This window comes from Treponema peruense, assembly GCF_016117655.1.
GTDB classification, from domain to species: Bacteria; Spirochaetota; Spirochaetia; order Treponematales; family Treponemataceae; genus Treponema_D; species Treponema_D peruense.
Window position 1 is genome coordinate 2,242,094 of the sequence record NZ_CP064936.1, and the last position, 230,686, is coordinate 2,472,779.

The 230,686-nt window shown below is 41.2% G+C and carries 201 protein-coding genes, 2 tRNA genes, 4 rRNA genes and 4 pseudogenes (1 of these 211 only partly in view); 91 read left to right on the top strand and 120 right to left on the bottom strand.

The window, feature by feature from the left end; all coding sequences use genetic code 11:
- A protein-coding gene (locus IWA51_RS10295) for an ECF transporter S component (RefSeq protein ID WP_198442344.1) crosses the window boundary here: on the top strand, nucleotides 1-401 show its 3' portion. The gene continues 166 nt to the left of window position 1, outside the view; only the last 401 of its 567 coding nucleotides appear in the window; its start codon lies beyond the left edge, outside the window; the stop codon is at nucleotides 399-401.
- A gap of 6 nt (nucleotides 402-407) precedes the next feature.
- Nucleotides 408-983 carry a uridine kinase family protein gene (locus tag IWA51_RS10300; protein WP_198442345.1) on the top strand — a complete coding sequence of 192 codons (576 nt, stop codon included), beginning with the start codon at nucleotides 408-410 and terminating at the stop codon, nucleotides 981-983.
- 368 nt (nucleotides 984-1,351) lie between these two features.
- Here IWA51_RS10300 and IWA51_RS10305 read toward each other — a convergent pair whose 3' ends face one another.
- Complete coding sequence (locus IWA51_RS10305) at nucleotides 1,352-3,259, bottom strand: heavy metal translocating P-type ATPase (RefSeq protein ID WP_198442346.1); 1,908 nt, start codon at nucleotides 3,257-3,259, stop codon at nucleotides 1,352-1,354.
- A gap of 124 nt (nucleotides 3,260-3,383) precedes the next feature.
- Between IWA51_RS10305 and IWA51_RS10310 the strand changes: the two genes are divergently transcribed.
- Nucleotides 3,384-3,749 (top strand): ArsR/SmtB family transcription factor, encoded by a 366-nt coding sequence (locus IWA51_RS10310; RefSeq protein ID WP_198442347.1) that lies wholly within the window; start codon nucleotides 3,384-3,386, stop codon nucleotides 3,747-3,749.
- Nucleotides 3,750-3,751: 2 nt separating this feature from the next.
- Here IWA51_RS10310 and IWA51_RS10315 read toward each other — a convergent pair whose 3' ends face one another.
- Both IWA51_RS10315 and IWA51_RS10320 read right to left on the bottom strand, forming a co-directional pair.
- Entirely contained in the window at nucleotides 3,752-3,916 is a 165-nt protein-coding gene (locus tag IWA51_RS10315; RefSeq protein ID WP_198442348.1) for a helix-turn-helix domain-containing protein, read from the bottom strand.
- Nucleotides 3,900-4,478, bottom strand: coding sequence for an AraC family transcriptional regulator (locus IWA51_RS10320; protein ID WP_198442349.1), 579 nt, complete (start codon nucleotides 4,476-4,478; stop codon nucleotides 3,900-3,902). Before IWA51_RS10320 ends, IWA51_RS10315 begins: the two co-directional genes overlap by 17 nt.
- Before the next feature lie 141 nt (nucleotides 4,479-4,619).
- Here IWA51_RS10320 and IWA51_RS10325 point away from each other — a divergent pair, with 141 nt between their 5' ends.
- Nucleotides 4,620-5,639, top strand: coding sequence for a glycoside hydrolase family 5 protein (locus IWA51_RS10325; protein ID WP_198442350.1), 1,020 nt, complete (start codon nucleotides 4,620-4,622; stop codon nucleotides 5,637-5,639).
- Nucleotides 5,611-5,913 (top strand): glycoside hydrolase family 16 protein, encoded by a 303-nt coding sequence (locus IWA51_RS10330; RefSeq protein ID WP_198442351.1) that lies wholly within the window; start codon nucleotides 5,611-5,613, stop codon nucleotides 5,911-5,913. Before IWA51_RS10325 ends, IWA51_RS10330 begins: the two co-directional genes overlap by 29 nt.
- A 149-nt stretch (nucleotides 5,914-6,062) precedes the next feature.
- On the opposite strand, the gene IWA51_RS10335 is transcribed toward IWA51_RS10330, so the two are convergent.
- From IWA51_RS10335 to IWA51_RS12725, 7 genes are all read right to left on the bottom strand, one after another.
- Nucleotides 6,063-7,739: an ABC transporter permease subunit gene (locus IWA51_RS10335; protein WP_198442352.1), complete on the bottom strand. Its 1,677-nt coding sequence runs from the start codon at nucleotides 7,737-7,739 to the stop codon at nucleotides 6,063-6,065.
- A 14-nt stretch (nucleotides 7,740-7,753) separates the two neighbouring features.
- Nucleotides 7,754-9,250, bottom strand: coding sequence for a sugar ABC transporter ATP-binding protein (locus IWA51_RS10340; protein WP_198442353.1), 1,497 nt, complete (start codon nucleotides 9,248-9,250; stop codon nucleotides 7,754-7,756).
- A 102-nt stretch (nucleotides 9,251-9,352) separates the two neighbouring features.
- Nucleotides 9,353-10,558, bottom strand: coding sequence for a substrate-binding domain-containing protein (locus IWA51_RS10345; protein ID WP_198442354.1), 1,206 nt, complete (start codon nucleotides 10,556-10,558; stop codon nucleotides 9,353-9,355).
- A 209-nt stretch (nucleotides 10,559-10,767) separates the two neighbouring features.
- On the bottom strand, nucleotides 10,768-11,082 hold the full coding sequence (locus IWA51_RS10350; RefSeq protein ID WP_198442355.1) for a hypothetical protein: 315 nt from the start codon (nucleotides 11,080-11,082) through the stop codon (nucleotides 10,768-10,770).
- Nucleotides 11,083-11,275: 193 nt separating this feature from the next.
- Nucleotides 11,276-12,139: an EamA family transporter gene (locus IWA51_RS12970; RefSeq protein ID WP_198442356.1), complete on the bottom strand. Its 864-nt coding sequence runs from the start codon at nucleotides 12,137-12,139 to the stop codon at nucleotides 11,276-11,278.
- 227 nt (nucleotides 12,140-12,366) lie between these two features.
- Nucleotides 12,367-12,621, bottom strand: a complete 255-nt coding sequence (locus IWA51_RS12720; RefSeq protein WP_230402651.1) for a hypothetical protein — start codon at nucleotides 12,619-12,621, stop codon at nucleotides 12,367-12,369.
- Nucleotides 12,622-12,733: 112 nt separating this feature from the next.
- Nucleotides 12,734-13,021 (bottom strand): hypothetical protein, encoded by a 288-nt coding sequence (locus IWA51_RS12725; RefSeq protein ID WP_230402652.1) that lies wholly within the window; start codon nucleotides 13,019-13,021, stop codon nucleotides 12,734-12,736.
- Between the two features lie 199 nt (nucleotides 13,022-13,220).
- Between IWA51_RS12725 and IWA51_RS10365 the strand changes: the two are divergent.
- Together IWA51_RS10365 and IWA51_RS10370 are read left to right on the top strand one after the other, a co-directional pair.
- Nucleotides 13,221-13,825, top strand: a pseudogene (locus IWA51_RS10365) (DUF6273 domain-containing protein).
- Complete coding sequence (locus tag IWA51_RS10370) at nucleotides 13,810-14,370, top strand: hypothetical protein (protein ID WP_198442358.1); 561 nt, start codon at nucleotides 13,810-13,812, stop codon at nucleotides 14,368-14,370. Before IWA51_RS10365 ends, IWA51_RS10370 begins: the two are co-directional and overlap by 16 nt.
- On the opposite strand, the pseudogene IWA51_RS12975 reads toward IWA51_RS10370, so the two are convergent.
- The 9 genes and pseudogenes from IWA51_RS12975 to IWA51_RS10420 all read right to left on the bottom strand — a co-directional run bounded on the left by IWA51_RS12975 (nucleotide 14,303) and on the right by IWA51_RS10420 (nucleotide 27,039).
- Nucleotides 14,303-15,003, bottom strand: a pseudogene (locus tag IWA51_RS12975) (transposase). The gene IWA51_RS10370 and the pseudogene IWA51_RS12975 sit on opposite strands and share 68 nt — an antisense overlap.
- A gap of 75 nt (nucleotides 15,004-15,078) precedes the next feature.
- A complete protein-coding gene (locus IWA51_RS10385) occupies nucleotides 15,079-15,723 on the bottom strand; it encodes a DUF1016 N-terminal domain-containing protein (protein WP_198442361.1) in 645 nt (214 codons plus the stop codon).
- Between the two features lie 12 nt (nucleotides 15,724-15,735).
- Nucleotides 15,736-17,307, bottom strand: a complete 1,572-nt coding sequence (locus tag IWA51_RS10390; protein WP_198442362.1) for a hypothetical protein — start codon at nucleotides 17,305-17,307, stop codon at nucleotides 15,736-15,738.
- Entirely contained in the window at nucleotides 17,292-19,292 is a 2,001-nt protein-coding gene (locus tag IWA51_RS10395) for a site-specific DNA-methyltransferase (RefSeq protein ID WP_198442363.1), read from the bottom strand. Before IWA51_RS10395 ends, IWA51_RS10390 begins: the two co-directional genes overlap by 16 nt.
- Nucleotides 19,282-21,045, bottom strand: coding sequence for a hypothetical protein (locus IWA51_RS10400; protein ID WP_198442364.1), 1,764 nt, complete (start codon nucleotides 21,043-21,045; stop codon nucleotides 19,282-19,284). The genes IWA51_RS10395 and IWA51_RS10400 overlap by 11 nt, the downstream gene beginning before the upstream one ends.
- Nucleotides 21,042-22,076, bottom strand: coding sequence for a virulence RhuM family protein (locus IWA51_RS10405; protein ID WP_198442365.1), 1,035 nt, complete (start codon nucleotides 22,074-22,076; stop codon nucleotides 21,042-21,044). The genes IWA51_RS10400 and IWA51_RS10405 overlap by 4 nt, the downstream gene beginning before the upstream one ends.
- Nucleotides 22,077-24,986, bottom strand: a complete 2,910-nt coding sequence (locus tag IWA51_RS10410; protein WP_198442366.1) for a DEAD/DEAH box helicase — start codon at nucleotides 24,984-24,986, stop codon at nucleotides 22,077-22,079.
- 19 nt (nucleotides 24,987-25,005) lie between these two features.
- On the bottom strand, nucleotides 25,006-26,814 hold the full coding sequence (locus IWA51_RS10415) for a GmrSD restriction endonuclease domain-containing protein (RefSeq protein WP_198442367.1): 1,809 nt from the start codon (nucleotides 26,812-26,814) through the stop codon (nucleotides 25,006-25,008).
- Between the two features lie 12 nt (nucleotides 26,815-26,826).
- Nucleotides 26,827-27,039, bottom strand: a complete 213-nt coding sequence (locus tag IWA51_RS10420; RefSeq protein ID WP_198442368.1) for a helix-turn-helix domain-containing protein — start codon at nucleotides 27,037-27,039, stop codon at nucleotides 26,827-26,829.
- A gap of 297 nt (nucleotides 27,040-27,336) precedes the next feature.
- Here IWA51_RS10420 and IWA51_RS10425 point away from each other — a divergent pair, with 297 nt between their 5' ends.
- The 3 genes from IWA51_RS10425 (at nucleotide 27,337) to IWA51_RS10435 (ending at nucleotide 28,572) form a co-directional block, all read left to right on the top strand.
- Complete coding sequence (locus tag IWA51_RS10425; protein WP_198442369.1) at nucleotides 27,337-27,843, top strand: helix-turn-helix domain-containing protein; 507 nt, start codon at nucleotides 27,337-27,339, stop codon at nucleotides 27,841-27,843.
- 75 nt (nucleotides 27,844-27,918) lie between these two features.
- On the top strand, nucleotides 27,919-28,080 hold the full coding sequence (locus tag IWA51_RS10430; protein WP_198442370.1) for a hypothetical protein: 162 nt from the start codon (nucleotides 27,919-27,921) through the stop codon (nucleotides 28,078-28,080).
- Between the two features lie 222 nt (nucleotides 28,081-28,302).
- The gene (locus tag IWA51_RS10435) at nucleotides 28,303-28,572 is read left to right on the top strand and encodes an HU family DNA-binding protein (protein ID WP_230402653.1); all 270 of its coding nucleotides are present in this window, start codon (nucleotides 28,303-28,305) and stop codon (nucleotides 28,570-28,572) included.
- 283 nt (nucleotides 28,573-28,855) lie between these two features.
- Here IWA51_RS10435 and rrf (IWA51_RS10440) read toward each other — a convergent pair.
- From rrf (IWA51_RS10440) to IWA51_RS10460, 5 genes are all read right to left on the bottom strand, one after another.
- Nucleotides 28,856-28,964 (bottom strand): 5S ribosomal RNA (rrf, locus tag IWA51_RS10440).
- A 140-nt stretch (nucleotides 28,965-29,104) separates the two neighbouring features.
- On the bottom strand, nucleotides 29,105-29,707 hold the full coding sequence (locus tag IWA51_RS10445; protein ID WP_013701387.1) for a flavin reductase: 603 nt from the start codon (nucleotides 29,705-29,707) through the stop codon (nucleotides 29,105-29,107).
- A gap of 63 nt (nucleotides 29,708-29,770) precedes the next feature.
- Entirely contained in the window at nucleotides 29,771-30,073 is a 303-nt protein-coding gene (locus IWA51_RS10450) for an HMA2 domain-containing protein (RefSeq protein ID WP_198442371.1), read from the bottom strand.
- Nucleotides 30,074-30,076: 3 nt separating this feature from the next.
- Nucleotides 30,077-32,149: a heavy metal translocating P-type ATPase gene (locus IWA51_RS10455; protein ID WP_198442372.1), complete on the bottom strand. Its 2,073-nt coding sequence runs from the start codon at nucleotides 32,147-32,149 to the stop codon at nucleotides 30,077-30,079.
- Between the two features lie 48 nt (nucleotides 32,150-32,197).
- On the bottom strand, nucleotides 32,198-32,419 hold the full coding sequence (locus tag IWA51_RS10460; protein ID WP_198442373.1) for a DUF6110 family protein: 222 nt from the start codon (nucleotides 32,417-32,419) through the stop codon (nucleotides 32,198-32,200).
- 333 nt (nucleotides 32,420-32,752) lie between these two features.
- Between IWA51_RS10460 and IWA51_RS12820 the strand changes: the two are divergent.
- Both IWA51_RS12820 and IWA51_RS12825 read left to right on the top strand, forming a co-directional pair.
- Nucleotides 32,753-33,136: pseudogene (locus IWA51_RS12820) on the top strand (NAD(P)-dependent oxidoreductase); the annotation flags it as partial.
- Between the two features lie 79 nt (nucleotides 33,137-33,215).
- Nucleotides 33,216-33,626, top strand: coding sequence for an NAD(P)-dependent oxidoreductase (locus tag IWA51_RS12825; protein WP_268969684.1), 411 nt, complete (start codon nucleotides 33,216-33,218; stop codon nucleotides 33,624-33,626).
- 245 nt (nucleotides 33,627-33,871) lie between these two features.
- On the opposite strand, the gene IWA51_RS10470 is transcribed toward IWA51_RS12825, so the two are convergent.
- Nucleotides 33,872-35,038, bottom strand: a complete 1,167-nt coding sequence (locus IWA51_RS10470) for an SUMF1/EgtB/PvdO family nonheme iron enzyme (RefSeq protein ID WP_198442374.1) — start codon at nucleotides 35,036-35,038, stop codon at nucleotides 33,872-33,874.
- A gap of 299 nt (nucleotides 35,039-35,337) precedes the next feature.
- Here IWA51_RS10470 and IWA51_RS10475 point away from each other — a divergent pair, with 299 nt between their 5' ends.
- Complete coding sequence (locus IWA51_RS10475; protein WP_198442375.1) at nucleotides 35,338-35,544, top strand: hypothetical protein; 207 nt, start codon at nucleotides 35,338-35,340, stop codon at nucleotides 35,542-35,544.
- Between the two features lie 20 nt (nucleotides 35,545-35,564).
- Here the strand turns inward: IWA51_RS10475 and IWA51_RS10480 are convergent, their stop codons facing one another.
- From IWA51_RS10480 to IWA51_RS10520, 9 genes are all read right to left on the bottom strand, one after another.
- On the bottom strand, nucleotides 35,565-36,143 hold the full coding sequence (locus IWA51_RS10480) for an indolepyruvate oxidoreductase subunit beta (RefSeq protein ID WP_177528564.1): 579 nt from the start codon (nucleotides 36,141-36,143) through the stop codon (nucleotides 35,565-35,567).
- Nucleotides 36,140-37,984, bottom strand: a complete 1,845-nt coding sequence (gene iorA / locus IWA51_RS10485) for an indolepyruvate ferredoxin oxidoreductase subunit alpha (protein ID WP_198442376.1) — start codon at nucleotides 37,982-37,984, stop codon at nucleotides 36,140-36,142. Before iorA ends, IWA51_RS10480 begins: the two co-directional genes overlap by 4 nt.
- Nucleotides 37,985-37,989: 5 nt before the next feature.
- Nucleotides 37,990-39,723: a biosynthetic-type acetolactate synthase large subunit gene (ilvB, locus tag IWA51_RS10490; RefSeq protein ID WP_198442377.1), complete on the bottom strand. Its 1,734-nt coding sequence runs from the start codon at nucleotides 39,721-39,723 to the stop codon at nucleotides 37,990-37,992.
- Nucleotides 39,724-39,753: 30 nt separating this feature from the next.
- Nucleotides 39,754-41,445, bottom strand: coding sequence for a dihydroxy-acid dehydratase (gene ilvD, locus IWA51_RS10495; protein ID WP_177528567.1), 1,692 nt, complete (start codon nucleotides 41,443-41,445; stop codon nucleotides 39,754-39,756).
- Between the two features lie 426 nt (nucleotides 41,446-41,871).
- A complete protein-coding gene (locus IWA51_RS10500; protein WP_198442378.1) occupies nucleotides 41,872-44,352 on the bottom strand; it encodes a glycoside hydrolase family 94 protein in 2,481 nt (826 codons plus the stop codon).
- A 131-nt stretch (nucleotides 44,353-44,483) separates the two neighbouring features.
- On the bottom strand, nucleotides 44,484-45,239 hold the full coding sequence (locus tag IWA51_RS10505; protein WP_230402654.1) for a carbohydrate ABC transporter permease: 756 nt from the start codon (nucleotides 45,237-45,239) through the stop codon (nucleotides 44,484-44,486).
- Nucleotides 45,240-45,356: 117 nt separating this feature from the next.
- On the bottom strand, nucleotides 45,357-46,280 hold the full coding sequence (locus tag IWA51_RS10510; protein WP_198442380.1) for a carbohydrate ABC transporter permease: 924 nt from the start codon (nucleotides 46,278-46,280) through the stop codon (nucleotides 45,357-45,359).
- A gap of 131 nt (nucleotides 46,281-46,411) precedes the next feature.
- Nucleotides 46,412-47,734, bottom strand: coding sequence for a type 2 periplasmic-binding domain-containing protein (locus IWA51_RS10515; protein ID WP_198442381.1), 1,323 nt, complete (start codon nucleotides 47,732-47,734; stop codon nucleotides 46,412-46,414).
- A 152-nt stretch (nucleotides 47,735-47,886) separates the two neighbouring features.
- The gene (locus IWA51_RS10520; RefSeq protein WP_198442382.1) at nucleotides 47,887-48,903 is read right to left on the bottom strand and encodes a LacI family DNA-binding transcriptional regulator; all 1,017 of its coding nucleotides are present in this window, start codon (nucleotides 48,901-48,903) and stop codon (nucleotides 47,887-47,889) included.
- Nucleotides 48,904-49,183: 280 nt separating this feature from the next.
- Here IWA51_RS10520 and IWA51_RS10525 point away from each other — a divergent pair, with 280 nt between their 5' ends.
- Nucleotides 49,184-50,338, top strand: a complete 1,155-nt coding sequence (locus IWA51_RS10525) for a hypothetical protein (RefSeq protein WP_198442383.1) — start codon at nucleotides 49,184-49,186, stop codon at nucleotides 50,336-50,338.
- 197 nt (nucleotides 50,339-50,535) lie between these two features.
- Here IWA51_RS10525 and IWA51_RS10530 read toward each other — a convergent pair whose 3' ends face one another.
- Nucleotides 50,536-51,399, bottom strand: coding sequence for an Rpn family recombination-promoting nuclease/putative transposase (locus tag IWA51_RS10530; protein ID WP_198442384.1), 864 nt, complete (start codon nucleotides 51,397-51,399; stop codon nucleotides 50,536-50,538).
- Nucleotides 51,400-51,564: 165 nt separating this feature from the next.
- Here IWA51_RS10530 and IWA51_RS10535 point away from each other — a divergent pair, with 165 nt between their 5' ends.
- Nucleotides 51,565-52,356, top strand: coding sequence for a hypothetical protein (locus IWA51_RS10535; protein ID WP_198442385.1), 792 nt, complete (start codon nucleotides 51,565-51,567; stop codon nucleotides 52,354-52,356).
- A gap of 91 nt (nucleotides 52,357-52,447) precedes the next feature.
- Entirely contained in the window at nucleotides 52,448-53,680 is a 1,233-nt protein-coding gene (locus IWA51_RS10540) for a YibE/F family protein (protein ID WP_198442386.1), read from the top strand.
- 125 nt (nucleotides 53,681-53,805) lie between these two features.
- Here the strand turns inward: IWA51_RS10540 and IWA51_RS10545 are convergent, their stop codons facing one another.
- The gene (locus tag IWA51_RS10545; protein WP_177528577.1) at nucleotides 53,806-54,579 is read right to left on the bottom strand and encodes a class I SAM-dependent methyltransferase; all 774 of its coding nucleotides are present in this window, start codon (nucleotides 54,577-54,579) and stop codon (nucleotides 53,806-53,808) included.
- A 63-nt stretch (nucleotides 54,580-54,642) separates the two neighbouring features.
- On the opposite strand from IWA51_RS10545, the gene IWA51_RS10550 reads away from it, so the two are divergent.
- Complete coding sequence (locus IWA51_RS10550) at nucleotides 54,643-56,454, top strand: proline--tRNA ligase (RefSeq protein WP_198442387.1); 1,812 nt, start codon at nucleotides 54,643-54,645, stop codon at nucleotides 56,452-56,454.
- Nucleotides 56,455-56,473: 19 nt separating this feature from the next.
- Nucleotides 56,474-57,529: a DUF7954 domain-containing protein gene (locus tag IWA51_RS10555; RefSeq protein WP_198442388.1), complete on the top strand. Its 1,056-nt coding sequence runs from the start codon at nucleotides 56,474-56,476 to the stop codon at nucleotides 57,527-57,529.
- A 28-nt stretch (nucleotides 57,530-57,557) separates the two neighbouring features.
- On the opposite strand, the gene IWA51_RS10560 is transcribed toward IWA51_RS10555, so the two are convergent.
- The 3 genes from IWA51_RS10560 to IWA51_RS10570 form a co-directional block, all read right to left on the bottom strand.
- The gene (locus IWA51_RS10560) at nucleotides 57,558-58,505 is read right to left on the bottom strand and encodes a GerMN domain-containing protein (RefSeq protein ID WP_198442389.1); all 948 of its coding nucleotides are present in this window, start codon (nucleotides 58,503-58,505) and stop codon (nucleotides 57,558-57,560) included.
- An 83-nt stretch (nucleotides 58,506-58,588) separates the two neighbouring features.
- Nucleotides 58,589-59,770, bottom strand: a complete 1,182-nt coding sequence (locus tag IWA51_RS10565; RefSeq protein WP_198442390.1) for a MalY/PatB family protein — start codon at nucleotides 59,768-59,770, stop codon at nucleotides 58,589-58,591.
- A gap of 20 nt (nucleotides 59,771-59,790) precedes the next feature.
- Complete coding sequence (locus tag IWA51_RS10570; RefSeq protein WP_198442391.1) at nucleotides 59,791-60,987, bottom strand: trans-sulfuration enzyme family protein; 1,197 nt, start codon at nucleotides 60,985-60,987, stop codon at nucleotides 59,791-59,793.
- A 180-nt stretch (nucleotides 60,988-61,167) separates the two neighbouring features.
- Between IWA51_RS10570 and IWA51_RS10575 the strand changes: the two genes are divergently transcribed.
- Complete coding sequence (locus IWA51_RS10575; RefSeq protein WP_198442392.1) at nucleotides 61,168-61,659, top strand: DNA-deoxyinosine glycosylase; 492 nt, start codon at nucleotides 61,168-61,170, stop codon at nucleotides 61,657-61,659.
- 178 nt (nucleotides 61,660-61,837) lie between these two features.
- Here IWA51_RS10575 and IWA51_RS10580 read toward each other — a convergent pair whose 3' ends face one another.
- The gene (locus IWA51_RS10580) at nucleotides 61,838-62,173 is read right to left on the bottom strand and encodes a hypothetical protein (protein WP_198442393.1); all 336 of its coding nucleotides are present in this window, start codon (nucleotides 62,171-62,173) and stop codon (nucleotides 61,838-61,840) included.
- A 144-nt stretch (nucleotides 62,174-62,317) separates the two neighbouring features.
- Here IWA51_RS10580 and IWA51_RS10585 point away from each other — a divergent pair, with 144 nt between their 5' ends.
- The 6 genes from IWA51_RS10585 (at nucleotide 62,318) to IWA51_RS10610 (ending at nucleotide 66,998) form a co-directional block, all read left to right on the top strand.
- Nucleotides 62,318-62,488 carry a hypothetical protein gene (locus IWA51_RS10585; RefSeq protein ID WP_198442394.1) on the top strand — a complete coding sequence of 57 codons (171 nt, stop codon included), beginning with the start codon at nucleotides 62,318-62,320 and terminating at the stop codon, nucleotides 62,486-62,488.
- Between the two features lie 318 nt (nucleotides 62,489-62,806).
- Entirely contained in the window at nucleotides 62,807-64,270 is a 1,464-nt protein-coding gene (locus IWA51_RS10590) for a radical SAM protein (protein ID WP_198442395.1), read from the top strand.
- Between the two features lie 10 nt (nucleotides 64,271-64,280).
- On the top strand, nucleotides 64,281-65,135 hold the full coding sequence (locus IWA51_RS10595; RefSeq protein WP_198442396.1) for an amidohydrolase family protein: 855 nt from the start codon (nucleotides 64,281-64,283) through the stop codon (nucleotides 65,133-65,135).
- Nucleotides 65,136-65,314: 179 nt separating this feature from the next.
- A complete protein-coding gene (locus IWA51_RS10600; protein ID WP_198442397.1) occupies nucleotides 65,315-66,565 on the top strand; it encodes an ATP-binding protein in 1,251 nt (416 codons plus the stop codon).
- A 33-nt stretch (nucleotides 66,566-66,598) separates the two neighbouring features.
- On the top strand, nucleotides 66,599-66,790 hold the full coding sequence (locus IWA51_RS10605) for a hypothetical protein (RefSeq protein WP_177528586.1): 192 nt from the start codon (nucleotides 66,599-66,601) through the stop codon (nucleotides 66,788-66,790).
- The gene (locus IWA51_RS10610; protein WP_177528587.1) at nucleotides 66,774-66,998 is read left to right on the top strand and encodes an ATP-binding protein; all 225 of its coding nucleotides are present in this window, start codon (nucleotides 66,774-66,776) and stop codon (nucleotides 66,996-66,998) included. Before IWA51_RS10605 ends, IWA51_RS10610 begins: the two co-directional genes overlap by 17 nt.
- A gap of 236 nt (nucleotides 66,999-67,234) precedes the next feature.
- Here IWA51_RS10610 and IWA51_RS10615 read toward each other — a convergent pair.
- Nucleotides 67,235-67,307 (bottom strand) — tRNA-Met (locus IWA51_RS10615).
- A gap of 128 nt (nucleotides 67,308-67,435) precedes the next feature.
- Here IWA51_RS10615 and IWA51_RS10620 point away from each other — a divergent pair.
- Both IWA51_RS10620 and IWA51_RS10625 read left to right on the top strand, forming a co-directional pair.
- The gene (locus IWA51_RS10620; protein WP_198442398.1) at nucleotides 67,436-68,032 is read left to right on the top strand and encodes a C40 family peptidase; all 597 of its coding nucleotides are present in this window, start codon (nucleotides 67,436-67,438) and stop codon (nucleotides 68,030-68,032) included.
- 24 nt (nucleotides 68,033-68,056) lie between these two features.
- Nucleotides 68,057-68,827 (top strand): hypothetical protein, encoded by a 771-nt coding sequence (locus tag IWA51_RS10625; protein ID WP_198442399.1) that lies wholly within the window; start codon nucleotides 68,057-68,059, stop codon nucleotides 68,825-68,827.
- Between the two features lie 25 nt (nucleotides 68,828-68,852).
- Here the strand turns inward: IWA51_RS10625 and IWA51_RS10630 are convergent, their stop codons facing one another.
- Together IWA51_RS10630 and IWA51_RS10635 are read right to left on the bottom strand one after the other, a co-directional pair.
- Nucleotides 68,853-69,065: a SlyX family protein gene (locus IWA51_RS10630; protein WP_177528590.1), complete on the bottom strand. Its 213-nt coding sequence runs from the start codon at nucleotides 69,063-69,065 to the stop codon at nucleotides 68,853-68,855.
- A gap of 12 nt (nucleotides 69,066-69,077) precedes the next feature.
- Nucleotides 69,078-70,631 carry an MBL fold metallo-hydrolase RNA specificity domain-containing protein gene (locus IWA51_RS10635; RefSeq protein ID WP_198442400.1) on the bottom strand — a complete coding sequence of 518 codons (1,554 nt, stop codon included), beginning with the start codon at nucleotides 70,629-70,631 and terminating at the stop codon, nucleotides 69,078-69,080.
- 532 nt (nucleotides 70,632-71,163) lie between these two features.
- On the opposite strand from IWA51_RS10635, the gene IWA51_RS10640 reads away from it, so the two are divergent.
- Nucleotides 71,164-72,231 carry a DUF2804 family protein gene (locus IWA51_RS10640; protein ID WP_177528592.1) on the top strand — a complete coding sequence of 356 codons (1,068 nt, stop codon included), beginning with the start codon at nucleotides 71,164-71,166 and terminating at the stop codon, nucleotides 72,229-72,231.
- Between the two features lie 18 nt (nucleotides 72,232-72,249).
- Nucleotides 72,250-74,298, top strand: a complete 2,049-nt coding sequence (locus tag IWA51_RS10645) for a hypothetical protein (RefSeq protein WP_198442401.1) — start codon at nucleotides 72,250-72,252, stop codon at nucleotides 74,296-74,298.
- A 92-nt stretch (nucleotides 74,299-74,390) separates the two neighbouring features.
- Here the strand turns inward: IWA51_RS10645 and thyX are convergent, their stop codons facing one another.
- Together thyX and IWA51_RS10655 are read right to left on the bottom strand one after the other, a co-directional pair.
- Entirely contained in the window at nucleotides 74,391-75,227 is an 837-nt protein-coding gene (gene thyX, locus IWA51_RS10650; RefSeq protein ID WP_177528594.1) for an FAD-dependent thymidylate synthase, read from the bottom strand.
- 38 nt (nucleotides 75,228-75,265) lie between these two features.
- Nucleotides 75,266-75,877 carry a DUF308 domain-containing protein gene (locus tag IWA51_RS10655; protein ID WP_177528595.1) on the bottom strand — a complete coding sequence of 204 codons (612 nt, stop codon included), beginning with the start codon at nucleotides 75,875-75,877 and terminating at the stop codon, nucleotides 75,266-75,268.
- A gap of 216 nt (nucleotides 75,878-76,093) precedes the next feature.
- On the opposite strand from IWA51_RS10655, the gene IWA51_RS10660 reads away from it, so the two are divergent.
- The 3 genes from IWA51_RS10660 to IWA51_RS10665 all read left to right on the top strand — a co-directional run bounded on the left by IWA51_RS10660 (nucleotide 76,094) and on the right by IWA51_RS10665 (nucleotide 78,297).
- The gene (locus tag IWA51_RS10660; protein ID WP_198442402.1) at nucleotides 76,094-77,605 is read left to right on the top strand and encodes an ATP-dependent nuclease; all 1,512 of its coding nucleotides are present in this window, start codon (nucleotides 76,094-76,096) and stop codon (nucleotides 77,603-77,605) included.
- 424 nt (nucleotides 77,606-78,029) lie between these two features.
- Nucleotides 78,030-78,152, top strand: a complete 123-nt coding sequence (locus tag IWA51_RS12830) for a hypothetical protein (RefSeq protein WP_268969373.1) — start codon at nucleotides 78,030-78,032, stop codon at nucleotides 78,150-78,152.
- The gene (locus IWA51_RS10665; protein WP_177528598.1) at nucleotides 78,145-78,297 is read left to right on the top strand and encodes a hypothetical protein; all 153 of its coding nucleotides are present in this window, start codon (nucleotides 78,145-78,147) and stop codon (nucleotides 78,295-78,297) included. The genes IWA51_RS12830 and IWA51_RS10665 overlap by 8 nt, the downstream gene beginning before the upstream one ends.
- A 154-nt stretch (nucleotides 78,298-78,451) precedes the next feature.
- Here IWA51_RS10665 and IWA51_RS10670 read toward each other — a convergent pair whose 3' ends face one another.
- The 5 genes from IWA51_RS10670 to IWA51_RS12730 form a co-directional block, all read right to left on the bottom strand.
- Nucleotides 78,452-78,991, bottom strand: coding sequence for an FKBP-type peptidyl-prolyl cis-trans isomerase (locus tag IWA51_RS10670; protein ID WP_198442403.1), 540 nt, complete (start codon nucleotides 78,989-78,991; stop codon nucleotides 78,452-78,454).
- Nucleotides 78,992-79,024: 33 nt separating this feature from the next.
- Nucleotides 79,025-79,264 (bottom strand): NifU family protein, encoded by a 240-nt coding sequence (locus IWA51_RS10675; protein WP_177528600.1) that lies wholly within the window; start codon nucleotides 79,262-79,264, stop codon nucleotides 79,025-79,027.
- 116 nt (nucleotides 79,265-79,380) lie between these two features.
- Entirely contained in the window at nucleotides 79,381-81,111 is a 1,731-nt protein-coding gene (locus IWA51_RS10680; RefSeq protein WP_198442404.1) for a cation:proton antiporter domain-containing protein, read from the bottom strand.
- A gap of 86 nt (nucleotides 81,112-81,197) precedes the next feature.
- Nucleotides 81,198-83,234 (bottom strand): flagellar assembly lytic transglycosylase, encoded by a 2,037-nt coding sequence (locus tag IWA51_RS10685; RefSeq protein ID WP_198442405.1) that lies wholly within the window; start codon nucleotides 83,232-83,234, stop codon nucleotides 81,198-81,200.
- An 11-nt stretch (nucleotides 83,235-83,245) separates the two neighbouring features.
- A complete protein-coding gene (locus IWA51_RS12730; RefSeq protein ID WP_230402655.1) occupies nucleotides 83,246-85,189 on the bottom strand; it encodes a LysM peptidoglycan-binding domain-containing protein in 1,944 nt (647 codons plus the stop codon).
- 175 nt (nucleotides 85,190-85,364) lie between these two features.
- Here IWA51_RS12730 and rbr point away from each other — a divergent pair, with 175 nt between their 5' ends.
- From rbr to IWA51_RS10710, 4 genes are all read left to right on the top strand, one after another.
- Nucleotides 85,365-85,901 (top strand): rubrerythrin, encoded by a 537-nt coding sequence (gene rbr, locus IWA51_RS10695; RefSeq protein ID WP_288188659.1) that lies wholly within the window; start codon nucleotides 85,365-85,367, stop codon nucleotides 85,899-85,901.
- 129 nt (nucleotides 85,902-86,030) lie between these two features.
- Nucleotides 86,031-87,089 carry a hypothetical protein gene (locus IWA51_RS10700; protein ID WP_198442406.1) on the top strand — a complete coding sequence of 353 codons (1,059 nt, stop codon included), beginning with the start codon at nucleotides 86,031-86,033 and terminating at the stop codon, nucleotides 87,087-87,089.
- 21 nt (nucleotides 87,090-87,110) lie between these two features.
- Nucleotides 87,111-87,668, top strand: a complete 558-nt coding sequence (gene lspA, locus IWA51_RS10705) for a signal peptidase II (RefSeq protein ID WP_177528604.1) — start codon at nucleotides 87,111-87,113, stop codon at nucleotides 87,666-87,668.
- The gene (locus IWA51_RS10710; RefSeq protein ID WP_198442407.1) at nucleotides 87,665-88,060 is read left to right on the top strand and encodes a hypothetical protein; all 396 of its coding nucleotides are present in this window, start codon (nucleotides 87,665-87,667) and stop codon (nucleotides 88,058-88,060) included. The genes lspA and IWA51_RS10710 overlap by 4 nt, the downstream gene beginning before the upstream one ends.
- Before the next feature lie 21 nt (nucleotides 88,061-88,081).
- Here IWA51_RS10710 and IWA51_RS10715 read toward each other — a convergent pair whose 3' ends face one another.
- From IWA51_RS10715 to IWA51_RS10750, 8 genes are all read right to left on the bottom strand, one after another.
- A complete protein-coding gene (locus tag IWA51_RS10715) occupies nucleotides 88,082-89,779 on the bottom strand; it encodes a hypothetical protein (RefSeq protein WP_198442408.1) in 1,698 nt (565 codons plus the stop codon).
- Between the two features lie 87 nt (nucleotides 89,780-89,866).
- On the bottom strand, nucleotides 89,867-90,742 hold the full coding sequence (locus IWA51_RS10720; protein ID WP_198442409.1) for a biotin--[acetyl-CoA-carboxylase] ligase: 876 nt from the start codon (nucleotides 90,740-90,742) through the stop codon (nucleotides 89,867-89,869).
- 4 nt (nucleotides 90,743-90,746) lie between these two features.
- A complete protein-coding gene (locus IWA51_RS10725; RefSeq protein ID WP_198442410.1) occupies nucleotides 90,747-91,391 on the bottom strand; it encodes a P-II family nitrogen regulator in 645 nt (214 codons plus the stop codon).
- A complete protein-coding gene (locus tag IWA51_RS10730; RefSeq protein WP_198442411.1) occupies nucleotides 91,388-92,917 on the bottom strand; it encodes a DUF1538 domain-containing protein in 1,530 nt (509 codons plus the stop codon). The genes IWA51_RS10725 and IWA51_RS10730 overlap by 4 nt, the downstream gene beginning before the upstream one ends.
- 55 nt (nucleotides 92,918-92,972) lie before the next feature.
- Nucleotides 92,973-93,473: an S-ribosylhomocysteine lyase gene (locus IWA51_RS10735; protein WP_177528610.1), complete on the bottom strand. Its 501-nt coding sequence runs from the start codon at nucleotides 93,471-93,473 to the stop codon at nucleotides 92,973-92,975.
- Between the two features lie 222 nt (nucleotides 93,474-93,695).
- Complete coding sequence (locus IWA51_RS10740) at nucleotides 93,696-94,406, bottom strand: 5'-methylthioadenosine/adenosylhomocysteine nucleosidase (RefSeq protein WP_177528611.1); 711 nt, start codon at nucleotides 94,404-94,406, stop codon at nucleotides 93,696-93,698.
- 188 nt (nucleotides 94,407-94,594) lie between these two features.
- Entirely contained in the window at nucleotides 94,595-94,891 is a 297-nt protein-coding gene (gene yhbY / locus IWA51_RS10745) for a ribosome assembly RNA-binding protein YhbY (protein WP_177528612.1), read from the bottom strand.
- A gap of 35 nt (nucleotides 94,892-94,926) precedes the next feature.
- Nucleotides 94,927-96,438, bottom strand: a complete 1,512-nt coding sequence (locus IWA51_RS10750) for an NAD(P)H-hydrate epimerase (protein WP_198442412.1) — start codon at nucleotides 96,436-96,438, stop codon at nucleotides 94,927-94,929.
- A gap of 140 nt (nucleotides 96,439-96,578) precedes the next feature.
- Here IWA51_RS10750 and IWA51_RS10755 point away from each other — a divergent pair, with 140 nt between their 5' ends.
- Entirely contained in the window at nucleotides 96,579-97,463 is an 885-nt protein-coding gene (locus IWA51_RS10755) for a M15 family metallopeptidase (RefSeq protein WP_198442413.1), read from the top strand.
- Nucleotides 97,464-97,465: 2 nt separating this feature from the next.
- Here IWA51_RS10755 and IWA51_RS10760 read toward each other — a convergent pair whose 3' ends face one another.
- The 3 genes from IWA51_RS10760 to IWA51_RS10770 all read right to left on the bottom strand — a co-directional run bounded on the left by IWA51_RS10760 (nucleotide 97,466) and on the right by IWA51_RS10770 (nucleotide 102,036).
- The gene (locus IWA51_RS10760) at nucleotides 97,466-97,771 is read right to left on the bottom strand and encodes a Dabb family protein (RefSeq protein ID WP_198442414.1); all 306 of its coding nucleotides are present in this window, start codon (nucleotides 97,769-97,771) and stop codon (nucleotides 97,466-97,468) included.
- Between the two features lie 97 nt (nucleotides 97,772-97,868).
- Nucleotides 97,869-100,181, bottom strand: coding sequence for an InlB B-repeat-containing protein (locus tag IWA51_RS10765; protein ID WP_198442415.1), 2,313 nt, complete (start codon nucleotides 100,179-100,181; stop codon nucleotides 97,869-97,871).
- Between the two features lie 16 nt (nucleotides 100,182-100,197).
- On the bottom strand, nucleotides 100,198-102,036 hold the full coding sequence (locus IWA51_RS10770) for an InlB B-repeat-containing protein (RefSeq protein ID WP_198442416.1): 1,839 nt from the start codon (nucleotides 102,034-102,036) through the stop codon (nucleotides 100,198-100,200).
- 220 nt (nucleotides 102,037-102,256) lie between these two features.
- On the opposite strand from IWA51_RS10770, the gene IWA51_RS10775 reads away from it, so the two are divergent.
- Genes IWA51_RS10775 through trpA form a run of 5 tightly spaced genes read left to right on the top strand, consistent with a single transcriptional unit; the run spans nucleotide 102,257 to nucleotide 108,808 of the window.
- Nucleotides 102,257-103,714: a chorismate-binding protein gene (locus IWA51_RS10775; RefSeq protein WP_198442417.1), complete on the top strand. Its 1,458-nt coding sequence runs from the start codon at nucleotides 102,257-102,259 to the stop codon at nucleotides 103,712-103,714.
- A gap of 24 nt (nucleotides 103,715-103,738) precedes the next feature.
- Nucleotides 103,739-105,337, top strand: a complete 1,599-nt coding sequence (locus IWA51_RS10780) for a bifunctional anthranilate synthase component II/anthranilate phosphoribosyltransferase (protein WP_198442418.1) — start codon at nucleotides 103,739-103,741, stop codon at nucleotides 105,335-105,337.
- Nucleotides 105,327-106,769, top strand: coding sequence for a bifunctional indole-3-glycerol phosphate synthase/phosphoribosylanthranilate isomerase (trpF, locus tag IWA51_RS10785; protein ID WP_198442419.1), 1,443 nt, complete (start codon nucleotides 105,327-105,329; stop codon nucleotides 106,767-106,769). The genes IWA51_RS10780 and trpF overlap by 11 nt, the downstream gene beginning before the upstream one ends.
- Before the next feature lie 5 nt (nucleotides 106,770-106,774).
- The gene (gene trpB / locus IWA51_RS10790; RefSeq protein WP_198442420.1) at nucleotides 106,775-108,046 is read left to right on the top strand and encodes a tryptophan synthase subunit beta; all 1,272 of its coding nucleotides are present in this window, start codon (nucleotides 106,775-106,777) and stop codon (nucleotides 108,044-108,046) included.
- A 9-nt stretch (nucleotides 108,047-108,055) separates the two neighbouring features.
- A complete protein-coding gene (trpA, locus tag IWA51_RS10795) occupies nucleotides 108,056-108,808 on the top strand; it encodes a tryptophan synthase subunit alpha (protein ID WP_198442421.1) in 753 nt (250 codons plus the stop codon).
- 104 nt (nucleotides 108,809-108,912) lie between these two features.
- On the opposite strand, the gene IWA51_RS10800 is transcribed toward trpA, so the two are convergent.
- The 3 genes from IWA51_RS10800 to IWA51_RS10810 form a co-directional block, all read right to left on the bottom strand.
- Nucleotides 108,913-110,688, bottom strand: a complete 1,776-nt coding sequence (locus tag IWA51_RS10800; RefSeq protein ID WP_198442422.1) for an oleate hydratase — start codon at nucleotides 110,686-110,688, stop codon at nucleotides 108,913-108,915.
- A 167-nt stretch (nucleotides 110,689-110,855) separates the two neighbouring features.
- Nucleotides 110,856-111,422 (bottom strand): TetR/AcrR family transcriptional regulator, encoded by a 567-nt coding sequence (locus IWA51_RS10805; RefSeq protein ID WP_198442423.1) that lies wholly within the window; start codon nucleotides 111,420-111,422, stop codon nucleotides 110,856-110,858.
- Between the two features lie 73 nt (nucleotides 111,423-111,495).
- The gene (locus IWA51_RS10810; protein ID WP_198442424.1) at nucleotides 111,496-111,843 is read right to left on the bottom strand and encodes a hypothetical protein; all 348 of its coding nucleotides are present in this window, start codon (nucleotides 111,841-111,843) and stop codon (nucleotides 111,496-111,498) included.
- Between the two features lie 256 nt (nucleotides 111,844-112,099).
- On the opposite strand from IWA51_RS10810, the gene IWA51_RS10815 reads away from it, so the two are divergent.
- Entirely contained in the window at nucleotides 112,100-112,537 is a 438-nt protein-coding gene (locus IWA51_RS10815) for an RrF2 family transcriptional regulator (protein ID WP_177528628.1), read from the top strand.
- Here the strand turns inward: IWA51_RS10815 and IWA51_RS10820 are convergent.
- The 6 genes from IWA51_RS10820 to IWA51_RS10845 are packed head-to-tail and all read right to left on the bottom strand — an operon-like array spanning nucleotide 112,534 to nucleotide 117,706.
- Complete coding sequence (locus IWA51_RS10820) at nucleotides 112,534-113,394, bottom strand: phosphatase PAP2 family protein (protein ID WP_198442425.1); 861 nt, start codon at nucleotides 113,392-113,394, stop codon at nucleotides 112,534-112,536. The two genes, IWA51_RS10815 and IWA51_RS10820, sit on opposite strands and share 4 nt — an antisense overlap.
- Nucleotides 113,384-114,187, bottom strand: a complete 804-nt coding sequence (locus IWA51_RS10825; RefSeq protein ID WP_177528630.1) for a TrmH family RNA methyltransferase — start codon at nucleotides 114,185-114,187, stop codon at nucleotides 113,384-113,386. Before IWA51_RS10825 ends, IWA51_RS10820 begins: the two co-directional genes overlap by 11 nt.
- Nucleotides 114,188-114,234: 47 nt before the next feature.
- Nucleotides 114,235-114,924, bottom strand: a complete 690-nt coding sequence (locus IWA51_RS10830) for a helix-turn-helix transcriptional regulator (protein ID WP_177528631.1) — start codon at nucleotides 114,922-114,924, stop codon at nucleotides 114,235-114,237.
- Nucleotides 114,915-115,988, bottom strand: coding sequence for an HD domain-containing protein (locus tag IWA51_RS10835; protein WP_230402656.1), 1,074 nt, complete (start codon nucleotides 115,986-115,988; stop codon nucleotides 114,915-114,917). Before IWA51_RS10835 ends, IWA51_RS10830 begins: the two co-directional genes overlap by 10 nt.
- 22 nt (nucleotides 115,989-116,010) lie before the next feature.
- Nucleotides 116,011-116,958: a ParB/RepB/Spo0J family partition protein gene (locus IWA51_RS10840; RefSeq protein WP_177528633.1), complete on the bottom strand. Its 948-nt coding sequence runs from the start codon at nucleotides 116,956-116,958 to the stop codon at nucleotides 116,011-116,013.
- Nucleotides 116,951-117,706 carry a ParA family protein gene (locus tag IWA51_RS10845; protein WP_177528634.1) on the bottom strand — a complete coding sequence of 252 codons (756 nt, stop codon included), beginning with the start codon at nucleotides 117,704-117,706 and terminating at the stop codon, nucleotides 116,951-116,953. The genes IWA51_RS10840 and IWA51_RS10845 overlap by 8 nt, the downstream gene beginning before the upstream one ends.
- Nucleotides 117,707-117,805: 99 nt before the next feature.
- Here IWA51_RS10845 and IWA51_RS10850 point away from each other — a divergent pair, with 99 nt between their 5' ends.
- Nucleotides 117,806-120,028, top strand: coding sequence for an ATP-binding protein (locus tag IWA51_RS10850; RefSeq protein WP_198442427.1), 2,223 nt, complete (start codon nucleotides 117,806-117,808; stop codon nucleotides 120,026-120,028).
- A 31-nt stretch (nucleotides 120,029-120,059) separates the two neighbouring features.
- Nucleotides 120,060-121,274 (top strand): class I SAM-dependent methyltransferase, encoded by a 1,215-nt coding sequence (locus IWA51_RS10855; protein ID WP_198442428.1) that lies wholly within the window; start codon nucleotides 120,060-120,062, stop codon nucleotides 121,272-121,274.
- Here the strand turns inward: IWA51_RS10855 and IWA51_RS10860 are convergent.
- A complete protein-coding gene (locus IWA51_RS10860) occupies nucleotides 121,252-122,091 on the bottom strand; it encodes a Cof-type HAD-IIB family hydrolase (RefSeq protein ID WP_198442429.1) in 840 nt (279 codons plus the stop codon). The two genes, IWA51_RS10855 and IWA51_RS10860, sit on opposite strands and share 23 nt — an antisense overlap.
- Nucleotides 122,092-122,098: 7 nt before the next feature.
- Nucleotides 122,099-123,835, bottom strand: a complete 1,737-nt coding sequence (gene ettA, locus IWA51_RS10865; RefSeq protein WP_198442430.1) for an energy-dependent translational throttle protein EttA — start codon at nucleotides 123,833-123,835, stop codon at nucleotides 122,099-122,101.
- Between the two features lie 166 nt (nucleotides 123,836-124,001).
- Between ettA and IWA51_RS10870 the strand changes: the two genes are divergently transcribed.
- Complete coding sequence (locus tag IWA51_RS10870; RefSeq protein ID WP_198442431.1) at nucleotides 124,002-125,393, top strand: MATE family efflux transporter; 1,392 nt, start codon at nucleotides 124,002-124,004, stop codon at nucleotides 125,391-125,393.
- Nucleotide 125,394: 1 nt separating this feature from the next.
- Here IWA51_RS10870 and IWA51_RS10875 read toward each other — a convergent pair whose 3' ends face one another.
- From IWA51_RS10875 to IWA51_RS10900, 6 genes are all read right to left on the bottom strand, one after another.
- Entirely contained in the window at nucleotides 125,395-126,171 is a 777-nt protein-coding gene (locus IWA51_RS10875; protein WP_198442432.1) for a transglycosylase SLT domain-containing protein, read from the bottom strand.
- A 177-nt stretch (nucleotides 126,172-126,348) separates the two neighbouring features.
- Entirely contained in the window at nucleotides 126,349-127,845 is a 1,497-nt protein-coding gene (gene malQ, locus IWA51_RS10880) for a 4-alpha-glucanotransferase (protein WP_198442433.1), read from the bottom strand.
- A gap of 1 nt (nucleotide 127,846) precedes the next feature.
- On the bottom strand, nucleotides 127,847-128,866 hold the full coding sequence (locus IWA51_RS10885; RefSeq protein WP_198442434.1) for a LacI family DNA-binding transcriptional regulator: 1,020 nt from the start codon (nucleotides 128,864-128,866) through the stop codon (nucleotides 127,847-127,849).
- A gap of 6 nt (nucleotides 128,867-128,872) precedes the next feature.
- Nucleotides 128,873-129,715 (bottom strand): carbohydrate ABC transporter permease, encoded by an 843-nt coding sequence (locus IWA51_RS10890; RefSeq protein ID WP_198442435.1) that lies wholly within the window; start codon nucleotides 129,713-129,715, stop codon nucleotides 128,873-128,875.
- Entirely contained in the window at nucleotides 129,712-130,557 is an 846-nt protein-coding gene (locus tag IWA51_RS10895; protein WP_198442436.1) for a carbohydrate ABC transporter permease, read from the bottom strand. Before IWA51_RS10895 ends, IWA51_RS10890 begins: the two co-directional genes overlap by 4 nt.
- A 149-nt stretch (nucleotides 130,558-130,706) precedes the next feature.
- Nucleotides 130,707-132,047, bottom strand: coding sequence for an ABC transporter substrate-binding protein (locus IWA51_RS10900; RefSeq protein ID WP_198443701.1), 1,341 nt, complete (start codon nucleotides 132,045-132,047; stop codon nucleotides 130,707-130,709).
- Nucleotides 132,048-132,393: 346 nt separating this feature from the next.
- Between IWA51_RS10900 and IWA51_RS10905 the strand changes: the two genes are divergently transcribed.
- Nucleotides 132,394-133,005, top strand: a complete 612-nt coding sequence (locus tag IWA51_RS10905; RefSeq protein WP_177528644.1) for a formate/nitrite transporter family protein — start codon at nucleotides 132,394-132,396, stop codon at nucleotides 133,003-133,005.
- A 145-nt stretch (nucleotides 133,006-133,150) separates the two neighbouring features.
- Here the strand turns inward: IWA51_RS10905 and pdxT are convergent, their stop codons facing one another.
- Together pdxT and pdxS are read right to left on the bottom strand one after the other, a co-directional pair.
- Nucleotides 133,151-133,705 carry a pyridoxal 5'-phosphate synthase glutaminase subunit PdxT gene (pdxT, locus tag IWA51_RS10910; protein ID WP_198442437.1) on the bottom strand — a complete coding sequence of 185 codons (555 nt, stop codon included), beginning with the start codon at nucleotides 133,703-133,705 and terminating at the stop codon, nucleotides 133,151-133,153.
- Complete coding sequence (gene pdxS, locus IWA51_RS10915; protein WP_198442438.1) at nucleotides 133,702-134,577, bottom strand: pyridoxal 5'-phosphate synthase lyase subunit PdxS; 876 nt, start codon at nucleotides 134,575-134,577, stop codon at nucleotides 133,702-133,704. Before pdxS ends, pdxT begins: the two co-directional genes overlap by 4 nt.
- Nucleotides 134,578-134,789: 212 nt before the next feature.
- Between pdxS and add the strand changes: the two genes are divergently transcribed.
- From add to IWA51_RS10985, 14 genes are all read left to right on the top strand, one after another.
- Complete coding sequence (gene add / locus IWA51_RS10920; RefSeq protein ID WP_198442439.1) at nucleotides 134,790-135,737, top strand: adenosine deaminase; 948 nt, start codon at nucleotides 134,790-134,792, stop codon at nucleotides 135,735-135,737.
- Between the two features lie 203 nt (nucleotides 135,738-135,940).
- Complete coding sequence (locus tag IWA51_RS10925; RefSeq protein WP_198442440.1) at nucleotides 135,941-137,407, top strand: type I restriction-modification system subunit M; 1,467 nt, start codon at nucleotides 135,941-135,943, stop codon at nucleotides 137,405-137,407.
- A 3-nt stretch (nucleotides 137,408-137,410) separates the two neighbouring features.
- The gene (locus IWA51_RS10930; RefSeq protein WP_198442441.1) at nucleotides 137,411-137,641 is read left to right on the top strand and encodes a virulence RhuM family protein; all 231 of its coding nucleotides are present in this window, start codon (nucleotides 137,411-137,413) and stop codon (nucleotides 137,639-137,641) included.
- A gap of 42 nt (nucleotides 137,642-137,683) precedes the next feature.
- Nucleotides 137,684-139,018, top strand: coding sequence for an RNA-binding domain-containing protein (locus IWA51_RS10935; RefSeq protein WP_198442442.1), 1,335 nt, complete (start codon nucleotides 137,684-137,686; stop codon nucleotides 139,016-139,018).
- A gap of 105 nt (nucleotides 139,019-139,123) precedes the next feature.
- Nucleotides 139,124-140,299 carry a restriction endonuclease subunit S gene (locus tag IWA51_RS10940; RefSeq protein WP_198442443.1) on the top strand — a complete coding sequence of 392 codons (1,176 nt, stop codon included), beginning with the start codon at nucleotides 139,124-139,126 and terminating at the stop codon, nucleotides 140,297-140,299.
- An 87-nt stretch (nucleotides 140,300-140,386) separates the two neighbouring features.
- Nucleotides 140,387-140,698: a DUF2442 domain-containing protein gene (locus tag IWA51_RS10945; protein ID WP_198442444.1), complete on the top strand. Its 312-nt coding sequence runs from the start codon at nucleotides 140,387-140,389 to the stop codon at nucleotides 140,696-140,698.
- Nucleotides 140,699-140,965: a DUF4160 domain-containing protein gene (locus IWA51_RS10950; protein WP_198442445.1), complete on the top strand. Its 267-nt coding sequence runs from the start codon at nucleotides 140,699-140,701 to the stop codon at nucleotides 140,963-140,965.
- 33 nt (nucleotides 140,966-140,998) lie between these two features.
- Complete coding sequence (xerA, locus tag IWA51_RS10955) at nucleotides 140,999-141,991, top strand: site-specific tyrosine recombinase/integron integrase (protein ID WP_198442446.1); 993 nt, start codon at nucleotides 140,999-141,001, stop codon at nucleotides 141,989-141,991.
- A 48-nt stretch (nucleotides 141,992-142,039) separates the two neighbouring features.
- Complete coding sequence (locus IWA51_RS10960) at nucleotides 142,040-142,627, top strand: restriction endonuclease subunit S (RefSeq protein ID WP_198442447.1); 588 nt, start codon at nucleotides 142,040-142,042, stop codon at nucleotides 142,625-142,627.
- Between the two features lie 12 nt (nucleotides 142,628-142,639).
- Entirely contained in the window at nucleotides 142,640-146,035 is a 3,396-nt protein-coding gene (locus tag IWA51_RS10965) for a type I restriction endonuclease subunit R (protein ID WP_198442448.1), read from the top strand.
- A 200-nt stretch (nucleotides 146,036-146,235) separates the two neighbouring features.
- Nucleotides 146,236-146,736, top strand: coding sequence for a DUF8052 family protein (locus IWA51_RS10970; RefSeq protein ID WP_198442449.1), 501 nt, complete (start codon nucleotides 146,236-146,238; stop codon nucleotides 146,734-146,736).
- 93 nt (nucleotides 146,737-146,829) lie between these two features.
- Nucleotides 146,830-148,491, top strand: coding sequence for a carbon starvation CstA family protein (locus IWA51_RS10975; RefSeq protein ID WP_198442450.1), 1,662 nt, complete (start codon nucleotides 146,830-146,832; stop codon nucleotides 148,489-148,491).
- Between the two features lie 137 nt (nucleotides 148,492-148,628).
- On the top strand, nucleotides 148,629-149,105 hold the full coding sequence (locus IWA51_RS10980) for a hypothetical protein (RefSeq protein WP_198442451.1): 477 nt from the start codon (nucleotides 148,629-148,631) through the stop codon (nucleotides 149,103-149,105).
- A gap of 9 nt (nucleotides 149,106-149,114) precedes the next feature.
- Entirely contained in the window at nucleotides 149,115-150,269 is a 1,155-nt protein-coding gene (locus IWA51_RS10985) for a DNA adenine methylase (protein WP_198442452.1), read from the top strand.
- Between the two features lie 7 nt (nucleotides 150,270-150,276).
- Here IWA51_RS10985 and IWA51_RS10990 read toward each other — a convergent pair whose 3' ends face one another.
- Nucleotides 150,277-151,284: an endonuclease/exonuclease/phosphatase family protein gene (locus tag IWA51_RS10990; protein WP_198442453.1), complete on the bottom strand. Its 1,008-nt coding sequence runs from the start codon at nucleotides 151,282-151,284 to the stop codon at nucleotides 150,277-150,279.
- 299 nt (nucleotides 151,285-151,583) lie between these two features.
- On the opposite strand from IWA51_RS10990, the gene IWA51_RS10995 reads away from it, so the two are divergent.
- The 3 genes from IWA51_RS10995 (at nucleotide 151,584) to IWA51_RS11005 (ending at nucleotide 154,568) form a co-directional block, all read left to right on the top strand.
- Nucleotides 151,584-152,195, top strand: a complete 612-nt coding sequence (locus IWA51_RS10995) for a redox-sensing transcriptional repressor Rex (protein WP_198442454.1) — start codon at nucleotides 151,584-151,586, stop codon at nucleotides 152,193-152,195.
- A 66-nt stretch (nucleotides 152,196-152,261) separates the two neighbouring features.
- Nucleotides 152,262-153,362: a 3-phosphoserine/phosphohydroxythreonine transaminase gene (gene serC / locus IWA51_RS11000; RefSeq protein WP_177528355.1), complete on the top strand. Its 1,101-nt coding sequence runs from the start codon at nucleotides 152,262-152,264 to the stop codon at nucleotides 153,360-153,362.
- Nucleotides 153,363-153,389: 27 nt separating this feature from the next.
- A complete protein-coding gene (locus IWA51_RS11005; protein WP_177528356.1) occupies nucleotides 153,390-154,568 on the top strand; it encodes a phosphoglycerate dehydrogenase in 1,179 nt (392 codons plus the stop codon).
- Nucleotides 154,569-154,642: 74 nt separating this feature from the next.
- Here IWA51_RS11005 and trhA read toward each other — a convergent pair whose 3' ends face one another.
- Entirely contained in the window at nucleotides 154,643-155,512 is an 870-nt protein-coding gene (gene trhA, locus IWA51_RS11010) for a PAQR family membrane homeostasis protein TrhA (RefSeq protein ID WP_230402658.1), read from the bottom strand.
- Nucleotides 155,513-155,659: 147 nt separating this feature from the next.
- Between trhA and IWA51_RS11015 the strand changes: the two genes are divergently transcribed.
- Genes IWA51_RS11015 through IWA51_RS11040 form a run of 6 tightly spaced genes read left to right on the top strand, consistent with a single transcriptional unit; the run spans nucleotide 155,660 to nucleotide 161,998 of the window.
- Nucleotides 155,660-156,163 carry a YchJ family protein gene (locus IWA51_RS11015; protein WP_198442455.1) on the top strand — a complete coding sequence of 168 codons (504 nt, stop codon included), beginning with the start codon at nucleotides 155,660-155,662 and terminating at the stop codon, nucleotides 156,161-156,163.
- 24 nt (nucleotides 156,164-156,187) lie between these two features.
- Nucleotides 156,188-156,982, top strand: coding sequence for a 23S rRNA (guanosine(2251)-2'-O)-methyltransferase RlmB (gene rlmB, locus IWA51_RS11020; RefSeq protein ID WP_198442456.1), 795 nt, complete (start codon nucleotides 156,188-156,190; stop codon nucleotides 156,980-156,982).
- A gap of 46 nt (nucleotides 156,983-157,028) precedes the next feature.
- A complete protein-coding gene (gene ptsP / locus IWA51_RS11025) occupies nucleotides 157,029-158,735 on the top strand; it encodes a phosphoenolpyruvate--protein phosphotransferase (RefSeq protein ID WP_198442457.1) in 1,707 nt (568 codons plus the stop codon).
- A 20-nt stretch (nucleotides 158,736-158,755) separates the two neighbouring features.
- Nucleotides 158,756-160,309 (top strand): ribosome biogenesis GTPase Der, encoded by a 1,554-nt coding sequence (gene der / locus IWA51_RS11030; protein ID WP_198442458.1) that lies wholly within the window; start codon nucleotides 158,756-158,758, stop codon nucleotides 160,307-160,309.
- Nucleotides 160,309-160,659 (top strand): MerR family transcriptional regulator, encoded by a 351-nt coding sequence (locus IWA51_RS11035; protein WP_198442459.1) that lies wholly within the window; start codon nucleotides 160,309-160,311, stop codon nucleotides 160,657-160,659. The genes der and IWA51_RS11035 overlap by 1 nt, the downstream gene beginning before the upstream one ends.
- Nucleotides 160,646-161,998, top strand: coding sequence for a small ribosomal subunit Rsm22 family protein (locus tag IWA51_RS11040; RefSeq protein WP_198442460.1), 1,353 nt, complete (start codon nucleotides 160,646-160,648; stop codon nucleotides 161,996-161,998). The genes IWA51_RS11035 and IWA51_RS11040 overlap by 14 nt, the downstream gene beginning before the upstream one ends.
- Nucleotides 161,999-162,024: 26 nt before the next feature.
- On the opposite strand, the gene IWA51_RS11045 is transcribed toward IWA51_RS11040, so the two are convergent.
- Nucleotides 162,025-163,956 carry an AMP-dependent synthetase/ligase gene (locus IWA51_RS11045; protein ID WP_198442461.1) on the bottom strand — a complete coding sequence of 644 codons (1,932 nt, stop codon included), beginning with the start codon at nucleotides 163,954-163,956 and terminating at the stop codon, nucleotides 162,025-162,027.
- A gap of 154 nt (nucleotides 163,957-164,110) precedes the next feature.
- Nucleotides 164,111-165,151: a LacI family DNA-binding transcriptional regulator gene (locus IWA51_RS11050; protein ID WP_198442462.1), complete on the bottom strand. Its 1,041-nt coding sequence runs from the start codon at nucleotides 165,149-165,151 to the stop codon at nucleotides 164,111-164,113.
- Between the two features lie 907 nt (nucleotides 165,152-166,058).
- Here IWA51_RS11050 and IWA51_RS12980 point away from each other — a divergent pair.
- Nucleotides 166,059-166,214: pseudogene (locus IWA51_RS12980) on the top strand (transposase); the annotation flags it as partial.
- A 510-nt stretch (nucleotides 166,215-166,724) separates the two neighbouring features.
- On the opposite strand, the gene IWA51_RS11060 reads toward IWA51_RS12980, so the two are convergent.
- A complete protein-coding gene (locus tag IWA51_RS11060) occupies nucleotides 166,725-167,246 on the bottom strand; it encodes a hypothetical protein (protein ID WP_198442463.1) in 522 nt (173 codons plus the stop codon).
- 15 nt (nucleotides 167,247-167,261) lie between these two features.
- Between IWA51_RS11060 and IWA51_RS11065 the strand changes: the two genes are divergently transcribed.
- Complete coding sequence (locus IWA51_RS11065) at nucleotides 167,262-168,500, top strand: IS256 family transposase (RefSeq protein ID WP_198441892.1); 1,239 nt, start codon at nucleotides 167,262-167,264, stop codon at nucleotides 168,498-168,500.
- Between the two features lie 180 nt (nucleotides 168,501-168,680).
- Here IWA51_RS11065 and IWA51_RS11070 read toward each other — a convergent pair whose 3' ends face one another.
- Nucleotides 168,681-168,914 (bottom strand): DNA methyltransferase, encoded by a 234-nt coding sequence (locus tag IWA51_RS11070; protein ID WP_177528367.1) that lies wholly within the window; start codon nucleotides 168,912-168,914, stop codon nucleotides 168,681-168,683.
- 201 nt (nucleotides 168,915-169,115) lie between these two features.
- Here IWA51_RS11070 and IWA51_RS11075 point away from each other — a divergent pair, with 201 nt between their 5' ends.
- Nucleotides 169,116-170,528, top strand: a complete 1,413-nt coding sequence (locus IWA51_RS11075) for an ATP-binding protein (RefSeq protein ID WP_177528368.1) — start codon at nucleotides 169,116-169,118, stop codon at nucleotides 170,526-170,528.
- Nucleotides 170,529-170,857: 329 nt separating this feature from the next.
- Here IWA51_RS11075 and IWA51_RS11080 read toward each other — a convergent pair whose 3' ends face one another.
- From IWA51_RS11080 to IWA51_RS11110, 7 genes are all read right to left on the bottom strand, one after another.
- On the bottom strand, nucleotides 170,858-171,136 hold the full coding sequence (locus tag IWA51_RS11080) for a hypothetical protein (RefSeq protein WP_198442464.1): 279 nt from the start codon (nucleotides 171,134-171,136) through the stop codon (nucleotides 170,858-170,860).
- Between the two features lie 206 nt (nucleotides 171,137-171,342).
- Nucleotides 171,343-172,530, bottom strand: a complete 1,188-nt coding sequence (locus IWA51_RS11085; RefSeq protein ID WP_198442465.1) for a glycosyl hydrolase 53 family protein — start codon at nucleotides 172,528-172,530, stop codon at nucleotides 171,343-171,345.
- Nucleotides 172,511-173,269, bottom strand: coding sequence for a glycosyl hydrolase 53 family protein (locus tag IWA51_RS11090; RefSeq protein ID WP_198442466.1), 759 nt, complete (start codon nucleotides 173,267-173,269; stop codon nucleotides 172,511-172,513). The genes IWA51_RS11085 and IWA51_RS11090 overlap by 20 nt, the downstream gene beginning before the upstream one ends.
- 618 nt (nucleotides 173,270-173,887) lie before the next feature.
- The gene (locus IWA51_RS11095; protein ID WP_198442467.1) at nucleotides 173,888-175,003 is read right to left on the bottom strand and encodes a sigma 54-interacting transcriptional regulator; all 1,116 of its coding nucleotides are present in this window, start codon (nucleotides 175,001-175,003) and stop codon (nucleotides 173,888-173,890) included.
- 6 nt (nucleotides 175,004-175,009) lie between these two features.
- On the bottom strand, nucleotides 175,010-175,753 hold the full coding sequence (locus IWA51_RS11100) for a WecB/TagA/CpsF family glycosyltransferase (RefSeq protein ID WP_177528372.1): 744 nt from the start codon (nucleotides 175,751-175,753) through the stop codon (nucleotides 175,010-175,012).
- Nucleotides 175,754-175,770: 17 nt separating this feature from the next.
- Nucleotides 175,771-176,565, bottom strand: a complete 795-nt coding sequence (locus IWA51_RS11105; RefSeq protein WP_198442468.1) for an RsmE family RNA methyltransferase — start codon at nucleotides 176,563-176,565, stop codon at nucleotides 175,771-175,773.
- Complete coding sequence (locus tag IWA51_RS11110; RefSeq protein ID WP_198442469.1) at nucleotides 176,562-177,989, bottom strand: S41 family peptidase; 1,428 nt, start codon at nucleotides 177,987-177,989, stop codon at nucleotides 176,562-176,564. Before IWA51_RS11110 ends, IWA51_RS11105 begins: the two co-directional genes overlap by 4 nt.
- A 64-nt stretch (nucleotides 177,990-178,053) precedes the next feature.
- On the opposite strand from IWA51_RS11110, the gene IWA51_RS11115 reads away from it, so the two are divergent.
- Genes IWA51_RS11115 through IWA51_RS11130 form a run of 4 tightly spaced genes read left to right on the top strand, consistent with a single transcriptional unit; the run spans nucleotide 178,054 to nucleotide 182,151 of the window.
- The gene (locus IWA51_RS11115) at nucleotides 178,054-179,199 is read left to right on the top strand and encodes a nucleotide-binding protein (RefSeq protein ID WP_198442470.1); all 1,146 of its coding nucleotides are present in this window, start codon (nucleotides 178,054-178,056) and stop codon (nucleotides 179,197-179,199) included.
- Nucleotides 179,200-179,246: 47 nt separating this feature from the next.
- Nucleotides 179,247-180,233, top strand: a complete 987-nt coding sequence (gene lgt, locus IWA51_RS11120) for a prolipoprotein diacylglyceryl transferase (protein WP_198442471.1) — start codon at nucleotides 179,247-179,249, stop codon at nucleotides 180,231-180,233.
- Nucleotides 180,230-180,895 carry an HAD hydrolase-like protein gene (locus IWA51_RS11125; protein WP_198442472.1) on the top strand — a complete coding sequence of 222 codons (666 nt, stop codon included), beginning with the start codon at nucleotides 180,230-180,232 and terminating at the stop codon, nucleotides 180,893-180,895. The genes lgt and IWA51_RS11125 overlap by 4 nt, the downstream gene beginning before the upstream one ends.
- Before the next feature lie 38 nt (nucleotides 180,896-180,933).
- Nucleotides 180,934-182,151, top strand: a complete 1,218-nt coding sequence (locus tag IWA51_RS11130) for a phosphoribosylaminoimidazolecarboxamide formyltransferase (RefSeq protein ID WP_268969686.1) — start codon at nucleotides 180,934-180,936, stop codon at nucleotides 182,149-182,151.
- Between the two features lie 218 nt (nucleotides 182,152-182,369).
- Here IWA51_RS11130 and IWA51_RS11135 read toward each other — a convergent pair whose 3' ends face one another.
- From IWA51_RS11135 to murB, 6 genes are all read right to left on the bottom strand, one after another.
- Nucleotides 182,370-183,524, bottom strand: coding sequence for a tetratricopeptide repeat protein (locus tag IWA51_RS11135; protein ID WP_177528379.1), 1,155 nt, complete (start codon nucleotides 183,522-183,524; stop codon nucleotides 182,370-182,372).
- Between the two features lie 28 nt (nucleotides 183,525-183,552).
- Entirely contained in the window at nucleotides 183,553-184,407 is an 855-nt protein-coding gene (locus tag IWA51_RS11140; RefSeq protein WP_198442474.1) for a PilZ domain-containing protein, read from the bottom strand.
- 90 nt (nucleotides 184,408-184,497) lie between these two features.
- Nucleotides 184,498-185,007: a DUF192 domain-containing protein gene (locus IWA51_RS11145; protein ID WP_198442475.1), complete on the bottom strand. Its 510-nt coding sequence runs from the start codon at nucleotides 185,005-185,007 to the stop codon at nucleotides 184,498-184,500.
- The gene (locus tag IWA51_RS11150) at nucleotides 185,007-185,561 is read right to left on the bottom strand and encodes a hypothetical protein (RefSeq protein WP_198442476.1); all 555 of its coding nucleotides are present in this window, start codon (nucleotides 185,559-185,561) and stop codon (nucleotides 185,007-185,009) included. The genes IWA51_RS11145 and IWA51_RS11150 overlap by 1 nt, the downstream gene beginning before the upstream one ends.
- Nucleotides 185,551-186,741, bottom strand: a complete 1,191-nt coding sequence (locus IWA51_RS11155) for a Crp/Fnr family transcriptional regulator (protein ID WP_230402659.1) — start codon at nucleotides 186,739-186,741, stop codon at nucleotides 185,551-185,553. Before IWA51_RS11155 ends, IWA51_RS11150 begins: the two co-directional genes overlap by 11 nt.
- Before the next feature lie 118 nt (nucleotides 186,742-186,859).
- On the bottom strand, nucleotides 186,860-187,816 hold the full coding sequence (gene murB, locus IWA51_RS11160) for a UDP-N-acetylmuramate dehydrogenase (protein WP_198442478.1): 957 nt from the start codon (nucleotides 187,814-187,816) through the stop codon (nucleotides 186,860-186,862).
- Nucleotides 187,817-187,856: 40 nt separating this feature from the next.
- Between murB and cysS the strand changes: the two genes are divergently transcribed.
- From cysS to IWA51_RS11195, 7 genes are all read left to right on the top strand, one after another.
- Nucleotides 187,857-189,389, top strand: coding sequence for a cysteine--tRNA ligase (gene cysS, locus IWA51_RS11165; protein WP_177528385.1), 1,533 nt, complete (start codon nucleotides 187,857-187,859; stop codon nucleotides 189,387-189,389).
- Nucleotides 189,390-189,436: 47 nt separating this feature from the next.
- Nucleotides 189,437-189,997: an RNA polymerase sigma factor gene (locus IWA51_RS11170; RefSeq protein WP_177528386.1), complete on the top strand. Its 561-nt coding sequence runs from the start codon at nucleotides 189,437-189,439 to the stop codon at nucleotides 189,995-189,997.
- A complete protein-coding gene (locus IWA51_RS11175) occupies nucleotides 189,981-190,691 on the top strand; it encodes an anti-sigma factor family protein (RefSeq protein ID WP_198442479.1) in 711 nt (236 codons plus the stop codon). The genes IWA51_RS11170 and IWA51_RS11175 overlap by 17 nt, the downstream gene beginning before the upstream one ends.
- Before the next feature lies 1 nt (nucleotide 190,692).
- Nucleotides 190,693-192,393 carry a transglutaminase domain-containing protein gene (locus tag IWA51_RS11180; protein ID WP_198442480.1) on the top strand — a complete coding sequence of 567 codons (1,701 nt, stop codon included), beginning with the start codon at nucleotides 190,693-190,695 and terminating at the stop codon, nucleotides 192,391-192,393.
- A gap of 46 nt (nucleotides 192,394-192,439) precedes the next feature.
- Complete coding sequence (gene pyrH, locus IWA51_RS11185) at nucleotides 192,440-193,171, top strand: UMP kinase (RefSeq protein WP_177528389.1); 732 nt, start codon at nucleotides 192,440-192,442, stop codon at nucleotides 193,169-193,171.
- A gap of 11 nt (nucleotides 193,172-193,182) precedes the next feature.
- A complete protein-coding gene (locus IWA51_RS11190) occupies nucleotides 193,183-193,776 on the top strand; it encodes a glucosaminidase domain-containing protein (RefSeq protein WP_177528390.1) in 594 nt (197 codons plus the stop codon).
- A gap of 295 nt (nucleotides 193,777-194,071) precedes the next feature.
- Nucleotides 194,072-195,817, top strand: coding sequence for an AMP-binding protein (locus IWA51_RS11195; RefSeq protein ID WP_198442481.1), 1,746 nt, complete (start codon nucleotides 194,072-194,074; stop codon nucleotides 195,815-195,817).
- A gap of 95 nt (nucleotides 195,818-195,912) precedes the next feature.
- On the opposite strand, the gene gdhA is transcribed toward IWA51_RS11195, so the two are convergent.
- Nucleotides 195,913-197,268, bottom strand: a complete 1,356-nt coding sequence (gene gdhA, locus IWA51_RS11200) for an NADP-specific glutamate dehydrogenase (RefSeq protein WP_177528392.1) — start codon at nucleotides 197,266-197,268, stop codon at nucleotides 195,913-195,915.
- 241 nt (nucleotides 197,269-197,509) lie between these two features.
- Between gdhA and IWA51_RS11205 the strand changes: the two genes are divergently transcribed.
- Together IWA51_RS11205 and IWA51_RS11210 are read left to right on the top strand one after the other, a co-directional pair.
- Nucleotides 197,510-198,409, top strand: coding sequence for a 1-acyl-sn-glycerol-3-phosphate acyltransferase (locus IWA51_RS11205; RefSeq protein WP_177528393.1), 900 nt, complete (start codon nucleotides 197,510-197,512; stop codon nucleotides 198,407-198,409).
- A 24-nt stretch (nucleotides 198,410-198,433) separates the two neighbouring features.
- Nucleotides 198,434-198,844 (top strand): bacteriohemerythrin, encoded by a 411-nt coding sequence (locus IWA51_RS11210; protein ID WP_177528394.1) that lies wholly within the window; start codon nucleotides 198,434-198,436, stop codon nucleotides 198,842-198,844.
- Between the two features lie 128 nt (nucleotides 198,845-198,972).
- Here IWA51_RS11210 and mnmE read toward each other — a convergent pair whose 3' ends face one another.
- Genes mnmE through IWA51_RS11225 form a run of 3 tightly spaced genes read right to left on the bottom strand, consistent with a single transcriptional unit; the run spans nucleotide 198,973 to nucleotide 205,664 of the window.
- Nucleotides 198,973-200,373, bottom strand: a complete 1,401-nt coding sequence (gene mnmE, locus IWA51_RS11215; protein ID WP_198442482.1) for a tRNA uridine-5-carboxymethylaminomethyl(34) synthesis GTPase MnmE — start codon at nucleotides 200,371-200,373, stop codon at nucleotides 198,973-198,975.
- Nucleotides 200,366-202,762, bottom strand: coding sequence for a putative glycoside hydrolase (locus IWA51_RS11220; RefSeq protein WP_198442483.1), 2,397 nt, complete (start codon nucleotides 202,760-202,762; stop codon nucleotides 200,366-200,368). The genes mnmE and IWA51_RS11220 overlap by 8 nt, the downstream gene beginning before the upstream one ends.
- Nucleotides 202,763-202,805: 43 nt before the next feature.
- On the bottom strand, nucleotides 202,806-205,664 hold the full coding sequence (locus IWA51_RS11225) for a M16 family metallopeptidase (protein WP_198442484.1): 2,859 nt from the start codon (nucleotides 205,662-205,664) through the stop codon (nucleotides 202,806-202,808).
- A gap of 437 nt (nucleotides 205,665-206,101) precedes the next feature.
- On the opposite strand from IWA51_RS11225, the gene IWA51_RS11230 reads away from it, so the two are divergent.
- From IWA51_RS11230 to IWA51_RS11240, 3 genes are all read left to right on the top strand, one after another.
- Entirely contained in the window at nucleotides 206,102-206,653 is a 552-nt protein-coding gene (locus tag IWA51_RS11230) for an STAS domain-containing protein (protein WP_198442485.1), read from the top strand.
- 384 nt (nucleotides 206,654-207,037) lie between these two features.
- On the top strand, nucleotides 207,038-208,018 hold the full coding sequence (locus IWA51_RS11235) for a hypothetical protein (RefSeq protein WP_198442486.1): 981 nt from the start codon (nucleotides 207,038-207,040) through the stop codon (nucleotides 208,016-208,018).
- Nucleotides 208,019-208,025: 7 nt separating this feature from the next.
- On the top strand, nucleotides 208,026-209,939 hold the full coding sequence (locus IWA51_RS11240) for a hypothetical protein (RefSeq protein ID WP_198442487.1): 1,914 nt from the start codon (nucleotides 208,026-208,028) through the stop codon (nucleotides 209,937-209,939).
- A gap of 46 nt (nucleotides 209,940-209,985) precedes the next feature.
- On the opposite strand, the gene murA is transcribed toward IWA51_RS11240, so the two are convergent.
- The 3 genes from murA to IWA51_RS11255 all read right to left on the bottom strand — a co-directional run bounded on the left by murA (nucleotide 209,986) and on the right by IWA51_RS11255 (nucleotide 213,381).
- Nucleotides 209,986-211,269, bottom strand: a complete 1,284-nt coding sequence (gene murA, locus IWA51_RS11245) for a UDP-N-acetylglucosamine 1-carboxyvinyltransferase (RefSeq protein ID WP_177528401.1) — start codon at nucleotides 211,267-211,269, stop codon at nucleotides 209,986-209,988.
- Between the two features lie 14 nt (nucleotides 211,270-211,283).
- Nucleotides 211,284-212,543, bottom strand: coding sequence for a peptidase T (gene pepT / locus IWA51_RS11250; protein WP_198442488.1), 1,260 nt, complete (start codon nucleotides 212,541-212,543; stop codon nucleotides 211,284-211,286).
- A gap of 70 nt (nucleotides 212,544-212,613) precedes the next feature.
- Nucleotides 212,614-213,381, bottom strand: coding sequence for an RNA methyltransferase (locus tag IWA51_RS11255; RefSeq protein WP_198442489.1), 768 nt, complete (start codon nucleotides 213,379-213,381; stop codon nucleotides 212,614-212,616).
- A gap of 46 nt (nucleotides 213,382-213,427) precedes the next feature.
- Here IWA51_RS11255 and IWA51_RS11260 point away from each other — a divergent pair, with 46 nt between their 5' ends.
- Nucleotides 213,428-214,099 carry an SDR family NAD(P)-dependent oxidoreductase gene (locus tag IWA51_RS11260; protein WP_198442490.1) on the top strand — a complete coding sequence of 224 codons (672 nt, stop codon included), beginning with the start codon at nucleotides 213,428-213,430 and terminating at the stop codon, nucleotides 214,097-214,099.
- A gap of 34 nt (nucleotides 214,100-214,133) precedes the next feature.
- Here IWA51_RS11260 and IWA51_RS11265 read toward each other — a convergent pair whose 3' ends face one another.
- The 12 genes from IWA51_RS11265 to IWA51_RS11320 all read right to left on the bottom strand — a co-directional run bounded on the left by IWA51_RS11265 (nucleotide 214,134) and on the right by IWA51_RS11320 (nucleotide 228,251).
- The gene (locus IWA51_RS11265; RefSeq protein WP_198442491.1) at nucleotides 214,134-215,330 is read right to left on the bottom strand and encodes a type III PLP-dependent enzyme; all 1,197 of its coding nucleotides are present in this window, start codon (nucleotides 215,328-215,330) and stop codon (nucleotides 214,134-214,136) included.
- 179 nt (nucleotides 215,331-215,509) lie between these two features.
- Nucleotides 215,510-217,990, bottom strand: a complete 2,481-nt coding sequence (locus IWA51_RS11270; RefSeq protein WP_198442492.1) for a heavy metal translocating P-type ATPase — start codon at nucleotides 217,988-217,990, stop codon at nucleotides 215,510-215,512.
- A 141-nt stretch (nucleotides 217,991-218,131) separates the two neighbouring features.
- Entirely contained in the window at nucleotides 218,132-218,737 is a 606-nt protein-coding gene (locus tag IWA51_RS11275) for a hypothetical protein (protein ID WP_198442493.1), read from the bottom strand.
- Nucleotides 218,682-218,951: a hypothetical protein gene (locus IWA51_RS11280; protein ID WP_198442494.1), complete on the bottom strand. Its 270-nt coding sequence runs from the start codon at nucleotides 218,949-218,951 to the stop codon at nucleotides 218,682-218,684. The genes IWA51_RS11275 and IWA51_RS11280 overlap by 56 nt, the downstream gene beginning before the upstream one ends.
- 76 nt (nucleotides 218,952-219,027) lie before the next feature.
- On the bottom strand, nucleotides 219,028-219,750 hold the full coding sequence (gene araD / locus IWA51_RS11285) for an L-ribulose-5-phosphate 4-epimerase AraD (protein ID WP_198442495.1): 723 nt from the start codon (nucleotides 219,748-219,750) through the stop codon (nucleotides 219,028-219,030).
- A gap of 13 nt (nucleotides 219,751-219,763) precedes the next feature.
- Nucleotides 219,764-221,365 carry a xylulokinase gene (locus IWA51_RS11290; RefSeq protein ID WP_198442496.1) on the bottom strand — a complete coding sequence of 534 codons (1,602 nt, stop codon included), beginning with the start codon at nucleotides 221,363-221,365 and terminating at the stop codon, nucleotides 219,764-219,766.
- Between the two features lie 132 nt (nucleotides 221,366-221,497).
- A 5S ribosomal RNA gene (rrf, locus tag IWA51_RS11295) occupies nucleotides 221,498-221,606 on the bottom strand.
- Between the two features lie 119 nt (nucleotides 221,607-221,725).
- A 23S ribosomal RNA gene (locus IWA51_RS11300) occupies nucleotides 221,726-224,668 on the bottom strand.
- An 88-nt stretch (nucleotides 224,669-224,756) separates the two neighbouring features.
- Nucleotides 224,757-224,830: transfer RNA gene (locus IWA51_RS11305), tRNA-Ile, on the bottom strand.
- 87 nt (nucleotides 224,831-224,917) lie between these two features.
- Nucleotides 224,918-226,461, bottom strand: a 16S ribosomal RNA gene (locus tag IWA51_RS11310).
- Together the 16S, 23S and 5S rRNA genes with 1 tRNA gene alongside form the textbook arrangement of a ribosomal RNA operon.
- A 326-nt stretch (nucleotides 226,462-226,787) precedes the next feature.
- Nucleotides 226,788-227,399, bottom strand: coding sequence for a CDP-diacylglycerol--glycerol-3-phosphate 3-phosphatidyltransferase (gene pgsA, locus IWA51_RS11315; protein WP_198442497.1), 612 nt, complete (start codon nucleotides 227,397-227,399; stop codon nucleotides 226,788-226,790).
- Nucleotides 227,400-227,423: 24 nt separating this feature from the next.
- Nucleotides 227,424-228,251: a cytidylate kinase-like family protein gene (locus IWA51_RS11320; protein ID WP_198442498.1), complete on the bottom strand. Its 828-nt coding sequence runs from the start codon at nucleotides 228,249-228,251 to the stop codon at nucleotides 227,424-227,426.
- A gap of 134 nt (nucleotides 228,252-228,385) precedes the next feature.
- Here IWA51_RS11320 and IWA51_RS11325 point away from each other — a divergent pair, with 134 nt between their 5' ends.
- On the top strand, nucleotides 228,386-228,934 hold the full coding sequence (locus IWA51_RS11325) for an NUDIX hydrolase (protein WP_177528701.1): 549 nt from the start codon (nucleotides 228,386-228,388) through the stop codon (nucleotides 228,932-228,934).
- 1 nt (nucleotide 228,935) lies between these two features.
- Here IWA51_RS11325 and IWA51_RS11330 read toward each other — a convergent pair whose 3' ends face one another.
- Both IWA51_RS11330 and IWA51_RS11335 read right to left on the bottom strand, forming a co-directional pair.
- Nucleotides 228,936-229,634, bottom strand: a complete 699-nt coding sequence (locus tag IWA51_RS11330) for a LysM peptidoglycan-binding domain-containing protein (RefSeq protein WP_177528702.1) — start codon at nucleotides 229,632-229,634, stop codon at nucleotides 228,936-228,938.
- On the bottom strand, nucleotides 229,634-230,644 hold the full coding sequence (locus tag IWA51_RS11335; protein WP_198442499.1) for a hypothetical protein: 1,011 nt from the start codon (nucleotides 230,642-230,644) through the stop codon (nucleotides 229,634-229,636). Before IWA51_RS11335 ends, IWA51_RS11330 begins: the two co-directional genes overlap by 1 nt.
- Between the last annotated feature and the right edge of the window lie 42 nt (nucleotides 230,645-230,686).

Sequence of the window (230,686 nt, forward strand, 5' to 3'; positions counted from 1 at the left end):
TGCACATTCCTGTTATTGTAACGGGTCTTCTTGCAGGTCCTTTTGCAGGAGCAGCGACAGGACTTTTTGCACCGCTTGTTTCTTATTTAATCTCGGGAATGCCTGTTGCGGCAATGCTTCCTTTTATGACAGCGGAACTTTTTGGTTACGGACTTGCGGCAGGTTTTTTGAGATGTGTAAAAATTCCGGCTGCAGTTAAAGTTTTAGTTTCCATGATTGCAGGACGCGTACTTTACATGGTTGCAGCAATTGTTGCAGTTTTTCTTTTTAAGAATGAAAGCGTTTCTGTTTTAGGAATATGGATGGCAGTACCGAAATGTCTTCCCGGAATTGTACTGCAGCTTGCTTTTATTCCGCCGTTTGTTTATTGGGTAGATTCTCTTTCAGAAAAACAGAACTAAACGAAAATGACTGTTGCGCAGGAAAACAAAATTTTAAATGACGCAGAAAAAATTTTATCTTTGATAAAAAAGCGTCCGTGCATTATCGCGCTGGACGGAAGATGTGCCGCAGGTAAAAGCACACTTGCTTCTGTTATGAAAAAAGAATTCGGCGCGACAGTTTTTCACATGGATGATTTTTTTCTTTTGCCGCAGATGAGAACGGCAGAACGCTTTGCTTCTCCGGGACAAAATGTTGACCACGAAAGATTTCTAAAAGAAGTTCTTCTTCCACTTTCACGCGGTGAAAGTTTTTCTTACAAACCGTATGAGTGTTTTGCATCATGTTTTGGAAAAGAAATTTTTTGTACACCTGCGCAGATTTCTGTTGTTGAAGGTGTATATTCCTGCCGTCCGGAACTGCGGAAATTTTATGACTTATGTGTTTTTGCTGACATTGATAAAGATGAACAGAAAAACAGGATTCTGCTCAGAAATGCAGATAAAGCACAAATGTTTTTTTCAAAATGGATTCCGCTTGAAGAAGAATATTTTGAAGCATTCCGCATAAAAGAAAATGCAGATTTAGTTTTGCAAAATTAATTTTACAGAAAACAGAGAATATTATAGCTGCAATTGCGTTATTGACTTGGAACTTTCGGATGCAGAGCTACCGACGCAATGCTTTAAGCCGGTGCAGAAATTATTATTTTGAACAGGGACCGCGAGGTTGTAGAAAAATACAAAGGCATGATTCACAATGCTTATATAAGGGATGCAATAAATGAAAAAAAACAACGGCAGTAGCACCGGACACCGTTTTTGAAGCAGAAATGACACTTCTTGTCGCGGGAGAAACGGCTGATATAATGAAATATTCTGAAAAAATACAAAATGATGCCGCCAAAAACAGAAAGCTGTTTGACAGACTGTTCAGGCGGCAATCGGAAAACCGTTAAACTTTTTTGAAATTATTTTGTTCTTAACGCACGCATTGCATTAAGAACAGAAATTACTGTTACACCGACATCTGCAAAAATTGCAAGCCACATATTTGCAAAGCCGGACGCTCCGAGCGCAAGGCATGAAAACTTTACTACAAGGGCAAACGCAATATTCTGGTAAACTATACCAAGACATTTGCGGCTTATTTTTATTCCGCGGGCAATCTTAACCGGATTGTCATCCATAAGGACAACATCGGCGGCTTCTATTGCAGCATCGCTTCCCAACGCTCCCATTGCTATACCAATATCGGCTCTTCCCAAAACAGGCGCGTCATTTATTCCGTCTCCTACAAAGGCAAGTTTTTCTTTTGCACTGTTCTGTTCAAGAAGTTTTTCTACCCAGCCTACTTTGTCTGAAGGAAGAAGTTCGGAATGAATCTCATCTATTTTTAACTGCGCTCCCACTTTCTGTGCAACCTTATCAGAGTCTCCGGTGAGCATGACTGTTTTTTTGACGCCGTATTTTTTAAGCAGAGAAACTGCACGTTCACTTTCGTTTTTAACAACATCGCTTATCACAATGTGTCCTGCATATTTGTTGTCAAGGGCAACGTGAACAATTGTTCCGGCACTGTGGCATTCGGCATAGGAAAGTCCCAGTTTATTCATGAGCTTTGAGTTTCCTACAGCAACTTTTATACCGTCCACATTTGCTGTAAGCCCGAGCCCGGCAAGTTCCTGAATGTCTGTTACACGGCTGCGGTCAATTTCTTTTCCGTGGGCAAGAAGAAGACTTTTGCTTATCGGATGACTTGAGGCACATTCGGCAAGGGCTGCGTATTCAATTATTTTTTCATTTTCAATTTCATTGTGGTGAATTCCTGTTACTTCAAAAACTCCTTTGGTAAGGGTTCCTGTTTTGTCAAAAACAACGGTTCTGACTTTGCTGAGTGTTTCGAGATAATTTGAACCTTTGATTAAAATTCCTTCACGGCTTGCACCACCGATTCCTGCAAAAAAAGAAAGCGGAATACTTATGACCAGAGCACAGGGACAGCTTATTACAAGGAAGGTAAGCGCGCGGTAAATCCAGACGGACCAGCTGGGACTGTTTCCCAAAATAATTTGAATCATCGGCGGAAGGACACCAAGTGCAAAGGCCGCGATACAAACTGCAGGAGTATAAACCGCAGCGAATTTTGTAATGAAGTTTTCTGATTTGGCTTTTCTTTCACCTGATTCTTCTACAAGCTTAAGGATTTTTGAAACAGTTGACTCACCGAATTCTTTTGTCGTTTTGATTTTAAGAACGCCTGTAAGATTTATGCAGCCGCTTGTTACTTCATCCCCTGCTTTTGCTTCGCGCGGAACACTTTCACCTGTAAGAGCACTAGTGTTGAGAGTTGAGTTTCCTTCTACAATAATTCCGTCGAGTGGAATTTTTTCGCCGCTCTGTACAATGATTGTAGTTCCGCATTTTACTGACTCCGGAGAAACACGCTCTAATTTACCGTCGCGCTCGATGTTTGCATAGTCGGGGCGTATGTCCATAAGTTCGGTTATGTTGCGGCGGCTTTTTCCTACTGCATAACTTTGGAAAAATTCACCAACCTGATAAAAAAGCATTACCGCAACGGCTTCGTTGAAATCTGTACTTTTGGAATAAACTGCAAGCGCGATAGCACCAATTGTTGCAACCGCCATCAAAAAGTTTTCGTCAAAAACCTCACCATGCATTATTCCTTCGACAGCTTCCTTTAAAATATCAAATCCGATAATCAGATAGCAGACAAGATAAAGTACTGCACTTGTTATTTTCCAGGCTGTACTTTCTGCGACCTGTCCTAAAAAAACAGGAATGATATTAAGTACAACAAGCATTGCAAATGAAACTATAATTTTTGTAAGAGTTGATTTGTGTTCGTCTGTCATGTTTACCCCGCTTTATTTTTTTTGATTAAACGTTTGTTTAATCGTTTATATCAACTATAACGCGTATCAATTAAACAGTCAAGCAACGGTTGAATTATTTAAAAAAAAGTGTTAATTTAAATTTATGAGCGATAATTCACTTCCGCATAATCACGGGGAAAAAAATATTGAAACACATCTCAGAAAAATGCTGGCAAAAAAACAGGATTTCAATTCACTTGCAGATACATTCAAACTGCTTGATGACTCGAGTCGCCTGCGCATTTTCTGGACATTATGCCACTGCGAAGAATGTGTTCTAAACATCGCTTCACTTCTGGAAATGACAAGCCCTGCAGTAAGTCATCACTTAAAGCTCTTGAAGTCGGCAGGACTTATTGTAAGCCGGCGCGGCGGAAAAGAAGTTTACTATAAAGTTCCGGATACAGAATTATGCAGACTGCTTCATAAAAGTGTAGAAAAATTAATGTCCATTTCGTGCCCGGAATAAATTTATAAATTGAATTTTCTATATTTTGCCGGCGTTGTTCCTTCGAGTTTTCTGAATACCTGCGTCCAGTAGCTCTGGCTGGGAAACCCGAGAGTAAGTGCTATATCTGAAAGTGAACATTTTGTATAACGAAGCATATTTTTTGAAGTTTCAATTTTTTTTTTCAAGAACATATTCCTGTACTGTTTTTCCCGTTTCTTTATGAAATAACCTGAGAATATAACTTTCGCTCAGCCCGGATACTTCTGCAAGTTTTTTTGCCGTAATTTTATCATGCAGATTTTCGTAAATAAAATTCAAACAGGCATTTACATATTTTGAATAAATTCTTTTCTGCGATATGCGCTTCATTTCTGAAGTATATTCAAGACACATTTTTTTATGAAGAGAAGAGATTTCTTTAACATCAGTCATTATGTCTGCTTCCATAATATAAACATCACTCATACTGTACGCTCTGGAAAATTCCATTCCGCCTTCAATGCAGGAACGGGCTATCATTGCAGCCGTAATTACAAAATGATATTTTAAATTTCTGAGGGGATTAGTAGACAGAACACCAAGTCCGTTTTTTTCATCAAGGGGTTCACGGCACAATTCTTTCACTTTTTTTACATTGCCGGTTTTTATTGCCGAAAAGAATTCCGTTTCGGGAACAAGAGGTGCACGCACAAAATCATTCTCACGGTTTACAAATTCCCTGTAAAAGAGTTTTTTCTTGTCATCCATACAATTATTATAGCACATAAAAGATATTTTTAGCATACAAAAGATATATTTTGCACTTTTTATGTGTGAAAATTAATTCAGAATCAAGGCTGCAGACTTGAGAAATATTTATTTAGTCAGTTAAAGTTTATGGGGAAGAAAATGAATCTTAAACACGGAATCAATTTGGGCGGCTTTCTGTCACAGTGCAATCACAAGCTGGAACATTATAATTCTTTTGTATTACAGGAAGATATAATGCGCATTAAATTGGACGGCTTTGACCATGTGAGGCTTCCTGTTGACTACGAAGTTTTTGAAACTGAAGACGGAATTTACAAAAAAGATGGTTTTGAACTTGTTGAAAAAATAATCACATGGTGTGCAACTTACGGTCTTGATATTATCATCGATTTACACAAAGTGTTTGGTTATGATTTTAACAATGCGGGAGATTCGTGTAAAAACAATCTTTTTGGAAACGAAAACCTTCAGCAGCGTTTCTTGAATTTGTGGAATGAAATTTCAAAAACATTTTCCAAATTTACAAACGTAGCTTTTGAAATACTTAATGAAGTTGTAGAAAAAGAAAATACAGATTCATGGAATTCTCTCATAAAAAAAACAGTTGCGGTTATAAGGAAAAATGCCCCTGATACAATTATTATCTACGGTGGAATTCAATGGAACAGCGCTAACACATTAAAATTCCTTGAACAGCCGGCAGACAAAAACATTATCTGGACATTCCATTTTTATGAACCGCTGCTGTTTACCCATCAGAAAGCATACTGGGTTCCGGCCATAAAAGATTGCGAAGACATAACTTATCCGGGAACAATGGAGTCTTACCGTGAAAAAAGTATTCCGATAGGATATCAGGGTGAAGCTGTCGTAAAATGTGCTTCTGCAAAAATGGGAATCTCCTTCATCGAAGAAATGATTACAGCCGCAATCGATGCTGCACGAAAAGCGGATGTAAAACTTTACTGCGGTGAGTTCGGTGTAATTGACCGTGCACCTGTAGAAGACACACTCAGATGGTTTAAGGATGTTGATTATGTTTTCAAAAAAAATATGATCGGATATTCAGTATGGACTTACAAAGAAAAAGATTTTGGAATTTACGGCAATCACTATGATTCAATAAGAAATGAACTTCTTGAATTGTGGCGTAAATGAACTTACAAATACAACAGAAGATGAAAGTTTTTACGGACAATGGCCATGCTGCGAAGAAATTTACATTATGGAAGTCGTAGGCAGCGACACAAGCAAAGCATTTGGAACAGTTCACTACGGAAGTCCGCACGCAGAAAGCCAGGGAAGTATTCTTCTTGGTGACAATGCATTTTCCGATGAGTTTCATCTGTTTTCCTGCGAATGGGAACCGGGAAAATTAACAAAAAATACAAATATGAATTTTCTATGGAATCAGGAAATCCGTCGGCTATGATGAGTATTTCGCTTGGTGCTGTTTGCGGAAAAAGGATTTCAAAACCACACAACGTAGATATAGACAATGTAAGTCTCGAAGTTGTTAAATAAAAAAAGCGGGCAGCCTAAAAAAATCAGGACTGCCCGTTAATTTTTTAAACCAAAAGACTACTTGCGCTTAAGGTACTTGATAGAATCCAATGCTACGGCTGCAATCAGAATAAGTCCTTTAAATACAAACTGAAGATTTGTATCAATACGAAGGAATGTAAGACAGTATGTAAGTGATGTAAAAATTATTACACCAATTACAGCTCCCGAAATTTTTCCTATACCTCCGTTAAAGGAAATTCCTCCTACAACACAAGCAGCAATTGCATCAAGCTCATACCCCTGTCCTGTTCCGGCAGAGGCATTTGCTTTGAATGCTTCCAAAAAGGCACCGCAGCCATAGAAAATTCCGGCCATAATAAAGATACCCATCGTTGTCCAGAATACCGAAATTCCGCTTACTGCAGCCGCTTCTGAATTTCCACCAACGGCATACATATTCTTTCCAAAGGTTGTTTTGTTCCAGATAAACCACGCTACAAAGATTGCAATTATCGCAGGAATAATTAGTTTCGGGAATGTAACCAATTCACCGTTTATTACACCCATTACCCAACGACCTCCAATCATGTCCTTGATTTTACCATCAATTGAACCTACAGGAGTTCCCGAAGTTCCAAAGAAAAGCAAACCGTAAATAATAAGCTGTGTGGCCAGTGTAGAAATAAACGGATGGATTTTTAACTTTGCAGTAAAGACACCGGCAAAGGCACTAAAGATTACGCATAGCAATATAGAAAGAAACAATGCAAATGCAAGACGTCCGCCGGTACTCATTGCAGTAAAATCCCATGGTCCCATTTTAAACATAGTGACAATATTTTTTCCGGGATGCAAAATCAATCCAGTGACTACAGACCCAAGCGCAACCATTCGTCCTACACTCAAGTCGGTTCCGGCAATCAATATTAATCCGGCAACTCCCAAAGCATAGAACATACGGGTTGAAGACTGTTCAAGAATTGTAAAGATATTGGGCAGACTAAACAGGGCGCCGTTTCCTGTAAGTGGTGCAATAATAATACAAACAATAAAGAAAATTATGATTGTAATATACAACCCGTTATCAAGGAAGAATTTTGATGCCTTAAAGGAATTCTTGTAGTTCTGCCAGGAAAGACCTATATCTTCTGCAATATAAGGGGTGCCGTTTCTGAATGCACGGTTTTTCTGAACGCGGTCTACATAAGCCTGATTAATTGCCATCTTTGCAAATTGAATTTTATTATTGCGGTGGCTCTTCTCGTCAAACAGAGCAGACTTCAATTCGTAAGCGCAGTTGTTAATATCCCTCTTTTTGTTGGCTTTTGAAACATCATCAATTTTGCCTTCATAGCTTTTTACAATTTCTGCTTTTTTTGTGGCAAAACTGCTTTTTATCTTTTGAATATTCTCTGAGTATTCATCTTTTGCCTTTACAATAACTTCTTTTTGCTCTGCTTTTACGTCTTCAATATATTTAACTGCGATAGAATTTGTATAGGCAACACTTTCTTTGGTAAGAGCCGCAATTTCTTCTTTGTTTTTTTCAGCAACAATCCGCGCATCTTCCAGAACCTTCATATCAGAAGCTATACGTTCTTCGCGCTGGGTCTTATCCAAAAGTTTATTGCGTTTAGCAGCCGCTATATCCTGGCGAAGTTCCGTAATTTTATTGACACCGTCTTTTCTGAGCGCATCAAGTTTTTCGCTATATTCTTTTAGTTTGGCATCATTTTCCAAAATATTTTCCATGTAAATCCTCCTCGTTACAGATATTTTGCAGAAAGGCGGAGAAGCTCTTCCTGATTAGTTTCTTTTGTATCTACAATACCTGCAAGTTTATGATTTGACATAACTGCAATGCGGTTTGTAATTCCCAAGATTTCCGGCATTTCGCTTGAAACTACAATTATAGTTTTTCCCTGCTTTGCCATATTGATTATAAGCTGATAAATTTCATACTTGGCACCCACGTCAATTCCACGGGTCGGTTCATCAAGTAAAAATATTTCAGGCTGGCGTTCAATCCATTTACCTATAATTACTTTCTGCTGGTTTCCGCCCGAAAGCGAACTTATAAGTTCGTTGGGAGAAACACATTTTGTGTGCATAAGTTTTACTTCGCGGATTGCAGCTTCATACATTTTCTGGTTGGAAAGAATTCCCTTGGACTTGTATGATTCAAGATTTGTAATTACTGTATTAAACTCAATGTCGGCCTTGGCAAACATTCCGTTTAATTTACGTTCTTCGGTAACAAGCGCAAAGGAATTGTCCATGGCTTCACGGCTGGAATTAAAATGAAGTTTTTTTCCGCTGTAAATCATTTCTCCAGAAGCAACTGTTCTTATTCCAAACATTGCTTCTAGCAACTCTGAACGTCCGGCTCCTACAAGACCGTAAAGTCCAAAAATTTCACCTTTCTTTACCTTGAACGAAATATCTTCAAGGACAGGTTCATATTTTGTACTCAAGTTTTTAACTTCAAAAATGTAATCACCGGGTTCATTGTCTACATCCGGAAAACGTTTTTCAAGTGAACGACCGACCATTGCCGCAATCAACTCATTCATGTTGGTTTCTTTAATAGGCTTTGTCATAATCATTTTGCCGTCACGCAAAACTGAAACTTCATCGCATATCTGAAACACTTCATCCATTTTGTGGGAAATGTAAACAAAAGAAACACCTGTTTTTCTTAACTCGTCTACAATTGAAAAAAGTTTTTTTACTTCATTTTCTGTCAATGAAGATGTCGGTTCGTCAAGAACAATAATCTTGGCATTGTAAGAAACGGCTTTTGCTATTTCTACCATCTGTCTCTGGCTTACAGACATCTTTCGCATAATCTGCTGCGGATTGACATTCATTTTCAGAGAGGCAAAAAGCTTAATGCTATCTTTAAGCATTTTGGCTTCGTCAATTACACCAAATCTTTTTGGATAACGTCCTAAATAAAGGTTGTCAAGAACAGAACGGTCAAGGCACTGGTTTAATTCCTGGTGAACCATTGCTACTCCGCTTTCGAGTGCCTCTTTAGGACTGTTAAAATCAATAAGTTTTCCGCAGAGAGAAATTTGACCTTCATCTTTTGCATAAATTCCAAAAAGGCACTTCATCATTGTAGACTTTCCGGCACCGTTTTCGCCCATAAGGCCAAGAACAGAACCTTTTTTTACAGAAAGGTTTATTCCGTCCAGAACCTTGTTTTTTGCAAATGACTTGGAGAGGTTTCTGATCTGCAGCATATAATCTTCTTCCATGTAGTAACCTCAAAAATAAATTAAAAAAAAGGCGCCCATTCCAAAAACAAACGGACGCCATTTTTAATAGACCGGTCTTATTAAAACCGGCTTTCAGTTATACTAGTATTTAAGTTTGTCCAAATAGTCAGCACCAGAGTTTGTCTTAACCATGTTAATGGCATAGGCATCGTAGTTGTTGAGATTTGTAAACTTATCAAGACAAGAAGATTCGTTCTGTCCGTCTCCCTGTACTACATTCAATGTAATTCCAAGTAATGGAGCATAGTAGTTAAGAGCCGGAAGATAAGAAGATGAAAGGAAGTTATCTGCTGAGTTGTATATTGTAAGAATTACCTTCTTTTTTTCTGCAGTTGTCTGTTTAATTCCCTTATCACGGCTACCCGCTGCATATTCCTTCCAGTTATCTTTGTTAACGCCAGTGTTGGAAGCAAGCAATGCTTTTGTATCAGCCTTGTATTCAACAAAGGCAGAAATTTTATTTCCGTACTGGTCGGGCTCAGAAATTCCCTTCTTGTAAACATCAGCACCTGTAAGTCCATCCATAAGATTTCTAAGAATCTGAAGTGTTGCAGTAGCCTGTGCATCTACGTTCTGGGAAACTGTACCTGTAAGCTGTCCTTTTCCAATTGCATCAACTGCATCAGCATTTGCATCATATCCAAAAATAGGAACTCCTGCCGGATAGTTAGAAGCCTGAAGACATCCCATAGCCATACCGTCGTTGTTTGAAACAACCATATCGATTTTGTCTGCAAACTTTGTTGCCCAGTTACCCATAGCTTCTGTAGCAGCATTTGCATTCCATGTTGAACCGTCGGTACCAGTCATGGCTTTTCCTTCAAGTTCAACAACTTTGAATTTCTTTCCGCCTACAGTTACAGAACCTTCCTTGTTTACAGTTGGATCAGTTGAACCGTTCCATGTTCCAAGAGCTTCACGAATTCCCTGTGTACGGGCTTTTGAGTCGTTATGTCCAACGTCACCAATGCAAAGTACATAACCTATAATTCCATCTCCATTGCGGTCAATTACAGAAGGATCTGCATTTGCAAGATAATCTGTAATAAGTTTTCCTTGAACGGCTCCACCACCGGCAGCATCAAAACCTACATAATAAGTTTTGTCATTCCAGTTCATTGAATCCATATCGATTTTACCGGTTGTTGGATCCGAAGGCTGCCTGTTAAAGAATACAAAAGGTTTATCCTTGTTTTGTACTATTTTACCGGTTGTGTTTTTTGAACAACCAATAAATGCGAGAGTTGCCAGTGCAAGTGCCGGTAATACTAAAAGTGTCTTTTTCATTTTTGCTCCTTCTGAAATTAATGTTGAAAAAATCTGCCACTAGAAATATTTCTTATATAGTATTATCAGACAGGTTGTTGCAAAAGTCAAACATATAAAACTTATTTTATTTAGTAACAGTATTTTATTTTCATTTACATTTACTGAAAAAACGGCGGAACAAACGATGTTTAAAGACGAAATTCCAGCAGTATCTTCTATTGTGTCTGTCAATAAGGATGGACAATATCTTCATCGTTCAAAAAGAGCCACCATTTGGAATTTTCAGGAACAATTTTTCCATCATTGTCCCAAACCCAACAGGTCAGAATTACATACAGCCAGATGCCTTCTGAATATTCACCTTTTTCTCTTTTACCTGTTTTCAAAATTTTAAACGCAAGTCCGCCTTCGTGGTTCAGCGTTGTATGCACAAGTGCATCTTCTGAAAAACTCATTTCATTTCTGAGCATGACTGGGCCTGTCAAACAATAATATTCATCTGCATGAACACGTTCCTGTGCAAAAGAAGAAGCAAAAGACACAAATATAAATAAGGATATCAAAAATAATTTTTTTATTCGCATGATTTGTTGGTTGTATTTTACACCAGTAAATAAAATTCGGCTAGTATTAGTATATTTTTTTTCACACGGATTTGCTCAGCCCTAACAGTCTTCGCTTTTTTATAGGCGAGAGATGAAAAGTAAGAGCTTTTTACTTGCCGTGAGTTCCGTTTTACAGCAGCATTGCAAGAGTTCCTGCTACAATCAGTACAAGACCTATTCCTGCTTTTGTTGTAAGTTTCTCTTTAAAAACCACATAGGAAAATACTATGGTAACTAAAATACTCAGTTTATCAATCGGAACGACAACACATGCAAGGCCATCCTGCAATGCCTTGTAATAACAAAGCCAGGAAGTTCCCGTTGCTATTCCTGAAAGACAGATTAAAAGCATTTCTTTACGAGGAATGCTCTTTACTGTTCCCATTTTTCCTGTAACTGCCACCATAATCCATGCCATTACAAGTACTACAAAAGTTCTTATTGCAGTTCCCAGATTTGACTCTATACCTGTAATTCCGATTTTTCCAAGTATTGCCGTAAGACTTGCAAATATTGCGGAACCGAATGCATACAATATCCAGCTTTTGTTTTTTGTATCTTTATTTTCTGAAGATTCTTTTTTCTGGATCATGAGATATGTACCAACAGCAATCAAAACGACAGCAACTATTCTCACACAGGAAATCCTTTCATGCAGAATAATTACAGCAAGAATAATGCTCAATACTGTACTCGACTTATCGATGGGAACAACCTTATTGATATCGCCAATCTGCAATGCATGGAAATAACAAAGCCAGGAAGCTCCCGTTGCCAAACCGGACAGAATTAAAAACACCCAGGTTTTAAGCGGAATATCATTTATTGTCCTGACTGAACCTGTTATAAAAACTATAAGCCAGGAGAAAATCAGTACAATTACCGTTCGGATAGCTGTTGCAACATTTGAGTCTGTTTTCTTAATTCCACACTTTGCCAAAATTGATGTAATTCCAGCAAAAAAGGCAGATCCTACAGCATAAACAATCCACATTTTTTACTCCGCCATAAAAGTTTTGTTTGTTGAATAAATAATAGCACAGGAGGAATTTTTGTGCATGTCTTTTTTGTTCCTTAAAATTGAACGATTGAGCAAGTTTCAACTTGCGATTGAGTTCAATTAGTGCGCGTGAGCGTACTGGTAAATTAAGACAGTTGTGTAACAACTGAAGTTTTCATGAACAACGCTATCTGAGTTGTTCATGAAATACGTTTTATTTGTCAGGACTTGTAGTAAAAAGTATTCTTACCATTTCCTTCTTTTTGTATGACGCCTTCTTCTGCCAGTTTTTTTAATGAAGCTATTACAGATGACCGACCAGCAGAAGGACATGAATTGATTACATCGCTGCTTGTAAACGTGCCGATTTTTTCATTGCAATATTTTTTCACAACATCGTAAGCTGTACTTTTTATACCTGCATAATTCATAAGGCCGACCCTTTCTTCAAATTCAATATAGCAGGCTAAAATCATCCGGAGCATATATTTTATAAAAGCCGAATAATCATTTTCACCTTTATTCCAGCCGGAATCTGAAAGTTGCAGCGTATCGTAATAAACGTCTTTTGTTTTTTCTATTTGTTTTTCAATACTGAATAGTTTTGTTTTTTACAAGTTGATTAAGACGGGTAGCAGTTGTGACAATACCTTCAATTCGGTTGGAAGCTTCTGTACTTTGAATTTTTGCAATTTCTACAAGGCGTTCCAGTTCAACAGGTTTTTGCCGAATAAATAAATTCTGGCGTCCTTTACATTCATGAATTTTTGCTAGCAGATTTACAGTTTCTGTATCCCATTTATAATTTAAAAGTCTAGAATAATCAAAATTCCGCATATAATCCCCATTCGTCCAATCAATTACCGATTCATCCAAATTATACACATTATTGGACGAATAATCAACAAATTGGACGAATCAAATTTTTGTCACACAGGAGATGAGAGAGACGTGAAGTGAAAGATTTTTTTTTGCTTGCGGTGATTCTTTTTGGCAACTTTTGTTTCTAGAATTTTATTCAAAAAGGATATAAAATAAAACTGTTTATAAACGCAAACTTTATCATAGGAGAAAAATGCAAATCGGAGATAAGTTATCTTTTGGAAATTACAGCTGGATAGTTTTGGATATTCAGGATGATAAAGCACTTCTGCTGACAGAATTTATAATAGAGCAAGGATCTTATCACAGTTCATATTCAGAAATAACTTGGACTGATTGTGCGCTAAGAAAATATTTGAACGGAGAATTTTATAATAGTTTTCCCAAATCAGAACAGGAGAAAATCTGTTCAACAAAAAATGTAAATGCAGATAACCAGTGGTACGGAACAAACGGCGGAGCAGATACAGAAGATAAAATCTTTTTACTGAGTATGGAAGAAATTGTATGCAAATATTTTGGTGAAGTTCTGAAAAACTCTACAAGCCCGGCAAAAATCAAAGATACTGGTTTGAAAGAAAAGATATCAATAACAGCAATCGAATTGCAAGACTTCAAAATAATAAAGAACAAGTCTGGTGGTGGTGGACAAGATCTCCGGGCCGTGTCGGAATAAAAGCAGTATATGTCCACGGAGATGGCAACATAGGAATTCAGGGCAACAATATATTAAAAGGAAATATTACAGATGGATGCTGTACCGGAGGAATGCGTCCTGCACTTTGGATAAAGATTTAATAAAAGGGATTGAAAATATGAAAACAAGAACGCAGTTTGCATCTGAACCAGAACAGCATGAACTTATTGAAAACTTAAAAACTGCAACAAAAAAATATGTTTCTCAATTAGATAAAGAAGGAATTCAGACTATTCTTTTGAACGGAAGTATAAAAAGAGGGGACTTTTGTACGCAACATTTAGGAGGTTATGTAGACCTTGTTGTAATGGTTAAAGACGAAAAAATATTTAATTGGAAAAAAACTTTTGGAGAGGCCGAAGAAGAGTTTTATATTTATCATTGCGTCCGTAAAGAAATTGACGGATTAAAAGTTGGTTTTCAAATTGAAAAGAGGCCTTTCGAAACTTTGGATTATTTTGAAACGCTAGATGAAAACCGACGGTGGGCTCATCTTGAGAGTGAGATTTTATATGATGAGGATGATTTGTTTGGAGTTATTGTCAATTGTTGTGGATTGAAAAAAAGTGTCTTTTTCATCAGGCAGCCTTCTTTTCTTCACCGTCCACAAAAATTATATTTTTGGCGACAAGTTCAAGTTGTTTAAATCCCCTGAGCCGTCGCCAGTTTTTCTCTGCCTGAAGACAAAGCTTGAAAGCCATTGCAACAGAAGCAGCGGAAGAGCCGTTTCCTTTTGTTGACTTGTGGAACCAACATCTCTGAATTTTTAGCTGGCCCCAGATTTCATCAACTGCATTTTGAAACCCAAGCGCTCCGTCGCATACTGCCAATTTTGGCGCTTTTGTCAGTCCGCGGAATTTCAAATCAAGCCTTCACCAAGAACATCATGGAGCATGGCTGAAAACTTGTTTGAAGAAATTCCTGCAAGGTAGGCAGCGGAAAGTATTGCTTCTACTGTCGGAGTTTTTCTTGCAAACGGAGGAAGAACTTTGCTTACAAAGCGATCCTTTTCTTCAAGTGCACGGTCATCAACTCTGGGAAGCCTGACTGTAACGTAACCGTTTGTAGTAAGAATTGTCCGTTCTTTGTGAAAGCCGTTTCTTACTACAAGTTTGTTTCCGGTTTTGTCTACGATAGAAGAAGTTTTATTAAGAAAACGCTGAACTTCATCCTCGTAAAGACTTTCAATTACTTCACGTGCTCTTGCACGGATTGCTTCTTCAAGCAAATCAATCGTCGGACTATTGGAATTTTCTTCAATTTCCAGTATTCTTTTCATAAGAGGTCTCCTTCGATGTTTATTTTTTTTCCAAAGAAAACTATACCTTAGACAGACCTCTTTTTCTATGCCTTCTCAGGCAATCCACAACTTTTGATTATAACTCTCTTCGTCATCAAGGCCATTTATTTCGGCAAGTTTTTTATTGATCCGCCCGGCAACGGCTTTGATTTCCTCACTTGTTACCGGAGTGTCTACCTGTAAGTTTTCTTCTACAACTCGATGAATATAATAGTAGCATTCTTGAAGATTTTTAACTTTGCTAAAAATTGTAATATGGTGAGAAAAAGGAACCTTAAAAAAGTCTTCTACAGGGAAATCTACAAGATTGATCCCCGAAAGCTTAAAATCCGAAATTGGAATTATTGCTGTTAATTCGTCAGACGTGTCTGACGAATTAAGTTTTTCGGGCAATTCGTCCGTCATAACGGACGAATCAGAATCTTCTAAGAAACTCCAGTTTTCATAAAACAAACGCATTTTCTTAAGACTTGTTGCCGAAAATCCGCGTAATCCAGGAAGTTCCTTTCTAAGTTGAGAACTTATGGTTTCAAGAACGCTTGTTCCCCAGTTTTTTTTTCCTTTTTTTGAAGAAAGATAACGACCAATGCCATAATAAAGAATTAGCTGAACGCGAGTAGTTTCCTTCGCTGCCTGATACTGAGACTGTAAAATTGTTTTTTTTACTGCTTCTACAGCGGTGATCAGTTCTTGTTCCATAGTTACCTCTTTTTAAAATGATGGAATAACTTTTAATGTTCCATTTCTTATATCAGGATTATTCTTTGATATTATTCTATACTTTATATTGTCGATCTTTGCTTCCATATCTAAAAATATTGGAGTTGGGAATGCAATAGAAGTATGTTGTTTTATGTAATCTACATGTAGTTTTACAATAGCTTCATCTTTTCTATCAAATATTTCATACGAAAATAATTTGTTTATTTCTGATTTATATTTTTTTTCAAACCACATTTCCTCGTTTTTGAAAACAGGTTCGATAGGCATGGGGGTAAATCTTTTATTCTTTACCGAAGAATCATAATCAAAATATTTATCTGTTTGTTGAATAGAAAATAAATCAGAAAAATTATATTTTTTATCGAATGAATCAAGGACAGTGAACTCTGGTACAGGCATTTTATAATGAGGTATTAGTAAAGAAACCGGTATTGAAATTTCTATATCTATATCTTCATCAAAACTGTTTCCTGAATTCTCAATAAGAAGTTTCGTCATATTTAGATTATCATAGTTTTTTTCAATACTTTCCCAAAGAATATAATCTTCAATTTCTTCTTTTACAGCGAAAATATACTCGTACTTCCGTTTCTCAGATGGGGTGCCTTTTAGGACTGTACCGCCGCCATGTAATGTAGATAACATGTTTGCTGTAAAATCTTCTCTTAGTTTACCTACATCAAAAAAATCATTACTTAGCGTAAAATTGTATTTCTCTACAAAAAGAGTAATAATCTTTTTAATATCTTCAGAGATTTTTATTAAACTGCCTTTTAGTAAATCCATAGAACTGACAGTTGCTATAGGTGACCACTTCAAAGAAGCTTCAGATAAGGAATCATTTGTTTCTTTATAAAAATGAATTGTATTTATATAGTCTATTTTATTTTTAATTCGCTTTAATCTTTCTTTATATGGCATTGGATTAGGAACTATGTATCTTTGCACAACAAGTTTATCAACAATATTATTATCACAAGAAATAGATTTTAATACTAATTTTGGTTTTATTTCAGAATTAATCGTGTCGATTTTTTTCACAGTCAAAAAGTATTGCGTTAAATGTGCATAGAATAATTCTTTAAAAGATTCGTTTGAGTCATACGGCCAATAAATACCTTTATTCTTATATTTTTCTTTCAATTCTTCTACAAGCTTATATTGCTCTGGATCATAACCAGGCTTTACTGGTTTTTCACAAAAATATAAAAACACTTGTTTGCCAGAATTCAGCATAATTTGAATTTCTTCTTCTGAACCAGATTTATATTCATCGGTTGGTGTACCGAACCTTGTCCAGAAAATTGCTACCGCGGCATCACAGTCTTTGACAAATTGTTCATTCAATAAATCTTGAGGCTTGCCACCAGATTGTGGGTATGAACTTTTACTCCAATGTCGAGACAATATTGATAACCCTAATGAATTTGTAAACTGTTGATTAAACTTTTCTACAACTTCTTCAATTATTTTAATTTCATTAGTGATATCACCGGGACAAGAGATAAGCAAATTATATTGGGTAATATTTTTTGGCATTCTTCCTACTCCACCTTCCACACACTATCATCCCCGCAGATATTCCTGATTTTCAGACGCATCGGTTTTGTTTCGCTTTTGATTGTGCCGTCCCAGAAATCTTTTGTCTTTATACCATTCTTAATAACAAAACCAAGCTTATCAATTTTGATTTCTGAATCTGAATGCCACTCACCTTCTGTTGCAGTACAATCCACGCTGAGCCATTCAATGAGTTCCAGTCCTTCTTCTGAAATGACGATTGGCTTGAACTTTTTACCTTTTGAGTTGAGTTCGCATTTTTGATTGTAGGCGTTTATGTGTCGCATTACCCGATCGCTCATAAAAGATTTTACGGTCAGCTTATATTCCGGTATTAGTTCTTCCTGAACTTCGCTTACTTCAAAGTCAGCGGTGTCTTCAATCACTATTTCATCAAGCAGTTGTTTTAAGTCGCGGAATTCGATTTTTGCAAGGGTTGATTTGTCTGATTTAACGAACTCTTCAATTTCTGAAATATCCGCCACATCAACATAATAGATGATTACGCGGGTCGGAGTGAAAGGAAGATTTCCCAGATGTTCATGCAGAATGCGGCTCATAAAAGGCTTGTCTAAAATCTTGCACTCACTGTTTTTCAAATCCGGAAGATAAACAGGAACCGAACCGTCCTTCACGCTTTCTATACAGCCCGCCCAAAAGTCTGAAAGCCCTTCCATTTTTCCAAGCCCGGGCACGAGAGACTTTAGTTTTTCCATCGTCTGTACTGGATTACGGAACAGGGAAACTCCATCTTTTATTTCAAGAACAGAAAATGATGCAGGACTATTCTTCTGTGCAATCAAGCGGTCGCGTACGGTCTGGATAGAATTGATGCCCACATCGCAGTGAATGAAACGGCGGTTAAGTTTATTTGCTACAGCTGCCGTTACACCAGAACCGCCGAAGAAATCTGCAACAAGCATATTTTCATCGGAAGATGCTTTAATGATGCGTTCAAGCAGGGATTCAGGTTTTTGTGTGGCGTAGTCAATGCGTTCATCTGCTTGGGAATTAACGGCATTTATATCTGTCCATAATGCTTGGCATGGCATTCCCTTTAATTCATCAAGATAAACTTTTGTTCTTATTCCACCATTTTTTGTTCTGTATAGTCGCCCTTCTTCATCCATTTTCTTTAGAGTTTCGTATGGATAACGCCATAGTGTTCTATAACCATCATATTCATAATCATATCCACCGCCTTGCAATCCTTTAGCAGTTGGATTACCACTATCCCATAATCGTCCATCTGGATCTTTGTATTTAAAACGAGCAATATATTTTTCATCATAATCTTGAAAAATTGTATTAAAAATTGCTGAATCAGATTTTGTGTAAAAATAAATCATATCATAATTGTTACCAAAAAAGCCTGAATCACTATGAGCCGTTGCTCTTTTCCAAATTATTTCGCTCCTAAAATTATCTTCACCATAAATCTCATCCATCAAAATCTTTACATAATGACCAATATGATAATCCAAATGAACATAAATGCTTGCTGTCTCACTCATCACACTTTTTATTGCGCACAGGTTTTCATACATCCAGTTCAGGTATTTTTCTTTATTCCAAACATCACCGTACATTTTTTCTTCAAAACTTTTCAAATCTTCAATTTCAAGTTCTTCTTCTGCCTGCTTCAAAGCCTTTGCCAGTTTGGGATTCTGACGGATGTAAACGGTCTTGGAATAATCAGCTCCGCTTGCAAAGGGCGGGTCAATGTAAACTAAATCAACAAGAATACCTTTTTCTTTAAGATAAGCACAGGCCGACACACATTCCCCGCGAATCACAAGGTTCTGCTTTGCTTTTTCTTTATCGCCGAAAGTTTCAACAGTCTGCATTTCATACAAAGGCATACCGCGTATAAGTTTACCTTTTATATCATAGTTTCCTTTATAACGGAGAGTGCGAGTAAAATTATCTAAAAGAGCCTGCCCTTCAATCGGCTCCGGGGTGTATGGAATGTATTTAATTGGCATTCATTTTCTCCTCATAACTTACTAAAAATGCAATATCTTCTCTTGTAATATTCTTTTTAGATTCTTTTGATAAATAAGTTTTTATAGTTGAGTTAAATAATTCAACATCAATAAACAATGATTCCACATTATTAATATCCTCTCGTATTGTTAAATTAAACAATATTTCAATTAATACTTGAGATGTATATTCCATTAAATGTTTTGTAAGATATTGTAAATGTTTTGGTGTTTCCCCAGAATGAATAATTGTATTTCTTGCTCGATACAATCTACGTAGATGCCATTTTAATCTTGTTTCAAATCTTTCGATATCTTTTTTTACTGAATTAAGTTTTTCATATCGTTTATTAATAGCAAAAATATTATATCGAATGAAAGGGTATTTTTCTAAAAAAGAATTTAACTCAATACGAGCATCCTTATATTCATCTAATAAAATTAAATTTATAAAATCTAGGTTATTTATTGATGATTTGTTAAAATAAGTATTAAAAAAGCCCTCTAGCTGATTTTTTGGTATATTATCCGTAACATCTCGTAATAAAGCTTCAAAGATCATAGCATAATAATCTTTTGAAAGAATTGGGAGGATATTATCCTCGATTTGCATAATCTTAGAAATATCTTTCTTTTCACACAAACTTTCCAATACCGCCCAAAAATTCAGAAATGAACTTTCTAAGTGCTTGTTCTCATAAGCATTGGTATAATTCATTATTGCTTTATCAATAACAGGAAATACATTATTCTCATAAGTCATTAAAGAGGTTATAACGCCTTCTGCCGTTTCGCCAATTTGTAATTTAGAAATCTCAGCTTCTTCAGAAAGATATACAAGTCCATTTCTTCGTATTTTGATAAAATTTCTTTCACCAGACTCATCATCAATAACTATACAAGATTTTCCAAAAAAAGGTTTTGTGCTTTGAGAAAAAAACTTATAATATCTTGTAAACAATGCTAAATTATTCATTACTCGTATAGAAGCTTGATTTGAATCTAATTCTTCCACCGAAGCAGAAATCAAAATATATCTATCAGTATCATAATGAAAACCTTCTATAAATTTTGAAGGTGTATTAAAAGAGACAGATAATCTTTTTTCAAGGATAGCTTGAAACTGTTTTATCTCCAAGTCAACAGGAAGAATAACGGTGAATCTTTGATTAACAAAATCAAACTTTGTTAAAAAAGTTTCAACTGTATTTATAGAAATCTCTTTTCCACTTTTGAATATTTTTTTATTATAATTATAAATAAAGTCTTCTGAATATCCGCCACCAATCAGATATGGAAGATAACTTTTTAATCCTAAATAAAGTTCAGTTTTATTTTTTTCTTTCTTTATGTTTTCTAATAAATAATTTTTTGCAATTTCATTAAACTTATAAAGTTGATTTACTAAGTATAAAATTACAGATTTTTTTTCTTCAAAGGGAACTGCACTAAACTTTTGCTTTATAGCTAAAATTTCTGTCTTTTTTAAAATACAATTAACAATTACATCTTGTCCTAAAGTCTCCCAAATTTCATCAGAAATAAAATCTAGATGTTTTTTATCAATCATTCCTTTTCTTACCAAATCAAATGCTTCGAGATATTCATATAATAAAGAATAAGCATTTAGAACAGAGACACAATGTACATGATCGGTATTTGGATTTAGAAGTTTTTCTATACTTTGAGAAAAAAATAGAACGGCATCATTCTTGAATCCATTCTTCCAATTTCCAGTAATTTCATATTTCATTCTCCCATCTCCTCCAAGAATAAATCGTAATCGCTCTTAAACAATCTATCCTGTACAATTCTGTATTTTTCAAATTCGCTTTCTGCATGTAGTTTTGCCTGTTCCGCGCTTATTTTTCCTGGTCCTGTTAAAATTTCATTTCCGTTGAATTCCAAAAAACCATCCAAACGTATTGCCCAATCTTCCATGCTCATAGGTATGTGACGTTCTGCCTGCATTTCTGCATAATCAAGATATAAGGAAACAAGTCTCTCCATAAAACTCATTTCTTTTTCTGATAAATAGTTTTTTGCAATAGTTACGTCTGCTTTTATGATTTTTCCAGAAGGTGCATTTTCCCAAGTTGTAAGCCCCATGTGTTCCTTTTTTGCATCAGCGCGCTCCACAATAAGTTCTGCTGCCGTATGCCTATGTACAGCATAATGCATTTTATTCTGCACCATCTTAAAGAATTCTTTTGTTGTAGTAGCATCCTTGTCATAATCAAAGGCCGTTGCATATAAGTCAGTAACCTTTTGATAAAACTTTCTTTCTGAAAGCCTTATTTCCCTGATTTGCTGAAGCTGGCGCTCAAAATATTCATCTGTAAACATGTGTCCTTTTTTCAGTCGCTCTTTGTCCATTGTCCAGCCTTGAATTGTATAATCCTTGACAATTTGACCAGCCCACTTTCTAAACCTAACGGCACGCTCATTATTTACTTTAAAACCAACAGCAATAATCATCTGAAGATTATAGTGCACAACCTCACGAGAAACAGTTCGGTTTCCCTCATTTTGAACTATTAAAAAATTTTTAATAGTTGCCTCTTTTGTTAATTCTCCATCGTCATAGATTTTTTTAAGATGATAATTTATATTTGCAACATCAACATCATATAAAGCTGCCATCATTTTTTGGGTCAGCCAGATATTCTCGTCTTCATATCTCATTTCATAACTTTCAGGAGAATCACCTGTTGCTGCAATGTAAGTAAGATATTCAGCGGCGGAACTTCTAATTGTAACTTCTTTTTTTTGCTTCTTTGCCATTTACATTTCCTCCCCAAAAAATGCATTAACATGGATGATTGTCTTTTTAATTCTTTCTTCGTCCGACTTATTATCTTGCAGATAAAGATATGAGAATTTTTCAGCGCCTGTTTTTTCATTGTTCATCTTTATAAAATACTGCTCAACAAATTCCCGGCGGGCAATGAAATTCGGGTCATTTGCATATAAGCTGCCTTTTGTTTCAACAATTAAAACTTTTCCGACTTCGTTTTCTGATTTCCTTTGCAAGATGATAAAATCAGGTGTATATTCACCGACATTTGACCAATCTTTTTCAGTTTTTTTATAACAGTGAATCTTAAAATCAGTCAGATTTCGGTCACCGTTATAATAGACTTCAAGATTAAATTTTGACACGCACTCTTCTTTTAAAACTTCTCCAAGGAATTTCTGTTCAAAAGAACTGTCTGTTTTATATGGAAGGTAATGAAAAGTCCGGTCTTTATTTGGATAAGGGCAAGCCTTATTTTCAATATCATCAGCCTCTTTATTCAAACCTGCTGCACGGAGAGCTGTAACGGCAGCTTTTGTCTTTTCATCGATTTCAGTTTTTCCAGATTTATCTGCGTCAATTATCTTTTGAACTTCGATTTCTTCAGGATAATAATCCTTAATTTTAGATGACGCAACTTCGACTTGTGGCGAAAACTGTTCTATGCACAGCAATCTTACTGATTCTTTTATAAATTCTTCCCTGACAGAAAAATCTCGTTTTTCATAAAAGGCGGTTCTGATAAGTGAATTTAATTTTTGTATGTCATAATGAGAACTGAAATATGTCTCGCCATCAGCTTTATATGAGACTTCATTAAAGACCTTGCGCAATGCCTTGTCATGTTCATGGAGTTTTGCAATTGTTACAAAACCAAAACTCTCTCTCGCTATTTCATAAAGCCAAGTATTGTATCGTGCCGGAAGTTTTCCATGCTCAGAAGAATCAATATCGATATTTGTGAAATCTGCTTTCCTGACATCAAACTGTTTATTTATAACTGCTTTCTGCTCAGAATTTTTTACAGCATTTGAAATAACATTTTCAGTATCAGGCTCTTCCACAAGCAGAGTGTCATATTTGATTGAATACTGATACAGCGGTATTGGAGGAAGCTTTAAATGCTCAGTACGATTATATCTGTTAAGCGTTTCGGTAGCACCTCTTGAGCCCTTCTGGAATTCATCTAGATTGATATGCTGCTGTTGCTCAAGTTGCTTTTTAAGTTTTTCAGCATTTGTCTCATTTAAATATATTAAGGCAGTTTCTTTTTTACCACGCTCTACCTGACGTAAACATCTACATGAAGTTTGCAAAACCATATTTGTAGGACAATCCCCCTCTTGCGAAAGAATTACCCCTGCAAGGCTCCGGCAGTTCCATCCTTCTTTTCCAATCTGACAAAGGAGTATTATTCGTATTTTTGATTCACTTCTATCAAGAATCTTGAACTGATAATCACTATCCTGTGGCTTAGGATGATTTTTATTTCCGTCATGATAGCGTAAAATATGCTCATTAGGATTCAGTCCGTACTCCATGATGAGATTTGAAATAAACGGATAAACTTCTTCTTCAAGAAAATCTATTCCTTTTCCGCAATAAACCGCAAGTTTAGCCTGCAGTGTGCGTGGCGGGCGGTCATAAATGGTGTCTTTATATTTTTGTAAGAATTCACGTACGCCGCTTTCAACAATCTGCATACTGTCTTTATTGTCAGAAACCTTTACGGTTGGATATTTCAAGAAGTTTCCTATTGCGTCTACAAGCGGATAATAATAAACGGTATTAGAAATATCAGACGAGGCAACAGAAAGAGAATCTGTAACAGGTATTTTTTCTGCTTTATCCAAGTATGGTGTACCAGAAAAGCCGATTACATTCGTCACATTTTTCTTTTCACCATTTGCCCAACGGTTCACCACAGAGCGGAGTTTTATGTCACCATCTGTTGCATGATGAACCTCGTCGATAAAAACAGAAAGCTGTGGGAACTTCCCAATCCAGTAACGAAGTTCATTTGCCTCACGGTCTTTTGTTTCCGAACTTTCTTCAAATAATTCTCCCTGTTCTGCACGAACAAGTCCGTCAAGAATAACCTTTTCTGCATTTGTTACGGCCACAAGGCCTGTTAAATCCTCAAATGGCTGATGTAAAGCCAGCTTCTGTACATTTGGATTTTTAGTTCTATTTGATTTTTTTGCAGATTTGTTTTCATCCAACACTTCAAAAATCATTTGTCTCTTTATTTCGCTCGCTGTTGGTTCAGGCAAAACCCATGCTGGATTAAATTCCTGTATTGTTCTTAGACTTGGAATAACCGAAGTTTTTAATCCAGAGGGAGCTAAAATAATGAAATTTCTAGCAAATCGTTTTTCAGCTGGATTCTGCATTGCAAAATACAAATCAATATAAATGAAAGCCGCCATCAAAAATGTTTTTCCAGCTCCCATTGGAAGGCTGAAAAGATAATCGGAATATGTGACACCGTAAAAAATCTTTTTGAAAATACCTTCATAATCAATGCTTTGAGGATTCTTTTTTATTTCATCCGCAAGTTTTACAGAAACCTGTTCACCTCTATCATTTTTTTGTGTGGCATACTCATACAAGGAAAGAGCCGCTTTATTATGAAAAAGAGTCTCGCGGGCTAGTGTAGAAAGCTCCATGCTATTCAAATCTTCCTCTGAAAGAGAATTAAAAGCGCCATTGCAAAAGAGCTCATAAAGAGGTTTGTTGTCACAGGCTATCTTTAAAAAAAGATATGTTTTTATTGCTTCTATCTGTGCGTCGCGAAGTTCCCCTGTAGAAATCATATAGGAAATCAAGTTTTTTATTTTGCAATCACCAGAAGATAACCATTTTTTGCATGATTTTTGAATCATTGTATGAAGCATTTTTATTAATTTCCTTTTTCTATTTCAAACTTTCGTAATAATCTTTGATTTTAGCTGCCATAAGCTTACGTCTCATATCAAGGAATCTATTAAAATCTTTTACATCCATTTTAATAAAATCCTCAGGTACACAATTTGCCTTAAGATTCTGCATAAGCTCATTTTTATCTACAATTCCACCATATACAGGCTTTTTATCTTCACACTGTTGGAGGACTGTAGCCATATATTCATTTGGTGCTGTATCTTTTACTTTTATGTTTATTTCAGATTGTAGATAAACATAATTTGCAATCTGATTATACATTCCTTTATCTTTAATTCCATTATTAATTAAATACTGTTTAGGAAATAAGTGATGAATATCTCCACGCTGTTCAATCATTGACTTAACATCAATTTGTTCTGAAAGGAATCCCTTATCTCCAGATTTGACCTGAGCCATAAGATAAACATTATAAAATGGACTACTTGCAACAGCAGTGTTAAGTCTTGTAATAAGTACATTGCTCCAGAATGCTTCAGAAAGAACACCTGCTTCAGTCTGTTCAATGTATGTAATTGGATCTGCTGCATCCACAAATCGTATAATATCGTAATTAAACATAGACTCAGGAGAGCCAGAATATCTTCCTGTAAGAATAGTAAGTACAAGCCAACGTCTTACAGCCCTCTCTATAATGATAGCATCGATTTTCTTTTCTCTAAGAGCAAGGTAGAGAATATATCCAAAGTTCATAACGTTATCAGAACGAACAAGTGATGAATCTATAATTCCTGTAGATTTTACAATCATTAAATACCTTTGGAAATTAGTCTTATTTACAAATTGCAAAACACTTTCTTTTAAGTCTTTAAATGACTGTTCAGCAATTTCTTCTTTAAATTCACGAGTCTTAAAATCACGTCCACTTAACAAACTTACAAGGTCAGCCAGTTTACCACGATGGAATTTTGAAGTAAATGCAACTCTCAAAAGGTCTGTATAATCTGGTTCATAAATATCTTCGTTTTCATCTTTTATCCAAGCAATTGCCTTAAACTCATCCGTAATTGCAAACTCAGAATCATTATTTTTTATAGTATCAAAATCACCAGGATTCTGAAGAAGATGACAAAAATAATCTATAGTCTTACGGATTAAATCACCTTTATATCTTTCATTTGAAGATATCTTTGACATAGCAAAATCTGCTTGTGAAAGGACTTTGCCTTTAGAGTTGATTCGAATAAAAATATCTGTGACACTATCAATATCAAGACCAGAAGAAAGATCTATTACACCAAGGCTATTGTTCTGAATCTGACTTAAAGTATTGATCACCTTGTTAATAGAACTTTTTTCAGCATTATCTGTGATTTTGTTTTTATCACAATATTCATTTACAAAAGAGAAAGCATCAAAACCAGGCTGTAAAACAGTTGATATATCTGCAATCCATTGAATATCTTTCTCAATAGCAGGGTTACAAGTTTCAAATTTTTCTTCTTTTGGATTAAATGCAATCTTAATTCTCTTCTTTTTATAATCAGCACCAACAACTTCAAGTCCAACAATTGCAGCGGTTAATGCAGTAATTCTCTGCTGACCATCAATAATGATTTTCTTTCCAGAAGAAATAGTTCCATCTTTAAGTTTTACATCAGGATTCTGCCAAACAATAATATATCCAACTGGATATCCTTTATATAATGAATCAATTAAATCACGAACCTTTGTAGGATCCCAAACAAAAGGCCTCTGTATTTCAGGAATTGCAATAGTTCCATCTCTAATACTAGAAAGAAGTGAACTAACCATAATATTGTTTACGTTATACTGTGCCATTATATATTCCTTTTAACCTTCCACATTATTTATTACACATATATCGCCCACATCACAATTCAGGGCTTTACAAATGCGTTGGATACTATCCATGGAAATAAATTCACCTTTTGTCAATTTGGCCAGAATATTCGTTGAGATTCCTGCCATTTCAATAAGGTCTGTTTTGTTCTTATGCCCCATTTCTTTATAACGAGACCAAAGCTTTGTATAATCAACTTGCATAATATAGATAATTATATCACAACTTTGTGTTTTAAGTGTGTAAAATATCACGATTTCGCAAAATATTTTTATTCCCGTTATTTGTAGAAGTTTATCACACAACGGTGTCATAGAATGACCTTATGAAAATTACGCCGTATTTTTTTAATCTCGGCGTGAATTTATAAAAACTCACCGTGTATTTGAATAATTCTCAGTATATTTTTTCACAATATGTGTAATATTGTTTTTATTTTCAAAATTTGCTTGACATTACACAAAATGTGTAATATATTTGAATTGTAAGGAGGTAAAGCTATGCAGTGCGTTAATCCAACAAGTTATGGAAAATTCTTAAAAAGACTCAGAATTGATACTGGTGATACCCTTGCTGTTATGGCACAGAAGCTTGATGTATCGATTTCACTTCTTTCATCAGTTGAATCTGGAGCAAGAGAAATCCCTCCAGAACTTTCAGATAAGATTCGCACAGTATATAAATTAAATGCAGATGCAAGTGATGCACTGTTAAAAGCAGAATGTGAGACACTTCATAAATCTATTTCCATTAGCATGGGTGCATATGAAGATAATGAAGAGTTTAAAAAAGCCGCAATTTCAATTTCGCGAGATTTGCAAGAATTACCAGTGAACGAGGTACAAAAAATTGCAGCTGATATTCATAAAAAAGCTCAGTCCAAACGAGATAATGATTTTTCTGGTTGGGCTGCTTTGGGGTTAGCAGCAATTGCACTAGGTGTAGGAATTGCACTGGCTGCAACTTCTGGAAATAAAGATGGATCTAATCCGCAAGGAGGTAATTGACATTGAAACAACAGATCTTTGTGAAATCTTCGTTGAAGAAAAACAAGACTGAATACTTAATATGGAGGTGGAAAAATGAACAACTTCGAGAATTCTTTTTCATTAGCAATATCTGATAAAACAGATGAAAAAGAAACATCAATTGAATTCTCAGGAACTTCTGCAGTTCTTGTAGTTGCATTGATTGCTTTTGGACTTGGCTATACATGTGCAAGTTCGAAAAAAAAGGCTCTTTAATCACTGGTACTGATTAAAGAGCCCTTCAAGCAAACAGCGAAAAACTGTTGCCGTATAACCAATATAACTGTAACGGTTTTTCCTGTTTTTTTCAAGTTACCGAATAGTCCGGCGTTGCCAAAGGCTTTCGGAACTTAAGTTAAATCTACAAGGAGTCGCCTATGGTGACCTTATACCTTGAGCAGGCTGCGACCGCCTTAAAGAACCGCAAGGAAAAACTATATGAAATATCGCGTTGTAAAAAGGATAAATCCCCTTAATACTGATGAAAAAAAATTTTATGCTGCTCCACAGTACATGGAAGAGCTTACAGTAATGGACTTGGCAAAGGATATTTCCGATGCTTGTACATTAAACGTAACTGACGTTGAAGCTGTTCTTACATCTTTGGTAAGAAAATTGCCTCAGTATCTTAATAATGGTTTCAAAATTCAGTTAGGTAACTTTGGTCGCGTAAAACTTTCATTTTCATCCAAAGGTTTCGAAACATGAAATAAAGAATAAACATAGTAGAATCAAAGAAAAGATTTTTATAGTTTTTCTCATTTGCTTGTCCTCCGGATTATTTTAATCCAGGCTCATCAATTATTTCAATCAAAAAACTCAATGACCTGAATCCATCATTACAAAACAAAATGAAGTTTTATAGCCGCCTTGCTCTATATGTCCTAACGGAGTGAAGAATTATAAAGTTTTTTAAAGCATATAATAACTAAAATATTAAAAATATAAGATTTTTATTGATTGAAAAAAAAGAAAAGCGTTTAAAATAAAAACACGGCAGCTTCCTACTTTCCCGCGTTAGCAGTATCATCGGCGTAGAAGAGCTTGACTTCCGTGTTCGGTATGGGAACGGGTATTACCTCTTCACTTTGGCTACCGTGGTTAAGAATGTATACTTTCCAAAAAAAAAATGTCAATATGAATTTGCAAAAATATCAATTTTTTTTAGAAAATATTGAATTTTTCAGTATGAAAACAGCTAGATTGCATGTAACGCTCCGACAATGACACAAAAAATTCATTAAAGCGGTCTAAAATCCGAGGCTGGATGCTTACATACAGGGCAAATAAAATCGTCAGGCAAAGTTTCACCTTCATAAATATATCCGCAGACAGTACAAATAAAGCCCTTTCTCTTTTCCGTGGAAGCTGGCTTTGGCTTTATATTATTCTGATAAAATGAATATGTTGCTGAAGGAACTTGCGACAAAACTTCGCCGTCTGTAACATCAGCAATAAAAAGAGTGTGCGTTCCCAAATCAAGTGTGGAAACAACTTTCGCGCTCAAAAATGCGTTTGTTTCATCCGCAATATAAACAAGGCCATTTGCAGATCTTTTAAAAGAAATTGATTCAAGTTTATCTGTATTTCTACCGCTTTGGAAGCCCCAATGCCTGTAAGTTTCAAATTTAGAATTTTCTGCCAGAACGGAAACATTGAATTCTTTTGTTTTCAGAATCATATCGTGCGTATAATTCGCTTTGTTTACCGTCAAAGAAATTCTGTTAGGTTGGGAAGTAACCTGCCCTACAGTATTCACAATGCAGCCGTTGTCTTTTTCGCCGTCTTTTGCAGTCAAAATAAAAAGACCGTAAGACAAATTGAACATAGCCTTGTTATCCATAAAAAACCTCCGTTAAGAAACTGAATTACTTTAAATATAACAAAAGCTATAAAACATGCAAAGCTATTTTAATTTTCTTTCGATTTCATGAATTTTTTCAAGAATAACTGGCTTATTTTTTTTGCTATAGGATTCCGCAAGTTTTCCAAGCGCAAAAAACTCATCTTTTAAGGCAAGAAGTTTTTCCATGGGTAAATTTTCTGAAATATATTCAACAAGCACGCTGCCAGTTCTTTCATTGCGCTCAACTTTTTTTACGGCAGAATGGCTTCCGACAGCAGAATACAATGCGGAAAATATATCATCATCTTTAAAAACATCATTGCGTAAACGGATTCTTCCTGGGAAAAAACTTGAAACAATCATTTTTTAGTCCAAGGAACTCATTGCATTCACACTGATTGCAACTGTGGAGCTGTTATGAAGCAAGGCAGCCATTTGCGGTGTTATGGAACCAGCAAGTCCGCCGGCAATGAGCGCAGAATTTATTCCGATTATAGCTCGGTTGTTTCCGTGAATCCTTGAAATCAAGTTTCGGCTTATTTTCCGCAAAACTGGAAGAGAATCCAAGCCGTCGTCAGGAAGAAGAATATCCGCAGTCTCGCTTGCAATTGAGCTTGCCTTTCCCATTGCAATTCCAACATTTGCCGCAGAAAGAGCCGGAGAATCATTGATTCCGTCTCCAACCATAACAACTTTGTGCCCTTCTTTCTTAAGCTTTTCAATCCAAGATACTTTTGTGTCTGGAAGAGCTTCAGCAACAAAATCTGTTACGCCAGTTTTTTCCGCAACTTCTTTTGCAGTATGCTTATTGTCGCCTGTAATCATAATCACATTCTTAAAGCCAGAGTCTTTCAACTTTTTTATTACAGCGCAAGATTCTTTTCTGATTGGATCTTCAATTACGATTATAGCGGCAAGTTCTCCGTCAATTGCAAAATAAAGCTGGGAACAACCAGTTATTGTATTTATGCAGTCATCGGCTTCTTTTGTAAGCGGAATTTTTTCGTCATCAAAGATAAAATGCGCGCTTCCTATGCGGAGCTTTTTTCCGTCAAGGCTGGAAGCAATTCCATGCGCAAGAATATATTCGACCTTTGTATGCTCTTCCTTGTGGTTCAATCCCCTGGACGCAGCTTCATTTACAACAGCACGCGCCAAAGAATGCGGGAAATGCTCTTCAAGGCAAGCAGCAAGTTTTAAAACTTCATTTTCCTTTCTGCTGCCAAAAACAACAATCTTTTTTACAACAGGGTTTGATTCTGTCAATGTTCCTGTCTTGTCAAAAACAATTGTGTCAGATTCCGCAAATTCCTCAAGAAATTTTCCGCCTTTCGCAAGAATTCCGTTCCGGGCACAATCTCTCATTGCAGAAAGAACTGAAATCGGAGCAGAAAGCTTCATGGCGCAGGAATAATCCACAAGCAATGTTGAAGCCGCCTTTGTAAAGTTACGTGTAAAGAAATACGCAAGACCCGCAATTAAAAAATTGTATTTTACAAGATTGTCAGCAACACGTTCCGCTTTTTCCTGACTTGCAGCCTTAAGTGAATTTGATCGGTCAATCATATTTGCAATTTTGCTTACTTTGGTTTCGCCTCCGCAAGCCTTCACTTTTATCTTTATTTCGCCTTCTTCAATAATTGTGGAAGCAAAAACAGACGAGCCTTTTTCACGCTGAACAGGCAGAGCTTCTCCAGTCATTGAAGCCTGGTTTACCATTCCAACGCCGTCAACAACAGTTCCGTCAACAGGAATTACAGAGCCAGCGCGAACAATAACGATGTCGCCCGCCTTTAAAAGCTGTGTGGAAATTTCTTTTTCTTCTCCATCCTGAACGATTGTAACGGTTTCATCAGTTATAAGAAGCGACTGAGTCAAATTGTCATGGGACTTTCGCTTTGTGTAATCTTCGAGAGTATCGCCGATATTCAAAAGGAAATTTATAGTTCCAGCAGTATCAATGTCGCCAGTTAAATATGAAAGAGAAATCGCGGCAGCATCAAGAGTTTCCGCGCAGAACGGCTTTCCTCTCACTACGCTTGCAATGCCCTTTTGAACACGAGGAACAATTGAAACAAGAGAAATGATTTTTCTCAATGGAAGAGGAAGAAGTTTTTTTAGAAAATGCTCAACTGTAAGGGACAGCAACGACTCCAAAAGACTTTCCTGCACAGAAGGAACAGAAACGCTCGAAAGCAGATTTTCATCATTGAGATACTTTCCATCAAGAGCCTTTACGTAAGAAATAACTGTTTCCAAGGAAGTATCTTTGTATTCAATAAGAATGCTTCCTGAAACTGTATTAACAGAAACAGAAACTATTCCTTCTTGAAGACCAACAAGCATCTGAACAAGCATTGCCTGACGCAAAGACAGAATATGACGCTCATATCTAAGCCTTACTCTGCCTGGAAGACTGTGAGAAATCTGAAAATCCATTGCAATCCCTTTTTAAAAAGATATTTTTAAATAATTTAAGACTGATTTTTAAGCATTAGCTTTTGATGCGTTTTTATTGTAAGCGGCCTCTGCCTTTATATCTTCCGCGTCTTCTTTTACAGTTTCAACAAAAGAAGCAGCTTCATCTTTTAGCTGCATTCCCGCGCTGATAACTTTGGAGCAGACTTTTTTGAATCCAGCTGTTTTTACCAAGGCAAGAGTTACTCCGCCAACCGCAACACCAATAGCAAATGCACCTAATTTTGTCATAAAAACACCTCGCAAGTATTATATTTTCTTTCATTATATAAACTGAATAAATTTTTTCAAGTCTACATTGCAGCCAATAAAATAATCATTTTCAAAGTAAAAGCAACTTTCTCACAAAATATCAATAAAAAAACAGAAACTAATGCAAATTAAAGAAAAAAATTGTATATTTAAATTAAAACTTTTTACCGGAGGATTTTTTATGGAAAACAAGGAATTGAAAATTGCGTTTTATGATGCCTGCAGCTATGACAAGGAATCTTTTTCAGAAGAAAACAAGAACTTTCTATTCAATATTGATTTTTTGACTTTCATCTGACAGAAAAAACCGCATTGACAGCATCCGGCTATGACATTGTATGCACATTTGTAAACGACACCATAAACAGAACCGTTATTTCCATACTGAAAAAATGCGGTGTAAAAATGATTGCATTGAGATGCGCAGGCTTTAACAATGTGGATCTTGAAGCTGCAAAAGAATTCGGCATAAAAGTCGCAAGAGTTCCAGCGTACTCGCCTCATTCTGTAGCAGAACACGCTCTTTCGCTTTTGCTTTCCCTTACAAGAAAAATTCCTCAGGCATATTTAAGAACCCGCTCTGGAAATTTCACATTGAATGGGCTCACAGGCCGGGATTTGTGCGGACTTACAGCCGGAATCATTGGAACTGGAAAAATCGGAAAAGTAATGGCAGAATGTCTTTCTGGAATCGGAATGAAAATCGTAATGTACGACGCATATCCAGACAATGACTGGGCTGAAAAAAAGGCTTTACATACATTCCGCTTATTGAATTGTTCCAAAAAGCGATGTAATCAGCCTGCACTGCCCTTTAACAGACGATACAAAGCATCTTGTAAACGAAAAGTCTCTTTCCATGATGAAAAACGATGCGGTTATAATAAATACAGGACGCGGCGCTTTAATCGACACTCATGCGCTAGTAAAAGCTTTAAAGAAAAGAACTATCGGAGGAGCGGCGCTTGACGTTTATGAAGAAGAAAGCCGATATTTCTTTGCAGACTGGTCTGCAGACGTTATAAAAGACGACATGCTTGCCCGGCTTTTAACTTTCCCGAATGTAATTATAACTGGACATCAGGCATTTCTTACAAAAAATGCGCTTAAAGCAATCGCAGATACAACGCTTCAAAATATTGTGGATTTTACAGAAGGAAAAGAACTTAAAAACGAAGTCAAATAAAAACTAATAGATTTTCATTATTTTTAATGCCTTCTTTTTTAAGAAAGTATTTTTTTTCACTTTTAGGAATTTCAAACTAAAGGAATACTTCCTAAGAAGCTAAGTGATACTTCCTAAGCCCCTTAGGAATACTTACTTCAACCCTTAGGAATATTGACTCAGGGTCTTAGGAATACTCACTTCAGGTCTTAGGAATACTGGCTTTAGTATAAAATTAACTAAATTAACTATTATATAGAACACATTTAATGATTCTGTGCAATACGGAAACCACCGCCTTTTATTCCGACTATCTGACCGCCTTTGTTGCCTGATGAGTGAAATTGATTTAGCGCATCGCTTTGGTTTGCTGTATCTCCGCCTCTGAATGCACGCATTGTATGGAATTTGAGTTTTGAACCATAAGTTACATTGTAATCAAAACACCATTCAGGAATATTTCCGCTCATATCATAGAACCCCAAGTGGTTCGGGAGTTTTCCGCCAGAAAGGTGTGTTCTAAAAGTACTGATGGAATTATTTCCTGTAAGTGTTTTTAAATTTGCCGTTGTATCATTCAAACCTGATGCTGTTAATTTTGCTTCTCCTGCAGAATTTTTTCTCCACCAGATATAATTTTCATAAATCTTAGAAATCGGAAAACTAATTTCATTCATTTCTTCTATTGCCGTCGGAGAAAACATTGCACCGGAATCATCTCCAGAAACATTTCTTCCAGAAATTGCAGTTCCATCAAGGCGCTTTCGTGCAGCATATTCCCATTCTTTTACATAAGGAAGCCTGAAGCCGTTTGCATTTGTGTTTACATACGGATTGTCAACTTCTCCCGGTTCTATCGCATAATTTTCTAAATCATTGAAAGCAACTCCAGTTGAATCTCTTAAAGGTGTTTTAAAATCTTTGTCTGTGCAGTAAACTGGTTCAAGACCTTTCATTTCGCTTAATGCATTGCACCATACCATTACATCGCGCCAAGTAAGACGGCAAACAGGCATTTCAACAAGTTTTGGCTCTTCTCCTGGTCCTGACATATTATTTTCATGTTCAACTTCGCCAAAAACTCCTTCAACGCCTTTATTTACAATCGTGTAGCCGTTGTTTTCTGCCCATTTTAAAACTTCATACCAGGTGTTGTAACTTGTTTCGTACATTGCAAGACGAAAAGGTTTTACATTCGTTATGTAGGGAACTTCAAGTAAATCTTCGCCTAAAATAATTGAGTCTGAGGTTCTTCCATCGATGAAAGAAATGTCAATCATCGTAAAATTGGCATTTGTGTTGCTGAAAGTTACGGTTTGCTTTTCTGTCTTTATGATTTGACCTGATTGAGTAGTATCTGTTTCTACAGTACAGCCTGAAAAAATTAGAAGAATTGAAATAAATAAAGTTGAAATGAGCTTAAATTTTTCCATATTTATCCTGTTTTTGCTAATTTTAAATTCTTGCAATTTTTTATAAAAATTTATCACATTTTTTTTCAAAATACAATGGATTTATTCATTCCTTAAGAAAATTAATTGTATTAACTTGTGTTAAATCAAATCTACAAAAACAGTCTATTCTATCTCGATTTTTGCCAAGAATAATTAAATTACTTTTTTTCCTCACGAAATAAGATCTGTCCCCCTTTAAATAAATCTTCGTTATAACTGTACAAAACAAGTTATTTTTCATTTGATTTTTTAATAGTATTTGTTAGCGTTAAGTTTTATTGTTCGTAAAGAAAAATAAAGAAAATCCAAACTGCTTCATTATAGAAGATCTTGCTGTTACAAAAAACCGGAAGACACTTATTGAAATCATGCAGTCAACAATGTTCAACCCGTCAAAGAAAGCAATCGGTAACAGTCAAGTCGTACGCGTTCTTACATTTGACATCAAGTCAGGAAAGACAAATCAGTTCCCCATACGTGATTAAAGACGACGTTGTTTATACAGTTAAACTAAAGTAAGATTTCCATAATCTATTGCACGCAGGTTAATTTCGTGGAATGCAGGTTTTACAAGAACTTTAACTGCATCTTTGATTTCCTGTGCGCAAAAAATTCCGGCTGAACAAGCTGCTCCAAGAAGAATCATATTTACAGGCTTTGAGCTGCCAAGTTTTTTACATGCTTCATCTGTGTCCACGCAGATTACATTCGCTCCTGTTGACTTAAGATATTCAACCATTGCAGATGTTTCAAAAGTTTTGGCTCCAAGGCTTGCGGTAACGGGCGCAACAATTTTACTGTTAACAATAACTGTTCCGTTTTTTTTAAGAAAGCGAATATTTCTTACAGCTTCGGTAGCTTCAAACGCAATTATTACATCTGCCTGACCGCACGAAATCAAAGGTGAATAAACGCCGCTTCCTATACGAACATGACTTACAACACTTCCGCCGCGCTGGGCCATTCCGATTGTTTCTGCAGAAAGAACTTTTTCTTTGCGCGAAAGAGCCGCCTGTGACACAACCTTTGCGGCAAGAACAGTACCCTGTCCGCCCACTCCGCAAATCAAAATATTCATGCTCATACTGCACTCTCCTGTTTTGTAATTGCACCGGTCGGGCACACTCCTGAACAAAGTCCGCAGCCCGTACACAAAGACGCATCTATCTGTACTTTTTTGGAAGATGCATTCAGTACAAGAGCCGGGCAGCCCAGTTCGTTAATGCACTTGCGGCAGCCTATGCATTTTGTTTCGGAAACAGCGTTCGCGCCTTTGAATGAAAAACCAAGTTTTGAAGCAACAGAAATACACGGCGACTTAAAGATAACCGCGCTCACTCCCGGCGAATCAGAAGCGGCTTTTACTGCAGCAACAGATTCTGCCTGGTTAAAGGGATCAACTGTAATTACAGGAGACACTCCTATTGCGCAAAGAATTTTTTCTATGCTTATTTTGTCTACAATCTGTCCCATCATCGTAACACCTGTTCCCGGGTGGGGCTGGTGTCCGGTCATTGCAGTTGTTGAATTGTCCAGTATGCAGACTGTCATATTTGCCTGGTTGTAAACGGCATTTACAATTCCGGTTATTCCCGAAGCAAAGAAAGTTGAATCTCCTATAAAAGAAAAACACTTTCTGTCATTTTCGTTGTGGTAAAATCCCTGTGCCATTGTAATGTCTGCGCCCATACAAAGACAGGTGTCACACATATCCAGCGGCTTTGCGTTTCCCAAAGTGTAGCAGCCAATGTCGCCGCAATAAACTGTCTTTTGTCCTTTCATTGCCTGCTTTACGGCATAAAAAGAACCGCGGTGGGGACATCCTGCACACAATACCGGAGGCCTTACAGGAAGTTCGGGAACACTGTCCAAAGATTCTGCACTGCCCGAAACGTCATTTACAGAAAGAAAATCCGCGAGTGCTTTTTTTACAGACTCAACGGTATTTTCGCCTGCTTCAGAAATTTTTGAATCAAGTTTTCCGTGAATTGAACAGGAAAGATTTGCACGTCCTTTAAGAAGAAGAAGGCTTTCTTCAATTACAGGATCAAGTTCTTCTACAACAAGCACGTGCGTTTTGTCCATTAAAAACTGTTCAGCTAAAGGTGCAGGAAAAGGATACGGCGTTCCGATTTTCAAAACAGGAACATCTGTTTTATTCAAAATAGAAAGAGCTTCCATTACATAGGCATAACTTATTCCGCCTGTAACGACTGCAAGAGAAGATGCATGACCATTCAAAACAGAATTAAGACTGCTCTTTGAAAACTCATCCGGAATAATATGTTCGTTGCGTTCAAAGATGCGTTTGTGGTTCATAAAAGATGTGCGCGGGAAAATAACCCAGCGTGCACTGTCCTTTACAAATTCACCGCGGTTACGGCACGGACCCAGTTCGGGAAACTCCATGCTTTCGTAGGCATGATCCACGCGTGTAGTCGGGCGCAGAATTACAGGCGTATTGTATTTTTCTGAAAGCTCAAATGCCTGCTGAACCATCTCATATGCTTCTGAAGGACTTGACGGGTCAAGAACCGGAATTTTTGAAAATGCACCAAAGCGCCTTGTATCCTGTTCGGTCTGGCTTGAAATAGGACCAGGATCATCGGCAGAAACAATAACCATTCCGCCGCGAACACCTACATAAGCCAGGCACATTACAGGATCTGCCGCCACGTTGAGTCCGACCTGTTTCATCGTAACAAGAGTGCGCGACCCCGAATAACTTGCACCGGCAGCAACTTCGACGGCGGCTTTTTCGTTAACCGACCATTCTACATAAGTGCCGGTTTTTTCCTTATACTTTGAAATATATTCAATTATTTCGCTGGAAGGCGTTCCCGGATAGCCCGAAACCAGATTTACTCCGGCTTTGAGCGCTCCAAGTGCAATCGCCTCGTTTCCCATAACCATTTTCTGCGGCACGGCTTTTAGTCCATCATCTCTGAGCTAAGTTCCATAATCTGATTGTAAATGGGCTTTCCTCCCGGAACCATGGGCAAAACCATTTCATCAATATCTACACGCGCGTCAATAACAGCGGCCTTTCCCGAAGCGAATGCCTTGTCAAAAACAGAAGCAAACTCTTTGGCATTACGTGCTCTGAACCCCTGTATACCGTAAGCTTCGGCAAGTTTAACCCAGTCCGGACCAAAGTCGAGTGTTGTCTGGCTGAACCGCTTTCCGTAGAAAAGACGCTGCCACATTCTTACGTTACCGAGTGCGCCGTTATTCATTACGACAATCACTATTGGAAGATTATAATGCTGTATAGTTGCAAGCTCGTTGCAGTTCATGCGGAACGAACCGTCACCTGCAATATGAACGACCCTTGCTTTTGGAAGTGCACACTGGATTCCAATTGCTGCTCCTGTACCAAAACCCATTGTTCCCAAACCGCCGCTTGTTACAAAAGTACGCGGCTTTGAAAAAGGATAAAACTGTGCAGTCCACATCTGGTGCTGGCCGACTTCTGTAGTAATAAATGCATCGTCGCCGGCAACTTTGTTTATGTATTCGCAAATAAATTTTGGGTTGATTGAATCTTTGGGATCCTTTGCATAACAGGACGGAACTTCTTTCATCCACTCCTGAACCTGCTTTACCCAGCCGCCATGCTTCTTTGAATCTACAAGCGGAATAAGTCTCTTTAGTATCTGACCGATGTCTCCCACAAGAGAGCCGCAGGTCGGAATATTTTTGTTTATCTCGGCCGGATCAATGTCTATCTGGAATACACGGCTGTTCTGTGCAAATTTGGAAGCATCAGAAGTAACGCGGTCGCTGAATCTGGCACCAAGTGCAAGAACAAGGTCGCTTTCTGTAATGGCCATGTTGCTGGCTTTTGTTCCGTGCATTCCGACCATCCATGTACAAAGCGGATGTTTTGACGGGAATGCAGAACGAGCCATGAGACTTTCCGAAACAGGAATGTCTGCTTTTTCTGCAAACTCGAGCAGTTCTTTTTCTGCACCGCTTATTACAACACCGCCACCGGCATAAATTACAGGACGTTCGGCACTGTTAATAAGTTCTGCAGCCGCAGCAATTTCTTCATCTGTGGGTTCAGCAACAGAAAATACACGGCGCAAATTTCCGTTACCGGCTGCAGCTTTTGCCATTCCGTCATCACCGGCGGCAAGCGGCTCAAAGTCAACCAGGGCTGCTGTTACTTCTTTTGGTATGTCTATAAGAACAGGACCCGGCCTTCCGCTTTTTGCAATAAGAAATGCCTCGCGGATTGTAAAGGCGAGATCTTCTACCCTGCGTACCATAAAATTATGCTTTGTAATGGGCATGGTTACGCCGGTAATGTCTATTTCCTGGAACGAATCTTTTCCCAGAAGAGAAGACGGAACATTGCAGGTAATTGCAACCATCGGGGACGAGTCCATATAGGCAGTTGCAATTCCGGTAACAAGATTTGTTGCGCCCGGACCGCTTGTTGCAAACACAACGCCAGTTTTTCCGGTAGCACGTGCGTAACCGTCGGCAGCGTGTGCGGCACCCTGTTCGTGTGCAGTAAGGATATGTCTTATTCTGTCTGAGTTCTTGTAAAGCTCATCATAAATATTAAGAATTGCTCCTCCCGGGTAACCAAAAATTGTGTCTACGCCCTGCTCTACAAGACATTCTATTACAACCTGTGAACCTGTTATTTTCATCTAAAAATCCTTGAGTTTTTCGTATTTTTATTACTGAAGTATTGCGCCCTTGTCTGCAGAAGAAACAAGCTTTGCATAGCGGGCAAGATATCCTGTCGTTACCTTTGGCTGGGGGCAAACCCATTTTGCCTTGCGTGCTGCAAGAACTTCATCGGAAACATCCAGGTGAATCTTATAATTGTTTATGTCAAGCGTAATTGTATCGCCTTCTTCTACAAGAGCAATCGGTCCGCCGACAGCAGCTTCCGGTGAACAGTGTCCCAAAGAAGCACCTCTTGTTGCGCCAGAAAAACGTCCGTCTGTAATAAGAGCTACCTGTTTGTCCAGTCCCTGTCCTGCAAGAGCGGCAGTAACGGCAAGCATTTCTCTCATTCCAGGTCCGCCCTTTGGTCCTTCATAGCGAATAACAACTACATCGCCGGGATTAATTTTTCGGTTCTGAACGGCATCCATTGCTTCACTTTCGTCATTGAATACTCGTGCAGGTCCTGTATGCTTCATAAGTTCGGGGGCACAGGCAGAACGCTTTACTACAGTTCCGTCGGGAGCGAGGTTTCCGAACAGAATTGCTATTCCGCCGTTATCAGAGAACGGATTTTCTATTGGGCGCAGAATCTGGGGATTGCGGTTTACTACACCGGCAATATTTTCTGCAATCGTTTTTCCTGTAGCGGTAATCATATCTGTTTTAATGAGATTCTTTTTTGCAAGTTCTGCAAGAACAGCCTGAACACCACCCGCGTCGTTAAGTTCGCACATAAATGTATGGCCTGCAGGTGCAAGATGGCAAAGGTTAGGAGTGCGGTTAGAAATTTCGTTTACTTCGTGAAGATCGATTGAAATTCCTGCTTCGTGCGCAATAGCCGGAACATGGAGCATTGTGTTGCTGGAACAGCCCAGTGCCATATCTGCAGCAAGTGCGTTTCTGAAAGAGTCAGCTGTCATCATGGAACGTGCAGTTATTCCGCGGCGGTACATTTCCATAACCTGCATACCGGCATGTTTTGCAAGCGCAATACGTGCACCTGTTACTGCAGGAATTGTTCCGTTGCCGGGAAGTCCGAGTCCAAGTACTTCTGTAAGACAGTTCATTGAATTTGCAGTAAACATTCCGGAACAGGCACCGCAGCCCGGACATGCTGAATGTTCAAGTTCCTTGAGTTGTGCTTCATTTATTTTGCCGACCGCAAGACCGCCAACAGCCTCGAACATGTCGGTAAGTGAAAGGTTTTTGTCTGAATAAGGGTTGGATGCATCGTGACCGGGAAGATGACCGGGCATCATTGGTCCGCCGGAACAGAATACTGTAGGAAGATCAAGGCGGGCTGCAGCCATAAGCATTCCCGGAACAATTTTGTCGCAGTTAGGAATCATTACAAGTGCGTCAAACTGGTGTGCCTTTGCCATGCACTCTACCGAATCGGCAATAAGTTCACGGGTGACAAGGCTGTACTTCATGCCTTCATGGCCCATTGCAATTCCGTCGCAGACACCTATTGCAGGAAACTCTACCGGAGTTCCGCCAGCCATGCGGATTCCTGCTTTAACAGCTTCTGAAATTCTGTCAAGTTCGGCATGCCCCGGAATTATTTCATTTTTTGCGCAACAGACACCAACTATAGGACGCTCAAGCTCCTCGTCTGTATATCCCATCGCATAAAACAAAGAACGGTGCGGAGCGCGTGCGGCTCCCTTTACTGCGTTATCACTTTTTTTTGCCATAATTGTCACCTCGCTATCAAATTATATTAAACTGTATCGGGTATAAAGTCAACAAATTACTTTAATAATACTGTAGTATTTTTAGTATTTATTAAAACTCTGTCTTCGTTTTTTTTATGACAGAATTACTGTAAAAAATTTGAAGTGCCGCGCGGGAAGACGGGGGAGGCCGAAATGATTTGACTTTTAGCGTCGCGAAGCGACATTTGATGGTTTCACCGCAAAAGTCACATCAAGGGCCATATGGCCCGGTTTTGGACTTCACCGGCTGACCAGGAGGCACTTCTCTTATCTACATAAATTTCACATAAATTTCCTGTTATAAAAAAAAGACCCGTACGCCGCCTGAAGGAGGAAACAAAAACAGGGCGTACGGGTCTAAAAATTTCACGCAGGCAAAGCGTTTAAATAAGTGGCAGTGTCCGCTTAACCTACAGTAACTGAAAGTTCAACTTCTGAAACAGACGAGCCTTTTTTCAGAGAAACCAGAGTTCCGTTAACCGTTACATCAGGGTTCGTGCACTCAATCTTTACATCACCGGTATTGTTTACGCTGTGAACGTTAATGCGGTAAGTAACGCCACGGAACACGCGTGTAATCTGTGCGTCACCGATTTCTGACGGAAGTCTGGGTTCAACCCTGAGACCTGCATAATCAGGACGAATACCTGCAATGTACTGTGACAGTGCAACAAAGTTCCATGAAGCTGTTCCGGTAAGCCAGCTGTTTTTTGCCTGACCAAAGTTACGGGCTTCCTTACCGGCAATCATCTGTGCATAAACATAAGGCTCTGTTTTATGAATATCGCTAATATCTTCTATATAAGAAGGTGCAATCTTTGCATAATGCACAAAGGCATCATCAGGGCGGTTGTTTACAATCTCACCGATAATTACCCACGGATTGTTGTGGCAGAAGATTCCGCCGTTTTCTTTGTATCCCTGCGGGTAAGAAGAAACTTCACCAAGTTCAACATGATAGCGGCTGTATGCAGGACTTAAAATAACAATTCCGTACTTTGAGTCCAGATATTTCTTTACGCTGTCCAGTGCCTTTTCGGGAAGATGCTTGTCCTTACCGATTTTTGCCATTGAACCAAAGCCCTGTGTTTCGATAAAGATTTTGCCTTCTTCACATTCGTGTGAACCAATCTTGTGTCCGTAATCGTCATAAGCGCGTATGTACCACTCGCCGTCCCATCCGTTTTTGCAGATAGACTCTTCCATCTTTGCAGATTCAGCCTGTGCCTTAAGGGCTTCATCCTCTTCGTTCATAAGGCGGCACATTTCCATGTAGTCTGGTGTTACATAAACGAACATCTGCGCAATCATTACAGACTCGGCGTTCTTTCCATCTTTGTTTGTACTTGTCTGGAAAGAGTCATCGGGGCTTGTACTGAAACAGTTAAGGTTAAGACAGTCGTTCCAGTCGGCGCGTCCTATAAGAGGAAGTCCGTGCGGTCCCATGTGAGTAAGAATGTAATTGTATGAACGCTTAAGATGCTCGTACAAAGTTGCTGTATTGTTTGTGTCATTATCAAACGGAACCTGAACCTTAAGGAAGTCAGTGTCGCCTGTTTCCTTGATATAACCGCCAACGCCCAGAATAAGCCAGAGCGGATCATCGTTAAAGTTTGAACCGATGTCGGCATTTCCGCGTTTTGTAAGCGGCTGGAACTGGTGGTAGGCACTTCCGTCTTCAAACTGGGTTGCAGCTACGTCAAAAAGTCTCTCGCGGATTCTTTCTTTTGGAAGAAGATGTGCTGCACCAAGCATATCCTGGCTTGTGTCTCTGAAACCGATTCCGCGTCCGATACCGCTTTCAAAGTAACTGGCGCTTCTTGCAAAATTGTATGTAGTAACACACTGGTACTGGTTCCACAAAGACATTCTGTCAAGTCGTGCATCTGAAGTTTTAAGACTGAATGCAGACAGAATTGAATCCCAGTTTTTGCAGAGCTTGTCAAATTCAGCCTTTACAAGTTCTGGTGTTGCAAATGAGTGCTGCAGTTCATAGGCCTTCTTTTTGTTTATAATCTGTGCCTTTGGGTTTGTCTGGAAGAACGGAACCTTTGAAGGAGCGTCCTGCCACTTTTCTTCGTCTGCATTTTCTATATAGCCAAGAACAAAAATATATGTGCGCTCTTCACCGGGATTAAGTCTTGCGTCAATTCTGTGGCTTGCAACAGGAGACCATCCGTCTGCTACAGAATTGCGGCTCTTTCCTGACATAACTGCGTCGGGGCAGTCGAGTCCGTTGTAGGTTCCGGTAAAGCTTTCGCGGTCTGTTTCAAAACCGTCTATTTGTGTATTTACAGAATAGAAAGCGTAGTGATTGCGTCTTTCGCGGTATTCTGTCTTGTGGTAAATTGCGCTTCCTTCGATTTCTACTTCGCCGGTAGAAAAGTTGCGCTGGAAGTTTGTTCCGTCGTCCTGGGCGTTGTAAAGACACCACTCAACGAAAGAATAAACAGAAACATCTTTTACTTCGTGCGAATCGTTTTTAATCTTAAGCTGCTGTACTTCAACGTTGTAGTTAACGGGCACAAAAAAAAGCGCGTCGGCAGAAAGACCGTTCTTTGAAGAAAGAAGGCGTGTGTAGCCAAAACCGTGGCGGCATTCGTAAGAGTCAAGTTCAGTCTGAACAGGCTGCCAGCCCGGGTTCCAAACAGTGTCACCGTCTTTTATGTAGAAGTATTTTCCGTTTGAGTCAAGCGGAACATTGTTGTATCTGTAGCGTGTAAGACGGCGAAGACGTGCATCTTTGTAGAAAGAATATCCGCCGCAAGTGTTAGACATAAGCGAGAAGAAAGACTCGCTTCCCAAATAGTTAATCCACGGATAAGGTGTACGCGGGGTTGTAATTACATATTCCCTGGCCTTGTCGTCAAAATGTCCGTATTTCATAGTTAATCCTCTTTCTGAATCCTTATTCTGTCCAAGTTTCTTCTATTATATTAATCAGAATTAAAACAACAACATGATTTTTTTCACATTGTTGTTTTAATTTTTTTACACAGGTTTATCTTAAACCGTTATTATTCCTTTACACCGCCGAGTGTTACACCACCGATAATCTGGCGTGAAAGAAGCAGGTAAACTATAAGAAGCGGAATAATCGCAATAAAAATAAGCATATAAACCTGAGCAAGGTCAAACTTCATGTAGTCGGCCGCACGCAGCTGGGCAATAAGAATAGGAATTGTCTTGCGTGACTTTGAATTGATAACCAAAGCCGGAAGGAAGTAGTTGTTCCACGAGCTTACAAAGGCAAAAATACCCTGAACAGCAATTGCCGGTTTAATAATAGGAATAACAATCGTGTTGAATGTCCTGAATTCTCCGCAGCCGTCAATGCGTGAAGCTTCTACCAGTGACTTTGAAAGGAAAGCCTGAAGATACTGCAACATGTAGAAGAAAACTACAGGAGAAGCAATTGCCGGAATAATAAGGGCAAGCAGGTTGTCGTCAAGGTTAATGGCACCGATAAGGCGCAAAAATCCCAAAGTTGTAACCTGAGCCGGAACCATCATGACAGCCATAATAAAGCTGAATGCAAATTTGCGGCCCTTGAATCGGTACATGTGAATTCCGTAGGCGGTCATTGCAGAAAAATATGTTGCAAAAACGGCATTTCCTACAGAAACCATAACGCTGTTCAAAAGTGCTCCCACAACAGGAATATTGTCATTTGAAAGCAGGTTCTTAAGGTTAGAAAAGAAGTACTTTCCCGGAATGAACGAAAATCCGTTTATAAGCTGGCTGTGGATGCGTGTTGAATTCACTATAAGCATAATGAACGGTAATATAGAAAAGAACGTCAACAGAATAAGTACTACATAAACTATCTTGCGTCTGACGCTCAAAAAAATCCTCTGGTTTAACATAGTTTCCTCCATTTTATGCGCAAATTATTTTGCGTCCTTGTAATCCTTCATAGTAAACTTATAAACCGTAGCACTCAGAATTGCTGTAATTATGAAGATAAGAACAGAAATTGCACCGCCGATTCCGTAGTTTTTGCTTCCAAGGTGTGCATTAAGGTACATAATGAGCGTCATGGAAGTTCTGTTTGGATTACCCTCGCCGTTTGTAAGAATCTGCGGAACATCGAACATCTGGATTCCACCGATAAGGCTTGTAATCATAACGTAAACAAGAATGGGCATAAGTGAAGGAAGCGTAACCTTTACAAAGATTGTAAAAGGATTTGCACCGTCAATGCGTGCCGCTTCAAAAATACTGTTGTCTATTCCAAGAATACCTGACATAAGAAGAAGCGTTGTGTTACCGTACCACATAAGAAGGTTCATAACAGCAACCAACGTTCTTACCGTAGTCTTCTGTGTAAGAAAGCGTACCGGTTCTTCTATCCAGCCCATTGAAACCGCAAGGGCATTTACAGGGCCGGCATCAGAAAACAGCATGAAAAACAGCATTGCAAAAGCCGAAGCCATAATAAGGTTTGGCATGTAAATTACTGTTTTGAAGAAAGACGTACACTTTATTCGAAGTTCAGTGTCGCAGAACCATATAGAAAGAAGAAGCGACAATACAATCTGCGGAACAAATCCCATAATCCACATTATAAGTGTATTCAGGGCATACCGCGGCATATCGGTGTTAAAGAGTACTTCTTTGTAGTTGGCCATTCCAACAAAATTGGGGCCTACTGTCATAAGACCTACCCTGTAATTTTCAAAGAAACTGTTCCAGATTGTAGAAATAAGAGGAATAAGCTGGAAAATAATGTATATGATAAAGAAAGGAGCAATAAAGAAATATCCCCACTTCTCATAATTTAATGCGTGATTTTTAAGTTTTTTTTCGGACATAAGGACCCCCGCATAAAAAGCCGGTGCTTCTTTGCTTGATGGTGAAAATTGATTTTACAGAAAACAGGAAAGAAAGAATCCGGAGCCGAACAATTGGACTTTGAACAGCCCCGGATATGAAGGCTTAAGAATTATTTCTTAAGGTTAGGATAAAGTTCTATAAGAGATGTATAGAAGTTCTTGTAAGCAGTCTGCTCATCAACATTGCCGTTGAAGTAGTCAGCAAATGCATGCTGGATCTTCTCTGTGAATCCCTGATCATAAGGAGTCATGCAGTCCTTGTGGATGCTCTTTGCATTGTCAAGGAAGAATGAAATGTGGTTCTGTCCGCCAAGGAACGGGTTCTTGTAGTCAGAAGCAGCAACTTCTTTCATAGCCTCTTCATTGTTTGTAAAGTCACCCATTTCCATTGCGATTGCAGTCATTGTAGCCTTGTCGCATGTAAGTGTGTACATTATGTCCTTGATAAGGTCAACATTGTCTGTTCCGGCAGCAGCACAAATCCAGGTTCCGCCCCAGCTGAATCCCTGTGGTCCGCGGCAGAATGCCCAGTCACCGTAGCTTCCGTTTCCGAGAGCGTTTGGTCCTTCAGGATCGGCCTTTGTTGCAGGTGCGAGACAGAAGTCAATGAACCATGCAGGTCCGAAATATCCGAATACTTTTCCGTCTTTTCCGGCACCCTTGAAGCTTTCTGCTGACCAGAGGTTTGCCTTGTTGTTGTATCCCTTTTCTGTGTATGTCTTTGTCTGTGAAATCCATCTCTTGATAAGAGGATCAATTTCGATTTTTCCGTCTACTACAGCAGGAGTTGTGATGTTGTCGCTGAATACGCGGTATGCATCATCGTATCCTGAAAGCATAAAGTATCCCTTTGACTTTGCCTGTGCAGCTACAGAGTCAAAATCGTTCCATGTTGCAAGGAACTTCTGTACTTCTTCAGGTTTGTCTGTTCCAAGAACATCCTTTGCAATTGAACGGCGGTAGATGAATCCACCCGGACAAGCCTGCCAGGTTACACCCTTAAGAACGCCGTTTTTGTCTGTCATTACGTCCTTTGTGTACTGGTACTGCTTTGAAAGGTCGGCATCTGTAAGTCCGATGTCTTTCTTTACATCAAGTGTAAACGGTGTGTCTACATACTTGAGGGCATAGTCTGCTTCTACAAGGAACAAGTCGATTTTCTCGTCTGCTGGTGCCTTTTCCTGGGCAAGAAGCTGCTGGTCAAGGCGGTTCTGGTAAGCATTGTCCTGGTTAGGTGTGATGTGCCACTTTACAGTGACTCCATCCGGAACAAGTCCCTTTGCCTCAAAGTAGTCCTTAAACCTCGCCTGGAACTCTTCGTTCCAACATGCTATGTTCAATACTTTTCCTTCTGCAGCACTCTTTTTTGCGCAGCCTGTAAACATTCCGCAGGCTGTTACAGCAGCAAGTGTAAACAATAAAGCCTTTTTCATTTTGAATCCTCCAAACATTAGAAAAAAATTGCCTTAACTACAACGTTGTAGTTAAAGCATAAATCCGGTATGTCAATCTGTCAAGCATTTTTTTTATAAATTTTTATGAAAATAATGCTTTTTTTTGAAAATTTGCGGTTTTTTGTGTGTTTTCAGCGTATGTCGCAGACAGAACCACCCTGGATGAGACGGCCTTTTACGCGCACTGTGGCAGAACTTACGTCTGTTCCCGAAACGGATTTTAACAGAAGATCTATGAGTTTTATGCCCAGTTCGAGTGCATTCTGTTCGTAAGTCGTAAGAGGAGGTGTAAGAAGCTGCGAAAGAAGGATTCCGTCATAGCCGGCAATGCTTATGTCCCTGTGCGGAATAAGGCAGTGTCTTGCAAGTGCCTGGATTCCGCCGAGTGCCGAAAAGTCGTCGGGGTAAATTATGCATGTAGGAATGTCGGGAAGTGTCAGAAGGCGCTCCGTTGCTTCACCGCTCAATTCCGGATCGTGGTACCTGCCCTGCAAAAGACAGTCTCCCGGAACAGAACAGCCGGCTTCTTCCATTACGTGCACAAAAGTGTCCAGACGCTCGCGGGTTACAAAAGAAGATTCACCGTGTATAAATGCAACTTTTTTGTGACCAAGCGCAAGAATATGCTTCACAAGAGAGCGAATTCCTGCTTCGTTGTCGCTCAAAACAGACGGAATGCCTTCTATATCGCAGTCCAGTACGGCAACAGGCACTTTTTCTGAAAGGATTTTTTTTACATCGGGGCGAGCAAAGTCTGTGGCACAGATTACAACGCCGTCACAACCGCGGCTTTTCATGTCGTAGTAATAGTCGTGGCGTGTTCCGTTAAGAAAAATAAGGTCATAGCCGCGTGAATTGGCCGTTACGTTCATTGAGTCAAAGATTTGTGCAAAATACTGGTGCTGAAGCCCGCTGCCGGTTATGTCTTCAAAGATAATGCCTATGCTTTTGGAAGATTTTGTCCTGAGCATGCGTGCAGAAACGTTTACGGTGTAGCCCAGTCGATGCGCCGTTTCTTCTACTTTCTGCCTTGTTTCGGCGCCAATTTCAGAACTGCCGCGAAGAGCTTTGCTTACTGCAGAAAACGAAAGACCGCATTCTCTTGCTATGTCTTTTAGCGTTACGACACCCATTTTTACACCCCGCATACAGAAAATTTAAGGAAACCAGTTTCTTTTATCATATTTTGAACAGTATGTAAACATTTGGTCAAGACACCCGTTGATAAATTTATTTGCGGAATTTTGGCCAAATATGGAAGGAAACAAGAAAAACAAGGTAACAAAAATATCGAAAATTTAAAAAGTAAAATTTAAAAAAGTATTTGACAAGTACAAAAATAGGACGTACAATTATTCTACAACGTTGTAGCACGAGGCAAAATGTTTCGTGCTTATTAAAAATTGAGCAGATGGAGGTTTGCTTAAGATGAAAAAAATTATTTCAGTATTGACAGGACTTGCTCTCGTAGCTGGCGCAGCTATGGCAGACGGAATCACATTCGGATCATGGGGACGCGGACTTTGGAACGTGGCTGCAAATTCCGGCGATGATGTTGTAACAGACATGCACCAGTCATGGGGGGGGGCCGCACCAAGAACAGGAATCGGTGTAAGCGGTTCTACAGAAAACGTTGGTTTTGCTGTAGATATGCATGCAAACGGTGACTCTGGAATTAGTCTTGGTAACAATGCACTTATCTGGGTAAAGCCTATTGAACAGATAAAGATTGTTGCCGGTAAAAAAGACCAGAACGAGCTTCGCGGAGACGCAGCATTCGGTCTTTGGAACTGGGACCGCATTGGTGCAGCAGGAGCCATGGGACTTGAAGGCTGGACATTCCCTGATGTATTTGACGGAAACGGCGTTGCAGTAATTGCATACCCTGTTGACGGACTTACAGTAGGTGCAGGAATTCCTTTGAGCCTTAACGGCACAGGTGCTACTCTTGAAAATACATACGCACACGGTGCAAACTATGCTGCTGCCTATGCTATTGACGGTATTGGTACTATAAAAGCTGCTTACATGACAAAACCAGACGGTACATCAAGAGACGCTAAAAAAGATTCAACGAGTTATGGTGTAATTGCTGCTGCATTTGACCTTACAATGGTAGACGGTCTCTATGCTACTGTTGGTGCACAGATTCCAACTGCTTCTGTAAATGAATTCGATTCTACAATTGTAAACGCATATGCACGTTATTCACTGGACGCTCTTGCAGTACACCTTGCTGTTGGTACAAAACTCAACACTAAGGATAATTCAAAAACCGACGATTCAAAGTATGACGGAAACCTTGGTTTTGCTATCGGTGCTGGCGCAGACTATAGTCTTGACAACGGCATTGGTTTCTTTGGAGATGTTCGCTATGCAAACGGTGTTTACATGAAGAACACTTCTGCAGACAAGAGCGACTGTCTTACACTCGGTCTTGGTGTAGAGAAGAACTTCTCTAACGGAAAGATTGGTATTGCATTCGAAGGTGCTACAAACGGTAAAAACGGCTACGGACGCTATACTTACGAAGACGATGCCTTTGCATGGGAAATCCCTGTTAAGGTTGAGTACTTCTTCTAATTTAGCATGAACCTGGCGCCGCAAGGCGCTAAAAAAGCCCCGTCTCAATGGCGGGGCTTTTTTATTTGCTACGGTTAACGCGCTATTGCTGCAGTTGCTGGACCTGCGCGAGGCTGGGCTGGCTGGGCTGCCGCGCCGGTCGGCGCTAAAAAAGGCTGCCTCGCGGGCGGGCTTTTTTATACTCTGCGGTTAACGGACTATTGCTGAAGTTGCTGGACCTGAGCGAGGCTAAGGCCGGTGGCCTTTGCCGTCTGTTCGGGCGTGAGGATGCCCATAGCGATGAGATTGCGTGCGGTTTCTACGGCCTTGGCGTGTGCGCCTTCGATAGCGCCCTGTTCACGACCCTGTTCTAGGCCCTGTTTCATTCCCTGTTGCATGCCCTTTTCCATTCCCTCCTGCTGGGCCTCTTTCATCCAGACCAGACGCTGCATTTCCATTATCATAAATTCCTTCCTCCAGGTTTCGTTCAGACGGGCATACTCGAGGCTGCGGCTTATTTGCTTTGTAAGCCCGCTGTTTGCTCCTCTGCTTTCATACATATAGCGCAGCAGTTCCCTTACATCAGGGTTCTGTACCTTTTTGTAGTCTGCTATATTATAAAACACTTTGCAGGTTCTGTCATTCATTTTGAGGTCCGGTATACTGCAACAGATATTTTCAAATTTATACACAGGTTCATTTCTGCCGAACGCATCAAAGACACACAGAAATATTATATACACATATTTCAAATCACTGTATGTCTGGCCGGGCTTGAGTCCGTCAACATCAGCTACGCTCTGGTAATACCTTGCCCTTAACGGCAAATCTTTTGTTTCGGCAACCTGCATTTCTATGTCAAAGACTTCGTTAGTCCCCCGGACATATACATCGTACCGCACCCCTTTTGAAGAAAATCCGCTTTGGGCTGTTTTTTCCCTGCCGAAATTTTCTATGCGCTCAATTTTTATTCCAAGAAGTGTTTCTATTACACCCCTGCACACGTCCTTGTCTTCCATTACCTTGCAGAACATAAAATTGTTTGTAAGCGGAAGGTCTTCATAATTTATAATATTATCCATATACTACTTATTGTCACTGTTTTTTCTTTTTTACAAAAAATCCGGTCTTTTTTATAAAGTTTCTGCTTTTTTATGCGCTTTTCCACTTCTTTTTTGCACATTTCGCCCTTAACAGCGTATATTTTTTATTTGTTTTTATGCAAAAACAGAAGTATAATATTGTTTATGAAAACACAATTAATTTTATCTATTTCCGTGGCAGCAGCTGTTTCCCTTCTGGCTTCCTGCTCCAGTACAAAAGTTCAGCCAGACACTTATGACAATTCTGAAACGGTTACTATATTCAAAATTGATTCCGCAAGTGCAACTGCTTCAAATGAAGGTTCATACAGCGAAGAAAAACTGAATTCAGCCCGGTCATTTTCTGACAAACTTCTTAACAAAAACAAATATGACAAAAAAGAAGAAATGACCTGTTTTTTGACCCCGACACTGGGCAAACCCTTTGCAAGAAAAGGCGCCTTTATTCACAAAAACGGCACTGACCTTGCGGGCTTTTTTATACTTTACGACACTTCGTTCTATGCATTTTATCTTGCCAAAAACGAGCGTGCTTCTCTTGTAAATGCAGTTTCGCGGTATATAAGGGACTTTGATGAAAAAAATCTTGATTCAAAGCTTAAAAAAAGTGAGCGTGCCTACGGACAGTCTGCAGCCTATGAGGAATTCGGTATTGCGGAACCAATGATGACAAACTTTTCAAAACCGACCGTTTACTTTGGCTACAAATTTCTTAAGGGTTCACCCTATTTCTGTATTCAGGTTGCGCCGGCAGAAAATCTTGCAGTCAATACAAAGTCCGACGGTGCTGTAAAGCAGTCCATTGGTCAGCGTTATTTCTTTACAAAAGCCCAGGCACAAGCCCTTGCCGCATTTCTTTCAGAAGAAAATATTTCGCGCTATTACGGTTCTGGATTAGAAACCGACCTGAATGACATTCAGGCAGACAGTTACTGATCTTTTCAGTGATTTTTTCCAGGATGTAACATTATTAATTTTTAACAAAACATAAACATAAAACTAATGACGGTGTGCAAAAATCTGCCTTATGAAAACAATCAGCAGACACACCGTTATTTCACTGGCAGTTTCGGCCTTAATCACAGTAATTCTCATTTTTATTCCAACAGGATTTGAAGGCGCTGTTCAGTTTAAGGACGCAGACAAATGCCGCGTAAAAATTGAATCTGTAGACAACAGCCGCATTATTGACACTGGACTTATTCGCTCGGGCCAGCAGGTTTGTTCAATAAAATTTCTTTCGGGCAAATTCAAAGGACAACATTCAGAAGGATGGAACATGCTTGGCGGTTCCCTCTCGCAGGACAAACTCTTTTCTGCCGGAGACGTGGCACAGGCAGTTGTTCACTACAGCGAAGAAGAGTCGTCTTCGGGGACTGTTACTGAAATTCTTTCTGTAAATCTGATTGACCATTACAGGATTTCGGGCGAAATAACCCTTGCCGCGGTTTTTGCAATTTTTCTTCTGGTTTTTGCAGGTCAGACAGGTGCAAGATCGATTATGTCTTTTGTTCTGACAATTCTTGTATTATGGAAGATTCTTGTTCCGCTTAATTTGAAGGGCGCAGACCCTATTCTTACAGGACTTCTTGTTACTGCAATACTTACTTTTATTATTCTTGCCCTTGTCTACGGATTTGACAGGCGGCTTGTTGCTTCCTGTGGCGGTGCCATGCTGGGAATAGGACTTTCTGCAATTCTTTCTGTTGTGTGCACAAAAACGTTTAAAATCCACGGAGCCATTATGCCGAATTCCGAAAGTCTGCTTTATTCCGGCTACCAGTATCTTAACCTTACGCACATTTTTATGGCCAGCGTTTGTGTCGGCGCAAGCGGTTCAATTATGGATCTTTCTGTAGACATAACATCGGCAGTTAACGAAGTTGTAAAAAAATGTCCGTCTATTTCTAGGTTTGAGGCCGTTAAGTCCGGAGTCGCGGTTGCAAGGGCTGCCATGGGAACAATGACAACGACACTTCTTCTGGCTTATTCGGGAAGTTGCATTGCACTTCTTATGACTTTTATGGCTCAGGGAACACCAATTTACAATATTCTCAACAACAACCAGGTTGCGGCCGAAATCATCAATACAATTGCGGGAAGTTTTGGTCTGGCATCTACTGCACCGTTTACCGCTTTTCTTTCAGGAATGATTCTTGCAGGAAAAAACAGAACTAAACGCTCTTGTCTTCGTACAGTTTTTCGTCGGCTGCATTCAGTATGTCTGAAACACAGGATTTGGAATCTGCACAGCCGCTGAATCCTATAGAAACAGAAAGTTCGTATTTTTGTTCGGGACTGGCGGTCTGGTTTTGTGCAAATGTTTTTTTTACTTTCATGCCTTTTTTTAACTTTTTTCAGAAACTCCCTATAACAAAATTATATTTAAATATTGCGCAGAATGTCAACTGTATGGGAACTTGCCCCCAGAAGGTCGGGCCGTTCGCAAGTTGCCAGATGAAATTTCATAAAGGCTTCAAATGTTTTTTCATCCATGGCATTGAGTTCGCGCCTCATGTAGTCAGACGGACCGTCGGCTGCAAAGACAGAAATGCGTTTTAACCCGGCTGCGCGGTTAAGTTCATCAATGTCAGTAATGCGCAGATAACTGTACAAATCCTGTGGCGAAGAAACAGTATGAAAATCTTCTGTCAGGGTTCCGTTTTCAAGGCATTCCAGAACATGGTTTTTCTTAAAGCAGTATTCTATTACACTGTACTCGTTCATGACGTAAGCAACAAAAATTATTCCGCCTTTTTTTGTAACACGCCGCGCTTCAGAAAATACCCGCAGCCTATCTTCCGTTGTGTGCAGATGGTACATTGGCCCGAACACCAGCGTAATGTCAAATTTGCCGTCTTCAAGAAAATGCATATCCATTGCGTTTCCCGGCCAGATATTTACGTTTGCATGCTTTGACTCAAGAACATCAATATTGTGCTGTACAAGTTCAACTGCAGTAACCGAATGCCCTTCTTCTGAAAGAGCGACAGAATAACGTCCTGTACCGGCACCAGCATCAAGAATGTGCAGCTTTTTCCCCGCCGGAATATAGTCGTGTATAAACTTCATTGTCGTGGTGAATTCAACCGTTCCGTGGCGTGTAGTAAGCCTGTGGTCTTCATTGAATTTGTTGTAATAGCGTTCGATTTCTGTCATGCGCTTACTATACAGCAATTTTCACCGATTGCAAATATGGGCTTTTTTCGTTAAAATGCACGTATGAAAACTTCACAAATTCCATTCAGAACACTGCGGGAAGCGCCTGCAGAAGCGATAATCTCAAGCCACCAGCTCATGATGCGCGCCGACCTTATCAGAAAACTCGGCAACGGCCTTTATACATATATGCCGCTCGGACTCCGCGCCTACAGAAAACTTGAAAACATCATCAGACAGGAACTTGACGCTTCAGGCGCCATGGAATTCAAACCTACCGTTGTTGTTCCGGGAGATATCTGGAAAGAAAGCGGAAGATGGGACACAATGGGTGCGCAGATGCTCAAGGCCCAAAACCGCCAGCAGCAGGACATGGTTGTAAGTCCTACAGCCGAAGAAGCTTACACTGCAATAATGAAACAGGGACTCACCAGTTACAAGCAGCTTCCTATCAACTGTTATCAGATAAACACAAAATACCGTGACGAAATCCGCCCAAGATACGGTGTAATGCGCGGCCGTGAATTCAACATGATGGACGGCTATTCCCTTAACGCAAATGACGAATCGCTTGACGAAACATACCAGGCTTATGCAAAGGCTTATCTCAGGATTTTCAAGCGACTTGGCCTTAAGGTAATTCCGGTAAAGGCAGATACAGGTGCAATGGGTGGCAGCGGTTCAGAAGAATTTATGGTAGAAAGCCCTGTCGGCGATGACACGCTCATTTTGTGTGAATGCGGATATGCAGCCAACGTAGAAAAAGCTTCATGCGCAAAAGACATTCCGCTCGACAAAAACGGTAATCCTCTGGCCGCAACAGACAAGCCCTTCGAAGAAATAAAAACCCCAGGAGTCGGAACAATCGCTGACCTCGAAAAATTCCTTGACTGCAGCCAGCACTCACTTCTCAAAACACTTATCTACAAGGCTACAAATGTTTCTCTTGACTTAAGCGGAATAGAATGCTGCAAAAACATCAAGACCTTTACCGAAGGAAACATGACGTTCTACCCCGAAGTATTTGTTGCAGTGTGCATACGAGGGGATCTTGACGTTAACGAAGCAAAACTTGCAGGTCTTCTCAAGGCAAGCGAAGTAACACTCGCCACTGCAGAAGAAGACATGCGCATAACAGGAGCACCGGTAGGATACGCAGGACCTGTAGGATTAAACAATGTTCCTGTTATTGCAGACAATTCTGTTCTTAATATGCACGACTTTCTGGTCGGGGCAAACAAGGCAGACACACATCTTGTTCATGTTGAATACGGCCGCGACTTCAAGGTATGGCAGACAGCAGATGTTCGCACGGCAAAAGCAGGCGACAAATGCCCTGTTTGCGGTAAGCCTTTCTACACAAGCCGCGGTAACGAACTGGGACACATATTCAAGCTTGGAAAAAAATATACGCAAAGCATGGGCGTAACTTACCTTGACGTCAACGGAAAATCATCTGTTCCCACAATGGGATGCTACGGAATAGGTGTTGACCGCGTTCTTGCTTCCATTATTGAGTCTTTCCACGATGAACACGGAATTATCTGGCCAATGTCAGTTGCCCCGTACCAGGTTGCAATTGTTCCTATTAAATACAAGGATTCCATGAAAGAAGCTGCTGACAGGCTTTATGATGAACTTTCAAAACTCGGAATAGAAGTTCTGCTTGACGACCGCGATGAACGTCCAGGCGTTAAGTTCAATGACATGGATCTTATGGGATATCCTGTACGCGTAACAATCGGCGACAAAAATCTTCCAAACGTAGAAGTCAAACTCAGAAACCAGAGCGATGCACAGCTTGTTCCGCTTGAAGAAGCTGCGGCAAAAATTGCACAGACAGTAAAGGCTGCACTGGACGAGCTTAACGCATAAAAGTCTGCCGGAGGAAACAATGAGAAACTTACATAAAAAATTATCTGCACTTATACTCCTGTTTCTTCCGGCGGCAGCATTTTCTTTGCCTGCAACAGAGGATTGGCTTCCTGACACTTCGGGAGAATACGTTTACTACAGCGACAAAAGTTTTAAAGACAAATCAATAATTGGATTTCTTTACTACAACGATGAAACATACGCTGCAAGGTACTATTCCCCCGCGACACTCTCCAAACAGGAAAAAGACATAACTGTTTATCTTACAGTACAAAAAGACACATTCCCGCTTAAGTTCACCGGCGAGCGCATTTCGGGAATGACAGAAACGGGCGACTCTGACATTGTAAATTACATACACGATCTTTTCTACGAGTTTTCGGCAAGGCGGCATGCAACAAGTTTAAAGAAAGGTTTTGTTCTCAAGACCGACGAAAACTTTGCGCAGTTCGGCGGAAGTGTAAAAATTGAATACAGCCCGCTTGTTCCTGTATTCAACATTCTTTCAATAAGTGCAAATGACGGAACACCTATTCTTACTGTTCAGACAACAGGCATTCTTGCTTCTTCAGAAGACAAATCGTTTACGGAATTCAAGGGAATTGAAGGGCTGCCCAGGGACAAGACAAGGAACTTTAAAAAAACAAAGGCAGAACCGCAGAAAGCATCATTTGAATCGCAGTCGGTTAAGCTTGACGGAATGTGGAAGCAGTCCATGCAGAACATGTGGCTTTTGGATGACTTTGCAATTATTACGTTCAGCACAATAAAGCCCCCGTCCAAAACCGAATTTTCCGGTGACTTTATGGCATTTATGATAAGAAAATTAAGTCAGGGAACAAACGGTTCCTATTCTATTTGGAAGCAACATAAAATTTCTGCAGAAAAAAAAGACGGCGCAAGAATTATGAATGTTTTCTACCAGCCGCTCAGTTCAAATGTAACACGCGACTTCAAGACAATTACTCCGCTTGAAGATGGAAACCTTGCTTATTTTTCACTTACGATTTTTGACGACACTTATCAGAAAAACCGTGCCTACTTTGACCGTATCCTTAAAAGTTACGAGCCTTAATTCTGCCTTGAGGCTTAAAACTCAAAGCTTAAAAACTTGAACGGCGTAGCGGTGTTCCAATCCAGACGCCTTCACTTCCCAAATATTCCTTTTTTTCACCATCAATAAGGAACTGAACGCTTTCTACTGTCTGGAACGCTGTTGCCGTATACACAATCTGCTGAAGCTGTCCGCGCAGACCTTCTATTCCGTAACGGTTGAATTCAAATTCACTGCTGAAGTTAAGTGTTGCCACGCCGTTTCTGACAGACGCGCCCAAAAGACGTGTTCCATCTGACAAAAGCGTACGGCAGCCAGAATCTGCTTCTGTAGAATTCGGTCCTTCTATCAAAGCATTTACAGCGTCCATAAGAGGACTGTCCGACTTTTTCATGGTACGTACAACTTCGCGGCGGTTGACTGTTCCGTTGCTGGTAATAATCATAAAGTAAAGCTTGATGTTCATTGTAGCAGAAGCTGCAGTTGCCGGAGTCTTTTTTGTTTCGGTAACAGCAGGTTTGTTTTCTGCAGGTTTTGGTTTGGTGGCAGTTTCTTTTTTTACAGCCGCGGCTTCTTCTGCCTGCTGCTGAAGTTCACGACCGGCATCGCTTACTGCTGTTACGGGAGACACATTTTCCTGCTGCGGGGCAGATTGTGTACCTGTGGCTGCAGATTGCGTATTGGAGAGCTGTTCAGCCTGTTCTGTTTTATCTGCAGAAGAATTAAAAGACGAAATTTCAGTTTCTGCATTAAGATCTATTTCTGTAGAAATAATGGGCGCAACATCATTTTTGCCTTCTTCTTTTTGTTCAACAACAGGAGCCTTTTCTATAAACTCGGGGGTTTTTCCTATTGTGCGTTCAAAAAAACGGGTAGTCTTTAAGTTGGAAACAATCGTTTTCTGGTTTATTAAAAAAAGTACACCGATAATCAAAAGAAGTACAAACCATATTGCAAATCCAAAGCCGGAATTCTTTTTGTTTTTGTTGTCTGCCATTCTGCCATTATAAACCACACCAACCTATTTTTCAATAAGCATGCAGTCCAGTGCGCAGTCCAGATTAAAGTCTTGATGTAAATTCAGAGAATTTCAACAAAACGCTCCAACCCCCGCTGCAGATATTCTCGGCTGGTTGCAACATTTATCCGCTGGAACATTTTTCCTTCTGCTCCAAAAATATTGCCAGGATCAAGCCAAAGATTTGCGTCTTTTTTTATACGGCGGTTTAATTCTGCATCATCATAACAAAGCGCACTACAGTCTATCCACAAAAGATAAGTTGCTTCGGGCTTTTTGCATTTTAATTTGCCATTTGAGTTTTTATTTAAGTATTCAACTGCAAAATCAAGATTGCTGCTGATAAATTCTGATGCTCCATCAAACCAGTTTTTGCCGCTGCGGTAAGCAGCTTCTGCTGCAACAAGTCCGAGCGTATTTGGTTCATCATAACCGGTTTTGTCACGTTCACTCATAAACCGTTTTCTAAGGTTTTCATCTGCAATAAAAATATTTGAAACCTGAAGTCCGGCAAGATTAAAACTTTTGCTCGGACTTGTGCAGGTTACGGTTATTTTTTGAGCCTGTTCACAAACAGATGCAAATACAGTATGGGCATTGGGCTTCCATACAAAGTCTGAATGGATTTCATCGCTTACAACAATTACATTGTGCTTAAGGCAGATGTCTGCAATTTTTTTTAGTTCATCTTTTGTCCAGCTTCTTCCGCCGGGATTATGCGGATTGCATAAAATGAAAAGGCGCACTTTATTTTCTTTGATTTTATTTTCAAAGCCGTCAAAATCTATCTCGAACCTGCCAAAACCATTTTTGTCTTTTTTCCACACAAGAGGTGACGTTACGACTTTTCTTTCGTTTTTTAGAATTACGTTTTTAAAAGGATAATAAACAGGCGGCTGTATTAATACTGAATCTCCTGGTTCTGTAAATGCTTTGACTGCAGTTGCAAGTGCAAAAACCACGCCCGGAGTTTCGACAAGCCATTCTCTTTTTACATCATAACTATGATTATTTTTTATCCACTGTGCAACGGCTTCAAAGTAATGATCTTTATAACCTGTGTAGCCGAAAATTCCGTGTTCAACACGATTATGAATTGCAGACAAAATCTCGGGTGCAGTTTTAAAGTCCATATCGGCAACCCAGTAGGAAAGACAGTCTTCTTTGTAACCTCGCTCTTTTGCAAAATCAAACTTAAGACAGTCAGTATTTTTTCTGTCAACAAATACAAAATCATAACTCATAGTTCCTCCAAAAATTATTTCTACAGCGCCTGTTTTATATCTGCAATCAATTCGTCTGCATTTTCTATTCCTACACTCAGTCTTAGAAGCGTGTCTGTTACGCCGGTTTTTTCTCTCATTTCTTTTGGAATAAAATTATGTGTCTGGCTTGCAGGATATGTAACAAGAGTCTGCACGCCGCCGAGACTTTCTGCAAACAGAATGAATTTTAGTTTTTTAAGAAAGTCAGAAACTTTTTGCGGCGACTCAACTGTAAAACTTATCATTGCTCCATAACCACGCGCCTGGCTTTTGTAAATTTGTTTTTGTTCAGCCGGCAAAAGCGACGGGTAATAAACTTTTTTTACGTTCGTATTTTTGCAGAGAAAGTCCGTAATTTTTTCTGCATTTTTCTGAGCTTTTTCAATTCTGACTGCAAGAGTTTTTATTCCGCGCAAAACAAGAAATGCATCAAACGGTGACAAAACACCGCCTTCTGAAATCTGAATAAAACGGAACAGATCATCAAATTCTTTTTTGTCATAAATCAAAAAGCCGCATAGCACATCATGATGACCGCTTAAAAATTTTGTTCCGGAATGTATTATAACATCAGCACCAAAATCTTTTGGAGTCTGCAGATAAGGAGACAAAAAAGTATTGTCTGCAATCAGGATTCCGCTGTTTGCGTGAATCAGGTCTGCACAATCTTTTATGGAAGTAACCTTCATTGTAGGATTCGAAGGTGTTTCGATAAAGATTGCGCGTGTTTTTGGATTTATATTTTTTTTAACTTCCCTCAGATTGCTTGTATCGGTATAAACTGCTTTTATTCCAAAGCGTTTGTAAATTTCAAAAATGCGGTATGTTCCGCCGTAAAGATCATCGCTTACAATTATTTCATCTCCGGGAGAAAAATATTTTAGTACAGCTGAGAGTGCTGTCATTCCACTTGAAAATCCAAGTGCATAGTGGCAGTGTTCAAGGGCAGCAACGGTCTGTTCAAGTTCAAAGCGCGTGGGGTTTAGGCAACGGCCGTAATCGTAGCCTGTAGAAATACCAAGTTCAGGGTGAGCAAAAGTTGTACTCAAGTAAATTGGAGTTGCAACAGCGCCTGTTTTTTCTTCTACAGGAGTATAACCGTGCACGCAAAATGATTCTGCAGATTCACATGGAATACGGGCAGGTTCCGGAGAGCCGGCATGACTTCCTGAAACAAATTTACTGCTGTCTGACATATATCCTCCCGCCTGAAAAATCAATTTTTTAATTAAGGTTATCTCAAAAATTGCAATTTTTAGAGATTCCATTAATAAGATATTACACGTTTTTTTTTGTTTATTCCAATATTTGTTTCTGATAACCGGCAATAAGAAAAATATATAGCGGGATAAAGAAATTCATGATATAACTTTTTTATGCATGTAATTCATGATATTGGACCTGTATGGAACACCGAAAGCAGAATTCTTTTTTTGGGAACTATGCCCTCGCCTGCTTCAAGGCTGGCTGGGTTTTACTACATACACCCTCGCAACAGATTCTGGCCGGTAATGGAAAAAATATTCGGCGTTACGCTGCCTTCTGTAAACGAACGGCGAGCTTTTCTTTTGCAGAATAATATTGCACTTTGGGATGTTCTGTGCGGATGCGATATTGACGGTGCGCAGGATTCTTCAATTAAAAACGCGGTGCCAAATAATTTTACGCAGATACTTAACGAATCAAAAATAAGCCGCATCTTTTGTACTGGAAAAACCGCACTTTTACTTTACGAAAAACTTTGTGCAAAAAATTATTCTGTCCCGTACGAAGGTCTTCCTTCCACAAGTCCGGCAAATGCTTCGTGGACTCTGGAAAAACTTTGCGAAGAATACAGAAAGAAAATATTTGCAGACGCATTCCATTAATAAAGCTGGAAAGAATCTTTGGAATACATTACGAACTTTTGCGAAAATACGGTAAAGGTTGGAATATATTCCTAACTTTTCTTGACAACTGTAAAACTTCGGAATATAACTCTTTCTCTGTGAATTTTAAAATATCTGAATTGCGACTTATTATTTTGCAACCGATATTTTTATTCAATTATTGTGTGTTTTTATAATTTTGCAGAAGTTTTTGAAAGTCTGCAATGCTTTTATTCAATTCCTTGTCTGACCCATCATCAAAAGGAATATACTGGGCAAGCCGGCAATGTTCACTCAATAAATGAAAATAGTCAAAACCTTTTTGGATATAAAATTTAAGAATTTCTTTTGATAAAGAGTGATGTCCGCCTTCCACTAAAAATGATTTTTGCATTCCGAGATTTGTTGCATGATAAAAATTATCAAAATCATCTTTATAAGAAAAAAGTTCATCGTGATTTCCAAATATTCCAAAACAACATTCCCGTACTTCGCCGTCAACTTCAAAAAGCATTTTTTCTTCCTGCTTCCATTGTTCTATAATATTTGTAGGAATATCTGAATTCAGCTTTGGTATTTCAAGACTTGGTTTTAAGCACGGATTTATTACAATACGCGCAGCTGAATCTGTAATTCCAAGTTAATCGGAAGTAAAACTATGGCTTATACAAAACCACAGGTAATCGCTCAGAACGCTTCTACAGGAAGCTACGCTACAGGATGCCCGGCAGGCATCGGTGGAAGGGTGCACAGTGTCATCATTGCGAATGATATATGTAATTTTTTCACAAATGAAAGCCAATTTTTTAAATTTTATGCTATAGCATAAAATTACATTGACAAATGTAATTTAGGAAACTTTTACCGCTAACGCTAAAAAGTTTCCTACTCTTACGTTGTAAGAGAGCTATTTTATAAAATGGAGGAAACTATGGCTTACACAAAACCACAGGTAATCGCTCAGAACGCTTCTACAGGAAGTTACGCTGCAGGATGCCCGGCAGACAACAGAGGTTGGCCTTCCTGCCTTAATTGTGAACGAACACAATAGATTGTGTTCACATTTCTAAGCGAGAGCTTTAAATCTTGTTACACAGAGGTCTTCGGACTTCTGTGTTTTTTTTCAGAATAAAAGGAATAATTAATCATGCTTTACAGACAAAAAAAAGACACATACATTCGTAACTACGACGGCGTGGGCTACATTACTTCGACAGGAATTTTTAACGACAGAATTGTAAACCAGAGCGGAACAATTTTTTTATGCGCATTAAGCCGCACGCCTCAAACACTTGACGAACTCACAGATAAGATTTTACCACAATTCACAGGTGTTGACCGAGAAACAATAAAAAGCGACGCACAAGAATTTTACGAAACATTAATCCAGGACGGATTTATTATCAAAGGAGAAACAGAAGAAGAACTTAATGCCAAAGACATTGGCTTTACATATAATTCAATTTTACCAAAAACAGCACGTGAAGATTTTACACCGACAATTCAGCGTGCAGACAGCGACACTCAGGAGTTTTTGGAAAAGCATTTTAAAGACAAACCACACTTGACATCGTTCCAAATTGAACTGACTTCAAAATGCAACGAACGCTGCGTTCACTGCTACATTCCGCATAAGTTCAAATTGAATAACATTACGGACGAGCTTTATTATTCAACACTTGAGCAGCTTAGTAAAATGGGAGTTTTGTCTGTAACACTTTCCGGTGGAGAGCCGATGTGCCATCCTCATTTTAAAGAATACTTACGCGCTGCAAAAAAATACGACTTTTATGTAAACATTCTTTCAAACCTAACTTTGCTTGATGACGAAACAATTCAGATTATGAAAGAAAGCAATGTTTCATCAGTTCAGGTTTCGCTTTATTCAATGATTCCGGAACATCATGATACAATTACAACTTTGCCTGGCAGTTTTGAGAAAACAAAAAATGCAATTTTAAAATTAATCGAAAACGATATTCCGCTTCATGTAAGTTGTCCAACAATGAAAGGAAACAAAGATGATTTTAAAGATGTTTTGGCTTGGTGCACTGAACACAAAATCCGCGCCCAAACTGACTACATTATGATGGCACAGTACAACCACGAAACAGAAAATCTTGCAAACAGACTTTCTGTAGAAGAAGCAGGCAAAGTAATCGAAACTATTGTACTTGGCGATGAAGATTATCAAAAATCAATTCTTGAATCAGAATTTGAAGAACGTTGTAATCAGGCTCAGTTTAATCCGGAACGCCGTTTGTGCGGAGTTGGTATTTCTTCTTGTTGTATGGTAAGCAACGGAAATGTTTATCCATGTGCCGGATGGCAGGAAATGGTTTTGGGAAACTTAAACGAAGACAATTTGCAGAACATTTGGGACAATTCAGAAAAAATAAAATGGCTTCGCGGTTTAAAAATGAAAGACCTTGGAAACGGTGAATGCTGCAAATGCGACAAAGCAGCCTTTTGCGCTCCGTGCATGGTTCGAAATGCCAACGAAAGTCCTACAGGAAATCCTCTGGAAATCAACAGACATTTTTGTGCAGTTGCCGCAAAAAACAAGCAGATTGTATTGGACTGGAGAAATGCAAAATTAAAAGAGGTGTGAAAATAAAGATTTGACAGATTTTCATGTTCACTTTGGACAATATAATAACGAATATTTTTATCCGCAACGCGTTGTTGACGATTTGGCAAAACGTAAAATTACAGAAGCCTGGATTTCGTCAACAACGTCGTGCATTTATTGTCGCGAACAGCATCCGGAATTACAAAACCAGCCGAATGCAAAACAAATTGTAGATGCCGTAAATGAAGAATTTAATATTGCAATTAATCATGCAAAACTTTATGGAATAAAAATTCACCCGCTTTACTGGCTTGTTCCCGAGTTTGAAAAATCCGGTGTATATTTTGAAAAATATTTCAGTAAGATCCTGAATCAAGTTCAGGATGACGGCTTATTGAATCATTCCGAATTTATTTCGGAATCTGTTTTCTATGAAGGTTTTAAAATACATCCTCGTGCGCAAAACTGGGATTTTTCAGATGACGCAACATTTGAACTTACAGAACGAGTTTTCTCTTTTGCAGAAAAAAATAAGCTTCGAATTTTAATTCACACGGGTAATGACTCTGTTGACTGTCCACGCAAGTTTGAGCCATTCATTGCAAAATATTCAAAATGCATTGTTCAACTTGCGCACATAAAAAAAATTGACGAAGCAATTTACATGCTTAATAATTATTCAAATGTAGTTTTTGATACAGCGTTTTCGAATCAAGAGAATATTTTAAAAATACAGAACAAAGGTTTTGCAAATCGCCTTGTTTACGGGAGCGATTTTCCGATTAAGGACCACACAAATCTAAAAGGTGAAGTAATAATTCCAAATGGAGTCAAAGAAATTCACCGCAATGCTTTTTTGAATTGTCAAAATATTAAAACATTTTTGTTCCCGGAAGTGTTGTAAAAATAGATTGAAAAACTTTATCAGTTTGTATAAACATTTTCAATGAAAACAATGTTTTGCAGAAGAATTTATAAAAAAGGTGTAAAAATCCTTTACAGACTATTGTTTTATTTATCATACGAGTATACAATACAAAGGAAAAATATAAAAAGGTGTAAAAATCCTTTGTAAGAGGTTTTATGGAAATTAACCGCAACCGCTACCTTAACACGCTTTTGCGAAAGAGAAACAATGGTCTTATAAAAATTATTACCGGGATTCGCCGATGTGGAAAATCATATTTGCTTGGAACAATTTTTAAAAATGCTCTTATTGATGAAGGTATACCAGAAAATCATATTCTGCACATGTCGCTTGATTCCTTTGAAAATGAAAAAAATTTAAATCCAAAAGAATTTTATACATGGGCTACAGAAAAAATAACAGATAACAAAACATACTATTTTCTTTTGGATGAAATTCAACTTATGGACAGATTCGAATCTGTTCTGAACGGTCTTAATGAAAAACCCAATGTTGAAGTTTATGTAACCGGAAGCAATGCAAAATTTCTTTCCAAAGATATTGCAACAGAGTTTGCAGGTCGAGGAGATGAAATTCACATGTACCCATTGAGTTTTTCAGAATTCAAATCTGTTTATAATGGGGACAACCAACACGCACTGCAGGAATATATGTTATGGGGTGGCATTCCGCTTGTTGTGCTGGCTGCAGAAGAAGATAAAGCAAAATTATTAAAAACACTTTTTGAAGAAACTTACATTCGTGATATTATCCTCAAACATAAAATTAGAAATCAAAGGGAGCTGGAAGACCTGCTGAATATTTTATCTTCTTCAATCGGTTCACTTACAAATCCCGAAAAACTTATGAATACTTTCCGAACTGTAAAAAAATCAAAAATTACTGCTAATACAATTGCAAAGTATATTGAATATTGTGAAGATTCTTTTCTTATTGAATCTGCAAAACGCTATGATATAAAAGGAAAAGCGTATATAGAAACTCCTCAGAAATATTATTTTAGTGATTTAGGACTCCGCAACGTACGTCTTGGATTCAGACAAAATGAACCAACGCACATAATGGAAAATATTATTTACAATGAATTAAAAATCAGAGGATTTGGAGTAGATATCGGAGTTGTTCCTGTTATAGAAAAAAATGAAAAAGCAATGTCAGTTAAAAAACAGTTGGAAATAGATTTTATCTGTACGATGGGAATGAAAAAATATTATATTCAGTCTGCTTATTCATTACCGGATTCAACAAAAAGAGAACAGGAAATAAGACCATTTATAAAGTCAGGAGATTCATTTAAAAAGATAGTAATTACAAATGATATTACACCTCCTGTATACGACGATAATGGAATACTTACAATTAATTTTCTTGACTTTTTAAACAATGAATCTATTTTGGAAACATAATCATGTAAGGAACAGTGTTTTACAGGATAACTTATGACAACTATTACAGTAGAAAACGGGCAGTCAATTCAGGCTGCAATTAATGTTTCCCATAACGGCGATGTAATTTTTGTCAAAAGCGGAACTTACAATGAACAGCTTGTTCTGAACAAACAAATTGCAATAAAAGGTAAAAGTTCAAAAGACAAACCTGTAATCTGTTTGCAAAGTGAAAGTTCAAATTGATTTTGTTACAATAGCAAATGGAATTAAAAAATATTACCAGGTCGCATACACTGCCATGGATGATTCAACTTTGCATCGCGAACTTAAACCTTTGCAGATGATTAATAACAATTACGAAAAAATTCTTTTGACTATGGATTACGATATTGTTCCAAACCACGACGGAATAAAACAAATCAACGTGTTGGACTGGCTGCTGGAAGAATAAAAAAACTCCAGTCAGTAACTGAAGTTTTTTCTTTTTAGCTGGGGCAGGACTTGCCTTCCGCTCGCAGACATCGTGTCTGCTCCCTACAGGCCGGTTCCGTTCACTGACGCACACATCCTGTGTGCTTTTCCTCCCGCTTGGTCGGCGTTCACTACACTTCAAGTCCTGCAGATAAAACAGATTTATTCTTTAAAAAAAGAAAAACTCCAGTTTTTTTACTGAAGCTTTCTCTTTTTTAGCTGGGGCAGGACTTGAACCTGCGGCCTCCGGGTTATGAGCCCGACGAGCTGCCAACTGCTCTACCCAGCGTCGTAATATGTTCATTTAATATACTTCTTTTTTGTAAAGGTGTCAATTACTTTGGGGCTGTTTTTAAAGAAATTTTTATTTTTTTTCAAAGATAAAAAAAACATGAATGCATGCCGATAATTTAAGTGATGAACTATTCAAAATACAACCGCGAAAACCTTGTTGCGGCGCGGCGCATTTTTATTACAGCGGCATTTGTACTGTTTGCGATGTTCAGAATAATGCCGCTTGCGGCAGCCCCCAGGGTTTCGGAACAGAGACAGGCGCTTATTACATACGCACTCAAACTTCAGGGAACTCCTTACGTTTACGGTGGCGACTCTCCCGAAAACGGAATGGACTGCAGCGGATTCGTAACTTATGTTGCCGCAAATTCAGTGGGAGTACAGCTGCCCCGGACTGCACATTCCCTTTACACTGCAACAAAGCGAATCAAACCGCAGGAGCGTGAACCAGGGGATCTCGTTTTCTTCAAGAACGACCCTGCTTCGGAACGCATAACGCATGTAGGCATATACTGCGGCGTCTATCACGGAAAAAACCGTGCCTTCGAGGGGCGCAGGGTATTTGTTTCGGCTGTCAGTGACGGGCCCAAAACAGGAGTTCAGCTTACGTTGATGAGCCAGAAGTTCTGGAAGGGGCATTTCTTTGCATACGGACGCTTTCTTCCTTCTACAAAGGAATACAACGCGGCTGTCAAAATAAAAAACGAGGCGGCAAAGTAACCGTCCAAAAGGCAAAATTGTTTTATGAATATGAACTGCAAGTACAAGTACATTTACAGCACAGTATATCTTCTTATATTGATTGCATTTACAGGATGTTCCGCCAGTGTGGACATAAAAGCGGCAAACGACAAAAGCGCACAGGCTCAGGTTAAACTGAATCTGGGGAAAATTCTCTGCGATACAATAGATTCCCTTACTGCAGGAATAAATGAAATTTCCGCATCCGGAACCCAGTCTGCACCCGAAACTACACAAATCTTTTCCAAACAGGAAATAGAAACTGCGTTCAGCGGAAGCGACTTCCAGGACTTAAAAGTCGAAGTTCCTGCAAAAGATTCAGTTTCAATAAGTGGAACAATTCCTTCCCCCGAAAACCAGAAATCATTTTCTGACAAAGGGAATCTGAAGATTGCAAATTTTATTACATGCACAAAAAATTCGCTTACACTTATTCTGTCACCGGCAACACTGCGCACATTTGCATCTTCACTTCCCGAAGAAACCCGCAGTTATCTTGATTTGCTAATGGCACCGGTTCTTACGCAGGAAAGTATGAGCGCGCAGGAATACAGGGAACTTGTTTCTACAGTTTACGGCGAAAAAATGGCCGCAGAAATGGAAAGTGCACAGGTAAGAATCACACTCTGCCCGCCCGACGGTGCTTCCATAAAAAAGACATCGCTTTCCAGTACGGAACGCGCGCGTACGCTGGCAAACAAGGCCGTGCTGAATATTCCGCTGTCAGAATTCCTTACGCTTTCCGAGCCGAAAACATTCAGCATAACCTGGTAGCCAGATAAACCTCCGCTAAAACCGGTTAATAGTGCGGCGGCTTTCTGTTGGGAATATCGCCTTCAAGCTGGTCAGACATATCGCGTATTTTACGGCTCATCATTCTGTTTTCGGTGATGAGCCTTTCTATTGTTTCAGTATGTTCAACCGACACGGCCTGAAGCTGGTTTACATAATCTTCAAGATATGCAAGTTTTATTTCCAGGCCCGTTATACGGTCTGCTGCTTCTTTTTCCATATTTTCCTCAGATTATTCAAGATTATAGGTTTCCCCGTATTTGACAATCTGCGTGTCAGTATATCCATTTTTAGCCAGATATTCCACAAAGGCTGCCTGCGCGTCTTTTTCTCCGTGAACGAGGAAAATCTTTTTAAGGCGGCTTGTATCTATGGAATTAAGCCATTCAACACATTCCCTGTAGTCTGCATGTGCACTGAATGCGTTTATTGACTCGACACTGGCTTTTACATTGTACCAGTCACCGAGTATGCGCACTTCTTTTGCACCGTCCTTGAGTTTTCTTCCCAAAGTGTTTTCTGACATGTATCCTACAAGAAGAATTATATTGTTGGGATTGTTTATGTTGTTTGCAAGATGATAAAGTACACGGCCTGCTTCACACATTCCGTCGGCACTTATTATAATCATCGGACCCGGTTTTTTGTTAAGTTCCTTGGACTCATCTACACTTGTTATTGTCGTAAGCGAGTTGAATCCGAACGGATTTTTGTGGTGCTCGATAAAGGCTTTCTTTGTTTCGTCATCGTAGCATTCCTGGTGCAACTGGTAGATTCCGGTTGCATTGACTGCCATCGGACTGTCAAGATAAATAGGTATCTGCGGAATTTTCTTTTTGTCTACAAGAAGGTGCAGGTAATAGACAAGTTCCTGGGCACGCTCTATTGCAAAAGACGGAATTATGATTTTTCCCTTACGGTCAATTGCACGCCTGATTATTTTTTCAAGGTCGTCCATTGCCACTCCGGGACTTTCGTGAAGGCGATTACCATAAGTACTTTCCATAAAGATATAGTCGGGTGCCTTCATGTCTGTTGCCGGGTCGCGGATTATAGGCTTGTTGCGGCGGCCAAGGTCTCCCGTGTAAAGAATGCGCAGTTCGTCGGAAGGTGCACCGCATAAGGCAGACTCCCCGTTTACCGTTACTGCTGTCTGTACTGCATCTTTTGGCCCGAATATCCTGTGCCACCAGTTTTTTGTCTGTTCGCTGACACCGCCTGACTTGCGGCCGGTAATGTGGTTTTTGCGCTGTCCCGTTATTGTAAAATAAGCGAGAGAACTGCCCAGAATGTGGCCCGCGTCAAAGAATTCAAGTCTTACGTCGGGGGCAATGTACATTTCGCGGTTGTAACCGAGTGTAATTATCTGGTTGGCTGCCTTTACACAGTCTGCTTCGCGGAACAGCGGCTTCCAGGTAAATTTTTCACCTTTTTTGGCGGCCTGTTTTGCAAGGAATTCAGCATCGCGGGCCTGTATTCTTGCGCTGTCCATCATTACGATGTTTGCAAGATCGCGTGTAGCCGGTGTTGCATAAATATTGCCGTCATATTTGTTTTTTGCAAGAACAGGAAGAAGTCCGCAGTGGTCAAAATGAGCGTGGGTCAATACAACGCTTTCTATTTTGTCTGCTGCAAAATCAAAGTTTCTGTTTTTTTTGTCTGCCTCGGCACGTTTTCCCTGAAAAGCCCCGCAGTCAATCATAAAGCTTCTTCCGTCTATTTCAAGAATGTGTTTGCTTCCGGTAACTTCCTCTGCCGCACCCAAAGAATAACAAGTAACACTCATATTTTCCTCCTGATTATAAATATTTTTTTTAAAATTTTTTCTTCTGGACAGTCTGCGAAGCAAACTGTCAGTTATTAAGTTTGGCGAAGCCTGATTTTATATACATCTCCTCTTCTGGACAGTTTGCAAAGCAAACTGTAAGTTATTAAGTTTGGCGAAGCCTAATTTAATATACATCTCCTCTTCCGGACAGTTTGCGAAGCAAACTGTAAGTTATTAAGTTTGGCAAAGCCTGATTTTATATACATCTCCTCTTCCGGACAGTTTGCGAAGCAAAAAAGAAAGCCCAGTCTTCTGGACAGTTTGCAACGCAAACTGTCAGTTATTAAGTTTGGCTTCGCCAAACTTAATATACAGTATACCACACATTGAACTTATATGAAAAAAAACATACATTTTTAACCTTAAAAACATCTTGTTTTTGAATATGGTGTGCTTTTAACTTCCATTTAAGGAAAATTTCCGCTATAATATAGAAAGTTTTCAGCGATAGCTTTTCCATTCATGAAAACCTATAAACAGGAAGGATTCTTTGTACACAAGACAAATACTTGAACAGCCTGGAAGTTTCGTAAAAAACAAAAGGCCTGTTTTCGGCACATTCGCCGGACATCCCAAAAGGCTCGACATAAGGGGCGTTTACAAGCCTTACGGAACAGTTCCTATTCCGACTCTCATAACAAATCTGCGCATAAAAAGCCGTCTTTCGTTTTACTTTATGATTGGCGAATATGCAGGAAGCATAAGTTTTGTTGATGCAAAAGTATTCGGTTTTGCAGAAGTCGTTTTCTGGAACACCGCAACGAAGCAGAAATTCGTTTACCGTTCAGTCATGGGACCCCGAAAGCGGTTTGTTCCGCACGGTCTTGAAACTGCTTCTACTTCCAGTTACAAAAAGTCACGCTACATACGCATAAGCTGGGACCGCAGGCACGACAAGCTTTCGGTAATATTCAACCTGCATGGAGACAGCGTCCGTCCTTCTGCAAATGCTGCACTTGTGGCAGCTTTTTCTGACAAAAGTTTTGCCGAACTTACCACAGTTCTTCCTGCCCCAACTTTAAGACGCTGTTCGGGTATTTACAATGCCGCCATGTCCCTTCACGGAGCAATCACACTTATTCCCGGACACGGTGCCATACGCACAATGAGCGATGCCGACGGACTTGCGTTCATGAACATGCACAGAACCTACATGAAGTTCCGCTCACACGGCGAGACAATTACCGCAATGGGAACTGTTGCAGGAAAAAAAGTATCGTTCCGCATAGAGTCAGGCTCGCAGAATTCTGTAAACCGCGAGCTTTACAACGCAAACGTGCTCTTTTGTGACGGAACGGTTACCCCGCTGCCTCCGGTTTTAATGACACATTCCTACGGTATTTCAAACAAGTGGATTATTCAGGATACAGAAAATATGGTTGACCTTACATTTACACCTGTTTCCGAAAATCTGAGCAAAATAAGCATTTTTATTCTAAGAACCGTCTATCACACAATATTCGGCACTCTGGAAGGAACAATAATGACCGCAGCAGGAGAAAAAATTTCATTCCGCTCTATGACGGCCATCGCAGAAAACTATTTGATAAGGCTTTAACCGCAACCGGAGGCTTATATGGAAGAACAGAAGACTACAGGAAAAGGAACACGCAGGCTTGAACCTGGTTCAATTGACAAAACACGCCGCAACATAGGCCCCATTGACGCACGTGAAGCTGAATTCATGCAGAAAAAACTGGGCGGCGAAGTCCTTCAGGAACGTTCGCTTCCTATAGAAGAAATCAATATTCCGGGCAAAAAGCGCCGCCCCGAAGTAATCAGAGCCTCGGGCCTTTCTTCTTCTGACATTTCTTCCCGGAGTGCATCAGTAACGGCTATCAGCAATACAAAACAGATGGGATCGGTAAACCAGCTTATTTCTTCTTCAAGCCAGGCCAAGCGCAGAAAAACAGATGAAGACCTTCCGGCTATAACAGCACGTGATGAAAAACTGATGGACCACTTAATGATGTCGCACGAATATTCCATAAAACCAAACTACGGAATATTCAATGTTTTTTTCAGAATGTCCACAAAAAACAGGGAGCGCGTGTCACGTTCGTTCGGAGAGTATTTTACAAAGCGCCACGTAGACCACATGCAGACGTTTATAAGCACAATCAAGACTTTTATTCAGCTTTCGCCGGATATTTACAAAAGCAAAATTGCGCAGGAACCCGACCTTAAGTTCAAGTTTTTAAGGACAATCGGCCACTGGACTATGCGCGATATAAAAGTTCTTGCGATTGATGTTCAGAATATGTCAGAAAACTTGACTGTTGCAATGCTCATTCCGTTTGTACGCGCAGTTTACCACGAACTTATTACAATTTACTACATCGGCGAACAGCAGATTCCGGCTCTTATAAAAGAAATTTACTCTGACCTCACAGCCTTTGCCGACTCTGACCAGAAAAAACTTCAGATGCTTGCAAAACAGGGCATTACCGAATGGATTTACATCTACAACCAGATAATCAAAGGCATGTACCCGCTTCTTATGCGCATGTGCTCTTCTGAATATGTTGAATTCCCGCGTTTCTTTACTTCACAGATTGCGCAGATTCTGCAGTTTCTTAATGTAGGAAAATTTGACCTTCTTCTTCCCGAAAAGAAAAAGAAGTCTGCGGAAGATGCAAAAAAACGTGAAGAGGAACGTCGCAAAAAGGCCGAAGAGTCTGTTCACATTGCCGGAAAACGTGATGAACTTGTAAATACAGGGCTCAAGATTCTTGAACAACTGTTCCCCCAGGCCGGATTCAGCAGTCTGGAGTCCCATCCCGACCTTTACCCGTACTTCCAGCCCATTTACAAATTCCGCGACGGATTCAATGTAGTGCACCCCGAAAATCCTGTCCAGGTTACTGTTATTCTTATACGTATAATAGAAGATTTCTTTCATGGATGCCGCAACATTAACTTTAACACAAAGGCCGACCAGAAGCTTTCCTCTATGGGAGATGACATTGTAGAAGCAATGAACGACTGGGCTTCATACCACGAAGACCTGTTTGACAAAAAATACGGCGATTATTTAAGCAATTACGTAAACCGCATTTACACGCAGAAAGATTACGTTTCGTCACAGGCAGGAAAAGAAAACCTTAACAATATTCTGTGGCGCGCAAAATACTATTATCTTCCGCACTTTAAGTTCAATGCACCGCTTATTCAAAAGCCGGTAAACGACACAAAGTACAAGCCGCTTTATTCAAGAACAGACTTTCTTAAAACAGTGCTTTCTATTATAGCAGGCCGTATTGATGAAGCGTCGGCAGGAAAAAAGGCAGTCCTTGGCGTAATGAATCCCTGGGACAGATACCAGTTTGATCTGCCCAATTCTGTTTCAAAAAGACTTGATGTTCTTTTGGGGGCAAAAAGAAGTGACGCAGAAACTGCCGCAACAAACGCAAATCTCATTAAATACACGCTGTGCCTTATTTCTGTACTGGACTGGTGGATCAACAATCCGGCAAGCCCAGCCTATTCTACGGACCCCGAAAATCTTTACAGAATTTCAGAAAAAGACGGCGGACCGCAGTTCTCTGTAGAAGAAAGAAGTGACCAGAACCAGCTATTTACAGACGCAATAAAAAAGGCCATCGCAGCCCGGCAGAATGCATAATGTTAAAGGGTGAGAGGTGAAAATTAATACATTTTATCTTTCACTTCTCACCCTTTCCTGCTGAGCAAATCCGTGTGTTAAAATTCAGAATATTAAAGTTGAACGCCAGTAGCGATTTTTTCGTTAAAGCGCTTGAGCTTCTTTTCATCTGTAAGCGGATTTTCCTTACCGGCAAGAACAGCCCTCAAAGCCTGCATCTCTTCACCGTTAAAGCTTACCCCGTTATGCATGATGTTTTCAAAAGAAGCGCATGCCATAGGACAGACTTTCTTTGCTATTTCAAAAATGACTTTTCCGTATTCCTGAATCTCATACTGTGCGTGTGAGTCAAGACGCAGCTTAAGGAAATGGAACAGATTGTGAAGATCCATCTGCCAGTAGAATTCAGTGTACAGTGAAAGCGGTAGGTTTATTCTTGCAATTTCGCGCGCAAGTCCGCCGTCAATCATTTCTGAATACGACTTGTATGCAGTTTCCTGACCCTGAATAAATTCATCCTGAATTTTCTTTGCGGCTTCGGGAGCAAGAGCTTCTCCCCTTCCCTGCTTGTTGTCCTTTGACTGAACAGAAATGCAGGAAGTTTCGGGAACATAAAATTCATCTTTCATTACACTATAACGACCCGAAACTTCATTCATGCGTGCCATTCTGTGTCTTACCCACTGTCTTGCAACAAAAATGGGTACTTTGACATGGAAGGTAAAAACAACGTGTTCAAGCGGTGAAGTATGCTCGTGTCTGATCAGATAGTCAATAAGTGCCGCGTCCTGGCTTACAGATTTTGTTCCCGCTCCGTAAGAAACACGTGCAGCCTGAACAATGCGCTCATCGCTTCCGTAATAATCTACAAGACGCACAAATCCCTTGTCCAAAACAGGAAACTCTTTGTCCAAAATCTCTTCCGCAGCAGGAACCACACAATGTGCCATAAATAACCCCTATATTTTATTTTAAATTCAATTTTGTTTTATTTTGCAGCCGGATCGTCTGAACCTGAAGAAGTGGCGTCTGTTTTTTCATCTGCATCATGAACATTCTCTGGTGTAACGACATAAGCCTTGTTCTTCCATGAATAGAATGCATAAAGCACACCCACAGCAAGAATAACGGCGCCAAGAACACGCACAATTTTTACGCCAAAGTCAGCAGGAAGCATAAGAAGAACAACCGCGACCACTACAGTCACGACAATTTCTATTCCCATTCCCGGAAAAGAAACCCCGGAACTTTTAAGGCGAGTCCATGTAAAAAACTGGGTAACGGCAGAAACAAGAAGATATACCGCTTCTATATAGAGAAGAATTCTTATAATACTTGTTACCGCGCTGAACAGGGCAAACGGCAGAATAACCGCAACAAGCCCAAGTACAATACTGCAGGCAGAACGCACCGTAACCGTAGTTCTGAAAGCGCTGTCATTGGAAAGCGAGCGGATCTTAACGAATTCGTAAATTCCGTTTATTATAGCGGCAATTCCAATAAGTACGACAACAACACGAATGCTGTCTGCCGGGTTAATAAGAACAATCAGTCCCAGAAGAGCAACCAGTGCTCCGATAATCACATTATTTTTATTCATACAACCTCCAATAAAAAGAGAATGATTACAATAGTATAACATTATACTGCACTTTCGTCAGTAGCCGGAACCAGAACCGGACCTGGACCAAATCACCCCTGCACAAAAGTGTATTCTGCGGAACAGATTATGCTTGAACAGAAGCGCTCCATTCGTTAAATTCTATTTTAAGGTCGTATTTATACTTGCTCAATCGTACAATTATAGGGAAAATTTATGAAACAAATCGGCGTAGTTGCGAAGATTCCGTTTTTATGGGGACGCAAAGTCTTTAAGAAAAGCCACTGGTCCCGCGTTAATCTTATTGTAGGGCCAAACGGTTCGGGAAAGTCAATTCTGGCTCAGAAAATTGCGTCACAGTTTGCCGACTCAGGACAAAAAGTCACCTTCCTGGATTCAGAGCGCACAGACGATACTATTCTTGGCGAACTCTGGGCAGACAAAAAAATACGCGAAAAAATCGAAGAAGTTCTTTCAAACATGTTCGGAAAGTCTATCCGCTTTGAAAAAGACAGCAATATTCCGATTGTGGTAAACAAGTCTGCCGGAATTGAATACGGCCTTAAGGAAGGAGAATGCCACGGCTTTAAAAGAATCCTCACGCTTCTTCTTGCACTTTACGGTTCGGGAGACGGCTGCCTTTTTATAGATGAACCTGAACTTCATCTGCACCCGCAGTTCCAGCTTTTTTTTATGAATGAAATAAGACGTGAAGCCACGGCAAACCCAAACAGAATGTTTTTTTTGATTACACATTCGCCTTATTTTATTGACCTTAAATTCCCCGAAGATCTTATTGGCGTTGTTGTATGCCATATTAACAAAGCACCGACCCACATAGAATCCCTTTCAAAAGATGACGCGGCGCTGTTTATGCGTTTTCTGCCAAGATTCAATACTTACCACAAACAGTTCTTTTTTTCTGACAACCAGATTTTTGTCGAAGGCTACACAGACCAGCAGATGTTTTCGGCACTGCTTTCATGCCTTGAGTCAAAGTACAGAACGGCTGGAACAGGAATTACAGACGTTGGTGGCAAAGATGAACTTGGTGTTTTCTTTAAGGTATGCGGTCTTCTGGGAACAAATGCAAGAATTATTACCGACCTGGACTCGCTCTTCTGCGGAAAACTCAAAGATGCAATCTGTTCCGATGCAAGACCCGCGCAATGGCTTTCAAAACAGACAGAAAAGCAGGCACCTTTTTACAGAAAGCTGTTTACAGAAAGAGCGGATCATATTTCATTAAGAAGACTTATTACAAGACTTGAAGCTTATCTTGCAAAAATAGGATCTGCCGTATCAAAGCTGAATCCGCAGGCGGATGAAGAACTTAACTTACTGCGCAAAAAAGTAAATGTATTTTACAGTGAGCGTGAAAACCCCGAACTTCTTGACACATACAAAACGGTTGTTCTTCAGGGAATAAGAAGATGTGAAAAAAAACTTTCGCGCGTACTTCCCAAAAAAACGGCACGCGATATTCCGGCTGTAATCAATCTTTCAAAACTGATATTTGCCGCCGCAGAAGCTGCACGTGTTTACATTCTCCCTGACGGCTGCATTGAACATTACTACACCCAGAACAAAGTAAACTACATGCCGGTTTCTGCAAAGGACAGGCTCTTTCATGACGAGCGCAATCATATTCTTTCGCTGGACTACAACGGTCTTCACGCTGAATATCCTGTGCTTACGTCAATTCTGGAAAAAGCCTGTGCCCTATAAAATGACTACAGAACGCGCAGAATCTTTCCTGTGAAAATCATGCTTATAAGGTCAAGAAGCCACCAGAGATTCCAACCTACGAGCAGACGGATAATTCCGGCAAGGTAATGCTTTTCCTTAAAGCGTGTAAGAATACCGCAGATAAGTGATGTTACCGGAATGATTGCAAGAATAACACTGGGCAGCCAGCCGATTCCAAAAAAAATCCTTTGACTTGAACATCAATGTACGATGTATAATTTGGTCACAATGTTGTAAAAGTCGGTAAACCTCCTGTTGTAAAACACAACATACCGGCTGGGGCTGTTCAGGTTTGGGCAGCCCCGCTTATTTTAAAAGACATATCTTTCGACAGCTCAAATCCCGCATAACATATATAAAACTTCCTGAATAAATTTTTGTAGACGGACAGGATATTTCTGTAATGAACGCTATGCAGAAAACGCTTGTGCGCCGTGAAAAAATCGGACTTGCCGGAATGCAGGACAGAAAACCAATGCAGCTTTCGGGCGGTCAGCAGCAACGCATTTCTGGCCGGAATGAATAACGAAAGCATTCGTAACTTAATCGACTACGAAACTTCGGGCGCAAAATTTTTTGCAGGATTTTTAACAGCATTTATCGCGTGTCTTATTCCATCAAGAGTGGCATTGAAAGTCCAGCCGGCAGAAGCTTTGCGGGCAGAAAATTAGAAGGTTTGTCACACGGATTTGCTCAAACCTTCTTCATTACTAATCAACTCAGTGCCGTAAGTTATTTTTAGTTGATTTAAAAAAAATAAAAAAGGTGAAAAACCTCTTTCAAGATCTTTCACCTTTTCAATTATCTTCCTGTAAAGATTTTATTTTAGTTTCCGCAACCGCCACAGCCGTCTTCACCGCAACCACCGTCACAGCTGCAGCCTCCGCCACAACCTCCACCGCAACAGCATCCCTGTGAAGCAGAAAGTTCTTCTTCTGTAGGCTCTCTTACATCAAGAATCTCTATCTCGAAGTGAAGATTTTTTCCGGCCATTTCGTTGTTTGCATCTACAGTGATTGTTTTTTCAGAAACCTTTGTTACGCGCACAATCTGAACTCCGGCGGCAGTCTGTGCCTGAAAAGCCATTCCGACTTCAATGGGAACGCTTGTGTCAAACTGTTCAACAGGAATCTCTGAAATCAAAGCAGGATTGTATTCACCGTAACCGTCAGCTGCACAAAGATCCACATTAAATTTGTCCCCGGAATTTTTTCCAGTAATCTGCTCTTCGAGTTTTGGAAGAAGATATCCGTTTCCGTGAATATAATCGAGTGGTGCCGAATTTATCGAAGTGTCTACAATGTTTCCTTCGTCATCCTTTAAAGTATAATTGATTGATACAAATTTATTCTGTTCTACTGTCATATTTTCTCCAAATAGAATAGTCTGAATTTTATTTTACTGTTCCTGCACTACTTCTGAAATTTCAGGGCAGGTTTCCTTAAGGTAACGCTCAATACCCATCTTAAGAGTCATAACTGCCATTGGACAGGAACCACATGCTCCCGTAAGACGAAGATGTACCTTATTTTCTTCATCAATATTAATGAATTCCATATCACCACCGTCTGCATTAAGCTGCGGTCTAAAAGCGTCCAAAGTTTCCTTAACCTTTGCAATAAGCGCTTCGTCTGCCATAGTTTTCCTCCAAAAAAGTATAGGACATCTCTAAAAAATTCAATTTCAGAGTCTCCCACTATTAATAGGATATTAAATTTTTCTTCTTTTGACCATAGGAATTTTAGAAAATAATGTTAACCAAGACTTTCTATCTTTCTGTGAAGTTCAATTATTCTTGTATGAAGATAGTGGTCGACTGCAAATTTTTCCATCATTCCCTGGGGAATTCCGCCTGCATCTACAATCGGAATATATTCCGTGTCTGCATCAGAAAACTGCTTGTAAACAGAAGGAAGCAAATCTGACGGTGAACATGTTGGGCCGGGTTTGTCCATTATGTCGATTGCCAGCATATTTTCTGCAAAGTCGCCGATCATAAGCGTTTCCTTAAGGTGTTCCAGAGTAATTATTCCGCAGAGCTTACCTGTCTCTGAAGATTTTACCGCAAATGACTGGTTGTGATGCGTTTCAAAACAATCCAGAATATTGCGTATTCTGTCTATGTCATGAACAATTGCATGGCTGTCGGGAGTACAGATTTTTTCTTTTCCCCATGTAACATCGCTTACCTTTGCAGTCTTTAAAATATCGTCTTCGGTAATATCAAGTCCTGCTTCTCCAGCTTTTTGAACCCCGTGCTTTACGCAAACAGGTCCCACAAGCTGAACAATAAAAGTTGTAGCGGTAATTATAAGAATAATCTGCGGCCCTATGGAATCTGCCATGTCGTTACTTGCCGCAATACTCAGTCCTATTGCAACTCCGGCCTGGCTCAAAAGACACCACGGAAGATATTTTCTTACGGCTTCGGGAGCCTTCGTAATTCTTGCACCAAGTCTTGCACCGATTGTTTTTCCCAAAGAACGGCCAAGAACGTATACTACCGCAAGAAGTCCAAGAACAGGTGTTACAATCCAGATATTCAGTTTTGCACCTACAAGAACAAAGAACAGAACATAAATCGGTGGCGTAAATTTGTCTACAAGTGAAAAAACAGGTCGAGTCTTTGCCGGTGCAAAATTCACCATAAAAAAACCGATGGACATTGCCGCAAGAATATTGTCCAGATTCAAAAGATTGCAGATACCGGTAGAAAGAAGAAGTCCTCCGAGCGCAAATGTAAGTACACGGTCCTCGTTCTGCATAAGATTACGTATAACAAGGGTAATCAGAAAACCGAACGCACTTCCTACTGCAATAGAACCGAATATATCGCGCGCAATATTCAACAACTGCTTTGCAAACGGAACCGACTGACCACCCAAAAGAGGAGCCGCGATTGTTGAAGCGATGGCATAAAGTATAAGGGCAACGGCATCATCCATGGCCACAATTCCAAGAACAGTCGTTGTAAGAGGACCACGCGTGCGGTATTCCTTAAGAACATCAGTCGTGGCAGCCGGGGCAGTTGCAGAACAGATTGCGCCGAGTACAAGACCAAGTGCAAGCGAAGTTTTTGCATTTTTTGTAAAAATAAATGCAACTGCGGTTACAAGAATTCCAACAACAAAAAAAGGTGTAACTGACTCGCCTATAAGAATGCCGATAAACTGCTTGCCGTACTTTCTGAGAACACTAAGTTTAAGTTCTGCTCCAATCAAAAAGCCAATCAATGAAAGTGCAATAGTGTTAACCGGATTAAGCGCAATAATTGTATCAAGACGCAGAATCTGGAATCCGGAAGAACCGATAATGATTCCAATTACGATATAACCTACTACCTGCGGAATTCTGAGTCTCTGGAAAAGACGTCCGCCTACCGCGCCAAAAAACATAATCAAACCAATAAGAAGAACAAACTGTGCCCCCTGAAGATGCGCAAAGTGAAGCACCTGGGGCAAAACCTGAGCTAAAGGATCGCTCATATTTCCTCCGACCAATGAATTTTTGTGTTAAACTAGAATAGTATATATAAGTAGAAAGAACAAGACAAAATGAGAGAAAATTTTCCCTACTCACCCAGTATTTCTGTAATAACCAAGGCGCATGGTTTTGAGTAGTAAAGTGTTCCGTACATTGCTGCGGCAGACAGAACCTTGCGGCCGTAACCGCGTGTTTCTGCAAAAGGCAGGGCTTCCAGAAACAAATCCTTGGGAAGTTCGTTTACACCAAATTCTAGGTTGGCGCTTTTTACCCATGAACGCACGCGTGAAATTCCGCCGTTATATGCAAACAGTGCAAGGATAGAAGAGCCGTCAAGCCGCCGCCTCATTTCTTCTAGATAGTAAGCACCAAACCTTATGTTTGTATCGCTGTCGTTAAGGTCAAACTGGGCAACCTTAAGTTTTCTTGCAACATCTGCGGCTGTAGATTCCATAAGCTGCGTAAGTCCAACGGCACCGGCATGACTCACAATCTGCGGGTTAAAAAAACTTTCTGTTCGTATAAGTGCATAAAGCAGATACTGCGGAAGCCTGAATGTTTCGCACCAGGTTTGTACAGAGTTTCTGAAGTTCTGCGGATATACGAGTTTTAAAAGCTCAACGTCAAGCGGCTGTTCAGGATAGTTTGCTTTTTTTGCAGCAATGCGAAGACTCTGCGAATAGTATTCGTTTGTTTCAGCGGCGCAGCTGTTCAAAAAGAGGGAAATCTTTTTTGCGCAGTCAGTTCCAATGCGGTTACCGAACCTGAGCCATTCATCGTAAATAAGTTCGGGAAGACCAAAATCTGCATAGCCGCACAAAAGCCTCTCAACGTCACTGTCAAAAACTGCATTTGTCTTTGCACCGAATTCGACCACGGTCTTCTGCGTTTCTTCATCTGTAAGATTAAGCCTGTACGCTGCCAGAAGTTTGTAATACATTTCTGTTCCCGAAGAAAGCGCTCTTTTAAAAAGTCGCTCTGTTTCTGACTGGTCAAGTTTTATGAATCCTGTCTGTGCAAGCCGTGCAGAAATATAACTGAATTTTGCACACGTTTCGTCGCTTGCCTTTTCGTCAATAAGAAGTGCCGTTTTGTAAAAGTCGTCCCACAAATGTTGCGAAAGTAAACGTACAGAAAGTGTTTCAAAAAAATCATCAAAGTAATATGGATCGTTCCATGTTCCGCCGAATTTTTCTACTGCTTCGATTGCGGCTGTTATTGAAGTTTTAAGACTTGTGTTTAGATAATACCAGAGTGCGTTGTCATAATTGTTTTCTGAAGGAGCATTTTCCATTGCTGAGCGAAATCTGTTTAACGCGCGCGTACGGTAAGAGTCGGCCCTGTCGTAAAGCCGTCCTGCATAAAAGTCTGCATAAAAAAGTGAAGACGCGCTCATGCTGCCTTTTATTGAGTCAAGATAAAATGCCGAAGACAGACTGTTTGATGAACCGTAAAGAAGCGCTTTTCCAGCATCGCTCATTAACTGCGGAATATGGTTTGCAGGATCGTCAAGAATTTTTTTTGCCCTGTCTGCAAGAGCCGCATAGTTCTGGTTGTAGACATCTGCGCGGAATTCTATTGTTCCGGTTGAATCAGAAAGTTCGCAGTACATTTTGTAATGCCACGAAGAAAATGTGCGTTCAGTACACCATTTGTAAAATGTTTTCTGAAAGCGGGAGTCTTTCTTTTTTTCAAGCGAATAGCAGCGGTAATAGGCAGTTGAATTTCTGCATGAAGTTACATCAAGATTTTCTGTCAGTGCAATAATGCGTGCAAATTCTTTATGAGAAAAAAGTTCCGCACACAGCCGTTCAAGCGAATCTTCGTCAGGAAACATTTCGTACAGTTTTTCATGACGGTCAATTCTTTCCTGCACCGAACCCAGTGTCGCAAGTGTTTCCTGGGCACGTCTTGAAACAACAGGAGTTGCTTTTTTTGCAGCTGTCTTTAAATAACGCTCGGCCGTGGACGTATCATTTTTTCTGAGCGCGCACAAAGCCATATAATATTTTGAATCGTTTTTGTATTCTTTCTGAAGTGTATCACGTCCGGTACAGCCCGCACAGTTGAGCGCGAACATGCATACCGACATGACAACAGCCATCTTTTTTTTAAATGGAATCAATCTGTTCCGCCTTATTCTGCCGGAATATTAATCCACGTACCCGAAATTATATAGTCAGGATTGCGGATGCCGTTGTATTTTGCAAGCGACTTGTAGCGCCACGGATTTTTGTAATATGCTTCTGAAATATCCCAGAGCGTATCTCCCCAGACAATTTTGTAGCGGATGTCCTGCGGTTTTTCTGCAGGAGGTTCAGGCTGCTCGGGAACAACAACTTCGGGATTTTCTGCAATTACAATTTCATCTTCCACTGCAGCCGGTGCAGGTTCGGGCTCGGGTTCGGGAATATTCTCGCTCTCCTGTTCAACAGGTTTCTGTTCAGGAAGTTCCGTAATGACAGGTGCATCTTCAATTTCACCGCTACGCATTTTTGAAAGAATATTTATTTTTGACGGAATTACAAACAGAACAAGAAGCGCGGCAATTATACAGATTATTGCGCATACCACGCAGATTATAACCGGAACGCGCGTTTTCTTTTTTATATCATCACTGACTTCTGCAGAAGAAGTTCCGTCGAGTGTTTCTTTGTCATAAAGATCGTTGAACATATTGTTGCTTGGCTGGAAGGTCGGGTCTTTTGACTTTTTGGATTCGTCATAGTCACTGTCATCCAAATCAAGATCAGATGTGTCAAACGGATTGTCTTCTGTCTGTTCAAGGTCGGGTTCACCAAAGTCACCGTCAAACACACCGCCGAGTCCTACAGGTTCTGCTGATTCTGCAGTGTCCGAAGGTTCCTCATCAAAGTCTGGAAGATCAAAGTCATCGTCGCTTGAATTGTCTTCTATTTTATCTTCTTTATCTTCCTCTGCATCCGGAACAGACTCCATCGAAAGCGAGTCATTGTCATTTTCATTTTCATCTTCTGCACTTTCTTTTTCTGAAGCTTCGTCTGTATCATCAAGGCTCCAGTCAGTTATGTTGCCGTCGTCAAGAAATGCTTTGCCTGAAGTTTCCCCGTTGTTCTGCGAATCTTCGTCTTCGTCATCAAAATCCGGAAGCTGTTCTGTTTCTGCAGTTTCAGAATTATTTTCTTCTTTCGGCTGTCCATCTTCAAAAGATTCTGTTTCGTTTTCTGCAGGCTTGTGTTCACTCTCAGTTTCAGTTTCTGGCTGAGAATCATCTTCAATCAGTTTTTCATCAGAACTTTCAGGTTCGGGAAGTTCAAGTTCTTCTTCTGTCTCGGGGAACTTTACTTCGGCTTCATCAACAGATGTTTCGTCCAGAGGTTCGTCGGGGTCGGCTACATCTTCTGCAGAAAATTCCGGAAGGTCAAAATCGTCTTCAGAAAATATTTCTTCGGAAGAATCATCTTTTTTTTCTTCAAGAGCTGCTGTATCTTCCTGAGTGTCTTTTTTCTTTGTATCATTATTGAGAGTATCAAAAGAAAAGTCTTCGTCGTTTGGAGATGGGGCTATCACGTTATTGTCCTCCGAAGTATCATTGAGTCCGAGTTTTGAAAGTTCCTGCGGTGAAATTGTAATGTCAGATTCATCACCGTTGTCACCGAGCGGAACATAATCTGCAAGAGTGTCGTCACTGTTCTGTTCCGGCTGTTCGTCTGCTTCTGAAAGAGTCGGGTCTTTTTCGAAGTCTACGGGTGGCCGGTTTGCTTCAGAAAGCGTGCGTGAAACAAGTGTTACCTGCGTTTCGCTTTTTTTGCCTGTTTCGGGGTCGGTTATTTCTGCAGAAAGCTCATTGTTTTCATCCAGGCCTATATCAAGGTTCAGATTGGGTTCACCGTTCTGGTGCGGTTTGAGATTCTTGATTTCCAGAGTGTCTACGTATTCAGCGTCGTTCATTGTTCCGTCGGCGCTTCTGTACAAATCTACGTGAACTGTGGTCTGGTTGTCCTGGACAGTCGTCAAATCGATGGACTTTTTGCCTGCCTTTCCTTCTTCTAGAATGGGAAAAAATGTTCCGTCGGCCAGCTTGATTCCAATTTGTTTCATATTCACCCCGCCTGGTATTTTACTTATTTTCGGCATAAAAGTGTACTATCTTCACCGTATTTGCAAAAAACATTTGATTTATGCACAAAATAACAGTATAGTTTAAAGGACTCTCTATAAATTGCAATTTTTAGAGATGCCCTTAAGAGTAATTCAATTTTTTTTGGAGGAAATTATGGAACTCAAAGGCTCAAAAACAGAAGAAAATCTCAAGACAGCTTTTGCCGGCGAATCACAGGCAAGAAACAAGTACACTTATTTTGCAAGCAAAGCCCGAAAGGACGGTTTTGAACAGATTGCAAGAATTTTTGAAGAAACTGCCGCCAATGAAAAAGAACATGCCAAAATGTGGTACAAGCTTCTTAACGGCGAAATAAAATCTACTGCAGAAAATCTCAAGGATGCAGCCGACGGTGAAAACTACGAATGGACAGACATGTATGCAGGTTTTGCAAAGACTGCCCGCGAAGAAGGTTTTGCAGAAATTGCATTTGCCTTTGAAGCCGTTGCCGCAATAGAAAAAACGCACGAAGAACGCTACAGAAAACTTCTGGACAACGTCACCAATGACCGCGTATTCAGCAAGGACGGAGACGTAATCTGGCAATGTTCAAACTGCGGCCACATCTGTGTAGGAAAGAAAGCCCCGGAAGTATGCCCGGTCTGCAAACATCCGCAGAGCTACTTTGAAATACGCGCAGAAAACTACTAAGGTTGGCTCTAAAAGCACACGTCAATAAAACAGTTGTAAAACAACTGAAGTTTTCAGGACAACTCTATTTGAGTTGTCCTGAAATACATTTACTAGAACAAAATTTATTTTACCATTATACTGTCACTTATGACAAATGTTTTTCTTGCCCGCCTTCTGGTTCTTGGACTTCTGGCATTTTCCAGCGCACGCTTTATCTTTGTAAAAAAAGTTTTAAAGGATTCACTTTCTGTTCTTCCTGCCGTGGCGCTTATTGTTTCTTTACTGAATATTCCTGCATTCGGGCTTTCTGTAACCGAAGCGGGTCTTTTCTTTCTTTCACTTTTTGTCTTTATATGGAACGTGCGTGCTCTTCTGCGTGTTATGGGCGAACTTGTCATTGACCACTACGGAACCTGGTTCAAAATCATTTCAAGCATAAACCTTGTTCTCATAATTGCCGCGGCGGTTATTGTAATTTACTTCAGACCGGCAAAATCAAACGAAAAAACATTCATGATTCAAAAAACGACCGAAAACTACTGCGGAACCTATTCTGACGGTTTTACAAAAGCAGGTGCCCTTCCGCAAAAAGCAGACATACGGCTGTTCCGCTACACTTCGCTTCATGCAAAAGGCGCTGTACACGGAACGGTAATTTTTATTCCGCCAAAGACAGCTTCTGTCTCAGAATACTGCGGTTTTATTAACAAACTGGCATACGACGGCTACACAGTGATTACTGCAGAATTCAACGTAACAGGAATCAAATGGCTGCGCGGACTGAAAAACCTTTCTTTTGCCCGTAAATTTTTCTTCAGAACAATGAAATACTTTCACCCCGAAGACTACAAACTCTTTTTGGAAAATTCCACAATGAGGCGCCGTGACGAGTGGAATGCACTTATTGATTTGAGCGGCATTAACGAAAACGATTATGTTTTTCTTGTAACAGAAGATGACGCAACCGGCGATCTTACAGCCCTTATCCAACAGCACAATGCACTTACCGACGGAGCCTTTGATCTGGCAGAAGTCCCCGGTTACAAAACAGCAGGCTTTGGTCCGCTTGAAAACACATCACCGCTTTTTGCCGCAAAGTTCGGCCTTAAACCGGACAGAACCTTCTATACTTCCAGCAGAATTGCGGCGGCACTTGAAGAAGCTATGTCTTACACTTTGACTGATTTTTATAGCCTAGATGAATAAATTATAGTATACTTTTATATTATGACTCAAAATACAAAAAACAAACTATGGCCTCTTTCACTTTCTGTGCTGGTGGTCGCCCTGGATCAGATAACAAAGGCACTGGTCGTAAAATACATTCCGCTTCTGACACCATTTTCTGACAACGGAATAATCGAAATCTTCGGAAAGTACCTGAGGCTCATTCACGTAAGAAACAAGGCTGTTGCATTCAGCATGGGAGCAGGTCTTCCCGACTCTGTACGTTTTATGCTGTTTTCTGTTCTTTCGCTGATGGCTGTAATAATAATTTACATAGTTTACTTCAGAAACAATGAATTTACAAAACTTCAGCGCTGGGCTCTCTGCGGAATTCTTGGTGGCGGACTTGGAAACCTTGTGGACCGTTTTTTCAGATGGCCTGACGGCGTTGTTGACTTCATTGACTGTTATTTCTTTGGAATTTTCGGATGGGAAAGATGGCCAACCTTTAACATAGCAGACTCTGCCGTTGTTGTATGCGGAATAATCTTTATCATAAGTTTTATTGTACAGGCTGTACACGACTCCAAAAATTCAAAATCTGAGGCTTCAAAATGAACAAAAAAGGATTTACACTTCTGTTTATACTTGTTTCTACAATAGCAAACGTTCTTCTTACGCTTTTGTGCATTGCTCTTCTTGCGCTTACTTTCATTGGTGTTCTTAAAGCATTCCATATAGAAGCAGGCAGCAGTGCCTACGGAACAGCCCTTGTTGTAAGTTTTCTTGTGGGGTTAATCATAAGTTTTTTTCTTTACACAAAGGTTTCCACGCTGATTATAAAGAAATTCAATATGACAGAAAAGTTTGAAGACAAATGGCTGGATCATTCACGTTCACGCTCGGAAAACGGCTCTTCCAGCAAAGAAAAGCCTCGCCAGACAAAGATGCCGTCTTCAGTTCTTCCTACTGATGAAGAAAAAGAAGAAAAGGAAAAGTGGGGCGAATAACCCAGACTGATTCCCATTCTATCAATAGCCGTCGCTCATGCTGCGGTTAATGTCACGCTGGTAAAGTTCCTGATAGACAAGGCTTCTTGTCTTGAGGGTATCTTTGAGTTCCTGTGGGAACGGCAGATAGCGCCAGAAAATTCCGCGCACTTCTTTTTCGAGTTTCTGCGTTCCCAAAGACTCTTTTGTAATCCACAGAATATAATCTTCTATAAAGAACTGCTTTACATCACCCTTCATTTTGTGTTCTTCCACATACTGGTAATAGTGTCCTGTAAGTCCGTCTGTCATCCAGTCGTAGGAAGCCTTTTCTTTTGCAACCTGCCATCTAAGGTCTGCCACTGCGGTAAGACACGCAATCTTCAAATCCCTGGGGTACATTGGAATTACAATGCGTCCGCGGCTGGTAACACGGTTCATTCTGTCAAAGGGTTCCCAGCAGAAGCCGTTGTCACCGTAAGTCGGCACAAGAAGAACATAGGGAACAATTCGGTGCATAACATTTTTGTGTACGCGGCAGAAGCACTGCGGATCAATTGATTCTATCCATGCAAGTTCCCTGAGTACGTTTTCGCGAAATCCGGTGCTTTTGTCAAAACAGTGGAAGAATTCACGCGTAAAAATCGGGAACTGGTTTCCCTGCCGGCCGCAGGTCATTTTTGCCATCTGTCGGATTGTCGTCATTTCGGTAAGAATATCCTCTGTTCCTACACTGACTTCTTCCACAAACTGTCCTGTCTTGTTGTTAAGGCTCTGTTCAATTTCCTTTGCTTCCTGAAGTTCGTCCAGGTAATTCATAAGTTCCCTGTCTATTTTCTGAAGTGCGTGGAACCTCTGCGTAATTTCGGCAAACAGTTTTTTCTGAATGTCTGTGTATGGCGCACGGTGCGGTTCAAGACCGATAATTTCTTCGTGGGTTGTAAGCGAAGTAATCCTGTCAGTTATTTCGTATTCAAGTGTATTGCGCTCACTTTCCTTTGAATTTACAATGCTTTCTAAACTCTGAAGCTTGCCGCTGTTTTTGCTCTTTAACTGCTGCAGGCGCTGGGCTTCTGCTGCGGGGGTTTTTGAAGCACGCATCGGAACTTCATCTGTTGTACTGAGCTTTAGATTTCCTAGAGCAATTTCGCGGATCCATTCGTCAACGTAAAGAACAGGTTCGCCGCTTGTGTTTTTTTCTATTGAACGCGCAAAAAAATCTTTTTGTTCCGGCCTGAAGAGAGAAGGCAACACTATGCCGAACCTCATTGCCATTTTTTTGCACTCTGCAATATTGGGGTTTGCCATTTTTGGGGCAAGACTTCTGAGAAATTCCCAGTATGCTGTAATTATCTGCTGGCGGTAAACTGCGCGGTCTTTTTTGTCTTCGCATTTGAGATATTTTATTAAAAGCTGGTGAAGTCTCTGCGAACTCTGGCCTTCACCGGTAAGACAGGTTTTGTAATAGGCCGGATCATCATAAACAGTGCTGGGCTCGTCTTCAAAAAATTTTTCAATCGGTCTGAATGCCTTGACGCTTAAATCTACTTCGGGAATGCCGTTTTTTACTTTTGGAACAGACATCATTGCATTGTGCTGTTTCTGGAGCTGTACTTCATATTCCTTCTGCTCAATCTGCTTTTCGTCGGCTTTTATATCTGCAGAGCTTTCGGGCAGACTGTCATTTGTTTCCGCAAGAAGCGCGGCAATGCTCGGGTCTATATCATCACTGTAGCTCATGTTTCCCCCATAAGGCAAGTTATCTTGCGAAATAATATTTTTTTATTATACCACGTTTGCAGTTATTTTCAACAGTTGAAACAACACTTAACTGCATTTGAGTGTTACTTCGCCGGAATGAAGTGTGCGCGTACTTTTGTCTTTGAGTTGAACAAGAAGGCCTGCATCGTCTGTTATGTCCAGAACCTCTGCACTGTAGGAACCGCTGTCTGTTCCGGCCAGAGGCGTGACCGTTACTGTCTTTCCCGAAAGAAACGAACGCGCGCGGTATTCACCAATAATGTTTTCTGATGACTCAAGAATACGTACGGTTTCCAGATAGACCCGTGCAAGAAGTGCTGTCCGTAAAGGAAGCTTCCCGTCACCTTCTGCAGAACAAATTCCCCCGGCTTTGGACAAAAGCTCGCGCGGCATGGCTGCATCTGCAACAATATTTATTCCTATACCAATAACGGCGGCTTCGACTTTTTGTGAAACAGGATTAAGTGTTCCTTCGGTAAGAATGCCACAGACTTTTTTTTCATTAAGATAAATATCGTTTACCCATTTGATACGGCATTCTGTTTTGCAAAGCGCGTCTATTGCACGGCATACACCTACAGCAGCCGCCACGGTGTAGACAGAAGCATCTGTTACCCCGGCGCGCGGTACGTAACATATGCTGAAGTAAATGCCGGACTCGGGCGGGGAATAGTAACTGCGTCCTACCCTTCCGCGGCCTGCGCTCTGTTGTGCTGCGGCAACAAGTGACAGATGAAGCTTTTCTCCTTCACAGGTGCGCGTTCCGTCAGAATTCAAAAGTGAAGTTGAGGTGCTTATTTTTCTTAACAGTTCTGAATTTGTACTGTCTGTTTTTTGCAAAAGCGTATACATCTTTTGGTGAAAACAATCGTATTCTTTTTGGGACGCAATTTTTTTTAGTTCCGCGAGAAAAGATTCTTCTGTAAAATTATCGCCGGTCATTTGTTTATGCTTTTCCCAAAAGGGAAAATTCGTTCACTGACGAACTGAATGCGATTCCGCTTCCGGGAACAGAAAGACAGTCCAAACTTCTTACGGCTTCAAGTACGGCATCTTTTTTGTCTTCGTCAACTACAATCATAAGCATTTCTTTTTCGGGAACAATGTGCATTCCAAAAAACTTTGCGTCATCTTCGCGGGCTGTTCCCCTTGCGTTGATTACCGTTCCACCGCCAGCACCGGCTTTTCTTGCTGCGGCCATTGCATCATCTGCATATCCTTTGTTGAGAATTACGGTTATGAGTTCTTTTTTGCAGTTCTGTGACATTTGTTCTGTTCCTCCTGTGATTGTACCAGTCTTAAGCATCTGTGAGGCGCCTGTTTCTATAAGGACGCCAAAGCCTGCACGTTCACTGCCGGCTGCTTCTTTTATTGCACGCGATATGTTTTCTTTTGTGCTGTTTTGGGCAAGTATCATTACTACATCGCGGGTAGATTCTCCCAGTCCAAGCGCTGCCATTACCGGGCTTGAACTTATGCGGCGTCCCATGAGTACTGTTCCGCCAAAGCTCCCTGCCGAAACTGCTGCGTCTGATATAAGTTCTGCCTTGTTGTGCGGAACGACGCTTATCAGAAGTGTGTATCCGTTCATTTTTCCTCCAGCGGCTGCTTTTTTGCAGACTCATTTTTTTTCTTGAAGACAATTCCAAGTATCTGTATTGCAATAAGCGGTGTCATTGCTACAAGTGCTATTACACCAAAGGCATCTGTTGCCGAACTTGCACCACCGGCAGTTGCAGCACCAAGTGTAAACGAAAGAATAAACGTGCTTGTCATAGGGCCACTCGCTACCCCGCCCGAATCAAACGCAATGCCTGTAAAAAGCGGCGGGCAGAAAAAAGTAAGTATGAGAGCAAGTGCATATCCCGGAACAAGTACGTACCACAGGCTGAATCCGTAAATTACCCGTAGCATACTTACAACAATTGCCGCAGCAACACCCGATGAAAGGGCCGCAAGCATAACCTTTCGTGGAATGGTTCCGCCGCTGACACTTTCTACCTGCTCGGTAAGTACCCAGACAGCGGGTTCTGCACAGACGACAATTGCACCGAATACAAAAGAAACTGCGGTTATCAATAAAGTCCAGATTCCGCCTGAAGCAAAAGCCTTTGTTCCCAGAATTTCACCAAGAGCTTTTCCTGCAGGCATGAATCCGCCGTTTACACCGACAAGAAAAAGAACAAGCCCTATGAAACCGTAGACAAGTCCCTTTACCATCCTGCGCACCTGAACCGGCGGCATCTTTAACAGAAAAATCTGGAATACCACGAACATTATTACAAGCGGAATAAGTGCAAGGCTTACTTCCTTAAGTACTGACGGGACAAGTTCCAGAAAAACCATCATTCCTTCGGCTTCCCCCCCGTGTGAAGAAGCTGCTGTTGCCTGAGAAAAAACGTTCCCTGTTGCCTTGAGAATTATTCCGTAAAGACAGACTGCGGCAATGGGACCTACACTTGCAATTCCCGTAAGTCCAAAAGAGCTGTCGTTGTCCCCTGCTGAATTTTCTGAACCCGCACCCGAACGTCTTACCGAGGCGACACCCATTCCGAGTGCCATAATAAAAGGTACGGTCATTGGTCCTGTAGTAGCGCCTCCTGCATCGAAGGCAACCCCTTGGAATTCCGGAGGACATGCAAAAGCAAGTGCAAACACTATTATATAAGAGATGATAAGAATGTAGCGAAGTTTAAGGGACAGCATAGTGCGCAAAAGACCAATTGTAACAAAAAGTCCTATTCCGACAGCAATCATCAGAACAAGAGTCCATTTGTTTACGCCTCCTGCAACACTCTTTATCTGGTCTGCCAGAACCTGAACATCGGGCTCGGCAATCGTAACCATTATCCCAATTACAAAAGAAGCGCACAGTAAAAGCGGAAGATTGCGTTTTGCGGTAAGAGCCGCTCCGCTCCGCTCTCCTATGGGAAGGATTCCTATGTCTACACCAAGCAGGAATATTGTGAGACCCATGATAAGAAGAACACCGCCTGTTACAAACTTTGCGATAAGTTCCCCTCCAAGCGGTGCGACTGTTGTTCCGAGTAAGAGAACTATTGCCATTATTGGCAGAACAGAAAACATTGTTTCCTTGAATTTTTGAAAAAGGTTCATAAAATCCCCTGTCGAATATTATTTGTGGCAGTTATTGCATAAGCTTTTTCAGAAGCTATTTGCAACAGTTCCAGCCTGTTTTTTTGATTCCTTCAACCCACTTTGCTGCAAGGACCTTTGCTTCTTCCAGATTGTGGTCTTTGTAATTGCCGCATTCTTTTTCTGTTGCAGCCGGAACTTCCCTATCCCAGACTGCGACTTTTTCAAGAACATTTACAAGATGTTCAGCTATGTAAGATTCCTCGTGGTCGCCCCAGACGGTAAAATAAAATCCTGTGCGGCATCCCATGGGACTGAAGTCAATTACTATTCCGGGTAGTTCATCCCTTATATATTCGGCAACAAGATGCTCGAGTGTATGGATTGCGCCGGTGGACATAAATTCTTTGTTGGGCTGGCAGAATCTTATGTCGTACTTGCTTACAATGTCACCTTTTTTTCCGTGTTTTTTTGCAGCAAGTCTTACGAAAGGAGCCGTTACTTTTGTATGGTCAAGATTAAAACTGTCTACATTGTAGTTTCCGGCGGTATGTTTTTGTGCTTCTTCTGTTTTCATTCTGAACCTCACTATTATTTTATATCCAAAACGGAATTTATTGTATATCCCCTTTTTTCAATAATAGCGGAAATTTATGTTTATTTTAAGCCCTAAAAAAGTTGGATCTGCCGAAAATTTTATGATTTTTTCATAACTTATAAAACGAATGCTTGCAGAATAGATTCATGAAATACAACAATGCGATATGAAAATAAAAAGTTACCGAGAGATAAACCTTTATTATTTTACAGTATCCAGCATTTTTATTACCAAAGTGGCACTCAGAGCGGCAGCGGTTTGTTCGTTAAAGGTGTACGAAGTTTCTTCACCGTCATCTGCCATGTCACTCATGCATCTTATAATTACGAACGGAATTTTATTAAGATAACATGCGTGTGCAATAGCCGCACCTTCCATTTCTACGCAGGCCGGATCACATATAGAACGTATTTTTTCTTTAAGAGCGCGGTCGCTTATAAACTGGTCGCCTGACGCTACCCTTCCAAGAAGCATTTTGTGACTGGCTGAATCACCCGTGCGTCCAAAGGCATTGCGGGCGGCTTCTATAAGCGCTGGGTCTGCCCTGAAGTCACTGCATTCCATCTGCGGAATCTGAGTCGGTTTGTAGCCGAAGCCGGTTGCGTCCATGTCGTGATAGAGCGCGTCGGATGACACCACAAAGTCCAGAACTTTGAGTCCGTGTGCCATAGCTCCCGCAATGCCGGTGTTAATGACATGGGTTACTCCGAATTTTAACGCAAGCAGCTGTGCGCAGAGAGCGGCGTTTACTTTTCCTATTCCGGAACGGACCAAAACTACGGGACAGCCGCTGACTGTTCCTTCAAAAAATGTCATTCCGGCTGTTTCTGTTTCCTTTTTATCCTGCAGAATTGATTTCAACTGGTTAAGTTCAATTTCCATTGCACCGATAATTCCTACTTTTTTCTGCATAAAAATGCCATCCTTTGCAAAAAACCGCAATATATGCGATAAAATCATTAAAATTCTGTTAGATTCCTAAATTCAATTGACTAATTTGGATATTTTGGATAGATTATTCTCAGCAGCAAGATTTAAAAGTTGATACACCGAACCGTTATTCCTCCTTTAAGCGGTTCGGTTTTTTGTTTTAAACCTGCTTAAAAAAACTTGCGGCGCTTTTCGCTGTCTTCGCTTTCTTTGTAAAGAATTGCAACGTTTCCTATAATGCGTACCAAAGTTGCGTCTGTTTTTTGTGCGATTTCTTCTGCGAGTTCACGTTTTTCTTCTTTGAATTCGTTGAATCTGACTTTAATAAGTTCGTGAGCTTTTAGTGACTCTGCGACTTTTACTTCAAGAGAAGGTGTTACTCCGTTCTGACCTACGATTACAACCGGTTCAAGAGTGTGTGCGGCTTTTTCCAGCATTTTTCGCTGCTTGCTTGTTAATTCCATCATGCGCAAATCTTAACAATAAAATGATTTAAAAGCAATCAGACTTTTGCATCAAAGTTTGCAGACTCAAAGCGGCCTGCAATGTCAAGAATTTTTTCTGGCGTAAGGGAATATGTTGACGGTGCTTTTTGTGACGCAAGTGCCAGTGCAAGAGATGCCGTACACGCAGCTTCTGCCGGATCATATTTCTGCGCAAGAAGACCTGCCGTAAGTCCTGCAAGAAGATCGCCGCTTCCGCCTTTGGCAAGAGCTTGTGTTCCGTGCGGGTTTACATAAACAGTGCATTCTTTTTTTTCATCTGTCTTTCTGGCAATATAAACGCACGCTCCCTTTGCAACAAGAACTGCGCCGGGAAACTTACAGCAGAACGCGCGCGTGAGTTCAAACCTTTTTGCGACTGTCTCTTCGAATGTTACTTCAAAGCCCGAGTTATTCAGAAGCGCACACAGTTCTTTGGGATGCGGCGTAAGTACAACACCGTGCGGGCGGCTTTTTAATATTTCGTTTACGCGCGGTGAATAGAGGATGTCTGCGTCAAGTACACACGCAATCTGTTCGTGCCGCAGAAGAAATTCAATGTATTCGTCTGTACAGGAGTTGGCGTGACCTAGCCCCATTCCCAAAGCCACAACATTTGCTTTAGGCGGAATTGTGTCCTGGTCCATAAAAGAATACGGAGTACGCAAGCCACCGTTAACGACTGTAACCAGCCCTGCACCAAATACAGATGCCGCTTTAGCACAAAGCATTGCAGCGCCGCTTTTTTCACCGCAGACAACTGCCGCGTGACCAAAGTTTCCTTTATGTACATTCTGTTTTTGTCTGAACGGAAAGTGCGCGTCGCCTGTGTCCAGAAGAATTGCACATGAAGGAAGCACAAGTTCCTGCTCGTAGTTCTGCCGCGTTATTCCGACAGAAGCGAGAGTTATTTTACCGCAGAAGTCTTTTGCCGTGTCGCTGAACAGTGAAAGTTTAAGCGCGCCCATTGTTACGGTTTCATCGGCACTGAACACAACTGACGTGCTGTTGCCATACATATCAAGCCCTGACGGAATATCGCACGCAATTCTGTATGCATCTGTATTTTTGTTCACTTCGGTTATTACAGCCGCTGCCTCTGCAGGAAGAGATCCGTGGAATCCGCTTCCGAAGATACAGTCAACAACAACACGGAGATCCACACTTTTTTCTTCTATATAATCATCAAGATCGTAAGCAGAAATTATCTGAATTCCGGCAAGAAGTGCACGCTGTTTTTCAAGTACGCACATAGCCGATGAAGCTTCGCAAACTTCGCAGACTGTTACCGCAAGCTCATGTCCTGCAAGACGCCGCGCAAGGGCAAAACCATCGGCTCCGTTGTTCCCCGATCCTGTAAGAATAAGAACGGCTGCCCTGTTTATGTAAAAGCCCGAAGGATTTTTTTCATGCGGAATGAGTGCACGCTCAAGTTCAGAAGCGGCATTTTCTATCATTATGTCTTCTGTAAGACTGAATTTTTCCCTTGCATATTTGTCCAAAACACGTGTATCGCTAAAAATTTTCTGCATGCATACATTATAAATGCAAACGGAATTTTTTGAAAGGTTCCCACAGGTTTTGTGTCCGCGGACCGGTTTGTGCAAAGGCGCTTTGTCCAGACATTCTGCCGTAAATTGACATAAAGTCTGCGCTTTTATAAAATAGGAAAATGTTAAGAAAACTAATTTTTGCGCTTTTGACTTTTGCCTGCGGTTCTCTGACTTTTGCATTTCCTTTTCTATTTTTTGAACCGCCTGAACTGCGCATCCTTGAAAAAGCCTATCCCGATATTGTATTTGAAAAAGAATTCGACAAAGAAAAAAACGACTGGAAAATTCTTCTTAAAGTTCCCGGAATAAAAGAAAATAAAATTCTTTACTGGAGTGAAGGCCGCCTTCTTCCCGAAGCTGAACTCAAAAATACCGAAAAGTACTGGAGCATTTTGTACAGTTACCCGAAAAAACTTCTGGACCCTGCTGACATGACAGAAGAACAAAAAGAAAAGCTCAAAAACTTCAGTTCACGGGGCAACAGAAGAAACGGTGCCGGAACGCCCATGTTTTTCTTTGATGCAGTTTACGATTCTTCTTCACGTGCAAAACTCGAGCCGCATATAAGACGCACAACTTTTCTTGGCAAACCGGTAAATGTTCATGAAAGAATTGTTGAACCGCTTTCCCGTGTTGAACAGAAAATAAAAGTCAGTGCCGCAGCCGATGCCGGAGTAAAAGATTTTACAGACGGAATAAAATCTGCAGACGGATACTTATGGAGAATCATTGATGGCACAAACAGAAAATCTTTTCACAGTCTTGGAATCGCCGTGGACATTCTTCCAAAGCGTCTTGGCGGAAAAGAAATTTTCTGGAGCTGGGCACGGGACAAAAACCCTAAGGGCTGGATGCTTACCCCTCTTTCAAAAAGATGGATGCCGCCCCAAAGCGTAATTGAAATTTTTGAAAGCGAAGGTTTTGTCTGGGGCGGCAAGTGGGGAATCTGGGACAACATGCACTTTGAATACCACCCCGAACTCATTCTGTTTAACGGACTCTGATTTTACTCTGCGATATAGTCCAGACAGGTTCTGCTTTTTGTAAAAGGACGCACTTTTTCGTCGGCAACTTTTACATGCTCGGGATGAACAGAATACCCCTTGAGCGCAGCCTCGTCTGTAAACGAAGAGTCCAGCATAACATCTGCATTTGAAGATGCAAGAAGATTTACATTTACCTTAATGGAAATAAGTCCCGGAATTTTTCCTGCAAGGGATTCAAGTCCTTCTTTTATTTCTTTTCTTACAAGAGCTTTTTTCTGACTGTCAAGCTCATCTTTTAACTGCCAAAGTATTACGTGTTTTACCATAATTTGATTTTAGCATTTTTAACATTTTCTGTCATTAAAAAAAAGGACATGCAAAGCCCAAATAAATAATTTTATTCGGGCTTTACAAAGTTTTTAACTAATCAGCAGTTATTGTGTAAGTTCCTGTTGAATTTGAAACCCAATTTTTATTTTCAAGTCCAATGTAATAAGTTCCTTTTGGAAGGTATCCAGCACAAACTGTTTTGGTTGTTCCGTCTACTTTACCGGTTTGAGCAATCGGAGATGCAGAAGTACTTTCTTCAGAAGAAAGGTAGGCATAAATTGCTCCACCGCCTGAATTATCTGTAACTGACAGAGTTATTTTTGTTGTCCTGTCAAGTGTCAGTTTTTTTGTCAAACTGCTGCTGACATCATAAGATACATTATCAAAAATAGCTTTTGAATTACTGCATACTATGTCTGTTGTTACAGCCCCGGCAGTTGTATTTGCATTGTAGCCGATTACATATCCATAGTTTCCGTCCAATGCAGAATCATAATTTATATTAACTGTTCCGCCGGTAACAATAGTACCTGTTGTATCGTTGTAACCTGCAATTCCTCCTGTGTAAGGGGCTGTGCCTGTCGCAGTTACTTTAACTGAACTAACTGTAGGATTATCAATTTTTCCTGCATTTAAGGCTGCAATTCCGCCTGCATGTGAAACACCTGTTATTATTGTAGAAGTTGTACTTGAAGCATCCTGTTTTACTTCACAGCCGGTTATACTTGCGTAATTTTCATTTTTACCAGCAATTCCAGCGGCATACTTTGCGCTTACAGATGCGTTCGGAGTAAACAGTTTGCTTGAAGAAATTTCGTTGATGTTTATTCCTGTTATACCGCCTGCATAACCGCTGCTTCCTGCAGAAATTTTAATTGCATCAACTGTACAGTCGGAAATGTAACCATCATTCTGACCGGTAATTCCACCTGCACTCAAAGAAGAAGTTACAGTAGTTAAAGTTGCGTTTCCTCCGGCATAGCAGTTTTTAATGTAACCATAGTTGTTGTATCCTGCAATTAGTCCGGCACAATTTTTTGCTGTAACTGTAGTTCTTTCTACATTTACAGAATCAATAGTGCCCGAGTCAATTTTTCCTGCTACTGCACCTGCGTAATCACATTTTATTGAACCGAAAGCTGAGTTTTTGATAATCAGGGATTTAACTGTTCCACCAAGAATTCCCAAAAAGCCGCTGTAAGTTTTTGTTTCGCCAGTGGAGGTATCTTTTTCAGAATAGAATTCTTTGACAGAAGTAATTGTCAGTGTTTTTCCGTTTCCGTCAAATGTTCCGCTGAATGTACCCGGCACGCTCCAGTCAGAAATTGTTACGTCTGCAAGAAGTTTTGCATCTTTGTAAGAAATTTCATCTTTTGCATAAGAGAAGAATGCGCGCAGTTCGTCTGCAGAAGAAATTGTGTATATTGAAGTTGCAGTATCGTATGTTACCCACTGAGCATAAAGAGTTGTGTCACTATCCAGCACCGGAGTATCTCCTGCTGAATATCTTGTTCCGCTTCCGTCAGCATTTGTATTCCATCCGCAGAATTTTTTGCCTTCAGGCGCGTCAAATGTACAATCTTCTATTGAAGAATTTGGATTAAACTTTTGTACTGTATCTGCAGAAGCACTTCCATTTGCGTTGTATGTTACAGAATATGAATAAAGTTCATAAAAGCCTGAAAAAACTTCTTCAAAATTGATTGTGGTTTTTGCACCGGCTTTTACTATTGCATAAACAGGAACAGTTAAAGATTCACCGGTTGTAGTATTTTCCATTACAGCTTTTATAAGTGAATTTTGTGGTGCGAGCAATTCTGAATAAACATAGCACTTTAAGTCGGTGTCATATGTAACTTCTACCGCCTCTGATGTTCCGACAGAAACTGTAAACTTAAGAGTAGTGTATTGTTCTACTGAAGGATAATACAAGTAAAGCAATCCTGTCGCAGTTTCATCTGTCACAGCCATAATAAAATTCAGTTTTGTTGTTATTCCATCCTGAATGCTTATATTTGAAAGTGTTGAAGAAAAAGCTGCGCCATAACATTTTGCACTGAGCGTAAAATCGTAAGCCGTTGCATCAAGTTCAATAACTCCGCTGTCACGCATTATGTCAGCATAAGTTTTGTAAGTTTTGTAAGAAGTCATCTCTCCTGACATTGCACTTTTCTTTCCTTTAAGTTCAATGTCTGTAAAGGCAGTTTTGTCATATTTTGGAAAAGCTGTTCTTTCATTTCCTTCTTCTTCAAAAGAAATTCCTGCAAGTGTGATTCCGGTTTTTCCTGTTACGTTTTGCGACTGTTCTTCTTCAACTTCAAATGAATTTTTGCATCCGAAAATGGAAAGCATAAAAATTGAAGCAACCGCAAAAAATTTTATCTTCCTGTTAATTATCTTTCTCATATTTTTCCTCTCTTATTTATTCCGATTTTACATTTAGGTTTGCCATTACGGTATTTGAATACGTTGTACCATCTAAAGTATAAGTTGCCATAACTGTATGCGAACCGTCTTTAAGACCACCGATTCTATTTCTTACGCTGAATGTACTTCCTGAGCAAACAAAAGTTCCGTCCACATACCATTTTGTTGTATACATATCCGAAGTACCAAACTGTGTGCTAAGTTCCATAGTTGTTTCGTCATAAGTCAGTTCTAAGTCTGAATCACTTACAGATGGCAAATTTACTGTAACAGTCATATTTTTTGGAACCCATTGTCCGTAAAGATCGATTGAAGAAGAAGTTTTTGAGTTCAGGATTTCTTTCATGTCTGCTTTGTCTGAATAAGAAGTTCCGCTTCCGTCAGATTTTGTATTCCATCCGGTAAATTCATAAGCGTCACTGATTAATATTTTGTCCTTATTCAAAATTGTGTTTATTCCTGTTCTAAGTGTTTCGTAAAAGTAGGAAGAAACAGAATTCATTGTGTTGCTGTCATAAACTTTGAATTTATTGGAATTATTAAGATAATAATAAACACTTATGTAATTAGCCGTCCAGTCTGCTGTGACTGTGATTGTATCTGTTACCTGAACAGGCCGATAATCAGAAATCAAAGTATCATTTATTTTCCAGCCGTTGAATTTGTAGCCCTGTTCGCTTGGCACCGGAAGTTTTTGTGTTTCAAGGCTTCCGGTATAACCGTCTGTTGAAATATAGCTTTTATACTTTACAATCATTGTGTCAGAAACTGTTCCATGCTCGCTTACAAGATTTATTGTAACATCGGCATTAAGATCTTCTTCAAGAATTGCGTACAAAGTTATTTCTTTGCCGTCTTCTGCTGTAAGATTATAGAAAGAGTCACCGGCAGAATATTTTGTTCCAATTCCGGAAGCGTATGTATTCCAGCCTGAAAATTTGTAATATTTTTTTATAAGTGTATTTTCAGGAACAGTATATTCTGCATCGTATTCACAAACAATTGCTTCTGGTGCAGTTCCTTCATAACCGTTTGCGTCAAACTTTACTGTATACGAAATTGGTACAAGCTTTCCTTCAAGGACTGTATCTTCATTTACAGTCAGTGTAGAAAGATTTACCGCATTTTCATTTGAATACCAGTTGATTGCTTTATAACCGGTTGGAAGATGTTCTTTTGTAATTTTCTCTATTTCTGCAAGATTTTCTGCACTTAAAGTTTCATTTTCGTTTATAGGATAACTTGCGTATTCTGTGCCAAGAACAGAAAAAGTAATTCTGTAATCGCTCAAAAGATAAACGGCCTTGAATTCAATTGTTCTATCTGAAGCAAACACAAGTTCAGAAATATCATCACCTGCAGAATATTTTGTTCCATTGTATTCCCAACCGTCAGTTCTTTTGTAACCGTCTGGAACTGTAAAAGTGTTTTCGGGAAGAATGATTTTGTCGCCATAAACTGCACTGACTGCGTTAACTGTTCCGCTTCCTCCGTTGCTGTCAAAAGTGACGGTGTAGGTTTTTGCTGTCCATTTTGCTTTGAATGTAACATTCTGTGTAACTCTATAACCGGCAGCAAGTTTTGTTTCACCAGAATACCAGCCTTCAAAAGTGTATCCTTGTTTTGCGTCGGTAAGATCAATTCCTGCTATATCAGTTTCTGTAAACGTATAGCCTTCTTGAAAAACTTTGGACTGAACTTCGTTATTTTCTATTCCGATGTCAAAAGTGACGGTGTAGTTTTTTGGCTCTTCTACTTCCTGCTTACAGGCTGTTAAGAATGCAGCAAGAATTCCAATTGCAAAAAATATGTAAAACAATTTTTGTTTTTTCATAAAATCTCCCATATAATTAGTTTAGAACGGTTTCTATAACAACAAATTATACCCCCCCCCGAAAAGCATTTGTCAACACAATTCTTTTTACTTTTTTAACAAAAAGAAAATCAAAAAAACATGTTTCTCTTGACAGTAACATAAAAATATTGTATGTTACTTCTAATAGTAACGCTTCTTTTTATAGAAACATTACTTCTTTCCTTCTGGTGAGGTATTTATGAATTTTATTGTTGATGATGAAAATTTTATTTACACAAGTTTTTCAAGCGAGCGTTACACGCCGTATTCTTTGGCACGCAAAATCGGTGCAACTGCAATTCTGGAATCTGCAAGTTTTTCAAAAGGCCGCGAGCGTTATTCAATTCTAATGACACGCGAAGCATTCAAAATTATTCAGGATACAGATGGAATTGCATTTCTTGTTGATGAAAAAAGAATTCCGTTTGATACAACAAATGTAGAAAGCCATGATGCACTCGGAAGAAAAAAAACTGCAGATATTCTTGATGCACTTGTTTATGTAGCAAACCAAAGTAAGCGTCCTCTTCCCGGAAATGTTTGCGAAATTCCGATTCCGTCGTCGGGACTTGGTTACTTAAGTTATGAATTTGCCGCACGCTGTGACAATATAAAATTTTTTGAACAGAATGATGAACTTAAAATTCCTGAAAGCCTTTTTGTTACCGGACATTTTTACATTGTGTTTGACCACTTTACAGAAACAATGCATCTTTTTGGCCTTAACTACAATGAACACAAAATAGATCTTCACGACGAAGTGCAGAAACTTATCAAAAGAATCAACGATATGGATTTTTCTTATGTCGAAGAAGAAGAAAATAAATTTGAATATAAAATGTTGACCGATGCAGAAGAATCAAAACGTGAGTATATAGAAAAAGTATGTGCCCTAAAAAAAAGAATTATCGCAGGTGATTTGATTCAGGCTGTTCCGTCACGCCGCGTGCAGATTGAATGTGATGTTCCGGCACTTACAGTTTACGGAAAACTCCGCCGCGTTAATCCTTCGCCTTATCTTTTTTACATTGACTTCGGAAACTTTCAGCTTACGGGTTCTTCACCTGAAAGTCTTGTGCGCGTTCGTGCAGGTAAGGCAAGTATTCACCCGATTGCAGGAACAATTCACCGCGGAAAAAATGATGCAGAAGATGCAGAACTTATGCAGACTCTTTTGTCAAACCCAAAAGAACGTGCAGAACATCTGATGCTTGTAGATTTGGCTCGCAATGATTTGGGACGGGTTTGCAAAGAAGGAAGTGTAACTGTTCCGCAGTTTATGGAATGTGAAAAGTTCAGCCATGTAATTCACATTGTAAGCAACACAGAAGGTGACGTGCGTGATGATGTAGAAAGCATTCGTGTACTGCGTGCGGCTTTTCCTGCAGGAACTGTAAGCGGTGCTCCGAAGATTAGTGCAATGCAGATTCTTTCAGGGCTTGAAAAAAACAAAAGACGTTTTTATGCAGGTGCTGTAGGTTATATTCGTTCCAATGGCGATCTGGATTTTTGTATTGCAATACGAAGTGCGCTGTGTCAGAAAAAAGTTTGGACTCTTCAGGCAGGCGGCGGAATTGTTTACGATTCTGATCCTGAACGCGAGTACACTGAAACCTGTGAAAAACTCGGCGCACTGATTGACACTCTTACAAAATAATTTTTTGATTCTGCGGAGGAAAATATGATTCTTGTTATAGATAATTACGATTCTTTTACTTTTAATGTTGTTCAGGCTTTGGAATGTACAACAAAAGATGAAATTAAAGTTGTCAGAAATGATGAATATAAAATTGAAGAACTTGCTGCGCTTAAACCCGATTATCTGGTTGTTTCTCCGGGACCGGGAAATCCTTCACAGGCAGGTGTAAGCAAAGAAGCGATAAAATATTTTGCAGGAAAAATTCCGGTCCTTGGAATCTGCCTTGGTCATCAGTCGATTGCAGAAGCTTTCGGTGCAAAAATTGTTCAGGCAAAATTCATAAAGCACGGAATTGTAGAAGACATTGATTTGGACGGACGCGGACTTTTTAGAAATATCGGAAAAAGTTCAAAGTTTACACGCTACCACAGTCTTGTTGTAGATGAAAGTACACTTCCCGAAGAATTCGAAATTACAGCACGCGCAAAAGACGGCGACATTATGGGAATAAGACACAAGACAATGCCAATAGAAGGAATTCAGTTTCATCCGGAATCAATTGCAAGTGAAAACTGTAAAAAACTTTTCGCAGCATTTTTGCATTACAGGCGCGACAATCTTCCTGTTGCAGAATACCTGAACCAGATTGCTTCACATAAAAACTTAAGTGAAGAGCAGGCAAAAAATTTTATGGATTTTCTTACAGAAGGAAATCTTGATGAAAGACAGACGGCGGCTATTCTTACGGCGATTGCAGTAAAAGGACCTTCTGCTTCTGAATTGTGCGGTTGTGCAAAAGTATTGTGCCAGAAAAAAACTCCGCTTCCTTTAGACGGAACAAAACTTGCAGAAATTGTAGGAACAGGCGGCGACGGTAAAGGAAGTTTTAACATCAGTTCACTTTCTGCACTGACTGCTGCAGCCTGCGGTGTACCAATGGCAAAACACGGAAACAGAGCGGTTTCAAGCAAATCTGGAGCTGCTGATTTTTACGAAGCGCTCGGATTCAAGATTGACACAACACCTGAAAAAACTGCTGAACTTATAAACAAAACAAACTTTGGTTTTTTGATGGCACCGATTTATCATTCAGCAATGCGTTTTGCAGGACCGGTAAGAAAAGCACTTGGAATAAAAACCATAATGAATGTTCTGGGACCTCTTTCAAATCCTGCAGGAGCAAATTATGAAGTGCTTGGCGTTTACGATAAATCGCTTATAAGTCCTGTAGCAGATGCTGCAAAAATGCTCGGAGCAAAACGTGTTCTTGTTGTAAACAGTGAAGACGGTTATGACGAAATTTCCCCGTGTGCAAAAACACATGCCTGCATAATTGACGAAAAAAATCACAAAGTAAATTTTGTAATCGATCCGCAGAAATACGGAATTACAGACTGTGACGAAAGTGAACTTGCAGGCGGAACCGGAAAAGACAATGCGCAGCTTGCACTTGATGTGCTGAACGGAACTGGTCGTCGTACAATAAAAGAAGCTGTTGCACTCAATACAGGAGCCGTTCTTTATATAACAGGAAAAACTTCTACAATCAAAGCTGGTTATGAAATGGCAAAAACTGCTCTTGAAGACGGAACTGTTCTTGCAAAAATCAATGAAGTAAGGGCGGTAAGCAATGGCCTGTGAAAAAAATATTGTTGCACAGATTGTTGAACAGAGAAAAAAAGATATTGCAGAACGCGGCTATAATTTTGGTTATGAAATTCCAAAAAAAAGAGAGCGCCCTGTATTCCCTTTTATGCAGAACCGTGGTGTAATTCTTGAAGTAAAAAGAGCAAGTCCGAGCAAAGGTGATATTGCACCACAACTCAATGCAGCAAAGACTGCACTTACTTATGCTGAATGCGGTGCGTCTGCAATTTCTGTACTGACAGAAGAAAATTATTTCAAAGGTTCTATTGCAGATTTAATCGCCGTTTGCAAAGCGGTAAACAATGTAGCTGTTCTCAGAAAAGATTTTTTGATTGACGAAGAAGAAATTCAGATTGCGTATCTTTGCGGTGCAGATGCAGTTCTTCTGATTGCAGGAATTCTTGAAAAAGAAAAACTTGAATCAATGATAAAAAAATGTGCTTCACTCGGAATAAAAGCATTCTTGGAAGTTCGTACTTTAAGCGATGCAGAAAAAATCAATTCGCTTAAAAAATATTCAGACACAATTGTATGCGGAATAAATTCTCGTAACTTAAAAACATTTGACGTAGACACACTTGTTCCTGCAATGTACAAAAGTTTACTCGGAACGAAAGTTGTTTTTGAAAGCGGACTGTTGAGTTCAAATGCATGTACAAAAGCCGGCGAAATGGGATTTACAGGAATTCTTCTGGGAGAAGGTGCAGCCCGCAATCCTGATATGGCAAAAGAATTTGTAATAAGTTTTATGAATGCACAACAGAATGCAAACGGAATTTTCTGGACACGCGTTGCACAAAAAATTTATTCAAACAAAAAAAACAACCGTCCGCTTGTAAAACTGTGCGGGCTTACAAACTGTGAAGATGCAGTTTATGCAGCAAAAGCCGGCGCTGACTTCTGCGGATTCATTCTTTCTGAAGGATACAGCCGCAGCATAAGTTTGCAGACTGCAGAAGAATGCTGCCGCGAAGTAAAAAATATTTCTGATGCAATAACAGTTGCGGTTCTTACCGAATTAAAAAGCGAAAGGGCAAAAGCCGCAATCAATTTTGTAAAAGAAAATAAAATTAACTGCATTCAGGTTCATGGAATAGAATATAAAGAAGCAGAAAAAAATCTTGAAGGTATTCCGCATTATTACACAGTCTGCGGCGACGGTGAAAGTCTGGCAAAAAAAACAGAAGAACTTTCTTTTTTTGGTGAACCGCGTTTTATTCAGGATTCAAAAAATCACGGATACAAAAAACCTGCCAACGGTGAACACTGGCTTGCCGGCGGAATTACTCATGAAAATGTTCGCAGTCTTATTCAGAAATTCAATCCCGAACTGATAGATATTTCAGGCGGAACAGAAACTGTTACAGGAAAAAAAGATTACGGTAAAATAGACAGAATTTTTGAAAAAATTTCTTATGGAGAATAAATAAAATGAAAGAATCAACAGACGGATTTTTTAATGAATATGGCGGAAAATATGTTGCAGAAGTTTTGAGACGGCCTCTTGATGAACTTCAATCTGCATTCAAACATTACATGCAGGACAAAGAATTTCTTGATGAACTCAACACAATCCGCCGCGATTACATCGGAAGGGAAACGCCGCTTTATTTTGCTCCAACAGCAACAAAACTTTTGGGCGGTGCGCAGATTTACATAAAGCTCGAAGGACTTGCAAATACAGGCGCACACAAAATAAACAACGCAATCGGTCAGTGTCTTCTTGCAAAAAAAATGGGAAAGACACGCATAATTGCAGAAACAGGTGCCGGACAGCACGGAGTTGCAACTGCAGCAGCCTGCGCAAAACTGGGACTTGAATGTATAGTTTACATGGGCGAAGTTGATGTAAGACGCCAGCAGCCGAATGTTGCCGCAATGGAACTTTACGGTGCAAAAGTACGCGCGGTAACTTCCGGCAGCAGAACATTAAAAGATGCAGTAAACGAAGCAATGCGTGACTGGGCTGCAAATTTTGAAAACACACATTATGTTTTGGGAAGCGCACTCGGTCCCGCTCCGTTCCCTGACATTGTGCGCGAGTTCCAGTCCGTAATCGGTTACGAAGTAAAAGAACAGTGTGAACAGCGCGGAATAAAAATTGGTGCAATGGTAGCATGTGTCGGCGGCGGATCAAATTCAATAGGATTTTTCAGCCCGTTCATTAACAAAAAAGAACCACGCCTTATCGGGGCAGAAGCAGGCGGAATAGGACCGAATGTCGGTGAAAACGCCAGCCGCATGACAGGAAACGCAGCCCGCGACGGAATTCTTCAGGGATACAAAAGCCGCTTTCTTTTGGACGACGACGGACAGGCTTTACCAACGCGCTCAATCAGTGCAGGACTTGACTATTGCGGAATAGGACCACAACTTGCTGCTTTGGGAAAATCTGGCCGCGTGGAATTCTGTGCAATAAAAGATGATGAAGCGCTGGATGCCGTAAGCTTCTTTGCAAAAAACGAAGGAATTTTATTTGCACTTGAAAGTGCACACGCAGGAGCCGCCGCAATGAAAATTGCAAAAGAAATGCCAGCTGACCAGGCTGTTATAATCAACATGAGCGGACGCGGAGACAAAGATGTATTTATCACAAGTCCTGTATTCCGCCGTGAAGAATGGATTAATTTCCTTCATGCAGAAATTGAACGGCTTGAAGAAAACAAAGACATTCACAACGCAAAAATCATGCAGACAAAATAGAGGAATAAAATGAATAAAATAAAATTGATGAGCCATCTTGTGGCAGGTTATCCGACAGACGAAATTGCATTTGAAGCGGCAAAAGCTCTTGTAAAAGGCGGTGCAGACATTCTTGAAATTCAGCTTCCGTTCAGTGACCCAAGTGCTGACGGTCCTGCAATCCAGACTGCATGTACAGAAGTTTTAAAACGCGGTTATAAAACTCATGACGGACTAGAATTTATTTCAAAGCTGCACAAAGAGTTTCCGGATACAACAATTTATTTAATGAGTTACGGTTCTTTAATTTACACACCCGGAATCGAAAACTTCTGTAAAAAAGCAGCAGCAGCCGGAGTAAAAGGAATGATTATTCCAGACCTTCCGTTTGACTGCGATGAAGGACTTACAAAAGCCTGTGAAGAAAACGGAATGGAAAATATTCCGGTTGCGGCACCAAGTATGAGTGACAGTCGTCTTGAAAAACTTGCCAACTTTGGATTTAAACACATCTATGCCGCCCTTCGTGCAGGAATTACAGGAACAGAAACAACAATAGATTCTGCCACAATTGAATTCCTTAAAAAAGTTTCAGCCGGTTCAGCAAAGATTTACGGCGGTTTCGGAATCTCAAGCGGAACACAGGCAAAAGTAGTTGCTCCATATGTAGAAGCAATCGTTGCAGGAAGTGTATTCGTACGCATTATTACCGCAAACAAAAATTCTCCAAAAGAACTTGCACAAAAAGTTCAGGAAAAAGCAGAAGAACTAACGCAGACTTGAGTTTGAATATTGAATGCGCTATTCCTCGCGTAAATAAAAAAAGCCGCCGACCAACCAAAGAAGAATTTTCTTCAATTAATTGAACAGCGGCCATATGCAGTCTGTTAAATTACCTGATGTTTTTTCAGAAGTTTTGAAACTTCTGTATTATCAATCTTTTTAAGAACAGAATTCAACACTATCTTTTCTATAAAGCCAAGTTTCATGTCGGTAATTTTCTTTCCGTCTCTCAGAGCAACTGTTGCATCGAGTAAATCGCGGATGTCGTAAACGCTTCCCCAGACTTCTGGAACTCCGCGGTCAATATTCAACAGAGTATAAACGGCTTCCATTGCGGTACGGATTGAATATTCAGTTGTGAAAACAGTGTCGCGTGGTGTTTCTGCAAAGTTTCCGATAAATGCAAAATTTACTGAACCTTCAGGAACGACATTCGGGCGGTCACCTTCTTCACGCGGCTGGAAATAAGCACTTGCAAACGGCATCATTACAGGAACGGTGTTTGCGCTGTTTTTTGCAAGTTCTTCAATCTGGTCTTCAGGAACACCAAGATGATAAAGCCACTCTTCGCAGATTTCCATTCCTGTACAGTCACGCATAGCCTTTTTTATAAAGTCGCCCGGTTTGTCAGAGAACATTCCGTAAAGCCATACGAGAACCTGTCCTTTAGGCTGGTTACGGAACTGCGGCTGACGGTTAATCGTCCAGCTTAAAAGCCATGATGAATCTTCTACAGTTACGATTCCGCCGGTAACAACTTTTCCTGAAAGCGGGTCGCGTTTACAGATTTTTTTAATATAAGGAAGAATTTTTTCATCCAAAGTATTTACTGTGGCACTTACCCAGTTACTGTCTTCTGTGTCCATACAGAATTTGTCAGGACGGCCGAATGATGGATCCTGCGCGGCAATTTTTCTCCAAAGACTGAATGTTCCGCCTTCGTGAATTTCCTTGTCAATTCCTGTAGCTTTTGTCTGGCTTCCGTAAGTCGAGTTTTCAACATTACTTCCGTTTGTATAGAAGACCAGGTCATCTTCGGTCAAATCGATATTTTCAGTTTTTCCACCGCATTCAACAACAATTGTTTTTGCAAGTTTTTTGGATTTCTGAATATCAAAAAGAACATTCATTACTTTTGTATTGTAGTGAAATTGAACTCCGTGTTCTTCAAGATATTTAATCATGGGGAGAACCATTGATTCATACTGATTGTATTTTGTAAATCTTAATGCAGTAAAATCAGGAAGGCCTCCGATGTGATGAATATAACGCTGCATGTAGCGCTTCATTTCGAGTGCACTCTGGTCATCTTTGAAAGCAAACATTGTGCGCCAGTACATCCAGAAATTTGTTTTGAAAACTTCGTCGTCAAAGATTTCTGTCATTTTAACATTTGCAAGCTGTTCATCTGGAGTCATGAAAAGTTTCATGATTTCCATTGCGCCTTTGTCTGAAAGACCGAATTTATTCTGAGTTCCAGCATCCTGTCCGCGGTTTATTGTTGCACGGCAAAGTGAATAGTTGGGGTCTTTTTTGTTGAGCCAGTAATATTCATCAAGAATACTTACGCCTTCAGTTTCAATAGAAGGAATTGAGCGGAACAAATCCCACATGCATTCAAAGTGATTGTCCATTTCACGGCCACCGCGCATTACGTAGCCGACATTTGTCATCTGATCCCCGTCCAGAGCTCCGCCTGCGTGATCGGCTGATTCAAGAATGTGAATGTTTTTTCCTGCCATCTGGCCGTCGCGTACAAGAAAACATGCAGCAGACAAAGAAGCAAGACCGCTACCGATTAAATAAGCTGATTTGCAGTCAACATTTTGCGGTTTTTGTGGTCGTGCAAATGCTTCATAATTTCCGTTTGAATAATACATAAAAATACCTCCGTTAAATTCTTTTAGGCTGCCCAAAACAAAATTATTTTTGAGCTTCATTTTATGTATTCAATATAGCGCTTTTAAAATCAGAAACAATGAGCAATATTTTTGAAGTGATAGAAATTTTATCAAATTGACTGAATTGATTAAATTTTCTGCCGGAATTATTCAGTCTTTCCTGTACGGAATGCTTTAAGTGCCCGCGAAAAATTCCCATGCATCAAAAGAGAAATGTGTTCAACAATCTGTTCGGGATCTGCTTCCATGTCACCGCGAATCCAGTCGAGCATAACTCCTACAAAAGCATATTTATAAAAATGCGCAATAAAAGATTTGTCGCTTTCACTGACTGCTTCTTTTGATGCTTCTTCATTTACAACGTCCATCAGTAAACCGTATGTTACTTTATAAAGATACTGTTCAACCTGCTCGCGACTCACGGAACGGTACACATTCATTATAAAAGGCTTGTTTTCTTTAACGGCCTCAAAAATCTGCAGAAATCCCTGCTGCCAGGTTGTGTATGTTTTTTTCCCGTCAAGAGCTTTTCTTGCATCTTCGGCACACGACCATTCAACCAGATCAAAAATATCCCTGAAGTGGTAATAAAAAGTCATTCTGTTTATACCGCAATCTTCTGTGATGTCGTTTATTGTAATTTTATCAAGCGGTTTCTTAAGCAAAAGATTTTTTAGAGAAGCTTCAAGCGCACGTTTTGTTACTAATGACATAAATACCCCAAATAAAATATACCATCAGCCGCAATTTTTTTCCATAAGGAACAATTTTTTTCATTTATGAAATTTAGTTTTTCCACGGACGTGCGTTTTCAAGCCAGTCCTGTTTTTTCCAGTATTCTTTTTCTTCGGGTGAAGCGCCCCAGTTTGCTTTCTGCATTCCGCGGTAAAGTGCAAACATAAGACACAGTTTTATTCCCGGCCGTGCAGTTTTGTTTTTTGAAATTTCTTTTGCAAGAAAATCTGTTTTTCTTTGAATCTGCGTTTTCTTTTTTGACGGAGTATGTTCCCAGTCAAATGCATTTACGTTTATTCCGTATGTATATATTTTTGGAATTCCCCAGTTGAACAGAACATCACTACAAATAGCCGCCGCTTTTTTTGCACCGGCACCTGCAGCCGTAGAAATTGCCACAGCAAAAATGATTCAAATCGCGCGGAAGAAAAAATTCCTTTACATCCTTTTGCCCGCTGATTTTATTTACAAGCATGTTTCCTATATTCCACGTATTGCCTTTATGATTCTGCCCGTTAATTACAGTAATATTCATGAAATAATTTTAAGCCGTTTGTGTTCTTTTTTCAAGAAACCTTTCACCAGGCTGCCAAAAACAATTGAGTATAGACAGCACAATAAAAATATAGTATATTAATAGGAAATAGGAACAATTATGAAAATTTCCACACGCGGACGTTACGCACTTAGATTTATGATAGATCTCGCACAGCACGACAGCACAGAATACACTGCCCTCAAAGACATATCTGAACGTCAGGAAATAAGCATAAAATACCTGGAACAGATTACGTCTCTTTTAAGCAAATTCGGACTTTTGCAAAGTGTAAGGGGACCTCAGGGCGGCTACAAACTGGCAAAAAAACCGGCAGAATATACTGTAGGAGAAATTCTGCGCATAACAGAAGGCGATCTTTCACCTGTAGCATGTCTTGCCCAGACAGAAAATACATGTCCAAAAAGAAAAGACTGCCCCACACTTGATTTGTGGAGCGGCCTTAACAAAGTAATAAACGACTACCTTAACTCAAAGACGCTGGAAGACCTTGTTGATTCAGCCTGCGCAAAAAAAAATATTGGATATTACATCTAGAGTTTAAGAGAAACATTAAAACCAAGCGGACTTACTGCAACAGAAACATTACCGCCGGAAGTACCGTTAATGCTGCTGTTCTTCGCCATTTCGCGGTGAATAAATGGAATGCCTATTCCACACAGAGTACCCAGAACCGCGCCGCTCAAAACATCGGTAATAAAATGATTTCCGCTAAGAATACGAAGCACTCCCGTTCCCGCGGCAAATGCATAGGAAACTGCAGTCAGAGGAATACGCCATTGCGATGTTGGATAATAAGCCGCGAACACGTAAGTCAAAAAACCGGCACTCATAAAAGCATTCGTTGTGTGACCGCTTGGCCATGAAAGTTCAAAGTCAAAATTATCTATTGCACCGCTGTCAATTGTATCAAAATACATGTAAGGCCTTACCCTGTGAAAAGCATACTTAAGAAGATTTTTTGTAGAAACAGCGACAGCCCAGCTTTCTGCATACATAATAGCCAGTCCCGGAAGCTCCCCGGACTCAAGTTCGCCAAGTGCAGCGACTGTTCCAAACACGGCGGCGGGAAGAATCATTCCGGCAGCAAGAACACCTGTACCGGTATAATCCAGAGCCCTGTTGTAAGGACGAGCGGCCCAACGGTCAAAGGCATTTACATCTGAAATATCAAACTTTTTACCGTCCCATTCAGGAAGACCGCCATAACGCTGCACTGTATAAGAAGCCGCAGTCAGAGCAAGTCCGCCACCCAGAATAGAAGCGTCAACAGGCACAGAATATGCAAACACCGGGGACTTTGTGTCAGAAGCAAAAGCAAGTGTTCCAGTAAAAAAAGACGTCAGTGCAAACAGAACAAATTTTTTAAGAAAACAGAAAACGTCACTTGTCAACCTTTTCCTCCTCAAGAGCACGTCTTGTAAGTTCGTACATAATTACAGAAGATGCTTGGGCAACATTAAGGCTGTCTACATTCGGAGTTTCTGCAGTGGAATTCATTCCGGCAAAAGGAATAATTACAGTATAGTCACAATTTTCCCTTACTGCACTGCTTATTCCGTTTTCTTCGTTTCCAAGAACAATAATTGCAGGCTTTCCCGCACAGAGTTCAGAAAGTTCTGAAACACTTTTTTTTGCATCAAGAGCAGTTCCTATTCTGACCATTTTGCCGGCCATATCTTTAAGCAGAAAAGGAATTGATTTGATGGAATAAATGTGAACAAATTCCATTCCGCCTTCTGCGACACGGTAACTGCTTGTCGTAACAGAAGACTGGGCTTCATCGAGCGGAATAACGATATTCTTTATTCCAAAAAAAGCTGCGCTTCTTACAATTGCGCCAAGATTATTTGCATTGCCTACACGATCAAGAAGCACGGCACTTTCACCGGCAGAAACCCAGGTGGCAGTAATATCTGTAGTAAGAGGTTCAATCACAGGAGGTTCAATCATTGCAACAACTCCCTGATGGTGAACGCTGCCGCAAAGTTTTTCCAGTTCTACAGGATCCTTTACTTTATTGTACGGTTTTTTTGCAGCCGCAAGTTTTTTACAAAGACCGCCAAAAAGAGGAGCACGTTCGTCTGTAAAATAAAGTCTCTGTATTCTCTGCCAGTTGATTTTTTCAAGTGTTTTAACCGCAGCAAATCCGCAGACGGCAAGTTCGTTTTTAAGGGTATTCTTCATAAGAAGATTATATCCCAGCAAAAATAAAAAGTCCATTACAATAAAAATCAGTGGCGCTCTGCCAAAGGGGAATGTCCGTAAAAAGAAGAATACAGTCTGCTAAAGTAAGCCGCATCTGCAATTCCGCATTCACGAGAAACTTCAGAAACAGTCATTCCTGTTTTAACAAGAAGATTTCTTGCAGTAAAAAGCCTGAATTCATTCACGTAGTTCCACAAAGAAATGCCCAGTTCCTTTTTGAAAATTCTTGAAAGGTAATCTTCGGCAACACCAAGTTGTGAAGCAATCATTTCGCGTGTAAGCGCTTTGGAAATATTTTTGTTTATAAAAAGAACAGCATACTTAACGATAGCGCCTGTTCTTGCAGGAAGAATATTTTTCTTTGAAGAAAAGATTTTTTTTAATTCAGAATAAAATGCGTCAGACAAAGCCACGCATGTGTTGCACAGAAGGACACGCGGAAAGCCGGCAATTCCTGCAAGGTTTGAAAAACTTTCAAAAGAGTCGGCTGCTACCAGAACAGGAACAAAAACCAGAAGTTCGTTGCGGCGTATTTCTGCAATGTCAACGTCACGCACATTTTCAAAAACAATCAGGTCTGGAACAAAACGCGGCAGAAGGTTGTCCAAAAAACTTATTGAAGAAATAACTTCTGTAATATTTGCAGCCGCCCATTTTTTCAAAAGCCGCGAGTCAGAGCCTATAAAAATTATTTTGCGCGGTTTTTCTATCTGCATGACGCCCACCGTACACAGCCAAACTCTGTATCCCTGTAATTCAAAAATGCGTTTATGCAACAGGCGGCGTCTGCACTCAGTTCTGAAACACGCGCACAGGAACGGACGCCGTTAAGTTCAACAAGCGGGTCAACGTAACGCTTCTTTACATTTACATTCACACAGTAAAAATCTTCATTAACAGAAGGTTCTGTTTTAAAACGTTCAATCTTTGTCATCGAAGTAAATGTAAAAAAATATTTTGCAAAAGTTCCGGACGGATTTTTTTTTGCATAATCGCAGAATATCTGCATCAGTTCACGTTCAGAAAAGGTATACAAATCTTTTTCGCAAACAATAGAATTTTCCACCGCACATGAAACAAGGTCTGCCATAAGCTGCATTGCAACTTTATCTTCGTTATGCTGAAGAATCAGACTTATTGAACAGAAACGTTTTGTATAAAGAACAGCTTCGTGCAAGTCAGAAAAACCAAGTTCTGCAATTCCGTTTTTGTCATAAAGAATTTTCACGGCAGAATAATTTTTTTTGATTTCTTCAAGCGTCCAGCTTTCATCCAAAGCCGCACCGCTCGGGTACATATACTCAAGACGGTCTGCACTAAGCGAAGGCATTTTATTGTCTGCAACTGAAAACCTGTGGTAGTCGTCAACATCAGCTGCAGTAAGACCGTCCTGTTCCAAAACCGCAGCCAAATCTTTGTCATCATGAATCATTGCTGCGTTAAGCGACTCCGTGCTTTCCTGCGTAAGTGCATCGCCGTTTCTAAAATCTGTTACATGACTGAATGCCGGTGTCGAAACATCGTGAAGAAGAGCCGCAACCGTCTGTTTTTTGTCGTGCGTAAAATTCCAGACGATAAGAGCTGTTCCCACGGAATGATCAAACCTTGAATAAAAAAATGAATTCTTAAAAAGAGGTGTCCAGTCAGTTCCACACAAAAGACCAATTCCGCGTAGCCTCTGCAAAACAGAAAGTGCTTCGTATTTTTTTAAAAAAGCGGGATATTCCAAGCAAAGAATTTTGTGGTATTCCTCTGCAAAGTCTTTATGTCCCGCAACCACAGTCCCGCAAGTTTTAAAAAATTCAGTTTGCATCTCTGACAATAATATTGTAAATGCGATCCAAATCTTCGGCGCTAAAATAGTCAATCACAATAGAGCCTCTGTCAAAACTTCCCTTAAGCTGAACTTTTGTTCCAAGAGTTTCTATAAGTTTTTGTTCAAGAGCCACAAAGTTCGGGTCGCGCTTGTCTATGCCTTTTGAAGGATCGTCTTCTGCCGGCGGAACACGCTGCTGCTTTGTTTCTTTGGCAAGTGCTTCTGCCTGGCGAACAGAAAGTCCCTGTCCCACAATTTTTCCGAACAGAATGCGCTGTTCCGAAGAATTGTCTACGCTCAGAAGTGCGCGTGCATGACCTGCAGTAATTGTTTCGGTAACAAGAGCGTGCTGCATATCTTCGGGAAGTTTGAGCAGACGCAGACAGTTTGCAACAGTGGAACGGTTTTTACCGACACGCCGCGCAACATCGTCCTGCGTATAATTGCCTATTTCCATAAGCTTGTAATATGCCTGCGCTTCTTCCACCGGGTTAAGGTCAGTGCGCTGGATATTTTCTATAAGTGCAACTTCAAGCTTGCGTACGTCCGAATACTGGCGCAACTGTACAGGAACACGGGAAAGCCCCGCAGCCCTTGCAGCCCTAGTGCGCCGTTCACCGGCAATAATATAGAAAGAACCGTCACCGGCATCTTCAATCATTATGGGCGAAAGAACACCTTCCTGGCGCACCGACTCAGTCAACTCACCAAGTTTGTCTTCGTCAAAATACTGGCGGGGCTGTCTTGGATTAGGCTTTAACAGAAATGGATTTACCCAGAGAGTTCCGTTTTCGTCGGCTTCTATTCCAGCAGGAAGTTTTTTATTATTTTCTACTGGTGCGGCTGTTACTGCAGAAGAAACAAAAGTGTCATCCTGTTCGGCTGAAGCATCTTCCATCAGCGCGCCAAGTCCTTTACCTAATCCCTTAGCCACGTGCAATTACCTCTTCCGCAAGTTTCTGATAACTTTTGGCACCAACACAATTCGGGTCGTAAAGACAAATTGGTTCCCCGTGTGACGGAGCTTCTGAAAGTCTTACGTTTCTTGGAATTATTGTGTTAAAGACAACATCCTTAAAATAACTTTTTACCTGCATTACAACATCCTGTGCAAGACGGGTACGGCTGTCATACATGGTAAAAAATATTCCGCCTATGACAAGATTTTTGTTTATATTTTCCTGAACTTTTTTTACAGTCTGAAGAAGTAGCGTAATTCCTTCAAGGGCAAAATATTCGCACTGCATGGGAACAAGAATCGCATCGGCTGCCGCAAGTCCGTTAAGCGTAAGTATTCCAAGGGAAGGCGGGCAGTCAATCAGAATATAATCGTATTTGTCGCGGACGGGCGCAAGTGCATTTTTAAGAAAGAATTCACGGTTTTCCTGGTCAACAAGTTCTATTGCCGCTCCGGAAAGATCTATTGAAGCACTTATTGTATCAAGATTTTTTACAGCAGTGTGCTTTATTGTCTCTTCGGGAGTCGACTGCCCTGCAAGAAGTTCGTAAATAGTCGGCTTTTTTTTGCTGACTCCTACTCCGCTGGACATATTTCCCTGACTGTCAAAGTCCACAAGAAGCACTTTTTTATCTGACAAGGCTATGTAAGCGCCTATATTGATGGCAGACGTAGTCTTACCGACACCGCCCTTTTGGTTTACAAAAACAAATACCTTTCCCATGACTGTATATTGTATCATTTTTTTTTATATAAGTATAGGGCACTTGACAAAGCTCGTTTATAGAAAAAAATAGTGAAAAATCTGCATAATCATGGTAAAATGGGAAAAGGGAATTACACTATTTTGGCAAGGATTATTTCAACCGTACTTTACACAGTAGGACTGCTGACTCTTATTCAGGGCTGTCGCATGTTCCGCAAAGAAATCCGCAACAGACAATGCCGGCTCTACGGAATATGCGCTTTTTTCAGTGCACTCTGGAGTTTTTCCTTTGCCCTTATGTGGAACAGCACAAATCCTGAACATGCAAGAATTTTCCGCGCTGCCGGAATGATTGGTGTGTTCCTGCTGTTTGTATTTATCACCACCTTTATGACGCATTACCTTACTTCGCACAAAGCGTTCAAAAATTATACCAGAGTGGTAACTTTTGTAGGATGCGCACTGTGGCCTTTTATAATCGGTCCCAACAGCGTCACTTATTTTTCTACAAAAGCCGGAATGTCCTACACCTTTATTCCAAACATATTCAATACGCTGTACAATATTTTCTGCGCACTCATCGGACTGAACTTTTTTATTCTGCTTATTTTAATGCGTATGCAGGCAGGAAGAAAAAGACTGCGCATTGTTGCAGGAAAACTGGCAATCTGCTGCATCGTCATTATGATAGGAATGATTTTTGACACACTGCTTCCTGTCTTTGGATTCACGGCAATTCCGACCAGCACCTTTACGCAGGGAATAGGCGTTTTAATGGTAGCCAGTGTTCTTAAATTCCAGCTTGCATCTGAAATAAACATAGAAAATATTTCAAAATACGTTTCCAATTCAGTAAGCACGCCGATTCTTTTCTTCGATGAAAAAGAATATCTTTCCATGGAAAACACCGGTGCGCGTGAATTCTTCGGAATGATAGAAGACGATTTAAAGCAGAGCAGACTGTGGGAACTTTTTTCACTGCCCGTCGACTGTCTTACATTCAAAGGCGATAAAAGCATACGTGAAGCAGAATGCAAAATAAACAACCGTTACTGTTCAATTGAAATAAACAGAATCACTGATGAATACGGCGACACCAGCTGCTACATTGTAATCATCAACGACCTGACCGAAAAACGCGACTACATCGTAAGGCTTCAGGAATCTGAACGCAAGGCAGAAAGTGCAAACATAGCAAAATCAAATTTTCTTGCAAGAATGAGCCACGAAATAAGAACTCCGGTTAACGGAATAATCGGAATGAACGAAATAATTCTTCGCGACAGCACTGATGAAAAAACGCTCGAATCTGCAAGAATGGTCGCTGTATCTGCACACAATCTGGTTGAACTCATAAACGATATTCTTGACATTTCAAAACTCGAAGCAAACCGCATAATGCTCAACAATGACGTTTACCAGCTGCCCGATTTGTTAAAGGAAATAAAAGCTGTTGCCGAAGTAAGGACACGCACAAAAAAAATTGAATTCAAAATCTGCATAGAAAATAAAGTACCTGTTGAACTTGACGGAGATGAAAAAAAGATGCGTCAGGTTCTCATGAATCTTGTAGGCAACGCAATAAAATACACACATCAGGGTTCTGTAACGGTAAGCGTGGGTTCGGTTTATGCAAACGGTGAATTCTTTCTGCGCATAAGCGTAAAGGACACAGGAATTGGAATAAAGAGCGAATACACCGACAAAATTTTCAAAGCCTTCGAACGCGGTGAAGGAGCAGAAAACAGCGGAATAGAAGGAACAGGACTGGGACTTTATATTGTCAAAAACATGCTCAAAATCATGAACGGAACAATCAGCGTAAAAAGCGAGATCGGTAAAGGAAGTGACTTCTGCATTGAAGTTCCGCAAAAACCAATCGGCAGCACAACATTTACTTCACTCGAAACTGCACCGCGAAAGTCAGACAAAGAGCTTCCCAAAATAAACATTCATATTCCTGACAAACGCATTCTGGTCGTAGACGATAACGAAATAAACAGATTCGTTGCAGCAGAACTTTTATCCTATACCGCGGCAACCATAGAAACTGCAGCAAGCGGAAGAGAATGTCTTGAAATGGTAAAGCGCAACAGATACGATTTTATTATGCTTGACCACATCATGCCTGAAATGGACGGAATACAGGTTCTGCAAAAACTCAAAACCATGGAAGGCAATATGAGTTCAAAAGCAGTTGTAATTATTCTTACGGCAAATGCAATTCAGGGTGCAAGGGAAGATTATCTTTCAAAAGGATTCGATGACTATCTGTCAAAACCGATTGATATTGTTCAGATAGAAAATGTCCTTAAAAAATACTGCGCTTCGTCAAATTGATTTTTTTCTTTAAGCGGAATATACTTTGCGCATGATTTTAACTGCAACTTTTTCCAAACCTGCAAAAAACTGCGCAAAGCTTCTTGGCCGCGATTACATAAGAATACGTTTCTGGCGTTCAACACGTTCTGCCCTCAAACCGAATGCCCAGTACGATGCTGAATTTTTTACAGCAAAACAGTCATTCAGAAAAACACTAAGCACCGTTGAATTCGAAGAGTTCGTAAAGACACATGCAGGAACGACTTTCAAAAACGTAACGCAAAAAACAGAAACAGAAGAAATCACAATTCTTTCAAACAGACACGGCGAAATAAAAACTTTGCGCAAACCGCTCAAAGACAATTCTTTTCAAAACAAGTCCGTGCTTTCAGAAAACCGCAAAAAAAATTATATAATCAAAGAAGACATTCCTGTTGCGTTTCTTGTACGACTTGGTGTAATGAACACAGACGGAAAAGTCCTCGCACAGAAGTACGACAAATTCCGCCAGATAAACCGCTTTCTTGAATTCATAGATGACATTATTGACAGCGTAACTTCACTCTGCACCGACGGCACTTTTACAAAAGAACGGCCGCTTCACATTGCAGACTTCGGCTGCGGAAAATCTTACCTTACTTTTGCCGTATACCACTTTCTTACAGAGATAAAAAAAATTCCTGTAGAAATCACAGGCCTTGATTTAAAGGAAGATGTTATTACTGACTGCCAGAAACTTGCACGCGACTGCGGTTACAGCGGCCTTAATTTTTATGTCGGTGACGTTGCAAGTTTTACATACACGCACGAACCAGACATGCTCATTACACTTCATGCATGTGACACAGCAACAGACTATGCAATAAGCTACGCGGTCAGTCACGGAGCAAAAGCAATACTTTCTGTTCCATGCTGTCAGCACGAAATAAACACACAGCTCGACACAAAAGCAAAGTGTATTCCGCCGCAAAGTCCGCTTGCTTCCCTTTCACGCTACGGAATAATCCGCGAAAGAATGGCCGCACTTGCAACAGATGCCATACGCGCCGAACTTCTTGAACAGAAAGGCTATAATGTACAGGTAATGGAATTCATTGACGCAGCGCATACACCAAAAAATCTTCTGATAAGAGCCGTAAAAAAAACGCGGGCAGCAGACAGTTCACAAACAGAACAGTCACGTACCCGCGTTAATTCGCTTCTTTCAGAAATGAAAGTTTCGCAAACACTCAACAATATTTTTACAAAATGTACTTCTCAATAAAGTCGCCCACACCGCTTTCGTCATTGGTTTTGTCAGTGACAAAGGCGGCGATTTTTTTCATCTGCTCAAGACCATTCTTCATGACAACACCATAACCGCACTCACGGATCATGTTTTCATCATTCATGCTGTCACCGAAACCCATCGTACATTCAACAGGAATATCCAGGCGTGAAGCAAGCCATTTAATTGCCTCACCTTTTCCGCAGTTCGGAGGAAGCACTTCAAGAAAGTACGGCTTGCTTGTAAAAATTACAGCACTTTCACCGAACATAGACTTGAGTTTTTCCTGCAGTGGCACAAGCTGTTCAGGCTCTCCGGGAATGAGCATTTTTGGGAACGGCTTTGACGAAAGAAATTCACGGTAGTTTTCCACCACTTTTCCCTTAAGTCCGCAAAGGTCAACATCAAGCCTTGTCCACTTTGTTTCTTCGCGGTAAAAAATTGTGTCAGGAGAATAAACTTCGCTCCTGAAGCCGGCCTTTTCTGCCTCTTCATCTGCACGAAGCAAAACGTCGGCCTCTACACTCCTGCAGTAAATCTGCTCGCGTACATGAAGGTCAAACACACTGCATCCGTTTATTGCAATAAGATAGCGGCCGGCCTGTGTTCCGGCTATGTCAAGACGGCGCACATACGGTAAAATTCCGTCTTCTGCCCTTCCCGAACACAAGACAACGTATATTCCGCGGCGGGCACATTCTTTGAGTACAGCAACATTTTTGTCACTTATCTTTCTCTGTGAATCCAAAAGCGTGTCGTCAAGATCAAGCGCAATAAGTCTCACATCAAGTTTTTTCTGTTCTAGTCCGCTCATTTTTTTCCTATCTTGTAAGCTTGCGGTACATAGTTTTGTGAGGACGGTCTGCATCATCACCAAGCATCTTGCGGCGCCATTCAGCATATTCAGACCAGTTGCCTTCAAACCACTTTACTTCACTGTTGTTTTCAAAGGCAAGAATATGAGTACAGATTCTGTCCAGGAAGTAACGGTCATGGCTTACAACAAGAACGCAGCCTGCAAACTGGTTGATTGCTTCTTCAAGAGAACGTGTAGTTGCAATATCAAGATCGTTTGTAGGTTCGTCAAGAAGAAGAACGTTGCCTGCTTCTTTGAACATCATTCCCATGTTGAGTCTGTTTTTTTCACCGCCCGAAAGCACGCTTATTTTTTTATTCTGCTCGGGTCCGTTAAAGTTGAACCAGGAACAGTAAGCGCGACTGTTTACTTCACGGACTGCTCCGTTTACAGGACGTCCCTTTTCGTCAACAGCGCCAAGCCTTACCAGATCTGCACCACCCGAAAGCATTTCCCAGACAGTCTTATTGGGGTCCAGTTTGCTTCTCATCTGGTCAACATAAACAAGTTTTACAGTTTCGCCAATTTTGATTGTTCCAGAGTCAGGCTTTTCGTCCCCTTCACCTGCAGCAGCAGAAATCATTTTAAAGAGAGTGGTTTTTCCCGCTCCGTTCGGTCCTACAATACCAACAACAGCACCGGCCGGAATATTAAAGTCAAGGTTTTCAAACAGAAGTTTGTCTCCGAAAGATTTTGTAAGTTTGTCTGCAACAACAACTACATTTCCAAGACGCGGTCCGGCTGGAATAGAAATCTGGCTGTCGCGGAGTTTTATGCGCTTGCTTTCTTCGGCAAGAAGTTCTTCGTAGCGTGTAATATGTTCCTTGTGCTTGGCCTGCCTTCCCTTTGCGCCTGCATGAATCCATTCAAGCTCTTCTTTCATTTCGCGCTGGCGTGTGGAAGCCTGCTTTTCTTCAAGTTCAAGTCTCTTTTCCTTTGCCTCAAGCCATTCAGAATAATTTCCCTTGAACGGATAACCTTCGCCTCTGTCCATTTCAAGAATCCAGCCGGCAACGTTGTCCAAAAAGTATCGGTCGTGGGTAATAGCAATGATTGTTCCCTTATAGTCGCGCAAATGACGCTCAAGCCATGCTACAGTTTCGGCATCAAGGTGGTTGGTCGGTTCATCAAGAAGAAGAATATCCGGCTGCTGCAGCAAAAGTCTGCAAAGTGCAACACGGCGTCTTTCACCTCCTGAAAGAACATCAACAACCTGTTCGGGAGGAGGACAGCGCAATGCATCCATTGCAAGTTCAAGATTTGTTTCAAGGTTCCATGCATCGGCAGCATCAAGCTTTTCCTGAAGTTCTGCCTGTCTTGCACAGAGTTTGTCAAAGTCGGCATCGGGATCACCGAATGCTTCATTTACCTTGTCAAATTCCGCAAGAAGATCTGTTATTGGCTTAACGCCTTCCATTACAATTTCACGAACAGTTTTGCCTTCGTCAAGATGCGGTTCCTGTTCAAGATAGCCCATTGTGTATCCGGGAAGAAGCTGCGTTTCACCGGTATAGTCTGTATCTGCGCCTGCAAGAATCTTGAACAAAGAAGATTTACCTGCACCGTTTTCACCTATGACACCGATTTTTGCGCCGTAATAATAAGAAATGCTTATGTCCTTCAATACGACTTTAGTCCCGTAAGCGCGGGAAACCCTGTCCATTGTGTAAATGATTTTCTTGTCGTCTACTGTCTTTGCCATGCGGTAAGTATATAGAAGAAAATAATAAATGTCAAAGTTACCTCTAAAAATTGCAATTTTTGGAGCCTCCCTTATTAAAAAAGTTTGAATTCCGCTAATGAATTTTTATTTTCAAGCCGCGCAAAAAACTATAGACAAAAAAAATCAATGCGATATATTCAATGCTATGAAAGAACTTAACGCAAGACAAAAGAAAGACGGAATGGACATGACAACTGGGGAACCATTCAAGCTTCTCGTGATTTATTCTTTCCCTATTTTACTCGGAAGTCTTTTCCAGCAGCTCTACAATATGTGTGACACGATAATTGTAGGCCGCCTTCTGGGACCAAACGCACTTGCCGCAGTAGGAAACACCGGGCCAATGAACTTTCTGGTACTTGGTTTTCTAAACGGAATGACAAGCGGATTTGCTGTAATTACAGCACAGCGTTTTGGAGCACAGGATTCACACGGACTCAGAAGATCCGTCGCAATGAATGTTATACTCAACATTGCATCAGGAGTGGTAATAACACTTCTTGCGTGCGCGTTTACAATGCCAATTCTAAAGGCAACAAACACACCGCAGGAAATAATTCAGGAATCCTTTGACTACATTTTTGTAATTTATCTGGGAATAATGTCAATGGTTCTCTACAACGGATGCTCATGTGTACTGCGCGCAGTCGGTGACAGCAAGACGCCGCTTTATTTTCTTGTAGCGTCTTCCGTACTGAATATAATTTTTGACATTCTGTTCATTGCACAGTTCAAAATGGGAGTAGCAGGTGCAGCATGGGCAACAGTAATCGCACAGGCCTTAGCCGGAATTGCATCTTTTGTGTGGATTCTTATCCGCTATCCCGAACTTCATCTTTCCCGCGAAGACTTCAGTTGGAATTCAAAATTCGCATTAAAGCATCTTAACATTGGAATGAATATGGGATTCCAGTTTTCCATTACCGCAATAGGCGTTGTAATTCTGCAGGGTGCACTAAACAACTTTGGCCCGACAAAAATTGCAGCCTTTACTGCAGCACAAAAAGTTGAACAGCTTGTTACCGTTGCCGCCGGCGTTATGGGAATAACAATGACAAACTTTGCAGGACAAAATCTCGGAGCCGCAAAAATCGACAGAATAAAAGAAGGCGTTACAAAATCAATTGTAATAAGTGTCGCTTTTGCAATTATTGCAGCAATTCTGGCATGTGCATTGAGTGACCAGATGACAGCACTCTTTTTGGACAGGGCAAGTATGGATGAAGCGCGCTGGAATGAAATTCTTGATGCATCAAGAACATATCTTCGTATATGTTCTATCTTCTTCCCCATTCTGTTTGTGCTGTTTATTTACAGAAATACACTTCAGGGAGTTGGCCGCGGTTTCTGGCCGCTTATGGGCGGTGTATTTGAACTTGTGGCACGTACTGTTGCCGCATATACCCTTCCTGCAGTAATGGGCTTTGCGGGAATATGTACAGCCGAGCCTTTAGCGTGGATTGCAGCAACAGTTCCGCTCGGCATAGCATATTACATCATTATGTCAAAGTTCAGAATAACGAATACGGCAGAATAAATTAATGTCTGATATTTGTTTTTGCAAGCAGTTTGTACTGACCTTCGGTATTGTAGAGGGCCAGTACTTCTGTAGCAAAATTTTCTTCAAGAACACTTCTGTAATTTTCTATCTGTGAAATGTAGTTAAGCGTAATCTGCGGTGTACTGTTGCGGCGTACTTTGTTTGTTCCGGCATTGTACATTGCAAGGGCTGCTATTTCGTTACCTGCATTGTTAAGGCAGAATCTCAGGTGTGCAAGTCCGTAATGTGCCGAAGTTCTTGCGTCGTAAAAATCTCCTTCGTTAAGCTTCGGAAAACTGTTGTTGTTAAGCTGGAACAGCCCCCGGTCAACACTGCCGTTTGTGTTCTTGTGTACGGCATTTGTTTTGTAGCGGCTTTCTGTATGAGCCAGCGCAAATGCAAGCGAAAGAGGAATATCATTTTCGTCGGCAGACTTAAGAATTGCCTGTGCTGTTTCGCGGCTATTTGTAATGCGCGAATAATACCACTCAACTGCGGCTCTGCTCTGCGGCTGTCTGTAAAGAACAAGTCCGGTGTCAACTCTGTCAGAAAAATCCATTACAACTTCGGGAAGTTCCGGGTCCGAAAACAAAGTTTCGTAGTCATACTCAGGTTCCTGCTGTGACTGTACTTCAGATACGACATTTTCAGAAACGGCGTTACCTGATTCAGCAGGAAGAAAAACAAAAATGCAAATACATGAAATAAGAAGAAACAAACTGAAAGCGACGGTACCCGTAACAAATTTAATAAAATCGTTGCGTTCAAAATCCATCTAAAAAACCTCTTGAAACAAATTGCTTCATTCTCTCCTCTAATTGGAGTATTTTGACATATTTACAAAATTTGTTCAAGAGAGTGTATTGAAAAATAAAGAAACAGTATGAAAATAGTGCAAATATTGCGGTTATTTATCATTTCATACTGTTTCTTGCACCAATTTTTTCAGATTTTACCTGCTACGGCCGTACAGTTTTGTATAAAACTCCAGCGTTTCCCAATTCTGCGCGTCAAACAGTTGTTCAGAAGATGCACGCCACTTCCAGTTTGTTCCCAGAGTAGACGGCGTGTTCATGCGTGCTTCAGAGCCAAGCCCAATCAAATCCTGCATTGTAAGAACACAGGTATTTGCTACACTCGAAAGTGCGGCAATCATCATTTCACAGCGCAAAGAGTCGGCATTGTTTACCCTCAGATAAGTCATGGCTGTTTTTACATCTTCCGGGGAAGCTGTTTTTGACCAGCCAAGAATTGTATCGTTGTCATGGGTGCCTGTATAAACCACGCAGTTTTTGTCGTACTTATACGGAATATAATCACTCTGTTCGCGTGAGTCAAATGCAAACTGCAGAAGTTTCATTCCCGGAAACCCACTGTCCTTAAGAAGAGCCTTTACGCTGTCTGTAAGAAAGCCCAGATCTTCTGCAATTATGGGCATTTCACCCAAAGAAGATGCAAGCGCGCGGAACAGTTTCATTCCCGGCCCTGTGCGCCATTTTCCGTTGCGTGCATCCGGTGAACCAAACGGAATGCAGTAATATGAATCAAAACCGCGGAAGTGGTCTATGCGCAGAATGTCATAAATTTTAAGGCTCATTTCCACGCGTTTTTTCCACCAGGAATAATTGTCTTTTTCCATAAGATCCCAGTTATATACAGGATTGCCCCACAACTGACCCGTCGCAGAAAATCCGTCAGGAGGACAGCCGGCAACTTCTACAGGATTGTAATTCTTATCAAGACAAAACTGGTCAGGAGAAGCCCATACATCAGAACTGTCTGCAGAAACATAAATGGGAATATCACCGATAATTTTTATTCCGCAGTCATTGGCATATTTTTTAAGTGAGTTCCACTGCTTAAAGAAAAAATACTGGAGCATTTTATAATATTCTGTTCCGCACACACATTTTTTCTTCCAATCGCAGAGTGCACTTTCTTCGCGGCGTTTTATTCCGTCTTCCCATGTACCAAAAGCTTTTCCGCCGTGCTCATCTTTTATTGCCATAAAAAGTGCATAGTCTTCAAGCCAGAACGCATTTTCGCGGCAGAAGTTTTCAAAGTCAGCGGGAATATTTTTTGAAAAATGTTCATATACCGAGCGGAACATTTTGCCGCGCTTTTCGTACAAAAGTCCGTAGTCGACATTGAGTTCGTCACTTCCCCAGTTTTCATTTTCTATTTCATCAGAAAAAAGAAAACCTTCGCTGCAAAGAATTTCGGGGTCAATAAAATAAGGGTTTCCGGCAAAGGTAGAAAAACTTTGGTACGGGGAATCACCAAAACTTGTCGGACCTACAGGCAAAATCTGCCAGTAACTCTGTCCCGACGCTGCAAGTCTGTCTACAAACGCACGGGCTTCTTTTCCCATAGTTCCTATTCCGTATTTTCCCGGAAGAGAAGAAATGTGCATTAAAACACCCGAAGCTCTTTTTTTTAATTCATTCATTTTATTTTTCCTGTAGGCAAATGCATTTAACGCTTTCACCCTCTATAAATTCAAACGGAATTGTTCTGTGAACAGGTTTCACGCCTTTTTCGATGCAGTCAATAAGAATGTCCAGACCGTTCTGCGAAAGTTCTTCTACTTTCTGCCTTATCGTTGTAATTTTTGGGCAGTAGTATTCAGCGATGGGAATTCCGTCAAAGCCTACAACAGAAATTTCTTCCGGTACAGAACGGCCCATTTCCTTCAATTTTCGGCACGCACCTATTGCCATAACATCTGACATTGTAAAAACAGCGGTTATGTCAGGGCACTTTGACAAAAGGTCTTCCATAGCAGCATAGCCGCCGACAAAGGAATATTTTGCGGTTGCGTACATTTTGCTGTAGTCAAAGGAACATCCGGTTGCATCCATTACTTCAAGAAAACCCATGTAACGGCGCAATGACGTATCTGAACTTTTTATATCACCGCCTATTACACCAATCTTGCGATGGCCGTTGTCTACAAGATACTGTGCCGAATAAGCAGATGCAATTATGTCATCGGTGCTTACACTCGAAAGATTTATGTTGTCTGTGTTTTCGGCCATATTGGAAATAATTACGCAGGGAATGTGTATCTCTGAAAATGCATCTTTAAAGGTTTCGGGGTTTCCTCCCAAAAAGATCATTCCCAAAGGTTTCTGCTCGTAATAAATCTTGCGTGCTTCAAGTGCTTCGTTATCGTATTCATCAAGCACGACAACATTTGTATTGTAAGGAAGCTGTTCCAGTCTTTTCTGAATTATTTCAAGAAGTGAATTCAGCAGAATACTGGAACTTCCCTTTACAATTATCACGATAAATTTTCCGTCCTGCATCTTAAGCATACGCGCATTTCTGTTCAGAACAAAATCATATTTGTCTACAATTTCAAGAACTTTTTTGCGCGTCTTTTCGCTTACATCAGGATGGTTATTCAAAACACGCGAGACGGTACCGACCGCGACTCCGCATTCCCTGGCAATATCCTTTATGGTCATAGAAAATTAACCCTTAACAGCTCCAGCAACAACCCCCTTGATAATATACTTCTGTGAACTTATATAGAACGCAATAATCGGAATAATAGCAAGAACGAGCATAGCCATGAATCCGCCGTAATCTGTAGAACCGTAAGCGCCCTGCATTGCAATCTGAATGGCAACCGGAACAGTCTTGTCGTCTGTACCAAGAATGAGGTAAGGAAGAAGATAGTCGTTCCAAACCCACATTGCATTAAGAATTGCAACAGTAATTGCAGTCGGCTTCAATACCGGGAATATAATCATAAAGAAAGTCTGAACAGGATTACAGCCGTCAATTTCTGCAGCTTCTTCCAGTTCAAGTGGAATTCCCTTTACGAATCCGCTGAACATAAATACAGAAAGTCCTGCACCAAATCCAAGGTAAACAAGAACAATTCCAAAAATATTGTCAAAGTTCATTCTGTTTACGACAAAAGTCATCGTATACATTACCATCTGGAACGGAACAATCATACTGAACGTAAAGAGGTAATAGAGAACCTTCGTAACCTTATTCTTAACGCGCACCAGAAACCATGAAGTCATTGCAGTGCACAGAATAATCAGTGCAACCGAAGCTATTGTAATAAACAGCGAGCGCAAAAATGAAACAAAGAATCCCGAAGTCGTAAGTCCGTTAATATAGTTTTCGAATCCTGCAAAAGTCTCGCTGGTAGGAAAAGAAAACGGCGCACTCGAAATATAAATTCTTGACTTAAACGAATTGAGCAGAACCAGAAAAATAGGAATAAGAAATACAACCGCAAGTACAATAAGCAGCACAGTAAAAATCATGTCTGCTGCGTGTTTTCTCTTGAAAATCATTGTTCAACCTCCTTTTTGTTTGTTGCCCTAAGCTGAACAAATGCAATAATAGCAACGATGATAAAGAATATAACTGCCTTTGCCTGACCGACTCCCTGCCAACCGATGCGTCCGTAGAACGTATTGTAAATATTAAGGGCAAGCATTTCTGTATTTTTTTCAGGAGCACCCGCCGTAAGGGCAAGGTTCTGGTCAAACATTTTGAATGTGTTTGTAAGAGTAAGGAAAGTACATATTGTAATCGACGGCATAACCATCGGTATTTTCACTTTGAAAAGAGTAACAAGCGGGGAAGCGCCGTCTATGGAAGCAGCCTCGACCAGATCACCCGGAATATTCTGAAGTCCTGCGATATAAATTACCATCATGTAACCAATAAGCTGCCAGTTTGTAAGAATAACGAGTCCCCAGAAACCGTACTGAGCCTTGTATGTAATATCAATTCCAAACGGAGCAAGAATACCATTAATGAGAAGGTTCCAGATGTAACCCAGAACAATTCCGCCAATGAGGTTGGGCATAAAGAATATTGAACGGAAAACGTTTGTTCCCTTAAGTCCGCGTGTAAGAATAACCGCAAGTGCAAAGGCAAATACGTTTACAGTAACAATCGAAACAACTGTAAACAGCGCAGTAAAGCCCAGCGCATGAGTAAACTCACTGTCAAAAGTAAATGCCTTGATATAATTGTCCAGACCAACCCACTTTGCATTTGTAACAGTTGTAAACTTTGTAAACGAAAGTCCTATTCCCATCAAAAAAGGAATAATAAAGAAAAGTGTAAATGCAATCAAAGTAGGAAGAACAAAGAGCGGAAAATATTTATTCATCGATTTTCTCATGTTACTATCCTCCAAAAAAAATACGCAGTGCAAATGAAGTGCAAATTAATGTTAAAAAAAATTAGAACTAAACTATTTTTAAATGTTCCGGCAGAGCACTTTTATTTGTACCCCGCCGGATTTGTCTGTATCAAAACAGCGCAGTGCAATTACATGCTTGCGTTGCTTTCCTTTTCCCATGAAGAAACAACATCTGCCTTGACGTCTGCCCAGTCTTTTGTTTCCTGAGCATACTTAAGAAGAGATGCACCAAAGTCATCCTTGAATTTCTGTGACGGGAACAGAGTGAAGTTCCATGCAACAGAAGTAATTCCGTCTTTGGACATCCACTTGCTGATTTCTACAGCGAGAGGATCTGTTGGTCTTTCTGACTCTTTGAATGTGTCAAACGGAGCAATAAAGCCCAGCTTGTTTGTTACATAATTCTTTCCTGTCTCGCTTGAATAGAGCCAGTAGATAAAGTCAGCAGTTGCTTTCTGATCTGCAGCAGAAGCCTGTGAGTTGATTGCATAGAAGTTTTCTGTTCCGATGCAGAGACCCTGTGCTTCCTCCCCCTTAACACCTGTATAGATTGGAAGATACTTTACGTTCTCGGGAAGAACCTTGTTGCCCTTAACATCGGCAATCTGTCCCCATGCCCAGTTTCCGTTCTGTACCATTACACACTTTTCGAGGGCAAACTCAGACATTGAATCTACAACAGTCTTTGTTCCTACTGTCTTTCTGCTTACAACAGAATTGTTAAGATAAAGGTCAAGAATGTTCCTGTAATTGTCGCCGTACTCAAAGTTAATTTTCTTTGTAGCGTCAGAAGCAAGGTCTACGTTGTTGTTCTTGAACTCATAGTATACAGGAAGGTTTGCAAGGTGTGTCTGCCATCTCCAGTCTTCTCCTGCCTTGAGTGATGTAGAAGCGAATACACCGTCAATTCCAAGTGCTGCAGCATTCTTCTGCATATCTTCTACAACAGCCTTAAGTTCTGCAAAGTTGTTTACTTCATCCATAGAAGCCATGTTTACGGCCTTGTTTGAAAGAGCAAAATACTTGTCTGTAAGTGCCTTGTTGTAAATAATTCCATAGCCTTCTACTACATACGGAATTCCATAGACTTTTCCGCCTGAAGTAACAGCGAGTGATTTGTCAGAAAGGTGCTTGTAAAGCTCTGTGTTTGAAAGGTCTGCACAATAGTCCTTCCAGTTTGCATATCCTCTTGGTCCGTTGATCTGGAACAAAGTAGGAGCTTCTTTTGTTGCCATCTTTGACATAAGGGTTGACTCATAGGCGTTGTTTGCCGCTGTTTCAACAATAACCTTAACACCAGTTTCCTTTTCATAGGCTTCTGCAAGTTCCTGATAAATACCTGCAACCTCTGGTTTAAAGTTAAGATAGCGGACAGTTCCTGCTTCAGATTTCTTGCTGCAAGATGCCATTGTAAGGACCGAAGCAACTGCCATTGTCGTAGCCGCCACAGCTGTCAAAACTCTTTTCATACTTTTCATTATTGCCTCCTAGCATATAACACAATGAAACGTTACTGGAAACGTTTCCAATTACTAATAATTCTAGCACATTTATGCAGGATGTCAAACTTTTTTTTTCATTTTTTGAAAATTAATGCCTTTCTTTAATCAAAAAAGTAACTTTTGACAAACCTTTCCAGACAAAATAACCCGCTGCCAATAATTCAATTTTTGTGCGTTCAGTAAAATCTTTGCAAAGTTCTTCTATTAAAATACAAAGATCACCCACTTCTATTCCCGGCGGATTCACGCTCCGCGGACAAGCGTAAACGCACGGCTTTTTTTTATTGTGCATTTATGTTACACTCTCGGCATTATGTTTTCTGAGATAAAAAAATCTGTGGCGTCGGGACTGCTTATTACAATCGGCGGTTGCGTCTACCTTACGTGCAATGAATACGGACTGGGCTGGTTCGGTTCAATTCTGTTTTCTGCGGGACTTTTTACAATCTGCGAATATCAGTTCAACCTTTACACAGGAAAAGTCGGTTACATAGCATGCAATTTTAAAGACACACGCTACATTCTTCTTGTACTTAGAATTTTACTGGTAAATCTTCTTACCTCTTTTTTAATGGGAATTCTTGTAGGCAGATATTTTCCTGTAGTAAGCGGGGCTGCAAAAAAAATTTACGAAGCAAAACTAAACTGTTCACTTGTAAAAAGTTTTATTTCTGCCGTTTTCTGCGGAATACTCATGTATCTTGCCGTTGACACATGGAAGCGCGGCAAAAAAATTGGCGTGTTTATTTACATTCCGGTTTTCATAATGTGCGGCTTTGACCACTCCATTGCAAACTCTTTTTATAACGGAGCAGCCCTTGGGGAACATACATTTACTCTTGCAAATGCAGCCCTTACAACCGTGGTAATTCTTGGAAATGCCGCCGGCGGAATGATTTTCCCCCTGTTAATCAAAGAGCGCTAAATGCGTATAAATAAGGAACGTATTTCAAGAACGGCGGAGATTCCACCGTTCTTGAAAACTTCAGTTGCTCCGCAACTGTCTTTATTTACGCGTGCGCTCTCGCGCACTAATTTAACTCAATCGCAAGTTGATACTTGCTCAATCGTTAAATTTCAAGGAACATTTTGTGTATGCGGTCGTCACCGCCCAGCTCTGGATGAAAAGCCATTGCCAGCTGGTTTTTGTATTTTACGGCTACAATTGTATTTTCATGCCGCGCAAGAATCTGCACGTCAGGCGACACACTTTCTATTGCAGGTGCACGTATAAATGTCATGGGCACATTACCGATTCCGGCAAAATCACCTGATGTATAAAAACTTCCCAGCTGGCGGCCGTAAGCATTTCTTTTTACACTTACAGGAAGCGTGGCAAAATTGGTTCTGCCGTCGTCACTGTGCTGTGCAAGAAGAATAAGCCCTGCGCATGTTGCAAGAACAGGCATTCCGTCCTGAATTCTTTTCTTTAACCCTTCAAACATATCCAGTTCCCTTAGAAGCTTGCCCTGAACGGTGCTTTCTCCTCCAGGAAGAATCAGATAGTCAAAGTTTTTGTCCAAATCGGACTTTTCCCTCAGTTCAATGCATTCCGTGCCAAGCCTTTTGCATACGGCCTCGTGCTCTATAAAAGCCCCCTGAAGGGCAAGCACTGCAACTCTCATTTTCCGCGCTCCGCCATAAGAAGGGCAATTTCGTCTTCGTTGATTCCAACCATTGCTTCACCCAAATCTTCAGAAAGTTCTGCAATAAGTTTTGCATCAGTAAAGTTTGTTACAGCCTTAACGATTGCAGCCGCACGCTTTTTTGGATTGCCAGACTTGAATATTCCGGAACCGACAAACACGCCTTCTGCACCGAGCTGCATCATAAGAGCCGCATCTGCCGGAGTCGCAACACCGCCCGCAGCAAAATTTACAACCGGCAGCTTTTTGTTGTCATGTACAAAACGCACAAGTTCGTACGGAACACCCAGTTCCTTTGCAGCCTGGAAAAGTTCGTCAGATCTCATTGAACCCAGGCGGGCTATATCTGCATTCATTTTGCGCATGTGTCTTACAGCCTGAACAACATCACCTGTTCCCGGTTCACCCTTTGTTCTTATCATGGAAGCACCTTCACTTATTCTTCTGAGGGCTTCACCCAAATCTTTTGCACCGCACACAAACGGAACTTTGAATTCATTCTTGTTGATGTGGTAAATATCGTCAGCAGGAGAAAGAACTTCACTTTCGTCAATGTAGTCAATTTCAATTGCTTCAAGAATCTGTGCTTCTACAAAATGTCCTATGCGGCACTTTGCCATAACCGGAATGGAAACGGCCTGCTGAATTCCCTTAATCATTTTGGGGTCACTCATTCTTGAAACACCGCCAGCTGCACGTATATCTGCAGGAATGCGCTCAAGTGCCATAACCGCACACGCACCTGCTTCTTCTGCAATTTTTGCCTGTTCCGGTGTAGTTACATCCATTATAACACCGCCCTTAAGCATCTGGGCCAGCTGTTTGTTAAGTTCATATCTCTGTTCTGCCATATTTTCCTCCAGACAGCCTTGTTACAGTAGCTGCCATATTTTTTTTAGAGCGTAAACTATTTGGCGCTGCCGTTAAAGATTCAATTCAATTTTTTTTGAGGGTGCCAGTTTGTGCAAAAACAGGGTGCCAGTTTGTGACAGCCACAGACCAGCCCTTAAAAACACCCATATTCCATTAAGCGTGTTACAGATAAACGTGATATAATAGAAGAATGAACAGCAAATTCAAAAATCTCATTGAACTTCACCTGCACATAGACGGTTCGGTTTCGCCTGCATCTGCAAGAAAACTTTCACAGCTTTCAGGAATTCCCGTTCCCGAAAAGGACGAGGACTTAAAAAATGCGCTCATGTGTCCGCCGGGATGTCGCAGCCTTAACGAATACCTTTCACGCTTTGACCTGCCCTGCTCGCTTATGCAGACACAAAAATGCATTGAGTCTGCCGTAGAGACGCTCTGCCTTGAATTAAAACAGCTGGGACTTTCCTATGCTGAACTCAGATTCGCGCCGCAAAAACACTGCGAAAAAGGTCTGGTACAGGAAGACGTCATTGAAGCGGCCTCATCCGGAATAAAAAACTCGCACTTTAACGCGTCACTTATTTTATGCTGCATGAGAGGAGACAAAAACCGCGCGCAGAATATCAGAACCGTGGAACTTACAAAAAAATATCTTGGCAAAAATGTCTGTGCCTGTGACCTTGCCGGAGCAGAAGCGCTCTTTCCTACACAAAATTTTGCAGATGTATTTGCCCTTGCCAGAAAACTTGAAGTTCCGTTTACAATACATGCAGGAGAAGCATGCGGTCCCGAAAGTGTGGCGGCGGCTGTAGAAATGGGGGCTTCACGCATTGGACACGGAATAAACGCGGCCCGTGATGAAAAAGTCATGGAACTTCTTGCAAAGAAAAAAATTCCGGTTGAATGGTGCCCAACCAGCAACATTAATACCTGCGTTGCGCCTTCAGTAAAAGAAATGCCCGTTCCAAAACTCATGCGCTCCGGAATAATTGTCACTGTAAATTCAGACAATATGTCGGTTTCAAACACAAACATAATACACGAACTGCAGGCTGCAAAAGAAGCATTCGGTTGGGACGACAAAACAATTGAACAGCTTCTGCAAAATGCCCGCGACTGCGCTTTTGTACGAGGGTAAAGACTTCCCCTCGGATAAAACTTAATTATGAAGTTAATCAGTATCTAAATCCTTAAATCGTAAAGACTTAGATATTAATAATTTACTGTTTCACTTATAATTATATATCAAAAAAGTGTTATTAAGTAACTTGTTTAAGTAAGATTTTTTCTAATAGAAGAAATACGGAATTTATGCTATAACATTAAATTGAGGAAATAATTATGATTACTGGCGAAATAAAAAACAAAATAGATTCAATCTGGGACGACTTTTTCAGTGCAGGTATGAGCGAATATCTTACTGTCATCGAACAGTTTTCATACCTTATGTTCATCCACTCTCTTGATGAAGTTGAAAATGAAACTGAACAGTACGAAAAAATGTCAGGTGAAAAAAAAGAACACATTTTCCCGGAAGATAAGCAGAAATATCGTTGGCACATTTTTAAGACATTCGAAGAAAACGAACTCTTTACTTTGATGAACAAAGAGATTTTCCCATTCATCAAAAAAATCAACGCAAACGAAGAAAGCGCATTTGCCCGCTACATGAAAGATGCAGCATTCTCTATTCCAAGCCCGCAGACCTTAAAAGCCGTAATCACAAAGCTTGATGAACTTTTTGAAAATCCAGAAGTTCAGACCCGCGACATGCTTGGTGATATTTACGAATATGTCTTGAGCAAAATGAATTCCAGCGGACAGGTAGGAATGTTCCGCACACCAAAGCAGATTCGCGATATGATGGTTCAGCTTATCCGCCCTCAACCAATGGATAAAATTTGTGACCCTGCCTGCGGTACAGCCGGCTTCCTTATTTCAAGCGCTGAATTTATCCGTGATACTTACGGAAACAAAATGGGTGACAAGGAATGGGAGCATTATTCAAAAGGACTTCTTACAGGCTTTGACACAGGAAGTACAATGCTCAAAATCTCCGCAATGAACCTGCTTCTTCACTCAATCCACGAACCGCACATTGCATATCAGGACAGCGTAAGTAAAAATAACGAAATTGAAGGTGAATTCGATATTATTCTTGCAAATCCGCCGTTTACAGGAAGCGTAAATAAATCAACAATCGCAGAAAGTCTTACAAACGTATGTTCTACAACCAAAACAGAGCTTCTTTTTGTTGCCTTGTTTATCCGAATGCTCAAAAAAGGTGGCCGCTGTGCATGTATCGTTCCGGATGGAGTTTTGTTTGGTTCAAGCAATGCTCATAAAGCGCTACGTAAAGAGCTGGTAGAAAATCATCAGCTTGCAGCAGTTATCAGTATGCCAAGCGGAGTATTTAAGCCTTATGCCGGAGTAAGTACTGGTATTCTTGTTTTCACAAAAACAGGTGCAGGTGGAACTAATGATGTTTGGTTCTATGATATGAAAGCAGACGGCTACTCGCTTGATGATAAACGCCAGCCAATTGAAGCAAATGACATTCCAGATATCATCAAACGCTTTCACAATCTTGAAGAAGAAAAAAATCACAAACGAACAGAACAATCATTCTTCGTACCAAAATCAGAAATTGTAGAAAACGGATATGATTTAAGTATAAATAAATACAAAGAAGTTGTTTATGAAAAAGTAGAATATCCTGCTCCTAGTGTTTTAATAAAAGAAATAAAAGACTTGCAAAATGAAATTTCAAATGATTTGTCTGAATTAGAAAAAATGTTGGGAGAGTAATTGATGGATAAAATAATAACAAATCAAACTACAGGTGATATTGTAATCTATCAAACTCAAGCTGGTCTTACTCAAATAAATGTTAAGTTTGAAGATGAAACGGTTTGGCTTGCACAATCACAACTTGCAGAACTTTATCAAACAAGAAAACCAAATATCAGTGAGCACATAAAACATATTTTTGAAGAAGGTAAATTATCCGAACAGTTCAAATTGAAGGAAATCGTGAAGTAACTATAAGAGCAAATGGCAAACGGTAAAATGTAAGGAAATAAGATGACTTTTGCAGAAACTGAAACAACAGAATTAAAACAGAAATTCTCAGACTCTTTGCCAAAAGAAATTGTTGCTTTTTTAAATACAGATGGTGGAACAATTTATATTGGAGTTGATGACAGTGGTAAAATTCAAGGTGTTTCAAATCTAGATAAAACCTTAAAAAAAATTGCCGATATTTTGGAATTTCAAATTTTACCAGATTGCCGCTCTTTTGTAGAACTTGGAACAAAATTTATTGAACAAAAACATATTGTTACCATTAATGTAAAAAAAGGAGAAAATCTTTATTATATAAAAAAATATGGAAGAAGTTCTCAAGGTTGTTATGTACGTATAGGTTCTACAACTCGTTCTATGACAGAGGAACAAATAACTTTAACTCAGAATAAGTATTTTGATTCAAAGGTTAAAATCACAGAAATTGAAAGCAATATACAAACTCTGACATTTCAATATTTAAAATTATTGCTTACAGAAAAAGGTTTTTCTATAAATGAAAATACATTTGCTCAAAATTTTCACCTTTTAACGAAGAGTGGAAGTTTTAACAAAATGTCAGAACTTTTAGCAGATAAAAATGAATTTTCTATAAAAGTTGTTCGTTTTAAGGGGAAAGAAAAGTCAGATGGAATTGTAATGCGTAACGAATATGGAGAAAAATGTCTAATTGTTGCCATGAAACAAGCCTTTGATTATTGTGCAGATGTGATAAATGAAACTCGTATAAGTTTTGAAAAAGGCGTTAGAAAAGACATATCTCTTTTTGATAAAACAGCTTTTCGTGAAGCATGGTTTAATGCTTGTTTGCATAATAATTGGGCAGATGGAACTCCACCGGCAATATATATTTTTACAGATCGACTAGAAATCATTTCTTCAGGAGGACTTCCTGTAAATCTTTCTAAAGATGATTTTTTTCTTGGTGTTTCTAAACCAGTAAACGAAGAACTTGCAAAACTTTTTATTCGTTTAGATTTGATGGAACAAACGGGTTATGGTGTTCCTTTTGTAACAAAGCACTATGGCAAATCTGCTTTTGAATTTCTAGATTTCTTTTTGCGCGTAACAATCCCTTTTGCCTTTGAGTTGGAAAGTGAACCCCAAAGTAAACCCCAAAGTGAACCCCAAAGTGAACCCCAAAAGGATTCAAAAATTAGGGAAAAAATCATAAATGAAATTAAGAAAAATCCAAAAATTACAAAAGAAGAACTTTCTAAAAAGTTTGAACTTTCTCTTTCAACAATAAAACGAAAACTTTCAGAGATGAAAGATATTGTTTACTTTGAAGGTGCAAGTAAATCAGGTCATTGGGTCGTAAAAGATAATGAGTAAGGAAGAAAATATGAAAAATAAATGGCAAACAGTAAAACTTGAGGAAGAACTTGCCACACGGATTCGAGATTGCTAACGCAATCTCTGGGAGATAGGGAAATAATTATGAACGGAAAATGGCAAACGGTAAAACTTGGAGATGTGTGTGAAATACAATCAGGAGGAACTCCATCTCGAAGTAAAATTGAATATTGGAAAGATGGAAATATACCATGGGTAAAAATTGGTGATTTTTCAGATAAATATATCTCTAAAACATCAGAATTAATAACTCAATTGGGTTTAGAAAATTCTTCTGCAAAATTATTTACAAAAGGAACTCTATTATATTCAATTTTTGCAACTCTTGGTGAAGTTTCAATTTTAAATATTGATGCCACAACAAACCAAGCTATTGCAGGGTTAAAAATAAAAAATAACAACCAATTAGATATTAATTATCTGTTTTCATATTTAAAATCCATAAAAGATGAAGTAAATAGGATTGGACGAGGAGTGGCACAGAATAATATAAATCTTGGAATATTAAAGCAATTTGCAATCCCACTTCCTCCACTTGAAACACAACAAAAAATCGCCGCCGTTTTAGACAAAGTGCAAAAAATCATTTCAGAAAGCAAAGCCACCCTAGAAAAATACGACACTCTAATCAAATCCCGATTTATCGAGATGTTTGGGGATAATTCTACTGAAAACGGTAAATGGAATATTGAAAAAATAGAAGATATTTGCACAGTAACTTCAAGCAAACGGATTTATGCAGAAGAGCAAAGTACAACTGGAGTACCTTTTTTACGAATATCAGATTTAGTTTCCAGAATTAATGGAAATCCAATAAATGATCTTTTCATTCCAAATAGCAAATTCAAAGAGTTTCAGACAAAGGGACTTGTTCCTTCCGTAAATGATATATTAATTACATCAAGAGGAACGCTGGGACTTTGCTATATAATCAAACCTGAAGACGAATTCTATTTTCAAGATGGTATGATTACCTGGTTAGCTTTTAAAAATCATAATAAGGTTTTATCTGTTTTCATTGACTGGCTATTTAAGAGTATATTGAAAACAAAAATTGATAATGAAACAAATGGAGCTACCGTAAAATATGTTTCAATATCAGATTTGAAGAAACTTCAAATTCCTGTTCCTCCACTTGAACTCCAAAACTCCTTCGCCGCTTTCGTCCAACAAATCGACAAATCAAAATTTGCCGTGCAGAAGGCTCTGGAAAAAGCGGAGACTTTGTATAAATCGCTTATGCAGCGATATTTTGCGTAGCAAAATTCGGTAAGCAGTTTGCTGCTACGAATATTTTGGATGAATTATTCTATCTCTCGTAGTATAATAAACTAACAGGAGGTTGTAATGTATATAAAAGACGGCATTTGTTATGCAGGAGAATTAGTTCCAGAAATTGAAGTTGCCTCTATAAAGATTCTTGATGACGGAATGATGCTGGTAGATTTTTCAACTGGAGAAACTCGGCTTTTTGATGTTACAAGTCTGCTTGATAAAGGTTCAGCCTTTGCGCCTCTTGCATCCGAAGAAAACCGCCGTACAGCAAAAGTAACGCATGGTTTTGTATCTTGGTTAGATGGTGAAATTGATATTGCACCAGAAACATTATATTCAGAAAGTTATAAATACACGAAAGAAGTTTATGCGCAGGAGTTTTAGATGCCAGAGTTAAGCCGTTTTGAAGGAATGACAATTTACATGCTCTTTCGAGATAACAAAGAGCACAATAAGCCTCATGTTCATGTCTATTATGGCGAATATAAAGCTGCTATTGGCATAGATGGAGAATTATTAGCTGGAAAATTACCTGCAAGACAATTAAAGATGGTAACAGGTTGGCTTGCGCTACATGAGGAAGAAGCCTATGCCGCTTGGAATCTTGCAGTTAGCGGCGAATATTTTGAGAAAATTTCTCCGTTAAAATAAACATTCATTATAGGCTCAAATTAAGGAGCTTATATGAAAAAGACATTGATTAATCAAATCCAGATGGAAATGTCTGGTGTACTGAACAATGCTCAAAGACAGAAACTGTGTAAAGTCCTTGAGCATTGCTTTTTTAACTTGGATATCGTTGCTTTGGATTCTCAAGCACTGAATCACGGTAAAGACAACGTAACTTTGAAAGAAGAATTTCTTTCGGCTAAGCAAGTTGAAGGTTGTTCGGAACGTTCTGTAAACTATTATAGTTCAACTTTAGATAACCTGATAAAATCGCTTGTAAAACCATTTAACCAGATAGAAACAGAAGATTTACGTGTTTATTTAAGTGAGTACCAAAAGAAAAATAATGCTTCAAAGCAGACAATTGATAATATCCGTCGTATTCTTTCCAGCTTTTTTACTTGGCTTGAAGACGAAGACTATATTTTGAAAAGTCCCGTAAGAAGAATTCATAAGATTAAAACAATGAAGCAAGTAAAGGAGACTTATTCTGATGAAGCATTGGAAAGACTCCGGGATAACTGCAAAACGATTCGTGATTTAGCCCTTATTGATATACTTGCTTCTACAGGCATGCGTGTTGGCGAGCTTGTAAAACTTAACAGAGCTGATGTTGATTTTGCAAATCGTGAATGTGTTGTTCTTGGTAAAGGTTCCAAAGAAAGAATCGTATATTTTGATGCTAGAACAAAGCTGCATTTACAGAATTATTTGAATTCCAGAAAAGATGAAAATGAGGCTTTATTTGTAAGTTTGCTTGAACCTCATAACAGGCTTGAAATTGCAGGTGTTGAAATAATGCTTCGTAAATTAGGACGCAGCTTGGAAATAAATAAAGTGCATCCACATAAGTTCAGGCGTACTTTGGCTACCCGTGCAATCGATAAAGGCATGCCAATTGAGCAGGTTCAGAAGCTTTTGGGGCATCAAAAAATAGATACAACGATGGAATACGCTATAGTTGACCAGCAAAATGTAAAAAATTCACACAAAAAGTATCTGAGTTAATACAAAATTTAAGCATCTCGACTAATCGTAAAATCCCGATTTATCGAGATGTTTGGGGATAATTCTACTGAAAACGGTAAATGGAATATTGAAAAAATAGAAGATATTTGCACAGTAACTTCAAGCAAACGGATTTATGCAGAAGAGCAAAGTACAACTGGAGTACCTTTTTTACGAATATCAGATTTAGTTTCCAGAATTAATGGAAATCCAATAAATGATCTTTTCATTCCAAATAGCAAATTCAAAGAGTTTCAGACAAAGGGACTTGTTCCTTCCGTAAATGATATATTAATTACATCAAGAGGAACGCTGGGACTTTGCTATATAATCAAACCTGAAGACGAATTCTATTTTCAAGATGGTATGATTACCTGGTTAGCTTTTAAAAATCATAATAAGGTTTTATCTGTTTTCATTGACTGGCTATTTAAGAGTATATTGAAAACAAAAATTGATAATGAAACAAATGGAGCTACCGTAAAATATGTTTCAATATCAGATTTGAAGAAACTTCAAATTCCTGTTCCTCCACTTGAACTCCAAAACTCCTTCGCCGCTTTCGTCCAGCAAATCGACAAATCAAAATTTGAAATGGAAACAATCGTAAAATTGTGCTATACTACCTTGATGTAGAGGAGCATAAGGTTGGCAAATTTTGATTTTCTTACATACGACAAAAATTATAGTGCTTTTTCGCAGTTAGCCATTGATGCAGAAAGACAGTACAATAAAAATACAGTTTTTTCAGTTTTTGCAGCTCGTAAATCTTTAGAACAAGCTGTTAAATGGATGTACTCAGTTGATGGTGATTTACGAAAACCTTATGACGATTCCATTCAAGTGCTAGTTCACGAACCAACCTTTGTAAATGCAGTTCCATCAAATATTCTAAGTGATATGCAAGTGGTCATAAGAATTGGAAACAAAGGCGTTCACGATACTGTTGTCGTAGAAAAAAAATTTGCTCTTTTTTCTTTAAAAGCATTGTTCAATTTTCTAAATTGGCTGGATTATACCTATGGGGTGGATTATAAACAGCGAACTTTCGATATAAATGCTATTCCAGTAAATAAAGTTGTTATTGCAAAAAAGCCAAATCGTGAAGAAATCCAAAAATACAAAGACGAAATAGAACAAAAAGATAGTACTATTTCAGATTTGATAAAGCAACTTGCAGAAGCTAAAGCAGAAATCCAAAATAGAAAAGAAAATCCTGTTTCAAAACCAGACCTCAAACTAGAAGATTTAAGCGAATTTCAAACTCGAAAGATGTTTATTGATGAAGACCTAAAACTTATAGGTTGGAAAATAGACCAAGTTCAAGTTGTAGAAGAATATCCAGTTGATGATTTAGAAAACATTCCTGGCAAAAAAGGATATATTGATTATGCCCTGTTTGGAAAAGACGGTTCTCCACTTGCAGTTATAGAAGCTAAAAAAACAACAAAAGATCCAAATGTCGGAAAGCAACAAGCAGTTCTTTATGCAGATTGTTTGGAGAGAAAATTTGGTCGCCGTCCTTTTATCTTTTATACAAATGGTTTTGAAACATTCTTCTGGGACGATACCCAATATGCACCAAGAACCGTTAGTATGATATTCAGTATGGACGATTTACAAAAACTTATGGATAGGCGAAATTTGCTTAGTCCACTAAGCTCCGTAAAAATCAATACAGAAATTTCTGGTCGTCCTTATCAGATGAAAGCAATTCGCTCTATTTGTAGCGAAATTGAAAAGAAAATCCGAAAGTTCCTCTTGGTTATGGCAACGGGAACAGGAAAAACACGTACAGCAATTTCTATTGTTGATGTTTTAAGCCGTGGTCATTATGTTTCAAATGTTTTGTTTTTGGCAGACCGTATTCAACTTGTTGAACAAGCCTATGACGCATTTAAAGAAAACTCCCCGGAAACAACAATATGTAATCTTTTAGATTCAAAAGATAAAGAACAAAACAAAGGTGCTCGTATAGTATTTAGTACATATCCAACAATTCTAAATGCAATAGACACAGAAAAAAACAAAGACGGAAACAGAACTTTTACACCGGCACATTTTGATTTAATCATTATTGATGAAGCCCACCGTTCTATTTTCAAAAAATATCGTGCAATTTTTGAATATTTCGATGCTTTCCTTGTTGGACTTACAGCCACGCCTCGTAAAAGTGTTGATGCAAGTACATTTGAATTTTTTGAATTACAAGATGATGTTCCAACTGATGTTTATGAATATGAAACAGCAATTTCTGATGAATATCTTGTTCCGTATCACGCTATAGAAAAAACTTCTACATTCTTAGATGAAGGGATTAATATTGATAATCTTTCGGAAGAAGATTTAGAAAAGATACAAGAAGCCGAAGAAAACGGTGATGAGCCTTTTGAAGAAATTCCGCCAAAAGCAATAAATGAATATGTATTTAACGAAGATACCACAAGAAAAGTTCTTGAAGATTTGATGCAAAAGGGTATTAAAATTAATGGTGGCGACAAACTTGGAAAAACTATAATTTTTGCTTATAACAAAAATCATGCACAACATATTGTAGATGTTTTTAACAAATATTATCCGCAGTACAAAGGCAAAATGTGTCAAAGAATTGTTTGTGATGATTCAAAAGTAAAATCAACAATTAAAGAATTTAAAAAATCAGATTCCCAGCTTCAAATTGCTGTAAGTGTTGATATGCTGGACACTGGCGTTGATATTCCAGAAATTGTAAATCTTGTTTTTTATAAAAAAATTCGAAGCAAAATTAAGTTTTGGCAAATGATTGGTCGTGGAACTCGTCTTGCTCCAAATCTTATTTGTACAGATGAAACAGGAAGTTATGTAGGTAAAAATTATTTTTATATTTTTGATTATCTACGCAATTTTGAATTTTTCAGAGAGCAAAAAAACGGAATAGAAGGATCTAGTGCAAAAGCCTTAAGCGAAAGAATTTTTACACATAAATGCAAAGTTATAAAACATCTTCAAGATTCAGCTTGGGCAGATCAAAAATTTATTGATTATAGAAATCAACTTGTATCAGAATGTTTGGAACAAATTGCTCCTTTAAGTGAAAATTTAAAAAGAGGTTCTACAAGTGCAATTTTAGCTAGACAATATATAATAAAATATCAAAATGAAAAAGCATTTGAATGTCTTGAAGAAGATGATGTTAAAGAACTTGAAGACCACATTGCGCCGCTTGTATTCAATGAAGAATTAGATCAATATGCAAAAGGTTTTGATAATTTTTGCTATGGAATTATGGAAGCACATCTTTCTGAAAAATCCATTTCGTTTTATCGTGGAAAAATTAAAACTGTTGCAGAAATATTGTTAACAAAAACTTCAATTAAAGTTGTAAGAGATAATTTACCACGATTACAACATTTGGCAGTAAACTCTTATTATGATGGGTTGAATGTACTAGATTACGAAGAAATCAGAAAAGAAATTAGAGAACTTGCTCAATTTTCAGTAGATAAACAGTCACAAAAAAACATCTTTGTAAATTTCGATGACGATATACATGATGTTGATATTCCAGAAGGAGCAGCAAATCCTACCCCAGCTGATAATTTTGATGAATATAAAAGGAAAGTAAATGCCTATCTTTCAGAACACATGGATGATAAAGCAATTACAAAACTTAGAACAAACCAGCCATTAACAAAAGAAGATTTCGAAAATCTAAATCATATTTTTAAAGAAGAACTTGGCAACGAACAAATGTTTAATGAATTAAGTGATGGAAAATCTCTCGGTGTATTTATTCGTCGTGTTACAAAAATGGATAAAAGTGCTATAAATAACTATTTTGCAGAATTCATCAATGATACAAATATGAACAATATGCAAATTGAATTTGTGCAACGCTTAATTGACATTATTGTAGAGCAAGGCGAAATCAATATGGAATCATTGATGAAAGGAAGAGCCCCATTTGATAGACCAAAATTCTTTACAATTTTTGGAACAGAAGCTCAAAATAAAATATTTTCACTTGTAAGAAGCATTAATGAAAATGCCAAGGAAGTAGCATAAAATTTATTTGAAGAATGAGTTATCTATTAAATTTGATGAAAACTTTTTGCTTATATAACTTCAACAGGGTTCATTCTCGACTAGGAAAAAGACTGCGTAAAGCGAAAAGCTAGCAATCGGCGGAAAATTAAAGGTAATTGCACAAAACGGCTTCAGAATACTTGACAAACTTTAATTATACTGCATAAATATAAGTTATAATGAAATTCACCGATTACGTTGAACTGCTTGTCCAGAGAATGGAAAAATACTTTGATATAGAAAAGAATTCCGTTTTTTTTGACCGCAAATATGAAATAAAGGCTGAATTCCTGAAGCGCGAAACGCAAACCTTTATCTTTAAAAACAACGTAATGGACTTTACAGAAAGCCGTGAAATCTGTCTTGTCAGGAAAGTACAGGATATTAACGACATTAAGTGTGAGCTTGAACAGGTTGAACATATCCTTAAAGAAACCGTAAATCCATCAAGGCACCATCAGTCAACAATTGTAACTCTTGTCCTTGTGCATGACTCTGTGTCAAAGGAAATGGCATCGCTTGTAAAAAAGTTCAGGTTCAGGAAACTCTACAAAATGGGTTTCTGGGGATGGTCGGAAGGCTGCGCAGTTCTTGTAGATCTTAACGCAGGCAAAGTTCATTCTTCAGTCTACGCAAGGGAAAAGCGCAAATTCTTTTCTCCCGACATGCGCTTAAAATAAGCAAGAAACTAGTTTCAGCAAATTTCAATTCTGATATTTTCTGAAACTTCTTCTATATATTACCGACGGGTTTCCGCCAAAAGAGGTTTTTTCATGAACTCCTTAGTTCTCTTAATCGCAGGAATCGTAATTTTCCTGGTTGCTTACATCTGCTACGGCGGATATCTGGCAAAAAAGTGGGGTGTCACAAAAAATGACATCGAAACTCCGGCACACCGTTTTCAGGACAACACGGACTACGTTCCGACAGAAGCTCCTGTCTTATTCGGTCATCACTTCTCTTCAATTGCAGGAGCCGGCCCGATAACAGGACCTGCACTGGCTGCTGTTTTCGGATGGGTTCCCGTTTACCTGTGGATTGTCATCGGTTCCGTATTCTTTGGCGGAGTCCATGACTTTGGTGCACTTGCAGCATCTTTGGATAACGACGGAAAATCTGTCGGTGAAATCATCAAGACAAATGTTTCAAAGCGTGCACAGACAATTTTTAACTGCTACGCATGGATTACACTTACTCTGGTAGTTGCAGCCTTTACAGACATGTGCGCAAAAGCCTTTGCCTATAATCCTGCAGACGCAGCATCTCTTGTAGGAGCACAGGCCGGAACTGCTTCAATTCTTTTCATCGTTCTAGCCGTCCTCTTCGGATTCTCCAGAAGATTTCTTCATGCAAACCTTACAATCAGCACAATTCTGGGTGTAATTCTCATCGGCGCTTCAATTGTAATAGGATACTACTGTCCGGTAATCAAGATGAATGTAGTTCAGTGGCGCATTCTTCTTATTATTTACATTGCCGCAGCATCTGTTCTTCCTGTATGGCTCCTTCTCCAGCCGCGCGACTATCTGTGTTCATTCCTGCTTTACGCAATGATGGCCGGAGCAATCCTTGGTGTTTTCATAAAACATCCTACTGTTCAGCTTACACCCTTTGCAGGATTCAATGTAAACGGCAACTCACTCTTCCCGTTCCTTTTCGTAACTGTAGCCTGCGGTGCCGTTTCAGGATTCCACTCACTCATTGCATCAGGTACAACTTCAAAGCAGCTCGACAAAAGATCAAATGCCAAACTGGTTGGTTACGGTTCAATGCTGGTTGAAGGACTTCTTGCAATTGTTACACTTATTGTAGTCTGCTATCTCTCAAAGGATGGTGCAACAGATGCAGTAACAGGAGCAAAACTTGGAGCTCCTTCTACTGTATTTGCACGCGGAATTTCTGAATTCATGAACACATTCGGAATTCCACTTGAAGGCGGACGCGTATTCGTAATTCTTGCATATTCAGCCTTTGCCCTTACTTCACTTGATACAGCAACAAGAATCGGACGCTATCTTATGCAGGAACTTGCAGGTGAACTTCCTGAAGGAAACCCCGTAAGAAAAGTTGCTTCAAACATGTACATTTCAACAGGTCTTACAATTGCTGTTTCAGTTATCTTTTTGGTTGCCGGTTACCAGAAAATATGGCCGATTTTCGGTTCTGCAAACCAGCTTCTCGCAGCGCTTGCACTTCTTGCAATTACAGCCTGGATGTACAAGAAGGGAACACACTCTTTCAGCACAATTATTCCTATGATTGTAATGTTTGCAGTTACCTTCACAGCCCTTGTTCTTATAATTATCAAGAATTTCCAGCCGAACGGATTTATTCCGCTTGCTGTAGTAGGAATTGTTCTTTTTGCACTTGCAGTTATTCAGCTTGTTGAAGCAACTGTAATTATCGCAAAGGGTTACAAACACAACGCACAGTAAAATATTCAGTTAAAGTCTGAATTCAATTTACGAACACCCGCTTCTGTAAAAATCAGAGCGGGTGTTTTTTTATGACGCGCACTAATTGAACGTTTCTGAATGTTGAAAATTTGAGTCGAATGTACTAAAATCCAGATATGCAAAATAAGTTTTCTTTTTTTATTCTTACACTTTTGATTTCTGTAGCGGCGGCTTCGTGCGCAACAACTTCTGCCTCTTCCAAAACAGGTTCTGCGGCGGCCGGTTCAAAAAACACAATTCCGACAGCAACAATAAAAATGTATGACAACTGCCCGCAGGAAACACGCGCTCTCAAAATAGAAACTGCCCTTATGGCCACAATCGAAGGCTACCGCGGAATGACAGAGGCAATTTTTACGCAGATGCCGTCAAAAAAAAATATCTGTGACGTAACAGAATATATTGCTGCCTGCACTTCAATAAAAAAAGCACTTGAAGACGGAAAAGCCGTCCCATGCACGCTTTCTTTTGCAACAACAGCCGACGGTGAAGGACAGGTTCTGGACTTTTCTTCCGAAGAAAAAATAATTCAAACACTTTCCATGATGATTACAGCCGGAATACAGCAGGTTTACGCCCGCTACACTTTTTAAAAAATATTCATGAGTGAAAACAAATCTTTTCTTACCGAGCAGCTCATAACCTACATAGGCAACAAAAGGGCCCTTCTGGACTTTATAGGACAGGGCATTTCTTTTGTACAGGAAGATCTTGGCAGGAAAAGACTTTCGACCTTTGACGTCTTTAGCGGAAGCGGAATCGTATCGCGTTTCATGAAGCGGTGTTCCACAAAACAATACGTAAATGACCTCGAAGACTACGCAGGAATCATAAGCTCGTGTTACCTTTCAAATGCGGCAGACATAAACCTTGCAGAACTTGACGAACTGCGCGCACAGCTGAACAGCATGTGTGAAAAAGAACTCAGCTCTCATCTTTCAAAAGACAAAACTTCTTTCAAATCAAAGCCGGGATTTATTTCAGAATATTATGCTCCACAGGACATGAACGACATTCATAAAGAAGAAAGATGCTTTTATACACCGTACAACGCGTGTTTTCTTGACTGCATGCGCCAGTCCATAGACAAAATTGTTCCTGAACAGATGCGCAAATATTTTATTGCACCACTTCTGGCAGAAGCTTCTGTTCATGCAAATACCGGCGGCGTATTCAAGGGCTTTTACAAAAACAGCCGCACCGGTACAGGAAAATTCGGCGGTAACGGGGCGAATGCGCTTTCAAGAATTCAGGGCAAAATTGAACTTAAACTGCCGGTATTGAGCAGCTACAAAAGTGCCGTGACAATTTTCCAGAGTGATGCAAACCTTCTTGTAAAAAGCCCTGACAGTCCCGCAGTTGATGTTGCCTACATTGACCCGCCCTACAACCAGCATCCCTACGGTTCAAATTACTTTATGCTCAATCTCATTGCCGGCTACACAAAACCCGACGCAGAAAAGATGAGCCGCATTTCGGGAATTCCGCGCGACTGGAACCGCTCTGACTACAACAAGAAACGCTTTGCGGCGGCAACTTTTCTGGACCTGGTACAGAATATCCGCGCAAAATATCTTCTTATTTCGTTCAACAATGAAGGCTTTATTCCGGAACAGGAAATGATAGCACTTCTGGAATCTGCAGGAACAGTTACCGTGCTTGAGTCACCCTACAATGCTTACCGGGCAAGCCGCAATCTTTCGGGAAGAAACATTCATGTAAAGGAATACCTGTACGTGGTAAAAAAGAACCGCTAGAAAACATCTAGTAAAATTCCACTTCGCAGGACACGGGCAGGTGGTCACTGTAACCTTCACCGTTCCAGACCGTATATTTCTTTGGAACAAAAGTAATCTCTTCACACCACGGGCCGCTGCATTCTGCCCCAAAAGAGACAATCCGTGCACCGCCGGCCGCAAACATATTGTCAATTCTGGACCATTCGTCCCTGAAGAAATAACTTCCCGGTTCCAAAAGAAGCCCGTCTTCATCAAACCACGGCGACTGTATTTGTACAACGCGGCCCGAATTTGTTCTTAAACTGACACCCGCGGCGGCGGATCCCTGTTCAAACTCAAGAATATCGCGGTTAAAATCCCCGAGTGCAAGAACACACGCATCCTGTTCCAAAAGCGCGCAGATTCTTTCTGCAAGAACGCATTCTTCCCTAACCCGCCATTTTTCTGTAACTTCCGCGCCGCCGCTCTTGCTTTTCCAGTGGTTCACAAGAAGAACAAGAGCAGAGTTCCCGCAGACAACGCTTACTTCTATAAGTGGCCTTAACCTGGGCATTTCTTCACTTTCAGAACGCACATCCAGATTGTGAACGCGCATATTTTCAAGCGGAATTCTCGAAAGAACACCGCAGCCGATTGCACTTCCTTCATTCTTTGCATAGCATCCGTAAAGATACTGCTTTTTTACATTCCACTCGCCGGCCAGAAAATTGCTTATGTCATGCATAACAGAAGCGCTTTCCAGCTCTTCCATTACAAAAACATCTGCATCAAGTTCGCGTATAACAGAGCACAACCGCCTGAGTCTTTCCTTATACGGCTCTTCACCCCATCGCCGGCTTTTTATAAATTCAGAATATTCACTTCCGTCACACTGTGCGTCAAAAAATGTCTGTACATTCCAGTTTACAATCCTAAGTGAAGCAGCATTTTCAGTCTTTTGCCGGTTACATTCACCGCCGATATTCCCGCCGGAACAGGAAAAAAACGCAAGGACTGCGGTCAGAAAAATAAATGCTTTTGTAAAATATTTCATCAACTACCCCTATAAATGTTCATGAGTAAATCTTTAGAGTCTACGCTTATATTAATAGAACCTGATTTTTCAAATTCACCAAAAATCAAAAAAAAATCCAATGTTTTTATAGTGATAAATTTCACAATAAAAGCAGAATTTCTTAAAATTTCTCTTAAAAAACCGCCCGTACCTTGTAAAACCCCGGTAAAACGGTTCAAATTCAATAGACCAAACCGATTTTTAGCAATAAAATTGAATTATTGTTTGTGAAATCAAGTGATTTTTTTCACAATGTATCAAAAGAAGAGTTCCTGTTAATGAAAGAAATACCAAGACCTTCCAAAAGGCGTCTCGTTTTACTTAAGCGGCTTCTTTCGGAATATGAAGAAAAAACAATAACGTCCCAAAAAATAGAGTCGCTCACAGGCTGGTCTGCGGCTGTTGTCAGAAGGGACATTTCTCTCCTTAACATTCACTGCGGTGCAAGCAACGGATACAAAGTATGCGAACTCAAAGCTTCACTTGACGAACTTATGGACAGCGACAGTCAGGAACAGAAATGTTGCATTGTGGGCCTGGGCAGAATGGGACAGGCTCTTCTTGACAATACCGAACTCCAGTCTTCGCAGTTCAGAATTGTTGCAGGCTTTGACTCAAACGTAAACCGCACCGAAGTTCTGCGTTCTGTTTTTCCGCTTCATCCGACTACAATCCTTGAAAGCGTCATTCAGTCAGAAAAGATAGAATATGCAATTCTTTCCGTAGAAAAAGAAGAAGCCCAGCCGATTGCCACAAGGCTTTCCTCCTGCGGAATAAAAGGAATAGTAAACTACACGCCGTGTGTACTTACGGTTCCGCACAATGTAGAAGTAGAAAACGTCTGCCTGCTTACGGCGCTAGAAACGCTGTGCGCACAGAGTTCAAAATAAAAGGAAGCCAAAGATTTTTATTTCTGGAACTTCCACAAAAAGTTTAATGTACAAAGGGGTACAAGTATGAGCAGAGTCTACAATTTTTCAGCAGGACCTTCTTGCCTTCCAGAAGAAGTATTAAAGGAATGCGCAGCCGAGATGCTCGACTACAAGGGAACAGGCCAGTCCGTTATGGAAATGAGCCACCGCTCCAAGGCATACAAGCCCATCATTGAAAATGCAGAAGCTCTTGTACGCAAGCTTATGAATGTTCCTGACAACTACAAGGTTCTTTTTCTTCAGGGAGGCGGAAGCACACAGTTTGCAATGGTCGCCCAGAATCTTGGAATACACACAGGAAAAGCCGCTTACATAAAAACCGGTGTCTGGGCAAAAAAAGCTGCCGCAGAAGCTGCCCACCTTGGAATAAAAGTTGACACAATCGCTTCAAGTGAAGACAAAAATTTCTCTTACATTCCCAAAGTAGAAAAAATCAGCGGTGACTACGATTACGCATACATCTGCTTTAACAACACAATTATGGGAACACACTACGAATACATTCCCGACACAGGAAACATTCCGCTTGTTGCAGACATTTCTTCATGCATTCTGTCAGAACCGCTCGATGTAAGCAAGTTCGGACTTCTTTTTGCAGGAGCACAGAAAAACCTTGCACCGGCCGGAGTAACACTTGTTATTATCCGCGAAGACCTCATTACAGAAACACCGCGCGAGGGAACACCTACAATGATGATGTACAAAACCCACGCAGACGCAGAAAGCATGTACAACACTCCGCCATGCTACACAATTTACGTAATGGGAAAAGTTCTTGAGTGGATAGAAAAAACCGGCGGCGTAGAAGCAATGCACAAGCGCAATCTTGAAAAGGCAAATCTTTTCTACAATTACCTTGACTCAAGCGATGTATACCATGCAACTGCAGAAAAGGGAAGCCGTTCTCTCATGAATATTCCTTTCCTTACAAAAGAAACTGACGCAGACAAAGCAAAGGTTATCAACGACAAGTTTGTAAAGGAAGCCGCAGAAGCAGGTCTTGTAAACCTTGCAGGACACCGTCTCGTAGGTGGAATGAGGGCTTCAATTTACAATGCCATGACAATTGACGGCGTTAAAGCACTCATTGCCTTTATGGACAAATTTGCAAAGGAAAATTTCTAAACCAAAAATTCAGGAGAATCAGAAAAAATGTTTAAGATTCAGACACTCGACAGAATAAGCGCAAAAGGACTCGACAACTTTCCGCGTGATGACTATGAAATTGCAAGCGAAATCGTAAGACCGGACGCAATTCTTGTACGCTCACACGACATGCTTTCAATGGAACTTGACCCGAGCGTAAAGGCAATAGCAAGAGCCGGTGCAGGAGTAAACAATATTCCGGTAAAAGATCTTTCACAGAAAGGAATTGTTGTATTCAACACACCGGGAGCAAACTCAAACGCTGTAAAGGAACTTGTAATTCTTTCACTTCTTATTGCAAGCCGTCCTGTAATTGCCGCAAACAAATGGGTTGAAACACTCGCAGGCAAGGGAGCCGAAATTGCAACTCTTGCAGAAAAAGGCAAAAAGAATTTTATAGGCCAGGAAGTAAAAGGAAAAACTCTTGGTGTAATAGGACTCGGTGCAATCGGAGCACAGGTAGCAAACACTGCAATTGAACTCGGAATGAACGTAATAGGATACGACCCGTTCCTTTCTGTAGATGCAGCATGGAGCCTTAACCACGAAGTAAAACACGCAGAAACCCTGGACACGCTTTTTGCAAAGTCAGACTACATTACTGTACATGTTCCCGAAACACCTGACACAAAGGGACTCATTAACGCAAACACAATCAAAAACATGAAAGACGGTGTGCGCATTATAAACATTGCACGCGGTGGCCTTGTAAACAACGAAGATGTACTTGCCGCAATCAACAGCGGAAAAATCGCCGCACTGGTAACAGACTTTGCAGCAGAAGAACTTCTTGGAAATGACAAAGTAATCTGTATGCCGCACCTTGGAGCTTCAACTCCAGAAGCAGAAGAGAACTGTGCAGTAATGGCCGTAAAAGAATTGCGTGACTTCCTTGAAGCAGGAAACATTGAACACAGTGTTAACTTCCCAAAGTGCAAGCTGGACTCAGAAATTCCTGCTGGCGGAACACGTCTTTGTATCTGCAACAAGAATGTTTCGGGTGTAGTATCAAAATTCACTTCTGTACTTGGAGACGCAAAATTCAACATTGCATCCATGATTAACCAGAACAGAAATGACCTTGCATACAACCTTATTGATGTAGACGGAAAAATCGATGACGAAACTGTAGCAAAACTCCAGAAGATTGACGGAGTAATTTCGGTTCGCCTCATTTTTGCATAATTTCTTAAATGGTAAAAAAAAAGTCCCGGTAGCATGCTGCCGGGACTTTTTTTATCTTCTTCAAAACAATTTATTTATAAAGAAAAATAAACAGCAAAGAAATGAAGCACACTTCCGCCAAGAACAAAAAGATGAAAGATACTGTGAGTCCACTTATACTTGCGCATAAGGAAGAAAACGCCGCCAACTGTATAAGCTGCACCGCCTGCAAAAAGCATTGCGCGGCAAGTATTTGAAAGAACTGTTCCCAACGGATAGAATGTAAATACAGAAATTATAAGCCAGCCCAAAACAAGATATGTAAATACAGAAAAACTTCTGAGTCTTGACTTGAACACAGAATACAGTGCAATAAGTGCCGCGCAAATTCCCCATACACTGGCGCAGATTGCGATTCCTGCAGATGAAGGAATTTTTGTAAGAACAAACGGCGTGTAGGTTCCGGCTATAAGAATATAAATTGCATCGTGGTCAAGAACCGAAAATACCTTTCTTGCTCCCGGAACAGTTATTGCATGGTACAAAGTTGACATTAAATAAAGAATAAAAAGTGATGCGCCAAAAATACTGAAACTTGTTACATAAAGTGCTGTACTGCTTCCAGCCGGAGTATGAAAAACAGCGCGTATTACCAAAAGAACAATTGCTGCTGCACTCAGTCCCGCACCTATTCCGTGGCTTATTGAATTGAACAGTTCCTCGCCCAAAGTATACTGGCGCGGCTGGCGTTCATTGTAAGCAAGACGTGCATTTGCCTTCTGTATACGAAGTTCTTTCTTCTGTGCACGTTCTGCCGCCTTTATCTTTTTGCGCTCAGAGTTTACCGCGTATTCCATTTTTATAGCGCGAATTTTTTCTTTTGTCTGAGCCTTGATTGTTTTTATTGCAGCCTTTCTCTTTGCTTTAAGAGATTTTTTGGTGATTCTAAGCGAAATATCAGCCATAATTTTCCCCTGTTTCTTAATATTGAATATCTACTATTATACAGTATCTGAAATTCAGTTACCACAAGATATTTAATTATGACATATTTTAAGAAAATGTCAATGCTGATTGAAACAAGCCGTTAAAATCTGTATAATATGAACATTATGAGCGAAAACAAAGATTTATGTCCGTGCGGCAGCGGAAAAGCATATTCAGACTGCTGCGAAGTTTATATCAAAGGAACAGCAAAGGCTCCCACCGCCGAAGCTCTCATGAGAGCAAGATACACAGCTTATGTAAAGCATGAAATTGACTTTATCATCAACAGCTGCGAAAAGGGCGACAAAATTGCCGAAATTGACAGAAAAGCAACAGAAGACTGGAGCAACAAAAGCACATGGCACGGTCTTAAAATTCTGCGTACCGAAAAGGGAACAGAAAATGACGATGAAGGAATCGTAGAATTTGAAGCAACATACACCCAGAAGGGAATCCGCGACGTTCACCACGAAATCGGCGGTTTCAGAAAGGTTGACGGCGAATGGCTCTACAGCGAAGGCATGATGCGCCCCACAACAGTAGTCCGCGAAGGCCGCAAAATAGGCCGCAACGAACCCTGCCCCTGCGGTTCCGGTAAAAAGTATAAGAATTGTTGTGGAAAGAACTAATTTCTTTCCAAACGCAAGGCTACGATGACAGAGAATATTTACACCGGTTTTCATGCCGTTGAAGAAAAAATACGCAAATACACCTCGCAGAACAAAAGTGACTCAAAACTGAAAGTCTATTTTGCAAAGCCCGGCCCCAGAATAAAAAAAATTCTGGCACAGGCAAAAACTGCGGGAATAAACTGCGAAGAAACCGACGAAGAATATCTCGACACACTCGTAGCCAGACTACCCCTTCAGGCACGTGACCACAGGGGAATTGTTCTTACCGCCACCGAAGAACAGCAAAAGGCGCGCAACGATGTTCAGCTTGAACAGTGGCTTTCTGCCTGTCCTAAAACAGCAACGGTTGTAATGCTCGACGGCGTAACAGACCCGCACAACATTGGCGCTATTTTAAGATCCTGCGACCAGTTCGGTGCAAACCTGCTCATTGTTCCTGAACGCAACTCCACGTCACAGATACAGAACAACGAAACCATTGCAAGAACAAGCGCCGGTTCAAGTGCCTGGGTTCCTCTTGCAGTAGTAACAAATCTGGTAAGGGCGGCCCAAATTCTAAAAGAAGCCGGTTTCTGGATTTACGGTGCAGACGCAGGCGGCTCTTCCCTTCAGAACACAAAATTTGCACAGAAATCATGCATAATAATGGGTAGCGAAGGAAACGGAATGACAAAACTTCTTGCCCGCCAGTGTGACAGCATTGTTTCAATCCCCACCTGCGGAAAAATCGACAGTCTTAACGTCTCTGTCGCCGCTGGAGTCCTTCTTTACGAGCGCCACCGCCAGAATCTTGAGCAACCTTCATCTGACTGTTAAATACCTGTTAATTGACTAGAAACCTAAGTCTTGGTATTATAAAATAATGAACGTAATACTAGGTACCTCGGCCTCAGGCGGAATAGGAGTCGGAAAGGCATTTATTCTTCCAGAAACAAAGGAACGCAAGATTCCAAAATATAAAATTTCAGCCGATGAAGCACCTATCGACTGGAACAGATTTGAATCTGCCTGTAAAAAAACAAGAGAAACCATTTCCAAACATCTTGAATCAGTACAAAAAGACAGCGTTCAGGGCGTTCTTCTTGAAACCTACCAACTCATGCTTACAGACCCGGTTTTCATGCAGGAACTTCACCAGTCTTTTCTGGAAAAACTCTACAATATAGAATATACACTCAACGAAAAGGCCGAAGAATATGCCGACAAGCTCAGAAACAGTGGCAACGACTACCTGGCCGAACGTGCACAGGATATAACCGACGTTTTTGGCAATGTACTGGACACCCTGCTCAACTACCAGCCCTTTGACATAACCGAAGTTCCCGACGGAGCCGTAATTGTAGCGCGGGCAATGAAAACAAGCGACACGGTTATTCTGAGTAAACGCAAAATAGCAGGACTTGCCCTTACCGAAGGCGGAATTTCAAGCCACGTGGCCATTCTTGCAAAAAGCTACGGAATTCCGGCTGTATTTGCGCTTAATAACATTACGTCACAGGTTCTGAACGGCGAGACAATTGTTGTTGACGGCACACTCGGCGAAATAATCACACAGCCCGATGAAGCTACCTTAAAAGAAGCAAACGAAAAAATAGCAGCCGAAGAAAGATATCTTGCAACCCTTAAAAAATTTAGGGATCTTCCGGCAAAAACGCAGGACGGAACTTTATTCAAGGTGTATGCAAACATTGGTACTCCCGAAGAAGCACAGCTTGCACTTGAACAGGGCGCAGACGGAATAGGACTGTTCCGCACAGAATTCCTTTTTATGAACGAAATAAAGCAGCAGAATAGGGAAGTCGGCTCTTTTTCAAATTCACTCAGCGAAGAAGCACAGTTTGAAGCCTACAAACAGGTTCTTGAACTTATGGGCGACAAACCCGTAACAATACGCACACTTGACGCAGGCGGAGATAAACTCATTGCAACAAATGACATGCCTTCCCTTACAGAAAAAAATCCACTTATGGGACTGCGCGCAATACGTCTTTCACTGTTCTACCCGCAGATGTTCAGAACACAGCTTCGTGCCCTTTACCGAGCCAGTATTTACGGTAACCTTAAGATTATGATTCCGCTTATTACCGACGTTTCGCAGGTAGAAACTGTTTTGGGAATCGCACGTGGTGTTCAGCTTACATTAAAAGAAGACAATATTCCGTTTAACCCCGACGTTCCTATTGGAATAATGGTAGAAACTGCAGCGGCGGCAATCTGTTCTGACTGTCTAGCACCACATTCAGCATTTTTTTCACTCGGAACAAACGACCTTACGCAGTACACGCTCGGTGTTGACAGGGAAAACCCCAATGTTGCACCACTTTACAACGAATACAATCTTGCAGTTCTGAGAATGATAGAACTTACAATACAAAATGCAAAGAAATTCAATATTCCTGTTTCGGTATGCGGAGAAATGGCTGGAACAAAGAAAAGCGCGATTATTCTTGCCGGAATGGGAATCAGAAACTTAAGCATGGCTCCAAAACAGATTCCCGTTATTAAAGAAACGCTCTCGCAGTTTTCTATAGAAGAGCTCGAGACTCTCACAAAGCGCTCTGTTTTCTAAAGCAAAGTCCGGAGACAAAAATGACAAAAAAGAAAAGAAAGCCCGATTTTTCAAAACCAAAACCGGTTGCCACCGTTGAACAGACAGAAGAACTTGAAGACAAGACTGAACAGAATGAAGCTACAGAAGAACAGATTTCTGACGGTGACGAAATAGAAAGCAAGCGCAAAGTACGCACACAGAAATTCTTTCCTGACAAAATATATTTTAACCTGCCGCTCATTGTAATTGCAGGCCGCCCGAATGTAGGAAAATCCACGCTATTCAACGCGCTCACACATACAAAGCGTGCCATTACCGACCCTACTCCAGGCGTAACAAGAGATCCTGTAGAAGGAACCTGTTTTATTGCAGGCAAACCCGTTCATCTCGTTGACACAGGAGGATACAAACTTACACGTGATATGCAGTCGCGCGAAAGTGAAATGGACGATCTCGTTGTAGAAAAAACAGTGCAGACCCTGCGCAAGGCAGACAGAATTCTTCTTCTTCTTGACGCAACAGAAATTACGGCCGAAGACGAAGAGCTTATTTTAAGGCTGCGTCCCTGGTGGAACAAACTTATAGCCGCCGTCAATAAAACAGAAGGCGGTAAAAACGAACATCTTGCATTCAACTACATGCAGTTCGGTTTTAATGACATAACACCAATTTCGGCGGCACACGGTGACAATATTCCGTTGCTTTGCGAAAAGATGGTGGCGGGACTCGATTTTTCAAAAGTAACAGAAGGCACGGAACAGGAACTTCCAATCCGCATTGCAATTCTTGGAAAACCAAACACCGGTAAATCTACACTCAGCAACGCCCTTACGCACACAGAAGCTTCTATCGTAAGTGACTACGCAGGAACCACGCGCGATGTAGTAGAAGGAAGTTTCAGATATAATGGAAGGGATATTCAGATTCTGGATACAGCCGGAATAAGACGCAAGTCAAAAGTTTCTGACAACGTTGAATATTATTCGGTCAACAGAGCAATTAAAACTCTTGACGAATGCGATGTTGTCTTTATCATGATTGACGCCAAGGAAGGCCTTTCGGAACAGGACAAAAAAATTACATCTCTTGCCTTCGAGCGCGGCCGTGGTGTGATATTTGTTCTGAACAAGTGGGATCTTCTTGAAGACCAGAGCAACAAAGCTATCAGGGATACACAGAACTGGATTCAGACAATGTTCGGTCACATGAACTGGGCACCGATTGTTCCGCTGAGTGCAAAAAACCGCGACGGAATTAAAAATCTCATGAACACTGCGCTTGAACTTTTTGAGCAGCTCAACAGAAAGGTAGACACTGCCTCTCTAAACCTTGCTCTCAAAGACTGGCTGTTCAAGTATCCGCCGCCAGCAACAAAAGCAATTCACTTTAAAATACGATACATAACGCAGACAAGCATTAATCCCGTAAACTTTCTCATCTTTGCAACACGCCCTGACAATGTTCCGGGAAGTTATGTTTCATATCTAAAGAACAGAATACGCGAAGACCTCGGCTTTGACAACATTCCCGTTCAGATAGAAATGAAAGCCAGCCGCCAGAAATGGCAGGACAGGAACGAAAAGGAAAACTGATGGCAAGATATTCAATCGGCGAGATTGAAAAACTTACAGGAATAAAACCTCACGTTCTGCGTTACTGGGAAGAAGTTATCCCAAGCCTGACTCCGCAAAAAGGTTTGGGCGGCCGGCGTGAATATTCCCAGCACGATCTTGATGTAATTCAGCGGTTAAAGTACCTTATCTTTACAAAAAAATTTACAATCGACGGGGCAAGACGACAGCTCATTCACGACAGCAGCGGTGGTGAAAAAAAAGCAGCCGCCCTTCAGGCTATAAGTGAAATAAGAGAAGAACTTGGCGAAATTTATCTTGCCCTGAACAAAGCAAAATCCGGAGAAGCACAAAGCAATGAAAAGAAATGAAACTGAACTCAAATGGTATGAAAAAAAAGCAGGCCTCACGCGTTCAAGAAATTCACCGGATCCAAAGAAAGAAAACAGGAAAAATAAATTTACAGAACGTACAGATGGTAAAATAAAATTCAATTCAGAAAAAAAATACGCTCCAAAAAAAACAGCCCTTACAGTTTACAAACCCGACAATTATCTTTTTGACATAAACGCAATTCCACAGGACGGAATAAAAATTCTGAATGACTTCGGGCAGATTATCGAGTCTGCATATCCTCTCAATTCAAAACAGAAAGCACTTCTTCCCATTCAGATAAGGGAACTGAGCCACAATCTTACCGACGAACGCAGTGAAAGAAGACGCGGTTATATGAATCAGACAACAGCTTTAAGCGCATACGTGCGTTACTATACATGGTGGAATCTGGTCCGCCTTACAAGACTGTTTGCAAGCCTTCCTAAAGATTTTTTTTCACTCGAAAAAGATTCTGTCTGCCTTGACATAGGAAGCGGTCCACTTACCGTACCGGTTGCACTTTTTATAAGCAGACCGGAACTCAGAAAAGTTCCGCTTACGTGGTACTGCATGGATATTTCGCAGAATTCTCTTTCTATGGGAGAAAATATTTTTCTGTCTGTTGCGGCGGCACTCAAGACAGAACCGTGGAAAATAATAAAAGTAAAAGGTGAAATAGGAACTGAAATAAAACAAAAAGCCACGCTTGTAACATGCGCAAATGTTCTTAACGAACTGCACGAAGATTTTTCTTTGCCGCCGGACTTTCTTGCAAAAAAATACTGCGAAAAAATTCTTTCGTATACAGACAACAGTCCAAAAACAAAAATTCTTGTAATTGAACCAGGTGTTCCCAAAACAGCGCGTCTTGTAAGTTTAATGAGGGATTCTTTTTTAAGAAAAGATTTTGTTCCGGTTTCACCCTGCACACACTGCAGCGAATGCCCTATGGACGGAAAGCGCGGCGGAAAATGGTGCAACTATTCCTTTGCAACAGACAACGCCCCTGCGGTGCTTAAAAAACTTTCAGAAAAAGCAGATCTTCCGAAAGAGAGAGCTGTTCTTTCGTTTTTTGCCGTTCAGAAAAAAACTGACGGTGAAGAAAAAGATGCCGCGCAAATAAATTCTGACAACACCACACTGCGCTTTAGAATTGCAAGCGACCCGATAAGACTTCCGGGCGCAAGAACAGGATACTATGCGTGTTCTGACAAAGGACTTCTGCTGGTTGTTTCTGACTCAAAACTTCTGTCCGGCCAGGCATTTACAATTCCCGAGCCAAAAAAAAATCAGGGCATAGACCAGAAGTCCGGTGCCCTGATTATTGAACTTTAATTTATGTTCCGCATAAAAAACAAAAATCAGTCTGCATACATTTTTGCAATCTTGTCTTTGTAGATTTCTGCAATTCTGTAACGCATTATTTCCTGCTTTGCACTCATTTCTACACCGACTTCAAACGGCTTTGTAATAAGTGCAATCTTGTTAATGCGCTCGTAGGCTTTGAAGCCGTTCTTTGAGTTAACGGCCTCGGCAACTTCATTTTCAATAAGTTTCTGTATGGCTTCGGTTTCTACAAGTTTTTCATACGTGTCGGCCTGAATTCCGTTTTCTTCGGCATATGACACAAGTTCATCCTGATTGGGAAGAATGATTGCCGTAAGATAACGCTGGTCTTCGCCTTTTTCGTTTGTTCCAAAAACAACTGCACTTGCAACAAAACGCGATTCCTTTATCTTTGACTCGATTGGAAGAGGTTCAATGTTTTCACCTCCAAGAAGAACGATTGTGTCCTTTTTTCTTCCACGAAGCTGAATCTCACCATCTACAGTAAGAATAGCGATGTCACCGGTGTCAAACCAGCCGTCCACTGTCATAACCTTGTCGGTAAGATCGGGTCTCTTGTAATATCCCTGCATGACACAGCCGCCCTTAATCTGAAGGTTACCCTTTTTGCAGCGGCCAAGAATAATTCCGTCATCATCAACAACGCGAACCTGCATTCCGCGCAGAGGTGTTCCGACGTTGCGCATTACAGGATCAACAATCGGGCGTACAGAGATAATCGGTGCAGTTTCTGTAAGGCCGTAACCTTCGCAAACCTTTACGCCGACAGCCCAGAAGAATTTGTCGATGTTTTCGGGATAGGCACCACCTCCTGCAATTCCCGAACGGAAGTTCTTTCCAAGCATTGCACGTATTTTTCTGAATACAAGAAGATTTCCGAGCATTTTGATCGGATAGAGAAGAAGCCACGGCAGAACAAGAACCGGCCACCAGAAACCAAGATAGTCCCTTCCGAAGCGAGAATTTTTTCTGCGTAGTTTTCTATCTATTGAACACCAGAGCATTGCTTCTGCTACAAAGAAGCGGAACATAATATAAACAAGCCCGCCGGTTTTTCTCATCTTGCGCCAGATTCCGTCATAAACGGCTTCCCATACGCGGGGAACAGCCGGGAGAAGATAAGGATCAAGTTTCTGCAAATCCTGAAGAAGTACACTTCCGATAGGCTTACTATAGCAGAGGGTTCCGCCCTGTGAAAGAATAACGTATTCAACTGCGCGCTGGAAAGCATGCCATACAGGAAGAACACAAAGTGCGCGCTCGCCTGGGTTAAGGAAAATGCGTTCTGTAACTTCATCAAGCTGGGTAAGAATGTTTCCGTGGCTGAGCATTACACCTTTTGGAGTACCGGTTGTTCCGCTTGTAAAAATAATTGTTGCAAGATCATCCCACTGTCCTTTTTCGAGTTCCTGTTCTACAACATCGGGATTTTCTTTGCGCCATTCGTGTCCAAGTTTCTGCAGGTCTTCAAAAAGATGGTATCTTAAGTTAGCATCGGCAAGTTGTTTTTCTACGGAAGAGTCAATTTCGTCAAAAGAAACAACTGCGCGAAGTGTAGGTACTTTTGGACGGATATTGATAATTTTTTTTACCTGGGCTTCATTTTCTGCAATAACATATTCAACTTCAGAAAAAGAAAGAATGTATGAAAGATCCTTTTCAGAAGCATCACACCCGCGCGGGGTATCAATTGCACCGATTGCAAGAAGACCCATGTCTGCCTGTTCCCACTCGCGGCGGTTGTCTGCAATAAGACCTATTTTGTCACCGCGTTTTACACCAAACTTAAGGAGCGCTCCTGAAAAATCCAAAGCCTTCTGATAGCAGTCATGGTAATTTGTTTCTGCGTATGTTCCGTCTTTCGTGCGGAAAAGTTGTGCTGAAAATTCAGGATATTTTTCTGCACTCTTTCTAAACAACTTCGGAAGGGTCTGTTCAAGTTCCATTCTGTCCTCTCATAAATGACATTTTTGTTGATTTTGTAAGATAATATCATTATATAAGGGAAAAAATCTAAATTCAACGAAATGATTGAATTTTGGGCTTAAAAAAATGTAAAAAAGTCAGAATATTCCAAATATTAGTCGCAATTCTCCAAGTTTAACAGGATTTTCTGACCACAATACTGGTGGGAAGAAGAATATTGACTGGTTCAAAAGCAGTTTTTTTGTCGCGTGAACCAACGATGGCTTCCACTGCACGCGCCCCCATTGCAGTTTTCTGAACATTTATTGTAGTAAGAGGCGGAGTCGTATAGGACGCTGTTTCTATATTGTCAATACTTATAACCGCAACCTGTTCGGGAATGGAAATTTTTCTTTCGTTAAGACAGCTCATTACACCGATAGCAACTTCATCAGAACCGCAGACAACAGCACGCGGAAGAGAACGTGTTTTCAAAAGTTCACGCACGCCGTCATAACCGCCTGTCATGTTAAAAGCCTGAACCAGATAAAAATCTTTTTCAGAAGTAAAGATTCCGCGTTCAAGAAGAGACTGGCGCACTCCAAGAACACGCTCGTCATTTTCACCGATGTAGCCTATATCATTGTACCCTTGGTGAAAAAGATATTCAGAAGCTTTGTATGCAGCTTCCTGTCTGTCAAAAAGAATATTTGTAAGCCCGTCACACTTCCAGTCAACGCAGACAATTTTCTGAATGCGCTCCCGTGTTGTGCTGAGGATTTTGTAGTCATCGTCTGTCTTTAAAACCTGATCTGTAGAAACAAGAATGAGGCCGCCTATTTCTTCGGGATGAATTAGTTCGTTGAATAAAACGGGATCCCTGAGTTCTTCAAAAAAACGTATAAACGCAACCTGGTACTTATGTTCATAAGCCGCCGTGTGAATACCCGAAAGTATTTCTGCATAATAAGGGCGGCGGAAAACGTCTGCATTGCACAGGACTACACCAATTTTTTTTGATGCAAAGGCCACGTCTCCCTGCTGAAGGGCCTGCGCCGCCTTGTTGGGCCTGTAACCAAGCTTTTCTATTGCGTCAAGGATGCGGCGGCGGGTTTCAGGAGCTACAGAACGCTCGGCTGTTCCGCTGATTACGTAGCTGACCATGCTTCTTGTAACGCCGGCCTCTCGTGCCACATCATTCTGTGTTACGATATGTTTTTTTTCAGAATTACTCATTGTAAACAAAATTATACCCTATTGAAAAAAAAATATAAATATAACTGAATATTTCGCAACCATTTGTCTGTGTACGGAAGGTCCGCCCGGGAAGACGCTACCTTTTAGATAAGTGATAGCGAATGTTAAAATTGAACGATTGAGCAAGTTTCAACTTGCGATTGAGTTCAATTAGTGCGCATGAGCGCACACGTAAATAAAGGCAGTTGTGCAACAACTGAAGTTTTCAGGACAACTCTATTTGAGTTGTCCTGAAATACGTTCGTTAAGTGCTGTCTTTTTAATGCCACGTCTTTCCGTGCGGACATTTTTTTACAAAACGGCCGATTGGGAGACATTTTTGTTTTCTACACAAGTCTTTGTAAAGCAAGTATCGGGTCCTCGTGATAATATTACCCTAGTTAAATTGCAAATGAAAATAATACCCCTTGAAAGTAGTATTTTCGGGTGGGATTTGCAATTTACTAGAATGAACCGCACATTCTACAATTTTAGGTAGTTTAACACTAACTAAGAACTTTTGCGGGATTGTCTTTTGTTAGTGTTTTTTATTTGTAGTTTATAAATCTAATTATATGTATTCACATTACAAAGAAAATAAACTACACGTTCTAGCTACAGCGGTCAAGGTTGATTAAGCAAGTTTTGTTTAATCAACCAGTAGCTCTCTCGCTCAGTTTTGTTGGCGGGGCAGACGGTCGGACGGACTTTTACAGATTTCTGTAAGTTCCTAACCGTCCGTCCGGCAGGTTCGAGTCCTGCCCCCGCTATAACAGGGGGCTGTCTCAAAAGTACGAGATAGCCTTCATTATTTTAATGACAAACAAATTCATTTGTGCTAAAATTTAAATATGAGCAGAGGCGTAAGTGATAAAATCACATTCAAACCATACAGCCAGGAAGAAAGATGGCTGTTACCACCGAGTCTGGACGAGTTTATTCTTCACGCCAGATTGCAAAACAGTGCCGCGAAAATATCAATGTAATGTGGCTTGCCGGAAACCAGACTCCGGACTTCAGAACAATCAACAAATTCCGGGGAGAAAAACTGAAGGATGCAATCGAAGAGATTTTCATCTCAACCGTAAAACTTCTCAATATAAAAGGATTCGTCAGTCTTGAAAAATATTTTGTTGACGGAACAAAGGTTGAAAGCGCTTCAAACAAATATACTTTCGTGTGGAAAAAAGCGGTTGAGAAAAATACGAAAAAGCAAACGCGACATTCAATGGAAGAAACAGCTATTCAAAAACAGATGAAGACGCCACTTTTATGCGCATGAAAGAAGATGCAATGCTCAACTTTCAGAAACAAATATTTCATTTTCCCATTGAATTTGATTATCAAGTCTCAGCCATGAGTTCCACATAAGACTTTGTTCCATATATAAAATACGGTTAGAATGCGGAGGATCTATGAAAACATAATCAATTGAATTGTCCTTTAATGGATTTTTTGTCGCAGAACAATTATATAATTCATATTTTGAGGAAATAGCACTATCATTTTGAAATAAATAATTTATTTCTTCTATACCTTTTAAGATTTTTTTGTATCTGTTTTCAAAACAGTTTCATACATTAATTTCGAAATGCTCTTCTGGAACCCAATAACCGATTACCCAACTACCAACATCAGCTTTTGATTCAGAACCCTCATTTTTTTTCCTATTTCTGATAACAAAAACAAGTTTACTTGCTTGAGATAGAGTTCCTGTTAAAGTTAATTCGAAAACAGATTTAATCAAAGGATCTTCTATTTTAGAGATTTCATCCAAAAGCAAAGATAATCCGACTAATGCTCTTTTTGTAAATAAATCACTAACCTTTTGATCTTTATTAACATTTATCCTTGAATTTTCAAACATTTTAGAAGTTGGATACCAAAGAGGTTCTTCTTTTGGATTATTAGCCAATTCAACATCTTCTTTTAGACCTTTTCTGATTTTCTTTGTTTTATCTCCTTTTATTTTATACCAAACTTCAATTGGATTATCATTTTTCGAGTTATAATCAAAAGTTGTGGATTGCCTGAGAAGGCATAGAAAAAGAGGTCTGTCTAAGGTATAGTTTTCTTTGGAAAAAAAAATAAACACCGAAGGAGACCTCTTATGAAAAGAATACTGGAAATTGAAGAAAATTCCAATAGTCCAACGATTGATTTGCTTGAAAAAGCAATCCGCGCAAGAGCACGTGAAGTAATTGAAAGTCTTTACGAGGATGAAGTTCAGCGTTTTCTTAATAAAACTTCTTCTATCGTAGACAAAACCGGAAACAAACTTGTAGTAAGAAACGGCTTTCACAAAGAACGGACAATTCTTACTACAAACGGTTACGTTACAGTCAGGCTTCCCAGAGTTGATGACCGTGCACTTGAAGAAAAGGATCGCTTTGTAAGCAAAGTCCTTCCTCCGTTTGCAAGAAAAACTCCGACAGTAGAAGCAATACTTTCCGCTGCCTACCTTGCAGGAATTTCTTCAAACAAGTTTTCAGCCATGCTCCATGATGTTCTTGGTAAAGAAGCAAAGGGCCTGAGTCCGTCAGTCATAACAAAGCTTACTGTAAAATGGCAGGCTGAATATGACGAATGGCGCAAACGAGATCTTTCCGGAAAGGAATACGTTTATGTTTGGGCAGACGGAATTTACGTAAAGTCCCGGCTTGACGGTGAAAAGACCTGCCTTCTGGTAATAATTGGCGTAACTGTTGAAGGCAAAAAAGAACTTGTGGCTGTACAGGCCGGAATTCGCGAGTCAACGGAAAGTTGGCGTGGAGTTTTGCTTGATTTGAAATTCCGCGGACTGACAAAAGCACCAAAATTGGCAGTCTGCGACGGAGCGCTTGGGTTTCAAAATGCAGTTGATGAAATCTGGGGCCAGCTAAAAATTCAGAGATGCTGGTTCCACAAGTCCATGAACATTCTGGACAAATTGCCTGACTGTGTACAGACTCAGGCCACAAAAATGATTCGGGATATGTGGCAGGCAGACAAACGTGCAAACGCCTTGAAAGCCTACGACTTATTTATAGAAACTTTCGGAAAAAAATATCCGAAGGCAACGGAATGTCTTGAAAAAGACAAGGAGGATTTGTTCCGCTTTTATGATTATCCGGCGGAACATTGGGCTCACATTAGAACGTCGAATCCGATTGAATCGACATTTGCAACAGTCAGGTTGCGCCACAAGTCAACAAAAGGAAACGGCTCTTCCGCTGCTTCTGTTGCAATGGCTTTCAAGCTTTGTCTTCAGGCAGAGAAAAACTGGCGACGGCTCAGGGGATTTAAACAACTTGAACTTGTCGCCAAAAATATAATTTTTGTGGACGGTGAACAAATGAAGGCTGCCTGATGAAAAGACACTTTTTTTCAATCCACAACAATTGACAATAACTCTCATTTTTCCAGATGATATGCGTAATATCTGTTTTTTGCCCATCATAAGTAAACTTATATAATAAGTCTATTTTTTCTTTTAATTTATTTCTGATTGATTTGAATGTTTCTTGAACTGTATTTATTGAAACCGGAGTTAGTGAGGCTTTGCCAATTTAATAGCAATTGGGTTAAGATCGATTCCAACTGCATTCCGCCCCTCTTTTATCGCTTCAATAAGAGTAACACCAGAGCCACAAAAACAGTCCATTACAGTATCATTTTTGTTTGAATATTGTTTAATAAATTTTGATATTTCATTAAATGGTTTTTTACCCCAATATTTGTGCATTGCATAAATACCTTTATATCCTTCGTTATTTGTACTCATAGTGTAAAAACTCCATTTTATTCATCACTTTCAATTATTCTATTATAACATTTTTATAAAAAATATAGAATTTACTGTAATTATATATTTTTTATCATTTTAGACGAATCTGTATTTTAGACAATATAAAACAAGTTCTTGATTTTCTGAAAAAATAACAATATAATTTACTCTAAAGTAAATTACTAAGGAGTAAATTATATGAATAATCAACTATTCTACGGCAGACAGAAGGAACTGCAACTTTTGGATTCTTTGTATAATTCAAAGAAGTTTGAAATGCTTATTCTTCATGGCCGTCGTCGTGTTGGTAAATCTTATCTTCTTAGTCATTTTGCTGCACAGCATATGGAGAATGTAGTTTATTTCACAGGTGATAAATCAAGCGAAAAAACAAACGTTCAGAATTTCTGTCAGGAATTGAATACGGTTCTAAAAGCCGGGGATTATCTTAATTCCTTTGAAACCTGGAATAATGTGTACACTTTCCTGAAAGACCGCGAAATAAATGAACGTCTGGTATTAATTATCGATGAGTTTACCTATCTTTACAATTCAAATCCCGCATATGATTCTGGCCTTCAAAATGCAATTGATAAAATCTTAAAAAAGAAGAACATTTTTCTGATTCTTTGTGGTTCTGAAGTTTCAGTAATTGAAGAAATAATTGATGATTCAACAAAGCCTCTGTATGGACGTAAAACTGCAGAAATAAAACTCCTTCCATTTACTTACAAAGAAGCAGCTGAGTTTTTCCCTAAATATTCAAAGGAAGAAGTCTTGAAAGTTTATTCAATGGTAGGTGGCATTCCTCTGTATCTTTCACTTTTTGACGATTCCCTTTCTATTAAGGAAAATGTTGTGAAGAATTGTCTTTCTACAACTGGATATCTCTTCAATGAAGTGGAAACTCTGCTTCGCATGGAATTAAAGGAAACTTATTTTTACAAGAACATTATGCTCGCCATAAATGCCGGTGCTTCTGATTTTAATACAATAAAAACAAAGGTTGATGAGGACGCTGCCAAAATCGCAAAATATCTTTCTGTCTTAATTGACCTTGGATTTGTTAAAAAAGAAATTCCATGCGGAGAGAAAGAAAAAACTCGAAACACCATTTACAGCATCTGTGACAACTATTTTGCCTTCTATTTTGCTTTCATCTTTAAGCACCAGAATATGTTGAACGGATTGATTGCTCCAGATTTATATTATGACAGAGAATTCACAGAGCAGAAATTGAATACATATATTGGACATCGTTTTGAGACAATTTGTGAATCTTACCTGAAGGAAGAATTCTACAATGGGAAAATGCCATTCTTTGCAGAGGAAGTTGGCCGATGGTGGGGAAATAATCCTGTTTTGAAAAAGCAGGAAGAAATCGACATACTCGCAATTGATGAAGAAAGTGCCGTTATCTGTGAATGCAAATATACCAACGAGCCGTTTGATGAAAAAGAACTTGATGATTTAAACGATTCAGCTTTGTGTGTAAGAAAGCCGAATAAATCATTTATCATTTTTTCAAAGAATGGTGTAACTTCTGGAGTCCAGAAACGTATTGATGGGGACACAAATTATAGAATTGTGAAGTTGGAAGATTTGATGTAAAAATCCGATGGACCAATATTTTTTTATAGAAAGAAAAGTGTCCAGAGAACTAGGTCTTTGGCAGATAATCAAAAAAGACAGCGTCTTGTTGGTAGAGGAATAGAAAGGGCAACATTGCTCTTTCTCTGGGGTCAAGGGGATTTATCCCCCGCTCAATAGAGGTTTGTTCGTAAGTTTTGAAAAAACACGGGCAAACCTCTATTGAGTTAGAACTTGGTCTCAAGTTTTGGGTGATTTCACGCACATTTTCGCTTGCTTACTCCCGTCAAAAAAAGGGATTTTTGCAGCAAAAAAGGCGGAATTCCAGAAAGCGCAACGGTTCGCTTTCCTTAATCCCACCAATCAATTTCCTTTCTGGTGTGGGATTTTGTCTTAGCGCTCTCTTTGATTTTAGGAACTTCTTCCTTAATCTCGCGAGCTTCTTTTATCTGGCTTAAGGTGTTTCCTCTCATGCCTTTCTCGATATACTCGCTCAAATCTCGGCAGTAACTTTTTCGCATATCCTCGGCAACTGTTATCACGTCATCTGGTGTCTTGTGCCAAAAGAGCTTAACAAAATACTCTGCTTTGTGTAGCCATGCGCTGAATTTGCGGTCTTTGTAAAGCAAGTAAAAATGTCAGAGGGAGGACGCCGGAATCGGAAATGACTTGATTTTTTGCTGTCGCGAAGTGACAAACGATAGTTTCCAAGCAAAAATCACGTCAAGGCCAATATTGGCTGTTTTTCGGTTTCGGCGGCCGACCGGGAGACATTTTTGTTTTCTACATAAATTCCTGTGCAGAAAACAAAATATCTTTTACCGCGCGCGGTCTGCTATTCCTTTTTTATAAGTTCCACGTCGTCAAAGTTTCCCCAGTTACCGGCATTTGTATCAAGGAAAATTCCAATTGTAACGCCGCCGTTCTGAACTGGAATTTCCAGCGTATACTGGTGCCAGTCTTTCCATCCTGTATTTTTAATTTTTACAGAAACCTGTTTTCCCGTGTCGTCAAAATTTGCGGCAAAAAGACGGATATTATTTTCACCGCCGCCGCCCATTGCCCAAAGGGAAAGTATATATGTTCCCTCTGAAAGTCCTGTAATTTTTCTGGTAAGCGTAGACTTAAAGCCTGTTGACTTCCAGTACTTGTAGGTCCATTTTCCGCTGTGTGCATTATTCTTATTGTTTTCTACAAAACATGCAGTACTGTCGCCGTTAAGCTTCCATTCACCAAGTCGTCCTGTTTCAAAAGAACTGTCAGAAACAAGATTCATCTGGCTTACGATTTTTACTTCGGCTTCAGGCTTGTAGGAATATCCGGCAATTGTTCCGGTTACTTTTACAGAACCAAGTTCAGTCTGTTTTGACCAGTCCGGCTCATTCCACTTTACATTTACAAGCTGTTCCTTGTCGTTTGTAAAAAGAACCTTGACTTTTGAAGGAAGACCAGGATTCTTTTTTGGCAAAACCTGAACAACAAGAGGATCTGTCATTGCATAAGGTTCAAAATTGCGTCCAATCTTTGCAGAACCGCCCCACGCAGTTTCTATTTCGCCTTTTCCGCCTACAAGATTCCATACGGCAAGTGAAGGAAGAATGCGGCCGTTAAAGTCAAACATTGCCTGGTTTTCCCAAGTAGCACCTTCTGTGTTTGAAAGTCCAGCACCCTTTACAGGAAGCCATGCCGGTTCCCAGTAGAAAACACCCAGTCCGCCTTTTACAGAAGCAACGGCTTCTATTACATCACGTACGGCAGTTGCCTGACCCTGAACAGACGGTCTGTATCCGCAGGTTTCATCGCTGTAAACTATAAACGGATTTCCCTGTTTGTCACCGTCATCGGGTGTAAATGCGTATGCAGTTTCGGCACAAATCATTTCTTTTCCGTAACGGGTTGCCAGGTCTGACATATTTGCGCGAAGGTCATCGGGGCTTCCGTGCCAGTAAGTGTAAAATGAAAGTCCTATTACATCGTAGTCAACACCGGCCTGTGTTATGGGGTCAAAAATTGAACGGTACAATTCGTTTTTTTCCGCCGTCAGCAAGGTGAACTACTATTTTTATTTTGTTTCCCTTACCCTGAGCACCGCGGACTCCTCTTGAAGCGCTGGACAAAAGCCTGATAAAGCCTTCCATTCCGCCTGCTTTTTCACCTTCGTTGCCCCAGATTTTTCCTGCAGGCCACATAAAGCCGTTGTTCAGTTCGTTTCCAATCTGAACCATATCAGGTCTTACCCCAGCCTTAATGAATTTTTCAAGAGATTCTTTTGTAAAATTTTCAACGGCAGCGTTCAGTGAAAATTCACTCAGTCCAACCCAGTCGGCCGGCATAAACTGTTTTGCAGGGTCGGCCCAAAAGTCTGAATAATGAAAGTCGACCAGAAGCTTCATTCCGGCTTTTTTTGCACGAAGTGCCATAGGGATATCGACTTCCACGCTGTTGTTTCCGCCGCCGTTTACGGGTTTGTTCCAGACACGCAATCTTACCCAGTTAATGCCGTTGTCCTTTAAAATCTTAAAAATGTCTTCTTCTTCGCCTTTTTTGTTCAAAAAGCGTCCGCGGTTTTCTTCTACTGCAGCAAGAGAACTTATGTCTACACCACGAATAAAATCTTTTGAAATACCTTTAACAGGTTCGACAAGAATTTGCTGTCTGCATCCATCCAAAGCACGGTTTGACTTGAACTGTCCGAAAGCCAGCGCAGACACACAGGATAATACTCCAAGAACGGCAGCCTTTACCAAAGCATATCTCTTCATAAATTCCTCCAAAATTACAACGCGTAAAATTTACACGTGTTGACTACATTAAGTCTAAAGCCGAATTCCACGTCTGTCAACAAAATTCTTTTCAGAAACCTCAGCATCTGCAGAAAACACTGTTTTTCCAAACAATTGCGTATGTACAGGAAGGTCCGCGCGGGAAAACGCAACTTTTTTAGATAACTGACAGCGTAGGTTAAAATGCTCCCAGTCAGCCGGTAAAGTCCAAAACCGGGCCATATGGCCCTTGATGTGATTTTTGCGGGGAAACTATTATATGTCGCTTCGCGACACTAAAAATCAAATCATTTCGGCCTTCCCCGTCCTCCTTCGCGCATTTTAACTTTCCTTAAAATTGAACGATTGAGCAAGTTTCAACTTGCGATTGAGTTCAATTAGTGCGCATGAGCGCACACGTAAATAAAGGCAGTTGTGCAACAACTGAAGTTTTCAGGACAACTCTATTTGAGTTGTCCTGAAATACGTTCGTTAAGTGTTGTCTTTTTAAATATAGCGTCTTTCCGCACAGACGTTGCGTTAACAGGCCTGAATGTAGAATAAGGTCCGCGCGGGAAAACGCAACTTTTCTAGATAACTGACAGCGTAGGTTAAAATTCACCCTTCGATAAAGATGATATGTTTTTCTTCTATCGTGTCTGTTTCGGTTCTTGCACTTGCATTCCGCAGCGTATTTTTCAGCTGCCTTATATTCCCCGGCCACGAATATTCACAAAGCCTGCGTATCGCCCCGTCAGAAATCTTTTTGTTGTCCAGCCCGGCAAATTCAACCGCGAGTCTTGGTATATCTGCCTTATGCCGTCTTAATGGTGGAACCGTCACAACAATCACGCTTATCCTGTAAAACAACTGCGACCTGAATTTCTTTTCTTCCATAAGAACAGAAAGATCTGCATCCGTTGCAAACATAAGTCTGGCTTTAAGTTCAATAGGCGTACGTCCGCCAACACGGCAGAATTTCAGCGAATCAAGAATATGCATAAGTTTAAGCTGCGCATTTTCTGAAAGATCTGCAATTTCATCAAGCAGAATTGTTCCGCTCCCGGCAGTTTCAAAAAAGCCTTCTGAATTTTCTGCACCTGTAAAAGCGCCTCTTACCGTACCAAACATTGCACTCGAAAAAAGCTCTGAATTAATTTCGGGAAGTGACACAGGAAGAAAAACATTGTCTTTTCTTGAAGAATTATTGTGAATAAGTTCAGCAGTAAATTCTTTGCCGCTTCCTGTTTCTCCTTTCAAAAGAACAGGATGATCCGTCGTAAATGCAAACCTGATCTGCGAATAGAATTCAGACAGTTCGCTTTCAAAAGGCAGCAGAGGCCGTGAAAAAACAATCTCCGGACAAAAACGCGAACAGCAGTTTTCAAAACTTTTTATCATCTCATGCGGAAACCTGTCGCCTATGCTCAGCAAAAACGGTGTATATGAAAATTCAAGACTGCATATAAAAGAAGAACTCCAGCCGCTTTTCATTATGACTACAGACGGAAGACACAAAATGTCGCTGCAATAACGAAACGTCGCATAAAAAAGTTCATCAGGAATTCCCTGTGGGTCAATTATTGAACATAAAACAGTATCTATCGAAACCCCAAAATTCATTATTTCAGTAAATGACGCACGAACAATATTGAATTTATGCATCAGGTTCCGGCGGCACCATGAAAACAAAGTGTCGCTCCCGGTAATAATTACAACGTTTCGTTCCGGCATTTAATATCAATCAGCCTTTTTAAAAACCCTTGTCCAAAGAAGCAGTATCAGATACCACATGTATGGAAAAACCAGGAATATTTTAAGCGGATTCCTGATTATTTCGCTCCAGATTTCAAGGCCTTTGTTGAAAGTCCGTTCATTTACACGCGTAATCCTCTGGCTGAATATTCCTACGGCATCATGGTAATAAAGGAATATACTGTCAGAAAAACGGTTCCTGCGCGTAAAGGACCACGTATCCTTTTCTTTAATTCCCTCGCTTACAAGCACAAGTGACGGTGACGCTTTGTATATTGCCTGAACAATGTCATCTTCCACACTTTTGGGGTAATAGCCCACGTACCTTCCGACAACCTGAAGACCTTTAAATGTAGAGCGCACGTGACGTTCCGCAGTCATAAGCGTTTTTTTACGGCCGCCAAGAATATACAGTGTCTTTAAATGCGATGTAAGAACAGACAGAATATTTATCACACAATCAAACGGATTATATCTTACGGGAACATTTTTCTTAAGGAACTTTGCCCCGGACAGAATACTTTTTGAAACGGGAAGAACCAGATCTGCATTTTTAACACACTCGGAATATTCACCCTTTCTTCTGGCTCTCAAAAGATCCCATACAGAAAGAAACACAATCTGTTTTGCACCGGGTTTTTCCACCAGTTCCATTATGCGGCTTTCAAGTTCCTGAGGCTTGCAAATATCAACCGGAACACCAAGAACATAGATTCTCTGAATAGACATAATATACTCCAAAAAAATCAGCTCATAACTGTCTGAACAGCCGCAATTCCATAAATTGCCGCAGTCTCGCAGCGCAAAATATTTGTTTCCAAATGTACGGGAATAAAACCTGCATCAGAAAGTACTTTTACTTCGGCAGGTGAAATGCCGCCTTCAGCCCCTACGGCAACAGCGACACGTTCTTTTTTAGAATCGGCATTTTCAAGTGCGGAATAAATATTCTTTGTTCCGTCAGTCCTTTCATAAAGCACCACTGCACTTCCGCGGCCGTCTGCGTTAACAGATTGCCACATTCTGCATGCTTCTTCTACAGAAACCGTATTTTCGATTTTTGTCGCAACAGGAGATCCGCTCTGCTGTCTTGCTTCGGTAACAATGCGCGACCATCTTTCATCGTTGGTTTCACATCTGTTCCGTGCAGACTGAATAAATCCGCTCTGGCAGAATTCACCTTCCACAGGCACAATAACAGACACGCCGCATTCCACTGCCTGCCTTATAATAAGTTCCATCTTTGCAGGTTTGGGCACGAACATAAAAAGCCACAGCCGGGGACCACGCATTTTTTCTTCTGGAACAGCTTCGAGTTTTTTCAAAGAAACGCTGCTTCCGGAAATCTGAAGTGTAATTGTTTTTTCAGAAGAATCTATTTTTGCAACAGTCATTGGCTGAAGAACACCCGACAAAAGTCTTACATAAATTGCGTCTCCGGCCTGAACACGAAGAACCGTGCCCAGATAACGGAAATTTTTTCCGCGCACACAAAGACAGCCGTCAGAGTCAAGTTCACAGTCAGCTACAAACTGCCTCATTCCTGCATCTCCGCGAGTGTTTTTGAAGATGTCATAAGTTCAGTAAAGTTTTCATTTTTTATTATATCCAGCGCTGCATTAAGTTGAATATCATAATCCAGATCGTAAAGGCGCATCGGCTTTGTATGATCAACATTGTTTCTTACAATTTTTCTTATAACACGAGGCTCCAGCGGATACTTTTTTTCAAGAACTTCAGAATAAGCTGCAATGTCAGCCTCGCTCATGTCAGGGTGCTCTTCTACATACGCACTTATCTCATCTGAATCCATGAGTTCACCGAAAGCTTTTTCTTCTTCTTCAGAAAATTCAGGATAGGTAACTTCACGGTCAGGCATTATTCCCGTCTTGTCTATATTTACATCGCTCGGAGTATAATAGCGTGCCACAGTAATTTTAAAACCGTCATTGTTTATCAGACCGTTCGGAATCTGAACACTTCCCTTGCCGAATGTACGCTCGCCTACAAGATAAGCTGTGTGCGTGTCCTTTAATGCTCCGCTTAAGATTTCACTGGCACTGGCACTTCCGCGGTTAATCAGAACTATTACGGGAATTCCTCGTACAACAGTTTTCTTCCTGTCTGCAAAATAAACTGAATTTTCGTAGTCAATACGGCTCTTTGTAGAAACAATCGGTCCTTCGTCAATAAATTTGTCTGCAATGTCAACAGCACTTGAAAGAAGTCCGCCGCCGTTATTGCGCAAATCTATTATCAGGCTCTTGTAATTTTTCTCTTTGAATGAATCCAGCGCTTCCTGAACACGTTCCGCAGTCTTTACAGAAAATTCAGAAATACGTATGTAGCCGGTATCCCCTATCATGTCAAAACTTACAGTCGGGTTTTCTATAACGGCTCTTACGAGAGTACATCCAAATTCAATTTTTTTACCGCGTCGTATTGTAACATTCACGCTTTCACCGACGGTTCCACGCAGCATTCCAAGAACTTCATCCATTGTAATGGTAGAAGTATCTGTTCCGTTTATTGCAATAATCAAATCACCGGAATGAATTCCAGCCCTTGCTCCCGGCGAATTGTCTATAGGGGCTGCAACTTCTACATAAGCGGGCTTTTCTGGAGTAGACTCATTTGGCTTTGTTATGGAAAGTCCGACACCGCCAAAGTTTCCTACAGTAGTGTCGGTAAGAGAACGCCATTCAGACTTGTTCATATAAACTGAATAAGGATCATCCAGGCTTTCAAGCATTCCCTTCAGGGCACCTGCGTAAAGTTTCTGCGGATCAACTTCTTCTACATAATTCTGCTGTATAAAATAATAGAGCGAATTTATCACATCAAGATACTGCTTCTGGCGCTTCATTTCGGCATCGGCAGTCGGCGTCTGTGACTGTGCAAAACACTGTGAACTGAATATTGAAAGTACTAAAATTGCGGTTGTAGACAAGAAGAATTTTTTCATATCATTATTTTATGCGGTTTTTTATCTCTATGCAAGAGTTCTAAATATGTGTTATACTGATTTTATGCAGATAATTCCAGTTGCAAGCGGAAAAGGAGGCGTAGGAAAAAGTCTCCTTAGCGCAAACCTAGCCATAGCTCTCGGACAGGCAGGAAAAAAAGTGCTTCTTGCCGACCTTGATTTGGGCGCATCAAACCTTCATCTTGTAATAGGACAGCAGCCACCCAAAGTCGGAATAGGCACATTTCTTACGGGACAGTCACGTTTTGAAGACATAATCAATCCCACCGACTACGAAAACGTTTCTTTTATTGCAGGTGATTCAGAAATTCCAGGACTTACTTCCCTCAAGGCTTCACAAAAAAACGAACTTATCAAAAGTTTTTCACACGCAGATGCAGACTATCTTATCCTGGATCTCGGAGCCGGAACCCACCTCACAATTCTGGACATGTTCCTTCTTTCACCCCAGGGAATCGTAGTAACCGCGCCTACAGTAACTGCGACCCTCAACGGATATCTCTTTCTCAAAAACACGGTATTCCGCATGATGTACAACACTTTCAAAAGAGGTTCTGCGGCATACAATTATCTGGAAAGCCTCAAAAAAGACTCAGAAGCCCTGCAGAAATTCTATATTCCGCGTCTGGTAGAAACACTTGAACAGATAGACCCGGCAAGCGTTTCTCTTTTCAAAAACCGCATGTCAGAATTCAGACCGCGCCTCATACTCAACATGATTGACGACCCCAAAGATGCCGACCGTGCACAAAAAATACGCCGTTCCTGCCAGCAGTATCTTGGACTCAACCTGGAACATCTGGGTGTAATTTACCGCGACTCAATGCAGGACAGAGCGCTCGCATCACGGCTTCCCGTTGTAGTTTACAAACCGCATTCTGTTATAGGACAGGCCATTTACCGCATTGCAGAAAAAATCATGCAGTCCGAAACCTTAAAATTCGACGCGGACTATGACATAACAAAAGCATCAGAAGCATCTTTCGAAATTGCCTCAGAAGAAGCATCGGACGACTTTTCACAGAAGATGGCCTACATAGAAGAACTTGCCGGAACAGGCGCCCTCTCTGCCGGGGAACTTGCAGAAACGCTCAAAAGCCAGCAGTTCGAAATAACACGGCTCAGAAACGAAAACAATCTTCTCAAGAAAAAACTCGTAGACGCTGCACGCCAGGGATATAAAATTTAATCATTTATTAACAGAAAATATCATTTAATATAGAAGGAAAAAATAAAATGACATTCGCACCGCTTTACATCAACTTTCCAAAATGGATTCACCCCGAGATTTTTCCCGGAGTTCCTGTCCTGGGACTTCTGCGCTGGTACGGTCTTATGTACATCTTTGCATTTGCAACGGCATATCTTGTTCTTAAAAGAGAGCGCAAAGAAGGTCTTCTGGACACCACTGAACAAAAGGCAACAGAAGACGATATATTCAGTTTTATTACATTCGGAATAATTTTTCTTCTTCTGGGAGCAAGAATTTTTTCTACACTGGTTTACGACACAAGCGGACTCTACTGGAAAAAGCCGTGGCTCATTTTCTGGCCGTTTGACACAGAAACAAAACAGTTTACAGGACTTGCCGGCATGTCTTACCACGGCGGATTCATCGGCGGGCTTATCGGAATGATTGTCTGGTGCATTACACACAAGCGCCCTGTCTGGAAATGGATAGATGCAATGGTTGTTGCCATTCCGCTCGGATACACTTTCGGCCGTCTTGGAAACTTCATGAACGGCGAGCTTTACGGACGCATTACTACAGTTCCATGGGGAATAGTTTTCCCGCGCGCAGAAAGATTTTCGTACAGCATTAACTGGGTACAGGATTTTGCTGCTGCCTGCGGAATGACAGTCGCCGAAGGAACAAAACTTGTTAACCTTCCGCGTCACCCAAGTCAGCTTTACGAAGCACTGTTTGAAGGACTCCTTCTGTGGACAGTTTTGTGGACTCTCAGAAAACACAAGCCCTTCGACGGATTTCTGGCCGGATGCTACACAATAGGCTACGGACTTGTACGCTTTGTAATAGAATATTTCCGCGAACCCGACGCAGATTTGGGCTACAGAATAAGCCGTGACGGAAGCGACGCAATTTACATAAACACTTCGCTTCTTAACATAAGTACCGGCCAGATTCTGTGTTTCCTTATGATTCTTGGCGGAATAGGAATAATTACAACACTGGCAATACTCAACCGCAAAAAAGCAAAATGAGTTCCTTTAAAAATATTCTCCTAGACTTTGACGGAACAATAATGGACACTTCGGAGGGAATACTCAATTCCTTTGAATACACGGCTCGTTATTATTCCTTTGACACAGACCGCGAGAAATTCAGGACTCTTATAGGACCACCGCTCAAAGACAGTTTCAGGGACTTTTTTCACTTTAAGGAAGACGAAATTCCTTCTGCAATGGCAAAATACCGCGAATATTATACAGACAAGGGAATGTTCCAAGTTACTCTCTACGACGGAATCCGCGAAGCAATTACCGAACTCAAAAATCTTGGATGCAAAGTATTTGTCGCCACAAGCAAACCCGAAATTTACGCACGCAGCATCATACAAAAATGCGGCCTTTCAGAACTATTTGACTTTGTCGGGGGAAGCGACACCGCAGAAATCACGCGCGTAAGAAAAGAAGATGTAATAAAATACGTCCTTAACGAAAACAATATAAAAGACACAGACAGCTGCTTAATGGCAGGCGACAGAAACTACGACATAGAAGGTGCCCACTCAGCCGGAATAAAATGCGCTGCGGTACTGTATGGCTTTGGCTCCAGACAGGAATTTGAACAGGCCAGGGCAGACTATATTATCGCGCACCCGAAAGAACTTGTAAAAATAGTAAAAGAAAGTTTCCAGAACTGACGTGCAGTTTCAATCGGTTCACGAATCGAATACAAAAAATTTCTCATGTTGAAAAATTAGCGCAATTAATATATCATTCACTCATGAAAGAACTTGAATTAAAGTATGGTTGCAATCCCAACCAGAAACCGGCCAGAGTTTACATGGAAGACGGCGATTTACCTGTTACAGTAGTTAACGGTAGACCAGGATACATAAATCTGCTTGATGCCCTAAACGGATGGCAGCTTGTAAAGGAACTTAAAGAGGCTACCGGAATTCCTGCAGCCACTTCATTCAAACACGTATCTCCTGCAGGCGCCGCTATCGGTCTTCCGCTTTCAGACACACTCAAAAAAATCTACTACACCGATGATGTTGAACTCACACCCCTTGCATGCGCTTATGCCAGGGCACGCGGTGCAGACAGAATGTCTTCTTTCGGAGACTTCATTGCCCTAAGCGACCGCTGCGACAAAGCAACGGCACTTCTTATCAAAAAAGAAGTAAGCGACGGAATCATTGCCCCTTCTTATGACGATGATGCGCTTGAAATTCTTAAGGCAAAGAAAAAGGGCGGTTACTGCGTTCTTCAGATAGACCCGGACTATGTTCCTGCACAGCTTGAGCGCAAACAGGTATTCGGCATCACTTTTGAACAGGGACACAACTTCATTAAGCTTGACGACGAGTGTCTCAAAAACGTTGTTACAAAAAACAAGGAAATTACAGCCGAAGAAAGAAACAATCTTCTTATTTCACTCATCATCCTCAAGTACACACAGTCAAACAGCGTATGCTATGTAAAGGACGGTCAGGCTATAGGAATCGGTGCAGGACAGCAGAGCCGCATTCACTGTACAAGACTTGCCGGCGACAAGGCAGACAAGTGGTGGCTCAGACAGAGCCCGCAGGTTCTTGCACTCGAATTTATTGACGACATCAAACGTGCAGACCGCGACAATACAATTGACGTTTACACAAGCGATGACTATGAAGATGTTCTTGCCGAAGGAACCTGGCAGAAGTTCTTTAAGGTAAAGCCGGCTGTATTTACAAGGGAAGAACGCAAAGAGTGGATTTCCAAAAATACAGACGTTGCAGTAGGAAGTGACGCTTTCTTCCCGTTCGGAGACAACATTGAGCGTGCCCACCGCAGCGGCGTTAAGGTAATTGCCCAGCCGGGAGGTTCTATCCGTGACGACAACGTAATAGAAACGTGTGACAAATACGGAATAGTAATGGCCTTCACAGGGATAAGACTGTTCCACCACTAATCTTTGTATAAAAAAACGACTGCCCGAGTTACTCTGTTTATACTAATAAGAAACTCGTAGGGAGGACGCGGGAATCGGAAATGACTTGATTTTTTGCTGTCGCGAAGCGACATACAATAGTTTCCTAGCAAAAATCACGTCAAGGCCAATATTGGCCGGTTTACGGTTTCCGCGGACGACCGGGAGAGTTTCTCTTAGCAAAATGCTGTGTAACCCGGTCAGACTTCGGCTTCGAGTTTCTGAAGTTCTATCTTTGCAATTTTATCGCCCGGGTCTATTTCAAGAACCGTCATAAAGAATTTTCTAGCCTGTTCTTCATCGCCCAGTTTAAGACACAGATATCCCATATTGCTTATAATCTTTGTATTGTCGGGATCGTAAGCAAGAGCTTGGTTAAGACTGTCCTGCGCTTCATCCAGTTCACCTGTTTCCATCTGGCAAATGGCTAGTTCGTTAAGGGTGTCTGCGCTTTCATCACCGCCTTCACATTCGCGAGCCTTTTCAAAAGCCTGCTTTGCATCCTCAAAGCGTTCCAGGCGGCGCAGTCCCCATCCCAAAAGGAACCATGCATTCCACACTGCAGGATTGTCGCGTATAAATTTGCGTATTTCTTCAAGTCCCTTTTCTTCCTGACCGCCGGCAATAAGTTCGTAAGCATTGTGGAATCTGTCGTTTTCAAGATTTCTGTTTGAAATTTTGTCTATAACTTCCTGCGCCCTTTCCCTCTTGTACACTCCGTTGTCGCCAAGTTCTTCATCCTTTGCGTCAGAAGTAAGAGCCAGATAACTTTCAAAACAGCCCTTTGCATCTGCGTAGAGCCGCTTCTTCAGATAAAAGAAACCCGCGTTAAAAAAAGCGTCCGGAATTTCAGGATCGCTGTCCATTGCATCCTTATAGTAATTGAGCGCAGTGTCGTCATAGGCGTCGGCATCTTCGTTGAGCGAAGACTTTCTGTAACTGTCTGCCTTCTGGTCAAAAAAAAGTGCCATATTAAGAACAACGGCCTTGTCTTCTGGAGAAAGTCCGTGAAGGGCCATCCATATTTCTTCGGCAAGGTCCCAGTCTTCATTGCGCGTCTTAAGAATTGCAGCCTCCGCCAGTTCCTTTTTGATTCCCGGACGGGCCTCTGTCATAAGAGTGCGGTAATAGTCAAGATTGGGATTCTGCCTGTCATAGGCAAGCACCGTAAGAATTCCAGCCAGAATCTGTTCCTGGGAAAGTTCCTGCATGTTAAAGTTACCCGGCGCGTCAGTTTCCTTCTTTTGAACCGGAAGCATAATCTGCGGGTCAAGATGAATGTCATGCACAGAAAGTTTGAATTCTTCGGGCATTTTTATAAAATAAACCGAATCAAGTGGATTTTTTGAGTTCATAATCTGTCCTGTATGCTGAATTTTAGCGTCAAACCGCACCCGCCGCCTGCTGCAGGTCATCTGCAAACGTCGTATTAAGTTCGGCCTTTCTCATTGTAGTAAGATAATTATTTATATGAATCTTATATGAAAGAGTTATTGAAGAATCATCAAATTTGATGCAGGCTGCAAGAATATCTTTGCGTCCCTCAACGGCTTCAGTCGAAGTAATAATTCCAGTAAGCGTAATAACTTCGTGCGGTTCATCAAATTCAAGCTGAAGGGAAATTGTTTTGTTGATAAGATACTGCGCAATTCCAATAAGAATGACTTTTGCCCCGCCGAACGAAATATCAGAAAGAATACAGTGACGCGGAACATTCTGAATATATATAATACTTTCCTTCTTTGGAATTCCAAGTTTTCTCAAAGACTCTGCAGTAATGGGAATTCTGTCTTCCCTGCGCTTCAAATAATTTACATTTGCGTCAAGAAGATGTCCCAGCATTCCAATAAGATCTTCCGGCGGGCGCTGTGTATACTGAACGGTAACAATAACCAGATCACTGCTTCCGGCATACTCTTTTATTGTATAAACTTTTCCAGAAACAAAAAAGCTCATCAACTGCCCGTCCTGCTGGTAAAAACTGAACCTTACACTCAACGGCGGCGGATCTTTCTTTGACAAAACTTCGTAAGCGCCGCCCTTTGTTCCAAGAATAATCTTTGCGGTTGTAAAGGAAGTGGAATTGATTATACACGGCCACTGTGAACCTGCACACTTAATGTAAATCTGTCTCGGATCCATTTTGAGTGTGCGTATAATATCTTTTGTAAATGTAACCTCAGTATTCAAATAATCCTTGTAATATCGGTTATTAAGCTGAGTTGTAACTATAGACATATTATAATTATAATTTATAAAAGGGATTGCGTAAAGTCAAAACACGAATAATTAATGTTAAAACGCACAATCCAAAAAACAGGGCAATTTTCAGCGTTCTGCGGAATAATCCCTCAAAGCAGTCCCGTCTGCAAACAGAACACGGCTTCCTTCAGAAATCCCCTCTTTTTCAAACCATCCCTGTGGAACTTCAAGCGCAAACCTTACCGACCGTGTACTTACCACACTCGACAGGCTGAACGGAACCATGTCAAAAATATCTGCAATTTTTCCGGTGGAATCAATATAAGCTATCGAAAGCGGATGCGGCGTGTTTTTCATCCAAAAACTTAGAGTCCTGTCGTTTTCAAAAACAAAAAGCATTCCTGTTCCGTCGGGAATAGACTTTCTGTTCATAAAGCCGTAATTGCGCTCTTCATCAGAAGAAGCTATCTCGGCGGTTACTTTTACCGTATTACCGCGGCTATCGGTCAAAGAAAGTTCTTTTTTGGGCAGGTTGAATTTGCGTCCGCTGCACGAAGAATTGAATACTGTCACAAACAAAAACAGCACCAAAGCAACAAAAGTCCTTGCGCGCACGCCGTTAATCAAAGAAAACATTACAGTCCCTCCAGAAACTGCTCCCGCGACATTTCCTGTGCAGACTTGTTTACATAGGAATTTTCACGCAGAGTGTCAAAAACAGTCTTGTCGGTATATTTTAAGGTAAGAGGGCGTTCCAGTGCCATAATGACAGAACCGTCGCTCCATTCAGATTTTTCGGGGTTGAACTCAGACGGGTTTCCGTACTTGTCGCACAGTGCCGAAAACACGGAATAATGATCCATTTTATCCTGTCTGAGATTTATTGTAATCGTATAGAGTTTGTCTTCATAAAACTGAAACCAGCATCTTTCAAGAAAAGAATACGGTGCTGTACGCGAAGTATCTGTTTCTATAAGAATGCGGTCACGCCCCGGAAGCATTGAAACATCACGTTCGCCCCTGTAACCAAACTGATAGTCGGCCTTAAGGGCAGTTTTGACTTCTTCTACAGTCATGCCAAGCTTAATCTTTCTGTAACCCGAGGGCAGGCTGTCTTTTGCAGCGACGTAAAAAGAAGCCAGAAGAACTATAAAGAAAACCGCCGTCCGCCTGAATAAACTACTGCTCATTTGCACGCCGGTTATTCTGCTTGCGGTAGAATGCCGCCTGTCTTATAAGTTCCATTACATCGGGAATATTGATTTTGCCGTCAACAATTCTTACGTTCTGGTCAGACTGCAGCTGGTACACTGCCTGAGCCTCATATTCAGGCGGAAGTCCGCACAGGTTCACCAGATCAGAAATTGTAAGGTCGGTCATAAATGTCATTCCGCGTACAGCATTAATTTTCTGTTTTTCTATCTGAAGCGCAAGCATGTCTATCATCTTTTCGCGCGGCTCCCTGAACTGCGTATTGACGAGCTGTCTGTAAAGCCCCCACAGACGGTCTGCAAACATTATTGTAAGCCTTGAAATCATCTGCGGTTGCGTGGCAACCATCTGGTCAAAGTTGGCACGGTTTATGGTCATAAGGCGGCAGTTGTCATGGGCAATTGCACTTGCAGAACGCGGCTTGTTTTCCAGAAGCGCCATTTCGCCGAACATATCGCCTTTTTTAAGAAGAGCCAGCGTAACTTCGGCATGATCAACAACTTTTGTAATTCTCACAGAGCCTTCCTGTATAACAAACATATCCGAACCGTGCTGGCATTCAGAGAAAATCATCGTGCCGCGCGGGTAAGAACGCACAAGTTCATTCGTCGCTTCAAAATAAACAGCCTTCGAACGTGGCTTTAACGAAGAAAAACGTCTTTTTGCATCTTCTGACTTTGGTCCGCGCGGGCATTCCTTCAGATACTGATAATACCCGTAAGTTGCAACGTCTGTATGCCCTGAATTTTCATAGTAGTCGGCAATCTTGAACAACTCTTCGGGAGAGTCAATGATTGTTTTTTTAAGGGTAATTTTTGTAAGATTATCATTGAGTGAACGCATGTCATGTGCAAAAGCGCGCACAATCTTCATGGCAACAGGCGTATTTTTCATGATAAGTTCAGGATACTGGTCTTTTCTTACCATAATGGCAACAACGTTTGTAAGTGCCACGACGCTTTCTGTCTGGGCATGTCCCGACATACACGGAATAACACCTACGAAGTCTCCCGGTCCAAGAATTGCAGGAACACTTCCGGGAATTGAAAGCTCATGAAAGCACTTTACACGGCCGCTCTGAATAATAAAAAATCTGTCGGTAGCAGGAGTTCCCTCTACGAGAATATACGAATTCTGTCTGAAATTAACAAAAGACAATTGAAGCAAAATAAATCACCTTCCTGCCTAAAGATAGTATACAGGCAACCTCCAAAAATTTGAATTCCGTTCTTTTCAGAGATTCCTCATATTCAAAATCGGCAAATTTTACTTTGCCCTATAGAAAAATAATCTCAGGAACCATTCTGAATCCGGTTCTTTCAAAAACCTTCTGTTCAGCCAGTTCTACAAGACTTTTTATATCAAAAGCAGTTGCCTTTCCGGTATTAATAATAAAGTTTCCGTGCCAGGGTGCAATCTGCGCTCCTCCGACAGAAACACCCTTAAGACCTGCCTCATCAACAAGAACACCGCTCGGGCTGCCGAATTCACGGTTATTGCGGAATACGCTTCCCGCGCTGGGTGCCCTGAAATGCCCTTTTTGGGTTCTGTCAAGAATGTACTTTTCGCATTCAGCCTTTATTTCGCTGCAGTCCTTCTTTTTTCCAGAAAGATAAACTCTGGTAATAACAGTACGTTTGCCCATAAAAGGAGAAAGTTTGTAATCCCATTCTTTACCGTTACCTGTATTATGATACATTTTTACGCAGCATTCAACATTTGCGCCTGAATTTTGTGACAATTCGTTAAGATCAATATATTCCACGCGGTCTATAAGTTCAGAAAAATCCACGGAATAGCAGCGTGCGTTCATGTAGGCAGCACCTCCGCAGGTTGCGGGAAGGCCGGCAAATGTTTCAAGTCCCCCTATTCCGCGCTGTGCACAATATTCAAGTACAGAATCTATTTTTGCACCGGCACCGCAGCAAAGAACAAAGTCTTCGTCGGTAACAGAGTTCATAAGTTTTGTAGAAATAACGGCGCCGCAAAACCCGTCATCAGAGGCAACTATATTGCTTCCACCGCCAAGAACAAAAACGCGCACCCCAGCTTCAAAACATTTCAGGAAAGCTTCTGCCGCAGAAAGAGTGTCAGCCGGTTCCAGAAAAAGTGCGGCTGGTCCTCCGACCTTCATTGTCGTATGATTGCAAAGAGGCTCGTCAAAGCTTACCCGTCCCCTGAAATTCTGCGAGTTCTTGATATTTTCGCCTATTTCACGTATGCTATTGCTCATATTTTACCATTATATAGCAAGAATCAACCGGAGGCAACAAATGGGATTACGTCTTTATAACACTATGGGCCGCACCATGCAGGATTTTAAGCCTATTACACCCGGCTTCGCAGGATTCTATGGCTGTGGTCCAACAGTATACAATTATGCACATATCGGAAACTTAAGGGCATACGTTTTTTTGGACACACTGGACAGAACCCTTACTTTCCTTGGATACGACAAAAAGCACGTCATGAATATAACTGACATCGGACATCTTACTGGAGATGCCGACGCCGGTGAAGACAAAATGCTCAAAACCGCCCAGGAAAGGCACGAATCTGTTCTTGAAGTAGCAAAATTCTATACCGATGCCTTTTTCAAAGATCTGGACGGGCTCAACATAATAAGACCCGATGTAGTCTGCAAAGCCACAGAACATGTTCCCGACATGATTGAACTCATCAAGAGAATAGAAGCAAACGGTCACACTTACATGGCCGGCGGAAACCTTTACTTTGACGTAAGCACATTCCCCGACTACGGAAAGCTTGCCAACATAAACCTTGACGACCTTAAAGCCGGAGCCAGAATAGACGTAGACCAGAACAAGCGCTCTCCCTACGACTTTGTACTCTGGTTCACAAAATCCAAGTTCGAAAACCAGGCACTCACATGGGACAGCCCGTGGGGAAGAGGATATCCGGGATGGCACATCGAATGTTCTGCAATGAGCATGAAATATCTTGGAGAACATTTTGACATTCATACAGGCGGAATAGACCATATTCCCATTCACCACACGAATGAAATTGCACAAAGCGAAGGCGCTACAGGACACAAATGGGTCAACTACTGGTTGCACAACGAATTCCTTGTAATCGCAAAAGACAAAAAAGCAGCAGAAGCAGGGGAAGGTGCAAAAATGTCAAAATCAAGCGGTAACTTTCTTACGCTTCAGTCGTTAATAGACAAGGGATACAATCCGCTGGACTACAGATTCTTCCTTCTTGGAGGACACTACAGAAAGCAGATTTACTTCAGTTACGATGCAATGGACGGTGCAAAAAACGCAAGACAGGCTCTTGTTCAGAGAGTTGCAAAAATTGCACAGTCAGCAGGCGGAATAAGCGCCCTTAACGCAGAAAAAACGTACAAAAAGGGAGAAGCCGCAGACTGTTCGGGACTTTCACAGAAGGCAGCAGAATATATCAACGAATTCAAAGTTGCAATAGAAAATGATCTTTCTACACCGGTTGCCATGAGCCGCCTTCAGAAATGTGTAAAAGACCAGAGTCTTGAACCATCAGAAGCACTTGAACTTATCAGAAGAATGGACAGCGTTACAGGACTTGCCCTTGTAAAGTCTGCCGCGGCACTTCTTAAAGAGACTCCTGTCTGCAACGGAACAGTAGCTGTCTCACACGAAGGAGATTCTGAAGCCGCAGAAATAGACGCTCTTGTAAAGGAACGCACAGAAGCAAAGAAAGCGCGTGACTTTGCCAGGGCAGATGAAATCCGCAGAAATCTGGACGCACGCGGAGTTGTCGTAACAGACACTCCGAACGGTCCGGTTTGGGAAAGAAAATAAAAAATTGCTTTTTTTTAACTTCCCAATTGTAACCTAAAGGGGTTATTGTGTTTTCTCTTAATAAAGGAAATCTTACGGAACAAAGCATTAATTGTGCAGATCCGAAAGATTTCAGAAAAGTTTACGATGCCACGATGCAGCTTCTGTTCAAAATCTCATACAAAGTTGTGGATGATGAAGAAGCTGCCGAAGACTTGGTGCATGACTCATACATCAAGGCAAATGAGAAAAAAATGGTTTTTCCGTCTATGGATGATGCCAAATTCTGGCTCATACGTGTCGTAAAAAATGCTTCGCTGAATTATGCAAAGCGAAAAACGAGAGAAGCGAAGGCTTACCACAAGGCTCTTTATGAAGGCCGGCAGCAGATGGACAGCGGTGAAGTTGATCTGCTTAAAAAGGAAGCCCAGAATATAGCACTCTCGGCACTCAAGAAGCTTCCCGATAATCTCAGGGAAGTTCTTGTTCTTCGCGAATACGGAGAAATGAATTACAAAGATATCGGCAAGCAGCTCGGAATTTCCGAAGGAAATGTTAAGGTAAGAGTTTTTCGCGCAAGAGAGCAACTGACAAAACTTATAGGAGAAGAAGATGTATACCTGCCCTGAAAAAGACATCCATTCTGTTTATATAGACAATGAACTTCCCGAAGCTTACATTGCTGAATATGAAGCTCATGTAAAAAACTGTCCAAAATGTGCAGCCGAACTGGCACTCCTCAGAAATCTGCATTCTGTTTTTAAAGCAGACAGTAGCAATATCACTCTGGACAGCCGCGCCATGAACGACAGTTTTGAAAGACTTCAGGCAAGACTCTCCTACTCAAAAATAGCAAAGGCAAACTCCGGCAGTTCAAACGGAATCAAATTCCGTGACACGGTAAAATACATTGCTGCAGGTATTGCGGCAGCAGCAGTTTTTGCAGTCGTTATTCCTGTAAGAACAGCAAAAACAACGCACGCTCCTGCTTCTGACTTCACACCTGTTGCAAGGGTATCCCTCTCATCCCCTGTTCAGCATATAAGAACAGACGGCAAAATAGATACAACTACTTTATCAAACCTGCTGGGCAGCCGCGAAAATACTTCCGGGGCAATTCCCATGACTGTATCTGCAATTCCGGGGCTGAATTCAATTCCTTATGCAAAGACAGAATCTACAAGTCCTTCATTTGCAAGTTATGATGTTTTCAGTCCTGTATTCGAGGATGAACATAATAATTCCCTGTCAAAAACACCGCGTGGATTTTCTTTCTATATATCAAGTCCGACTGCAAACATTACCTTCGTGACAGGAAACTAAAGTGTCTTTTTTTCTAAACTATAAACAGCTTCTCAAAAAATCACCCGCTGTCCGGACCGTAACATGGGCAGCGGTTATCTGTATTGCCATCGTTCTTACCGCCATAATCGGAAGAAACGTAACAAAAAAACCGGTAATCAGCCACATAGACCCGCCCGTCGGAGCTCCCGGGGACATGATGGTAATAGAAGGAAGCGGCTTTGGAAACACAAGGGGAACTTCCTTTGTAGAAATAGCAGACTCAAAAGTTACATCTTCAGGCTATGTTTCATGGAGCGACACGCAGATAAGGATTGCAATTCCTTCCAACGTACAGGACGGGCTTGTTGTTGTAGGAACTTCGGCCGGCCGTTCTGAGCCAAGCTTTTTTGCAAACAAAACAGGTATTCCGGTTGCAGTAAGGGCAGATCCGTTCACAACGCTCCCTTCCATTACAAGTGTTGAACCTTCTTCGGGAGCCGCCACAGGACAGGTTCTTACAATTACAGGATCAAATTTCGGTACAACACGGGGAACTTCGGGCGTATTCTTTACTTCTGCCGCGGAATCCCAGTCTTCAGAAACTGCATCTTCTTCTCAACAGGAAGGCGTTTTTATTCAGGCAAACCCTGCAAACTTTGACTATGAATTCTGGAGTGACAATGAAATACGCGTAAGAGTTCCTGACGGTGCCGCTTCGGGCAGCATTTTTGTAAAAACCGAAAAAGGTGTCTGCGAAAACTATAAAATCATGCTTAACTATCCCGCCGGTAAAAAGAATTTCGGCAGCAAAAGAACGTATGTTGTTCAGATTACGGCAGATATTTCAAACAATGAGTCCGGTCAGGATTCACCGGTGGCACTTTACATGCCGCGGCCGCCTGTTTCTGCAATGCAGCCTTCTGCCGTTCTTAACGACTACTATCCGGAGCCTTTAATCAAAGATGACCCTTATACAATAATCCACCAGAGGCAGCTTAACCACATAATCAACAACAAGGAGCGCTTCAGCCAGACTTTTGTCATTGAAGTAAGGCGCATAGAATCTTCAATTATTCCCAAAAATATCAGGCCCTACAAAAATACGGATTCTGCCCTTTACGTTTCGGCTACTACACCTGATGAATGTGTTCAGTCCGGTGATGAAGAAGTTCTTGCCCTTTCGGATAAAATTGTTGGCAGGGAAAAAAATCCTTATACCCAGGCAAAGTTAATCTATAATTTCATGATAGAAAACTATTCAATCAACGAAAAAGTCCGTACCGGCAATGTTTCTGCACTGGATCTTCCAAAAAGAAAAACCGGCGACGCATACGACTTTGCCATTCTTTTTACGGCACTTTGCAGGGCCCGGGGTATTCCTTCTATTCCGGTGAGCGGTGTAATTGTAGAAAGCAACTCTTCTGCAAAAATACACTGGTGGAGTGAAGTTTATTTTGAAGACTTCGGCTGGATGCCTGTTGATCCTGCTCTGGGAGCGGGGCTTGAATTCAAGGCATTCAGTTCTGTAAAAAACCCCGCGGAATTCTACTTTGGAAATATGGACAACCAGCACGTGGCATTCAGCAGGGGATGGCACCAGATAAAGCCCGCGTTTATTAACGGAAAAACCGTATTCAGGCCGCGTACATATGCTCTTCAGTCTATCTGGGAAGAAGCGGGAAGTACTGTCTCGAGCTACAGTTCACTCTGGAATAACCCTGCAATAATCGGCATTTACTAAAGGACATCTATAAAGTCAACAGATTTTTTTACATAAAGAGGATTGTATGAGAACAAAAGTACTTAGCGTAGGCGGTTCAATAATCGCACCGAATGAACCGGACACAGGTTTTCTTCTTGAATTTTCACAAATGGTAACGGAATGGCTCGATGCCAACGAAGATGCCAGGCTTATTCTTGTTGCCGGTGGCGGCGGTCCTGCAAGAATTTACCAGAATTCCTACAAAAAAGTAGCAGAAGGATTCAGCAGTATCCAGAAAAAGAATGCATCTTTCGCCGATACCGATGCACTTAACTATGCCTGCGACTGGCTTGGAATAATGGCCACAAGACTTAACGCACAGATTCTCAAGACTGTATTCGGCCCTTTGTGTCCGCAGGATGTTGTTACCGACCCGACAGCCGTTTCTGACTTTAAAGGACGCATTCTTGTTGCTGCAGGCTGGAAACCCGGATTTTCCACTGACAACGACGCTGTCCTTCTTGCAGAAAGATTTGCTGCAGATACAGTTGTAAATCTTTCAAATATAGAAAAAGTCTACACCGATGACCCGCGCAAAAATCCCGATGCAAAGCCTATAGACAATATTTCCTGGGCTGAATTCCGCAAAATGGTCGGGGATGAATGGGTTCCCGGAAAAAACTGTCCTTTTGACCCGATTGCTTCAAAAAAAGCGCAGGAACTTGGACTTACTGTAATCTGTGCCGGTGGAAAAAATATTCCCAACATAAAGTCTATTCTTGACGGCTCTGATTATATTGGCAGCACAATAAAATAAGGAAAAAGCGAATGTCAGTAAAAAAAAGCATACTGTTTCTGGCATCCGCATTTTTTGCGGCTCTGCTCTTGTCGGGATGTGTAAGTCTTGGCCAGCCGGAAGAAAAAATTTCGCGCAACCTTGCTGGGAAAGGTATAAAAACACAGAACGAACTGTACAACTTCTTTGTTTCTGAAAATCCTGATGCAGACAGAGCCACGGTTAAAAGAATGGCTACCCTTTACATACAGGAAGCGGCAGAAGAAGGAATAAACAGCGACTGCGCTTTTGTCCAGATGTGTCTTGAAACAGGCTTTTTAAGATTCGGAGGACTGGTTACCCCGCAGATGCACAATTACTGCGGGCTAGGCGCAATAGACGAAACACAGCGCGGCGAAGTATTTCTTACCGAAAGGGACGGAGTCAGGGCTCACATCCAGCATCTGCACGCATATGCAACTACAGAAGACAAAATACTCAAAAATGAATGCATTGACCGCAGATACAAATATGTAAAACCGCGCGGAAAAGCACAGACAATTGCAGGTCTTTCGGGAACATGGGCTGCAGATCCTTCTTATGCCGTAAAACTCGAAAACCTCATTTCACGCCTGGAAAAGTTCTGACCAGCCCGCACCTGTTTTTCCCCGTAAATTCTGTTCCAGACTGCATATAATATAAAAAACAACAGTTTTTTTAATATCCTTTACAGAAAACTGTTGTATATTTAAATAAAGAGCCTCTCGATTGCCGACGGTCTCTTTATTTAAGGTTTGCGTTGCAGACTTTCCCCTAATGGAGTGCAGTTATCTTAAGGGAAGTTCTAAAAATTGCATTTTTTAGAGCTAACTTTGAAAATACGATGTTCTAAGTCGCGATATTATAGCAACTTAGAGATTGCCTTAATTTACCGGGGTTTTTATGGAAACTATACAGGACTTGGGATCGTACACATTTCCTTCCCTACTTAAAAATTCACTCAAAAAATTCGCATCAAGACCGGCACTTGCACTGATTGGCCAAAAAGAAGTAACTTATGCACAGCTTGCACAAAACAGCGAAAACGTGGGCAGAATGCTTGCAGCCCTCGGACTTAAGCCCCGTTCAAAAATAGCACTTTACGGAACAGGCCGCCCTGAATGGGGAGAAGCTTACTTTGGCATAGTAAACTACGGAATGACTGCAGTTCCGCTTTTGCCCGACTTTTCGCCTTCAGAAATAGAAGCTATTCTTGTTCACTGCGGGGTAGACGCAATAATTGTAGAAGAAAAACTTTATTCCCACATAGAAAATATTAAGAACGGAATGCCTTCTATTGTAATAAGGCTTGACGATTTTAAGATTTTAAAAGGCGCTCAAGGCTCAATCGAAGATTTTATACACAAGCCGCTGCCGGAATGCAATGTTTCAGAGGAAGATACCGCTTCTATAATCTACACTTCGGGAACAACCGGCCGCTCCAAAGGCGTCGAACTTACCCACAAAAACCTTGTCTGGACAGCTGTTCAGGGACAGACAATTCACCGCGTAAACAAAATGGACCGCTGTCTGTCATTCCTGCCGCTTTCTCATGTCTACGAGTTTACAATCGGCTTTACCATGCAGATGATGAACGGTTCGTGTGTATACTATCTTGGAAAACCACCGGTAGTAAGTGCACTCATTCCGGCTTTTGCAAAGGTTCAGCCTACCATAATATGTTCTGTTCCGCTGGTAATGGAAAAAATCTTCAAAAACAAAGTGCTTCCCCAGTTCACGTCAAATGCGTTTATATCTGCACTTTACAAAATACGCCCTGTTCAGAAGATTCTGCACAGAATAGCCGGCAAAAAAATCATGAAAACCTTCGGCGGACATGTTGTATTCTTTGGAATAGGCGGGGCAAAAATTGACTTCAAAGTGGAAAAATTTCTTAAGGACGCAAAATTCCCTTACGCAATAGGCTACGGCCTTACCGAAACATCTCCACTTCTTGCCGGAAGCGGTCCTAAAATAACCATTCCCGGTACAATAGGAATTGTTCTTGAAGGCGTTACTCTGCGAGTGCTTAATCCCGACCCTAAAACCGGTGTAGGAGAAATTATTGCAAAGGGTCCGAACGTTATGAAAGGCTACTACAAAGACGAGACACTTACAAAAGCCGCCTTTACTGATGAAAGCGATGAATGTGGGCCCGGCTGGTTCAAAACAGGAGACCTTGGTACCCTTGAAAAAAAGAAGGGTCTCGTAAGACTTTCGTTAAAGGGGCGCAGCAAAAATATGATTCTTGGTCCCAGCGGTGAAAACATTTACCCCGAAGACATTGAATTCATTCTTAACCAGCACCCGCTTGTCTCAGAGTCGCTTGTTGTAGAAGCAGACAACGGACTTGTAGCACTTGTTCAGTTTGATGAAGAAAAGCTTCAGAAAGAAGCCGAAGCGCGCACTCTTAAAGATAAAATTGAAGGCTTTGCAGAAGCGGCTCAGCGTCAGGCAGAAGAAATTGCGCGCGATGTTGCGTACCAGAAAGAAGCTATTCTTGGAGAAATACAGTACTTTGTAAACACAAAGGTAAACAAAAGTTCCCACATAGAAAAGGTTCAGTCCGTAACAAAGTTTGAAAAGACAGCCAGCCAGAAAATAAAGCGCTATCTTTACGACCTGAAGTCAAAGGTTTCAAAAAAATAAAGCTTACAGGCAATGCACTTAAAAAACAAAAACGGCAGTTTGAAGGCGAATACTCTCGCAATCAAACTGCCGTTTTTTTTCAGTATGGACTAAAATCAGACAAGGCCCTGAGCTACCATAGCATTTGCAACTTTTACAAATCCTGCGATATTGGCACCTGCAACATAGTCACCTTCTGTGGCATACTTCTTTGCAGTCTCATATGCGTTGTCATGAATATTTGTCATAATCTGCTTGAGCTTTGCATCTACTTCTTCGAAAGACCATGAAAGGCGCTCGCTGTTCTGGCTCATTTCGAGACCTGAAACTGCAACACCACCGGCATTGGCAGCCTTTCCAGGAGCAAAGATTACACCGTTCTTCTGGAAGTATTCAATGGCTTCTGCACGTGTAGGCATGTTTGCACCTTCTGCAACCAGTTTTATTCCGTTTGCAACAAGTTTCTGTGCATCTTCAAGGTAGATTTCATCCTGTGTAGCGCACGGAAGAGCAAGGTCTGCCTTTACGCCCCACGGCTTTTCACCCTTAAAGAACTTTGCCTTCGGGAACTTCTTTACATAAGCGTCTACCTTTTCGTGGTTGGCGCGGAATTCCTTAACGTATGCAAGCTTTTCTGCTGTGATTCCTTCTTCATCAAGAATGTATCCTGTTGAGTCAGAAAGTGTGAGCGGTTTTCCGCCAAGTTGAATGAGTTTTTCTGCAGCATACTGGGCAACGTTTCCGTCTCCAGAAATAATTGCTGTCTTTCCCTTGAAGTCCTGTCCAATCTTTGCAAGCATACACTCAACAAAGTAGATAAGTCCGTAACCTGTAGCTTCTGTACGTGCAAGTGAACCGCCGAATGAAAGTCCCTTTCCTGTAAGAACACCAACATACTGGTTGGTAATTCTCTTGTACTGTCCGAACATATATGCAACTTCTCGGCCACCGACGCCCTTGTCTCCTGCAGGAACGTCTGTGTCAGGACCGATGTGGCGGTAAAGTTCTGTTACGAAAGACTGGCAGAAGCGCATAACTTCGGCATCGCTCTTTCCGTGTGCATCAAAGTCAGAACCACCCTTTCCGCCGCCCATTGGAAGAGTTGTAAGAGAATTCTTAAGAACCTGCTCGAATCCAAGGAATTTAAGAACATCAAGACCAACTTCAGGACTAAAGCGAAGACCTCCTTTGTAAGGTCCGATTGCGCTGTTGAACTGTACGCGGAATCCGCGGTTTACATGAGGCTTACCCTGATCATCTGTCCAAGGTACGCGGAACATGATAATGCGTTCAGGTTCAACAAAACGTTCCAGAACAGCGTTCTTTTCGAGTTCCGGCATTTTGTCAACAACAGGTGAAATTGTCTCAAGTACAAGACCTGCAGCCTGAAGAAAGTGTCCCTGATCTGCATAGCGAACGCTGATTTCGTCCCATACGCGTTTGCAGTAAGCATTCTTAATTGTATATTCCATAAGTGTAACCCCTAGTCCTGCAATTATTTGCAATGACTTTAACTATACTAAACTATTTTTTTGATTTTGAATAGTGTTTTTTTACGGCTCAAAACAAGAATTTCTTTACAGTTGACACCTTTAACATAAGACTTTAAAATACAGAAAGTTTCAGAGTCAGTTCAAAAACTTTTTGAACTTATCTGTGTCAAAATTCCGGATTCAATTTATATTCCGGAGTAAAAATTAACTGGAGCTTTTTATGGAAAAGATGTCGCTTAGGGAAAAGTACGGTGCATATTTCAAACAGCTTGCACAAGATTCCAGGGCAGCCGCAAAAATTGACGAAACCAATGTTTACCAGCCGGGAAATTCAACCAACCGAGTAACAATGGATCTTCTGGTTGAACAGAATCTGCTTCCCGAAAGCTATATTGATTCAATTGAAAATTTTGAAGACTTTTACAGACAGGTAAAATCAGGCAAACACGGGCTTATTCTTATGGAACATTATTCCAATACAGACCTTCCCGTCCTTCTTTACATGCTTGAACACTGCGGAACAGAAACAACAGCCGAACTTTCCAAAAATATTGTTGCCATTGCCGGAATGAAGCTTAACGAAGAAAACCCGATTGTAAGAGCCTTTGCAGAAAGTTTTACACGCGTTGTAATTTATCCTACACGAAGCCTTGAAAAAAATGAAAAAAACGCACAGTCAGAAGAAGAAATAAAAGCCGAAGAACAGAAAGCGAGAAAAATAAATCTTGCCGCAATGCACGCAATGGATACCTGCAAACGCCGCGGTGAAGTTATACTTGTATTCCCTTCAGGCACACGTTACCGCCCCGGACACCCCGAAACAAAAAAAGGTCTGCGCGAAATTGACAGTTACTTGAGAATGTTCGATATAGTTCTTCTTATAAGCATAAACGGAAACATTCTTGAACTGCGTGACGATGACATGCTTAACGACGTTGTAGGTCCTGACAAGATGGTAATTTCTGCATCTCCTGTAATTGACTGCAAATCTTTCAGAAAGGATTACCTTGCAACGCTTCCGGCAGACGAACCCGATCCGAAGCAGAAAATGATTGACCATGTAATGGAAATCCTTGAAGCCCAGCACAACCGTGTAGAAGCCGAAAGAATTAAAAAATAAAAAATTCAAAACAAGGTGGAAACTATGTCTGAAAAAATTGAATGGAATGACAGTTATCTTCTGGGAATTCCCGAAATTGACAACCAGCACAAAAAACTGTTGGAACTAGCAAATGACCTTCATGAAGCAGCTGCCGGTTCGGAAGAAAACTACAAACTCAACATGTCAAAGGTTCTTAAAAAACTTACTGACTATACTGTGTATCACTTTTCGAATGAAGAAGATTTCATGCGCAAGTACGGCTATGCCGGTGTGGACATTCACAAAACTGCCCATGACAATTTTATAGGCGAAGTTAACCACCAGATCAAGCAGCTTTCTGATGACAAAAAAGAAGACGGAATGAGGTTCTACTCTTATATGGTAAACTGGGTTCTGACACACATTGCCAAAGCCGACAAAATTTGGGCCGCCTACGTAAAAACAAAACTGTAATCGTTTCCAAAACCACGAGTATCAAGACCAAATTCAATCAGTTTTCTAACCACGAGTTTTAGCCCACACTAAAAGTGCGTACTGAAACTCGCCAATATTGATTAATCCGCTCCGCGGATTAATCAATATTATTTCCCTACACAAAAACGGGAGAAGACGCTTCCGAGTATATCATCGGGGGTTACTTCTCCTGTCACTTCGCCAAGACTGTCCAGGGAATCTTCAAGATCCTGAACAACGGCATCCAAACCGTATTCACCGGAAGATAGTATTTCAAGTGCATGGTTTACACGTTCAAGTGCTTCATTTACAGAAGCTTTCTGTCTTTCAGAGCCCAGTCCTGTTATACCTGACTGTGATGATGTTCCGGCAAGAAGAATTTTTCTTACAAGAGCTGCAAGTTCCCCTACCCCGTCGCCACGCTTTGCCGAAACAGATGCACATTCAGCATAAAGCGAACCGTCATTTTTGGGAACAGGTTTACTCTGCGGTGAATCACATTTGTTCCACACGAGAATAACCGGAATGTCATTCTGCGCTTTCAAGAATTCTGTGTCATCAGAAGAAAGTCCTGTGCGGGAGTCAACAAGATAAAGAAGAACGTCTGCTTCACTGCTCAAATCTTTTGCAAGTTCCACGCCCTTTGCTTCTATTTCATCACTTGTAGAACGCAGGCCGGCAGTGTCAAAAAGTCTTACGGGAATTCCGTCAAAGTCGGCCCAGCTTTCGAGCCAGTCTCTTGTGGTTCCTTCTATGTCGCTTACAATTGCACGGTCTTCCTTAAGCAGACTGTTGAACAGACTTGATTTACCGGCATTGGTTTTTCCGCACAAAACTACGCGTGCTCCGTCCTGATAGAGTTTTTCACTTTTCCATGAGTCCGAAAGCCGCATTAACTTTTGTCTGGCTTCGTTAAGGTCCGAAGGGTCAAAAGTATCTGAAATATTTTCTTCGTCTTCGGGGTATTCTATTTCTACTTCGATTGAAGCCAGCGTATCTACGACAAGCTTTTTTACCGATGCAATCTCTGAAGTAAGTGTTCCGGAAAGTCTTGCAGCGGCTTTTGTACGTGAAATGTCTGTTTTGCTTTCTATAATTTCACGCACGGCTTCTGCACGGGTTAAATCTGTGCGTCCGTTGATATATGCCCTGAATGTAAACTCACCACGTTCAGCACGGCGAAAGCCGTTCCGCAGAAAAAGAGCAAAAACTGCCCTTACAACAGAAACGCCTCCGTGACAGAATATTTCTATCATGTCTTCGCCGGTAAAGGATTTTGGTGCCCTGTAAACGGCAGCCATAACTTCATCTACGCGGCAGTCCTGTTCCGCCCGTGCAGGGTCTTTTATCCAACCGTAAACTATTGTGTTTGGTGCGGCAGACAAAAGTGCCTTTGGCCTTGAAAAAAAATTTGCAGCAAGCTCAATGCAGTTTTTTCCGCTGGCTCTTACAATACCGATTGCTCCCGGTGCAAGAGCTGTGGCTATGGCAGCAATGGGCTCTTCGGGCGTGTATCCTGTGTTAGTCATGAACTGCTCCGAACGGCTCTATTCTAAGAAGATTGACCGGTACCGAAGCTGCGTCAGAAAGTTCAGGTTCAAGAACAGTATTCAATATTGAAATCATTGCTTCATTGCGTTCTTTTTCTGAATCTGCATTCTGGGGAACGTTTGTGCTGTCTTTTTTCCCAGAACTGAATGCAGGAAGCCGTTTCTGAAGATCTGCTTCGTCTGCTGCCCACGGAGAAACTTCGTCATCTTGCGGATCGGGACTTATGTCTTCGTAATTCTTGCCGGAATTGTTCCAGTGCATGTAACCGTGGTCAACGCCGTCACGTACTCCGAATATTTCGCGCAGAACATAATTTTTGTCATAATGCTGCCTGTCGTAACGCACGCCCATATAAAATGCCTGAACCCACGGCCGCACAAGAATATGGTTTCTTCCGATGACGGTATTTCTGTAGCTTCCGTAAAAATAAATTCTGTACGGACGCTCTTTTACCGGCGGATATTCCAAAAAGTCTTGCTCGAAGTGTGACGGATAGAACATAGGACAGATAACATCAACATAGTCGCTCATAAGTTCAACGTCCTGTCCTGTACGTGTTCCGCTGCGGTACCAGCCGTTTGCGCCGTAAATGTCTATTCCTATCGGAGCATTTATGTTGTCACGCGCATATGCCAAGAATGAAACAAGCGCACTTTCCTTGTCCATGCCGCTGTCACGCCATCTGTATTTTGCCCGGCGAAGATTTGTTCCGTCTGTCGGGAATCTTATGTAGTCAAACTGAATCTCGTCGAATCCGCGTCTTATAAGTTCCTGCGCAATTTCTACGTTATATTCCCATACTTCTTCACTGTAAGGGTCAACCCAGTTTTCGTCATAATAGACAGTTTTTGTTCCGGTAACATTTCCTTCTTCGTCCGTTACATCTTCTGTTCCGCGTATTCCTACCCATGGGGAATTTGTTGCATCGTCCCAGACTGCGTACTGTTTTTTACCATAGGCTGCCAGATTTTTGTCCTTGAACACAACAATTCTTGCAATAAGATAAGTTCCGTCTTGCTTGAACTCGCGCGTAAATGTGTCGAGATCAATTTTGTACTGTGTGGACTTTCCTTTCTGTTTAAGAAGCGGACTTTCTGGTTCAAATCTGAGCAGACCGTAGTCGTCCTTCATGTCTATTACGAGCGAGTTAAGTTTGTTCTGCGAAATAATGCGGCGGTATTTCTGAATGCCTTCCATATTCCGCATCTGATAGGCAGAAACATAAATTGCCTTTTTCTTGTCTGCACGTAATCCCCACGGCGTAAGAGGCATGTCGGGATTCAAAAGCCACAGTTCTGAAAGGGTAAGAGCGCTGCCTGTTCCCGAAAGAGAGGCCGGTACATAAGCTGAATTTACCAGAGAACGCGGTGCATTCAAAAGAAGACGCCAGTTTTCAAACCCGTCTATGTCGGCCGTTTTTCCGTCTGCAAACAAAAACTGGCGGACTTTTCCTGGAGTAGAATATGCAATTCCTTCTGGTGTCTGGCAGAGTCCGTCTATTGTATCGCAGGGAAGACTTCCTTCGTAAATTTTTATGGCGCGCTTGTTTCTCCAGTCAAACCGGTAGATGTTAGGCATAAAACTCTGTGAAAGATAAATTTCTGTTCCGACAGAACCGTCTTCACGCTTTGTTACAACCGGAATTATGTCTGCAATTTCGTCGGGCTGGGTAAGACTTGGCATTGCTGCAAAACCGGCACTTACGTCCTGCCATGAAGGTCTTGCGGCATCTGCTCTGTAATAGCTTAAGCCGTATATCGGATGCGACATAAAAACAACCAGTTCAGTTGCAGATTCTGTTCCGCCTGAAGAATAAACCGGCATATGCGAAACTGCAACGGCCTTCATTCCGGCTGTTCCCGTACTCATTGAACCGATTGACTTCCAGGTTTTTGCACCGTCGCGCGAAAGATAAACGGCATCCTTTGTTGCGGTAACAAGAATGTCGGGATTAAAAGGGTCGACGGCTATATCTTTAAGGAGCGGTGCTTTTTTTACAAGATTCTTGTTTTTGCCGTCATAATTTTTTATCGTAAGAAATGGAATTCCGTTGTTGCATTCAGTAAAGGTCTTTAAATCTGCAGAAGACACAATGCCTTTTTCTGTAACAAAATACCAGCGTGCCGAAGTTTTAAGGATGCGTTCTACACCGCCTTCTGTCCAAAGAGGTTCCGCAAGTCCCGTAGGCAGAACCCTGTAAAGGCCGTTTTCTGTTCCGACAAGAAAGTTATTGTCAGAACCGGCGGCACTGCGTTCTGGAAGAGACTCGGGAAGTCTGTAAAGCGGTTTTGTCTGACCGAACAAAGCCAGACTCAGGTTAAACGAAACAAAAGCAAAAGCACAAATTTTAAAAACAAAACTTCGCATATTGTTAGTATCGGCAGTTTTGTTTCAGGGTTTAATTTTGTTTTCAGAAACTGATGTCTCCGTCACCGCAAACCGCAAACCATCTTGCGTTTCCTTTAATCCAGTATCTGTCAAAGACATCAAGCACTTCTTCAAAAGTAGTGTTTCTTACCTGCTCAAGCTGAATCTTGTCATAGTCAATGTCGTTGAACTGAAAAAGATTGTAAACCATGCGCTCGGCCATTCCACCTGAAGAAGCAGAAGACGCGTATGTTGACGTAATGTACGAATTCTTGTAGGAGTCAAGTTTTTCGGCCCCCGAGGCAAAAACGTATGTTCCGTCAGGGGAAACATCTTCTATTACTTTGCCCTGCGCCATAAGAGTGCGTGCTTCTTTCATGTAGGATGCAAAGTTTTTTTTGTCAGAAACGTTAACAAGAATTTCTGTTCCGACAGGAGCTTTTGAACCTATGACAGAACTTGAAGGACTGTAACATGCACCATATTTTTCGCGCACAACATTGAACATTATGTCTGAATGAATCTGGGAAGCCAGCACTGCCGGAATAAAATCATGCGACGTATTGGCAGGTGAAGCAAAAACTCTTGCGACATACGCTGTTCCGGCTGCCGACGGATGGACTTTAACAACAGGTGCAGTTTCTTCTATTACTACAGGTTTTATTTCAGGATTTGCCTGCTGACTGCCTGATTCTTTGCGCTCAAGACGGCCGAGTGTTTTGTCAAGAATTTTTACCACCAATTTTGTGTCCACACTGCCTGTTGCCACAACAAAAATTCTTGAAGGATCCATAAGTTCTTTGTGAAGCATTTTCATGTTTTGGGCCGTAATTGAAGCGAGAGAATCCTCCTTAACCGCAACAGTTGTTTCGTAAGGATGGCCTTTGTAAACGCTGTCCATAAGTGTTCTGAAAAGAAGCGACGGTGGATTGTTCTGTGATTTCTGCACTGACGTTCTGCATTCAAGAAGAAGATTCTGCATTACTTTGTCTTCAAACACGGGGTTTATAAAACCGTCTGCAAGTACACCAAGCATACGCGGCATATATTTGTCCAGCGTGGTAACACAAAGTGCACTTCCGCTCATTTTGCACATACTGCCTACAGATGAACCTGTTTCAAAAGAGATTTTGCGGCGGCTTTCGTAGTCATACTTTGCAGAACTTTCGGCCATGACAGAAAACAGTGCTGACTCGAGTCCTGACATCTGTTCGGGAAGGCTCTCCGTTCCGCCACGTACAGCCACATATACTGATGACATGTGTCCGTCGCTTTTGCGTACATAAACCGGAATTCCATTTTTTAAAACCGCAGACTCAACCGGAACCGTTACATGTTCATTTTTTTGTGAAGAAGTCTTGTCCTGAACGCGGTACACATCCTGCGGCGAAAGTTGGGGAACATTATGCGCAACTTTTGTCTCGTCACGTGCAAATCGGCTTTCGTTACACCAGACAGAATTTTCCTGTGTTATAAGGGTAAATGAAGCTTCATCAAAAGCGGTTTTCTGTTTTTCATAGGTAACGGGGTTTACAAGTACCGCGACCAGAGGCTTTTTGTCTGTAAAATATCTGTCAATAAAAGAAGCAACGTCTTTTTGCGAAACCTGCCTCATGTTGTCTATATAAGTATAATAGTAGGAACTTTCAACTACCGACCACCAGAAACTAAGGTTTGACATAAGCGCACCCGCCGTTTCACAGGAGCGCATCATGTCGTCGTTAAGGTTTGTGGCAATCTGCCGTACGCGTTTTTTTGAATAAAGGCTTTTGTCTGCTGCAATCTGCGGAAGTATCTTATCCTGAATAAGCGAAGACATTTTTACCGCACGGCCGGCCAGATTTTCCTGTGCGCGTGAAAGAGTTGCACCGAATGAAAAAAGCCCGTTTGCCTTTACGGTCCTGTAGCCACCGTAAACATAATCTGTACCCGGAACAGACAGTTCTTCGTCACCGGCAAGCTGTGTTTTGAATATTCCGGATGGGTCAGAAAGAAGTGTTTCCAGGTAATCTGCAGAATATGTATCTTCTATGTCAAAGGCAGTGTCCGGTCCTCTGTAGTAAATTTCTACATAGGCGGAATCTTCGGGAAGCCTGTCGTATGGAATTACACAATATTCTGTTTGGGAAAGCGGTGCGGGATTCTGCCGTACAGTCTGCACCGGGGCGGAATTTTCGTTATTGCTCCAGGTGCCGAATATTTTTTTTACAAGTTCCAGCGTTTCCTGCGGATTAATGTCGCCGCCAATAAAAAGGGCTGAATTGCACGGAATATAAAACCGTTCCTGTATGTCGCGCATCTGGTCAAGTGTTGCCTTGCTTACAGACTCAAAGGAACCACGCGGGTCAGTTTTGTAAGGAGCATCCGGGAACATGCGTGAATTTATTCCGTATGAATAGACCGAAGAAGGGTCTGAAAAGTCCCCTTCAATTTCTGCCATTACGACTTTTTTTTCGCTTTCAAATTCTTCGGGTCTCATAAGGGGGAATCTTACCGCCGCATTCCAGAAAGCAAGCCCTTCTTCTAGTTTGTCTGAAGGAATTGTGAAAAAGTAGTTTACCCTGTCTACACCGGTACTTCCGTTCCAGGATGAAACTCCAAGTTCTGAAAGAGCCGCAGTTACAGAAGCTGCTGTAGGGTTAAGGGAATTTCCCTTGAAAATCATGTGCTCATACAGGTGAAAAAGACCGGCTGTTTCTGGGGTCTGGGATATGGCACCGGTTCTTACCGCAATTTCTATGTATACAAGCGGAACATTGTGGTTTTCGGCGGCGAATACCGTTAGTCCGTTCTCCAGAGTATATTCATGCAGATTTTCTACCGGAGTCTGCATGGCAAAGGCGCGGACGAGGATTGTGGCTGAAAGTACAGCGAGGATTACATTTTTTCTTATAGTTCTCATATTAATATAAACTCTATCACAATTTTAAGTTACTGTTCAGTGTGCAAATTAATTCCGCATTTTACATGAAGATCCGCGTGGTAAGACGCAGTTTGATTAGATAAGTGCAGCGCAGGCTAAAATGCTCCCAGTCGGCCGCAGAAATCGAAAACCGGCCAATATTGGCCTTGACGTGATTTTTGCGTAGAAACTATCGTTTGTCGCTTCGCGCCAACTAAAAATCAAGTCATTTCCGCTTCCCGCGTCCTCCTTCGCGCATTTTAACTTTCGTTAAGTATTGTCTTTTTAGACGTACGTCTTCCCATACGGACGTTGCTTTTACAGATACGAAGTAACAAAATTTCTTCAAATCAGCACAAAATATTGGACATAATTGATATTTTTACGGTTATGCATTATACTTAAACAAACTGCGGCTAGATTTTATGGAGTGAAGCATGAGCAATAACGAGATTGTACCAGGATTCGATGAAGAAAAAGATTCCAGTCTCAAAATTAGTCTTGAAAAAGTCGAAAACAAGGAAAATACTATTCTGATTATTCTTAACGGCTATATTGATACATATAACTCGGTTTATTTTCAGAATCAGGTTGGCAGAATAGTTTCCGCAGGATATATAAATCTTATTTTCAGTTGTGCAGGACTTAATTATGTATCCTCTACCGGAATCGGCTCATTTACGGCATTCCTTAAGTTGGTAAAACCAAAGGGCGGTGATATTGTTCTTCTGAGCATTCAGCCCAAAGTATACGAAGTATTCCAGCTTCTGGGATTCAGCCAGTTCTTTAACATCAAGGAATCTCTCGAAGACTCGATTTCTTTCTTCTCAGAACCTGCTGTTTCTGCACAGACATCTTTGTTCCCCAAAGTATTTGTGTGCCCGGTATGTTCACGCAGACTCAAGGCTACAAAGAGCGGCCGCTTCAGATGCTCTGACTGTAAGTCTATTCTTGTTATTGACCAGCAGGCTCAAATCTTTTTGGGATAAGCCGGAACAACAAGCACTTTTTTAACGCATATACTGCCCTTCCGCTAACTGTGGGAGGGCTTTTTTATTTAGTTATGATAACAGAGACGCGGGTGTACGGGAAGATCCGCGCGGGAAAAAGCAGTTTTGGTAGATAACTGCGTCTGCCCGTACAGGTTAAAATGCTCCCTGTCCCCCGAGGAGATGCATTTACATTGGCATACTGTGGAAGACATTTTATACCATAAATTGTGGATAAATACTATAATTACTTATATTATAATCATTTATTTTGTGTAAAACCTGTGGTAAAACAGTGCTGCCCCTGTGAATTCATGTTCTTTGAATTCGGACTATGTAGCGAATTCTTGTTTTTATTCCCTGTCCGTGATATGCTTTAGAAAGATGAAATCTTCTGGTAACCAAGTTTTGCAAAATATACTTAAGCTTATACTCGCATACATACTGATTGTTCTTGTGGGAACGTCGGCATGTGCTGTTCTGTACATGATTTATACAGCCTGTTCATCTATTGTTGCAGGCGAAGGACTTTCTGCGCTGAGTTTTTCCCTTTTTCTGGGGGGTGTGATTCTGGTTGGACCGGTTACGCTTATGCTCGGCGGTGTGTTCATGTGCTTTTACATTATTAGACACAGACTGCACAAAGCCGTTTACATTTCAATCTACTTTGTACTGGGTCTTGTTTCGTGGCTGGTGCTTGTTCCCGTTTGCATGAACCTTTATGCATCTGCGCAGAACAGCCTTCAGCAGCCAACAGAAAAACGCCACCTTTCCCCGGGATATTTCAGAACTGACGGAACAAAAATCCTGTTTTATTCCGCAGTAAGAGAAAACAATATTGCAGACGGACTCTGCATTGACACAGCCGCCCGCGCAGACAACGAAACAAATGTTTATACATTCAAAAATGTAAAGGCTGCTGACTCATATACAGGATTTGCCGATCCACTCATACAAAAAAATGTACGCATGCCAAGAGCCATGGAACTTGTAACGGGAACTTTCGGTATTTTTATAGCAGAATGTCATGCTGCATATGAAGCAGGATACCTTACATGGATTTGTTACGCAACAATGGGTCTTGCAATGCTCGCGGCGGTTTTTCTGACAGCCATTTCAAAGTGGCGGCTTGTTAACGTAATAATCATTGCCGGAAACATCATTACGGTTTTTGCAGTCAATATAACAGTCGCAGGCGGAATGCTCCTTCAAAACGCAGACAGCTTTCTGAAAAATTCACTCGGCTTTATGCCCAAAAATTCCAGTCCGGTTCAGCTTATATTCAACATAACATATTTTATCCTTATTCTCATAATCGGAATTATTTCCTTAACGAAAAGAGACATTTCAAAAACGGGAGAATAAAAAACAAATGAAAAAAATTCTTGTCTGCATGGGAATATACACAACGCTGGTTTTTATTTTGTGCACCGGCGTTTCATTTTTTCAGAGTGTTCCCGTTCTTCTTGAAGGAGCTGCAGCAGGGTACAGATTTCTTCGCGGAACAGAATACTTTCTTTCACTTTTGCCTGTTATTTTTATAAGCGGAATAACATTTGCCTGTTCAATCCAATGGCAGAAAGGAACAGCAGACAGTGCAGTACGTTTTTCACACGGAATGACCGTACGCTTCAAAAATATACTGATTGTTTCGTTGTTTATAGTTTTTATTCTCATGCTGAATACAGAAATTTTCATTCCTTCAGTCAAAGCGCAGATTGTTCAAAAAGAAAATGCTCCTGTAGAACTTGAAGAGTCTCTTGCGACATCAAAAATCATGCTCCAAAAAGGTCGCCCTCTTCTTGCATTGCAGTACGCACAGAAGGCATGCGACATAGCCCCGGACGACATTTATGCAAACCGCCAGCTTCATCTTGCACAGAACAGTGCGGATCTTGCCCGTGACCGCGAGCTTCATGAACAATCCCGTGTCAAACCGCAGCAGGTATCAGAAAAAGCAAAAGTGAGCGCCGCCGGAATTTTCAACGAAAAAGGATATTCCGTAAAAGAACTTATAGAAAAATCCAAAACTGCGGCGGCCTCGGGCGACTGGTTCAATGCACATTACTGGGCTCAGATTGCCGTTCAGTGCTGTGAAGGAACTGAAACAAACAGAACCGAAGCCATTTCTGCTGCAAACGATGCGTGGAACAAACTGAATGAGCCCAAAGCCTTTGGTTCAGAAAAAGAACGTGCCTATTACGAAAAAAAATACGAAGGATACAAACTTCTGTTAAGCCGTGACTTTTTAAAATCATACTACATCTTTCTTTCGCTGGAGTCTTCTTCACAAACAATAGAAGCCGATCCCGATGTAGAAGAATTTCTTTCACTTGCAAAAAAAGGCGTAGAAAGCATGTATTTTTTCTTTGACGAAACAGACGGAATGATCCGCATGGAAAATACACACAACATTTATTTTGCGCTCAGCAATTCTGACGGAACAAAAACTGTCTTCTATATAAAAGGCGCAATGGACGTAAAAGGAAACGGCGGTTCGGTGCGCTACCTTGAATCGCTGGATGTTGTAAACTACGGGCGCAACGGAGTGTTCAGATACGCATTTCACGCACCTTACGCAAAAGTTATTGAACAAAATGCAGCAGACTTTTCTGCAAACGCACGAACATTAATGGGATTGGCAAAAGAATGGAAGTCAGTTCCTTTTGTTCAGCTTTGTTCCGTTTCAAGAACCGGGGAAGGAATTATCACCAGCCCTGAATTCACGTTCAAAGAAACAGGAATTCCTGACAAAATAGTTTCTGAACTTGGGTTTTCAAAAGCCGGAAATGATGCAGGAACAGAAACCAACATAAAGTCAGAATTTATTCCGTTTACTTCGATGATTCTTCCGATGCCTTATTCCGATTTTGCTGTTATAAGTGAAGCTTCGTCCGGAGCACAGCAAATGCCTCTTTATTTTCTTGCAGGATTTGTAAAAAAAGCCGTTCACTACGGTTTTTCTGCAGAAGTGTTTTCTGAAATTCTTGTTACGCGGGCAATGTATCCGCTGTTTATGCTCATAATATGCATTATGTGTGCCGTAGCCGGGTGGAATTACAGAATAAGCGACAAGTCAGCGCTGTTCAAATTTTCGTGGCTTATAATAATTCCCCTTTACGGATTTCTTATGTTTATTATTTTGAACAGCTGTTATTATCTTTTTGGAATGCTCAATTATCTGATTGTAGGAATATTCGGAATGGGGGCACTGGCCGCGGCAACGGTTTTTTACACAATTCTTTTTGCCCTTGCCTCGCTGAATTTTCTTTCGCGCAAGAACTAAAAAATCAAACCGCCCCGCGTATTATGCACGTTGAGCTGAACAAAAATCAGTCTATGTCAACGCGCTTAATATGTGCACCCAAAGCCTGAAGCCTTTCTACAAGGTGTTCATAACCGCGCTCTATCTGGTAAACATTGCTTATGCGGCTTTCACCGTGAGCAGCCATCGCAGCTATAACCATTGCCATTCCGGCTCTTACATCTGGAGATACAAGGTGGTCGCCGTGAAGTGAACTGGGGCCGCTTACAACCGCTCTGTGCGGGTCACAAAGAGTAATGCGTGCGCCCATGCTTATAAGTTTGTCTACAAAGAACATGCGGCTTTCGAACATTTTTTCAAAAATAAGCACGGTTCCTTCTACCTGGGTGGCGACAACCGTCATAATGGAAGTCAAATCAGGCGGAAATCCAGGCCACGGACTGTCATCTATTTTGGGAATCATACCGCCAAGGTCTGTGTTAACACGCATTTCCTGATCTTCAGAAACAGAAAGCCTGTCCCCGTCTATGTCCCAGCGGATTCCCAGTTTGCTAAAACCTACACGCAACGGCCGCAGCTGTTTTTCATTGACACCGGTAATTGTAATTGCCCCGTGAGTCGCAGCTGCAAGACCAATAAAAGAACCTATTTCCATAAAATCAGGACCGATTGTAAAGTCGCAGCCGTTAAGAGATGGCACACCGTCGATGTAAAGAATATTGCTTCCTACACCGGTAATTTTTGCACCCATCATATTCAGCATTGTGCATAAATCCTGAACATGCGGCTCACTCGCAGCGTTTGTAATTACAGTACGCCCTTCTGCAAGAACTGCAGCCATAAGTGCATTTTCTGTTGCGGTAACTGAAGTTTCGTCCAAAAAGATATCTTTTCCTACAAGCTTATTGGCAGTAAACTCAAATTTACTGTCTATAGAAACGCGTGCACCAAGTTCCTGAAGAGCAATAAAATGCGTGTCCAGTCTTCTGCGGCCAATTACATCTCCTCCGGGCGGAAGCATAATGGCTTTTCCTGTTCTTGCAATAAGCGGTCCTGCAAAAAGAATTGAAGCCCTTATTTTTCTGCTCAGTTCAGCAGGTATATCGTTGCGGATTATTTCTTTTGCCTGAATTTTCCAGGTATTGTGTTCCAGTTTTTCGACTTCAACTCCCAAAGCCTGAAGAATAAGAAGCATAACCCCTGTGTCTTCTATTTCGGGAATGTTCCTGAGTATTACCGGTTTTTCTGTAAGCATGGACGCCGCAATACACGGAAGAGCCGCATTTTTGTTTCCGCAAGCACGGATTGTTCCTTTTATTGGAAAACCGCCTTCAATCTGATATTCGTACATTTTGATTCCTTTTTTTATTTATTTGATGCAAGTTCCACAAGAACCTCGGTTGCCTTAACCATCTGTTCCAGACTTGCCCATTCATATCTTGAGTGAAAATTATGACCGCCTGTAAAAATATTCGGTGTGGGAATGCCCATTTCAGAAAGCCGCGAACCGTCTGTACCGCCCCTGATTGGTGGAAAAACAGGCTCCATTCCGCAATTACGGTATGCTTTTACAAGACGCTCCACCACGGCAGGATTTTTCTGCATTACATCATGCATATTCTTGTACTGAAGCGTATGTTCTACACTTACGTGTCCGCCGCAGCTTCTTTCCACAAGAGATGCAGCCATTTCTACAGTACGCTTTCTTTCTTCCATTCCTTCCTGCGAAAAGTCACGCAAAAACAGCACAACTTTTGCGTCCTCCATTGAACCTTCTATAGACATAGGCGCATAAAAGCCCTGTCTGCCGTCAGTTGCCTCGGGAACTTCATTTTTTGGAAGATAAGAAAGAAATGTACAGGCCATAGTTACGGCATTTACCATGTCAGGACGCGCTGTTCCAGTATGCTTTGGCTTTCCTGTAAAAGACACGGTACTTTTGTAAGCATTAAAACATTCAGTTTCGAGTTCGCCAATAGTTCCGCCGTCTACAGTGTATGCGTACTTTGACTTCAAAAGCTCAAGCGGAACCCTGTCCATTCCGTGACCTGTTTCTTCATCTGGTGAAAAAAGAATTTCTATTGCACCGTGGGGAATCTGCGGATTTTTTACCAGATATTCTACAGCCGTTACAATTTCTGCAACACCGGCCTTGTCATCGGCACCAAGAAGAGTTGTTCCATCAGAAGTAATTATTGTCTCACGCTGTTTTGCTGCAGCCGCAAGTTCTTTATCAGAAGCGGGGTCGTGAACAACAGAATTCTTAAGCTGAATAACCGAGCCGTCATAGTTTTTATGCACGACCGGCTGTACGTTTTTGCCGCTGGTTTCTTCCGATGTATCGATGTGCGCAATAAGACAGAACGGCTCATCTTTTTCACGGCCGGCACTTGCTTCCAGAAAAGCGTATGTATAGCAGTCCGCGGTCGTAGTAACATTTTTAAGCCCGAGGCCACAAAGTTCGGCATTAAGGAGAGACGCCATTTCTTTTTGCTGCGGTGTACTGGGCATAATTCCGCTGTCGGCTTTTTCTGAAGAACTTTCGCTGTAAGTTTTTGCGTATCTTAAAAAACGGGACAAAAGACGTTCCGCCAGATCATGATTTTTGCTGCAAATGTCGGACATATTCTTTAATATTAAAGCATTTTTTCACTTAGCGCAACGGTTTAATTTTGCGTCTGTCTGCAGACCGGTTTTATAATTGAATTTCTAAGCGACGTTCGTCTTTGGGACATTGTGATTGTGCAAGTCCTGCTGCTTTGTCAAACGTTTTTTCTATATACTGCGCTTCACCTTCGGTAAGGGATGCGCGCGAAAGTACAGTACGCCAGAACTGTTCCATTGCTTCACTTCCTGTACGCGAAAAAAAACCGATTTTTCTAAGACTGTCCGAAATTGTACCCACGGTTTTGTCCAGTCTCTCCAGGGAAACAGGTGTATACCCAGTGCGCTTTGTGTCATTTTTTCTAAAAAGTTCGTAGCTTATTATCTGAACGGCATGGCTCAAATTAAGCGAACCGAATTCGTCACTGGACGGAATTGTAACTCCCATTGTACATTCGTTGACTTCATCATCTTCAAGGCCTGTACGTTCATTGCCAAAAACTACAGCGACTTTTCCGCCTTCAGAAGCTTTTGTTCCGGTAACAGTGTCTGCCATAGAAGCAAATTCTTCGGGAAGAAATAATTTTCCGCCGCGTTTTTTTCCTTTACGCCGTGTGGTAGCAGCTGCACAAACACAGTCTTTTGTTGCTTCTGTAATTGAATCAAAAAATTCAGCTCTGTCAAAAATATATCCTGCGTGAATTGCAAGAATATGTACTCTTTCTACATCAATGGAATTCCTGTCGCCTACAATACGTAGCGTGTGAATTCCGTTATTGGCCATTCCCCTGCACACAGCGCCGATGTTCCGCGATTCTTCGGGCCGTGAAAGTACGATTACGATTTTGTCAAGATTCATATCTACAGTATACTAATTTTACGCTCTTTACACTATAATATTGCACATGGAAAAAAATATCTTTGCAGAAAAAAACGCTCTCATCATTGGCGGAACAAAAGGAACAGGTCTTGAAATTGCACGGCTTCTTTTGCAAAAAGGCGCAAAGGTTACCTGTACAGGAAGAAATACCCGTGAGCAGCTTTCTGGAATTGAATTTATTTTCTGCGACATCGACAACTGCGGAATAGAAAACTTCTGCGACGGTGTTATCGGGGAAAAACTTTCTGCGACAGATATTCTTGTCGTAACATTCGGACCGTTCTGCCAGAAGCCGCTTCATCTTACGGCAGCAAAAGAATGGACACAGATGGCACTGGACAATTATGCACTTCCCGGAATTCTTGTGTCAAAAGCAATTCCCGCAATGATGGAACGTCGCTGGGGAAGAATTATTTTTTTTGGCGGAACAAGAACAGAAAGCGTGCGCGGTTACAAAACAAATGCAGCATACGCCGGAGCAAAAACAGGAATTTCTGTAATTACAAAATCTATCGCAATGGAATACGCACAGTACGGAATTACATGCAATGCAGTTCTTCCAGGATTTACTTCGCACGCGCCTGAAGGAACACAAACCGTAAGTGAGCACGCACTTGCAGAAAACGCCGTCTCGCTCATGTCAAAGGAAGAGCTTAACGGCGTTCTACTTAATGTTGACCGCGGCTGGTCAGTTTAAGTTTGTTTCTAAAAATTGCAATTTTGAAACAAACTTAAGAAATCTTGTCTTCTTCAAGACCGTTTTCGCCCATAAAGTAAGTTTTTATCGGCGGGAACCCGTTAAAGGCAACACTTGCATATGTCGAAGTGTAAGCTCCGGTAGAAAGCCAGTATACTTTGTCACCGCTTTTCAATTCTATCGGAAGCTTGTACTTTTCATCTTCGTACATTATGTCCATGCTGTCACAGGTAGGTCCTGCTATAATTACAGAACCTTCTTTTCCGCCGTCTTTGTCGGTAATTACAGGATACTTTATTGACTCGTCCAGCGTTTCAATAAGTCCGTTGAATTTTCCCGCATCAAGATAAACCCAGCGGTTAAGGGCCGTATTGTTTTTGCGCGAAATAAGAACAACTTCCGAAGTAAGAATTCCGCTGTCGCCTACAAGGGAACGCCCTGGTTCAAGTACAATCATCGGAACATCTTCACCAAAGTCATCACGCAGATAACGCGTAATTTCCGATGCATATTCGCTCAGTTCATTCGTTGCCTGCATGTAGTGGGCAGGAAAACCGCCGCCCATATTTATCATTGTAAGTTTGATTCCCTCTTCTTCTTCGAGAGATGCAAACAGATATTTCGTTTTTGCAATAGCATCATTCCACTGGCCAATATCACGCTGCTGGCTTCCTACATGAAAACTTATTCCGTAAGGTGTAAGCCCCAGATCACGTGCCTGAACAAGAAGATCATATGCCATGTCGGGATGACAGCCAAACTTTCTTGAAAGCGGCCAGTCTGCCGTAACTGAATTCTCTACAAGGATTCTTACATAAACTCTTGAACCAGGCGCAAACTTCGCTATATTTTTCAAATCATCCTTTGAATCAGTAGCGAACATTCTTACGCCTTTTTCATAAAAATATTTTATATCTTCTGATTTTTTAATTGTATTGCCGTATGAAGTTCTGTCTGCCGAAATTCCAAGCGCAAGAACTTTGTCGAGTTCGTATCGTGACGCAATGTCAAAACTTGAACCAAGCGAGTCAAGAAGTTTCAAAACCGGAACTCCAGGATTTGCCTTGACTGCATAATAAATGTTTGCATAAGGAAAAGAATCCTTAAGCTGAACATAACTTTTTTTAATTCTGCGGAGATCCACTACAATATTCGGGGTCGCAAAATCCTTTGAAAACTCACGGAATCTTTTCCATTCCATCTCTGTGATAAATTCATCTCGATTAAACATTGAATTCACCTGCCAAAAATTAGATTTTTTTTCAAGCGTCTCGATGTTATCATAATTCACCCTGTTATTGTACAGACAGAATTCGGCACTAAGGCACTTGAAAATAAAAAAAAGCAGTTATTTTTTGTTCAAAAGTTCATATCGTGATATTTATCACAGTTTTGCACTTGTGGAACAGTTTATGCCAGGGAATATCCCGCTTTTTTAACGGCGTTTACTATGCTTTCGTCAGTAACAGACGGTTCCATAGTCAGAAGCACGTCACCTGTGTTGTGGTCGGCAACAGCTTTTTCAATTCCGGCTACAGACTCGAGCGCTTCTTTTACATGAGCCTCGCAGTGTGCACACATCATTCCTTCTACTTTGATTTTCTTTTCTACCATAGTTTTTTCCTCTTTTACATTTATTTTATTTCTTATGCGCACCATGTTCAACCTGAGCGCATTTGTTACAACAAAAAAGCTTGAAAGTCCCATTGCAGCCGCACAGAACATTGGGTTAAGCGACCAGCCGAATGAATTGTAAAAAACTCCGGCCGCGAGCGGAATTCCTGCAACATTATATACAAAAGCCCAGAATAAATTCTCGTGGATATTTCTTAACGCGCGCCTTCCAAGCAGAACTGCACTGCAAAAATCAGACAGGGAATTTTTTACAAGAACAATATCGGCAGAATCAATTGCGACATCTGCACCCGCTCCTATTGCAACACCAACATCTGCTCTGACCAAAGCCGGCGCGTCATTTATTCCGTCACCGACCATGGCTGTTTTTCCCGTCTTCATAAACTCTGCAACATAAGCTTCTTTTTCTCCGGGCAAAACACCAGCGATAACTTCATCTGCACCAACAGCTTTTCCAACAGAATCTGCAACTCTCTTATTGTCGCCGGTCAGCATGACAACTTTTATCCCCATCTTTTTAAGACGGTCTACAGAAGCGACACTATCTTCCTTTAACGCGTCGGCAACTGCAATTATTCCCAAAACATTTTTTCCTTTGCAGAACACGAGCGGGGTTTTTGCGTCTGCTGACAATTCTGCACACTTTTTTTCAAGTTCATCTTCAACGCTGCAAAATGAACTTATATAAGAAAGACTTCCGCCTGCAATTATTTCATCTTCATATTCTGCACGAACGCCTTTTCCTGGAACAGAAACAAATTCCCGTGTTTCAAAAAGAGAAACTTCTTTTTCTGATGCATACTGAACAACGGCTTTTGCAAGCGGATGTGAACTTTTTTCTTCGAGTGAAGCAGCGGTTTTTACAAGTTCTGTAGGATCTGTTCCGCCCCACGGAATCAAATCTGTAACCACAGGTTCACCTTTTGTAACAGTGCCGGTTTTGTCAAGAACTGCCGTCTTTATTTTTCCGATTTCCTCAAGCGAAGCAGATGTTTTGAAAAGAATTCCGTTTTTTGCACCGACACCGCCGGCAACCATTATGGCAACAGGCGTCGCAAGTCCCAGCGCACATGGGCAGCTTATGACAAGAACAGAAATTCCCCTTGAGAGTGCGAACGCCACACTCTGTCCCGCAAACATCCACACCAGTGCCGTAACTGTGGCGATTCCAATCACAACGGGAACAAACACTCCCGAAACTTTATCGGCAATTTTTGCTACAGGCGCTTTGGTTGCAGCGGCATTTTCTACAAGGGCAATAATTTTTGAAAGCGTCGTATCCTTTCCGACACGGATTGCCCGGCACTTTAAAAATCCCGAAATATTCAGCGTAGAAGTCTGAACATCATCGCCAGATTTTTTTTCTACCGGAATACTTTCTCCAGTAAGTGACGACTCGTTAACTGCGGACTCACCTTCAATTACAATTCCGTCTACAGGAATTTTGTCGCCGGGTCTCAGTACAAAAACATCGCCTTCTTTTACTTCGCTTACGGGAACAGAAATTTCTTTTCCGCCTCGGATTACAACTGCAGAATCAGGGGCAAGCTTCAAAAGCGATTTAAGTGCGCTGGTAGTGCGGCCTTTTGAGACAGACTCAAGCAGTTTGCCCAAAGTAATAAGCGTTACTATCATTGCTGCGCCTTCGAAGTACAGATTGTGCATGTCCCGCATAATCCGATTGTTGTCGTTAAAAACCGCGGCATCTGTCATGTCAAACAAAACAAGCGTGCTGTAAAAAAAAGAAATTCCCGCGCCCAATGCTACAAGACTGTCCATGTTTGGAGAAAACCTGAATAAATTTTTGAATCCCGAAGAAAAGAATTTTTTGTTTATAACCAGCACAATCAGTGAAAGAATAAACTGCAGCAAACCCATTGCAATGTGATTTTCAGAAAGTCGAGCGGGCAGCGGCCAGTTCCACATCATGTGTCCCATACTCAGATACATGAGTAAAAGCAAAAAAATGCAGGAAGACCAAAGGCGTTTTGCAATTAAAGAAGTCTCTGATTTTTGTTCAGAGCCGATGTTTTTTTGCTCTGAAGCATTTGTGTTAGAATCAGAATTCCAGGCATCATAACCGGCTTTTCTTACGGCATTTATAATCTGCTCATCAGAAGCACTGCCTTCAACTCCCATAGAATTTGTAAGCAGACTTACTGAACATGATTCTACTCCCGAAAGATTGCCGACAGCTTTTTCTATGCGCGAACTGCACGCAGCACAACTCATTCCTGTTACATTGAATTTTCTCATAATTTTTTCCGCCTTAATTCTGCTTTAAATATAAACAAACGGAATGGAATTTTTCAAGGCAAAAAAAATCCTGCCGGAATAAAAACAAAAAATTTATTTCTTCCGGCAGGAAAATTAATAATCGACAGTCTCTGTTTAATTTCAGATGCGTGCTGTTACTTCGTGATATGCACGAGCTTTTATTGAACTGACTTTCATTATTCCGTTAGAAGAAAATTCAGGCCACTGTTCAAGATAAACAGGAGCATCTTTTTTAAGTTCATCAACTTCAAGAACAAATGAATTTTTCTTAACGCCAAAACGCTTCAAACCTATTGTCCACGGATAATCCTGCCCCATAAAAATGCTGTCATCAACAAGCGTTTCGTTTTCGTAAAGCCGTGCGCAGTTTCCTGTATATGCAACTTCAAGCATTACATCACATGCACCGGACGCGCTCCAGTCACCGGTTTCGACAGAATATTTTGCAGTTTCTCCGGTAGCCGCAAGACCGGGGAATACCCTGAACGAAATTTTCCTGTCTGAAACAAAATGTAGCACCGTTCCATCAGCGTTTTTATCACAGTACACAACAGAGTCTGTAACAAGAATATGCTCACTGCCGTCTGAAGTGCAGATCTTATGGGATTTAAGAGCATCTACCCTTGAAAGCGTTACAATATCCACATCGTCTTCTGCTGCCGTACCAAAATCATAAAGCGTACGGTCCGCATCTTCTATGCTTGTAACAAAAGAATTCTGCGCCAAACTCTTTCCACTGGAAGAATTTCATTCCGTTTACAGAAGTTTCGCTGTTGATGTTTGTCTGTGTCTCATCATCCCCGTTGGGTCCAAAGAGGCGGTTTCCTTTTCCTGTAGTGAAAACAATTGTGTAATAGGCGTCTCCAACATTCATTACAAAACCGTATTTTCCTTTGTTGGCCTTATTGAAGCTGTAGCCCATTTTCCCAAAGCTTCCCATATTTTTGGGACATCATTGTCAGAAACATAAGCTCTGTTGTAAAAAAAAGCTGCCCTTTTGAAGAGCAGCCATAATCTTATTTTGCACTCTGACCGTAGTATGCATTCGGTCCGTGTTTACGAAGGTAATGTTTTTCTACAATATATTTCGGAAGACTTTCAGCATCCGGCCGAATCAAGAGCGTATTCAGTGCCATCCTGCTTACTTCTTCCATAACTGCAGCATTGTAAACTGACTTGGCAGCCGTACTTCCCCATGCAAACGGGCCGTGTCCTCCTACCAGAACCATATTCACTTCATCAGGATTCAGTTTCAATTTCCTGAAATGTTCAACAATCAGATTGCCTGTTTCTTTTTCATAATCATTTTTTACCGCTTCTTCAGACAAATACGGCGTACATGGAATTTCAGTCTGAATATGATCAGCATGGGTTGTTCCAAACAAAGGAACCGGTTTTACAGCCTGAGCCCAACTTACTGCATAAGTTGAATGAGTATGGATAATTCCGCGGATTTTTGCCCCGTCCTTTACGGCAAATTCCCTGTACAAAACAGCATGTGTAGGTGTATCAGAAGAAGGCCTCAGATTTCCTTCCACAACATTACCGTCCAGATCAACAATAACCATACTGCCGGCTGTCAGTTCCGGGTAAGGAACTCCGCTCGGTTTGATTGCAAAAACACCTTCATCCGGATCAAAAGCAGAAACATTTCCCCATGTATAAAGCGCCAGATGCTGCGCCGGAATCTGCATATTGGCTTCGTAAGCCTCTTCTCTCAAAGTATTGAATTTTGACATATTATCCTCGCTTTCAGTCTATATTTTCTACAGCTGCACGTTCTACTGCCAGACCTTTCTTATAGTTAGCAAAGAAGGCATTAAATCCGTCTATGTCAGCCTGCAGCGGTTTGACTGTATCAACCTTTGCAGAAGCAAATACGAATTTATCAAGCCATTCCGGAAGTTTCATTCCGTTTCCGTTTACAACAAACGAAGCCAGAAGAGCCATTCCCCATGGTCCGCCCTCGCCAGCAGTACTCATTGCAGAAACAGGAGTATGCATTGCAGCAGCCATTACTGGAAGACCAACACCTTCTGTTTTAAAGAAACCACCGTGTCCGGTAAGTCTGTCCAAAGAAACATTTTCCTTGTCAAACAGAATATCCATACCGGTTCTCAGAGCGCCCAGTGCTGTAAATAAGTGTGCACGCATAAAATTTTCCAGAGTAAAATGTGCATTTTGGGTACGAACAAAAAGCGGGCGTCCTTCATTAAAGCCTGTCATCGACTCGCCAGAAATATAGTTAAACGGAATAAGTCCGCCGCAGTCCTTTTCACCTTCCATTGCTGCACCCAAAAGTACCGAATAAAGCTGGGACTTATCAAATTCTGCACCCATTCTTTTGGCAGCTTCACCAAAAAGTTTTATCCACTTGTCATATTCTCCGGTACAGTTATTTGCATGAGCCATGGCGGCAGGCTTTCCGTCAGGTGTAGAAACCATATCAATAAGTCCGTTATACGAATGGTTCAGTTTCTTTTCCAGAACAATCATTGCAAAAACCGAAGTTCCTGCAGAAACATTACCGGTTCTTGGGGCAACTGAATTCGTAGCAGTCATTCCTGTACCTGCATCTCCTTCAGGCGGGGCAAGAATCACACCGGCTTCCAAAGTTCCGTCTTTATCAAGCCAGGAAGCACCTTCTGCGGTTAAAGTTCCGGCATTTTCCCCAGCCGAAAGAACTTCAGGAAGAATATTCTCCAGCTTCCACGAAAACTTTTTGTCCTTTACAAGAGCATTGAATTTGGAAAGCATGTCAGAATCGTAACTTCCTGAATCTGCATCAATCGGGAACATACCGGAAGCATCTCCGATTCCAAGAACTTTTTGTCCCGTAAGTTTCCAATGAACATAACCCGCCAATGTTGTCAAAAAGTCAATCTGAGGAACATGATCCTCCCCGTTAAGAATGGCCTGGTAAAGGTGTGCAATACTCCATCTCTCCGGAACAGGATAATCAAACAAAGCAGACAATTCTTTTGAAGCCTGTCCTGTTATTGTATTTCGCCATGTTCTGAATGGTACAAGCTGATTTCCGTCTTTGTCAAAAGCGAGATATCCATGCATCATAGCACTGATTCCCATAGCACGAAGTTTTGTAAGTTTTACGCCATATTTTTTAAGAACATCCGCTTTCATATCAGAAAAAGCAGTCGAAATTCCATTATGAATTTCTTCCAGGGAATAAGTCCAAATTCCATTTTCCAGGGAATTTTCCCAGTCAAAGGCACCACCGGCAACAGGCTCATTTTTAGAATTAATTAGAACAGCTTTGATTCTTGTAGAACCGAACTCTATTCCAAGAATACTGTCTCCATTTTGAATTTCCTTTGCAATCTTTTCTATTTCCATTTGACACTCCCAAAATTGAAAATCGTATAGTTATATTATCAGCCGATTTTACAAAAAAGGCAAGTGTTTTCTATATTTTTATGATTTTTATCGATATTTATGGATATAAAAGAAACAATTTAAACAAAAAAAAGCCGGCGGCCACCTACTTTCCCGCTCTCGCAGTATCATCGGCGCAGGGGAGCTTGACTTCCGTGTTCGGAATGGGAACGGGTATTTCCTCCCCGCCATGGCCACCGGCATCATAAGAGCCGCATCAGAGGCTGAAAACTTTGTCTCAAGGAAGTACCCTTCCAGGCTGCAAAGTCTTGGCGGAACACTGTCCGCAGAAAGAAACAAAATGATTTTTGAAGGAACAATATGGCCAAGCCTCACGACCTATTAGTACCGCTCGGCTGTGCACGTCACCGTACCTGCACCTGCGGCCTATCAACCGGGTGGTCTGCCCGGGGTCTACAGGGGAGTCATGCTCCCAGGGATGTCTAATCTTGAGGCGGGCTTCCCGCTTAGATGCTTTCAGCGGTTATCCCTTCCGAACTTAGATACCCGGCACTTGCTCCTGGCGGAACAACCGGTACACCAGAGGTTCGTCCACCTCGGTCCTCTCGTACTAAAGGCAGCTCCTCTCAAACATCCAACGCCCGCAACAGATAGGGACCGAACTGTCTCGCGACGTTCTGAACCCAGCTCACGTACCGCTTTAATTGGCGAACAGCCAAACCCTTGGGACCTGCTCCAGCCCCAGGATGCGATGAGCCGACATCGAGGTGCCAAACTTTCCCGTCGATGTGAACTCTTGGGGAAAATCAGCCTGTTATCCCCGGAGTACCTTTTGTCCGTTAAGTGATGGCCCTTCCACTCGGAACCATCAGATCATTAAGACCTGCTTTCGCACCTGCTCGAGATGTCTCTCTCGCAGTCAAGCCCCCTTGTGCCTTTACACTCGCGCCCTGATTCCCAACCAGGGTGAGGGGACCTTCGCGCACCTCCGTTAAACTTTGGGAGGCGACCGCCCCAGTCAAACCGCCCGCCTAGCACTGTCCGCTCTCCCGCTTCAGGGAAAGCGTTAGAAATCCCATCCGTCAGGGCTGGTATTTCACCGGCGGCTCCGCGCAACCTGACGGCCACGCCTCTCTGCCTCCCAGCTATCCTACACATGACGAATAGAATCCCAATGCTAAGTTGCGGTGAAGGTTCACGGGGTCTTTCCGTCTGATTGCGGGTATCCGGCTTCTTTACCGGAACATAAATTTCACCGAGTCTCGCGTTGAGACAGTGCCCAGAATCGTTACACCATTCATGCGGGTCGGAACTTACCCGACAAGGAATTTCGCTACCTTAGGACCGTTATAGTTACGGCCGCCGTTTACCGGGGCTTCGGTTCGCACCTTCGGATTGCTCCTGAGCGCTCCCCTTAACCTTCCGGCACCGGGCAGGTGTCACCACCTATACGTCCCATTGCTGGTTCGCAGATGGCTGTGTTTTTGATAAACAGTCGCCTGGGCCTGCTTTCTGCCGCTCCCAAACCTTTCGACCGGGAGCCACACTTCTTCCGAAGTTACGTGTGCATTTTGCCGAGTTCCTTAACGCGAGGTCGCTCGTGCGCCTTAGATTACTCATCCTTCCTACCTGTGTCGGTTTCCGGTACGGTTCCAATCAGCCTGACCTTAGACAGTATTTCCCGGCACCTTGACTCTGTCCGCTTCGTCCCTCCGTAAAGGGAATCGCTCTCAGCTCAGCTCAGCATACGGATTTGCCTGTATGCCTCTTCACCTTGCCGCCTCGACGGGAACTACCGTTCTCCCGCCGGACTTCGCCTCATGCGTCCTGCCTTCGAAACTGATTGAAGTGACGGAATATTCACCGCCTTCCCATCGGCTACGAGTTTCCTCCTCGCCTTAGGGGCCGACTTACCCGGGGCAGATTGCCTTTACCCCGGAAACCTTAGGTTTTCGGCGGACGGGGATCTCACCCGTCTTTGCGTTACTTATGCCTGCATTCTCTCTTCCGCTTCCTCCAGCACCCCTCACGGGCATGCCTTCCTGGGTTGGCGGAATGCTCCCCTACCAGTCATACCTTACGGTATGAATCCGCGGCTTCGGTATCATGCTTAGCCCCGCTACATTGTCTGCGCACGGGTGCTCGACCAGTGAGCTGTTACGCACTCTTTCAAGGAATGGCTGCTTCTAAGCCAACCTCCTGGCTGTCTGTGCATCCGCACTTCATTTCACACTCAGCATGATTTGGGGACCGTTAGCCGGCGGTCCGGGCTGTTTCCCTCTCGACTACGAACCTTGTCGCACGCAGTCTCACTCCCGTGGGCTGGTTTGTGGCATTCGCAGTTTGATCGGATTCGGTAGGATTTGACTCCCCCTCGGCCGTCCAGTGCTCTACCTCCACAAACTTTCCACGAGGCTGTCCCTAAAGGCATTTCGGGGAGAGCCAGCTATCTCCATGTTTGTTTAGCCTTTCACTCCTTACCACAGGTCATCGCTACCTTTTTTAACAGATTACCGTTCGGTCCTCCACAGGGTTTCACCCCTGCTTCAACCTGCCCATAGTAAGATCACATTGGCTTCGGGTCCACGACGTGTGACTTTTCGCCCTCTTCGGACTCGCCTTCGCTCCGGCTCCGGGACTTCTATCCCTTGGCCTCGCCGCACACCGTGACTCGCAGGCTTATTCTACAAAAGACACGCCACAGGCAGCTATTCCCGTGACATCTTGCCGGTCCATGGTTTCAGGTTCTATTTCACTCCCCTCACCGGGGTTCTTTTCGCCTTTCCCTCACGGTACTTCTTCACTATCGGTAGCTGCGCAGTATTTAGCCTTGGATCGTGGTCGACCCGGATTCAGACAGGGTTTCTCGTGCCCCGCCCTACTCAGGTACCGCACCACGGAGTGGGATCGCGTTTCGCGTACGCGGCTGTCACGCTCTTCGGCAGAACTCTCCGGTTCCTTCCGCTACGCATCCCTTTGCTTTCTCCGCGGGTCATCCCCGTGCGGCCCTACAACACCGCTTATCGCGGTTTGGGCTCTTCCGCTTTCGCTCGCCGCTACTTACGGAATCTCTTTTGATTTCTTTTCCCGGATTACTTAGATGGTTCACTTCATCCGGTCTGGCTCCGCCAACCTATTTTATTCAGTTGCGCGGTGACGGAATCTCTTCCGCCGGGTTACCCCATTCGGTTATCCGGGGATCACTGGATGTGTGCTCCTTCCCCCGGCTTTTCGCAGCTTGCCGCGACCTTCTTCGCCCCGCAGCTCCATAGGCATCCGCCATGGACCTATTTTCGCTTGGCCATATTGACCCTTCCGCATCTCTCTTTCAATCGATGCGCCTTCATTTCGTTTCCTTCCCTCTGTATTTCAAAGAACTAACTTTTATGTATGGGACAGAATAGAGTTGAACTATTGACCCCCGCCTTATCAGAGCGATGCTCTAACCAACTGAGCTACTGTCCCAAAATCTGCATTTAACAGATAAGGAAAGGAAAGAAGAATACAACTCAAGGACTGCACCGTACACCGGTGCCTTTACCTTTCTCTCAGAAAGGAGGTGATCCAGCCGCACCTTCCGGTACGGCTACCTTGTTACGACTTCACCCCCCTCGCCGGGCATACCTTCGGCAGCGGCCCCCGTTTCCGGTTAGCCTGCCGACTTCGGGTATCCCCGACTCGGATGGTGTGACGGGCGGTGTGTACAAGGCCCGGGAACGTATTCACCGCGCCGTGCTGATGCGCGATTACTAGCGATTCCAACTTCATGGAGTCGGGTTTCAGACTCCAATCCGGACTACGGCCGGTTTTCTGCGCTTCGCTCCACCTCGCGGTCTCGCTTCGCTCTGTACCGGCCATTGTAGCACGTGTGTAGCCCTGGGCATAAGGGCCATGATGACTTGACGTCGTCCCCACCTTCCTCCGGCTTGTCGCCGGCAGTTCCGCCGGAGTCCCCAACTTTACTTGCTGGTAACCGACGGTAGGGGTTGCGCTCGTTGCGGGACTTAACCCAACACCTCACGGCACGAGCTGACGACAGCCATGCAGCACCTGTGCACGGTTCCATTGCTGGACCCCCGGATCTCCCCGGTATCACCGTGCATGTCAAACCCAGGTAAGGTTCCTCGCGTACCATCGAATTAAACCACATGCTCCACCGCTTGTGCGGGCCCCCGTCAATTCCTTTGAGTTTCACCCTTGCGGGCATACTCCCCAGGCGGCACACTTATCGCGTTTGCTTCGGCACCCACCCTCATGGGCGGACACCCAGTGTGCATCGTTTACTGTGCGGACTACCAGGGTATCTAATCCTGTTCGCTCCCCGCACCTTCGCACCTCAGCGTCAGTAATCTGCTGGCAGCCTGCCTTCGCCATCGGTGTTCTTCCAGATATCTACAGATTTCACCCCTACACCTGGAATTCCGGCTGCCCCTCAGCTACTCTAGTTGCACAGTTCCCGGCGCATCCCGAGGTTGAGCCTCGGGCTTTCACACCAGGCTTGCGTAACCGCCTACATGCCCTTTACGCCCAATGATTCCGAACAACGCTCGCAACTTACGTGTTACCGCGGCTGCTGGCACGTAATTAGCCGTTGCTTATTCGCAGGTTACAGTCATCGTACCGGCATTCCCTCCGGTCCTTATTCCTCACCCGCAAAAGGACTTTACAACCTTCCGGCCTTCATCGTCCACGCGGCGTCGCTCCGTCAGGGTTTCCCCCATTGCGGAATATTCTTAGCTGCTGCCTCCCGTAGGAGTCTGGGCCGTATCTCAGTCCCAATGTGTCCGTCCACCCTCTGAGGCCGGATACCCGTCATTGCCTAGGTGGGCCTTTACCTCACCTACCAGCTGATGGGCCGCGGGCCGCTCCTCCGGCGCCCCCGTAGGGGCTTTCCATCCACATCTCTAACCTGTGGATTCGTATCCGGTATTATCCTGTATTTCTACAGGCTATCCCCGTCCGAAGGGTGCGTCACCCACGTGTTACTCACCAGTCCGCCGCTCTCGCAGATAGCAAGCTATCTGTTCCCGCTCGACTTGCATGCTTAAGACGCGCCGCCAGCGTTCGTTCTGAGCCAGGATCGAACTCTCCATGATTTATTCCTCGGCCCGAAGGCCTGGGATTTTTCATTTTGTTACGAACCGGCTCCATCTCATACTGACATGGAATTGGTTTTTCTTTTTCCTTGCGTCACCTTCCTGAACAGTTTACCTGCTCATTCTATCTCTTCTTTCCTTCCCTTTTCTGTCAAATAACTAAAAGTATTTTCAAGTACCGCTTTTGAAACTTAAGTGTTAACTTTGTGTTCTCAAGTGGTGAGATATAATATACACGGAACATCATTTTGTGTCAATAGTAAAATAAAAAAATCTGCATTTTTTTTATAAAAATGCAGATTTTTTTTCTGTCCGGCAAAAAATGCTTATTCCGCGGCTGATTTAAGAAGTTTTCCGAAGTTTTTCAAATAGTCAATGAATGAAATGTATGCAAGAAGAACACAAACGCCGAAGAACCCCCAGCCTATGTATTTCAAAAGCTGCATATTCAGGCTGAGTGAAGAGGAAAGACCTGTTCTTACAAGAAATTCCTGAATAAGTGCAAAAAAACAGGCTGCCACATACATTACAGTTTTGAGTTTTCCGCCCTTTCTGGCAGCAATGGCTGTTCCCTGTTTGGCCGCAACCATACGCAGGAAATTCTGGCCGAATTCACGGTAAAATATAAAAACATAAAACACAACCGGCATGTAACCTGCAAAAACAAAGCATGTAAACATAGATAAATGTAAAAATACATCGGCAAACGGATCGAACATTTTTCCGAAATCGCTGACTTCATTGTGTTTTCTGGCAAAATGTCCGTCCAGATAGTCAGTGAATTCAGCAAAAGCCAGCAAAGGGATTGCAACACAAACTGACGCTACTGACAAAGGCGATCCTGCAGCAGCCCCAACCCAGACCGGAATATAATAAATTAAAAAAATCACCGGCGCCAAAATTATTCTTGAAAGTGTAAATTTATTCGATGTCTTCATTTTGTAATTTTCCTTATTTTTTTTCTACTGATAATTCTTGAAATCCTGAACTACAGTAATTGCAGATTTTATGCTGCATGACGGAAGAATTTTTGCCGCAAGTTGAACTGTTCTGTCTACGGCAGCCTGAGAATCTGCAACTCCCTGAAGGGTAATAAAGCTTCCTGAAGAATCTGATACCGCGTGAAGGAAATTTATTCCGACTTTATATTCAAACAGAAGCTGGTTTACAAGGCGCTGGCACTTAAGCAGATTTGCGACCATTTTTTTGCCTTCTGCTTCTTTTTCGGAAGTGATGCAGGTTTTTACTAGATTTTCTATTATTCCGGCTGCTTCAGGAACGGTAAGAATTCCTGTGTTCATTGTAAGAATAAAATGCTGCGGGTCCTCGTGTTCAAGATTAAAAAAGCTTTTGTGGAATCCGCGGCGGTTTGAATCGCTTTCGGTAATTCTAGCCTGAGCCTGCTTGTCGTTCCATGAAAATTCAGTCTTGAGGCGTTCCATGCGGACTGAATCCTTGGCAATAAACCTGAACGAAAGCAGATTGGGCAGATTTTCCAAGATAATAAAGGCTCCGCGTCCTATAAGAATACAGTTTCCTTCTGACGCAGCTTCAAGTACTGCACACTGGAGGTAGTTCAGATATTCGTCACGATCTTTTACAAGGCTGGCAAAAAAACCCGGCTTCTTTTCATCATATTTTGAAAGTTTTTCCTTAGGAAAACCAAGCTGAACTATTTTTTCCTCTATTTGCTTGCGGTCTATGAATTTATAGCCCAACTTCCTTGCAGCGGCGGCGGCTATTTCGTCACCAAGAGCTGCGACCTGTCTTGAAATTGCGATTACTGCCATAATTCCTCCAATTAAAACTTTTACAGACTTTTTTTTAATTCAAATGCGCAACTGGAAATTACGCCTTTTTTATTATAAACTTAAAACAGTCTTTGGTCAAAATTTATTTTACCGCAAAAAAGTTAGAGAAAACAATGAACGACATTGAATTGACATGGAACGAAACAGAACGGAATGAAATTTTAAAGACACCTGTTTTTACTGTTACAGAAAGAACGAGTGCAGGTCCCGGCGGAAGAAAAGGAAAATATATTGTTAACGAAGCCCCGGACTGGGTAATTGTTATTCCTGTAAGCGGGGAAAATTTTCTTATGGTAAAGCAATGGCGGCACGGAGAAAAAGCGCTGAGCATTGAGTTTCCAGGCGGGGTTATTGACAAAGGAGAAAGTCCGCAGGAAGGAGCTGTCAGGGAATTAAGGGAAGAAACAGGCGCTTCTGCAAAAAAACTGACTCTTTTGGGAAAAATGAACCCGAATCCGGCACTTTTTGCAAACCATGTATATGTTTTTTGCGCAGAAAACCTTGTTTTTTCGGGAATTCAGGATTTGGATGCGGACGAATGCTTAAACTACATGCAGATACCGCAGTCTGAAGTTATTGAAAAAATCGGTACGGCGGAATATCCCCATGCCCTTATGGCAAGCGCGCTCGCACTTTTTATGAGGACAGACCGCCGCCGGTAATTTATTTTACAGGTTTGAACGGTTCGTACTTTACGCCCGGAGTATAGACACCATCGCGGTATTCTCCTGAAAGAGACGGAATTTCCATCTTCATTCCGGGAAGAATAAGATTTGGGTCTTCAGGCTTTGGAAGTGCGGACTTGTTTGCTTCGTAGAGATTTTCCCACAGGAACGGATTGTTGTATACAAACGGACGACCTGATATATTCCAGAAGCAGTCCCTGTCTGTTGCCCACGGACGAACAATATAATATTTTGGAAGCGGTGTTATTTCATGAACATCTGCAAGTGTTTCAATAACTTTTTTTGATGAAACAGAAGCGGCTTCAAAATCTTCTGATTCAAAAGACTTCTGTGCCGATGCATAAAAACCGGATGCAGCTTCGTATGCTATGGGGAAATTTACGTCACCGCGAATTTTCTTTACATATTCAAGCCTGTTTTTTGCAAGAGTCATATTCTTTGATGCTGAATCTTTGCTAATCATCATCTTGATGTAAGAATCTGACAGGGCTGCATTTTCCTGCGCCTTTGCGGCATATTCTTCTGCAAGTACGTATTCCCCTGCGTCAAGAGCATTCTGTGCTTTTACAGTATACTCTTTTGCAAGCTTCTGGTACGTATTGTTTGTATAACTTGCTGCAAGTGCCGCAGAAACAGTTACTGCAGCAGACAGTATAAGCATTGCTATTTTTTTCATTACTCGGCCTCCCCTTCAAGAGTTTCGTCAAGTTCAACCACGGAATTCTGAGCTTCTGTAAAGTCATCGGCTTCAAGAAGAGTAGTGTCTGCTTCTTCTATTCCTTCTACGGGTTCATCTCCGAGCGGAGCCTGTGTATCTGCATCCTGGGCGACAGTTTCGCTCTGTTCAACCCTTTTTTTTGCAGCATCTACGGCTTCCTGAGCCTTCTGGCGGGCTACAGAAATTTCCTGGAAAAGTGCGGCGAATACTGTTTTTGACGATGTGTAGTCTGACAGAGCCTGTTCGGGACTTCCTGTTACATAAGCAGCATCACCTGACTTAAAGGACTGGACCCCCTTGTCGTATTCAGCCTTGCGGGAAACAGATGCCTTTACACTGTCTGCATCCTTTTTGGCTTTGAATGCTTCTGTACGTTCTGCTTTGGAAAGTGAACGGTAGGCGGCATCAAGGACAGATTCCATTTTTGCATTGGCGTCTGTGGCTTTTTTATACCAGACGGAACCGAAAGTCAGATTTGATTCAGGCTTGGCAAGTTCGTCGATTATTGCACTTCCTTCATCGTAGGCTGCCTGGTTGTATGAAGCAAAATTGTTTGCATCTATCTTTGCTTTTTTTGATTTTGCATCAGCATAGGATTTGAGCGCAAGATACCTGTTGTTAAGATCGTTGAGTACAGCAGACATATCTTCAGTTGCGGACTCTGACGCAAGCTTTTCTGCAGCATATTCTGCTTCGGCGGCCTTGAAAGCAACAGGATTTGCTGCTTCTGCACCTGATTCTGCAGCGGCGGCACGGGACTGTTCAACTTTGGAAAGAAGTGCCTTGTTTGCTTCGGAAAAATTTTCAGTAGGAACAGTTTCTTCTGTTTTTTCTTCTGCACCTTCTTCGGGCTGAACTACAGGTTCTTCTACCGGTGCTGGTTCCGGCTCGGGGGTTGACTTACAGGCGACAAACGAAAGCGCCGTAAAAATACCCAGCGCAACAATAAAGCTCTTATATTTAGCCATGTTTCCTCCATTATTAACTTATAACAATATAATTATTTTACT

Coding starts and splice junctions, on each gene's coding strand:
- murB (WP_198442478.1), bottom strand. CDS start 187,816: ATGAGCAATAGCATACGTGAAATAGGCGAAAATATCAAGAACTCGCAG.
- add (WP_198442439.1), top strand. CDS start 134,790: ATGAACAGCAAATTCAAAAATCTCATTGAACTTCACCTGCACATAGAC.
- IWA51_RS11330 (WP_177528702.1), bottom strand. CDS start 229,634: ATGAAAAAAATAGCAATGCTTATACTGTCTGCTGCAGTAACTGTTTCT.
- IWA51_RS11175 (WP_198442479.1), top strand. CDS start 189,981: ATGTATACCTGCCCTGAAAAAGACATCCATTCTGTTTATATAGACAAT.
- ettA (WP_198442430.1), bottom strand. CDS start 123,835: ATGGCAAAGACAGTAGACGACAAGAAAATCATTTACACAATGGACAGG.
- lgt (WP_198442471.1), top strand. CDS start 179,247: ATGACATTCGCACCGCTTTACATCAACTTTCCAAAATGGATTCACCCC.
- IWA51_RS11100 (WP_177528372.1), bottom strand. CDS start 175,753: ATGTCTATTCAGAGAATCTATGTTCTTGGTGTTCCGGTTGATATTTGC.
- IWA51_RS10760 (WP_198442414.1), bottom strand. CDS start 97,771: ATGGTAAAACACGTAATACTTTGGCAGTTAAAAGATGAGCTTGACAGT.
- IWA51_RS11235 (WP_198442486.1), top strand. CDS start 207,038: ATGAAATCTTCTGGTAACCAAGTTTTGCAAAATATACTTAAGCTTATA.
- IWA51_RS10540 (WP_198442386.1), top strand. CDS start 52,448: ATGAAAACAATCAGCAGACACACCGTTATTTCACTGGCAGTTTCGGCC.
- IWA51_RS11110 (WP_198442469.1), bottom strand. CDS start 177,989: ATGAAAAAATTCTTCTTGTCTACAACCGCAATTTTAGTACTTTCAATA.
- IWA51_RS10715 (WP_198442408.1), bottom strand. CDS start 89,779: ATGAGCTACAGTGATGATATAGACCCGAGCATTGCCGCGCTTCTTGCG.
- rbr (WP_288188659.1), top strand. CDS start 85,365: ATGGAACTCAAAGGCTCAAAAACAGAAGAAAATCTCAAGACAGCTTTT.
- IWA51_RS11140 (WP_198442474.1), bottom strand. CDS start 184,407: ATGTCTATAGTTACAACTCAGCTTAATAACCGATATTACAAGGATTAT.
- IWA51_RS10625 (WP_198442399.1), top strand. CDS start 68,057: ATGAATATGAACTGCAAGTACAAGTACATTTACAGCACAGTATATCTT.
- gdhA (WP_177528392.1), bottom strand. CDS start 197,268: ATGGAATATACAATTAAGAATGCTTACTGCAAACGCGTATGGGACGAA.
- IWA51_RS10665 (WP_177528598.1), top strand. CDS start 78,145: ATGAATAACGAAAGCATTCGTAACTTAATCGACTACGAAACTTCGGGC.
- IWA51_RS11240 (WP_198442487.1), top strand. CDS start 208,026: ATGAAAAAAATTCTTGTCTGCATGGGAATATACACAACGCTGGTTTTT.
- IWA51_RS10780 (WP_198442418.1), top strand. CDS start 103,739: ATGATTCTTGTTATAGATAATTACGATTCTTTTACTTTTAATGTTGTT.
- IWA51_RS12830 (WP_268969373.1), top strand. CDS start 78,030: ATGAACGCTATGCAGAAAACGCTTGTGCGCCGTGAAAAAATCGGACTT.
- IWA51_RS10305 (WP_198442346.1), bottom strand. CDS start 3,259: ATGACAGACGAACACAAATCAACTCTTACAAAAATTATAGTTTCATTT.
- IWA51_RS10620 (WP_198442398.1), top strand. CDS start 67,436: ATGAACTATTCAAAATACAACCGCGAAAACCTTGTTGCGGCGCGGCGC.
- trpA (WP_198442421.1), top strand. CDS start 108,056: ATGAATAAAATAAAATTGATGAGCCATCTTGTGGCAGGTTATCCGACA.
- pdxS (WP_198442438.1), bottom strand. CDS start 134,577: ATGGCAGAACAGAGATATGAACTTAACAAACAGCTGGCCCAGATGCTT.
- IWA51_RS10765 (WP_198442415.1), bottom strand. CDS start 100,181: ATGAGAAAGATAATTAACAGGAAGATAAAATTTTTTGCGGTTGCTTCA.
- IWA51_RS11105 (WP_198442468.1), bottom strand. CDS start 176,565: ATGAGGCAGTTTGTAGCTGACTGTGAACTTGACTCTGACGGCTGTCTT.
- IWA51_RS10860 (WP_198442429.1), bottom strand. CDS start 122,091: ATGAGCGGACTAGAACAGAAAAAACTTGATGTGAGACTTATTGCGCTT.
- IWA51_RS11145 (WP_198442475.1), bottom strand. CDS start 185,007: ATGTTTTCTTTGATTAACGGCGTGCGCGCAAGGACTTTTGTTGCTTTG.
- IWA51_RS10830 (WP_177528631.1), bottom strand. CDS start 114,924: ATGCAGATAGAAAAACCGCGCAAAATAATTTTTATAGGCTCTGACTCG.
- IWA51_RS10630 (WP_177528590.1), bottom strand. CDS start 69,065: ATGGAAAAAGAAGCAGCAGACCGTATAACGGGCCTGGAAATAAAACTT.
- IWA51_RS10805 (WP_198442423.1), bottom strand. CDS start 111,422: ATGTCATTAGTAACAAAACGTGCGCTTGAAGCTTCTCTAAAAAATCTT.
- IWA51_RS10310 (WP_198442347.1), top strand. CDS start 3,384: ATGAGCGATAATTCACTTCCGCATAATCACGGGGAAAAAAATATTGAA.
- pyrH (WP_177528389.1), top strand. CDS start 192,440: ATGAGAACAAAAGTACTTAGCGTAGGCGGTTCAATAATCGCACCGAAT.
- IWA51_RS11035 (WP_198442459.1), top strand. CDS start 160,309: ATGGCAAGATATTCAATCGGCGAGATTGAAAAACTTACAGGAATAAAA.
- IWA51_RS11070 (WP_177528367.1), bottom strand. CDS start 168,914: ATGAGTACAAATAACGAAGGATATAAAGGTATTTATGCAATGCACAAA.
- IWA51_RS10535 (WP_198442385.1), top strand. CDS start 51,565: ATGAAAACACAATTAATTTTATCTATTTCCGTGGCAGCAGCTGTTTCC.
- IWA51_RS11210 (WP_177528394.1), top strand. CDS start 198,434: ATGTCTGAAAAAATTGAATGGAATGACAGTTATCTTCTGGGAATTCCC.
- IWA51_RS10525 (WP_198442383.1), top strand. CDS start 49,184: ATGAAAAAAATTATTTCAGTATTGACAGGACTTGCTCTCGTAGCTGGC.
- IWA51_RS11220 (WP_198442483.1), bottom strand. CDS start 202,762: ATGCGAAGTTTTGTTTTTAAAATTTGTGCTTTTGCTTTTGTTTCGTTT.
- mnmE (WP_198442482.1), bottom strand. CDS start 200,373: ATGACTAACACAGGATACACGCCCGAAGAGCCCATTGCTGCCATAGCC.
- cysS (WP_177528385.1), top strand. CDS start 187,857: ATGGGATTACGTCTTTATAACACTATGGGCCGCACCATGCAGGATTTT.
- trhA (WP_230402658.1), bottom strand. CDS start 155,512: ATGGCTGATATTTCGCTTAGAATCACCAAAAAATCTCTTAAAGCAAAG.
- IWA51_RS10330 (WP_198442351.1), top strand. CDS start 5,611: ATGAACTTCTTGAATTGTGGCGTAAATGAACTTACAAATACAACAGAA.
- IWA51_RS10800 (WP_198442422.1), bottom strand. CDS start 110,688: ATGTATTATTCAAACGGAAATTATGAAGCATTTGCACGACCACAAAAA.
- IWA51_RS10725 (WP_198442410.1), bottom strand. CDS start 91,391: ATGAACGGATACACACTTCTGATAAGCGTCGTTCCGCACAACAAGGCA.
- IWA51_RS11125 (WP_198442472.1), top strand. CDS start 180,230: ATGAGTTCCTTTAAAAATATTCTCCTAGACTTTGACGGAACAATAATG.
- trpB (WP_198442420.1), top strand. CDS start 106,775: ATGAAAGAATCAACAGACGGATTTTTTAATGAATATGGCGGAAAATAT.
- IWA51_RS10555 (WP_198442388.1), top strand. CDS start 56,474: ATGAGAAACTTACATAAAAAATTATCTGCACTTATACTCCTGTTTCTT.
- IWA51_RS10385 (WP_198442361.1), bottom strand. CDS start 15,723: ATGGAACAAGAACTGATCACCGCTGTAGAAGCAGTAAAAAAAACAATT.
- ilvB (WP_198442377.1), bottom strand. CDS start 39,723: ATGAAAATAACAGGTTCACAGGTTGTAATAGAATGTCTTGTAGAGCAG.
- IWA51_RS10415 (WP_198442367.1), bottom strand. CDS start 26,814: ATGGCACAGTATAACGTAAACAATATTATGGTTAGTTCACTTCTTTCT.
- IWA51_RS11335 (WP_198442499.1), bottom strand. CDS start 230,644: ATGGCTAAATATAAGAGCTTTATTGTTGCGCTGGGTATTTTTACGGCG.
- IWA51_RS10400 (WP_198442364.1), bottom strand. CDS start 21,045: ATGAAATATGAAATTACTGGAAATTGGAAGAATGGATTCAAGAATGAT.
- IWA51_RS12730 (WP_230402655.1), bottom strand. CDS start 85,189: ATGAAACAAATTGGAATCAAGCTGGCCGACGGAACATTTTTTCCCATT.
- IWA51_RS10750 (WP_198442412.1), bottom strand. CDS start 96,438: ATGCAGAAAATTTTTAGCGATACACGTGTTTTGGACAAATATGCAAGG.
- IWA51_RS10500 (WP_198442378.1), bottom strand. CDS start 44,352: ATGAAATACGGACATTTTGACGACAAGGCCAGGGAATATGTAATTACA.
- IWA51_RS10845 (WP_177528634.1), bottom strand. CDS start 117,706: ATGGGAAAGGTATTTGTTTTTGTAAACCAAAAGGGCGGTGTCGGTAAG.
- IWA51_RS11115 (WP_198442470.1), top strand. CDS start 178,054: ATGCAGATAATTCCAGTTGCAAGCGGAAAAGGAGGCGTAGGAAAAAGT.
- IWA51_RS10755 (WP_198442413.1), top strand. CDS start 96,579: ATGTTAAGAAAACTAATTTTTGCGCTTTTGACTTTTGCCTGCGGTTCT.
- IWA51_RS10515 (WP_198442381.1), bottom strand. CDS start 47,734: ATGAAAAAGGCTTTATTGTTTACACTTGCTGCTGTAACAGCCTGCGGA.
- IWA51_RS10575 (WP_198442392.1), top strand. CDS start 61,168: ATGCATGTAATTCATGATATTGGACCTGTATGGAACACCGAAAGCAGA.
- murA (WP_177528401.1), bottom strand. CDS start 211,269: ATGTACGAATATCAGATTGAAGGCGGTTTTCCAATAAAAGGAACAATC.
- IWA51_RS11040 (WP_198442460.1), top strand. CDS start 160,646: ATGAAAAGAAATGAAACTGAACTCAAATGGTATGAAAAAAAAGCAGGC.
- IWA51_RS11290 (WP_198442496.1), bottom strand. CDS start 221,365: ATGGAAATAGAAAAGATTGCAAAGGAAATTCAAAATGGAGACAGTATT.
- pdxT (WP_198442437.1), bottom strand. CDS start 133,705: ATGAGAGTTGCAGTGCTTGCCCTTCAGGGGGCTTTTATAGAGCACGAG.
- IWA51_RS10530 (WP_198442384.1), bottom strand. CDS start 51,399: ATGGATAATATTATAAATTATGAAGACCTTCCGCTTACAAACAATTTT.
- IWA51_RS10460 (WP_198442373.1), bottom strand. CDS start 32,419: ATGACAAAATTAGGTGCATTTGCTATTGGTGTTGCGGTTGGCGGAGTA.
- IWA51_RS10675 (WP_177528600.1), bottom strand. CDS start 79,264: ATGGCAGACGAAGCGCTTATTGCAAAGGTTAAGGAAACTTTGGACGCT.
- IWA51_RS10990 (WP_198442453.1), bottom strand. CDS start 151,284: ATGAAATATTTTACAAAAGCATTTATTTTTCTGACCGCAGTCCTTGCG.
- IWA51_RS10930 (WP_198442441.1), top strand. CDS start 137,411: ATGGATAAAATAATAACAAATCAAACTACAGGTGATATTGTAATCTAT.
- der (WP_198442458.1), top strand. CDS start 158,756: ATGACAAAAAAGAAAAGAAAGCCCGATTTTTCAAAACCAAAACCGGTT.
- IWA51_RS10420 (WP_198442368.1), bottom strand. CDS start 27,039: ATGCAAGTTGATTATACAAAGCTTTGGTCTCGTTATAAAGAAATGGGG.
- IWA51_RS10995 (WP_198442454.1), top strand. CDS start 151,584: ATGAAAGAAATACCAAGACCTTCCAAAAGGCGTCTCGTTTTACTTAAG.
- trpF (WP_198442419.1), top strand. CDS start 105,327: ATGGCCTGTGAAAAAAATATTGTTGCACAGATTGTTGAACAGAGAAAA.
- IWA51_RS10735 (WP_177528610.1), bottom strand. CDS start 93,473: ATGAAAACAGAAGAAGCACAAAAACATACCGCCGGAAACTACAATGTA.
- IWA51_RS10470 (WP_198442374.1), bottom strand. CDS start 35,038: ATGGAAAAATTTAAGCTCATTTCAACTTTATTTATTTCAATTCTTCTA.
- IWA51_RS11065 (WP_198441892.1), top strand. CDS start 167,262: ATGAAAAGAATACTGGAAATTGAAGAAAATTCCAATAGTCCAACGATT.
- IWA51_RS10605 (WP_177528586.1), top strand. CDS start 66,599: ATGACAACTATTACAGTAGAAAACGGGCAGTCAATTCAGGCTGCAATT.
- IWA51_RS10660 (WP_198442402.1), top strand. CDS start 76,094: ATGAAACAAATCGGCGTAGTTGCGAAGATTCCGTTTTTATGGGGACGC.
- IWA51_RS10825 (WP_177528630.1), bottom strand. CDS start 114,187: ATGAAGAATACCCTTAAAAACGAACTTGCCGTCTGCGGATTTGCTGCG.
- IWA51_RS10395 (WP_198442363.1), bottom strand. CDS start 19,292: ATGCCAATTAAATACATTCCATACACCCCGGAGCCGATTGAAGGGCAG.
- IWA51_RS10510 (WP_198442380.1), bottom strand. CDS start 46,280: ATGTCCGAAAAAAAACTTAAAAATCACGCATTAAATTATGAGAAGTGG.
- IWA51_RS11190 (WP_177528390.1), top strand. CDS start 193,183: ATGTCAGTAAAAAAAAGCATACTGTTTCTGGCATCCGCATTTTTTGCG.
- IWA51_RS10940 (WP_198442443.1), top strand. CDS start 139,124: ATGAACGGAAAATGGCAAACGGTAAAACTTGGAGATGTGTGTGAAATA.
- IWA51_RS12720 (WP_230402651.1), bottom strand. CDS start 12,621: ATGATTTTAGCCTGCTATATTGAATTTGAAGAAAGGGTCGGCCTTATG.
- lspA (WP_177528604.1), top strand. CDS start 87,111: ATGACTCAAAATACAAAAAACAAACTATGGCCTCTTTCACTTTCTGTG.
- IWA51_RS10905 (WP_177528644.1), top strand. CDS start 132,394: ATGTTTTCTGAGATAAAAAAATCTGTGGCGTCGGGACTGCTTATTACA.
- IWA51_RS10345 (WP_198442354.1), bottom strand. CDS start 10,558: ATGAAAAAGACACTTTTAGTATTACCGGCACTTGCACTGGCAACTCTC.
- IWA51_RS10900 (WP_198443701.1), bottom strand. CDS start 132,047: ATGAAAAGAGTTTTGACAGCTGTGGCGGCTACGACAATGGCAGTTGCT.
- IWA51_RS10925 (WP_198442440.1), top strand. CDS start 135,941: ATGATTACTGGCGAAATAAAAAACAAAATAGATTCAATCTGGGACGAC.
- pepT (WP_198442488.1), bottom strand. CDS start 212,543: ATGTCCGACATTTGCAGCAAAAATCATGATCTGGCGGAACGTCTTTTG.
- IWA51_RS11090 (WP_198442466.1), bottom strand. CDS start 173,269: ATGAAGAGATATGCTTTGGTAAAGGCTGCCGTTCTTGGAGTATTATCC.
- IWA51_RS11095 (WP_198442467.1), bottom strand. CDS start 175,003: ATGCCGGAACGAAACGTTGTAATTATTACCGGGAGCGACACTTTGTTT.
- IWA51_RS10505 (WP_230402654.1), bottom strand. CDS start 45,239: ATGCTTATAGTGAATTCAACACGCATCCACAGCCAGCTTATAAACGGA.
- IWA51_RS10670 (WP_198442403.1), bottom strand. CDS start 78,991: ATGACAGTAGAACAGAATAAATTTGTATCAATCAATTATACTTTAAAG.
- IWA51_RS10740 (WP_177528611.1), bottom strand. CDS start 94,406: ATGCAGAAAAAAGTAGGAATTATCGGTGCAATGGAAATTGAACTTAAC.
- IWA51_RS10430 (WP_198442370.1), top strand. CDS start 27,919: ATGAACAACTTCGAGAATTCTTTTTCATTAGCAATATCTGATAAAACA.
- IWA51_RS11260 (WP_198442490.1), top strand. CDS start 213,428: ATGGAAAAAAATATCTTTGCAGAAAAAAACGCTCTCATCATTGGCGGA.
- IWA51_RS11135 (WP_177528379.1), bottom strand. CDS start 183,524: ATGAACTCAAAAAATCCACTTGATTCGGTTTATTTTATAAAAATGCCC.
- serC (WP_177528355.1), top strand. CDS start 152,262: ATGAGCAGAGTCTACAATTTTTCAGCAGGACCTTCTTGCCTTCCAGAA.
- IWA51_RS10445 (WP_013701387.1), bottom strand. CDS start 29,707: ATGGATAACAAGGCTATGTTCAATTTGTCTTACGGTCTTTTTATTTTG.
- IWA51_RS10450 (WP_198442371.1), bottom strand. CDS start 30,073: ATGATTGTTTCAAGTTTTTTCCCAGGAAGAATCCGTTTACGCAATGAT.
- IWA51_RS10970 (WP_198442449.1), top strand. CDS start 146,236: ATGAAATTCACCGATTACGTTGAACTGCTTGTCCAGAGAATGGAAAAA.
- IWA51_RS10935 (WP_198442442.1), top strand. CDS start 137,684: ATGACTTTTGCAGAAACTGAAACAACAGAATTAAAACAGAAATTCTCA.
- IWA51_RS10410 (WP_198442366.1), bottom strand. CDS start 24,986: ATGCTTCATACAATGATTCAAAAATCATGCAAAAAATGGTTATCTTCT.
- IWA51_RS10855 (WP_198442428.1), top strand. CDS start 120,060: ATGATTTTAACTGCAACTTTTTCCAAACCTGCAAAAAACTGCGCAAAG.
- IWA51_RS10985 (WP_198442452.1), top strand. CDS start 149,115: ATGAGTGAAAACAAATCTTTTCTTACCGAGCAGCTCATAACCTACATA.
- IWA51_RS10680 (WP_198442404.1), bottom strand. CDS start 81,111: ATGAGCGATCCTTTAGCTCAGGTTTTGCCCCAGGTGCTTCACTTTGCG.
- IWA51_RS10895 (WP_198442436.1), bottom strand. CDS start 130,557: ATGAGAAAATCGATGAATAAATATTTTCCGCTCTTTGTTCTTCCTACT.
- IWA51_RS11075 (WP_177528368.1), top strand. CDS start 169,116: ATGAATAATCAACTATTCTACGGCAGACAGAAGGAACTGCAACTTTTG.
- IWA51_RS11150 (WP_198442476.1), bottom strand. CDS start 185,561: ATGAGCAGTAGTTTATTCAGGCGGACGGCGGTTTTCTTTATAGTTCTT.
- IWA51_RS10325 (WP_198442350.1), top strand. CDS start 4,620: ATGAATCTTAAACACGGAATCAATTTGGGCGGCTTTCTGTCACAGTGC.
- IWA51_RS10455 (WP_198442372.1), bottom strand. CDS start 32,149: ATGGATTTTCAGATTTCTCACAGTCTTCCAGGCAGAGTAAGGCTTAGA.
- IWA51_RS11265 (WP_198442491.1), bottom strand. CDS start 215,330: ATGTTTAATCGAGATGAATTTATCACAGAGATGGAATGGAAAAGATTC.
- ptsP (WP_198442457.1), top strand. CDS start 157,029: ATGAACGTAATACTAGGTACCTCGGCCTCAGGCGGAATAGGAGTCGGA.
- IWA51_RS12970 (WP_198442356.1), bottom strand. CDS start 12,139: ATGTGGATTGTTTATGCTGTAGGATCTGCCTTTTTTGCTGGAATTACA.
- IWA51_RS11005 (WP_177528356.1), top strand. CDS start 153,390: ATGTTTAAGATTCAGACACTCGACAGAATAAGCGCAAAAGGACTCGAC.
- IWA51_RS11230 (WP_198442485.1), top strand. CDS start 206,102: ATGAGCAATAACGAGATTGTACCAGGATTCGATGAAGAAAAAGATTCC.
- IWA51_RS10425 (WP_198442369.1), top strand. CDS start 27,337: ATGCAGTGCGTTAATCCAACAAGTTATGGAAAATTCTTAAAAAGACTC.
- IWA51_RS10770 (WP_198442416.1), bottom strand. CDS start 102,036: ATGAAAAAACAAAAATTGTTTTACATATTTTTTGCAATTGGAATTCTT.
- IWA51_RS10545 (WP_177528577.1), bottom strand. CDS start 54,579: ATGACAGAAATCGAACGCTATTACAACAAATTCAATGAAGACCACAGG.
- IWA51_RS11320 (WP_198442498.1), bottom strand. CDS start 228,251: ATGGCAGTAATCGCAATTTCAAGACAGGTCGCAGCTCTTGGTGACGAA.
- araD (WP_198442495.1), bottom strand. CDS start 219,750: ATGTCAAAATTCAATACTTTGAGAGAAGAGGCTTACGAAGCCAATATG.
- IWA51_RS10815 (WP_177528628.1), top strand. CDS start 112,100: ATGAAAATTTCCACACGCGGACGTTACGCACTTAGATTTATGATAGAT.
- xerA (WP_198442446.1), top strand. CDS start 140,999: ATGAAAAAGACATTGATTAATCAAATCCAGATGGAAATGTCTGGTGTA.
- IWA51_RS10960 (WP_198442447.1), top strand. CDS start 142,040: ATGTTTGGGGATAATTCTACTGAAAACGGTAAATGGAATATTGAAAAA.
- IWA51_RS10870 (WP_198442431.1), top strand. CDS start 124,002: ATGAAAGAACTTAACGCAAGACAAAAGAAAGACGGAATGGACATGACA.
- malQ (WP_198442433.1), bottom strand. CDS start 127,845: ATGAATGAATTAAAAAAAAGAGCTTCGGGTGTTTTAATGCACATTTCT.
- IWA51_RS10645 (WP_198442401.1), top strand. CDS start 72,250: ATGGAAGAACAGAAGACTACAGGAAAAGGAACACGCAGGCTTGAACCT.
- IWA51_RS11225 (WP_198442484.1), bottom strand. CDS start 205,664: ATGAGAACTATAAGAAAAAATGTAATCCTCGCTGTACTTTCAGCCACA.
- IWA51_RS10585 (WP_198442394.1), top strand. CDS start 62,318: ATGGCTTATACAAAACCACAGGTAATCGCTCAGAACGCTTCTACAGGA.
- IWA51_RS10720 (WP_198442409.1), bottom strand. CDS start 90,742: ATGACCGGCGATAATTTTACAGAAGAATCTTTTCTCGCGGAACTAAAA.
- IWA51_RS10775 (WP_198442417.1), top strand. CDS start 102,257: ATGAATTTTATTGTTGATGATGAAAATTTTATTTACACAAGTTTTTCA.
- IWA51_RS10405 (WP_198442365.1), bottom strand. CDS start 22,076: ATGGCAAAGAAGCAAAAAAAAGAAGTTACAATTAGAAGTTCCGCCGCT.
- IWA51_RS10655 (WP_177528595.1), bottom strand. CDS start 75,877: ATGAATAAAAATAATGTGATTATCGGAGCACTGGTTGCTCTTCTGGGA.
- ilvD (WP_177528567.1), bottom strand. CDS start 41,445: ATGGCAAAAAAAAGTGATAACGCAGTAAAGGGAGCCGCACGCGCTCCG.
- IWA51_RS10435 (WP_230402653.1), top strand. CDS start 28,303: ATGAAATATCGCGTTGTAAAAAGGATAAATCCCCTTAATACTGATGAA.
- IWA51_RS11255 (WP_198442489.1), bottom strand. CDS start 213,381: ATGAATCTTGACAAAATCGTAATCGTACTTTCACGGCCCGAAGAATCG.
- IWA51_RS10890 (WP_198442435.1), bottom strand. CDS start 129,715: ATGATTTTCAAGAGAAAACACGCAGCAGACATGATTTTTACTGTGCTG.
- IWA51_RS10710 (WP_198442407.1), top strand. CDS start 87,665: ATGAACAAAAAAGGATTTACACTTCTGTTTATACTTGTTTCTACAATA.
- IWA51_RS11280 (WP_198442494.1), bottom strand. CDS start 218,951: ATGGGAAGCTTTGGGAAAATGGGCTACAGCTTCAATAAGGCCAACAAA.
- IWA51_RS10945 (WP_198442444.1), top strand. CDS start 140,387: ATGTATATAAAAGACGGCATTTGTTATGCAGGAGAATTAGTTCCAGAA.
- IWA51_RS11050 (WP_198442462.1), bottom strand. CDS start 165,151: ATGAGTAATTCTGAAAAAAAACATATCGTAACACAGAATGATGTGGCA.
- IWA51_RS10520 (WP_198442382.1), bottom strand. CDS start 48,903: ATGCGGGGTGTAAAAATGGGTGTCGTAACGCTAAAAGACATAGCAAGA.
- IWA51_RS10565 (WP_198442390.1), bottom strand. CDS start 59,770: ATGAGTTATGATTTTGTATTTGTTGACAGAAAAAATACTGACTGTCTT.
- IWA51_RS10550 (WP_198442387.1), top strand. CDS start 54,643: ATGAAAACTTCACAAATTCCATTCAGAACACTGCGGGAAGCGCCTGCA.
- IWA51_RS10560 (WP_198442389.1), bottom strand. CDS start 58,505: ATGGCAGACAACAAAAACAAAAAGAATTCCGGCTTTGGATTTGCAATA.
- IWA51_RS10885 (WP_198442434.1), bottom strand. CDS start 128,866: ATGACCATAAAGGATATTGCCAGGGAATGCGGAGTCGCGGTCGGTACC.
- IWA51_RS10590 (WP_198442395.1), top strand. CDS start 62,807: ATGCTTTACAGACAAAAAAAAGACACATACATTCGTAACTACGACGGC.
- IWA51_RS11015 (WP_198442455.1), top strand. CDS start 155,660: ATGAGCGAAAACAAAGATTTATGTCCGTGCGGCAGCGGAAAAGCATAT.
- IWA51_RS10980 (WP_198442451.1), top strand. CDS start 148,629: ATGCAAAATAAGTTTTCTTTTTTTATTCTTACACTTTTGATTTCTGTA.
- IWA51_RS10850 (WP_198442427.1), top strand. CDS start 117,806: ATGGGAAAAGGGAATTACACTATTTTGGCAAGGATTATTTCAACCGTA.
- IWA51_RS10600 (WP_198442397.1), top strand. CDS start 65,315: ATGGAAATTAACCGCAACCGCTACCTTAACACGCTTTTGCGAAAGAGA.
- IWA51_RS11195 (WP_198442481.1), top strand. CDS start 194,072: ATGGAAACTATACAGGACTTGGGATCGTACACATTTCCTTCCCTACTT.
- IWA51_RS10335 (WP_198442352.1), bottom strand. CDS start 7,739: ATGGAAAATATTTTGGAAAATGATGCCAAACTAAAAGAATATAGCGAA.
- yhbY (WP_177528612.1), bottom strand. CDS start 94,891: ATGATGGAATTAACAAGCAAGCAGCGAAAAATGCTGGAAAAAGCCGCA.
- rlmB (WP_198442456.1), top strand. CDS start 156,188: ATGACAGAGAATATTTACACCGGTTTTCATGCCGTTGAAGAAAAAATA.
- pgsA (WP_198442497.1), bottom strand. CDS start 227,399: ATGAAGACATCGAATAAATTTACACTTTCAAGAATAATTTTGGCGCCG.
- IWA51_RS11270 (WP_198442492.1), bottom strand. CDS start 217,990: ATGAGAAAATTCAATGTAACAGGAATGAGTTGTGCTGCGTGCAGTTCG.
- IWA51_RS10320 (WP_198442349.1), bottom strand. CDS start 4,478: ATGGATGACAAGAAAAAACTCTTTTACAGGGAATTTGTAAACCGTGAG.
- IWA51_RS10730 (WP_198442411.1), bottom strand. CDS start 92,917: ATGAACCTTTTTCAAAAATTCAAGGAAACAATGTTTTCTGTTCTGCCA.
- IWA51_RS10635 (WP_198442400.1), bottom strand. CDS start 70,631: ATGAGTGTTACTTGTTATTCTTTGGGTGCGGCAGAGGAAGTTACCGGA.
- IWA51_RS10300 (WP_198442345.1), top strand. CDS start 408: ATGACTGTTGCGCAGGAAAACAAAATTTTAAATGACGCAGAAAAAATT.
- IWA51_RS10975 (WP_198442450.1), top strand. CDS start 146,830: ATGAACTCCTTAGTTCTCTTAATCGCAGGAATCGTAATTTTCCTGGTT.
- IWA51_RS11045 (WP_198442461.1), bottom strand. CDS start 163,956: ATGGAACTTGAACAGACCCTTCCGAAGTTGTTTAGAAAGAGTGCAGAA.
- IWA51_RS10580 (WP_198442393.1), bottom strand. CDS start 62,173: ATGCTTTTTGAAGTTGACGGCGAAGTACGGGAATGTTGTTTTGGAATA.
- IWA51_RS10700 (WP_198442406.1), top strand. CDS start 86,031: ATGACAAATGTTTTTCTTGCCCGCCTTCTGGTTCTTGGACTTCTGGCA.
- IWA51_RS10950 (WP_198442445.1), top strand. CDS start 140,699: ATGCCAGAGTTAAGCCGTTTTGAAGGAATGACAATTTACATGCTCTTT.
- IWA51_RS10570 (WP_198442391.1), bottom strand. CDS start 60,987: ATGTCAGACAGCAGTAAATTTGTTTCAGGAAGTCATGCCGGCTCTCCG.
- thyX (WP_177528594.1), bottom strand. CDS start 75,227: ATGGCACATTGTGTGGTTCCTGCTGCGGAAGAGATTTTGGACAAAGAG.
- IWA51_RS11205 (WP_177528393.1), top strand. CDS start 197,510: ATGGAAAAGATGTCGCTTAGGGAAAAGTACGGTGCATATTTCAAACAG.
- IWA51_RS10480 (WP_177528564.1), bottom strand. CDS start 36,143: ATGAGCATGAATATTTTGATTTGCGGAGTGGGCGGACAGGGTACTGTT.
- IWA51_RS11325 (WP_177528701.1), top strand. CDS start 228,386: ATGAACGACATTGAATTGACATGGAACGAAACAGAACGGAATGAAATT.
- IWA51_RS10875 (WP_198442432.1), bottom strand. CDS start 126,171: ATGGATTTTGAACGCAACGATTTTATTAAATTTGTTACGGGTACCGTC.
- IWA51_RS10340 (WP_198442353.1), bottom strand. CDS start 9,250: ATGGAAGAAGATTATATGCTGCAGATCAGAAACCTCTCCAAGTCATTT.